The sequence below is a fragment of the Ruegeria sp. CDSA077 genome, assembly GCF_059612265.1.
The window spans coordinates 1,121,716-1,347,932 of record NZ_JBXWQG010000001.1; the positions used below are offsets into that span (position 1 = coordinate 1,121,716).

230 protein-coding genes and 1 tRNA gene (2 of these 231 only partly in view) are annotated in these 226,217 nt (G+C 56.9%); 98 read left to right on the forward strand and 133 right to left on the reverse strand.

Annotated elements, in window-relative coordinates:
- The 3 genes from AC2FLE_RS05620 to AC2FLE_RS05630 all read right to left on the reverse strand — a co-directional run.
- Positions 1-845 carry the 5' end (the start) of an ABC-F family ATP-binding cassette domain-containing protein gene (locus tag AC2FLE_RS05620; protein WP_496695705.1) on the reverse strand. 964 nt of this gene lie to the left of the window's left edge, so 845 of the gene's 1,809 nt are visible here — the first part of the coding sequence; it begins with the start codon at positions 843-845; its stop codon lies beyond the left edge, outside the window.
- 41 nt (positions 846-886) lie between these two features.
- The gene (locus AC2FLE_RS05625) at positions 887-1,621 is read right to left on the reverse strand and encodes a GNAT family N-acetyltransferase (protein WP_496695707.1); all 735 of its coding nucleotides are present in this window, start codon (positions 1,619-1,621) and stop codon (positions 887-889) included.
- Between the two features lie 98 nt (positions 1,622-1,719).
- On the reverse strand, positions 1,720-2,196 hold the full coding sequence (locus tag AC2FLE_RS05630; RefSeq protein ID WP_142633360.1) for an outer membrane protein assembly factor BamE: 477 nt from the start codon (positions 2,194-2,196) through the stop codon (positions 1,720-1,722).
- 85 nt (positions 2,197-2,281) lie between these two features.
- Between AC2FLE_RS05630 and AC2FLE_RS05635 the strand changes: the two genes are divergently transcribed.
- From AC2FLE_RS05635 to AC2FLE_RS05670, 8 genes are all read left to right on the forward strand, one after another.
- A complete protein-coding gene (locus AC2FLE_RS05635; RefSeq protein ID WP_496695709.1) occupies positions 2,282-2,818 on the forward strand; it encodes a YceD family protein in 537 nt (178 codons plus the stop codon).
- A 206-nt stretch (positions 2,819-3,024) separates the two neighbouring features.
- Entirely contained in the window at positions 3,025-3,231 is a 207-nt protein-coding gene (gene rpmF / locus AC2FLE_RS05640) for a 50S ribosomal protein L32 (RefSeq protein WP_037316137.1), read from the forward strand.
- Between the two features lie 22 nt (positions 3,232-3,253).
- On the forward strand, positions 3,254-4,342 hold the full coding sequence (plsX, locus tag AC2FLE_RS05645) for a phosphate acyltransferase PlsX (protein ID WP_142633356.1): 1,089 nt from the start codon (positions 3,254-3,256) through the stop codon (positions 4,340-4,342).
- A gap of 21 nt (positions 4,343-4,363) precedes the next feature.
- On the forward strand, positions 4,364-5,335 hold the full coding sequence (locus AC2FLE_RS05650; protein ID WP_496695712.1) for a beta-ketoacyl-ACP synthase III: 972 nt from the start codon (positions 4,364-4,366) through the stop codon (positions 5,333-5,335).
- 96 nt (positions 5,336-5,431) lie between these two features.
- Positions 5,432-5,734 (forward strand): integration host factor subunit alpha, encoded by a 303-nt coding sequence (ihfA, locus tag AC2FLE_RS05655; RefSeq protein WP_037316145.1) that lies wholly within the window; start codon positions 5,432-5,434, stop codon positions 5,732-5,734.
- An 18-nt stretch (positions 5,735-5,752) separates the two neighbouring features.
- Positions 5,753-6,352, forward strand: coding sequence for a MerR family transcriptional regulator (locus AC2FLE_RS05660; protein ID WP_496695714.1), 600 nt, complete (start codon positions 5,753-5,755; stop codon positions 6,350-6,352).
- Positions 6,353-6,413: 61 nt separating this feature from the next.
- Positions 6,414-6,490, forward strand: a tRNA-Pro gene (locus tag AC2FLE_RS05665).
- Positions 6,491-6,551: 61 nt separating this feature from the next.
- A complete protein-coding gene (locus AC2FLE_RS05670; protein ID WP_496695716.1) occupies positions 6,552-7,631 on the forward strand; it encodes a 2'-deoxycytidine 5'-triphosphate deaminase in 1,080 nt (359 codons plus the stop codon).
- Here the strand turns inward: AC2FLE_RS05670 and AC2FLE_RS05675 are convergent, their stop codons facing one another.
- The 6 genes from AC2FLE_RS05675 to argS all read right to left on the reverse strand — a co-directional run bounded on the left by AC2FLE_RS05675 (position 7,632) and on the right by argS (position 13,264).
- The gene (locus tag AC2FLE_RS05675) at positions 7,632-7,874 is read right to left on the reverse strand and encodes a hypothetical protein (RefSeq protein WP_496695718.1); all 243 of its coding nucleotides are present in this window, start codon (positions 7,872-7,874) and stop codon (positions 7,632-7,634) included. It lies immediately after the preceding gene.
- 64 nt (positions 7,875-7,938) lie between these two features.
- Positions 7,939-8,586, reverse strand: coding sequence for an SMC-Scp complex subunit ScpB (gene scpB / locus AC2FLE_RS05680; protein ID WP_281994496.1), 648 nt, complete (start codon positions 8,584-8,586; stop codon positions 7,939-7,941).
- Entirely contained in the window at positions 8,579-9,373 is a 795-nt protein-coding gene (locus AC2FLE_RS05685; protein ID WP_142633343.1) for a segregation and condensation protein A, read from the reverse strand. Before AC2FLE_RS05685 ends, scpB begins: the two co-directional genes overlap by 8 nt.
- Positions 9,363-10,370 (reverse strand): beta-N-acetylhexosaminidase, encoded by a 1,008-nt coding sequence (nagZ, locus tag AC2FLE_RS05690; RefSeq protein ID WP_496695721.1) that lies wholly within the window; start codon positions 10,368-10,370, stop codon positions 9,363-9,365. Before nagZ ends, AC2FLE_RS05685 begins: the two co-directional genes overlap by 11 nt.
- Positions 10,367-11,431 (reverse strand): SPOR domain-containing protein, encoded by a 1,065-nt coding sequence (locus AC2FLE_RS05695; protein ID WP_496695723.1) that lies wholly within the window; start codon positions 11,429-11,431, stop codon positions 10,367-10,369. The genes nagZ and AC2FLE_RS05695 overlap by 4 nt, the downstream gene beginning before the upstream one ends.
- Positions 11,432-11,518: 87 nt before the next feature.
- Positions 11,519-13,264: an arginine--tRNA ligase gene (argS, locus tag AC2FLE_RS05700; RefSeq protein WP_496695725.1), complete on the reverse strand. Its 1,746-nt coding sequence runs from the start codon at positions 13,262-13,264 to the stop codon at positions 11,519-11,521.
- Positions 13,265-13,395: 131 nt separating this feature from the next.
- Between argS and AC2FLE_RS05705 the strand changes: the two genes are divergently transcribed.
- Positions 13,396-13,947, forward strand: coding sequence for a putative pterin-binding protein (locus tag AC2FLE_RS05705; protein ID WP_496695727.1), 552 nt, complete (start codon positions 13,396-13,398; stop codon positions 13,945-13,947).
- Here the strand turns inward: AC2FLE_RS05705 and AC2FLE_RS05710 are convergent.
- A complete protein-coding gene (locus tag AC2FLE_RS05710; RefSeq protein WP_496695729.1) occupies positions 13,929-15,101 on the reverse strand; it encodes a deoxyguanosinetriphosphate triphosphohydrolase in 1,173 nt (390 codons plus the stop codon). The two genes, AC2FLE_RS05705 and AC2FLE_RS05710, sit on opposite strands and share 19 nt — an antisense overlap.
- A 76-nt stretch (positions 15,102-15,177) precedes the next feature.
- On the opposite strand from AC2FLE_RS05710, the gene AC2FLE_RS05715 reads away from it, so the two are divergent.
- Together AC2FLE_RS05715 and xth are read left to right on the forward strand one after the other, a co-directional pair.
- Positions 15,178-15,501 carry a HesB/IscA family protein gene (locus AC2FLE_RS05715; RefSeq protein WP_496695731.1) on the forward strand — a complete coding sequence of 108 codons (324 nt, stop codon included), beginning with the start codon at positions 15,178-15,180 and terminating at the stop codon, positions 15,499-15,501.
- 282 nt (positions 15,502-15,783) lie between these two features.
- Positions 15,784-16,563: an exodeoxyribonuclease III gene (xth, locus tag AC2FLE_RS05720; protein ID WP_271947496.1), complete on the forward strand. Its 780-nt coding sequence runs from the start codon at positions 15,784-15,786 to the stop codon at positions 16,561-16,563.
- Positions 16,564-16,567: 4 nt separating this feature from the next.
- Here the strand turns inward: xth and AC2FLE_RS05725 are convergent, their stop codons facing one another.
- Positions 16,568-17,719, reverse strand: a complete 1,152-nt coding sequence (locus AC2FLE_RS05725) for an FAD-dependent monooxygenase (RefSeq protein ID WP_496695733.1) — start codon at positions 17,717-17,719, stop codon at positions 16,568-16,570.
- A 70-nt stretch (positions 17,720-17,789) separates the two neighbouring features.
- Complete coding sequence (gene dksA, locus AC2FLE_RS05730) at positions 17,790-18,212, reverse strand: RNA polymerase-binding protein DksA (RefSeq protein WP_142633326.1); 423 nt, start codon at positions 18,210-18,212, stop codon at positions 17,790-17,792.
- 373 nt (positions 18,213-18,585) lie between these two features.
- Between dksA and AC2FLE_RS05735 the strand changes: the two genes are divergently transcribed.
- The 5 genes from AC2FLE_RS05735 (at position 18,586) to AC2FLE_RS05755 (ending at position 22,720) form a co-directional block, all read left to right on the forward strand.
- The gene (locus tag AC2FLE_RS05735; RefSeq protein ID WP_271948074.1) at positions 18,586-19,431 is read left to right on the forward strand and encodes an AAA family ATPase; all 846 of its coding nucleotides are present in this window, start codon (positions 18,586-18,588) and stop codon (positions 19,429-19,431) included.
- Between the two features lie 115 nt (positions 19,432-19,546).
- Positions 19,547-19,996 carry a GNAT family N-acetyltransferase gene (locus AC2FLE_RS05740; RefSeq protein WP_496688347.1) on the forward strand — a complete coding sequence of 150 codons (450 nt, stop codon included), beginning with the start codon at positions 19,547-19,549 and terminating at the stop codon, positions 19,994-19,996.
- Positions 19,993-21,345: a DUF2927 domain-containing protein gene (locus tag AC2FLE_RS05745; protein ID WP_496695736.1), complete on the forward strand. Its 1,353-nt coding sequence runs from the start codon at positions 19,993-19,995 to the stop codon at positions 21,343-21,345. Before AC2FLE_RS05740 ends, AC2FLE_RS05745 begins: the two co-directional genes overlap by 4 nt.
- A 16-nt stretch (positions 21,346-21,361) precedes the next feature.
- Positions 21,362-21,532, forward strand: a complete 171-nt coding sequence (locus AC2FLE_RS05750; RefSeq protein ID WP_185956603.1) for a hypothetical protein — start codon at positions 21,362-21,364, stop codon at positions 21,530-21,532.
- 3 nt (positions 21,533-21,535) lie between these two features.
- Positions 21,536-22,720 (forward strand): vWA domain-containing protein, encoded by a 1,185-nt coding sequence (locus AC2FLE_RS05755; RefSeq protein ID WP_281971955.1) that lies wholly within the window; start codon positions 21,536-21,538, stop codon positions 22,718-22,720.
- Positions 22,721-22,756: 36 nt separating this feature from the next.
- Here the strand turns inward: AC2FLE_RS05755 and AC2FLE_RS05760 are convergent, their stop codons facing one another.
- Positions 22,757-24,241: an inorganic phosphate transporter gene (locus tag AC2FLE_RS05760; protein ID WP_496691098.1), complete on the reverse strand. Its 1,485-nt coding sequence runs from the start codon at positions 24,239-24,241 to the stop codon at positions 22,757-22,759.
- Between the two features lie 171 nt (positions 24,242-24,412).
- Between AC2FLE_RS05760 and AC2FLE_RS05765 the strand changes: the two genes are divergently transcribed.
- On the forward strand, positions 24,413-25,099 hold the full coding sequence (locus tag AC2FLE_RS05765) for a M48 family metallopeptidase (RefSeq protein ID WP_496695738.1): 687 nt from the start codon (positions 24,413-24,415) through the stop codon (positions 25,097-25,099).
- 71 nt (positions 25,100-25,170) lie between these two features.
- Here AC2FLE_RS05765 and AC2FLE_RS05770 read toward each other — a convergent pair whose 3' ends face one another.
- The 4 genes from AC2FLE_RS05770 to AC2FLE_RS05785 are packed head-to-tail and all read right to left on the reverse strand — an operon-like array spanning position 25,171 to position 29,999.
- Entirely contained in the window at positions 25,171-25,713 is a 543-nt protein-coding gene (locus AC2FLE_RS05770; protein WP_496695740.1) for an RSP_2648 family PIN domain-containing protein, read from the reverse strand.
- On the reverse strand, positions 25,710-26,912 hold the full coding sequence (locus tag AC2FLE_RS05775) for an RSP_2647 family RNA methyltransferase (protein WP_496695742.1): 1,203 nt from the start codon (positions 26,910-26,912) through the stop codon (positions 25,710-25,712). Before AC2FLE_RS05775 ends, AC2FLE_RS05770 begins: the two co-directional genes overlap by 4 nt.
- A 38-nt stretch (positions 26,913-26,950) precedes the next feature.
- Positions 26,951-27,223 (reverse strand): hypothetical protein, encoded by a 273-nt coding sequence (locus tag AC2FLE_RS05780; RefSeq protein ID WP_496695744.1) that lies wholly within the window; start codon positions 27,221-27,223, stop codon positions 26,951-26,953.
- Positions 27,210-29,999 carry a [protein-PII] uridylyltransferase family protein gene (locus tag AC2FLE_RS05785; RefSeq protein WP_496695746.1) on the reverse strand — a complete coding sequence of 930 codons (2,790 nt, stop codon included), beginning with the start codon at positions 29,997-29,999 and terminating at the stop codon, positions 27,210-27,212. Before AC2FLE_RS05785 ends, AC2FLE_RS05780 begins: the two co-directional genes overlap by 14 nt.
- Positions 30,000-30,282: 283 nt before the next feature.
- Here AC2FLE_RS05785 and AC2FLE_RS05790 point away from each other — a divergent pair, with 283 nt between their 5' ends.
- The 4 genes from AC2FLE_RS05790 to AC2FLE_RS05805 all read left to right on the forward strand — a co-directional run bounded on the left by AC2FLE_RS05790 (position 30,283) and on the right by AC2FLE_RS05805 (position 32,496).
- Positions 30,283-30,705 (forward strand): DUF2852 domain-containing protein, encoded by a 423-nt coding sequence (locus AC2FLE_RS05790; RefSeq protein ID WP_496695748.1) that lies wholly within the window; start codon positions 30,283-30,285, stop codon positions 30,703-30,705.
- 63 nt (positions 30,706-30,768) lie between these two features.
- Positions 30,769-31,200 (forward strand): RDD family protein, encoded by a 432-nt coding sequence (locus AC2FLE_RS05795; RefSeq protein WP_142635100.1) that lies wholly within the window; start codon positions 30,769-30,771, stop codon positions 31,198-31,200.
- Between the two features lie 75 nt (positions 31,201-31,275).
- Entirely contained in the window at positions 31,276-32,100 is an 825-nt protein-coding gene (locus AC2FLE_RS05800; RefSeq protein WP_496695750.1) for an arginyltransferase, read from the forward strand.
- A 6-nt stretch (positions 32,101-32,106) separates the two neighbouring features.
- A complete protein-coding gene (locus AC2FLE_RS05805; protein WP_496695752.1) occupies positions 32,107-32,496 on the forward strand; it encodes a VOC family protein in 390 nt (129 codons plus the stop codon).
- Positions 32,497-32,632: 136 nt separating this feature from the next.
- Here the strand turns inward: AC2FLE_RS05805 and AC2FLE_RS05810 are convergent, their stop codons facing one another.
- The 3 genes from AC2FLE_RS05810 to AC2FLE_RS05820 all read right to left on the reverse strand — a co-directional run bounded on the left by AC2FLE_RS05810 (position 32,633) and on the right by AC2FLE_RS05820 (position 37,133).
- Positions 32,633-34,987 carry a TRAP transporter large permease gene (locus AC2FLE_RS05810; protein ID WP_496691093.1) on the reverse strand — a complete coding sequence of 785 codons (2,355 nt, stop codon included), beginning with the start codon at positions 34,985-34,987 and terminating at the stop codon, positions 32,633-32,635.
- Positions 34,988-35,004: 17 nt separating this feature from the next.
- On the reverse strand, positions 35,005-35,931 hold the full coding sequence (locus AC2FLE_RS05815) for a TRAP transporter small permease subunit (protein ID WP_142633297.1): 927 nt from the start codon (positions 35,929-35,931) through the stop codon (positions 35,005-35,007).
- Positions 35,932-36,050: 119 nt separating this feature from the next.
- Positions 36,051-37,133, reverse strand: coding sequence for a TRAP transporter substrate-binding protein (locus AC2FLE_RS05820; RefSeq protein WP_142633295.1), 1,083 nt, complete (start codon positions 37,131-37,133; stop codon positions 36,051-36,053).
- A gap of 245 nt (positions 37,134-37,378) precedes the next feature.
- On the opposite strand from AC2FLE_RS05820, the gene AC2FLE_RS05825 reads away from it, so the two are divergent.
- Together AC2FLE_RS05825 and AC2FLE_RS05830 are read left to right on the forward strand one after the other, a co-directional pair.
- Complete coding sequence (locus AC2FLE_RS05825; RefSeq protein WP_142633292.1) at positions 37,379-38,812, forward strand: cache domain-containing protein; 1,434 nt, start codon at positions 37,379-37,381, stop codon at positions 38,810-38,812.
- Positions 38,809-39,456 (forward strand): response regulator transcription factor, encoded by a 648-nt coding sequence (locus AC2FLE_RS05830; RefSeq protein WP_142633290.1) that lies wholly within the window; start codon positions 38,809-38,811, stop codon positions 39,454-39,456. Before AC2FLE_RS05825 ends, AC2FLE_RS05830 begins: the two co-directional genes overlap by 4 nt.
- Before the next feature lie 78 nt (positions 39,457-39,534).
- On the opposite strand, the gene AC2FLE_RS05835 is transcribed toward AC2FLE_RS05830, so the two are convergent.
- A complete protein-coding gene (locus AC2FLE_RS05835) occupies positions 39,535-40,380 on the reverse strand; it encodes a HalD/BesD family halogenase (protein ID WP_496695755.1) in 846 nt (281 codons plus the stop codon).
- Positions 40,381-40,802: 422 nt separating this feature from the next.
- Between AC2FLE_RS05835 and AC2FLE_RS05840 the strand changes: the two genes are divergently transcribed.
- The 4 genes from AC2FLE_RS05840 (at position 40,803) to AC2FLE_RS05855 (ending at position 44,551) form a co-directional block, all read left to right on the forward strand.
- A complete protein-coding gene (locus tag AC2FLE_RS05840) occupies positions 40,803-42,554 on the forward strand; it encodes an acetolactate synthase 3 large subunit (protein WP_496688368.1) in 1,752 nt (583 codons plus the stop codon).
- Between the two features lie 8 nt (positions 42,555-42,562).
- Positions 42,563-42,955, forward strand: coding sequence for a hypothetical protein (locus AC2FLE_RS05845; RefSeq protein ID WP_496691088.1), 393 nt, complete (start codon positions 42,563-42,565; stop codon positions 42,953-42,955).
- A 6-nt stretch (positions 42,956-42,961) separates the two neighbouring features.
- The gene (gene ilvN, locus AC2FLE_RS05850; RefSeq protein ID WP_142633282.1) at positions 42,962-43,522 is read left to right on the forward strand and encodes an acetolactate synthase small subunit; all 561 of its coding nucleotides are present in this window, start codon (positions 42,962-42,964) and stop codon (positions 43,520-43,522) included.
- 324 nt (positions 43,523-43,846) lie between these two features.
- Positions 43,847-44,551 (forward strand): helix-turn-helix domain-containing protein, encoded by a 705-nt coding sequence (locus AC2FLE_RS05855; protein WP_496696101.1) that lies wholly within the window; start codon positions 43,847-43,849, stop codon positions 44,549-44,551.
- Between the two features lie 16 nt (positions 44,552-44,567).
- On the opposite strand, the gene AC2FLE_RS05860 is transcribed toward AC2FLE_RS05855, so the two are convergent.
- The 4 genes from AC2FLE_RS05860 to prfB form a co-directional block, all read right to left on the reverse strand.
- Entirely contained in the window at positions 44,568-45,347 is a 780-nt protein-coding gene (locus AC2FLE_RS05860; RefSeq protein WP_496695758.1) for a DUF2189 domain-containing protein, read from the reverse strand.
- A 29-nt stretch (positions 45,348-45,376) separates the two neighbouring features.
- Positions 45,377-46,771 carry an amidase gene (locus tag AC2FLE_RS05865; protein WP_496695760.1) on the reverse strand — a complete coding sequence of 465 codons (1,395 nt, stop codon included), beginning with the start codon at positions 46,769-46,771 and terminating at the stop codon, positions 45,377-45,379.
- A gap of 94 nt (positions 46,772-46,865) precedes the next feature.
- On the reverse strand, positions 46,866-47,558 hold the full coding sequence (locus AC2FLE_RS05870; protein ID WP_496695762.1) for a M50 family metallopeptidase: 693 nt from the start codon (positions 47,556-47,558) through the stop codon (positions 46,866-46,868).
- Between the two features lie 14 nt (positions 47,559-47,572).
- A complete protein-coding gene (gene prfB, locus AC2FLE_RS05875) occupies positions 47,573-48,700 on the reverse strand; it encodes a peptide chain release factor 2 (RefSeq protein ID WP_496691083.1) in 1,128 nt (375 codons plus the stop codon).
- Positions 48,701-48,777: 77 nt separating this feature from the next.
- Here prfB and AC2FLE_RS05880 point away from each other — a divergent pair, with 77 nt between their 5' ends.
- Entirely contained in the window at positions 48,778-49,611 is an 834-nt protein-coding gene (locus tag AC2FLE_RS05880; protein WP_496695763.1) for an aminoglycoside phosphotransferase family protein, read from the forward strand.
- Here AC2FLE_RS05880 and AC2FLE_RS05885 read toward each other — a convergent pair.
- The 3 genes from AC2FLE_RS05885 to AC2FLE_RS05895 all read right to left on the reverse strand — a co-directional run bounded on the left by AC2FLE_RS05885 (position 49,605) and on the right by AC2FLE_RS05895 (position 54,640).
- Positions 49,605-52,094, reverse strand: a complete 2,490-nt coding sequence (locus AC2FLE_RS05885; RefSeq protein WP_496695765.1) for a penicillin-binding protein 1A — start codon at positions 52,092-52,094, stop codon at positions 49,605-49,607. The two genes, AC2FLE_RS05880 and AC2FLE_RS05885, sit on opposite strands and share 7 nt — an antisense overlap.
- A 95-nt stretch (positions 52,095-52,189) precedes the next feature.
- Complete coding sequence (locus tag AC2FLE_RS05890) at positions 52,190-53,410, reverse strand: N-acetylmuramoyl-L-alanine amidase (protein ID WP_496695767.1); 1,221 nt, start codon at positions 53,408-53,410, stop codon at positions 52,190-52,192.
- Between the two features lie 66 nt (positions 53,411-53,476).
- Positions 53,477-54,640 carry a pyridoxal phosphate-dependent aminotransferase gene (locus AC2FLE_RS05895; RefSeq protein ID WP_496695769.1) on the reverse strand — a complete coding sequence of 388 codons (1,164 nt, stop codon included), beginning with the start codon at positions 54,638-54,640 and terminating at the stop codon, positions 53,477-53,479.
- Between AC2FLE_RS05895 and AC2FLE_RS05900 the strand changes: the two genes are divergently transcribed.
- Complete coding sequence (locus tag AC2FLE_RS05900) at positions 54,639-56,021, forward strand: M48 family metalloprotease (protein ID WP_496695771.1); 1,383 nt, start codon at positions 54,639-54,641, stop codon at positions 56,019-56,021. The two genes, AC2FLE_RS05895 and AC2FLE_RS05900, sit on opposite strands and share 2 nt — an antisense overlap.
- Positions 56,018-56,776, forward strand: a complete 759-nt coding sequence (locus AC2FLE_RS05905; RefSeq protein ID WP_142633258.1) for a DsbA family protein — start codon at positions 56,018-56,020, stop codon at positions 56,774-56,776. The genes AC2FLE_RS05900 and AC2FLE_RS05905 overlap by 4 nt, the downstream gene beginning before the upstream one ends.
- 39 nt (positions 56,777-56,815) lie before the next feature.
- Here AC2FLE_RS05905 and AC2FLE_RS05910 read toward each other — a convergent pair whose 3' ends face one another.
- From AC2FLE_RS05910 to hemA, 4 genes are all read right to left on the reverse strand, one after another.
- Positions 56,816-58,237 (reverse strand): pectate lyase family protein, encoded by a 1,422-nt coding sequence (locus AC2FLE_RS05910; protein WP_496695773.1) that lies wholly within the window; start codon positions 58,235-58,237, stop codon positions 56,816-56,818.
- Between the two features lie 305 nt (positions 58,238-58,542).
- Positions 58,543-59,664, reverse strand: coding sequence for a flavodoxin-dependent (E)-4-hydroxy-3-methylbut-2-enyl-diphosphate synthase (ispG, locus tag AC2FLE_RS05915; protein WP_142633254.1), 1,122 nt, complete (start codon positions 59,662-59,664; stop codon positions 58,543-58,545).
- Positions 59,665-59,734: 70 nt separating this feature from the next.
- Positions 59,735-60,946, reverse strand: coding sequence for a helix-turn-helix domain-containing protein (locus AC2FLE_RS05920; protein WP_142633252.1), 1,212 nt, complete (start codon positions 60,944-60,946; stop codon positions 59,735-59,737).
- Positions 60,947-61,074: 128 nt separating this feature from the next.
- Positions 61,075-62,298 carry a 5-aminolevulinate synthase gene (hemA, locus tag AC2FLE_RS05925; RefSeq protein ID WP_496695775.1) on the reverse strand — a complete coding sequence of 408 codons (1,224 nt, stop codon included), beginning with the start codon at positions 62,296-62,298 and terminating at the stop codon, positions 61,075-61,077.
- A gap of 324 nt (positions 62,299-62,622) precedes the next feature.
- Between hemA and AC2FLE_RS05930 the strand changes: the two genes are divergently transcribed.
- Entirely contained in the window at positions 62,623-64,008 is a 1,386-nt protein-coding gene (locus AC2FLE_RS05930; protein ID WP_496695776.1) for a M20/M25/M40 family metallo-hydrolase, read from the forward strand.
- Positions 64,009-64,117: 109 nt separating this feature from the next.
- On the opposite strand, the gene lpdA is transcribed toward AC2FLE_RS05930, so the two are convergent.
- On the reverse strand, positions 64,118-65,512 hold the full coding sequence (lpdA, locus tag AC2FLE_RS05935; protein WP_271947557.1) for a dihydrolipoyl dehydrogenase: 1,395 nt from the start codon (positions 65,510-65,512) through the stop codon (positions 64,118-64,120).
- 214 nt (positions 65,513-65,726) lie between these two features.
- Between lpdA and AC2FLE_RS05940 the strand changes: the two genes are divergently transcribed.
- Positions 65,727-66,161: a hypothetical protein gene (locus AC2FLE_RS05940; RefSeq protein WP_496695778.1), complete on the forward strand. Its 435-nt coding sequence runs from the start codon at positions 65,727-65,729 to the stop codon at positions 66,159-66,161.
- Here AC2FLE_RS05940 and AC2FLE_RS05945 read toward each other — a convergent pair.
- From AC2FLE_RS05945 to AC2FLE_RS05960, 4 genes are all read right to left on the reverse strand, one after another.
- Positions 66,158-66,736, reverse strand: coding sequence for a DUF924 family protein (locus AC2FLE_RS05945; protein WP_142633241.1), 579 nt, complete (start codon positions 66,734-66,736; stop codon positions 66,158-66,160). The genes AC2FLE_RS05940 and AC2FLE_RS05945 overlap by 4 nt on opposite strands.
- A 108-nt stretch (positions 66,737-66,844) precedes the next feature.
- Positions 66,845-68,119, reverse strand: coding sequence for an MFS transporter (locus AC2FLE_RS05950; protein ID WP_496695780.1), 1,275 nt, complete (start codon positions 68,117-68,119; stop codon positions 66,845-66,847).
- 111 nt (positions 68,120-68,230) lie between these two features.
- On the reverse strand, positions 68,231-69,277 hold the full coding sequence (gene queA / locus AC2FLE_RS05955) for a tRNA preQ1(34) S-adenosylmethionine ribosyltransferase-isomerase QueA (RefSeq protein ID WP_496695782.1): 1,047 nt from the start codon (positions 69,275-69,277) through the stop codon (positions 68,231-68,233).
- A 44-nt stretch (positions 69,278-69,321) separates the two neighbouring features.
- On the reverse strand, positions 69,322-72,705 hold the full coding sequence (locus AC2FLE_RS05960) for a YhdP family protein (protein WP_496695784.1): 3,384 nt from the start codon (positions 72,703-72,705) through the stop codon (positions 69,322-69,324).
- 68 nt (positions 72,706-72,773) lie between these two features.
- On the opposite strand from AC2FLE_RS05960, the gene AC2FLE_RS05965 reads away from it, so the two are divergent.
- The 4 genes from AC2FLE_RS05965 to AC2FLE_RS05980 all read left to right on the forward strand — a co-directional run bounded on the left by AC2FLE_RS05965 (position 72,774) and on the right by AC2FLE_RS05980 (position 76,163).
- Complete coding sequence (locus AC2FLE_RS05965; RefSeq protein ID WP_496695785.1) at positions 72,774-73,235, forward strand: peroxiredoxin; 462 nt, start codon at positions 72,774-72,776, stop codon at positions 73,233-73,235.
- Positions 73,236-73,264: 29 nt separating this feature from the next.
- Positions 73,265-74,137: a ferritin-like domain-containing protein gene (locus AC2FLE_RS05970; protein ID WP_496695787.1), complete on the forward strand. Its 873-nt coding sequence runs from the start codon at positions 73,265-73,267 to the stop codon at positions 74,135-74,137.
- Between the two features lie 210 nt (positions 74,138-74,347).
- On the forward strand, positions 74,348-75,673 hold the full coding sequence (locus AC2FLE_RS05975; protein ID WP_496695789.1) for a DUF5930 domain-containing protein: 1,326 nt from the start codon (positions 74,348-74,350) through the stop codon (positions 75,671-75,673).
- Positions 75,663-76,163, forward strand: a complete 501-nt coding sequence (locus AC2FLE_RS05980; RefSeq protein ID WP_271947570.1) for a bactofilin family protein — start codon at positions 75,663-75,665, stop codon at positions 76,161-76,163. Before AC2FLE_RS05975 ends, AC2FLE_RS05980 begins: the two co-directional genes overlap by 11 nt.
- A 77-nt stretch (positions 76,164-76,240) precedes the next feature.
- Here the strand turns inward: AC2FLE_RS05980 and AC2FLE_RS05985 are convergent, their stop codons facing one another.
- A complete protein-coding gene (locus AC2FLE_RS05985; RefSeq protein ID WP_496695790.1) occupies positions 76,241-77,038 on the reverse strand; it encodes a hypothetical protein in 798 nt (265 codons plus the stop codon).
- Between the two features lie 153 nt (positions 77,039-77,191).
- On the opposite strand from AC2FLE_RS05985, the gene aqpZ reads away from it, so the two are divergent.
- Positions 77,192-77,878: an aquaporin Z gene (gene aqpZ, locus AC2FLE_RS05990; RefSeq protein WP_282021819.1), complete on the forward strand. Its 687-nt coding sequence runs from the start codon at positions 77,192-77,194 to the stop codon at positions 77,876-77,878.
- Between the two features lie 59 nt (positions 77,879-77,937).
- Here aqpZ and AC2FLE_RS05995 read toward each other — a convergent pair whose 3' ends face one another.
- On the reverse strand, positions 77,938-78,486 hold the full coding sequence (locus AC2FLE_RS05995) for a peptidylprolyl isomerase (protein WP_142633219.1): 549 nt from the start codon (positions 78,484-78,486) through the stop codon (positions 77,938-77,940).
- Positions 78,479-78,985 carry a peptidylprolyl isomerase gene (locus AC2FLE_RS06000; RefSeq protein ID WP_271947577.1) on the reverse strand — a complete coding sequence of 169 codons (507 nt, stop codon included), beginning with the start codon at positions 78,983-78,985 and terminating at the stop codon, positions 78,479-78,481. Before AC2FLE_RS06000 ends, AC2FLE_RS05995 begins: the two co-directional genes overlap by 8 nt.
- 133 nt (positions 78,986-79,118) lie before the next feature.
- On the opposite strand from AC2FLE_RS06000, the gene AC2FLE_RS06005 reads away from it, so the two are divergent.
- The 5 genes from AC2FLE_RS06005 (at position 79,119) to AC2FLE_RS06025 (ending at position 84,606) form a co-directional block, all read left to right on the forward strand.
- Positions 79,119-80,309, forward strand: a complete 1,191-nt coding sequence (locus AC2FLE_RS06005) for a phosphoglycerate kinase (protein WP_496695793.1) — start codon at positions 79,119-79,121, stop codon at positions 80,307-80,309.
- 126 nt (positions 80,310-80,435) lie between these two features.
- A complete protein-coding gene (locus AC2FLE_RS06010) occupies positions 80,436-80,735 on the forward strand; it encodes an FtsB family cell division protein (protein ID WP_185956602.1) in 300 nt (99 codons plus the stop codon).
- Between the two features lie 175 nt (positions 80,736-80,910).
- Entirely contained in the window at positions 80,911-81,900 is a 990-nt protein-coding gene (gene pdhA / locus AC2FLE_RS06015) for a pyruvate dehydrogenase (acetyl-transferring) E1 component subunit alpha (RefSeq protein ID WP_142633213.1), read from the forward strand.
- Between the two features lie 15 nt (positions 81,901-81,915).
- On the forward strand, positions 81,916-83,286 hold the full coding sequence (locus tag AC2FLE_RS06020; protein ID WP_496688402.1) for a pyruvate dehydrogenase complex E1 component subunit beta: 1,371 nt from the start codon (positions 81,916-81,918) through the stop codon (positions 83,284-83,286).
- Between the two features lie 15 nt (positions 83,287-83,301).
- A complete protein-coding gene (locus AC2FLE_RS06025; RefSeq protein ID WP_496695795.1) occupies positions 83,302-84,606 on the forward strand; it encodes a pyruvate dehydrogenase complex dihydrolipoamide acetyltransferase in 1,305 nt (434 codons plus the stop codon).
- Between the two features lie 60 nt (positions 84,607-84,666).
- Here the strand turns inward: AC2FLE_RS06025 and cysE are convergent, their stop codons facing one another.
- Entirely contained in the window at positions 84,667-85,476 is an 810-nt protein-coding gene (gene cysE, locus AC2FLE_RS06030) for a serine O-acetyltransferase (protein WP_496695796.1), read from the reverse strand.
- A gap of 84 nt (positions 85,477-85,560) precedes the next feature.
- Between cysE and AC2FLE_RS06035 the strand changes: the two genes are divergently transcribed.
- A complete protein-coding gene (locus AC2FLE_RS06035; RefSeq protein WP_496695798.1) occupies positions 85,561-85,899 on the forward strand; it encodes a TraR/DksA family transcriptional regulator in 339 nt (112 codons plus the stop codon).
- Here AC2FLE_RS06035 and AC2FLE_RS06040 read toward each other — a convergent pair.
- The 20 genes from AC2FLE_RS06040 to AC2FLE_RS06135 all read right to left on the reverse strand — a co-directional run bounded on the left by AC2FLE_RS06040 (position 85,880) and on the right by AC2FLE_RS06135 (position 101,534).
- Entirely contained in the window at positions 85,880-86,176 is a 297-nt protein-coding gene (locus AC2FLE_RS06040; protein WP_496695799.1) for a DUF7742 family protein, read from the reverse strand. The genes AC2FLE_RS06035 and AC2FLE_RS06040 overlap by 20 nt on opposite strands.
- 5 nt (positions 86,177-86,181) lie before the next feature.
- A complete protein-coding gene (locus tag AC2FLE_RS06045) occupies positions 86,182-90,144 on the reverse strand; it encodes a baseplate multidomain protein megatron (RefSeq protein WP_496695800.1) in 3,963 nt (1,320 codons plus the stop codon).
- Positions 90,145-90,591 carry an NlpC/P60 family protein gene (locus tag AC2FLE_RS06050; RefSeq protein WP_496695802.1) on the reverse strand — a complete coding sequence of 149 codons (447 nt, stop codon included), beginning with the start codon at positions 90,589-90,591 and terminating at the stop codon, positions 90,145-90,147. It abuts the gene before it with no gap.
- Positions 90,588-91,475, reverse strand: coding sequence for a phage/gene transfer agent baseplate hub protein (locus AC2FLE_RS06055; protein ID WP_496695803.1), 888 nt, complete (start codon positions 91,473-91,475; stop codon positions 90,588-90,590). Before AC2FLE_RS06055 ends, AC2FLE_RS06050 begins: the two co-directional genes overlap by 4 nt.
- Positions 91,475-92,107 carry a phage distal tail protein, Rcc01695 family gene (locus tag AC2FLE_RS06060; RefSeq protein WP_496695805.1) on the reverse strand — a complete coding sequence of 211 codons (633 nt, stop codon included), beginning with the start codon at positions 92,105-92,107 and terminating at the stop codon, positions 91,475-91,477. Before AC2FLE_RS06060 ends, AC2FLE_RS06055 begins: the two co-directional genes overlap by 1 nt.
- 15 nt (positions 92,108-92,122) lie before the next feature.
- Positions 92,123-92,785: an RcGTA-type gene transfer agent tail tape measure protein gene (locus AC2FLE_RS06065; RefSeq protein ID WP_496695807.1), complete on the reverse strand. Its 663-nt coding sequence runs from the start codon at positions 92,783-92,785 to the stop codon at positions 92,123-92,125.
- Positions 92,772-92,981 carry a rcc01693 family protein gene (locus AC2FLE_RS06070; protein ID WP_496695809.1) on the reverse strand — a complete coding sequence of 70 codons (210 nt, stop codon included), beginning with the start codon at positions 92,979-92,981 and terminating at the stop codon, positions 92,772-92,774. The genes AC2FLE_RS06065 and AC2FLE_RS06070 overlap by 14 nt, the downstream gene beginning before the upstream one ends.
- On the reverse strand, positions 92,978-93,298 hold the full coding sequence (locus tag AC2FLE_RS06075) for a gene transfer agent family protein (RefSeq protein ID WP_496695811.1): 321 nt from the start codon (positions 93,296-93,298) through the stop codon (positions 92,978-92,980). Before AC2FLE_RS06075 ends, AC2FLE_RS06070 begins: the two co-directional genes overlap by 4 nt.
- 2 nt (positions 93,299-93,300) lie before the next feature.
- On the reverse strand, positions 93,301-93,714 hold the full coding sequence (locus AC2FLE_RS06080) for a phage major tail protein, TP901-1 family (RefSeq protein WP_142633188.1): 414 nt from the start codon (positions 93,712-93,714) through the stop codon (positions 93,301-93,303).
- Between the two features lie 20 nt (positions 93,715-93,734).
- Positions 93,735-94,148: a DUF3168 domain-containing protein gene (locus AC2FLE_RS06085; RefSeq protein ID WP_496695813.1), complete on the reverse strand. Its 414-nt coding sequence runs from the start codon at positions 94,146-94,148 to the stop codon at positions 93,735-93,737.
- Complete coding sequence (locus AC2FLE_RS06090; protein ID WP_496695814.1) at positions 94,145-94,483, reverse strand: phage head closure protein; 339 nt, start codon at positions 94,481-94,483, stop codon at positions 94,145-94,147. Before AC2FLE_RS06090 ends, AC2FLE_RS06085 begins: the two co-directional genes overlap by 4 nt.
- On the reverse strand, positions 94,480-95,079 hold the full coding sequence (locus AC2FLE_RS06095) for a head-tail connector protein (RefSeq protein WP_496695816.1): 600 nt from the start codon (positions 95,077-95,079) through the stop codon (positions 94,480-94,482). Before AC2FLE_RS06095 ends, AC2FLE_RS06090 begins: the two co-directional genes overlap by 4 nt.
- Before the next feature lie 173 nt (positions 95,080-95,252).
- A complete protein-coding gene (locus tag AC2FLE_RS06100; RefSeq protein ID WP_281971923.1) occupies positions 95,253-96,431 on the reverse strand; it encodes a phage major capsid protein in 1,179 nt (392 codons plus the stop codon).
- 35 nt (positions 96,432-96,466) lie between these two features.
- Positions 96,467-97,012: an HK97 family phage prohead protease gene (locus AC2FLE_RS06105; protein ID WP_496695818.1), complete on the reverse strand. Its 546-nt coding sequence runs from the start codon at positions 97,010-97,012 to the stop codon at positions 96,467-96,469.
- Between the two features lie 26 nt (positions 97,013-97,038).
- The gene (locus AC2FLE_RS06110; protein WP_496695820.1) at positions 97,039-97,257 is read right to left on the reverse strand and encodes a GTA head formation protein, RCAP_rcc01685 family; all 219 of its coding nucleotides are present in this window, start codon (positions 97,255-97,257) and stop codon (positions 97,039-97,041) included.
- The gene (locus tag AC2FLE_RS06115) at positions 97,250-98,413 is read right to left on the reverse strand and encodes a phage portal protein (RefSeq protein WP_496695822.1); all 1,164 of its coding nucleotides are present in this window, start codon (positions 98,411-98,413) and stop codon (positions 97,250-97,252) included. Before AC2FLE_RS06115 ends, AC2FLE_RS06110 begins: the two co-directional genes overlap by 8 nt.
- 197 nt (positions 98,414-98,610) lie before the next feature.
- On the reverse strand, positions 98,611-99,222 hold the full coding sequence (locus AC2FLE_RS06120; RefSeq protein ID WP_496695824.1) for a hypothetical protein: 612 nt from the start codon (positions 99,220-99,222) through the stop codon (positions 98,611-98,613).
- Between the two features lie 104 nt (positions 99,223-99,326).
- Entirely contained in the window at positions 99,327-100,697 is a 1,371-nt protein-coding gene (locus AC2FLE_RS06125; RefSeq protein WP_496695826.1) for a DNA-packaging protein, read from the reverse strand.
- Positions 100,606-100,950 (reverse strand): hypothetical protein, encoded by a 345-nt coding sequence (locus tag AC2FLE_RS06130; protein WP_496695827.1) that lies wholly within the window; start codon positions 100,948-100,950, stop codon positions 100,606-100,608. The genes AC2FLE_RS06125 and AC2FLE_RS06130 overlap by 92 nt, the downstream gene beginning before the upstream one ends.
- Positions 100,951-101,156: 206 nt before the next feature.
- Entirely contained in the window at positions 101,157-101,534 is a 378-nt protein-coding gene (locus tag AC2FLE_RS06135) for a VOC family protein (RefSeq protein WP_142633166.1), read from the reverse strand.
- Between the two features lie 40 nt (positions 101,535-101,574).
- Here AC2FLE_RS06135 and AC2FLE_RS06140 point away from each other — a divergent pair, with 40 nt between their 5' ends.
- Entirely contained in the window at positions 101,575-102,111 is a 537-nt protein-coding gene (locus AC2FLE_RS06140; RefSeq protein ID WP_142633164.1) for a winged helix-turn-helix transcriptional regulator, read from the forward strand.
- A gap of 317 nt (positions 102,112-102,428) precedes the next feature.
- On the forward strand, positions 102,429-103,691 hold the full coding sequence (locus AC2FLE_RS06145; RefSeq protein WP_142633162.1) for a DEAD/DEAH box helicase: 1,263 nt from the start codon (positions 102,429-102,431) through the stop codon (positions 103,689-103,691).
- 33 nt (positions 103,692-103,724) lie between these two features.
- Here the strand turns inward: AC2FLE_RS06145 and mltG are convergent, their stop codons facing one another.
- From mltG to fabD, 7 genes are all read right to left on the reverse strand, one after another.
- Positions 103,725-104,885: an endolytic transglycosylase MltG gene (gene mltG / locus AC2FLE_RS06150; RefSeq protein WP_496691052.1), complete on the reverse strand. Its 1,161-nt coding sequence runs from the start codon at positions 104,883-104,885 to the stop codon at positions 103,725-103,727.
- On the reverse strand, positions 104,886-106,151 hold the full coding sequence (gene fabF / locus AC2FLE_RS06155) for a beta-ketoacyl-ACP synthase II (protein WP_496695829.1): 1,266 nt from the start codon (positions 106,149-106,151) through the stop codon (positions 104,886-104,888).
- Between the two features lie 204 nt (positions 106,152-106,355).
- On the reverse strand, positions 106,356-107,099 hold the full coding sequence (locus tag AC2FLE_RS06160) for a 1-(5-phosphoribosyl)-5-[(5-phosphoribosylamino)methylideneamino]imidazole-4-carboxamide isomerase (protein ID WP_496695830.1): 744 nt from the start codon (positions 107,097-107,099) through the stop codon (positions 106,356-106,358).
- A gap of 120 nt (positions 107,100-107,219) precedes the next feature.
- Positions 107,220-107,759, reverse strand: a complete 540-nt coding sequence (locus tag AC2FLE_RS06165; RefSeq protein ID WP_496695832.1) for a GNAT family N-acetyltransferase — start codon at positions 107,757-107,759, stop codon at positions 107,220-107,222.
- 138 nt (positions 107,760-107,897) lie between these two features.
- Positions 107,898-108,131 carry an acyl carrier protein gene (locus AC2FLE_RS06170; protein WP_005982462.1) on the reverse strand — a complete coding sequence of 78 codons (234 nt, stop codon included), beginning with the start codon at positions 108,129-108,131 and terminating at the stop codon, positions 107,898-107,900.
- Positions 108,132-108,340: 209 nt separating this feature from the next.
- Complete coding sequence (fabG, locus tag AC2FLE_RS06175) at positions 108,341-109,078, reverse strand: 3-oxoacyl-[acyl-carrier-protein] reductase (RefSeq protein WP_142633152.1); 738 nt, start codon at positions 109,076-109,078, stop codon at positions 108,341-108,343.
- A 27-nt stretch (positions 109,079-109,105) separates the two neighbouring features.
- The gene (fabD, locus tag AC2FLE_RS06180) at positions 109,106-110,044 is read right to left on the reverse strand and encodes an ACP S-malonyltransferase (protein WP_271947631.1); all 939 of its coding nucleotides are present in this window, start codon (positions 110,042-110,044) and stop codon (positions 109,106-109,108) included.
- Between the two features lie 171 nt (positions 110,045-110,215).
- Here fabD and AC2FLE_RS06185 point away from each other — a divergent pair, with 171 nt between their 5' ends.
- Positions 110,216-111,442 (forward strand): cytochrome b/b6 domain-containing protein, encoded by a 1,227-nt coding sequence (locus AC2FLE_RS06185; protein WP_496695834.1) that lies wholly within the window; start codon positions 110,216-110,218, stop codon positions 111,440-111,442.
- Between the two features lie 58 nt (positions 111,443-111,500).
- Here AC2FLE_RS06185 and AC2FLE_RS06190 read toward each other — a convergent pair whose 3' ends face one another.
- Complete coding sequence (locus AC2FLE_RS06190) at positions 111,501-112,073, reverse strand: YceI family protein (protein ID WP_281971916.1); 573 nt, start codon at positions 112,071-112,073, stop codon at positions 111,501-111,503.
- A 126-nt stretch (positions 112,074-112,199) separates the two neighbouring features.
- Positions 112,200-112,718, reverse strand: a complete 519-nt coding sequence (locus tag AC2FLE_RS06195) for a hypothetical protein (RefSeq protein WP_496695836.1) — start codon at positions 112,716-112,718, stop codon at positions 112,200-112,202.
- 285 nt (positions 112,719-113,003) lie between these two features.
- Between AC2FLE_RS06195 and rpsF the strand changes: the two genes are divergently transcribed.
- The 6 genes from rpsF to AC2FLE_RS06225 all read left to right on the forward strand — a co-directional run bounded on the left by rpsF (position 113,004) and on the right by AC2FLE_RS06225 (position 116,723).
- Positions 113,004-113,357, forward strand: a complete 354-nt coding sequence (rpsF, locus tag AC2FLE_RS06200) for a 30S ribosomal protein S6 (RefSeq protein WP_142633142.1) — start codon at positions 113,004-113,006, stop codon at positions 113,355-113,357.
- A gap of 28 nt (positions 113,358-113,385) precedes the next feature.
- Complete coding sequence (gene rpsR / locus AC2FLE_RS06205) at positions 113,386-113,613, forward strand: 30S ribosomal protein S18 (RefSeq protein WP_005608650.1); 228 nt, start codon at positions 113,386-113,388, stop codon at positions 113,611-113,613.
- A 12-nt stretch (positions 113,614-113,625) separates the two neighbouring features.
- Entirely contained in the window at positions 113,626-114,246 is a 621-nt protein-coding gene (gene rplI, locus AC2FLE_RS06210; RefSeq protein ID WP_142633139.1) for a 50S ribosomal protein L9, read from the forward strand.
- Between the two features lie 152 nt (positions 114,247-114,398).
- A complete protein-coding gene (locus AC2FLE_RS06215; RefSeq protein ID WP_281994455.1) occupies positions 114,399-114,875 on the forward strand; it encodes a transglycosylase SLT domain-containing protein in 477 nt (158 codons plus the stop codon).
- Between the two features lie 191 nt (positions 114,876-115,066).
- On the forward strand, positions 115,067-115,768 hold the full coding sequence (locus AC2FLE_RS06220; protein ID WP_185956601.1) for a helix-turn-helix transcriptional regulator: 702 nt from the start codon (positions 115,067-115,069) through the stop codon (positions 115,766-115,768).
- Between the two features lie 97 nt (positions 115,769-115,865).
- Positions 115,866-116,723 (forward strand): acyl-homoserine-lactone synthase, encoded by an 858-nt coding sequence (locus AC2FLE_RS06225; protein WP_496695839.1) that lies wholly within the window; start codon positions 115,866-115,868, stop codon positions 116,721-116,723.
- A gap of 98 nt (positions 116,724-116,821) precedes the next feature.
- Here the strand turns inward: AC2FLE_RS06225 and tig are convergent, their stop codons facing one another.
- From tig to AC2FLE_RS06240, 3 genes are all read right to left on the reverse strand, one after another.
- Positions 116,822-118,153, reverse strand: coding sequence for a trigger factor (gene tig, locus AC2FLE_RS06230; RefSeq protein ID WP_496695840.1), 1,332 nt, complete (start codon positions 118,151-118,153; stop codon positions 116,822-116,824).
- A 183-nt stretch (positions 118,154-118,336) separates the two neighbouring features.
- Positions 118,337-119,461, reverse strand: coding sequence for a porin (locus AC2FLE_RS06235; RefSeq protein ID WP_496695842.1), 1,125 nt, complete (start codon positions 119,459-119,461; stop codon positions 118,337-118,339).
- Between the two features lie 271 nt (positions 119,462-119,732).
- On the reverse strand, positions 119,733-121,520 hold the full coding sequence (locus AC2FLE_RS06240) for an NAD(P)H-hydrate dehydratase (RefSeq protein ID WP_496695844.1): 1,788 nt from the start codon (positions 121,518-121,520) through the stop codon (positions 119,733-119,735).
- 169 nt (positions 121,521-121,689) lie between these two features.
- On the opposite strand from AC2FLE_RS06240, the gene AC2FLE_RS06245 reads away from it, so the two are divergent.
- From AC2FLE_RS06245 to AC2FLE_RS06265, 5 genes are all read left to right on the forward strand, one after another.
- A complete protein-coding gene (locus AC2FLE_RS06245) occupies positions 121,690-122,028 on the forward strand; it encodes a P-II family nitrogen regulator (protein ID WP_142633129.1) in 339 nt (112 codons plus the stop codon).
- Between the two features lie 35 nt (positions 122,029-122,063).
- Positions 122,064-123,470 carry a type I glutamate--ammonia ligase gene (gene glnA / locus AC2FLE_RS06250; protein ID WP_142633127.1) on the forward strand — a complete coding sequence of 469 codons (1,407 nt, stop codon included), beginning with the start codon at positions 122,064-122,066 and terminating at the stop codon, positions 123,468-123,470.
- Between the two features lie 105 nt (positions 123,471-123,575).
- The gene (locus tag AC2FLE_RS06255) at positions 123,576-124,220 is read left to right on the forward strand and encodes an MSMEG_1061 family FMN-dependent PPOX-type flavoprotein (RefSeq protein WP_496695846.1); all 645 of its coding nucleotides are present in this window, start codon (positions 123,576-123,578) and stop codon (positions 124,218-124,220) included.
- Positions 124,221-124,285: 65 nt separating this feature from the next.
- Positions 124,286-125,074, forward strand: coding sequence for a lytic murein transglycosylase (locus AC2FLE_RS06260; protein WP_142633122.1), 789 nt, complete (start codon positions 124,286-124,288; stop codon positions 125,072-125,074).
- Positions 125,075-125,271: 197 nt separating this feature from the next.
- Positions 125,272-126,186 carry a hypothetical protein gene (locus AC2FLE_RS06265; RefSeq protein ID WP_496695849.1) on the forward strand — a complete coding sequence of 305 codons (915 nt, stop codon included), beginning with the start codon at positions 125,272-125,274 and terminating at the stop codon, positions 126,184-126,186.
- Between the two features lie 37 nt (positions 126,187-126,223).
- Here AC2FLE_RS06265 and AC2FLE_RS06270 read toward each other — a convergent pair whose 3' ends face one another.
- Positions 126,224-126,967: a heme-dependent oxidative N-demethylase family protein gene (locus AC2FLE_RS06270; protein WP_496695851.1), complete on the reverse strand. Its 744-nt coding sequence runs from the start codon at positions 126,965-126,967 to the stop codon at positions 126,224-126,226.
- 122 nt (positions 126,968-127,089) lie between these two features.
- On the opposite strand from AC2FLE_RS06270, the gene dddP reads away from it, so the two are divergent.
- On the forward strand, positions 127,090-128,433 hold the full coding sequence (gene dddP / locus AC2FLE_RS06275; RefSeq protein WP_496695852.1) for a dimethylsulfonioproprionate lyase DddP: 1,344 nt from the start codon (positions 127,090-127,092) through the stop codon (positions 128,431-128,433).
- A 4-nt stretch (positions 128,434-128,437) separates the two neighbouring features.
- On the opposite strand, the gene AC2FLE_RS06280 is transcribed toward dddP, so the two are convergent.
- Positions 128,438-128,620 carry a hypothetical protein gene (locus AC2FLE_RS06280; protein ID WP_496692351.1) on the reverse strand — a complete coding sequence of 61 codons (183 nt, stop codon included), beginning with the start codon at positions 128,618-128,620 and terminating at the stop codon, positions 128,438-128,440.
- 232 nt (positions 128,621-128,852) lie between these two features.
- On the opposite strand from AC2FLE_RS06280, the gene AC2FLE_RS06285 reads away from it, so the two are divergent.
- A complete protein-coding gene (locus tag AC2FLE_RS06285) occupies positions 128,853-130,067 on the forward strand; it encodes a bifunctional alpha/beta hydrolase/OsmC family protein (RefSeq protein ID WP_496695854.1) in 1,215 nt (404 codons plus the stop codon).
- 6 nt (positions 130,068-130,073) lie between these two features.
- Here the strand turns inward: AC2FLE_RS06285 and AC2FLE_RS06290 are convergent, their stop codons facing one another.
- The 5 genes from AC2FLE_RS06290 to AC2FLE_RS06310 form a co-directional block, all read right to left on the reverse strand.
- Positions 130,074-130,412: a hypothetical protein gene (locus AC2FLE_RS06290; protein ID WP_496688465.1), complete on the reverse strand. Its 339-nt coding sequence runs from the start codon at positions 130,410-130,412 to the stop codon at positions 130,074-130,076.
- 10 nt (positions 130,413-130,422) lie between these two features.
- The gene (locus AC2FLE_RS06295) at positions 130,423-130,980 is read right to left on the reverse strand and encodes a hypothetical protein (RefSeq protein WP_496692354.1); all 558 of its coding nucleotides are present in this window, start codon (positions 130,978-130,980) and stop codon (positions 130,423-130,425) included.
- A 136-nt stretch (positions 130,981-131,116) separates the two neighbouring features.
- The gene (locus AC2FLE_RS06300; protein WP_142633110.1) at positions 131,117-131,704 is read right to left on the reverse strand and encodes a biotin transporter BioY; all 588 of its coding nucleotides are present in this window, start codon (positions 131,702-131,704) and stop codon (positions 131,117-131,119) included.
- 75 nt (positions 131,705-131,779) lie between these two features.
- On the reverse strand, positions 131,780-132,202 hold the full coding sequence (locus AC2FLE_RS06305) for a DUF6314 family protein (RefSeq protein WP_496695857.1): 423 nt from the start codon (positions 132,200-132,202) through the stop codon (positions 131,780-131,782).
- Complete coding sequence (locus tag AC2FLE_RS06310; protein ID WP_496695859.1) at positions 132,199-132,531, reverse strand: hypothetical protein; 333 nt, start codon at positions 132,529-132,531, stop codon at positions 132,199-132,201. Before AC2FLE_RS06310 ends, AC2FLE_RS06305 begins: the two co-directional genes overlap by 4 nt.
- An 89-nt stretch (positions 132,532-132,620) precedes the next feature.
- Here AC2FLE_RS06310 and purB point away from each other — a divergent pair, with 89 nt between their 5' ends.
- The 4 genes from purB (at position 132,621) to AC2FLE_RS06330 (ending at position 136,844) form a co-directional block, all read left to right on the forward strand.
- Entirely contained in the window at positions 132,621-133,925 is a 1,305-nt protein-coding gene (gene purB / locus AC2FLE_RS06315; RefSeq protein WP_496695860.1) for an adenylosuccinate lyase, read from the forward strand.
- 182 nt (positions 133,926-134,107) lie between these two features.
- Positions 134,108-134,653: a tetratricopeptide repeat protein gene (locus AC2FLE_RS06320; RefSeq protein WP_496695861.1), complete on the forward strand. Its 546-nt coding sequence runs from the start codon at positions 134,108-134,110 to the stop codon at positions 134,651-134,653.
- A 69-nt stretch (positions 134,654-134,722) separates the two neighbouring features.
- Positions 134,723-135,814, forward strand: a complete 1,092-nt coding sequence (locus AC2FLE_RS06325; RefSeq protein WP_496695863.1) for a flagellar motor switch protein FliG — start codon at positions 134,723-134,725, stop codon at positions 135,812-135,814.
- A 106-nt stretch (positions 135,815-135,920) separates the two neighbouring features.
- The gene (locus tag AC2FLE_RS06330; protein ID WP_142633100.1) at positions 135,921-136,844 is read left to right on the forward strand and encodes a lysophospholipid acyltransferase family protein; all 924 of its coding nucleotides are present in this window, start codon (positions 135,921-135,923) and stop codon (positions 136,842-136,844) included.
- Here the strand turns inward: AC2FLE_RS06330 and AC2FLE_RS06335 are convergent, their stop codons facing one another.
- Positions 136,845-137,546, reverse strand: coding sequence for a DUF1223 domain-containing protein (locus AC2FLE_RS06335; protein WP_142633098.1), 702 nt, complete (start codon positions 137,544-137,546; stop codon positions 136,845-136,847).
- A 227-nt stretch (positions 137,547-137,773) separates the two neighbouring features.
- Between AC2FLE_RS06335 and acnA the strand changes: the two genes are divergently transcribed.
- The gene (gene acnA / locus AC2FLE_RS06340) at positions 137,774-140,464 is read left to right on the forward strand and encodes an aconitate hydratase AcnA (RefSeq protein ID WP_496695865.1); all 2,691 of its coding nucleotides are present in this window, start codon (positions 137,774-137,776) and stop codon (positions 140,462-140,464) included.
- Positions 140,465-140,663: 199 nt separating this feature from the next.
- On the opposite strand, the gene AC2FLE_RS06345 is transcribed toward acnA, so the two are convergent.
- From AC2FLE_RS06345 to yajC, 10 genes are all read right to left on the reverse strand, one after another.
- Entirely contained in the window at positions 140,664-141,203 is a 540-nt protein-coding gene (locus tag AC2FLE_RS06345) for a DsbE family thiol:disulfide interchange protein (RefSeq protein WP_142633094.1), read from the reverse strand.
- Complete coding sequence (ccmD, locus tag AC2FLE_RS06350; protein ID WP_185956600.1) at positions 141,196-141,354, reverse strand: heme exporter protein CcmD; 159 nt, start codon at positions 141,352-141,354, stop codon at positions 141,196-141,198. The genes AC2FLE_RS06345 and ccmD overlap by 8 nt, the downstream gene beginning before the upstream one ends.
- Positions 141,351-142,124: a heme ABC transporter permease gene (locus AC2FLE_RS06355; protein ID WP_142633092.1), complete on the reverse strand. Its 774-nt coding sequence runs from the start codon at positions 142,122-142,124 to the stop codon at positions 141,351-141,353. The genes ccmD and AC2FLE_RS06355 overlap by 4 nt, the downstream gene beginning before the upstream one ends.
- A gap of 61 nt (positions 142,125-142,185) precedes the next feature.
- Complete coding sequence (ccmB, locus tag AC2FLE_RS06360) at positions 142,186-142,842, reverse strand: heme exporter protein CcmB (protein ID WP_282021834.1); 657 nt, start codon at positions 142,840-142,842, stop codon at positions 142,186-142,188.
- Positions 142,839-143,453 carry a heme ABC exporter ATP-binding protein CcmA gene (gene ccmA, locus AC2FLE_RS06365; RefSeq protein WP_142633088.1) on the reverse strand — a complete coding sequence of 205 codons (615 nt, stop codon included), beginning with the start codon at positions 143,451-143,453 and terminating at the stop codon, positions 142,839-142,841. The genes ccmB and ccmA overlap by 4 nt, the downstream gene beginning before the upstream one ends.
- A gap of 113 nt (positions 143,454-143,566) precedes the next feature.
- Positions 143,567-143,920: an Mth938-like domain-containing protein gene (locus AC2FLE_RS06370; protein WP_142635082.1), complete on the reverse strand. Its 354-nt coding sequence runs from the start codon at positions 143,918-143,920 to the stop codon at positions 143,567-143,569.
- A 9-nt stretch (positions 143,921-143,929) separates the two neighbouring features.
- Complete coding sequence (locus tag AC2FLE_RS06375) at positions 143,930-144,676, reverse strand: sulfite exporter TauE/SafE family protein (protein ID WP_496676192.1); 747 nt, start codon at positions 144,674-144,676, stop codon at positions 143,930-143,932.
- Positions 144,669-145,643 carry a protein translocase subunit SecF gene (secF, locus tag AC2FLE_RS06380; RefSeq protein WP_496676195.1) on the reverse strand — a complete coding sequence of 325 codons (975 nt, stop codon included), beginning with the start codon at positions 145,641-145,643 and terminating at the stop codon, positions 144,669-144,671. The genes AC2FLE_RS06375 and secF overlap by 8 nt, the downstream gene beginning before the upstream one ends.
- Position 145,644: 1 nt before the next feature.
- On the reverse strand, positions 145,645-147,306 hold the full coding sequence (secD, locus tag AC2FLE_RS06385) for a protein translocase subunit SecD (RefSeq protein ID WP_142633082.1): 1,662 nt from the start codon (positions 147,304-147,306) through the stop codon (positions 145,645-145,647).
- A gap of 33 nt (positions 147,307-147,339) precedes the next feature.
- Complete coding sequence (yajC, locus tag AC2FLE_RS06390) at positions 147,340-147,627, reverse strand: preprotein translocase subunit YajC (RefSeq protein ID WP_142633080.1); 288 nt, start codon at positions 147,625-147,627, stop codon at positions 147,340-147,342.
- A 202-nt stretch (positions 147,628-147,829) separates the two neighbouring features.
- Here yajC and AC2FLE_RS06395 point away from each other — a divergent pair, with 202 nt between their 5' ends.
- Both AC2FLE_RS06395 and serS read left to right on the forward strand, forming a co-directional pair.
- Positions 147,830-149,491 carry a mechanosensitive ion channel family protein gene (locus tag AC2FLE_RS06395; RefSeq protein ID WP_496695870.1) on the forward strand — a complete coding sequence of 554 codons (1,662 nt, stop codon included), beginning with the start codon at positions 147,830-147,832 and terminating at the stop codon, positions 149,489-149,491.
- A gap of 72 nt (positions 149,492-149,563) precedes the next feature.
- Positions 149,564-150,856: a serine--tRNA ligase gene (gene serS / locus AC2FLE_RS06400; RefSeq protein ID WP_496695872.1), complete on the forward strand. Its 1,293-nt coding sequence runs from the start codon at positions 149,564-149,566 to the stop codon at positions 150,854-150,856.
- A 57-nt stretch (positions 150,857-150,913) separates the two neighbouring features.
- On the opposite strand, the gene AC2FLE_RS06405 is transcribed toward serS, so the two are convergent.
- From AC2FLE_RS06405 to AC2FLE_RS06425, 5 genes are all read right to left on the reverse strand, one after another.
- Entirely contained in the window at positions 150,914-151,453 is a 540-nt protein-coding gene (locus AC2FLE_RS06405; RefSeq protein WP_496692365.1) for a helix-hairpin-helix domain-containing protein, read from the reverse strand.
- A gap of 38 nt (positions 151,454-151,491) precedes the next feature.
- The gene (locus AC2FLE_RS06410; protein WP_496695873.1) at positions 151,492-152,478 is read right to left on the reverse strand and encodes a fatty acid desaturase; all 987 of its coding nucleotides are present in this window, start codon (positions 152,476-152,478) and stop codon (positions 151,492-151,494) included.
- A 165-nt stretch (positions 152,479-152,643) separates the two neighbouring features.
- Positions 152,644-154,107: a ribosome biogenesis GTPase Der gene (gene der / locus AC2FLE_RS06415; protein ID WP_496695874.1), complete on the reverse strand. Its 1,464-nt coding sequence runs from the start codon at positions 154,105-154,107 to the stop codon at positions 152,644-152,646.
- 48 nt (positions 154,108-154,155) lie between these two features.
- Positions 154,156-155,478: a PQQ-like beta-propeller repeat protein gene (locus tag AC2FLE_RS06420; RefSeq protein WP_496695875.1), complete on the reverse strand. Its 1,323-nt coding sequence runs from the start codon at positions 155,476-155,478 to the stop codon at positions 154,156-154,158.
- A 38-nt stretch (positions 155,479-155,516) separates the two neighbouring features.
- A complete protein-coding gene (locus AC2FLE_RS06425; protein ID WP_142633066.1) occupies positions 155,517-156,188 on the reverse strand; it encodes a hypothetical protein in 672 nt (223 codons plus the stop codon).
- A gap of 225 nt (positions 156,189-156,413) precedes the next feature.
- On the opposite strand from AC2FLE_RS06425, the gene AC2FLE_RS06430 reads away from it, so the two are divergent.
- Positions 156,414-157,646 (forward strand): efflux RND transporter periplasmic adaptor subunit, encoded by a 1,233-nt coding sequence (locus AC2FLE_RS06430; protein ID WP_271947728.1) that lies wholly within the window; start codon positions 156,414-156,416, stop codon positions 157,644-157,646.
- Positions 157,643-161,422, forward strand: coding sequence for an efflux RND transporter permease subunit (locus AC2FLE_RS06435; RefSeq protein ID WP_496695876.1), 3,780 nt, complete (start codon positions 157,643-157,645; stop codon positions 161,420-161,422). The genes AC2FLE_RS06430 and AC2FLE_RS06435 overlap by 4 nt, the downstream gene beginning before the upstream one ends.
- 32 nt (positions 161,423-161,454) lie before the next feature.
- Here AC2FLE_RS06435 and AC2FLE_RS06440 read toward each other — a convergent pair whose 3' ends face one another.
- From AC2FLE_RS06440 to AC2FLE_RS06450, 3 genes are all read right to left on the reverse strand, one after another.
- On the reverse strand, positions 161,455-161,859 hold the full coding sequence (locus tag AC2FLE_RS06440) for a DUF2147 domain-containing protein (protein ID WP_496692368.1): 405 nt from the start codon (positions 161,857-161,859) through the stop codon (positions 161,455-161,457).
- 51 nt (positions 161,860-161,910) lie between these two features.
- Positions 161,911-163,716, reverse strand: a complete 1,806-nt coding sequence (locus AC2FLE_RS06445) for an ABCB family ABC transporter ATP-binding protein/permease (protein WP_142633058.1) — start codon at positions 163,714-163,716, stop codon at positions 161,911-161,913.
- A gap of 77 nt (positions 163,717-163,793) precedes the next feature.
- Positions 163,794-165,050, reverse strand: a complete 1,257-nt coding sequence (locus AC2FLE_RS06450) for a LysM peptidoglycan-binding domain-containing protein (RefSeq protein ID WP_496695877.1) — start codon at positions 165,048-165,050, stop codon at positions 163,794-163,796.
- A gap of 126 nt (positions 165,051-165,176) precedes the next feature.
- Between AC2FLE_RS06450 and AC2FLE_RS06455 the strand changes: the two genes are divergently transcribed.
- A complete protein-coding gene (locus AC2FLE_RS06455) occupies positions 165,177-165,740 on the forward strand; it encodes an LOG family protein (protein ID WP_496695879.1) in 564 nt (187 codons plus the stop codon).
- 36 nt (positions 165,741-165,776) lie between these two features.
- Here the strand turns inward: AC2FLE_RS06455 and AC2FLE_RS06460 are convergent, their stop codons facing one another.
- The 3 genes from AC2FLE_RS06460 to AC2FLE_RS06470 form a co-directional block, all read right to left on the reverse strand.
- Entirely contained in the window at positions 165,777-166,229 is a 453-nt protein-coding gene (locus AC2FLE_RS06460) for a host attachment family protein (RefSeq protein ID WP_496695881.1), read from the reverse strand.
- Positions 166,230-166,438: 209 nt separating this feature from the next.
- A complete protein-coding gene (locus tag AC2FLE_RS06465) occupies positions 166,439-167,320 on the reverse strand; it encodes a metallophosphoesterase (protein ID WP_496695882.1) in 882 nt (293 codons plus the stop codon).
- Positions 167,321-167,324: 4 nt separating this feature from the next.
- Positions 167,325-167,924 carry a superoxide dismutase gene (locus AC2FLE_RS06470; protein WP_142633050.1) on the reverse strand — a complete coding sequence of 200 codons (600 nt, stop codon included), beginning with the start codon at positions 167,922-167,924 and terminating at the stop codon, positions 167,325-167,327.
- Positions 167,925-168,026: 102 nt separating this feature from the next.
- Between AC2FLE_RS06470 and AC2FLE_RS06475 the strand changes: the two genes are divergently transcribed.
- Positions 168,027-168,788: an FkbM family methyltransferase gene (locus AC2FLE_RS06475; protein WP_496695883.1), complete on the forward strand. Its 762-nt coding sequence runs from the start codon at positions 168,027-168,029 to the stop codon at positions 168,786-168,788.
- Positions 168,789-168,890: 102 nt separating this feature from the next.
- Positions 168,891-169,289: a hypothetical protein gene (locus AC2FLE_RS06480; protein WP_496695885.1), complete on the forward strand. Its 399-nt coding sequence runs from the start codon at positions 168,891-168,893 to the stop codon at positions 169,287-169,289.
- A 42-nt stretch (positions 169,290-169,331) separates the two neighbouring features.
- Here AC2FLE_RS06480 and AC2FLE_RS06485 read toward each other — a convergent pair whose 3' ends face one another.
- The 4 genes from AC2FLE_RS06485 to AC2FLE_RS06500 form a co-directional block, all read right to left on the reverse strand.
- Positions 169,332-169,898, reverse strand: coding sequence for a sarcosine oxidase subunit gamma (locus tag AC2FLE_RS06485; RefSeq protein ID WP_496695887.1), 567 nt, complete (start codon positions 169,896-169,898; stop codon positions 169,332-169,334).
- Positions 169,891-172,905, reverse strand: a complete 3,015-nt coding sequence (locus AC2FLE_RS06490) for a sarcosine oxidase subunit alpha family protein (protein WP_496695888.1) — start codon at positions 172,903-172,905, stop codon at positions 169,891-169,893. The genes AC2FLE_RS06485 and AC2FLE_RS06490 overlap by 8 nt, the downstream gene beginning before the upstream one ends.
- Before the next feature lie 43 nt (positions 172,906-172,948).
- The gene (locus AC2FLE_RS06495; RefSeq protein WP_142633040.1) at positions 172,949-173,278 is read right to left on the reverse strand and encodes a sarcosine oxidase subunit delta; all 330 of its coding nucleotides are present in this window, start codon (positions 173,276-173,278) and stop codon (positions 172,949-172,951) included.
- An 88-nt stretch (positions 173,279-173,366) separates the two neighbouring features.
- Positions 173,367-174,611, reverse strand: coding sequence for a sarcosine oxidase subunit beta family protein (locus AC2FLE_RS06500; RefSeq protein WP_496695890.1), 1,245 nt, complete (start codon positions 174,609-174,611; stop codon positions 173,367-173,369).
- 195 nt (positions 174,612-174,806) lie between these two features.
- On the opposite strand from AC2FLE_RS06500, the gene ccmI reads away from it, so the two are divergent.
- The 3 genes from ccmI to AC2FLE_RS06515 are packed head-to-tail and all read left to right on the forward strand — an operon-like array spanning position 174,807 to position 176,741.
- Entirely contained in the window at positions 174,807-176,030 is a 1,224-nt protein-coding gene (ccmI, locus tag AC2FLE_RS06505; RefSeq protein ID WP_496695893.1) for a c-type cytochrome biogenesis protein CcmI, read from the forward strand.
- The gene (gene ruvX / locus AC2FLE_RS06510) at positions 176,027-176,491 is read left to right on the forward strand and encodes a Holliday junction resolvase RuvX (protein ID WP_271947775.1); all 465 of its coding nucleotides are present in this window, start codon (positions 176,027-176,029) and stop codon (positions 176,489-176,491) included. Before ccmI ends, ruvX begins: the two co-directional genes overlap by 4 nt.
- Before the next feature lie 16 nt (positions 176,492-176,507).
- Complete coding sequence (locus AC2FLE_RS06515) at positions 176,508-176,741, forward strand: DUF1289 domain-containing protein (RefSeq protein WP_142633031.1); 234 nt, start codon at positions 176,508-176,510, stop codon at positions 176,739-176,741.
- Positions 176,742-176,998: 257 nt separating this feature from the next.
- Here the strand turns inward: AC2FLE_RS06515 and AC2FLE_RS06520 are convergent, their stop codons facing one another.
- The 5 genes from AC2FLE_RS06520 to AC2FLE_RS06540 form a co-directional block, all read right to left on the reverse strand.
- Positions 176,999-177,727, reverse strand: a complete 729-nt coding sequence (locus AC2FLE_RS06520) for a SpoIIAA family protein (RefSeq protein ID WP_496692378.1) — start codon at positions 177,725-177,727, stop codon at positions 176,999-177,001.
- Positions 177,728-177,762: 35 nt separating this feature from the next.
- The gene (locus AC2FLE_RS06525) at positions 177,763-178,545 is read right to left on the reverse strand and encodes a hypothetical protein (RefSeq protein WP_496695895.1); all 783 of its coding nucleotides are present in this window, start codon (positions 178,543-178,545) and stop codon (positions 177,763-177,765) included.
- On the reverse strand, positions 178,542-179,366 hold the full coding sequence (locus AC2FLE_RS06530; protein WP_496695897.1) for a sulfite exporter TauE/SafE family protein: 825 nt from the start codon (positions 179,364-179,366) through the stop codon (positions 178,542-178,544). The genes AC2FLE_RS06525 and AC2FLE_RS06530 overlap by 4 nt, the downstream gene beginning before the upstream one ends.
- A 38-nt stretch (positions 179,367-179,404) precedes the next feature.
- Entirely contained in the window at positions 179,405-180,400 is a 996-nt protein-coding gene (gene dusA, locus AC2FLE_RS06535; protein ID WP_496695899.1) for a tRNA dihydrouridine(20/20a) synthase DusA, read from the reverse strand.
- A 126-nt stretch (positions 180,401-180,526) separates the two neighbouring features.
- Positions 180,527-181,138: a TetR/AcrR family transcriptional regulator gene (locus tag AC2FLE_RS06540; protein WP_496695901.1), complete on the reverse strand. Its 612-nt coding sequence runs from the start codon at positions 181,136-181,138 to the stop codon at positions 180,527-180,529.
- A 139-nt stretch (positions 181,139-181,277) separates the two neighbouring features.
- On the opposite strand from AC2FLE_RS06540, the gene AC2FLE_RS06545 reads away from it, so the two are divergent.
- From AC2FLE_RS06545 to AC2FLE_RS06570, 6 genes are all read left to right on the forward strand, one after another.
- Positions 181,278-181,742 carry a (2Fe-2S)-binding protein gene (locus tag AC2FLE_RS06545; protein WP_142633020.1) on the forward strand — a complete coding sequence of 155 codons (465 nt, stop codon included), beginning with the start codon at positions 181,278-181,280 and terminating at the stop codon, positions 181,740-181,742.
- A 3-nt stretch (positions 181,743-181,745) separates the two neighbouring features.
- Positions 181,746-183,932, forward strand: coding sequence for a molybdopterin cofactor-binding domain-containing protein (locus AC2FLE_RS06550; RefSeq protein WP_496695903.1), 2,187 nt, complete (start codon positions 181,746-181,748; stop codon positions 183,930-183,932).
- A 110-nt stretch (positions 183,933-184,042) separates the two neighbouring features.
- Positions 184,043-185,362 carry a glutamine synthetase family protein gene (locus AC2FLE_RS06555; RefSeq protein WP_142633016.1) on the forward strand — a complete coding sequence of 440 codons (1,320 nt, stop codon included), beginning with the start codon at positions 184,043-184,045 and terminating at the stop codon, positions 185,360-185,362.
- Positions 185,363-185,420: 58 nt separating this feature from the next.
- Positions 185,421-186,101: a type 1 glutamine amidotransferase gene (locus AC2FLE_RS06560; RefSeq protein ID WP_496695905.1), complete on the forward strand. Its 681-nt coding sequence runs from the start codon at positions 185,421-185,423 to the stop codon at positions 186,099-186,101.
- Entirely contained in the window at positions 186,101-187,459 is a 1,359-nt protein-coding gene (locus AC2FLE_RS06565; RefSeq protein ID WP_496688525.1) for a glutamine synthetase family protein, read from the forward strand. Before AC2FLE_RS06560 ends, AC2FLE_RS06565 begins: the two co-directional genes overlap by 1 nt.
- Positions 187,460-187,465: 6 nt before the next feature.
- Entirely contained in the window at positions 187,466-188,770 is a 1,305-nt protein-coding gene (locus tag AC2FLE_RS06570) for an NAD(P)/FAD-dependent oxidoreductase (RefSeq protein ID WP_496695907.1), read from the forward strand.
- 20 nt (positions 188,771-188,790) lie between these two features.
- On the opposite strand, the gene AC2FLE_RS06575 is transcribed toward AC2FLE_RS06570, so the two are convergent.
- Positions 188,791-189,750, reverse strand: coding sequence for a formylglycine-generating enzyme family protein (locus tag AC2FLE_RS06575; RefSeq protein WP_496695909.1), 960 nt, complete (start codon positions 189,748-189,750; stop codon positions 188,791-188,793).
- Between the two features lie 230 nt (positions 189,751-189,980).
- Between AC2FLE_RS06575 and AC2FLE_RS06580 the strand changes: the two genes are divergently transcribed.
- Entirely contained in the window at positions 189,981-191,195 is a 1,215-nt protein-coding gene (locus AC2FLE_RS06580) for a DegT/DnrJ/EryC1/StrS family aminotransferase (protein WP_496695911.1), read from the forward strand.
- A gap of 62 nt (positions 191,196-191,257) precedes the next feature.
- Here the strand turns inward: AC2FLE_RS06580 and phaR are convergent, their stop codons facing one another.
- From phaR to AC2FLE_RS06595, 3 genes are all read right to left on the reverse strand, one after another.
- Entirely contained in the window at positions 191,258-191,812 is a 555-nt protein-coding gene (phaR, locus tag AC2FLE_RS06585) for a polyhydroxyalkanoate synthesis repressor PhaR (RefSeq protein WP_496695913.1), read from the reverse strand.
- A gap of 136 nt (positions 191,813-191,948) precedes the next feature.
- Complete coding sequence (locus tag AC2FLE_RS06590; RefSeq protein ID WP_142633002.1) at positions 191,949-192,395, reverse strand: phasin family protein; 447 nt, start codon at positions 192,393-192,395, stop codon at positions 191,949-191,951.
- Positions 192,396-192,529: 134 nt separating this feature from the next.
- Positions 192,530-194,332: a PHA/PHB synthase family protein gene (locus AC2FLE_RS06595; protein WP_496692387.1), complete on the reverse strand. Its 1,803-nt coding sequence runs from the start codon at positions 194,330-194,332 to the stop codon at positions 192,530-192,532.
- A 111-nt stretch (positions 194,333-194,443) separates the two neighbouring features.
- Between AC2FLE_RS06595 and phaZ the strand changes: the two genes are divergently transcribed.
- Positions 194,444-195,715 (forward strand): polyhydroxyalkanoate depolymerase, encoded by a 1,272-nt coding sequence (phaZ, locus tag AC2FLE_RS06600; protein ID WP_271947865.1) that lies wholly within the window; start codon positions 194,444-194,446, stop codon positions 195,713-195,715.
- 5 nt (positions 195,716-195,720) lie between these two features.
- A complete protein-coding gene (locus AC2FLE_RS06605) occupies positions 195,721-196,305 on the forward strand; it encodes a DUF6151 family protein (protein WP_496695915.1) in 585 nt (194 codons plus the stop codon).
- On the opposite strand, the gene AC2FLE_RS06610 is transcribed toward AC2FLE_RS06605, so the two are convergent.
- From AC2FLE_RS06610 to AC2FLE_RS06625, 4 genes are all read right to left on the reverse strand, one after another.
- Positions 196,296-197,012: an alpha/beta fold hydrolase gene (locus AC2FLE_RS06610; protein ID WP_496695917.1), complete on the reverse strand. Its 717-nt coding sequence runs from the start codon at positions 197,010-197,012 to the stop codon at positions 196,296-196,298. The genes AC2FLE_RS06605 and AC2FLE_RS06610 overlap by 10 nt on opposite strands.
- A gap of 84 nt (positions 197,013-197,096) precedes the next feature.
- Positions 197,097-197,711: a hypothetical protein gene (locus tag AC2FLE_RS06615; protein WP_496696103.1), complete on the reverse strand. Its 615-nt coding sequence runs from the start codon at positions 197,709-197,711 to the stop codon at positions 197,097-197,099.
- 28 nt (positions 197,712-197,739) lie between these two features.
- On the reverse strand, positions 197,740-198,720 hold the full coding sequence (locus AC2FLE_RS06620) for an alpha/beta hydrolase (RefSeq protein WP_496695919.1): 981 nt from the start codon (positions 198,718-198,720) through the stop codon (positions 197,740-197,742).
- A complete protein-coding gene (locus AC2FLE_RS06625; RefSeq protein ID WP_496695920.1) occupies positions 198,720-199,469 on the reverse strand; it encodes an alpha/beta fold hydrolase in 750 nt (249 codons plus the stop codon). Before AC2FLE_RS06625 ends, AC2FLE_RS06620 begins: the two co-directional genes overlap by 1 nt.
- A 218-nt stretch (positions 199,470-199,687) precedes the next feature.
- Between AC2FLE_RS06625 and thrS the strand changes: the two genes are divergently transcribed.
- From thrS to AC2FLE_RS06650, 5 genes are all read left to right on the forward strand, one after another.
- A complete protein-coding gene (thrS, locus tag AC2FLE_RS06630) occupies positions 199,688-201,646 on the forward strand; it encodes a threonine--tRNA ligase (RefSeq protein ID WP_496695922.1) in 1,959 nt (652 codons plus the stop codon).
- Between the two features lie 221 nt (positions 201,647-201,867).
- Entirely contained in the window at positions 201,868-202,170 is a 303-nt protein-coding gene (locus tag AC2FLE_RS06635; RefSeq protein ID WP_142632987.1) for a BufA1 family periplasmic bufferin-type metallophore, read from the forward strand.
- Positions 202,171-202,244: 74 nt separating this feature from the next.
- Positions 202,245-203,102: an MNIO family bufferin maturase gene (gene bufB, locus AC2FLE_RS06640; RefSeq protein WP_496695924.1), complete on the forward strand. Its 858-nt coding sequence runs from the start codon at positions 202,245-202,247 to the stop codon at positions 203,100-203,102.
- Complete coding sequence (locus AC2FLE_RS06645) at positions 203,099-203,860, forward strand: HvfC/BufC family peptide modification chaperone (RefSeq protein WP_496695926.1); 762 nt, start codon at positions 203,099-203,101, stop codon at positions 203,858-203,860. The genes bufB and AC2FLE_RS06645 overlap by 4 nt, the downstream gene beginning before the upstream one ends.
- Positions 203,857-204,375 (forward strand): hypothetical protein, encoded by a 519-nt coding sequence (locus AC2FLE_RS06650; RefSeq protein ID WP_496695928.1) that lies wholly within the window; start codon positions 203,857-203,859, stop codon positions 204,373-204,375. The genes AC2FLE_RS06645 and AC2FLE_RS06650 overlap by 4 nt, the downstream gene beginning before the upstream one ends.
- Before the next feature lies 1 nt (position 204,376).
- Here AC2FLE_RS06650 and AC2FLE_RS06655 read toward each other — a convergent pair whose 3' ends face one another.
- Together AC2FLE_RS06655 and AC2FLE_RS06660 are read right to left on the reverse strand one after the other, a co-directional pair.
- A complete protein-coding gene (locus AC2FLE_RS06655; protein WP_142632981.1) occupies positions 204,377-204,745 on the reverse strand; it encodes a hypothetical protein in 369 nt (122 codons plus the stop codon).
- A gap of 41 nt (positions 204,746-204,786) precedes the next feature.
- Positions 204,787-205,104, reverse strand: a complete 318-nt coding sequence (locus AC2FLE_RS06660) for an ArsC/Spx/MgsR family protein (RefSeq protein ID WP_142635075.1) — start codon at positions 205,102-205,104, stop codon at positions 204,787-204,789.
- 216 nt (positions 205,105-205,320) lie between these two features.
- Here AC2FLE_RS06660 and AC2FLE_RS06665 point away from each other — a divergent pair, with 216 nt between their 5' ends.
- The gene (locus AC2FLE_RS06665; RefSeq protein ID WP_142632979.1) at positions 205,321-205,527 is read left to right on the forward strand and encodes a cold-shock protein; all 207 of its coding nucleotides are present in this window, start codon (positions 205,321-205,323) and stop codon (positions 205,525-205,527) included.
- 435 nt (positions 205,528-205,962) lie between these two features.
- Here the strand turns inward: AC2FLE_RS06665 and thyX are convergent, their stop codons facing one another.
- Positions 205,963-206,874: an FAD-dependent thymidylate synthase gene (thyX, locus tag AC2FLE_RS06670; protein ID WP_496695930.1), complete on the reverse strand. Its 912-nt coding sequence runs from the start codon at positions 206,872-206,874 to the stop codon at positions 205,963-205,965.
- Between the two features lie 175 nt (positions 206,875-207,049).
- Here thyX and AC2FLE_RS06675 point away from each other — a divergent pair, with 175 nt between their 5' ends.
- The 3 genes from AC2FLE_RS06675 to AC2FLE_RS06685 are packed head-to-tail and all read left to right on the forward strand — an operon-like array spanning position 207,050 to position 208,904.
- Entirely contained in the window at positions 207,050-207,478 is a 429-nt protein-coding gene (locus tag AC2FLE_RS06675; protein WP_142632976.1) for a VOC family protein, read from the forward strand.
- Positions 207,475-208,179 (forward strand): DUF1194 domain-containing protein, encoded by a 705-nt coding sequence (locus AC2FLE_RS06680; RefSeq protein ID WP_496695932.1) that lies wholly within the window; start codon positions 207,475-207,477, stop codon positions 208,177-208,179. Before AC2FLE_RS06675 ends, AC2FLE_RS06680 begins: the two co-directional genes overlap by 4 nt.
- On the forward strand, positions 208,176-208,904 hold the full coding sequence (locus AC2FLE_RS06685) for a DUF1194 domain-containing protein (RefSeq protein ID WP_496695934.1): 729 nt from the start codon (positions 208,176-208,178) through the stop codon (positions 208,902-208,904). Before AC2FLE_RS06680 ends, AC2FLE_RS06685 begins: the two co-directional genes overlap by 4 nt.
- Here AC2FLE_RS06685 and AC2FLE_RS06690 read toward each other — a convergent pair.
- The 3 genes from AC2FLE_RS06690 to AC2FLE_RS06700 all read right to left on the reverse strand — a co-directional run bounded on the left by AC2FLE_RS06690 (position 208,898) and on the right by AC2FLE_RS06700 (position 210,119).
- Positions 208,898-209,395 (reverse strand): MarR family winged helix-turn-helix transcriptional regulator, encoded by a 498-nt coding sequence (locus AC2FLE_RS06690; protein ID WP_496695935.1) that lies wholly within the window; start codon positions 209,393-209,395, stop codon positions 208,898-208,900. The genes AC2FLE_RS06685 and AC2FLE_RS06690 overlap by 7 nt on opposite strands.
- 77 nt (positions 209,396-209,472) lie before the next feature.
- Positions 209,473-209,697, reverse strand: coding sequence for a succinate dehydrogenase assembly factor 2 (locus tag AC2FLE_RS06695; RefSeq protein ID WP_282021852.1), 225 nt, complete (start codon positions 209,695-209,697; stop codon positions 209,473-209,475).
- A 32-nt stretch (positions 209,698-209,729) separates the two neighbouring features.
- Positions 209,730-210,119 (reverse strand): helix-turn-helix domain-containing protein, encoded by a 390-nt coding sequence (locus tag AC2FLE_RS06700; protein WP_142632968.1) that lies wholly within the window; start codon positions 210,117-210,119, stop codon positions 209,730-209,732.
- Between the two features lie 92 nt (positions 210,120-210,211).
- Here AC2FLE_RS06700 and AC2FLE_RS06705 point away from each other — a divergent pair, with 92 nt between their 5' ends.
- Together AC2FLE_RS06705 and AC2FLE_RS06710 are read left to right on the forward strand one after the other, a co-directional pair.
- Positions 210,212-211,414, forward strand: coding sequence for a pyridoxal phosphate-dependent aminotransferase (locus AC2FLE_RS06705; RefSeq protein ID WP_496695937.1), 1,203 nt, complete (start codon positions 210,212-210,214; stop codon positions 211,412-211,414).
- Between the two features lie 11 nt (positions 211,415-211,425).
- A complete protein-coding gene (locus AC2FLE_RS06710; protein ID WP_271947903.1) occupies positions 211,426-211,827 on the forward strand; it encodes a hypothetical protein in 402 nt (133 codons plus the stop codon).
- Positions 211,828-211,834: 7 nt separating this feature from the next.
- On the opposite strand, the gene AC2FLE_RS06715 is transcribed toward AC2FLE_RS06710, so the two are convergent.
- Positions 211,835-213,187 carry an MATE family efflux transporter gene (locus AC2FLE_RS06715; RefSeq protein WP_282021853.1) on the reverse strand — a complete coding sequence of 451 codons (1,353 nt, stop codon included), beginning with the start codon at positions 213,185-213,187 and terminating at the stop codon, positions 211,835-211,837.
- 116 nt (positions 213,188-213,303) lie between these two features.
- A complete protein-coding gene (gene ppk2, locus AC2FLE_RS06720; protein ID WP_142632960.1) occupies positions 213,304-214,230 on the reverse strand; it encodes a polyphosphate kinase 2 in 927 nt (308 codons plus the stop codon).
- A 111-nt stretch (positions 214,231-214,341) separates the two neighbouring features.
- Here ppk2 and AC2FLE_RS06725 point away from each other — a divergent pair, with 111 nt between their 5' ends.
- On the forward strand, positions 214,342-215,217 hold the full coding sequence (locus AC2FLE_RS06725; RefSeq protein ID WP_496695940.1) for an alpha/beta fold hydrolase: 876 nt from the start codon (positions 214,342-214,344) through the stop codon (positions 215,215-215,217).
- 3 nt (positions 215,218-215,220) lie between these two features.
- Here the strand turns inward: AC2FLE_RS06725 and AC2FLE_RS06730 are convergent, their stop codons facing one another.
- Positions 215,221-215,829 carry a carboxymuconolactone decarboxylase family protein gene (locus AC2FLE_RS06730; RefSeq protein WP_496695941.1) on the reverse strand — a complete coding sequence of 203 codons (609 nt, stop codon included), beginning with the start codon at positions 215,827-215,829 and terminating at the stop codon, positions 215,221-215,223.
- Between the two features lie 271 nt (positions 215,830-216,100).
- Between AC2FLE_RS06730 and AC2FLE_RS06735 the strand changes: the two genes are divergently transcribed.
- From AC2FLE_RS06735 to AC2FLE_RS06745, 3 genes are all read left to right on the forward strand, one after another.
- A complete protein-coding gene (locus AC2FLE_RS06735) occupies positions 216,101-216,655 on the forward strand; it encodes an NYN domain-containing protein (RefSeq protein ID WP_496695943.1) in 555 nt (184 codons plus the stop codon).
- A gap of 215 nt (positions 216,656-216,870) precedes the next feature.
- The gene (parE, locus tag AC2FLE_RS06740) at positions 216,871-218,829 is read left to right on the forward strand and encodes a DNA topoisomerase IV subunit B (protein ID WP_496695944.1); all 1,959 of its coding nucleotides are present in this window, start codon (positions 216,871-216,873) and stop codon (positions 218,827-218,829) included.
- 158 nt (positions 218,830-218,987) lie between these two features.
- Complete coding sequence (locus AC2FLE_RS06745) at positions 218,988-219,656, forward strand: hypothetical protein (protein WP_496695946.1); 669 nt, start codon at positions 218,988-218,990, stop codon at positions 219,654-219,656.
- A gap of 135 nt (positions 219,657-219,791) precedes the next feature.
- On the opposite strand, the gene AC2FLE_RS06750 is transcribed toward AC2FLE_RS06745, so the two are convergent.
- From AC2FLE_RS06750 to AC2FLE_RS06770, 5 genes are all read right to left on the reverse strand, one after another.
- Positions 219,792-220,571, reverse strand: coding sequence for an alpha/beta hydrolase (locus tag AC2FLE_RS06750; protein ID WP_496695948.1), 780 nt, complete (start codon positions 220,569-220,571; stop codon positions 219,792-219,794).
- Between the two features lie 60 nt (positions 220,572-220,631).
- A complete protein-coding gene (locus AC2FLE_RS06755; RefSeq protein WP_496695950.1) occupies positions 220,632-221,777 on the reverse strand; it encodes an iron-containing alcohol dehydrogenase in 1,146 nt (381 codons plus the stop codon).
- Entirely contained in the window at positions 221,774-223,156 is a 1,383-nt protein-coding gene (locus tag AC2FLE_RS06760) for an aldehyde dehydrogenase family protein (RefSeq protein ID WP_496695952.1), read from the reverse strand. Before AC2FLE_RS06760 ends, AC2FLE_RS06755 begins: the two co-directional genes overlap by 4 nt.
- A 130-nt stretch (positions 223,157-223,286) precedes the next feature.
- A complete protein-coding gene (locus AC2FLE_RS06765; RefSeq protein ID WP_496695954.1) occupies positions 223,287-224,648 on the reverse strand; it encodes a glutamine synthetase family protein in 1,362 nt (453 codons plus the stop codon).
- Between the two features lie 57 nt (positions 224,649-224,705).
- Positions 224,706-226,217, reverse strand: the 3' portion of a protein-coding gene (locus AC2FLE_RS06770) for a Na/Pi cotransporter family protein (RefSeq protein ID WP_496695956.1). The gene runs 174 nt beyond the window's last position; only the last 1,512 of its 1,686 coding nucleotides appear in the window; the start codon falls outside the window, past its right edge; the stop codon is at positions 224,706-224,708.

The following is a 226,217-nucleotide window of genomic DNA, read 5'->3' on the forward strand; positions in this document are numbered from 1 at the left end:
ACTTTTCGCCCTGATTTTGGTCCAGCCTCAAGGGTCATCGCGGCCGAACCCTGACGTTTTATCTGTGCGGCTTTTTCAGATCGAAGGTCCTGCAAGGCGCGGACCCGACCCTGGTTGCGCTTGCGACGGGCGCTGATGCCCTCGACGGCCCATCGCGCCTCGGACTTGATCAGACGGTTCAGCTTATGACGTTGCTGGTCCTCTTCCTCCCAGATCTTGTCGCGCCAAGCCTCGAATGCCGTAAACCCCTGCTCCTGCCGTCGGACCGCCCCACGATCGATCCACAGCGTCGCGCGGGTCAAGGCGCGCAGAAAGGCACGGTCGTGTGAGATCAGCACATAGGCCGTCCGTGTCGATCCTAGCTCACGCTCGAGCCAGGCGATGGCTTCGATATCAAGATGGTTGGTCGGCTCGTCCAGCAGCATCAAATCCGGGGCTTCGGCCATCAGCTTGGCCAGCGCGGCACGGCGGCGTTCACCGCCCGAGGCCGTCTCAACAGCGCGCGCCGGGTCGAATTTCAGCCCTTCGCCTGCGCGTTCGACTTTGTAAAGCTCACCCGGCTCTAACCCGCTGGAGGCATAGTCGCCGAGCGTAGCAAACCCTTCCATTCCGGGGTCTTGCTCCATGTAACCGACTGACTTACCCGGGGGAATTACAATCTCGCCCTTGTCCGGTTCTACCAAACCGGCCATCACCTTCATCAAGGTTGACTTGCCGGATCCGTTCCGCCCAACCAGAGCGACGCAGTCGCCTGGTTGAACCACCAGATCAAGGTCTGAAAAAACCGGATCGCCCCCGAAAGTCAGGGAAATGCCGGACATCTGCAATAAAGGAATTCTTGCCATGCCCGCCAGCTACCCCCGCAGCGTCGAGCCGTCAACGGCGATTACCCGGCAACGGCCCGCAGCAAACGTTTACGTGCGGGCGGAATCGCGCAGATTTCGAGGCCGGTAAAGACATGCAAAGTGTTCATGTGACGGTCAACGACTGCGTGGTCACTGACCCAGCCGCCCATCATCAGGTAAGTACGCAGCAAAGGGGGCATGCGCATCATGGCTTTTTTGGCATCCGGGCGCCGACGCAATCTCGCGGCGAACTGGAAAACATCTGGGGCCTTGACCCGTGGCAACCAGCGTTTCGGGGCCAAATGGCGATGTTTCAACATCGCAAAAGCATCAAGATATTCCGCCGTTTCTGTACCCGCAAACGATGAGCAGCCAAACAGCATCTCAACATTATTCTGATCGACAAATGCAGTCATCGCCCCCCAGGCAACACGCAGAATGTCTGGGTCGTTTTGACCAGGATGCACGCAAAAGCGCCCCATCTCGACCATACGCCCCTTAAACCCTTCAAGTGCCGAGAGGTCATAGAACTGGGCGGAATAGCTTTGGCCAATCTCGGCCCCGCGCTCCATCATCAACATGCGAAAGCAGCACATGAGTTTACCGTTGGCACGCATATCCTCGACCAGAATATGCGTACAACGGCTGTCGAACTCATCCTGATCAGGCTGATCAGTCCCGAAAGCCAGTGTTCGAAGACACTGCGCCGCCGCAACATCCTGCGGTGTTTGCGCCTGACGCGCACGGTACCGGCCCTTGCCGAGCAATAGTGCCATGGTCGCATCCTCCTGGGTTGCTGACCTGTTTCGTCTTGCAGGGTCAATAACACAGGATTTGTGACCGCCCTGTGAAGTTGACAAGACGTGACTATGAATTAGTTGGTCGCGCCAGGAATGTTTGCCGGGTTGAAGTTGCCGATATTGCCAAGCAGCTGCCGCAGGAACCCACGGTTCTGAACTGAGGATTCGGTAATACGACGATCCAGCGTCACGACGTTTCCATCTTCAAGGCCAAAGCGTTCAATATTGCGCACAACACCCCGGTCATCGAAGCTGATCGCCACAAGCTCGCGCGAGACGATTTTCGGTCGTTTCGGACCATAATGACGAACGCGTGATGTCACATAATAAAAGCCGGAATCGCGAACGACACCTGAAGTACTGGGCGCGCCAACGGATTCGAGTACGCTTTCACGTGTATCGACACCCACCTGAATTTCGGCCAGGTCCTCGGCTGTGGGGACATATCCGTGTTTCTTGAAGACCGGAGCACACGCACCAGCAGCGGTCAGACAGGCCGCAAATACGAGCGTTCTGGACGCTGGTTTCAACCTGCTCATAACTTTCAACATTCACACCCTCTTGCCTTGGGACCGTGCGGCCCCTATCCGATTACATCAAACCGCCACCCCGGTTCAACACACGAAAGGGCCACGTATGAGCAACCAGACATCTTTACGGGTCGCCGACCTGCCTCAGAACGCACCGACGCCCTTTGAAATTCGCCCTGACGCACAGGAGTTGGATGTCTTAAAGAACGAGTTGAGCCTGCTTGGGCTGCGTAAGCTGAGTTTTGTCGGCGAGGTGCGTGCGCATGGAGAGCGTGATTGGGCGCTTTCAGGAAAACTGGGGGCAACCGTGATTCAACCCTGTGTCGTGACGCTGACACCGGTTACCACGCGGATCGACATTCCGGTGACCCGGATGTTTCTGTCAGATTGGACAAACCCTGACGAGGAAGAGTTCGAAATCCCGGAGGGTGACGAATCTGAACCGCTAGGGACCGAAATCGCTCTGACCGAGGTCATGTCCGAAGCGCTGGCGCTTGCCCTGCCCCAGTATCCCCGGAAAGAAGGTGCCGAATTGGAACAGGCGGGCTTTACCGAACCCGGCAAACAGGCAATAACGGATGAAGATGTCAAACCCTTTGCGGGCTTGGCCGGGCTGCGCGATGCACTGAAAAAAGACGAGTGACACGGGCCTGAAATCCTGTCATAGCAGGCGCTCAGAAAAATCGCTTGAACATGCTGAGAATCGCAGTATTTTCGCGCGCTCATCGGAATTTGGGTTGGACATCGCGGGGCCCGTCCCCTAAACGCGCGTCAAACCACGAGAAAAACGAAGAATGAAACCTGGCCCGCAGCGAATCTGCCGGCCCTTAGTAGACAAAGGTTGAGACCATGGCTGTCCAACAGAACAAAGTTTCCAAGTCGCGTCGCAACAACCGCCGCGCGCACGACGCTCTGGTTGCTGCAAACCCGAACGAATGCGCCAACTGTGGTGAGCTGAAGCGCCCGCACCACGTCTGCGCGTCCTGCGGCCACTATGATGACCGCGAAGTCGTCGCTCAGGCCGACGAAATCGACCTGGACGAAGACGCGGCCTAAGCCCTAAAAGCGCAGGCCAAGCATGACAGAACAGCCCACGCACGCCGGACGGATTACCATCTCGGTTGACGCAATGGGCGGAGATTCGGGGCCCGCTGCTGTTGTGGCGGGGATCGCCAAATCGGCGGATAAGAACCCCGATATCGCGTTCATCTTGCACGGGCCTGAGGCCATGTTGCGCAAACTTGTCGCAAAACGGCGTGTCCTGAACGGGCGCGTCGTTTTTCGTGATTGTCCCGATGTGGTCACGATGGAGGACAAGCCCAGCCAGGTCGTCCGACACGGCAAGCAAACCTCGATGTGGTCCACACTGGAGTCGGTACGTCAGGGTGAAGCCCATGGCGCGGTCTCTTGTGGCAATACCGGCGCATTGATGGCCCTGTCGATGATGCGTCTACGTAAGCTGCCGGGGGTAAACCGCCCGGCAATCGCTATTTTGTGGCCCTCGCGCAATCCGCAGGGTTTCAATGTAATGCTGGACGTAGGCGCCGATGTGCGCGCGGACGCCAAGGACCTGCTGCAATATGCTTTGATGGGTGCCTCTTATGCCCGAAACGGCATGGCGTTGGAACGTCCCCGGATCGGCCTTTTGAATGTGGGCACCGAGGAACATAAAGGGCGCGCCGAGCTAAAAGAAGCGCATGGCATGATCTCGGATTTTGCGGATCAGGCCAGCTTTGACTTTGTGGGTTTTGTCGAAGGCAGCGACATCCCGGGAGACAAAGCCGATGTCATTATAACAGACGGGTTTACAGGCAACGTCGCCATCAAGACCGGAGAAGGCACAGCCAGCCTGATCGGAGATCTTCTGCGCGAGGCGTTCAAATATTCTCCGCTTTCACGACTGGCCTCGATCCTTGCAATCACATCTTTGCAGCGGTTGAAGAAACGAATTGATCCTCGGCGCGTGAATGGTGGGGTTTTCCTTGGCCTGAACGGAACCGTCGTCAAATCACATGGTGGTGCAGACTCGACCGGCGTGTCAGCCGCTGTAAAGCTGGCCTTTACCTTGGCCGAGTCGGGCTTCGCCGAAAAATTGGCAGCACGGGTTGCATCGACAGCCGAGCTTGCACAAGATGCCGCAGACACGCCGTCGAAGGCCGGTGAATAACAAAAAAGGCAGTACCCCAGCATGGCAGGCCGTTCAATTATAGTTGGTGTCGGGCACTATTTGCCAGAGCGCATCGTCCCGAATTCCGAGTTCGAAGAAACGCTCGATACGTCTGATGAGTGGATACGGACACGTTCCGGGATCGAACGCCGGCATTTTGCAGCGGAAGACGAAACCACTTCGATTATGGCCACAAAGGCTGCCATTGCCGCACTGGCCGATGCGGGTCTGGAGGCAGATGATATTGATGCGATTATTCTTGCAACATCGACCGCTGACCTGACGTTTCCCTCTGCCGCAACAATGGTTCAATCGCAGCTTGGCATGACCAAAGGCTTCGCCTTTGACGTACAGGCGGTTTGCGCCGGATTTGTCTATGCCATGACCAATGCCAATGCGCTGATCGTGTCAGGCCAGGCCAAACGCGTGCTGGTCATCGGCGCCGAGACGTTCTCTCGTATCATGGACTGGACCGACCGGTCGACCTGCGTGCTTTTCGGCGACGGCGCCGGGGCAATAATCCTTGAACAGCATGAGGGCGCAGGAACCTCGGACGATCGGGGCATTCTGGCAACCGACCTAAACTCGGACGGGCGCTATAAGGACCTGCTCTATGTGGATGGAGGCGTCTCGACCCAGTCCACAGGCTATCTGCGGATGAAAGGAAACCAGCTGTTTCGGCAGGCAGTTGAACGACTGACCTCTACCGCAGAAACCTGCCTAGAGAAGGCTGGGCTAAGTCATAAAGATGTGGATTGGATAGTACCGCATCAGGCAAACATTAGAATCATCCAGGGCACAGCCAAGAAATTGGGCGTTCCTATGGAACACGTTGTCGTTACCCTGCAAGACCACGGAAATACCTCGGCTGCATCGATTCCCCTGGCAATGTCTGTTGCGAAACAGCGTGGGCAGTTCAAACAGGGTGATCTGCTGGTCACAGAGGCAATCGGAGGTGGTTTGGCCTGGGGCTCAGTCCTCTTGCGGTGGTAACAAGCGCAATTCAGCTTACACACTCGCCCGCAATTCATTGATATTGACAGCGAATTTGCCCTGACCCTATGCTCTGATAGCAACAGGGGAATTGGCATGAGCGACAAAACACTGACCCGAATGGATCTGAGCGAGGCCGTATTTCGTGAAGTTGGCCTTTCACGCAATGAAAGCGCGCAACTGGTCGAGAGCGTTCTGAACCATATGTCCGACGCATTGGTGCGCGGTGAACAGGTAAAGATCTCGTCTTTTGGAACGTTCAGTGTTCGGGACAAGACAGCTCGTATCGGCCGCAATCCCAAGACAGGCGAAGAGGTTCCAATTCAGCCTCGCCGTGTTCTCACCTTCCGCCCGTCGCATCTGATGAAAGATCGCGTCGCCGCAGGGAACCGCAAATAAGATCAGGACGGCACGAATATGAGCAAGTCCCCAGACGCCTTTCGCACCATCAGTGAAGTTGCGGACTGGTTGGGTGTGCAGCCGCATGTTCTGCGATTCTGGGAAAGCCGCTTCAATCAGGTGAAACCGGTAAAACGGGCCGGTGGGCGCCGATATTATCGCCCCAACGATATGCGCCTGCTGGGCGGCATCAAGAAGCTTTTGCATGAGGATGGGATCACCATCAAAGGCGTACAGCGCATCTTGCGTGAACAGGGCGTGGCGCATGTTTCTTCAGTGTCCCAGAGCCTGGATGAAATGGCGAATCTTGAACTCGCACCCGATGCAAATGTCGTTGTGCCATTCACGGCCAAGACAGCCCCTCCGCAAGAGCAGATACATCTGGATCTTGGCGACGCTCAAAAACCCGAACTGCAACCTGCTCCCAATTCGCCAAATGCGGAACCTCAGACGCAAACCCAGCCGTCTTATCCCGACGCCTCGCCATTGTTGGGCGGAATCGCGACATTGGCCTGGACTCGAAACTCATTCGATGACCAGTTGCTCAGCCAGATAGCGCCCATCGCGCAAGAGCTGCGCAGCGTGTTGAACCGAATAGAAAACCGATCAGCGGGATAAGAAAAAAGGCGATGATTTCCTCTTGCCCCCGCCGGGAAAGTCTTTATGAACACCTCAACGTCGGGCTATGGCGCAGCCTGGTAGCGCGTCCGTCTGGGGGACGGAAGGTCGCAGGTTCGAGTCCTGCTAGCCCGACCAAATCACACCGACGTTTATGGCACACAGGCCAGATCCCGCTCTGGCATCAGGGGGGATCGGAATGACCGGCGTATGCCCGAACCAGCAGATAGAGGCGATGATCGCGCGCGGTGAGATTACCGCAAGCCCAGAGGTCATCCCCGCCCAGATTCAACCCGCCAGCCTTGATTTGCGTTTAGGTACAGTTGCTTACCGGGTACGTGCCTCGTTTCTGGCAGGCGAAGGTCGCACCGTAGCCGAACGTTTGTCGGAATTTGAGATGCACCGCATCGATATCTCTGAAGGTGCTGTGCTGGAAAAGGGCTGTGTCTATTTAGTGCCGTTGATGGAATCGCTGGCCCTGCCCCAGGGGCTGAGCGCGGCCGCCAATGCAAAAAGCTCGACCGGGCGGCTGGATCTTCTGACGCGCACGATCACCGATGGCGGGACCGAGTTTGACCGGGTGCCTGCAGGCTATACCGGCCCTTTGTATGCCGAGATCTGCCCCCGCTCATTCTCGGTTCTGGTGCGTCCGGGAATGCGGCTGAACCAAATCAGGTTCCGGCAGGGCCAGGCCGTGCTGAGCGATACCGATCTAAGCGCCCTGCACGCCGAATCCCCGCTGGTCGATGGCCCCGCTGTCATTCAAGACGGGCTCGGGTTCTCGGTGGACCTGCGGCTGCCCGACACCGATTTGGTGGGCTACCGCGCCAAACCTCATACCGGTGTCATTGATCTGGACCGGATTGGCGAATACGACCCGCAGGAATATTGGGAAGAGGTGCGTACCACCGATGGGCGCATCATCCTCGACCCCGGTGCGTTTTACATTCTAGTCAGCCGCGAGGCGGTGCATATCCCGCCGATGTATGCGGCTGAAATGGCCCCCTATCTGGCGATGGTCGGGGAATTCCGGGTGCATTATGCCGGTTTCTTCGATCCCGGTTTTGGCCATGCCGCCGCAGGTGGCGAAGGATCACGCGGAGTGTTGGAAGTCCGCTGTCACGAGGCCCCATTTGTGTTGGAGCACGGCCAAGTCGTCGGGCGGCTGGTGTACGAGCGGATGTCAGAAATGCCCACGCAGCTTTATGGTGCGGGCATCGCCTCGAACTATCAGGGACAAGGATTGAAACTGTCCAAGCATTTCAAAACGGTAACCTGATCAGAACCGGATAAACCGGCGCATCTGATTGGCCACTCGCTGGGCTTGACGCATATTTTGACGCTGGCGGTTTCCACCCGCCTGCAACTGGCCAGACGCATCAGAGCTCTTATCCGGTTGCTGCTCTTGCCCCGGCTTCTGGCCCACGCGGCTGGCCATGTCGAACCCCTTATCCACCCCTTTGGTGACAAGCCGCCGCATGACCTGTCGCACGATCATGTCAATGATACGATTGGCATTCATTGCTCAACTCCGATTTCCAGGCTTCTAAATAGTCGATTTGTGCGGCAACAAAAGGGCCACGTGATCACTCTTCCTCGAACAGTTCGGTTTGATCTTCGTCTTCCTGCCCCTCTCCCAGTGGGATCGTTCCCGGAGGTGGTCTGTTCTCCAGCAAACCGGCAGCGCGCAATTCTTTCAACCCCGGCAAATCTCGGGCGTTCTCCAGCCCAAAGTGATCCAGAAACTGCGGAGTCACCACGAAAGTCACCGGACGGCCCGGCGTCATCCGACGACGACCCAGTCTGATCCACTCCATCTCCAACAGTTGGTCGATGGTCCCGCGCGAGACCGATACGCCGCGAATTTCTTCGATCTCGGCACGTGTACAGGGTTGGTGATATGCCACAATCGCCAGCGTTTCGATCGCGGCCCGGCTGAGCTTGCGGGTCTCAACCGTTTCTTTTTGCATCAGAAAACCCAAGTCTGGGGCAGTGCGAATGGCCCAGGATTCACCAACCTGAACCACACGAACACCACGCCCTTCATAGCGTTTCTTAAGCATTTCCACCGCCTGTGACGCGTCGCTGCCATGGGGCATCCGCACTTCAAGATCGGCAATCGTCACCGGCTCGGCACTGGCGAATAACACGGCCTCAACCATGCGTTCCTGCTCGGCCATAGGCGGGGCTTCGAACAGGGTGCCGGTACCTTCTTCCTGAGGCGCGTCAGTCACGGGATTGGGTCCTCTTGCGTAGTTGTATCGGAGCAAAAGTTTCGCTCTGCTGTATTTCCATATGCCCTTCTTTCACCAACTCAAGTGAGGCCGCAAAAGTAGCCGCCGTCGCGGACCGCCTGCGCACCGGATCGGCATCCCAGCCTTCGGGCAGATAGGTCTCCATATCCGTCCAGGCTCCTGCAAAGCCGATCAGCGGGCGCATACGTTCCAGCGCCTGTTCCATCGTGAATACGGCGTCACGGTCCATGACAAAGGGGCGGAATTCGTCGCGGGTACGAATGCGGGCATAGCCCTGCATCAGGTCCAGCAGCGTGGCGGAATAGGTCACGGTGCGGATGCGCGTGACATCCTCGCCCTGCCCACGTTTGAAGAAATCGCGCCCCAGCTGATCGCGCCCCATCAATCGGGCGGCAGCATCGCGCATGGCCTGAAGCCGCTCTAGCTGAAACGCCAGATGCGCGGCCAGTTCTTCGCCCGAGGGGCCTTCGTCATTCGGATCCGGAGGCAGCAGCAAGCGCGATTTCAGAAAGGCCAGCCATGCCGCCATCACCAGATAGTCGGCGGCCAATTCGATCCGCAGCGCCCGTGCCTTTTCAACAAAGGACAAGTATTGCTGCGCCAGCGCCAGAACCGATATTTTGCGCAGATCTACCTTTTGCGTGCGGGACAGCATCAGCAGCACATCGAGCGGGCCTTCAAACCCGTCGACGTCTACGATCAATGCCTCTGCCGCAAGGCGATCCGCGACCGAGACGGGGTCTTCGCTAAAAAGATTATCCGACATACACCTGCCCGCCCATTAGGCGAGAAAGTTCGGCTTCGGCGGCTTGGATGTCAAGTTCCTGCGGGGCTTTGCGCATAGCCAACGCCCGTTCAGCGCGTTTCTGTGCCTGTTCGGACATCTTTCCGGCGGTGCTCAGCACCTTAACACGGGCATCAAAAGAGCCGTTGCAGTACAAAACCACATCGCATCCGGCAACTAGCGCCTGATTGGCAATCTCTTCTGGATTTCCGCTGAGGGCCTTCATCGAGATATCATCCGTCATAATCAGCCCGCCAAACCCGATCGTTTTGCGGATCAGGCTGATCATGGTCCGAGAAATCGTAGCAGGTTGAGGGTCAATCCGGTCATAGACCAGATGCGCCGTCATCCCCATTGGCAGATCGTTCAACTCCCGAAACGGGCCGAAATCTGCTTCGGTCAGCTCCTCTTGCGCAAGATCGACATGGGGCAGGTCATGATGGCTGTCCAGCGTGGATAAACCATGACCTGGCATGTGTTTGAGCACCGGCAATACACCGCCATCCAGATGCCCCTCGGCAACCGCACGACCGATCCGGGAAACCATTTTGGGATCAGACCCATAGCAGCGGTTTTTAAGGAACGGATGCGTCTCGTTCCGGGCCAGATCCACCATGGGGGCGCAGTTGCTGTCGATCCCAAGCTCGAACAGTTCATTCGCAATCAGACGATAGCGCAGATACATGGCACGTTCGGCCTGCTCTCCGCTCTGGGCCACGTGATCCAGCGGCGGCATCCATTCCCGTGCCAGCGGTGTGCGCAGTCGTTGCACGCGTCCACCCTCTTGATCAACAGTGATCGGGCAGTTCCGCCCCACAGCCTCGCGGAAATCGTCGCATAGGGCGCGCACCTGATCCGCAGACTCGATATTACGGGCAAACAGAATGAACCCGAATGGGTTCATCTCTTGGAACAGTTTTTTCTCATCAGGCGTCAGGCGCAGACCTTCAGCGTCGGCAATGACTGCGCCGAAACTCACCGCGCGGCAACCGGAATGCAATCAGCGCCTTCGGCCTGCAAAGCGGCACAGAATTGGCGCGAGTCGCTCAGATCGTCAAACCCCAGAACCCGAAGACGATAGAAGGTTCGCCCACCGCTTGAGGTTTTCTGTATAACTCTCTGTTTTCCATCCATATAATCTCTGAACCGCCCATTCATGCGGTCCCATTCCGAGAGCGCGACATCCGAACTTTCATAGGCCCCAAGCTGGGCCATACGGGTGCCCTTGGTCAGGGTTTCGGGATCCACATCCAAGCCGACCGCAGCTTTGACCGCCGCGTTGATCGCGTCTTCGGTAGTGCTGTTTGACGTAATCGCGCTGCGCACACCGCCAGCGGGGCGCAGGACCGGGCGCAGCGACCGGCGCACACCAGGCAAAGCCGCCAGTTCTGGGTCTGGTTGCGATGCAGCCAGATCAGCCGGATCAATAGCAGGCTCTTCCTCGGGGATGGTCAAAGAGGCCAACTGATAACTTTGCTCGCCAACCTGACCGGAATTTTCCGCCTCTCCCGCCAGTTCAGCAACCAGTGTATCAACCGCGCCCTGGCGCATCTGTGTGCCCGTCCGGTCAGAGACTTTTTCCTCGACCACATGTACGGCAGGTGTCGGTTGCAACGGTGCCACCGGAGTATCTTCATCTGTCAGGGAAACCGGGCGCGGTGCAAGGATCAGCCGATCAGCAGGCGGCGCTGCTGTGCCCACTGCCGCAACCGTGTTCACGGCCAAACCCTGATGATCCGCAGGGGTGCCACCCGGGCTTTCGGGCTGAATACGCATTGGTCCATCTAAGGACCGAACAACCGGTACGCCACTGACATCGCGCATTACCAAATTGTAACCCCAAACACCGATGCCAGCGACCAGCGCCAAAGATGCAACAGCACCCAGTGCACTAACAATACGACCCAAACCCGCGGAATGGGGCGTTTCGTCATATCCGTGCAAATCATTAGGGAAGTCATACCCATCCTGAGGATGAGCTTGATTCGTATAATGCATCTGCTCGGGGCGCATTTGCCCCGGGTAATCGTAACTTGCCATGTCCGCCTCACCGCCCGTTTAGCGCCGAAAATAAGGCGCGCGGGTCATTTCTTGCCTACCTCGTACCGGCGGTTCGGACGGTGTTGTTCACCGCATCTCCTGCGCCGGGGTAACGCCAAGAATACCCAAGCCTGCTGAAATCACAACAGAAACGGACCGGGCCAGTGCGATTTTTGACTGGCTTGTGGCAACATCGCCATCCTGAATAAACCGCAGCTGGGTTTCATCGTTGCCCTTGTTCCAAAGCGCGTGGAAATCCCCTGCAAGTTCATACAGATAGAAGGCAACCCGGTGCGGCTCATTGGTGCGTGCGGCGATCTCAACCAGACGCGGCCATTCGGCCAGCTTCTTGGCAACAGTCAGCTCAGAGGCATGGTCGATCTTACCCAGATCGGCGCTTTTAAGCGCTGGGTCCTGCGCGTCGATCCCGGCCTCAGCTGCACGGCGCAGAACACTCATCACGCGGGCATGGGCATATTGGACGTAGAAAACGGGGTTCTCGCGGCTTTGTTCCAAGACCTTGTCAAAGTCAAAATCCAGGGCAGCGTCATTCTTGCGGGTCAGCATCACGAAACGGGTCACATCCGGGCCAACCTGATCGACCACATCACGCAATGTGACGAAGTTCCCTGCCCGCTTGGACATCTTGAACGGCTCGCCGTTCTTCCACAGTTTCACCAGCTGGGTCAGCTTTATATCCAGCGGTACCTTGCCATCGGACAGAGCCGACACGGCCGCCTTCATCCGTTTGACATAGCCACCGTGGTCAGCGCCGAACACATCGATCAACGCGTCAAACCCACGGGTCACTTTGTCATAGTGATAGGCGATATCCGGGGCAAAATAGGTCCAGCTCCCGTCCGATTTCTTGACCGGGCGATCCACGTCGTCGCCATGCTCGGTCGATTTGAACAGGGTCTGCTCACGTGGTTCCCAATCTTCGGGCTTTTTGCCCTTGGGCGGTTCCAGCACGCCCTCATAGATCAGGCCCTTGTCGGTCAGGGATTGCAACGCAGCTTCAATCCGACCCGTGCCATAGAGCGACTTTTCCGAGAAGAACACATCCATCTCAACGCCCAGCGCCTTCAGGTCGGCACGGATCAGGTCCATCATCGCTTCTGTCGAAAACTCGCGCAGATCCTCCAGCCAGTCGCTTTCCGGCTTGTCGATCAGGCTGTCACCGTATTTCTCTTTCAACGCCTCGCCAATCGGGATCAGATAGTCGCCAGGATACAGGCCCTCGGCGATCTCGGGGCTCAGCCCGTTGGCCTCGCGGTACCGTTCATAGGCCGAGCGCGCCAGCACATCGACCTGCGCACCGCCATCGTTGATATAGTATTCACGGGTCACGATATGGCCGGAATAGGCCAGCAAGCTTGCCAGCGCATCGCCAAACACCGCGCCCCGCGTATGACCCACATGCAAGGGGCCGGTCGGGTTGGCCGAGACGTATTCCACGTTCACCTTCTGCCCATGCCCCATGGTCGAGCGGCCATAATCCGTGCCCTGTTGCAGCACCGCAGCCAGAACACCCTGCCAGACTGATGGCGCCAACCGCAGGTTCAAGAACCCCGGCCCGGCAACCTCTGCACTTGTGATCCGATCATCCTCTGCCAGCTTTCCAGCCAGCGCATCGGCAATGTCGCGCGGCTTCATCTTTGTAGGCTTTGCCAGCACCATAGCCGCATTCGTCGCCATGTCGCCATGCGCCGCATCGCGCGGCGGTTCAACGGCCACGTTGTCAAAGCTCAGCCCTTCGGGCAGCGCGCCTTCGGACTGCATCTGTGCCAGCGCGTCCAGCACGAGGCTGCGGATCTCGGAAAACAGGTTCATTTCGAATGTCCTTTTGCTTGCCCGGCGGTTTACCACGCGGTGCAGCAAGGTCAATGGACGGCGCCAGAATGCGCTTGGAATAAGAGCCGCCGCCGCTAAGGTCGGTCATATCTATCTAAACGGAGATTCCCATGCGCCTCGCCCTGCCCCTGTGCCTGCTCTTGTCGACCGCCCTTCCGGCTTTTGCTGAAATGCCTGCCCCGCAAGGCCATGTGCTGGTCACCCTTGGCGGCGCGGTTGAGGAAACCAATCTGCCCGCGCGCGGCGAGAATGACGGCGGCTTGCTGGGGTATCTTGAGGTCACTCACGACGGAGCCGCCGGCTTTGACGCGATATTGCTGGATAGTCTACGTCAGGTCGAGATCACAATTCCCTACGGCCCCGAGGACAACCAGCGCGACATCACCTTTAGCGGACCGCTTTTGTCGGATGTGATGGTCATAGCCGGTGCCGAAGGTAAAACGGCCAAACCGATGGCAATGGACGGGTATCAAGCCGAAATTCCCTGGCATAGTATCTCGACCTATCAGCCTATCCTCGCCACCCACGCCGACGGCGCCCCCATGGGGATCGGAGGGTATGGCCCAACGATGATCGTCTTCCCACCCACCGACGACGCTGAGGCGGCGCAGGATCAGACGGGCCAACAAGTCTGGGCTTTGGCCTATATCGGGGTCGAGTGATCCGCCGGTATCGGGTGGCCAGTCAGTCTGGCATGATCCTGTAGCGCAAACCTGTCGGTCATCCCGGCAATATAGTCCGATACGATCCGGGCTAAGGCAGTCTCATCCTCAGCCTCTTCAATGTCCGCGTGCCAGCGCGCGGGCATTTGCTTCGGATCGCCAAGGTAGATTGGAAACAAATCCTCGACCACTTTGCTGACCTCCGCGCGCACCGTCATCACCGACGGCGCCCTGTACATCCGCGAAAACAGGAAAGCGCGAATTTCCTTCAGTTGCGCCCAAAGACCTGTTGAGAACTGAATGACCGGATAGCCAAGATGCCGGATCTCTTCGACGCTCTGGGCACCGGACCCTGCGATCAGAGCCCGAGACGTGTCGATCACGTCCGACACCATAACCCCAAACACCCGCCGCAATGCCTCATGCCGACGGCGATAGGGGTCGAGGCCCGGGTACTTGCGATCCACCTCCGCATAACAGTCGCCCACGATCGGCAGTCGCTGAATGTCCTCGTCGCTGAACAACTCCGCCCTCAGCCCGTCCAACAGGTCATGATTGTTATAGGCGATGTCGTCAGACAAGGCCGCCACCTGCGCCTCTGCGCTTGCGTGCGTGTGCAGTTCAAGATTAAACGCCGCATTGCACTCCGCCAGCGCCCAAGGCAGTTCCCCTTCCACCGGTCCGTTATGTTTTGCAATGCCTTCCAGGGTTTCCCACGTAAGGTTGCACCCATCGAACTCGGCATAATGACGCTCAAGCCGGGTCACGATCCGGATGGCCTGCGCGTTATGATCGAACCCACCATACGGCTGCATGATCTCGTGCAAAGCATCCTCGCCAGTATGTCCGAACGGCGTGTGGCCAAGATCATGAGCCAGGGCAACCGCTTCGGTCAGTTCTGGATTCAAACCCAAGGCCCCGGCAATCGTCCGCGCCACCTGCGCGACCTCAATCGAATGGGTCAACCGGGTCCGATAGCTATCCCCTTCGTGCTCAACAAAAACTTGGGTCTTGTGCTTGAGCCGCCGAAAGGCGCTGGCATGAATGATCCGATCCCGGTCGCGCTGAAAGCATGACCGGAAACTGCTTTCTTCCTCTGGCACCAACCGCCCTCTTGCGCGGTCGGGATCCGAGGCAAAACCTGCTCTGTCCAACGGTCTTGTCCTTGTCGCCTGTCCTTGGGCTTTCTATATGGTAGAGTGGTTAAGAAATAAACCTTTGGAGTTTGGCATGAATCTGCCCCCGACAGTTACAGAACGCGCCTTTGACCGCCTTGCCGAGATCGGCGCGGCCGATCAGGGTCAAGCCCTGCGTGTCGCTGTCGAAGGCGGCGGGTGTTCGGGATTTCAGTATGAAATTGCATTGGACCAACCCAAAGACGACGACCTGGTTCTTGAGGGTAAGGGGCAGAAGGTCATTGTCGACGCAATCTCCCTGCCATTTCTTGAAAATGCGGTGATTGATTTCACACAAGAACTGATCGGCGCACGCTTTGTGATCGAAAACCCAAACGCCACTTCTTCCTGCGGCTGCGGCACTTCGTTTTCAATGTGATCACCCGTGGGGGTTTCACCCCCACACCCCCAAGGTATTTCTAACCAGATGAAGCAGGGATCCGCTCTCCGATTTCCAGACCGGAGAGCTTCACCTGGCGCGGTCATCGGCGCCTCTGCCTGTACCGCCAGCTGATTTTCGGGGATTCTGGTTAACGATCCGTTTCTTCATCTGGCCAAAAATACCTCGGAGCGCGAGGCAGCGCCTCGCAAACCTGTTCTCCGCCTTGCCGTTGGGCCCGTTCTGAGCGATAGGTTGCCAAGGACTGTCGGAGGGCCGCGCATGAAAATCGCCACATTCAACATCAACGGCATCAAGGCGCGGGCCGAGGCTTTGCCGCGTTGGCTGGATGATGCTCAACCCGATGTTGTGCTGCTGCAAGAGATCAAGTCAGTCGACGATAACTTCCCCAGAGAGATCTTTGAGGCGCGCGGGTACAACGTGGAAACGCACGGTCAGAAAAGCTTTAACGGCGTTGCCATTCTGTCGAAGCTACCGCTTGAGGATGTCTCACGTGGGTTGCCCGGTGATGATGAGGACGAACAGGCCCGCTGGATCGAGGCCACGGTCGTCGGCAAACAGGCGCTGCGTATCTGTGGGCTCTATCTGCCAAACGGCAACCCCACCCCGGGGCCAAAATACGACTACAAACTTGCCTGGATGGAGCGGCTCTATCATCGGGCCCGCGACCTGATGAACAGTGAAGAACCCGCTCTGATGGCAGGTGATTACAACATCATTCCCCAGGCCGAAGACGCAGCGCGTCCCGATGCCTGGCGCGAGGATGCATTGTTTCGCCCTGAAAGCCGGGCCGCATTTCGGAAAATTCTGAATCTCGGCTTCACCGAGGCCTTTCGCGCTGGCACGCAAGGTCCGGAACATTATTCATTCTGGGATTATCAAGCGGGTGCGTGGAACCGAAATGACGGGATTCGTATTGATCATTTCCTTCTGACCCCTCAGGCCGCTGACCTTTTGCGCGATTGCAAAATAGATTCCGAAATTCGGGGGCACGAAAAACCGTCAGATCATGTTCCGGTTTGGATAGATCTAGATCTGTAATCGGCTAAGCCGTGGCATCGAACTCATAGATCCAATCATATTTTCGGCCCAACCGCGATCCAATTGCCATCAACGCCAGTTGCGCCCCGACACGCATAGGGCCACGTAGATGGAAGTTGCGCGCGTTGGCTCCAGCGGCAGCGACCACCCGAGTTGCCCGCTGGCGACGGGTCGCTTCATAGGCGGCCAGTGCTTGCGAAACGCCGGATTGTTCTTCGAAAGACCGCCCCAGAGTCCAGGCATCTTCTAGTGCAAGGCAAGCACCTTGGGCCATGAAAGGCAGCGTCGGATGAGCTGCGTCGCCCAAAAGCGCCACACGCCCATTCTGCCAGCATTCAGCAACAGGGCGCAGGAACAATGCCCAGATATTCGGGTCCTGAACCTCTTGCAAAATCTCTTTGACCAAGCCGCCAAAACCTGCAAATCGCACCTTCAGCTCTTCGGGGTCACCGCGCAGACGCCAGCCTTCTTCCTGCCAGTCAGACCGCTCTTCGATTGCCACGATGTTCATCAAGGTCTGATCGCGCAAAGGATACGTTACTACATGCCGTCCCGGCCCCATGGTTAGCACAGCGCAAGGGTTCTTGTTGCGTCGGTCCCATGGAATCGTCGCGCGCCAGGCAACCTGATGTGTGAATTTCGGTGTTTCCCTGCCAGTCAGGTCAGCACGAATTGCACTTTGGCCGCCGTCCGCGGCGACTGCACAATCAACCCGAAATCTCGCCCCCGTATCGAGGGTAATTTCGGCCTCGGACGGGTGCTTTCGCACCCGTTCCACACGCGCACCAAGGTGAAACTCTACCCCTTTTTGAACCGCCGCTTTGTAGAGAAGATCAAGCAGGTCAGCGCGATGGTAATAATAGGTAGGCCCGGCAGAGGGTGGCACGATTTTGCAGACTAGCCGCCCTGCCCGGTAATCACGAAGGACCGTTCCATGGGACAAAAGCCCAGCCTCCGGCGTGTCCGCAACAACCTTCAGCGCACGCAGCACAGCCATCCCGTTGGCGCTGATCTGAAGGCCCGCGCCAACCTCGGTCAATTCTGGTGCCTGCTCAAACACGGTCACCACGGCGCCGCGCTGTCGCAGGGTCAAAGCAGCCGCGAGGCCGCCAATGCCACCTCCGACTATGCCGAATTTCGATCCGCTGATGTTCATGTCACCGGCTTAACGCAAAAACGCCGGAGCAAAAGGCCCCGGCGTCTATGTTATCAGATTTTCCCAGCGATCAATCGTCGCGGTGGACCTTTTCGCGACGCTCATGCCGTTCCTGCGCCTCAAGCGTCATGGTCGCGATTGGGCGCGCATCCAAACGTTTCAGCGAAATCGGATCACCGGTCATCTCGCAATAGCCGTACTCGCCTTCATCAATCCGGCGCATGGCAGAATCGATCTTGGCAACCAGCTTGCGCTGACGATCGCGGGTGCGCAGTTCTAGCGCGCGATCGGTTTCTTCGCTTGCGCGGTCAGCGACATCCGGAATGTTACGGGTATTGTCCTGCAGCCCTTCAATCGTATCGCGGCTGCCAGCCATTAGTTCGTTTTTCCAATCCAGCAGCTTGCGACGAAAATACTCTAGCTGCCTGTCATTCATAAATGGTTCGTCTTCAGCTGGACGGTAATCTTCAGGCAGAAAAACTTCCTGCTTCATTTTTGCTCCCTCGGTGTGGCCTGCAACGCCGGTCACTCTCTCATTACCTGACATGCGGCAATCCCCTTCTGCGGAGCGTTTATCTGACAGCGCAGTAATTGTCACTATGCAAACGTCGCCCCGGCGCCGCGCCATTGCGCGTGATCTAAATACGTCCAACCAAACAACAAAACCTTGTTTTTCTGTGAAAATTAACTGACCATTTCAGGGCAACGCCAAAAAGACGGCACCGGATGTTAGCGCACGAATCAACCAAAAGCATTGTAGTTACTCGGCAATTTCCCTTCATGCGACGCAGCGACCTGGCTTGTCAAAATTTCTGCTGCGCGGTAACCCCAAGGGCGCATTTCGCGCGACACTTGATGAGGGGCCAATGACCGCACGTTTCCAAGGAACAGCCGAATACGTCGCCACAGACGATCTGACCATTGCGGTAAATGCCGCCGTGACGCTGGAACGTCCCTTGCTGGTCAAAGGTGAGCCGGGAACTGGCAAGACCGAGTTGGCCAAGCAGGTGGCCGGAGCGTTGGGGCTGCGGATGATCGAGTGGAACGTGAAATCCACCACCCGCGCGCAGCAGGGACTGTATGAATACGATGCCGTCAGTCGTCTGCGCGACAGCCAGTTGGGTGAAGAGCGCGTGCACGACGTGTCGAACTATATCCGCAAGGGTAAATTGTGGCAGGCCTTTGAAACCGATGAAAAGGTCGTGTTGTTGATCGACGAGATCGACAAGGCCGATATCGAATTTCCGAACGATCTGCTGCAAGAGCTCGATAAGATGGAGTTCCACGTCTACGAGACCAGCGAAACGATCCGCGCCAAGAACCGTCCGATCGTCATCATCACATCGAACAATGAAAAGGAACTGCCCGACGCCTTCCTGCGCCGGTGTTTCTTTCACTATATCCGGTTCCCTGATGAGGCCACGATGCGCCGCATCGTCGAGGTCCATCATCCCGGCATCAAAGATGCGCTTTTGACAACGGCTCTGACCCAGTTCTATGAGATTCGCGAAACTCAGGGCCTGAAGAAAAAGCCATCAACCTCAGAGGTGCTGGACTGGCTCAAGCTGCTGCTGGCCGAGGACCTGACCGCCGAAGACCTCAAGCGCGATGGCGCCAATGCCCTGCCCAAACTGCACGGTGCGCTGCTTAAGAATGAACAGGACGTGCACCTGTTCGAACGCCTGGCATTCATGGCCCGCAACAAACGCTGAGCCGGTAAACCCTCGGTGATCGCCGCTTGCCTTAGCAAGTCTCGGATGCAAGCATTGGTCTCAGGTTGCCCGGCTTGTCCGGGCAATTTACCATCAGACCCAACGGGACTCAGCAATGCCAGAAACAGTAACAATTCGAGCCTTGCATCCGACTGATCGCGAGGACTGGGCGGATATGTGGCGGGATTATCTGGCGTTTTATGAAACCACGGTTCCGGATTCCGTCTATGACAGCACATTCTCGCGACTGCTGGGGGATGATCCGAACGATTTTTCTTGTTTCGTCGCGCAGGCCGACGGAGGGCTTGTGGGTTTGACCCACTTTCTGTTCCACCGCCATGCCTGGAAGGAAGAAAGCGTGTGCTACTTGCAGGACCTATTCGCCCGCCCCGAGGCGCGCGGCATGGGGGTCGGTCGCGCTTTGATTCAGGCCGTCTACGACGAAGCGGACCGGCAAGGTGCACCGTCTGTCTATTGGCTGACGCAGGATTTCAACCATACCGCGCGAAAGCTCTATGACAGGATCGGCAAACAGACACCTTTCATCAAGTATCAGCGCCCATGACGCGATGGCTCGCAATCTTGATCAGCTTTGTCCTGACCGCATGCGCCACGATTGAGCCTGCCGAAAGCCCATCCGAGATTGTGGACGTCGAACCACCCCTGCCCCCTGCCAAGTCCTTTACGCGTGCATACCCCTCGCCTCCGGCGCGGTCGAATGAGAACATGGCAGCGGATTTCATCTCTCTGCATTTCGCACTGGAAGGGGGTACGGAACTGCCTGTTTTTACGCGGTTCGAAACCCCGATCACGGTGCGGTTGACCGGGGCTGCGACGCCCTCGCTTCAAAAGGATCTGGGCCGCCTGCTGGCCCGTCTGCGCACCGAGGCCGGGATAGACATCAAACAGATCAAGGACGGTCAGGCCAACATCACGATCGCGGCGGTCAGTCAAAAAGAGATTCAGGCCATCCTGCCTCAGGCTGCATGTTTCGTGGTACCCAATGCCTCAAGCCTTGAGGAGTACCGCCGGGATCGGTTCAAACAGAAAAGCAGCTGGACCAAACTGAGCAGCCGTCAGCGACTGGGCATCTTCATTCCCGCCGATGCAAGTCCGCAGGAAAAACGTGACTGCCTGCACGAAGAGATCGCACAGGCGCTTGGCCCGCTGAATGACCTGTATCGCCTTCCTGACTCGGTATTCAACGATGACAATATCCACACGGTCCTGACCGGGTTCGACATGTTGATCCTGAAGGCCGCATATTCATCCCAACTGCACAGCGGTATGACACGTGAACAGGTCGAAACGGCCATACCCGAAATTCTCTCGCGTCTGAATCCGCGCGGTGATGCGGTGCCGGTACAGCCCATGTCGGAAACTCCACGAGCCTGGATTTCAGCAATTCAGAAATCCTTGCAATCCAATCGCAGCCAGCAATCGCGCATGAGGCAGGCCCGCAAGGCAGCCCGAATTGGCAAGGAACAAGGTTGGACCGATCACCGGCGCGCTTACCCTCATTACCTGATGGGCCGAATGGAACAGTTCGATGATCCGCATGAAGCCTTGCGCCAATATGATATTGCCCTGCAGTTTCTGCGCGCTACACCGGGCACCGAATTGCATCAATCCTACATCACGACCCAACTGGGCGCCTTTGCGCTTTCGCAGGGCAATGGGCCAGAGTTCCTACCCGAAATCGACGACGCTATCAACGTGATGACACGGGCCGAGAACGCCTCGCAGCTTGCAACGTTGTTGTTGCTGAAAGCCGAGGTCCTGAATGAAGTCGGCCGTTCCACAGAGGCACGTTCCGTCAGACTGGACAGTCTGAGATGGGCACGATACGGCTTTGGCTCGGATGTAGTGGCCCGGTCGCTTATGCAGGACGTCGCAGAAGGACCAGTCAATTAACGGGGGCGATTAACGCATGATAGTGGTTCTGGGACTGGCGGTGCTGGGTGCGCTCCTTGGGGCGCTGACCGCGCGCAAACGCAACGGCAGCGGCGCCGATATCGCGCAATATGCAGCCGGATATGGAATCGCCTTTGCGCTGGTCGGGCTCATTCTGTCCTTGGTTCTGGTTCGCTTTGTGGTGTAGCCCATGTTTGTTCCCTTTTTCGAAAACCTTCGCAAAGCCGGTATCCCCGTATCCCTGCGGGAATATCTGACCTTTCTGGAGGGTATGAAAAAGGGGCTGGCAACCTATGATGTCGAGGCGTTCTATTACCTCGCCCGCGTGTCGATGGTGAAGGACGAACGCAATATCGACAAGTTCGACCGCGCTTTTGCCGCCAGCTTTGAAGGGCTGGAACAGATCGGGTTCGAACAGGTCCTCGAAGCCGTCGACATCCCTGCCGAATGGCTGGCGAAGATGGCGGAAAAGCACCTCAGCGAAGAGGAAAAAGCCGAGATCGAGGCCCTTGGCGGGTTCGACAAGCTGATGGAGACGCTGAAAGAGCGGCTCAAGGATCAACAAGGCCGCCACCAAGGTGGCAACAAGTGGATCGGTACGGCCGGAACGTCGCCCTTCGGAGCCTACGGGTACAACCCGGAAGGTGTGCGGATCGGCCAGAAGGAAAGCCGTCATCAGCGCGCGGTCAAGGTTTGGGACAAGCGTGAATTCAAGAACCTAGACGACACGGTCGAGCTGGGCACGCGCAACATCAAGGTCGCGTTGAAGCGCCTGCGCCGCTGGGCCCGCGAGGGTGCGGCGGAAGAGCTTGATCTGGACGGCACCATCCGCGCCACAGCCGAGCATGGATATCTAGACGTCAAAACCCGGCCCGAACGGCACAATGCCGTCAAGGTGCTGTTGTTTCTGGACGTCGGAGGCTCAATGGATCCACATATCAAAGTGGTGGAAGAGCTGTTCTCGGCCGCTAGAACCGAATTCAAGCATCTGGAATATTACTACTTCCACAACTGCCTGTACGAAGGTGTCTGGCGTGACAACATCCGCCGCTGGGACCAGCAGACGCCGACCCATGAGGTGCTGCGCACCTATGGTCCCGATTACAAATGCATCTTCGTCGGCGACGCCTCGATGAGCCCTTATGAGGTCGCCTATCCCGGCGGTGCCAATGAACACTGGAACCAGGAGGCTGGCCAGATCTGGCTGCAGCGGGCGCGCGACCAATGGGCATCGAACCTGTGGATCAACCCAGTGCCTGAGAAGTATTGGGAATATACCCACTCAATCGGAATGATCCGCGAGATTTTTCAGGATCGGATGGTGCCGATGACTCTGGCCGGGCTGGAAAAAGGAATGCGCGAGCTGACGCGATAACGCCAGCCCGCGGATCAGGTTCTGCCAAGGCCGGGATTACCCGGCGATGGCCTGAATGCCCAGAAACAGAACACCCGACAACACAGCCGCCGCGGGCACGGTAATAATCCAGGCTGCTATGATCGTCATAAAGTGCGAGCGGCGCACCAGCTTGCGCCGGCGGCGTTCTTCCGGTGCCAGAACCGTCCGCTCAGGCACTGTAATGCGGGCTTTACGCAGCCGTCTTTCAGCATCCCATTCCCGGAAGAAGCCGACACCAAAGACGGCACCCACTGCAATATGGGTCGAGCTTACGGGAAGACCCAGCCAACTGGCCACGATAACGGTGATGGCTGCGGACAGCGCAACGCAATAGGCACGCATCGGGTTAAGTTTGGTTATTTGGCTGCCAACCATTCGGATCAGTTTTGGCCCAAACAGGAACAGGCCAAACGAAATGCCAAAGGCGCCGATGATCATGACCCAATAGGGAATACTGATCGCCTGGGTGAAATCACCCGAGGCAGAGGCTTGCACGATGGCTGCCAAAGGCCCAACGGCATTGGCCACATCATTGGCCCCATGTGCAAAGCTCAGCAATGCGGCGGATACGATCAGAGGGATGCCGAACAATACTTTGAGGGATTTATTGCGGTTCTCCAGACCTTCGGATTGACGCCGAATAACCGGAATCATCACGGCCCAGACCAGCCCACCACAGGCGGCCCCGATCAACAAAGCCGTGCCGAGGTCGATCTTGACGATCTTCTTGAGCCCCTTCAGCGCCAGATAGCTGGCAAAAGCCGCCGCCATGATACCAACCAGCATCGGCACCCATTTCCGGGCCGCTGCGATCTTGTCGTCCTGATAGATAATCCGGGACTTGATGAACCAGAGAAATCCTGCGGCGACCAGACCGCCAAGCATAGGCGAGATAACCCAGCTGGCCGCGATCTTGCTCATCGTCCCCCAGCTCACTGCGCCAAAACCGGCTGCGGCGATCCCCGCCCCCATGACGCCTCCGACAACCGAGTGGGTCGTGGACACAGGCGCTCCGACCCAGGTCGCCAGGTTGACCCAAAGCGCTGAAGACAACAAAGCCGCCATCATCGCCCAGATGAATACAGTCTGCGTTCCCATGCTTTCAGGAGCGATAATGCCCTTGGCGATCGTGGAAACAACGTCACCTCCAGCGATCAGCGCGCCGGCACTTTCGAATATGGCAGCAATCGCGATGGCGCCCCCCATGGTCAACGCATTGGCCCCGACCGCCGGTCCCATATTGTTGGCAACATCATTGGCCCCGATATTCAGCGCCATATAAGCCCCAAACATTGCCGCAAGCACTACGATCAGCGTGTTGTTGCCTTGTCCGAACAGGAAGGCTGCCACAAGACCTGCGACAACGATAAAAGAAAGCGCGATGCCAGACCCGACAAATGGGCGACCCACCTGGGAGGTTGCCACTTCTAGCCGAGAAAAGCGTCTAAGGTCGCGGTCAAGCGTTTCCAGGTGACGGGCTTCGTGGTCATTGTTGGACATTGTGTATTCTCCGACGAGTTCCCGTGCGGATAAGGCGGCAGGCGGCGTTTTTCAACAGTTAGAATCCGAAAGAACCCAGTTTCCACTGCGTCATGGCAGCTAGGAGACCTTTCAGGCCCACGGAAACGCTGATGCCTTGCCCTTGTGTCTGCTTATCCCCATATCAGAACCATGCTCCGAATTACTCCGATTCTTCTGGCGGTTCTGTATGCCGTGGTGATGTACCGGATCTCGGTCTGGCGCACCCATCGCGAGCTTGACCTGAAATCGACCGAACTGGCCGATCCCGCCCTCAAGCGTATGACTGACCGGCTGGCGGCGGCGCTGGGGATCGAGAGGGTTCCGGTCTATATATATGAAATCGACCCGGTGAACGGGCTTGCGGCTCCGGATGGACGAATATTCATCACACGCGGGTTTTATCGCAAGTTCCTCAATGGCGAGGTTTCCGCCGAAGAGATGGCGAGCGTCATCGCACATGAACTGGGGCATGTGGCCTTGGGTCATGCACGTCGACGGATGATTGATTTTTCTGGACAGAATGCGTTGCGGACAGCCTTGATGCTGCTTCTGAGCCGGTTCGTCCCATTCATCGGTGCGATGATTGCAAACGCGCTGACTGCGCTTTTGGCGTCGCGCCTGTCACGTGGGGATGAATATGAAGCAGATGAATATGCCGCCGCCCTGCTAACCAAAGCCGGGATCGGCATCGGCCCGCAAAAGTCTCTGTTTCACAAGCTTGAGGATTTGACGCAGCAACGCGCAGGCGTTGTACCCGCCTGGTTGATGAGCCATCCCAAAACGGATGAGCGGATTGCGGCGCTGGAAGTGCTTGAGCAGCGTTGGGCGCGTGGCTGAGGCTCGGCGGCGAGAGGCCAGCCTCTCGCGCTCTCCGAGGTAATTTTAGCCAGATGAAGCAGGGATCCCACTTAGCTGGCGAGCGCTTTACCCAGACGCGGCAGGCGGGCTTTTTTCATCAATCCACGCAAAGTCCATGTATCGCCTGACAGGCGGTTTGCTTCGGCCAGTACCTGCTGTGCAAGCTGGTCCAGCCCTTGCGGGTCGTTATACCAGAAACCATACAGCAGACTGTCAGGGTCACGCCGCTCAAGCCCTTCTTCTGCAAGAATATTTCTGGGGAAATCCTTGGCGTTGACCGTGACGATGGTATCCGCTGACGCGGCTACTGCAGTGGCCAAAACGTGGATATCAGCGGCGTCCGGCAGCCAGAGTCGAGCCTGCAGACCGTCATTGGCAGGGCGTTCTGCCTTGGGCCATTTGACCTGCGTCAGGGCAATCTCGGCACGGGCCTGTGCCTCGCCTTCGGGGCCCAGCTTGCGTGCGGCGCGGGCCCATTCTTCGAGGATGCGCGCCGACCATATAGGGGTGAAATGGCCCAGCCGGGCGGTGCCCAACAGCATCTCTCGCATCACCGTGGGGTAGATCACGCAGGTATCGAGTACAGCCTTCATAACCGGTAGAACACGGCCTTGAGGTAACCGCTTTCAGCCAGCTGCGGCAGTTGCGGGTGATCGGGCCCGGCAAAGCCCGTATGGATCAGTTGGGCTGAGCGCCCGGCGCGCCCGATGCCACGGGATGAGGCGTCGCGGAAGCGGCCCAGATCAGCAGCGTGCGAGCAAGAGCATAAGCCCAGATATCCGCCCGGCTTGACCAGTGTAGCGGCCAATCGCGCAATGCGTTCATAGGCCCGCAGCCCTGCATCCAGCGCCTGCCTTGATGGTGCAAAGGCGGGAGGATCACAGATAACGACGTCAAATTTAGCGCCTTCGTCGTTCAACTGAGCCAACACATCAAAGGCATCGCCTTGGCGCGTGTCGAATTGATCGGCAAAGCCAGAAGCCTCGGCCCCTTTTGCGGCCAACTCCAATGCCGCGGCCGACCCATCGACCGACAGCGCCTGTCCGGCGCCACCCGCCAGCATCGCCAACCCGAACCCTCCGACATGGCTGAAGACATCCAGTACCTGTGCCTTGGGTTGAACCAGCTGCGCAGCAAAGGCGTGATTGGGGCGTTGGTCATAGAACAGGCCGGTTTTCTGACCGCCCGCCAAATCCGCCATATAGGTTGCACCGTTCATCAACACGGGCAAAGGCGCATCCGGGACAGTGCCGCGCAAGGTCAGGTTGACATCATCCAACCCTTCCAGACCGCGTGTCCGGCCCGAGGCGTTTTTCAGCACGGTCGTCACGCCGGTCACAGCGACCAGCGCGTCGGTCAACATATCCAGATGCGCCTCCGCCCAGGCAGCGTTGGGCTGGATCACACAGGCCTCACCGAACCGGTCGATGATGACACCCGGAAAGCCATCCGCCTCGGCATGGATCAGGCGGTAAAAGGGCGAGTCAAACAGGCGTTCGCGCATATCAAGCGCGCGGCGCAGACGGGTTTCGAACCAATCAGCCGTCAGCTCGGCGTCAGGATCGCGGTCCAGCACACGGCACATGATTTTCGATTCAGGATTGACCGCCACCAACGCGATCGGCGCGCGATTTTCATCCTCGAGCACGGCCAGCGCGCCAGCAGGGATTTTGCGCGTGCGACGGTCGGTGACAATGTCATTGGCATAGACCCACGGGAAGCCATGGCGCAGGCCGCGCGCATTGGCTTTGGGTTTCAGGCGGATACGGGGACGGACTGCAGTTTGGGTCATGGCGACCTCATAGTCGCGAACGCGCCGAGGGGAAAGCCCTAGCGGTTGCGAGACCGCCAACCACCGCGCCGTTTCGGCACCTGAGCAGATTGCAACCCTTCGGTCAGCACCTGTGTCATTGGGTGATCGGCCTCATCTTTGGCATAGATGGCGTGCAGGTCAGACAGGGCTTGCCTCTGATCACGCCCCTCCGGAAGGCTTAACGCCCAGTCCAGAAAGATACTGCGACATTCGGGCAATGTGATGCCATCGATGCGATAGGCCTCGCGGATCAGGCCTTTGTGATCGTTCGGATCGTCATTGCGCGGCATCTTTATCCTCCTGAACCACGCGGCCGATAATTTCGGCGGCGATATCGTAGCTTTCCTGCAACGCGGCCTGCAACTGTTCGACCTGCTCATACCCGGTGGCCCGACACAGGAAGGCGGAACCGCCCTCTCCGATTTTATCGGCCTCGATAACCTTACCTGACAACAGCCGAGCTGCGCATTGCACAGACCAGCATAGATCGTAGCAATCCTTCAACGTTTGCGCCTGAGCGACATCCAAAAGCGCGGCTGCGACTGCACCGTCCAACCCGGCATGTACATCGCGCTTTGCAACACCGGACAGTAAAGCGCCTGTTTCGGCCATCAGCTCTATGTCCATCATGCGCCCGGCCCCATTCTTGGCATCCCAAATACCGGCAGGGGTTTTCGCGGCTGCCAGACGCGCGCGCATTTCGGCAACTTCGCGCAAAACCTGCGCCTGATCGCGGGAGCGCGAAACAAGCTCTGTTCGAAAGCTCTCGATATCGTCGGCCAGTGAGGGCTCACCGGCGACGGGATTTGCGCGCGTCAGGGCTAGGTGTTCCCACACCCAGGCCTCATTCTGCTGATAGTTCGTGAAGCTGGCCCAACTGGTTGCCACCGGCCCCTGATTGCCCGAGGGGCGCAGCCGCATGTCGACCTCATAAAGTCGCCCCTGCGACATTGGGGCCGACAGCGCCGTGATCAGTGCCTGCGTGAACCGGGCATAGTAGGTCCGCGTGGCAAGAGGCCGTGGGCCCTCGGACATGTCCTGATCCAGCGGGTCGTAGATCACGATCATATCAAGGTCAGATTGCGAGTTGATCCGCCCTGCCCCCAGGGATCCCATGCCCAACACAGCGGCACCGCGACCGGGTGCGGGCCCGTGTTTGCTGGTGAACTGGTCCACAACACATGGCAGGATCGCAGCGATCACCGCGCTTGCAAGTTCGGCATATTGCTGCCCCGCCTGCACGCCGTCGATCAACCCGCGCAGATGGTGAACGCCGATCCGGAAATGCCATTCCTTGCACCAGCGCCGCGCCAGATCAAGCTGGCTTTCGTAGTCCTGCTCCTGCGAGAGTTCTCGCTCCAATTCGCCCTGCAGCACCGTCCGGCCCGGCCAGTCGTCAAAGAAGCTGCCGCCAATCACCGCATCAAAGACCGAGGCGTTGTGCGACAAATGCGCGGCCAATGCATGCGACGTGCCTACTATATCGACAAGCAGGTCGATAAGCTGCGGGTTGGCCTCGAACAGAGAAAACAGCTGCACGCCCGCAGGCAACCCGCGAAGGAACCCGTCCAGTGCCAGCAGCGCCTCATCCGGTTGGGCAGTTTTGGCAAGACGCGTCAGCAGCTCTGGTTTCAGCCGCTCGAAAATCCGCGCCCCGCGCTGAGAACGCAGTGATGGGTAGGTTGTCCAGCGCGCCAATATGCTTTCGTCAAATTCAACTTCTGGCAAAGGTGCACGGGCTGTCGGGCCGGGGGCGAAAAAACCTTCGGTCAACTCATGAACCTCGGTCAGCCGCCGTTTCAGATCCGCAGTCAGATCGGCGCTATCAATCCCCATCAGGCATGCAATCCGCTCAATCCCGTCCGAGGATTGCGGAATCTTATGGGTCTGCGCATCATGGATCATCTGAATGCGGTGTTCGACATCGCGATGCGCGCGGTAGTGATCGGTAAGCTTTTCAGCCACGTCCTCGGGCACCCACCCTTTGCCGGCCAAAGCCGCCAATCCCGGTACAGTGCCACGCACGCGCAGGTCCGTATCGCGACCTCCGGCAATCAACTGTCGGGTCTGCGTGAAAAACTCGATCTCACGTATCCCGCCCTGCCCTAGTTTCATATCATGACCCGGAATGGTGAGCGCACCGCCTGTCCCTTTGTTTTCGCGGATACGCAAGCGCATGTCATGGGCATCCTGTATAGCCGCGAAATCCAGATGCCTTCGCCAGATGAAGGGGCGGAGCGTATCCAGGAAACGCTGCCCCGCAGCGATATCGCCAGCGCAGGGACGCGCTTTGATATATGCGGCGCGCTCCCAAGTGCGGCCCAGACTTTCATAGTACCGTTCGGCAGCTTCCGCAGCCAGACAAACTGGCGTCACCGCAGGGTCAGGCCGCAGTCTTAGATCCGTGCGAAATACATATCCATCCGCTGTCTTGTCACTGAGTGTGGCGCAGAAATTCCGTGTCGCCCGGACCATCCCTTGCCGCGCTTCATAGAAATCGTCCGGATCATAGCGCGTTTCGTCAAACAAAACGATCAGGTCGATATCAGAGCTGTAGTTCAACTCATGCGCACCCATCTTGCCCATGGCCAATATGATCATTCCCGCGGCAGAGGCGACATCATCTTCGGTCATCCCCGGCAATTTACCTCGCCGGATCAAGGTTGCAATCTCGGCCTTGGCGGCAACATCCGCTACCATGGCCCCGAAATCGGTTAGTGCCCCTGTAACTTTTTCCAACGGCCACGCCCCTGCCAGATCCGCCAGGGCGGTCAACAGCGCCAAACGCCTCTTGGCCTGCCTCAGCCCCGGCCTGAGTTGATCCGAAGGCAAGGTCCTTGCGGTTTCCATAATGGATGCAAGCATCGCGTCCGGTTGCGCCAAAGCTTGCGGTAGCCAGTCGGCTTCCAGATCAATCAGGCCTTTGAGATAGGGGCTGGAGCCCGCAGCCCCTGCGATCAGTTCCCCCTGCTCAGGTGTAATGCCGCCCACTGCATCGCGCGCTTCGGAACCAAGTGAAGGATCAAAGGCGCGCGGTACACGGTTGACGGCAAGAAGTCCTGTCATTTCATCTCCGATGGCGTGGTTTTTAGTATTTCTGTGACCAAATTTCTAACCCGACATTGCAACAATTAGGCGCTTAACTCAAAACAGCGCCGCAGCAGACAACCCAGTCAATGATTGAAAGAAACCGTGGTGCGTTAGACTGAAATTGCGCTTGTTCAGATGTCAGGTCAACCATCCGAAATTCAGAAATGTAAATCATTTTCACATTGACCTCTTGTAACTGGGTTTGGTGCCCCCATCTATTCAATGTGAAAACAATTTACATCTAACCCGGAGAGCACCAATGACCGCATTGACAGAACACGCCGTCCCTGAAAACCCGGGATGGCTCAGCCGCGCAGAGGCCTGGCTTGACGATAAAGGCAAAGGGGCCTGGATCGCTGCCATGGTCCTTGGCTTTATCTTTTTCTGGCCCGTCGGCCTGGCCCTTCTGGCCTACATGATCTGGAGCAAACGTATGTTCAACAAATCCTGCAGCCGTCGCAAATCCTGGCACAGCCACATGAGCGCAATGAAGCCCTCGGGCAACAGCGCATTCGACGCCTACAAGTCCGATACTCTGGCTCGGCTGGAGCGTGAGCAACAGGAATTCGAAGCGTTCCTGCATCGTCTGCGCGAAGCGAAAGACAAGGCCGAATTCGACCAGTTCATGGATGAACGCGTCCGCGAGAACCGCGAAAGCGACGAATCCGGCGATAACGCCTGATCGACCTTGCCCTGTTCCGACAATCGGGACAGGGTATTTGAAACATCTACCGGAATGACCCGTATGCACTCTTTGCCAGACCCGAACCGGCAGCCCGAGTTTTACCAGTCCGTCACGACCAAACGGTTCCTGGCCTGGCTGTTCGATATTGCCTTTATTTCGCTGCTTTGTACCGTCGCCATCGTCCTGACCCTCGGGCTAGGCGTACTGATACTCGCCCTGATTTATGCGGTGGTCAGTTTTGTCTATCGCGTCGTCACAATCGCCAACGGCTCTGCCACTCTGGGTATGCGTTTCATGGGGGTCGAACTGCGCGACGCTTTTGGTGAACGAATGGACACAGGTAAAGCGGTCGCACACACAGCCGGTTATTTTGTCAGCATGGCATTTCCGGTGCTGCAAATCATTTCAGTCATCATGATGCTAACCGGCGCGCGCGGCCAGGGCCTGACCGACACCCTTCTCGGCACGGTTATGATTAACCGTCGCGCTTAAAAGACTGTCGCGTGAATCACTTGGCGGCTCCGGGAACGGTTGTTATCATCCCGTTTCAGGAACCATAGGACATTCATGCGACACACGCTGCCAATCGCGCCGCAATTCTACGTTACGGCCCCTCAGCCTTGCCCTTATCTTGAGGGCAAGATGGAGCGTAAGCTGTTCACAGCGCTGCAGGGCGAAGGCGCGAATCAACTGAATGACTCCCTTTCCCAGCAAGGGTTTCGACGGTCTCAGAACGTCCTATACCGCCCTTCCTGCACCGATTGCGCCGCGTGTTTGTCCGCGCGGATCGACGTTTCGGCCTTTCAACCCAGCAAAAGCCAGAAACGCGCGGTCAGGCGGAACTCACATCTGCGACGCCGGGCGAATTCCCCATGGGCTACCGACGAACAGTATGACCTGTTCCGCACCTATCTTGACACCCGACATGCGGATGGCGGCATGGCGGATATGGACGTCTTCGAATTTGCAGCCATGATCGAAGAGACCCCCATACGCAGCCGAGTGGTCGAATATTCAGACCCGGAATCCGGCAATCTGATCGCTGTCAGTTTGACCGATGTCTTGGATGACGGGCTGAGCATGGTCTATTCATTCTATTGCCCGGAACAGCCTCAGAATTCATTGGGCACGTACATGATTTTGGATCACATCGACATCGCACGCGAGGCGGGTCTGCCCTATATTTATCTTGGCTACTGGGTGCCTGGCAGCCCGAAAATGGGATACAAATCCCGCTTTGCAGGGCTGGAAGTGTACAGTCAGGGCGAATGGAAACGGGTCAAGGATCCCTATGACATTGCACATGACGGCCACCACCCGCTGTCCACCGCCCCCATCGCCGAACAGGTTGCCAGCATCCAATTGCCTGATCGTCACCCGACCAAAGGCTGAAACCTGATGCAACAAAGCCTCCACGCCGTTACGCTTGTCGTGCCGGATTACGATGATGCCATCGCCTTTTTCACGCATACACTCAGCTTTTCCCTGACGCAGGACATCGACTTGGGCGCTGGAAAAAGATGGGTCCGCGTAAGCCCACCCGGATCCACCGGGGGCTCACTTCTACTCGCCAGGGCCGTCGATGCAGATCAGAGAACCGCAATCGGCAACCAGACAGGTGGTCGGGTCGGCTTCTTTCTGGAAACAGACAATTTCGACCGCGACTATAAGGACATGCTGGCCAAAGGCGTCCATTTCGAAGAAGCCCCGCGCCATGAACCCTATGGGACCGTAGCAGTCTGGCAGGACCCTTTCGGCAACCGCTGGGATCTGATCCAATTCACCTGATCCGCATCTTCATCTGGCCAAAAAATACCTCGGGGTTGAATTGGCCGCAGGCCAAGAAGGGGCTGGCCCCTTCTACCTACAAACAAAGCAAAGGGGGCCCGCTGGCCCCCTTTTCATTTGAACACCTGATCTTTGATCAATTCGGGATCAGATCCGGCACGATGGTCACAATCGCAGGGAAGAACCAAAGGATTCCGATACCGACCACCTGGATCAGCACAAACGGTACAATCCCACGATAGATATGGCCGGTAGTCACTTCTTTCGGCGCGACCCCGCGCAGATAGAACAGCGCAAATCCAAAAGGTGGCGTCAGGAACGAGGTCTGCAGGTTCACCGCCACCATGATCGTCACCCATTTCGGATCAAAAGACCCGCCATAGATTACCGGGCCCACAATCGGGATCACGATGTAGATGATTTCCAGGAAATCCAGTACGAACCCAAGGAAGAACAGCACCAGCATCACGATCAGGAAAACCGTGAATTCATTATCAAAACTCTTGAGGAACTGCTGGATATAGTGCTCACCGCCAAACGAGATCACCACAAGGTTCAGCAACTGAGACCCGATCAAAATGGTGAACACCATTGAGGTCACCTTGGCGGTTTCCCGCACCACCGGGGTCAGCACGCCGCTGGAATACAGAACCCAGCAGCCGAACAGCAAACCGAACAGGGCATACAGATAGGCCGCATAGGCTATGATGAAGGCAATCCAGGTTTCGGCCGAGGCGCTGCTCTGATTGATGCGCAGATCAAAATTGACCCCCATCAACAGGGCAATGACCACGGCGAAGGTGGCCCAGATGATGACCTTGCCGGACCGCTCCTGATCTTGCAGCTTGCGATAGGCCGCCAGCATGATCGCACCACCCGCGCCCAATGCCGCCGCCGGTGTTGGGTTGGTCACCCCACCCAGGATCGACCCCAGCACCGCGATGATCAGAACCAGCGGTGGAAAGACCACCCTAATCAGATCATTGGTGGCACAGCGCGCCGCAGCCTCTTTGCAGCCATAGATGGCCAAGGCAAAGGGCAACGCCAGCATCACAAAGGTCAACCCTGACGATGTTGTTGGCGACACGAACAGAATATCGACAAGCAACATCAGGATCAGACCAATGGCCCCAAGGATCAGCGGCTGCGGCGACCGAGACGGCGCGATGCCCCGACCCATCACAATGGTCAGACCCAGCAACAGAACCATCACCGCAACACCCGTTCCAATCGGAGCGGCGTTGGCAATCTTCTCCTGCTGCGCGGTGGCAAGCTCTTCCTCGGTCAGACGAGTTGATTCTGCGGCACCACCTGCGTCATCAATGGCCGTTTGCTCGGCCACGGCCTGATCCCAAGCGGATTGACCATGCAGCTCGATCATCGAGGCTTTGCAGGTTTCGGAAACGTTGGTCCGCAGCGATGCGCCCTGCCCGATATCGGAGAAGGCCGAGACCGAGACGTTCTGGCTGCCGATAACCCCCAGATTGCCCAGTAGAACTGTACCCACGATCAGCGCGACAGGCGCACCCAGCAACCAGGTGAAACCTTCTGAACGGGTAATGGGCTCTCCGCTGCCGCCGGTCATGGGCACCGCAGGCGCCTTATGCGGGTTGAGCAGCGCATAGCCAAAGGCATAAAGCGCATATAGCAGCGCCAGCATGATCCCTGGCAGCAAGGCGGCCTGGAACAAAGTACCAACCGATACGACCGCAGGCTGACCTAGATAGGTCAGCGCGTCTGTACACCCGGCATCAACCGCGCGCGTCTCTTGCGCGGTGGAATACAAGTCACCGGCCAGAGTTCCCAGCAAAACAATCACGATCGAGGGCGGAATGATCTGCCCCAGCGTTCCCGAAGCCGCGATGACACCCGTCGCCAATTCAGGCGAATAGTTGTTGCGCAGCATGGTTGGCAGCGCCAGCAAGCCCATGGTCACCACAGTCGCGCCCACGATCCCGGTTGAGGCCGCAAGAAACGCCCCCACAACCACAATCGAGACGGCCAGACCACCCGGCAACGGTCCAAAGACGCGCGCCATTGTGGTCAGCAGATCATTGGCGATCTTCGACCGTTCAAGCGTGATGCCCATCAGCACGAACATCAAAACCGCCAGAAGGGTTTCGATAGACTGACCGGCCAGAACCCGCTCGTTCATGCGATTCACGATGAACGACACGTTGCGGTCCAGCGCGGTTTCCCAGCCCGAGACAAAAACAGGCTCGGCAATCCTTGGTAAGTCCGGGAAGCGGAACACTGATATGGTATCGGGTTTAACCCCGGTGCTGACCAGATCCCGATACGCCGCAGAGCCGGTGTCGATCGCCTGATGGATCAGCAGCCCTGCGCTGTCCAATGCGGCAATGATGCCGAATGAAATCACCCCTGCTCCGCCGATGGCGAAGGCCACCGGAAAGCCGGATAGAATACCTCCGAAGAGGCAGAAAAATACGATAATGAGGCCTATCTCGACGCCATCAAGTCCGAATAGCATTGTCTGGTTCTCCGTCCCTAATGCGCGCCTTCGTAGGCTTCTTCACCCTCGCCAAGGCTGTCCTTGTCGAGGTATTTTCCAACACTTTCCGGGCCTTCCACATATTCCAGATACGAGCGGTACAGGAATGCAATCGCGTGCAGGAACACCATCGCTGCAAAGGCGATCAGTAGGATCTTGAACAGGAAATAGCCGTTGAATCCGTTGGGGCTGAACCCGATGGTTTCCACGTTCCAGCGCAGCGCGCGGGACTTGGCCACCAGCCGGTCCAAAGTATCACTGGCCGAGGGCTTCGGCACGATCAGATGCCGCCACATGAAGTACCAACCATACATCCAGGTCAGCACCGCCATCGGCATCATGAACAGTATGGCACCACACATGTCGACCACACGTTTGGCGCGGTGGCTGATGCCCGCATAGATCAGGTCAACGCGGACATGGCCGCCCTGTACAAAGGTGTAGGTGCAGCACAGGCACACGACCATGGCGTTATACAGTTTCAGCTCTTCCGCGAACCAGCTGATATCCATCTGAAACGGGATACCCAGCCCAAAGGACATATCCGGGCGGGTAAAGACCCGCTGCATGAACACGATGATGATCTGCTGAACCACCATCAAAAGGCCTGCCCAGGCGAAGAAACGCCCCGTCGTGTTGGCAAAGCCTTCAAGCCCGCGCACCATCGCCCACATGAAGTTGCGGTAGTACAGACCAATGGCCGTCAACACCAGAAACAGCGTGAAAACCACAAAGAAGAACTCGACCGACCCGCCGTAATAGACAAAGCGCATGACTGCTTCTTTGTCCGACCAGTCCAGCCAGAGTTGCGGATGCGTGATGGCGTATCCGAAATTAATGAAGGCTTCGGCAATGCTCTGAATGAACCATATCAGTCCATTCCACAGGGCGCCGAAGAACGAGATACCGTTTTCGTCCTGCATGTTGTCCCCAGGTCGCGTCAGTTGCACATTCGAGAGTTACAGTTTGTCCGACCGTCAGATGCGCAACGGGAAAGGCCCCCCCGACATGCGGGGGAACCGATTTCAAAGATCGAAGTGACTTAGCCGCGAACGCGGTCGCGCTGCGAGGTGTAGACACCCGACGACAGATTGTTCCAGGCCGAAGACGCGGCCATGGATTCCATCGCGCTGTCGTGGATGCGCTTGAACAGCTCGTCGCCCATGTTTTCGTCCAGGACTTCCTGGCTTGCGGCACCAAACGCGTCCCAAACGCTGTCCGGGAACTCCATGACCTTGACGCCACCAGCCTGCAGACGCTGCAGCGCCGCGCCGTTGTTGGCCAGGAATTGCGCTAGGTTCCACTGATGGCATTCACCTGCGGCGATCTCGATGATCTTCTGCTGCGAGGCAGACAGGCTGTCATAGACCTCGCGGTTGGTTGCCAGCGAAAGACCCGCACCCGGCTCATGGAAGCCCGCGGTGTAGTATGTCTTGGTGATTTCCTGGAAACCGGCTTTTTCGTCAGCCCACGGACCGATCCACTCGGTTCCGTCGATCGCGCCGGATGACAGCGCCTGATACACTTCGGAGCCCGGAATGTTCTGCACGGATGCGCCCAGTTTACCCAGAGCTTTACCGCCCAGCCCCGGCATGCGGAACTTCAGGCCGTTGAAATCTTCGGGGCTGTTGATCTCTTTCGAGTACCAGCCACCCGCCTGCGCACCGGTGTTACCAGCCAGGAAGGATTTAAGGCCAAAGATTTCGCCCAGCTCGTCATGCAGTTCCATACCACCGGCATGGTAGTACCAGTTCACCAGTTCCTGGGCGGTCATACCAAACGGAACAGCGGTAAAGAATGCATAGCCCGGATGCTGACCCACAAAATAGTAGTCTGCCGCGTGGTACATGTCGGCCTGACCGGATGATACCGCGTCAAACACTTCGAACGCGCCAACCAGCTCACCGGCTGCTTTGATCTCAACGTTCAGGTTGCCGTCCGACATGGTGGTGATGCTGTCGGCGCAACGCTGCGCGCTGTCGAACACACCTGCAAGGCCACGGCCCCAGGATGTGACCATGGTCAGCGTGCGCTTGCCCTGTGCATAGGCCGGTGCCGCCAGCGTGGTCGCTGCAGCAGCCGAGCCGCCCAGTGCGGATGTTTTCAGAAATGAACGACGGTCCATATGAGTGATCCTCCCCTTCATAATCATGACCCGGATTGTCCGGGCCTGTCGTATTCAACAGCGGCAAGACTAGTCACAAGGAAGTGAAAGGGAATACCTACTACTGCGTAGAAACGCGGCTTTCTGCGCGAATTGCACAGGCAATAACGGCCCAATCATAGCAAAACAGGGATTTTTGGTGCCGTTTTCCCGCCAGACGCCCAATCTTTTTGCAATTTTGCTGTGGCTTGCGTATCGATTCGTCCATGCAAAGACTTCGACAACTGGTCTCGTTGACCTATGCTCAAAAGCTGTCGCTGGTGGCGGCGATCCCGCTGGTCGTGGCGGTGGCCGCGATTGCGGTGATGGTTGCCTATGAGGCGCGCGCCACTGCCGAGCGCGAAATTGAAGCACTGGAACGCTCTTTGATTCAGGCCAAGAAGGAAGAGCTGCGCAACTATGTGACTCAGGCGCGCAATGGGTTTGCCTATATCTACGGGCGCGCGGCTCCGGATGACACCGCCGCCAAAACTCAGGTCGCGCAAATCCTGTCGGCCATGATCTATGGGCAGGACGGGTTCTTTTTCGTCTATGACTATGACGGCACCAATCTGGTCAGCCCCCGTCAGACTGAGTTCATCAACCGAAATTGGGAGGGTCTGACCGACAGCGACGGCACACCGGTGGTGAATGAGTTCATCCGCCTCGCCAGGCAGGGTGCGGGTTGGCACAGCTTTATGTGGCAAAAGCCCTCGACCGGGGAAGAGGCGCAGATGATCGCCTATGTCGTCGGCCTTCAGGATTGGCGCTGGGTCGTGGGCACCGGGGTATTCATCGATGACATCGTTGCTGCAGTTGCCAGCGCACGGGCCGAGGTTGAAGCGCGCGTGCAGCGTACCTTCATGTATATCGGTGCCATTGTTCTGGCCGCTGTTCTGATTGTCTTTGCCTCAGGCATGTTGCTCAACATCCGCGAAAGACGTCTGGCCGATGCCAAACTTAAACAGCTGACCCAGCGGGTATTCGATGCGCAAGAGGAAGAGCGCGGCCGTGTGGCACGCGAGCTGCATGACGGGATCAGTCAGATCCTTGTGGGCGTGCGCTTTGCGTTGGACAACGCCCGCCGTCGCCTGTCGCGCGGCGATGATGTGGGCGCGCATGATCCACTGGACAAGGGGATCGAGCATCTGGGAACCGCCATCAGCGAGGTCCGCCGCATTAGTCGCGACTTGCGCCCCGGCGTGCTGGACGATTTGGGCCTCGGCCCGGCGCTTGAGGCTCTGACAGATGATTTCCGCGAGAGAACCGGGATCGAAACCGATTTCTCGACCGTTGTTTTCCGCAACCGGCTGGATCAGGATAGCAAGATCGCCCTCTACCGCATCGCCCAAGAGGCCCTGACCAATATCGAACGCCATTCCGGAGCCACCCATGTCACCATCGATCTGCGCGGGCACAAGAAAGGCGCGACCATGCGAATAACCGACAATGGCCGCGGTTTGCGCAACTCTCCGGGTCGGGGCAGTACCGGGATTGGGTTGCGCAATATGCAGGAACGGATCGAGCAACTTGACGGATCGCTGCGTATTCTGTCATCACGCGGCCACCGCAGCGGCACAGTGATCGAGGTCAGCCTGCCACTCAGCCACCTGTTGCCACCGCAGGAAGACGCAACTCCGAACCGAAAGGCCGGTACATGAGCGACCAGACGATTCGGGTCCTGATTGTCGACGATCATCCAATGGTGGCCGAGGGGATCCAGTCGATCCTCGAAAGCTATGACGACATCACCGTGGTCGGGACACTCAGCAGCGGAAAGAAAGCGGTTGACCAGGTTGCCGATCTGAAGCCTGACGTCATCCTGATGGACCTGAACATGCCCGGGCTAAGTGGCCTGAGCGCAACCGAGATCATCCTTGAACGCATACCGGACACCTGCATTCTGATCCTGTCCATGCATGACAGCCCCGAATATATTTCGACTGCTCTCAGCCATGGTGCAAAAGGGTACGTGCTCAAGGACGTCCCAACGGATGAAATCAAAAAGGCCATCGATGCCGTCATGCGGGGTGAACAATACTTGTGCACGGGCGCAAGCGGTTCCCTCAAACCCAAAGGCGACACAACGCGCGAGGCTTTGACCGGGCGCGAGCAGACGATCTTGCTGGAGCTGGCACAAGGGAAATCGAACAAGGAAGTCGCCCAAACGCTTGATATCTCAGTGCGAACGGTCGAGACCCATCGCAAGAACATCAAACGAAAATTGGGCATATCCTCAACTGCCGGCCTGACCCGCTATGCGCTGGAGCACGGCGTTCTACAGGGCACCAGCCCAGGGTTCTGATCCCGTAGCGCGGCACGCGCTGCTCGGCCTAGCCTCCGCAGGCAGGCGGGCAACGGGCGAGAGAACTCTTAGTTACCGTCAATCCAGAAGGGCGTCACGCCGGACTCCTTCCTTGTCATGGTGATGCTGAAGAACACGCCCATATAACTGACGGGTCCGTTCCACCCCACCGCACATGCCTTCGGTTTCGACAAAAGAAAAGATCCCGACATATCGTCTGCGCTCTCCTTTCACGGGAGCGACCCGGTGCAAGGAAGAGCGCCCTTTGAAAATCTGCAGATCCCCTGGGTTCAACACCAACTGGTGCACCCGTTTCCGATCACCGTCCAGTACTGCAGAAACAGCCGCGAAATTCTCATCCTCGGCGCTTCGTAGGTTGGGGGCATATTCGAATTCACCGCCGAATTCTCCATTCTGAATGGCCAGCGTCACGGTGTAGTTGTTGGTGTCAAAATGCCAGGGAAACCCCTGCCCTTCTTCGACCACGTTGATGATGACATCAGCCAAAGGATCATCGTAGCGAAAGAACCGGTCTTCGGACTCGTTCAATGCCGTTCGAATGAAAGGTAAAAAACCAGCGAACTCATAAATACGTCGCAGCGGTCCGGATTTGGAAAAACTGTCCGCTGGCACAAAGGCATTCGACCGATCATAAAATCGACGCACCGGATGGCTTGGCGCCAATGCCGGGTCGTCTTTGGTGAAATACGCATTCGTTCGGCTAAATGACCTATGTGCACCAACGGCAGTCTTTTCGGCTTCTTTCAGCAAACGCGACACGCCATCCTCGTGTACGAAACCTGGAAGAACAGCACAGCCGTCCCGATCCAGCTCGCGCCTCAGATCACCTATCAGTTGCTCATATGCCCATGAACCGGGGCGGTCTATCGGGTATCGCCCGAGATCAACCAGATCCTGCAACATGTTCGGCCTCCCTCGCCACTGCAATTAAGTCCAGCGTGACTCAGCCTAAAATCACGATCATGCCCGTTTCGGACATCGGCATGACGCATTTCGACACTTCCGTGCCACTCGCCAAGCATTGCAAAGGGGCGAAAATCCCGAAAGTTCCGAACATGCGTCAAAATGCGCAATAAAATGTCGCAAAATACCACCCAGAAGTTAGAAAATTGGTGCAATTGCCTGTTGACGCCCCTTTCCACCGCCCATAATGTCCAACCCACGCAAAAAGGAGCCTCTGGCGATGAGAACGCTAGTCGTAATCGTAGGAACCACGCGCATGGGCCGGTAACGGTAAACCATAATCGAACCCATGCGCCTCCGAAAATCTCGGGGGCTTTTTTTATGCGAAACGCAAGACACATGTCGCCAATGGAGCAAAGCAGATGACACGTGAGATGACCGGCGCAAAGATGGTAGTTCAGGCCCTCAAGGATCAGGGCGTGGACACGGTATTCGGATACCCCGGCGGCGCCGTGCTACCGATCTATGACGAGATCTTTCTGCAAAACGACATTCGCCACATTCTGGTGCGTCACGAACAGGGTGCGGTTCACGCCGCCGAAGGCTATGCCCGCTCGACCGGCAAGCCCGGCGTTGCGCTTGTGACCTCGGGCCCCGGCGCTACCAATGCGGTGACCGGGCTGACCGATGCGCTTCTGGACTCGATCCCGATTGTTGTTCTGACCGGACAGGTTCCAACCTTCATGATCGGCTCGGACGCCTTTCAGGAGGCTGATACCATTGGCATCACCCGCCCCTGCACCAAACATAACTGGCTGGTAAAGGACACGAATTCGCTGTCCGATACCTTGCACGAGGCGTTCCATGTCGCCACCTCGGGCCGTCCTGGCCCGGTCCTGATCGACATTCCCAAGGACGTTCAGTTTGCGTCCGGAGAATACAGCGCACCGAAACCATCTACCTCACACTATCAACCTGTTCTGAAAGGCGATCTGGAAGAGATCACCGAGCTGGTTGCTGCGATTGAGACCGCGAAAAAGCCAGTGTTTTACACTGGCGGTGGAGTCATCAATTCGGGCCCGGCAGCCAGCCAGTTGCTGCGGGAACTGGTAGACGCAACAGATTTCCCGATCACTTCGACCTTGATGGGCCTGGGCGCCTATCCGGCGTCTGGCAGGAATTGGCTGGGCATGCTGGGCATGCACGGGTTGTATGAGGCCAATCTGGCGATGCATGATTGCGATCTGATGATCAATATCGGCGCTCGTTTTGATGACCGCATCACTGGACGGATCGACGCGTTCTCGCCCGATTCCAAAAAAGCGCATATCGACATCGACCCGTCTTCGATCAACAAGGTGATCCGCGTTGATATCCCGATTGTTGGCGATGTGGCCCACGTGCTTGAGGACATCCTCAAGGTCTGGAAATCGCGCGGTCGCAAGACCAACACCGCAGCTATTGCGAAATGGCAGGAACAGATCGGCGAATGGCGCAAGGTGAACTGCCTTGCCTATACCAACAGCGAAAAGACCATCAAACCGCAATACGCGCTGCAACGCCTTGAAGAACTGACCAAAAAACATGACCGTTACATCACGACCGAGGTTGGCCAACACCAGATGTGGGCCGCACAATACCTTGGCTTCGAAGATCCCAACCGCTGGATGACCTCAGGTGGTCTGGGCACGATGGGTTACGGATTCCCGGCCTCTATCGGTGTTCAGATGGCACATCCCGACGCGCTGGTGATCAACGTGGCCGGTGAGGCCTCGTGGCTGATGAACATGCAGGAAATGGGCACCGCTACGCAGTATCGTCTGCCGGTAAAGCAGTTCATCCTGAACAACGAACGCTTGGGCATGGTGCGCCAGTGGCAGGAACTGCTGCATGGCGAACGGTATTCGCATTCCTGGTCCGAAGCGCTGCCTGATTTCGTCAAGCTCGCCGAGGCGTTTGGCGCCAAGGGTATCTTGTGTTCTGACCCCGCCGATCTGGACGATGCGATCATGGAGATGATCAACTATGACGGCCCCGTGATCTTCGACTGTCTGGTCGAAAAGCACGAGAACTGCTTCCCCATGATCCCGTCGGGCAAGGCCCATAACGAGATGCTGCTGGGCGAGGCCGAGACGCAGGGCGTGATCGATAGCAAAGGTTCGGTTCTGGTATGACAGCGCAGATGATCAGTTTTGACGCAACGCGCTTCCAGCCTACCCCGGACGAGTTGAACGAAGAAGCTGATGATTTCATCAATCCGGATGTGTTTGGCAAGGAACTCAGCATCTTTCTGAGTAAAGAGCTTGCCGCATCCGGGTTTGAGGTTTCCTTCGCCTGTGCCGAGGACTGGGGATGGTATCACGAAATTGATCACGACGAGCCGTTTGCCCTGGTTTTCGGCTGCTCAAACTATGGTGATGGCCATTTGGTTCAGTTCTCACCAAAGACCGAGCATGTGAGAAAGATGTTCAAGAAATACCACGCAGCCCCCAAGGTGGATGCATTGCGTGGCGCAATTTGGAAAATTCTGGAGAATGCCGAAGGTGTATCGAACCTTCGCTACGAAGAGGACTAGCTCAGCATGTCTGCCCTACATATCAAAAAAGGCTCCACCCGCCATTCGGCCTATAACCTACGACCCACGTTTTCCGACGTACAGGAACGCCATACCATCGCAGTTCTGGTCGAGAATGAACCGGGGGTTCTAGCCCGCGTCATCGGCCTGTTCTCGGGTCGTGGTTATAACATCGAAAGCCTGACCGTCGCCGAGGTGGACCATACCGGCCACCTCAGTCGCATCACCATCGTCACCACCGGCACACCGCAGGTGATCGAACAGATCAAGGCGCAGCTGGGCCGGATCGTGTCGGTACGCGACGTGCATGACCTGACAGTCGAAGGCGCGTCGGTCGAGCGGGAATTGGCCATAATCAAGGTGGTCGGCGACGGCGACAAGCGGGTCGAGGCGCTGCGTCTGGCCGATATTTTCCGTGCCAATGTCGTGGACAGCACGTTGAATTCGTTCATTTTTGAGATCACTGGCGCACCTGACAAGATCGACGCCTTTGCCGATCTCATGCGCCCACTGGGTCTGATCGAAATCGCCCGGACCGGCGTTGCAGCCCTGTTGCGCGGCGATTGACCAAAACTGCCCCGCCGGCGCATCCAGTTGGCGGCGGGGTATCGGCAATACCCAATTTGCAAGATCACAATACGCCAAACGTGAACATCAACGTCACATTTGCCTAAAAAGTTTAAGCTAAATCAGAATTAACCTATTGCGTCTGTGCATCATCGCGTTAGCCTTTAAGGGTAGCGCGGCGTTGGGATGCGTCCGCTGGGTCATCTGTACGATTTCAGACAGCGCCTGGTTTGTTGGCCAGTTGTGTCGCGGTTATTCGGAATACACACAAGTACCGGGACGAAAATGACGAACGACAGCCGCAGCCCCGACGACCTACGCAGGATGTTCGGCGCCAATCTGCGAACTCTTGCTGGACAATATAATTCAGTTTCCGAACTGTGCCGCCAGCTTGGAGTGAACCGAACTCAGTTCAATCGCTATCTTGGCGGCGAAAGCTTTCCCCGACCCGATGTCCTTGACCGAATATGCCGCTTTTTTGATGTTGATGCTCGGATTTTGCTCCATCCCTTGGATCAGATTGACCAACCGTCCAAGCACCCGGCTGCGGTCGCCCTGACCGAGTTTCTGGGGTCCACCCCAGCCACCCTGACTGAAATACTGTTTCCCGGCGGATTCTATTATGCGACCGAGACAGAGCTTGATGGCACAAAACCCCTGAGACACAGGCTTTTTCACGCCCGGAGGTTACCGCAATGTACTTTGGTGAGAGGGTTTGAACCAATTTCCGAGACACTCGGAGCATCAGTCGCAGAGCGCGAAGTCCAGGGTATCGTGGCCTGTGCCGGGCGGCAGATTTATATGCTCATGTCCTGTCGTGCGTCTCAGAAAAGCAGGATCTATCTGGTGACACGTGGAATTGAAAATCAAACAAACTGTTGGCGCGGTGTCGCAATTTGCCTGTCAAAAACTACAGCTACCGCAACGACGACACGGCGGATATTGCTCAGACATCTAGGGGACGACACCTCGACAGTCCTGGCCGCCGCGCGCATTGCACGCCGACCAGAAGCCATGGCCCGCGCTTGACGACGATCCTGCCGTGTTAACCCGCACTTTCCCCGCCCTGAGAGATCAGCCAGTAAAGGTGCCAACTGGCGTGCCCCAATAGCGGCAGTACGATCAACAAGCCGAAAAACCAGGGAATCATTGCGGCAAACGTCAGAACCGCAATCAGCGCGCCCCACCCCAGCATCAATCTGCGATTTGCGGCCACATAGCTATAGCTGGCAATCATTGCGGTCACAAAATCCAGCTCTCGGTCCAAAAGCATCGGAATTGAAAGCACCGTGATCATGTAGAGGATGGTCACAAAAATCGCGCCAACAGCTGTTCCAACCGCCAACATCGTCAACCCGTTTGATGTAAGGAACACCTCAAGGGACGAAGACACATTGGTCATGGTCGATAGCCCCATAAAAAGGGCAAAGATCATGTGGCCAAGAAAGAACCAGAACAGAAACATCACAACGATGATGGCGCAGATCGAAGGTAACTGACGGCGGCTTTGACCCAGGATTACGCCAAATATGGCCCGAGAATCCAAACCTTCACCCTCTTGAATGCGCCGCGATACCTCATACAGCCCCACCATGGCAAAGGGGCCCAGCATCGGGAAACCGATTGCGGCCAAAATCAGCCAATAGGTCGTTCCGGTCGTGAGAGTGACCCAAACCATCAGCCAGCCCATCAATACATAGAACCCGGAAAAGAGCAGCCCAAAGAGCGGAGCGCGGCGAAAATCGCTCCAGCCTCGCCTTAGGGCCTCGTGCAGCATTTCGACATCTACCCGCCCCATGTTCGGAACACCAAACTGTTTGTCCATGGCTTTTATCCTTCGTATCCGGTCGATTTTCACGCGGGTCGTTTTTGCGGCCAACTGGTGGCAGAATGATATGCGGATCCGATGGACAAAATACGAGAATCCGCTCCGCGCGGACCGAAGATCTGCATCCCCATCGGCAAGCCTTCGGATCCAAATCCAACAGGAACCGAGAGGCAAGGCAGTCCGATCAGGCTGACCGGCACCACGACCTGCATCCAACGGTGATAGGTATCCATCCGGGTGCCGTTGATTTCGGTGGGAAATGCAAGCTGCAAGTCGAATGGCCAGACCTGGGCCGACGGCAGGATAAGCGCATCATAGTCCTGGAAAACTTCGGTCGTACGTCGGAACCACTCGGTTCGCACAACACTGGCACGATGGACCTGCATCGCTGTCAGCGCCAGACCACGGTCCAGTTCCCATTGCGCAGTATCCTTCAGTGACGCGCGGTGTTCTGTCAGAGACGCAAGACCGGCGGCCACGCTCCACGAACGCAATGTAATCCAGCTATTCCACATCTGGTCTGCGTCAAAGGGCGGTGTGAGGGGTTCGACCTTGGCCCCGAGTTGAGTGAACACCTCGAGCGCGTCACGGCAAATCTCGCGGATACCAGGTTCGAATGGAAAGGCTCCGCCCCAGTCATCCAACCACCCGATACGCATTCCGGTCAGATCAGCGGGTTGGACCGGAGACACGCTTTCCCCCGGATGACCCAAAGGTTGAGACAGATGAGTGCCGCTGATCACATCAAGCAATAGACCAATATCTTCGGGGCTCCGCGCCATCGGGCCCAATGTAGAAAGCTGGTGCAAGTACCCGTCACCGTCGGGTTCGTTTGGCACCCGCCCCCAACTGGGCCTGAAGCCGTAGACGTTGTTCCATGCCGCAGGGTTGCGCAGGCTGCCCATCATGTCAGACCCATCGGCCAGCGCCACCATGCCAGACGCCAGCGCGACTGCAGCCCCGCCGGATGAACCGCCGCAGGTACGCTCGGGGTCATATGGATTGCATGTCACGCCATATACTGGGTTGAACGTATGTGAGCCCAACCCGAATTCCGGGGTATTGGTTTTACCGATCAGGATTGCCCCGGCCTCTTTCATCCGCTGGGCTAACAGATCGTCTGTTTCCGGAATGAACCCATTCAGGATTGGTGATCCTTGGGACGAAACGACGCCCGCAACATTCACCAAGTCTTTGACGGCAATCGGCAGACCATGCAGCGGACCACGGTTTGGTCCGGCATCAACAGCACGGGCCTCGGCCATCAAATCATCAGGATCACGCATCGCCACGATTGCATTCAGGCGCTCGTTCACTGCGCCGATCCGCTCTAGCGTCAGTTGCATCAGCTCAGCCGCCGATAAACGCCCAGAGGACAATGCACTCAACAATTCGGCTGCTGTTATTTGGCCTAGATCCATCCCTGGGCTCCACCTTTTTGGTCAGCCTAGCCGGAGCGTATCCTCATTTAAACCCTCAGTTTGAATGCATCTTTTTAGCAAAGACCACCCGAGGTCACTTGGATCGAGACTCAAAATGCAAATTGCTGTCGTGCCCAAGAAAGTGTTTTACGCACAAAAGGATGGAAAGGACGCTTAACACAAGCCAGATCCCGCCCCACATCATGGTCGTGCCGCCGAATTCTTGGGCCAGCATGTAGGCATCCGAGCGGACACCCGAGCGCCGGATCGTGTCATCAAAGATATCATAAGGCACATAGATCACGCTGATCAGCCCGATCACGCGTAAAGCCAGATCACAGATCGGCCGACTTAGATAGAACGCCATGCCGATCATTACCGCCCCAACACCTGCACAAAACGCCATGGCAAAGGGATCGCGAACATAAAGCGCTGTCACCAACAGCATCACGCCGCCAAAACCACCCAGCACCGCCCGGTCCCAATGCGTGCGCAATGCAATCAGCAACAACCCCATCCCTAGCGCCAGCGACCCGAGATAACCGGCGGACAGGCTGAAGAACCTTTGCCCGCCGCGCGCTGTGACAAGACCACCCTGCTGCGGTGAGATCGAGAAGTTCTCGACCGAACCACCGGTTAGGACGACGGCTATCGCGTGCGACAGCTCGTGCAGGAAAACGATGAGTATCTTCAGAGGCACCACAACCGGCGTAGACCAGAACACAAACACCAAAGCGACAAGCGCAATCAGTTGCCAATGTCCTTTGATCAGCTTCATCATGGGCATCGAACGCGCTGCTATCAGCCTTCGCCCTGCGCTTCGGAGCGGCTTTTTCCGGCCACGTTCAAGGCCAGTGTAGCGGCCATGAACCCGTCAAGATCCCCATCCAAAACCCCCTTGGTATCCGAGGTCTCATAGTTGGTCCTCAGGTCCTTCACCATCTGGTAGGGCTGCAGAACATAAGACCGGATCTGGTTGCCCCAGCCCGCATCGCCCTTTGCCTCGTGGGCTGCATTGATGTCAGCATTGCGGCGGTCCAGCTCTTGCTGGTACAGGCGGGATTTCAGCGCTTTCATCGCAATATCACGGTTCTGGTGCTGGGATTTCACGGATGATGTAACAACGATCCCGGTCGGGATATGCGTGATCCGCACGGCCGAGTCTGTCGTGTTCACGTGCTGGCCTCCTGCCCCCGAGGACCGGTAGGTGTCGATGCGAATCTCGGACGGGTTGACCTCGATCTCGATATTGTCGTCCACCACCGGGTAAACCCAAACCGAACTGAACGATGTATGCCGTTTGGCCGCCGAGTCATAAGGTGAAATTCTCACCAGCCGATGCACGCCGCTCTCCGATTTCAGCCAGCCATAGGCGTTGTGGCCAGAAATTTTGTACGCTGCGGATTTAATGCCCGCCTCTTCGCCCGAGGTCTCGGATTGCAACTCTACCGTATAGCCCTTTTTCTCGGCCCAGCGGACATACATCCGCGCCAGCATCGAAGCCCAGTCGCAGCTTTCGGTGCCGCCTGCGCCCGAATTGATCTCAAGGAAAGTGTCGTTGCCGTCGGCCTCTCCGTCCAGCAGCGCCTCAAGCTCTTTCTTGGCGGCCTTGGCCTTCAGCTTTCTGATTGCCTCTTCGGCGTCGGTGACGACTTCTTCGTCCTCTTCCATCTCGCCCAGTTCGATCAATTCCATATTGTCGCTGAGGTCGGTTTTGATGGATTCATAGATTTCAATAGCATCGACCAGCATCTGCCGCTCGCGCATCAGTTTTTGCGCATTCTCGGGGTTGTCCCACAGGTTGGGATCCTCAACCCGGGCATTGAATTCCTCAAGGCGATGGGGTGCGGTTTCATAGTCCATGCGCTGCGCCAGCAGCTCTAGCGACTTTTCAATTTCCGCCACGGTATTCTGGGTTTCGGCGCGCATGGTTACGTCCCAACTTGCTCAATCAGGCCTGCGTGATAGCAAGAGCGTGGGGCCACCACAAGACAGCGGAGACCTGAATGCATATTGTTCCGGGTGATATCATGGATTGCTGGGGATTATGCCGTACCACTCTGATCGCCGAAGCCCAGCATGCGTTAGTCTGGAAAGTTCACGCGCGGGATTATGGGTCGGCCGCGCTAAAGCTATACCACCGCGCAGATCGCGGGAACGAAGCTGCTTCGACCCGGCTTTTGTCGCTCTGGCGGGATCGGGGCGCGGTTGCCATTTATGCCGAAGCGGGCAAAGCCGTATTGATGGAGTGGTTGGAGGGTCCGACACTGGGTGACATCGCGCGTGACGGAAACACTGAAAGCGCGCTGCAGGTTTTCTCGGAGATGGCCCACCGCCTTCACCAAAAGCCCACGGTTGCGTTCGACGAGCTGCGACCTTTGCACGAGGTATTCACTCCCCTGTTTGACTGCACGTTTGCCCGCGATTGCCCCGATGCGCTACAACGCGATGTGATCCGCGCAACGGAACTGGCATCAAACCTTCTGACGAGCCTACCGCAGGTGGTGCCGCTGCATGGTGACCTTCACACCGATAACGTAATTCAAACGCCTTCAGGGGCACGCGTAATTGATGCAAAGGGGTATCTGGGCGATCCTGCTTTTGAACTTGCAAACGCATTGCGGCACCCCAAAGGCATGCCCGATCTGGTTCGCAGCCGCGACCAGATCGAACGTTGCCTCCAGCTTTACTCCGGAGCGTTAGGTGTGTCGCGGAAACGTCTTGCCCAATGGGCCGCTGCAAAAGGTGCGCTATCCATCATGTGGCGCGGCCACGGGACAGTTTCAGCTGCGCCCGAGGCAACGCTCTTGAATCTGTTGTTGCGCGCGGCGGATCAGTAAAGCCCGCCGCCCTGCAAATCGCCCTGGCTGGCATTTGGGCCAACGGTGATGGTGTCGCCGGTCGACGTGGTCACCTGACGACCCGAGCTGTTGACCTCTTCAAACAGCGGTAGGTCGGAACCCATCGCAAAACCACCGTCATAGATGCGGTCGATAAAGCCGTCGGCGCCATCGCGGAAATACTCGGCCACGACAAAATCTCCAGACGCATCAGATGGCAAACGTGCACCGCTAAACCGGTCGATTTTGATAAAGTGACCACCTGGTGGCACCTCGAACGGACCTCCGCCGTATTTCTCGACAGCTGTCTCCATGAAGCTTTGGAACACGGGACCGCACAAAGTGCCGCCATAAGCGCCCCGGCCCATCGGGCGCGGACGGTCGTAGCCGATATAGCAGCCAGCAACGATGTTCGAAGTAAAGCCGATGAACCAGGCGTCTTTGGATTCATTGGTTGTCCCGGTCTTACCTGCGGTCGGCACCGGCAGATTGACAACACGGGATGCCGTGCCACGATCCACGACACCTTTCATCATCGACGTCAGCTGATAAGCGGTGATCGCATCCATGACCTGACTGCGGTTTGTCTCGATCGTGGGGGATTCATCAGGTTCCAGCCAGGCCGAATTACAATCCAGGCACTGGCGGTCATCGTGCCGATAGATTGTCTTGCCGAACCGATCCTGAATACGGTCAACTAGAGTGGGTTCAACCCGCTCGCCGCCATTTGCGAACATCGCATAGGCCGCAACCATCTTGTACAGCGTCGTCTCTTCGGACCCCAGCGAGTTGGCCAGGAAAGCACCCATCCGGTCATAAACGCCAAAGCGTTCCGCGTATCCGGCAACCACCGGCATCGTGACTTCTTGCGCCAGACGGATGGTCATCAGGTTCCGCGACTGTTCAATCCCGGTACGCAATGGCGTCGGCCCGTAGAATTTGTTGGTCGAATTCTTGGGTCGCCACAGGCCCTGCGGTGTGTTCACTTCGATCGGAGCGTCGACCACAATGGTCGCAGGGCTATACCCGCTGTCCAACGCAGCGGCATAGACGAAAGGCTTAAAGCTTGACCCGGGTTGACGCTGCGCCTGCGTGGCACGGTTGAACACAGAATCCTGATACGAGAATCCGCCCTGCATCGCCAAAACCCGGCCCGAGTTCACATCCATCGCCACAAAGCCGCCCTGAACCTCGGGGACCTGACGGGCCGACCATTGGCCTTCTTCCCCGGCCACTACCAGAATGACGTCACCGCGTTTGAAGTTGTCGAAGAAGCTGCCCTGCATCCACTTGATGTCCGAACGCGGGATGATGCCGTCAGCCGGACCATTTTCAATGCCGACGGTCAGGGCCTGCTCACCGACATCCAGTACTACGGCGGGATACCACTGCGTTGGCAGAACCACATCACGGGGGATTTCCAAAATCGCCAAGGCCTCACGCCACTGCACCTCATCCGCCAGAATTTCTTCGGCGATCACTTCGTCAGTCCCGTGCCATTTTCCACGAGACCGGTCGTATTTCTGCAGCGCCTCGCGCAGGGCGTGCGCGGCTTTGACTTGCATTTCCTCGTCCACAGAGGCGCGGACAGTAAAACCACCAGTGAAGAACTCGCCCTCGCCGAAATCTTCGCTCAGCTGGCGGCGGATTTCGTCGGTGAAATAATCCCGCGGCGGTAAGGCGGTGCGGAAACTTTCGAAATCACCATTCTGGACAGACCGCAAAGGCATCTCGACCTCGGCCTCATAGGTCGCCGTGTCGATATAACCGTTTTGGTTCATCTCGCGCAGCACGTAATTGCGCCGGTTCACAAGGCGTTCTTTCTGCCGAACCGGGTGATAATCCGACGGCGCCTTGGGCATAGCCGCCAAAGTGGCGGCCTCATGCGGAGCCAATTCCTGAAGGGTCTTGTTGAAATAGGTTTGCGCTGCTGCGGTTACACCATACGAGTTCTGGCCCAGAAAAATCTCGTTCATGTAGAGTTCTAGGATCTGTTCCTTATCCAGCGTATTCTCAAGCCGTGTGGCCAGGATGATCTCTTTGATCTTGCGCTCGGCCCGACGGTCCCCCGACAACAGGAAGTTCTTCATTACCTGCTGTGTGATCGTCGATGCACCCCGTACATTCTCGCCTTTGGATTTCACTGCCTCGACACCGGCGGCAATAATCCCGCGCGGATCATAGCCCTTATGGTTATAGAAATTCTTGTCTTCGGCCGAAATAAAGGCCTGCTTAACCAGTTCGGGGATTTCTTCTGACGGGGTGAACAGACGGCGTTCCTGCGCAAATTCGTCGATCAGCTGACCCTCGCCGGAATAAATCCGGCTGATCGTGGGCGGCTTGTACTGCGCCAGGGATTCGTGACTGGGCAGGTCGCGCCCATACATCCAGAACACCGCGCCGATAACCAGCGCAGCCATAAAAATACCCAGGGTCACGAGGCTGAATATCGCCCCGAAAATCGAAAGAATGAAACGGATCACGTTACTGCCTTTTGCTCGCGGTGCCGCCTATATAGTGTCGCACCTGTGCAGGGTCAAAACACCATGGCCAATAATAGCCGGTTTGCGCCACGGGGTCACTGTCCAATCAGGGATCGTTTTACCATATCGTCCTGGCGCCATTTCTCTAGCCCATCCCGAATACCGCGCGCCATTCCCATGCGCCATTCCTGATTTCGTATATTTTTCAAATCTCTAGGGCTGGAAAGGAAGCCAAGCTCAATCAGAACGGAAGGAATATCCGCTGCCTTCAGAACCGAAAATGAGGCGGTGCGAATTGGCTTGTTGTTCATCGGACCGCCCTGTTGCGTCATTCCATTCGCCAGCATTTGTGCCAACGCATCCGTACGCGGCCTGGTTTCCTGACGCGCAAGGTCCAGCAGAACATCTGCAACCTGATCATCCGCACCGCTCAGATCGACGCCCGAAATCAAATCACTGCGGTCGTGCCGCTCGGCCAGTTTGTGGCTTGCCACATCCGAGGCATCTTGCGACAGCGTATAAACGGCCGCGCCATGAGCCCGCCCTTCTGTCAGAATGTCGGCATGTAAAGAGATGAACACATCTGCACCTGCGCGGTGTGCCAATGCAATACGACGTTCAAGAGAAACGAACTGATCATCGGTCCGCGTCATCTCAACCTCGTATCCGCCCGTGCGCAATAGCATCTCGCGCAGCTCTCGGGCAAAGGTCAGCATCAGCGTTTTCTCATCATCACCGTCAACTTCGGCGCCGGGATCAATTCCTCCATGCCCGGGGTCCAACATGACAAGCAAAGTTCCGTTGCCCTGCCCCACCGGAGCGACCGATGTCTCAGCTGGTTCGGGCAAATCCCATCCGGATTGACGGGGCGTTCCGGCGCTGGCCGCGAAACTGTCGAAATCTGTCCCTTGCAGTCCGAGCGTCAAATGTGCAGCCCCAGTCACAGGGTCGACCCGCATATCCGCCGTCTCGACCATCAGAGGCGCGCCCAACTCTAGCACCATGCGGGACCAGCCCGGTACATAAGAGCCGAATTGCACACCGCTGATACGGCCAGTCTGTAGAAAGCGGTCACGGTCAAGACCGGTCCAGTCTACCTCCTGGAAATCCAGGATCATCCGATACGGGTCGCGCAGGGTAAAAACGCGATAAGGCACCCCCTGGCTAAGCCCGAGCTGGATGCTTACACCGGACCGCCCGTCATCAACAATCGAACTTTGGTCTGGCAAAACACGGGCGAGTGCGCTGAAATCCTGCGCAACTGCGGCATTGCCTAGCGCCCAGATCAGCGCGATGGCGTAGATAATTCTGCTCATGGCCTCAAGTTTTCCCGAGATCGTTTGAAGCGCAGCCTACCCGACCCGCACTTGGATGTGAACGCTTTAGACTTGGGCAGAAATCAAGCCTCGATCAGCCATGAAACGCTGAAGCCGCCGAAGCCCCTCTTCGATATCCCCGGTCGAGCGTGCATAGGAAAAACGGATGGTGCCGTGCCCACGCAGAGGATCGAAATCCAGCCCCGGAGTGACCGCCACGCCGACCTTATCCAAAATCTCAGCCGCAAAGGCACGGCTGTCGTCGGTCAGGTCAGATACATCGGCGTAAACATAGAATGCCCCATCAGGTGGCGCGATATTGGTGAAACCGGCTTTGGGCAGACCATCCAGCATCAGCGCGCGGTTCCGCCGATAGACATCCAGATTTGCCTGCAATTCTTCATCACAATCCATCGCAGCCAACGCCGCCACCTGGCTGGCATGGGGCGCGCAGATAAACATGTTCTGCGCGATCCGTTCGACAACGCGCACCTGGTCCTCGGGCACAACCATCCAGCCCACACGCCAACCTGTCATAGAGAAATACTTAGAGAATGAGTTGATCACATAGCACTCATCTGTCAGCTCCAGCGCGGTGACGGCTTTGGCTTCGTATTCCAGACCATGATAAATCTCGTCACTGATGAAAGACGCGCCCTGGCTGTGTGCGGCGTCGATCAGCGCACCCATCGCGGCATGGTTCAGCATGGTTCCTGTCGGGTTGGCGGGCGAGGCCACCATCAGCCCTTGCAAATTTAGCCCGGCGAAATCGGCTGGCACTGGCTGCAGGCGGTGTTCCGGAGCGGTGGGCAGATCAACCGCGACCAGCCCCAGGGCCCGCAATATCTGCCGATATGACGGATAGCCGGGGGCCCCGATACCCACGCGATCCCCGCCGTCGAACAGCGCGGTAAACGCCAGCAGGAATCCGCCTGACGAACCGGGGGTTATCACCACCCGTTCGGGATTGAGATCGACATTATACCACTCGCCATACATCTGCGCGATCCGGCGGCGCAGTGCTGGCAGACCCAATGCAACGGTATATCCCAGCGGGCCTTGCTCCATTGCCTTAGCCAATGCCTCGGTCGCCCCTTTGGGTGCGCCGGTTCCAGGCTGGCCGACCTCCATATGGATGATGTGGCGGCCAGCCTCTTCGGCTTTGCGGGCAGCCTCCATCACGTCCATCACGATGAACGGATCGACCCCGGACCGGGTTGAGTTTCGCATGGCCATCTCCCATGTTGCAATCATGGCTTTTGAACGCGTATCCAGGCTGGCGTCAATCCCGGCCCTGTTGCTGTTTGCAGTGACTTGGCTCGTAGGCGCTGTTCAGGCCCAAAGCCTGATCCGTGATCCAGATATTGAACACGGTCTGCGAGAGCTGGCCTTTCCCGTTCTGCGCGCCGCCGGTCTAAATACCAACCGGGTCCAGATACTGGTGGTCAATGACAGCACGTTCAATGCCTTCGTTTTGGATTACAATGCGATCTATCTGAACTATGGGCTAATCCTTTCAGTCGAAAGCCCCGAGATGTTGCAGGCGGTTATCGCACATGAGGCGGCCCATATCGCCAACGGGCATCTATCGCGCCGTTACGAAAACCTGAATGCAGCACGGCAAAAAGCCGGGCTTGGGACGGCTTTGGCACTGATTGCTGCAGCTGCTGGCGGCGGCGAGGCTGCATTCGGAATTGCGGCCGGTACTAATTCGGCAGCTCTGCGTAGCTTTCTTGGCCACACCCGCGCTGAAGAATCCTCGGCGGATCGCAGCGCAGCAAACTATTTACGTTGGGCCGGTATCTCGCCCAGTGGCATGGTGTCTCTGCACCGTAAATTCGCGGGGCAAGAGCTGTTAAACACGGTCAACCAGGACCCATACATGCGATCACACCCCACCAGCCGCGAGAGGTTGCGCGCCGCCGAGGCGTTTCTGGAAGAGTTCGGCGATAAAGCCAAACCCAGCCAGAATGCCGATTACTGGTTCGCAAGGGCGAAAGGTAAACTATCGGCCTTCATCCGCTCGCCCACATGGACGATGCGGCGCGCCAAAGAAGAAACCGCCCAGGACATACGACTGATGCGCGAGGCAGCAGCCCACCATCAAAACCGTGATCTGACCAAAGCGCGCGCTGCGATTGATGGTGCATTGGCAATCCGGCCCAATGACCCCTATTACTATGACCTCAAAGGCCAGATCATGCTTGAAAACCGTCAAGTGGCTGATGCGGTAGCAGCATATGGCAAAGCCGTTGAATTGGCGCCGAATAACCCACTTATCCTGGCCGGATACGGGCGGTCCCTGTTGGTTCAAGGTAAGACAGTGGAAGCCTTGGCCATTCTTGAAAAAGCGCGGGCCAGAGATTTTCGTAACGCAAGATTGATGCAAGACCTGGGTGCAGCTTATGCCAAAACAGGCAATACTGGCATGGCATCGGCGGTTACAGCCGAAAGATATGCCCTGCAGGGCCGTTTGGATGACGCCGGTATTCACGCGAAACGCGCGGTTGCGCAGTTGCCGGTCGGATCACCGGGTTGGCAACGGGCCCAAGATGTGTTGATTGCGTTTGAACAAGCAAACAAGAGTAATTCGAAAAGGAAACGGAAATGATCCTCAGACACGCTGCACCAGCCCTTCTGGGGCTTTCCCTGATCGCAGGATCGGCGCAGGCCCTGGACCTGAGCCAGCTGACCGACGCCGAAAAACAACAATTCGGAGAGCAGGTACGCGAATACCTTCTGGAAAACCCCGAAGTCATCATCGAAGCGATCAACATTCTGGAACAACGCAACGCCGTTGAAGAAGCGCAGGCGGATAAAGAGCTTGTCGCCAGCAATGCTGATGAGCTTTTCAACGACGGGTACAGCTGGGTGGGCGGCAATCCGGACGGAGATATTACTCTGGTCGAATTCATGGACTATCGCTGCGGATATTGCCGCCGTGCGGTGCCCGAAGTGGCCAGCCTGCTGGCCGAGGATGGCAATATTCGGCTTGTGATCAAAGAGTTTCCGATCCTCGGAGACGCGTCGATGATCTCATCCCGCTTTGCCGTTGCCGCTAAACATGTTGCCGGGGACGATGCCTATAAGCAGGTTCACGATGCCCTGCTCGAATTCACCGGGGAACCGTCGCCGGTTACTTTGCGCCGTATCTCGGACGGGCTGGGTTTGGACAGTGACGCGATTCTGGCGGCAATGGACAGCGAACAGGTCACCGAGGAAATCCAAAAGACCCGTGAATTGGCGCAGCGGATGCAGATTTCGGGCACGCCTTCGTTTGTGCTGGGCAGCGAAATGCTGCGCGGGTACCTGAAAGCAGATCAGATGCAGCAAATTGCGAACGCCGTTCGCGCCGAGCAAGGCTGATTTGGCAGGCCGGTTCCGCAACAGGAGCCGGCCTTTCCGTCAGGGCATCGGGTCGCCAGCAAGGTGGCTTAGATATTCCTCAAGATTTGACCAGCCATCGCCGTCCCGGTCCGCCCAGACATCAGAGGGATCATTCGGGTCCAGGCCAGTCCGCCCTGTTTCCCAAGTATCAGACATTCCGTCCCGGTCAGTATCAACTGCCGCGTGAACAATGGGCAAATCCGGCCAACCGCCCACCTCGCCCGGATCGTTTATCCGATGTCCATCACAGCTGCGGACGTTTTCGATCACCATCGCATCCAGACTGTCCAAAGCTTGGTCATCCCCGTGCCGGGCCCCCACGGTTCCAAGAACGGTTTCGTATGTCGTGCTCACCTCGGCAGGTTCAACCGACAGCGGCTGGTGAGGTTCAGCCACAAGGAATTCGACCGCCGCATCATCCGCAATCTTGCCCTTCACTGATCTGTCGCATAGCAGCTCAATACGGCTGTCCAGATGCAGGTTATCTTGTTCGAAAACCGAGATGCTGAACCCTTTGTCCGCGCCATAAGGGAACACCTCGAATGCGGCGGGGGGCGGCCTGTTCCGTGTACTGGGGCCCGGCAGGACCACGTTTCCCACATAGGCGATCCATGTGTCGCCGTAATGGTTCCAGAACTCACCGAATTGCGAGGTCGCGTCGTAGAACACGTTGTTAATAATGTCGACTTGCCCAGATGGTGACGACTGGATGTCTGGATTTCTGTCGCGGTTATGGGCAAACAGGTTTTGATACAGGGTGACCCGCCCACATTGCCTTGCCGTTCCATCATCGGAACACAGCAGAGCTCCTTTTGAATGCTTTCCCTTTGTATGGGTGGACTTATCCAGAGCCAGGGCTGAGATGCTGCGGGCAATCGTGATATCTTCGCTTGGCAGGTTTTCCGTTCCAACGCCCAGATTCTCATCCGTGGCAAATTGGATCGAGACACGGTCAACGTAGATATTCGAACTGCTCTCTATGGAAAGCCCGTCCACGTTCGACGAGGGCTTGTAACTGGGTCCGGGCCGAAATTTGAGGTTCCGCAGCAAAACGTCCTGCGCCTCAAAAATCATCAGGGGTGAATCCAGAACCTTGCCAAGTTTGATCTGCACCCCTTGTCCTGGCGCGGTCTGTCCGGCGATATAGGTGTTCGAAGCCACTTTCATCTGAGTGTCTACGGTGATCGTCCCCGAAATATCGAAAACGCAAACCCGTCCGGAGCCGTCATTTTCGACGCACTCACGCAGGCTGCCCGGGCCGATATCGTCCAGGGTTGTGATATGAAACACTTCGCCGCCACGCCAACCCGTAGCGTTCTGCCCATATCCCACCGCACCGGGAAATGCGGGCTGATCGGCCACTACGCTATCTGCCACCATGAAACCCGAACACCCGGCGATAACTACACCCAGGCCGAAGGCTTTCAAGTTACGGCGCATTGCATAAGCCCCCTGTAAGAGTTCGGACCGCAAAGACCGAGGGCCGAAGAGGCAGGAGACAATCTAATCTTCAAACGATCACTTGCTGGCATACGACTAAGAAACCCTTGAAACAAAAACAACAAATCTAAGCGGGAATGAAAATCTCATTCCTAACAATAATGTGGACCAACAGCGTCGCGTTTACAATGAGGTGTCTGGGATTGGGGTCCACCAGATACACGCGGCCAATAACATGCAGGCCCTATGAATTGACCCTGCATGCCTGCCGAACTGGTCATTCAATGGCCAATCAAGCTGGAAAATTACTCAGCGGCTTCCTGCGCGGCGTCCAATTCAGCGGCCTTCTTCTCGACCTCTTCAACAATGTGGTCGACCATCTGATCGTTGGACATCTTGTGGCTGGCCTTGCCCGCCAGATACACCATACCCGATCCGGCACCGCCGCCGGTAAAGCCGACATCGGTCATCAGCGCTTCGCCCGGGCCGTTCACGACACAGCCGATGATCGATAGGCTCATTGGTGTTTTGATATGTTCAAGACGCTGTTCCAACGCCTCGACCGTTTTGATCACATCGAACCCCTGCCGCGCACAAGAGGGGCATGAGATGATATTAACCCCGCGATGGCGCAAGCCCAGAGATTTCAGGATCTCGAACCCCACCTTGACCTCTTCGACAGGATCCGCAGACAGGCTGACGCGGATCGTGTCGCCAATGCCCATCCACAGCAGATTGCCCAGACCAATCGCCGATTTGATGGTGCCCGAAACCAGTCCTCCGGCCTCGGTAATACCCAGATGGATGGGGGCGTCCGTGGCCTCGGCGATGCCCTGATAGGCAGCTGCCGACAGGAAGACATCGCTGGCTTTCACGCTGATCTTGAATTCGTGGAAATCGTTGTCCTGAAGAATCCGGATATGCTCTAGCCCGCTTTCAACCATCGCTTCGGGGCAAGGCTCGCCGTACTTCTCAAGCAGGTGCTTTTCCAGGCTTCCCGCATTCACCCCGATCCGGATCGAGCAATTATGGTCACGCGCGGCCTGAATGACCTCTTTCACCCGACTTTCATTGCCAATGTTGCCAGGGTTGATCCGCAAGCATGCTGCGCCTGCCTCGGCGGCCTCGATCCCACGGCGATAGTGAAAGTGGATATCCGCCACGATTGGTACCGGACTTTCGCGCACGATCTCTTTCAGCGCCTTGGACGAGGCCTCATCCGGGACCGAAACGCGCACGATATCCGCACCCGCCTCTGCGGCGGCCTGTACCTGAGCCACAGTCGCCGCAACATCCGTCGTCAGCGTGTTGGTCATAGTCTGCACCGCAATCGGCGCGTCACCTCCGACGGGGACGTTTCCAACCATGATCTGACGAGATTTGCGGCGGTAGATATTGCGCCATGGGCGCACGTGATTAAGGGACATGTGGACGGGTCCAAGACTGTCTGAGTTGGTCTTTAAATAGTCAGCCTAACTGGCCACTGCAATGGTCAGATCATTCTGTCGGTGCGGCAGAGCTTTGCGCCTGAAGTTCCGCCACCAATTGCTTGAGGGCGACGTTTTGCTCGGCCTCAAGATCAGCTACCGTATAGCGTTCGGAAACCGCATCCTTGGACAGAACGACACCTTTGGCGACAGTTCCTGGTGCCCCGACCGGGCCGAAATGGTCACCATTCATCGAGAAATAGACAGATCCGGCGGCACCTGCACGTAGGTTAGGCGGTTCTTCTGTCAGCGGTACCTCGAATGTACTGCCCTGTTCGACGGTCCCAAGCGTACCCTCGAAGATGATACTTCCATCCGCAGCGGTGACCCGCATCCACGCCGGATCAACGGCGACGATTTTCAGGGTCGTATCAATCTGTTCAACCACCTGCGGCAATGCCGGGCGAAGAACGGTATGGACTTCGGCAACCTCAACCTTGGGCGGCTCAGGCGGCTGGAAGGTACCAACGGTACGCGGGTCCAGTGTAGAAATCGGTGCATCACGGGCAACGAGCACCGGCAAATCCAGGGCCTGTGGGCGATACAGCCTATCCAGAGCCTCAGCCGAGGGGGTGTCGATCAGCGCGACTTGATCTTCGGTGGTGCCACGCGCCGCCTCAAGCGGGTCCAAATCAGACAAGACAACCGGAGCCTGTTCAACCGGGCTTACCTGCACTTGCTGAATCCGGTTCAGGACGGACCATCCGCCATATCCAATACCGCCGATCACAGCCAACAGAACCAGAGACGACCCGATAGCACGCGGCTCTATCTGGCTGACCAACGATTCCCGTCCGGGAATATAGGGAGTGTTTGGCGAGATAAACGGATCGCGGCCCATCGGACCGCGAGCCGGCAAGCTGCCCGAGGTCTTTCGAACCACCGACGCCTCGGCCGACATGCCATGCGCGACCTCAAACCCACTTTCCTTACAAAACGCAAAGAAAGTTTCGTCAGGGTTCATCCCCAGATAGCGGGCGTAAGAGCGCACATACCCAGCGATAAATCCGGGCGTATCGAAGGCGTCCGGGTCGGCATCTTCTATGGCTGCAATGTAGTTGGCTTTGATCCGCAGTTCGCGCTGCACATCCAGTAGGGATTTGCCCATTGTTGCGCGTTCACCACGCATCATGTCGCCCAGCCGCACCTCATAGTCGTCAAAGCCCTTGGGCCTGACGTCAGTGTCGCCTTCGGATCCGCGCTGTGATCTGCGCCCAATCATCCCTGCTGCCCCATTCTGCCTGTGCGTGTTTCACGCCGTGGTCGAATCATTAAAAGAATGATTCGCGCCGTAGTTTTGTTAGCGTAATTTTAGCACGCGGCATACGAATTGCACACTTTAGCGTTAGGTTAACCGGCAAGTTCGGCGCGATTTAGCGCACAATGTGACCAAAGTTCGTCCATCGCCTGGATCAAACGGTTCATTTCGTCAGGTCCATGAACCGGGGACGGTGTGAAACGCAGGCGTTCTGTTCCACGCGGAACAGTGGGGAAATTGATGGGCTGAACGTAGATTCCATAGTCATCCAGCAGCATATCGCTGAGTTTCTTCGTGTGCACGGGGTTGCCAACAATCACGGGCACAATGTGGCTGCCGTGATCAATCAGTGGCAGGCCCATCCCCTTGAGCCGAAGCTTGAGGATCTTTGCTTGCGTCTGATGCTGCTCTCGCAATTCGGACGCAGTTTTGAGGTAGGCAACCGAAGCTGCGGCACCCGCAGCAACGGCAGGTGGCAGGGAAGTCGTAAAGATGAAGCCCGGAGCATAAGACCGCACAGCGTCGCACATTTTAGTGCTGGCCGCGATATAGCCCCCCATGACGCCATAGGCTTTGGCCAATGTGCCGTTGATGATGTCGATCCGATGGGCCAGACGATCACGCTCGGTCACGCCACCGCCGCGCGGTCCGTACATGCCAACGGCGTGGACCTCATCAATATAGGTCAGCGCACCAAATTCATCGGCCAGATCACATATCTCTTCAATCGGGCCAAAATCGCCGTCCATCGAATACACCGACTCAAAGGCGATCAGTTTGGGCGTTGCGGGATCATCCGCTTCAAGCAGTTCGCGCAGCTGGGCGACGTCATTGTGGCGGAAGATGCGCTTGGACCCGCCGTTGCGGCGCACCCCTTCGATCATCGAAGCATGGTTCAATGCGTCAGAATAAATGATCAGACCAGGAAACAGTTTCGGCAAAGTGCTGAGTGTCGCGTCATTTGCGATATAGGCGCTGGTGAACAGCAACGCAGCTTCTTTGCCGTGCAGATCGGCCAGCTCGGCCTCAAGCCGTTTGTGGTAAACCGTGGTGCCCGAAATGTTGCGGGTTCCACCTGATCCGGCGCCTGCGGCATCCACGGCCTCGTGCATCGCCTCCAACACCACAGGGTGTTGCCCCATGCCAAGATAGTCGTTGCCACACCAGACGGTGATATCTTGCTGCGATCCATCGAGGCGCGTGCGCACCGCATGCGGGAAATGACCATTGCGACGTTCGATATCAATGAAGGTCCGGTACCGTCCTTCGTCATGCAGCCTTGCGATCGCTGAATCAAGCTGAGCAGTATAATCCACCGGTTTCTCCTTAGTTGCCCGACCGATATTACGGCGACCGAACGTCTTCTTCTGCGCAGGATACGAATCTGCACCAGAGCATTTCCCACTGCCTGCTTGATACCGCAAGCACAGTGAAAGCTTATTTGATTTGCATCAAATATCCGCTCTGACCCTGACCGACAAGTAAAGTTACGCCCCCTGGACGCGAGGAAACGACGCAGGCACAGCACATTATCTCATCCGGGTTTCCGATATTATACCAGATTCCTGTCCTTGCGGGCTAGACGGCAAAAGTGGCGCTGATAGGGTTCCGGAAAATCCAAATCAAGCAGGAGCCCTCTCATGTCGCTGGACGCTGTTCTGAACCGCATCGACGCCGATTTGCCGACCTCAATCGACCGCCTGATGGAACTGCTCCGCATTCCGTCAATTTCAACCGATCCGGCCTTTGACCAACAGGTCAACCAGGCAGCTGACTGGCTGGTATCTGACCTGAAAAACATAGGAATTCAGGCTGAAAAACGTGAAACCACCGGACATCCCATGGTGGTCGGGCATATAGGTGAGGACAACAGCGCGCCCCATGTTCTGTTCTATGGCCATTATGACGTGCAACCCGTTGACCCGCTGAACCAGTGGAACCGGGATCCGTTCGATCCGGCCATTGAAGAAACCGAAAATGGGCCAGTTATCCGGGGTCGAGGCTCTTCGGACGATAAGGGACAGTTGATGACCTTCGTCGAAGCGTGCCGCGCATGGAAGGCCGTCCATGGCACCCTGCCCTGCCGCATCACCTTCTTCTTCGAAGGCGAAGAAGAATCCGGTTCGCCGTCGCTGGTCCCGTTCCTGCGTGAAAACGTGTCCGAGTTGAAAGCGGATCTGGCATTGGTATGCGACACTTCGATGGTGTCGCGTGGGGTGCCATCAATCGCGTCACAGCTGCGCGGGATGCTCAAGGACGAGTTCACCATCATCGGTCCGCGGATCGACCTGCACTCGGGCCATTACGGCGGACCGGGGCTAAATCCGCTGCGAGAGCTGTCCAACATCGTCGCCTCGTTCTATGACGACGAAACCGGTCGCGTCGCTGTCGAAGGCTTTTATGACGGGGTTCATGAGGTCCCGGCCGAACAGTTGCGCCAATGGGAAAACTGCGGGTTCGATGAGGCGGATTATCTGAACTCGGTGGGGTATTCTCAGCCACATGGCGAAAAAGGATATTCGACATTGCAGCAACAATGGGCGCGCCCGACGCTTGAGGTAAACGGGCTTTGGGGCGGTTATAACGGCGCCGGTTCGAAGACGGTCATTCCCTCACAGGCGCATTGCAAGATCACCTGCCGTCTGGTGGGTGACATGAACCCTGACGCCTTGCGTAACCAGATTCGCAAGCATGTAGAAGACCGCCTGTCACCCGACGCGAAAGTACAGTGGGACAACGATCTTGAAGGCGCGCCCGCATCCGTCATGAATATCAACCGCCCCGAATTCGAAGCCGCCCGAGGCGCATTGTCCGATGAATGGGGGCGCGAAGCCGTCTTTACCGGAATGGGCGGGTCAATCCCTGTCGTTGGCTACTTCGACACGGAACTTGGCATGGATTCCATGCTTGTGGGCTTTGCCAATGATGATGACGCAATTCACTCACCGAATGAGAAATATGACGTCAAGAGCTTTCACAAAGGCATCCGGTCCTGGGCGCGCATTCTCGACGCTTTGACCCGATAACCAAATCCGGGAATCAAAAGGCCAGATGAAGCTTGGTTCGCTGCTTCATCTGGCCAAAGATACTTTTGGTAATGTGCCGCAGATCGGCAGAGGTACCCCCTGCCCTGAGTTACATATGGATCACACGCCCGTAAGCGTCCAAAACGCTTTCATGCATCATCTCGGACAAAGTCGGATGCGGGAACACTGTGTTCATCAGATCCTCTTCGGTGGTTTCAAGCTGCCGCCCGACCACATACCCCTGAATTAACTCAGTGACTTCCGCGCCAATCATGTGGGCGCCCAACAGCTCTCCGGTTTTGGCGTCGAAGACTGTTTTGACCAGCCCTTCGGGCTCTCCAAGCGCGATTGCCTTGCCGTTGCCGATGAAGGGAAAACGGCCGACCTTGATGTCATAGCCAAGCTCTTTCGCCTTTGCCTCGGAATAGCCGACCGACGCAACCTGCGGATGGCAATAGGTGCAGCCCGCGATGCTTTCGGGTTTGACCGGATGGGCATGTTTACCGGCGATCAGATCGGCCACCATGACACCCTCATGGCTTGCTTTATGCGCCAGCCAAGGCGCTCCGGCAATGTCACCGATGGCGTATAGGCCATCGACACCGGTGCGACAGAATTCGTCAGTCACAACATGGGTCCGGTCGATTTTGACACCCAGCGCTTCTAGCCCCAGATTTTCAATATTGCCAACGATGCCAACCGCAGAAATCACGGTGTCAAAGTCGTGCTTTTCAACCTTTCCCTTCACCTCGATATGCGCAGTGACTTTACCCTTAGCGCGGTCCAACTGCTTGACCATCGCCTTTTCCATGATCTTCATGCCCTGTTTGATAAAGGCTTTCTTGGCGAAGGCGCTGATCTCGGCATCCTCGACGGGCAGAACCCGGTCCATGACTTCAACCACCGTCGTATCTGCACCGAGCGTATTGTAGAAGCTAGCGAACTCGATCCCGATTGCACCCGACCCGATGACCAGCAATTTCTTTGGCATCCGCGGCGGCTGCAGGGCGTGTTTGTAAGTCCAAACCAGATCACCATCCGCTTCCAGCCCGGGAAGCTCGCGGGCGCGCGCGCCGGTTGCCAGAACGATGTTCTTGGCTGTCAACTCTTCGCTGCCCTTGTCGGTCTTGACGGAGACCTTGCCCTTGGCCGGAATCGTCGCCTCGCCCATGACAACCGTCACTTTGTTCTTTTTCAGCAGGTGACCGATACCGCCCGAAAGTTGCCCGGCGACACCGCGCGATCGCTTGACCACAGCATCCAGATCATATCCAATCTTCTCGGCCTTCAGCCCAAAATCCTTTGCGCGCTCCATCAGGTGAAACACTTCTGAAGACCGCAGCAGCGCTTTGGTTGGGATGCAGCCCCAGTTAAGACATATCCCCCCGAGATGTTCGCGCTCGACCACGGCGGTTTTCAAACCAAGCTGTGCTGCGCGAATGGCTGCGACATACCCGCCAGGACCAGCGCCGATTACGATCAGATCAAAAGATTGTGCTGCCATGTTTCCCTCTCGGAGCAGGTCATTTCCAAATTAGTTTACCATTAAACTAATACCAGCCACCCTTCAACACTTAGTCCCCGCGACAAAAGCTACGCAGGGTAAACCCATACGGATTGCAGAGGTTCGAGCCTATACCGCACCCGTTCAAAACGCTAGAAGATAGCTAAGTATCCCAGTTGCTCCATTCTAAATCCATTTACGCGAAAGGCATAACATGGCTAAAACGCTGAAAGATCTGGTCCTCGCCCTAATCAACGCCACGCTTATCCTGGTGGCCTTGTGTTTGTTTTTGGGTTGGAAGCTGACCACAACAGCGCAGTCCCTGATGTCTGATTTTTCACAGAAGGTTCAGATCGTCGCCCCTTTGCGCGAAGAGGTTCAAGGGGTGCGCAGTGAATTGGCAGCACTTCGCACTGAACTCGCGACCATACAAGTCAATGGCGCGCTTGCCGACACCGCCACCGCCCAACGGGTCTCGCAAACGCTCGACCGCCTGAGCCAAATCGAAGATACGCTGCAGGCGGCGCAGTCTCGTATCGTTGCGGTTGCCGAAACGCCTGACGCCATTATCAGCACCGCAATAGAAAAAACGGCCGACACTGTGGCCGACCGTATTATCACAATCAAAGGATGTTCGGTCGAAGGCTAACCTGCGGCCTGAAGCTCTCGGACGGTGGATCCGTACCCGCCCATGTTTACATAGGCGGCCTCATGTTCGGTCATGGGGCGAGACAATGCTTCGTTACGATAGGGGAAACGGCCGAACTTTCGGATCACCTCCCTATGCGCCCTTGCATGCAGCAGGTTGGTTGACTTGGATTCGTCGATATTCTGGCACATCAGGCGTACACAACGCTCTTGGTCACACAGATTTTCCGAGTGCATCAGTGGAAGATAAAAGAACTGCCGCGCGGGTTCGTCAATCTTCAGATCCCAGCCCTTGTCGATGGCGCATTTCGCTGCCGACAAGGCCGCCTTGTCAGTGGCGAACGCCTTACCACTGCCGCGGAACATATTTCTAGGAAACTGGTCCATCAGAATGATATAGGCCAGTGCCCCGCTGGGGTATGTCAGCCAGAGAGAGAACTTTCCCTCATTAGCAATTTCCCATGTGGAAAGAAATTTTTCGCGGATCTCTGCGTCTAGCGCTTCATCCTCAATATACCAACCATCTGGACCCACTTGATCCAGCCAAAAACTCAATACTTCTTCAGGCCCTACCATTGCCTTGCTCCGTCGTTTTGCCCTCCCCAGGGACGTAAACTCATTTAAGGCTGATTTACAGATTTGTGACAGTAAAAATTTGCAACACTTGCGACATAATTTCGTGTCCTAGGCTACATCTTGCGTTTCCTGATCGGCTTCGGCGGCTTCGATAGCCACCTCTTGCGCCAATTCGAACGCCACCGGCGAGGCCGTTGGGTAAAGCGGAGACATGGTGCCCGTCTCATCCACAGGAATCGCCGCACGCTGTGTCATGCGATACATCGCATAGACAGCAGTGGCTGCAAGCAGTGCAAAGATGATCAGGAAAAAGCCCGACGGTCCGAACACGTCATCGCCCATCAACCACCCGGTAATCAGCGGGCCGGCAATGGCGCCCATTCCATTGATGAAGACCAGTCCGCCAGAGGCCGCGGCCATATCCTCATGCTCCAGAAAGTCATTCGTATGCGCAATCAGCAGCGAATACAGCGGGTTAGACATGCCGCCAATCACAAAGGCCGAGGCCAGAAGGAACGGAAATGAGGTCGACCCGAACATCATCGCAGTGGCCGCCCCGCAAGCACCAATGATGCCCGCCAGCATAATCAGGAACCGGCGATCCATCCGGTCCGAGAACCAACCCAGCGGATATTGCAGCAGTATTGCCCCGACATAGAAAGCCGCCACGAAGGTCGAAATCTCAACCAGCGTCAGCCCAGCGCGCGCGCCATAGACCGCCGCCATACCAAACTGGGCCGAGAACACTCCGCCCAGCAGGAACATGCCCACGCAGCCCAACGGCGACTTCCCCATCAGTTCACGCAATGTCATGGGCTTGGTCGTGTCAAATGCCGGTGTCGGTGAAATCGACAGCAGAATCGGAGCAAAGGAAACCGAAACCAGAATGGATGCGATCACAAAGGTTTCGTAACCAGCAGGATCGCCAACCAGCATAAGCCCCTGAGCGGTGATGATCCCAGTCATCTGTACGATCATATAAAGCGAAAGCGCCTGGCCCCGGTTCTCGTTATTGGCCGCGTTGTTCAGCCAGCTTTCGGCGGTGACATACACGCCCGAGAAACAAAACCCGATCACGACACGCCCCAAAGCCCACGCGACTGGCTCGGTCAACATCGGATACATGATCATCACGGCCGAAATAAATGAAGCGAGCGCAGCAAAGACCCGCACATGCCCCACCCGCCGGATCATCTCCGGTGCAAGGCGAGAACCTCCGAGGAAACCTACGAAATAAGCTGACATCACAACAGACATCTGAAGGGTCGAAAACCCTTCGATCTCGCCTCGGACGCCCAGGATTGTGCCCTGTAGGCCATTGCCAATCATAAGCAGGCCCATGCCAAGAAGAAGTGACCACGCGCTGGTAATGACCTGAAGCATAGGGGCCTCCGAGATTGCTAACCTGAACTAGAGATTCGTTTTAATATCAAAAACGGCTTTGAACCCGCTTGTCTACGACATCGAAAAGCAACGATCCCGACAACACGCCGCTCAAGGGATCAAAAGCGACCCATCCCCATATGAAAAGAACCGATAGTTCTGCGCAATCGCGTGCTCATAAACCTCTTGCATCCGATCCTGCCCCATCAAAGCTGAAACCAACATCAGCAGCGTGGATTTCGGCAGATGGAAATTGGTGATCAGCGCATCCGTGACGTGAAACTGAAAGCCGGGATAGATGAAGATGTCAGTATCGCCTTCCCAGGGTACGATCTGTCCACTGCGGGCGGCGCTTTCGATCAATCGCAGCGCGGTTGTGCCCACCGGAATGACACGGCCACCTATGGCTTTGGTTTCACGAATTTCACTGACGGCTTCCGCACTGACCCTGCCCCATTCTGCATGCATCTTATGGGTCGTCACATCCTCGACCTTGACTGGCAGGAACGTTCCGGCACCAACATGAAGCGTAACGTAGGAAACAGAAACACCGTGCGCGGTAAGCGCCTGCATCAGCGCTTCGTCAAAATGCAGCGACGCGGTGGGCGCGGCCACGGCCCCGGAGTTGCGCGCCCAGATCGTCTGGTAATCCGTCTTGTCCTGCGCATCGGCTGGACGCTTGGCGGCAATATAAGGCGGCAGCGGCATCGCGCCGGCCTGTTCCAGCGCAGCATCGAAATCCTGCCCCGTAAGGTTAAACCGCAGAAAGGCCTGCCCGTCCGCCACCCTATCCAACTCAGCGCTCAGTTGATCCGAAAACCGGATCACCTCACCTGTCTTGACCTTCTTGAGAGGCTTGATCAACGCCGCCCAGGTGCCGTCTGCCTGCGGATCAAGCAACGTCGCTTCGATCGACGCAGACACCGGCCCTTGCGCACTGTCGCGATGACGCCGCCCGCTGAGGCGTGCCGGGATGACCCGCGTATCATTCAACACCAGCCGGTCACCGGGTCGCAGCCAGTCTGGCAGGTCAAAGACATGCGCATGCGAGATTGCATCGCCTTCGGCCACAAGCAAACGCGCCGAAGAGCGCGGGTTGGCAGGCCGGGTGGCAATCAAATTTTCGGGCAGGTGGAAATCGAAATCGCTGAGTTTCATGGGCGCGCCTTACAGGGTCGTATCAGATTCGGCTATATCCCTGTTCAGTTGTCTTTTGGCGGCGATCCAAAGGTGCGCTTGGGCTCATCCGGCTTGGCTTTCTGTGCATTTGGCCCATCCTGAACCTTCGGCGCGGGCTCCCTTAGAAGGTTGCGCAAGAACAATGGCGCAAGCCCTGACAGAGGGTTGACCGAGACAGAGGGTGATTTCAAAGGGCCGGTCAGAGTATAATTGAACGCGATCACACCTTCACCTTTTTTGGTGAAGACACTTCCAATCGCATTCACCAGATAGATTGGGGAAATCGCGCCACGCAAGTTCAGCATTTCGCTAACCGTGTCGATTGTCCCGTCGAAGGACAATCCCATCGAAGGACCGACGGCGCTGCCGCTGAGAACCTTGATTTCGGTCGGCGTAATCCGCATTCGGCTTTCGATGCTCGAGAAAAAGATGCCTTGCCCAGCCATTTCATCCACAAGCCCAACAAGGCTGATTGCGTTCAGCAAGGCAGCCATGGCCGGGGCGTCATGAATTCGGGTGTTCACGATCTTCATGATGACATCGAAGTTCCCGGCCCCGCCGACCGGTTCCAGTTGCAGGTCCAGTTTGCCACCGCGCGCCTGGGTTATCATTTTGGCCGATCTCAGAACGTCGCCTGCATCACCAGAGATTAGATTGACTGCACTGCGCCCTCCGCGCGGGGTCACCTGTCCGCGCACAGCAGCACCGCCGTTTACATTCGCCGTGAACGCGCCGCTGACACCGCCAGTTGTCGCAAATTTTCCCTTGAACCCGGTCAGGGCGATCGTCTCTGTAATCTGGAGGCGATCCAACACTACATCCAGCTCGGGCCCCTGCCCGGAACCACCGCCACCACCTTCGGAGGATCCAAAGGTCGCGCCCCCCAGATTCATCACGCCCCCCAGAACCCTGATGTCGGGCAAAGCTGACCCCCGTGAAATCAGCTCCGCCGGAACCGCTAGCCAGTTCCCCAGCTCGAAGGAGCTGAACTCAACACGATCGAAAGCACCATTTTTGAAATTAATGGAGGCCAGGCTTCGCAACCCCGCCGCATCCAGCCGAAGTGTATCCACGCGCATCTGATCGCCCAGCGTTGCCTCGACATCCATCGACCCCTTGGTACCAGCGCCTTTGCGCCACCCGAGCTCGGGAATGGACAGCACAACGCCTTCCAGATCCGATGTCGCCGTCAGTTTCGGGGGGCGGCCAGCACCGATGCCCAAGGTTATGTCGGCAACGCCTTTTCCGGTCAGCATACCCTTTGGTAACCCGGCACGCAGCTCGGTCACCAACCGGGGCGAAATCTCGATCTGCCCTTTCAGTTCACTGGGTTTCGGTTCTCGACCCCCAATAGGCTGGCGCCAGGTTGCCTGCAGGGGCACGTCGCCGAAATATCCGTCGCCACCGACTTCGACAGCGGATTGGTCACCTGAAATAGTCAACTGAGGCGCGCTGACGACAAAACCTTTGACCAAGCGATCACTGTGCACATCACCAATCTTACCAGTAAAGTGAAACTGGGTTTCATCGAACTTCAGCCCCTTCTTCATCGGCAGAGATAAGGTGCCTGACAGTTCCACATCGCCAGAGGCCACATCCACGGGCAAATTTGCCTTTGTCATCAGCTGCAGAGGGGGACGATCCATCAAAGACAAGGCGGCCGTTGCCGAGCCCTTGGCCTTGACGCGCACAATCGCCGGCGAAAGCTTTTTGATCGACGTATCCGGAATAATGAAGGATGTTCCTGACCCGTCTATCGGGCCGCCCTGATCGGCAATGACAACCGCTTTCTCGGCTGTCACGGTAAACCGTTGGTTGATCAGGCTGGCCTGCCCCTGAGCGTCCTGGACCGGAGGTAAAGTTTTGGCAAAGCGGATTTTGGCGTCGTCGAACCCGAAGTCCAAGTAAATGTCCGGCTTGGTGTCCGGCTTCAACCGTAATGCAAAATCGACATCCGAGAGCCGGCCTTCATATAAATTGTCGGACACCCATTTACGCGGCTTTTCGGCAAGTAATTGGGGCCAGTATCTCAGCAACTGGCCTGACTCCAACTCGTCCAGATGGGCCTCGAGGTACCCCGACCAACCTTCGGCTTCACCAATCAGATTACCCCTAGCACGCAGCGTTAGGTTTTCGTCTTCAACCGTCATCTGTCCGAGGCGCAACTCGAACGGGGCCAGCTTCATCTTCAGATCAAGGTCGGCACGCGCCAACTTGAGGGGTTCCGGAAACAGACCAGCCGGGTTGATGTCGATGCTGCTGAGACGGAGTTGAGAGGTCAGGCTTTCCAGCAGTCCATTCTCGATACCTCTCAAAAAGGCCCTTCCCTCGGCCTGAACGGACCCCCAGGCGGAGACTACAGAAACCTCGTCGAAATCCAGCTCCTGCCGACTTGGGTCATAGCTGAAATAAGCCCTGGCGGATTCAAACGGGATCGGTTTTGTCTCTTGGTTGGCTTGCACCGCGCCTGCCGCAAGGTTCAGGGTCGCAAATAACGGCCCCAGCGCCGCGTTGCCATCAACACTGCCGCGCACCGCGCCCGAGATCGGAGCGTCAAGGACCTGTAACCATGACAAGGCAAGGCTTTGACTTGCAATATCCTCGGCAGGCAGGTCGGTTATGGCAAAGCCAAAGCTTGCCTGGGGCGTTCCAAGTACGCTGGTATAATTTACCTCAATCGAACTGGCATAATCGCGCCCTGTCAGAACAGAGAACCCAGTGGACATGCGCATTTCGTCACCGGTACGGATGATCGAAATATGTCCGCCGTCGAAAACCCAGGCGCGCGACAGGCGCAAATCCTGATAGTCCAGCGTCAACGACTCAAGCTCGACCGACCGCAGGCCCGACAGCAGCGGTGACAAAAAGACATCGTCAGATTCCTCGATCAACTCGATCAATGTCCGCGCCCGCTGAACCGGCGCACTGCCAGAACCGACTGTCAACGAAAGCGCCCCGTCCAAGCCGCGGGTCAATGCGATTTGGGCATCGCGCAGGGTAATCGTGCGCGGCCGGATTTTCCCCCGTAGCAGCCACCGCATCGACAACCGTGTGCGCATATCCGCCACTTGCGCGATCTGTTGTCCCGCCGCGTCGCTTATGGTCACATCCGTCAGTCGCAAACGTGGCAACCAGTTTTCGTTGACGATAAAGCTAGCATCGCCAAAGCGGATCTTGATCCCCCCAAGGCTTTGATCCAGCCGTTTTTCGGCCTGGGCCCGCATCCAGTCAGGCGCGTGCAGCTGTTTGCCAATCAGAAAGAACCAGCCGCCAAAGGCCAGCAGGCAAAGCAACAGGAAGGTTCCGACGATCCCCCACGCAGCGATACGGCGGCGTGACCGACGGCGGCGGGGCTTCCCGTCCGGGCCTTCTTGTGTATCTTCTTGCCGCGCCAAATTCCGACCCACGCCCTATTACCTGCTTGCACCAAACCATGATGTCAGGCAGCACTTAAAAACCTTTAGCGGAGTTTCCAATGCCCGACGTTACAGACATCGCCCCCGGTTTCACTTTGCCCCGCGACGGCGGTGGTGAGGTTACGCTGTCAGACCTGCAAGGCAGCGCCGTCGTTTTGTTTTTCTATCCCCGCGATGATACGCCGGGCTGCACCAAGGAATCCATCGGTTTCTCGGAACAACTTCAAGCCTTTGCCGATGCCGGTGCCCAGGTTTTCGGCATCTCGCGCGACACGGTGGCAAAGCATGACAAATTCGTCGCCAAACACGGTCTTACAACGCCGCTTCTGTCCGACGAAGGTTCGACCGTTTGCGAGGATTACGGCGTGTGGGTCGAAAAGAACATGTATGGGCGCAAGTCGATGGGGATCGAACGCTCGACCTTTCTGATCGACGCCGAAGGCAAGATCGCCCGCCTCTGGCGCAAGGTCAAAGTACCCGGCCATGTGGAAGAGGTACTGGAAGCCGCGCGCGCGCTGTAACCCTCGTCACCGCGGTCGTCATCCGGATTATGACCCGCACAAATCTTGAAAGCGGAGATATCCCGGTGTCGAAAACACTGACCCAAATGGCGACCGAAGTTCTGACCACCGCAGATGGGCGCGAAAAGACCACCCTGTCCAAGCGCCATGCTGCGGCTTGGTTTGCCGCGCGATCAGGGGAAGCTCCTGCGATAGACGTTGGCACGGCTACGCCACCGCTGAACCCGGCCCGACCGGACAAACCCGAGTTGCTGTCCCCCCGGGATGTGCCGAAGCGCCGCCCCGGCTCCGAGGCTGGGCGCATCGCCCTGCTACACGCGGTCGCCCATATCGAACTGAACGCGGTTGATCTGCATTGGGATATCATCGCCCGATTTGGCCATGTCCCTATGCCTATCGGTTTCTACGACGACTGGGTCAAATGCGCCGAAGAGGAATCGCGCCACTTCGAAATGGTCTGCGATTGCCTGGAACAGATGGGCAGTCATTACGGCGCCCTGCCCGCCCATGCGGGTATGTGGCGCGCTGCCGAAGATACAGCAGAAGATTTGATGGGCCGTTTGGCCGTAGTGCCGATGGTGCTTGAGGCGCGGGGTCTGGATGTGACCCCCGGCATGATTGACATCTTCCGCAAGGCCAAGGCTGAACAGGCCATTGCAGCGCTCGAGGTGATCTACGCCGAAGAAGTCGGGCATGTTGCTTACGGGTCCAAGTGGTTCCATTTCCTTTGCGGACGCGAGAACGCTGACCCAAAGGGTATCTTTCACGATCTGGTCCGGCGCTATTTTCATGGCGCTCTTAAACCGCCCTTCAACGAAGAAAAGCGGGCCGAAGCCGGATTACCACCGGATTTCTATTGGCCGCTGACTGAAGGCCTGCCGCCGCCCGGCTCTGCCCGCTAGGTTGGCATGCACGGCAATAGCGGTCTTTGAAACATCCTCCAGCTGATGTAATCGGCAATTTCTCGCCGAGAATTGGCGGGATTAACCCTGTTTGTTGTGTGAACTAGTTAACAAACTTGCCCAAATCGGACGTCCCCTCTATGCAGTTGCCCCAAGGGACGGAGACCACTCACAACCGATCCCGAATTTGGGGATCGAGAGGTAAGGCGCGTGCGAACACGTCTGGCAATCAAACTACATTCGCTGCTTGAGCAGCACTTCCCGGAACGCCGGGTATTTCTGAAATCTGACAATGACACACGGTTCATCCGGCTCAGCTCAGAGACACAGATCTTTGCAGTTGCTGGTGTTGCCCTGTTTGTTGGCTGGACTGCGGTCACTACGGCAATCCTGTTGATGGACAGCATCGGATCAGGCAACTTCCGGGAACAGGCCAAGCGCGATCAGGCGACATATCAGGAGCGGCTGAATATCCTGTCAGCAGAGCGTGACGTGCGCGCTCATGAGGCTCTGATGGCTCAGGACCGGTTCAACGCCGCGCTTGAACAGATCTCTGCGATGCAATCCGAGCTGCTGGCGTCCGAAAACCGCCGCCGTGAATTGGAAACGGGGATCGAGGTTATCCAGTCCACCCTGCGCACCACCATGAAACAACGGGAATCTGCCCGTCAGGAGCTTGCGGCGCTGCAACAATCAGATTCTGATGATGGGCTCGTGTTGGCAAACACTGCCAGCCCCGAACAGATGGAATTTATGACCGTTGCTCTGACCCGCACCGCGCAAGAGCGTGATCAGATCGCAGCCGACGCCCGGAACGCACTGGATCAGCGGGACGATCTCGAGCTTGAGATCCGGCTGATGCAGGAACGCAGCGACGAGATTTTCCGTCAGCTAGAAGAAGCAATGATCATCTCGGTTGAACCGCTCGACAAGATGTTCCGACAGGCAGGTATGCCAACTGACCGTATCATTGAAGAAGTACGGCGTGGCTATAGCGGCATGGGTGGCCCCCTCACCCCAATTTCCTTCAGCACGCGCGGTGAGGACCTGACCCCCGACGAGATCCGCGCGAACACTCTGTTGCAACAGATGGACCAGCTGAACCTCTATCGTATCGCAGCAGAAAAGGCCCCTTTTGCCAGCCCGGTAAAAGCGGCTGTCCGCTTTACCAGTGGCTTCGGCACGCGCCGTGACCCTAAAACGGGCGGTCGCCGCATGCATAACGGTTCCGATTTCGCCGGTGCACATGGAACTGATATCTTTGCGACCGCCGACGGCGTAGTCACCCATGCGGGCTGGCAATCGGGTTTCGGGCGTCTGGTCAAAATCCGGCACGCCTTCGGAATTGAGACACTTTACGCTCATAACACCAAGTTACGGGTTAAGGTTGGCCAAAGGGTCTCGCGCGGGGATCATATTGCTGATATGGGTAACACCGGACGGTCGACCGGAACGCACCTGCACTATGAGGTCCGCGTAAACGGAAAACCTGTTAACCCAATGACTTACATCAAGGCTGCAAGAAATGTTTTCTAAGAGCAAAATCAACGAGCCCGGAACCAATGCCCCAGAGGCCGCCAAGCCTGCCGCTCCGGCCACTCCGGCAACCCCTGCACCGACGGAAACCAAGGCCAGCACCGCGCCCAAACCCAAGCCACCTGCATCGGTCCTGTCTTCGGATCTGCACATCACCGGCAACCTGAAAACCTCGGGTGACATTCAGGTCGAAGGTACGGTGGAAGGTGACATTCGTGCGCATCTGCTGACCATCGGTGAAACGGCGACCATCAAGGGCGAAGTCACTGCAGATGACGTTGTCATCAACGGCCGTATCGTTGGCCGCGTGCGTGGCCTGAAAGTGCGCCTGACCTCGACCGCACGGGTCGAAGGCGACATCATTCACAAGACAATCGCCATCGAAAGCGGCGCGCATTTCGAAGGCTCCGTTCAGCGTCAGGACGATCCTCTGAACCCTGGCCGCAGCGGAAAACCGGGCGCTAACCCGGCTGCTGACGTCAAACAGTAATCCTGACAGACTGACAGGAAACAAACGCCGCGGGACAGCCTGCGGCGTTTTCTTTTGCAATTCTGACCGAAGTGCTTTCACTGATCAGGTTGGTTCCAGGTCGCATTGGCCTCGATCACTTCTGCGACCATCAGCGCCTTTTCGGACAATTCTGGTGGCGTGCCATCATCAAAGGCAAGCTGCTGCATTCTTCGATACATGACTTCAGACGTGTAAAAATCAAATGCAGCCGTGCCGTCCGGGCTTTCCCAGAAGGCCGTGATCCAAACCGAGGGCGCATACCCGTAACACCAGTCCTGCCAGAACCGTTCTGCCAAAGTCGCCGTTTTAACTGCGGCTACCTGCGCCAAAAGGCCATCCATTGGCCACCCCCCGAGGCGAAACATGCAAAGCGTATCGTCCAGACATTCTTCTGAGCCCCCTTCGATCGCCTTCAGAAGAAAGCGTTTCTGAAAATTGTCCAGGACACGCCACTCCTCCGACGACCAGTTCCGGGCCTGTCCCGTCGGATACCGGCTTAGGCTGACTTCGATCCCGACAGAGCTTACCTCTTCGCCACAGGCCAAGACCTCTAGCACACGCGGCAAAAGATAGGCCCAGGTATTCTTGGCAATCCCTCCCGGATCACTCGCTGCAAAATACCAGTCCTGAAGATAGTGCAACGGCAGTTCCTGAATGGGCGGGTGAAAGAAATCAGCCTCGATATCCGGTTCCATGCAGCACCCTTCGCAGACCTCGATACTGCTTGGCTTTGGACGTTTAAAAACGCGATAAGCATCCTGAATGAGCGGGACGAACGGATCATCCGGCAATAACTTGGCCTTAACCGGCTTATTCGTCTTTGACGTCATCGTAGGCTGAACCCATATTTCCATGCCACACCCATAGGTCTATCTGCCCCCTTTTGACGTGGCAAGCGCGCCCAAATACCCCTTCATTCTCCGCCGAATTTCTATGTGTGATGAGTAGCTTCGATATTTCTGCGTTTTGGATTACACTACAGCCCATTGGTTTTCGGAGGACTTTTCATGTCAACAAAACTCATGGCTGAATTTTTCGGTACATTCTGGTTGGTGCTTGGCGGTTGCGGCAGCGCTGTTTTAGCGGCTGGCGTCGCGGATGTCGGTATCGGCTGGTTGGGCGTATCTTTCGCCTTTGGCCTAACAGTGCTGACTATGGCATTTGCCGTTGGCCACATTTCAGGCGGGCATTTCAATCCGGCAGTCAGTCTGGGTTTAATGATCGGCGGGCGGTTCCCGGCTAAGGACCTGCTGCCCTATTGGATTGCTCAGGTCATCGGAGCGATTGCAGCAGCGGCTGTTCTGTATCTGATCGTCAGCGGCGCACCAGATTTCGCCGGGGTTGGAGGCTTTGCGTCCAATGGCTATGGCGAGGCTTCACCCATGGGCTATTCGATGATGTCCGCCTTGGTGATCGAGATCGTGCTGACGGCATTTTTCATCCTGATCATTCTGGGCGCGACCTCAAGCGGTGCTCCGGCAGGGTTCGCGCCGATTGCCATCGGTCTGGCGCTGACGCTGATCCACCTGATCTCGATCCCGGTGACCAACACATCTGTCAACCCGGCACGGTCAACCGGTGTTGCCCTGTTTGCCGATGGGCCGGCGTTGACTCAGCTATGGTTGTTCTGGGTTGCCCCGCTGATAGGCGGCGCGATTGGTGCGCTGATCTGGAAGGCCATGTCTGACGACTGATCCAAGCGCACGCTTACAAAAAGACCCCGGCACCTGACCAGGCACCGGGGTCCTTTTATCTATTCGGTCACGGTGACCTTTTTCATCGCATCCGGCTGGCCGATTACGGCTCCGTTCGGGCCTTCGCCCCGCTTGATCGCATCAACAACGTCCATACCGTCAGTGACCTGACCGACAACCGTATACTGACCGTTCAGGAACGGCCCAGGTTCAAACATTATGAAGAATTGCGAGTTGGCACTGTCGGGATCCTGCGCCCGGGCCATGCCAATAACACCACGATCAAAGTTATAGTCCGAGAACTCAGCTGGCAGATCCGGCCGATCCGAACCACCAGTACCGGCACGACGCATATCGCCACCGACCCGACCGTGTTCAACGTCACCGGTCTGAGCCATGAAGCCGTCGATCACGCGGTGAAACACCACGCCATCATACTGACCAGCAGCGGCAAGGGCGCTAATTTGTTCAACATGCTTGGGGGCAATATCGTCAAACAGATCAACGGTTACGGTGCCATTGGCCCCCTCGCCCTCAATCTCGATCTCAAGGCCCGTGGCCAGTGCAGGACCAGCCAGCAGGACAAATGCGGCGGCCAGCTTATACATCGGCAGCCACCTTAACGCTGATCATACGATCCGGGCTTGCGGGAGGCTCGCCCCGAACGATGGCGTCCACATGCTCCATCCCGTCGATGACACGGCCATAGACCGTGTATTGGCCGTTCAGGAAATGGTTGTCGCTAAAGTTGATGAAAAACTGCGAATTGGCCGAGTCCGGATTCTGCGACCGAGCCGCGCCTAACGTGCCGCGATCATGCGGCAGTTTCGAAAACTCTGCCGGAACATTCGGCAGCGATGACCCGCCTGTGCCTGCACTGCGCAGGTTGAATCCGTCTTCCATATCGCCGTGCTGCACGTCACCGGTTTGCGCCATGAAACCGTCGATCACACGGTGAAATGCCACGTTGTCATATTCACCGCTGCGCGCCAGTTCCTTCATCCGAGCGCTATGCTGCGGGGCCACATCTGGCAGCAGCTCGATGACGACATTGCCGCCCTTCAGCTCGATGATGATTGTGTTTTCGGGATCCTTGATCTCGGCCATGTGGCCCTCCTGTCGTTTATCTTGCGCAAATACCTATGCGCCACGCATGCGAAAGCCAAGTGACGCATTGACCTGAGGGCAAAATGCAGGAAAAGAACCGCCTAGATCGGTTGCCAAACACGAGGATCGCGCGATGGGCTGGAAAACACTGGACGATATGGACCTGAACGGTAAGCGCGTGCTGGTGCGCGTGGATATCAATGTGCCCGTGGTGGATGGGGTCGTGACCGACGCTACCCGGATTCAGCGCATCGTACCCACAGTACGCGATATTCTCGCTGCAGGTGGCAAGCCTATCCTTTTGGCCCATTTCGGACGCCCGGGCGGAGAGCGGCGCGAAAGCCTGTCGCTGAAACAACTTATCCCCACATTGGAAAGCGCCTTTGGTGCGCAGGTTCTGTTCGCAGCCGATTGCGTCGGAACCGAGGCCGAGCTTGTCGCAGACACCCTGCAAGCCGGGCAAGTATTGCTGTTGGAAAACACCCGTTTTCATGCTGCTGAAACCAAGAATGATCCTGATCTGGCCGCAGGCATGGCCAAACTGGGCGAGGTCTATTGCAACGACGCCTTTTCCGCTGCGCACCGCGCCCACAGCTCAACCGAAGCCATCGCTCGTCTGCTGCCTGCCTGCGCTGGTCGGCTGATGCAGGCCGAGCTGCAGGCACTTGAAAGCGCTCTTGGCGCGCCCGAGCGTCCGGTAACAGCAGTGGTCGGTGGGGCAAAAGTGTCAACCAAGCTGGAGCTGCTGGGCAACCTGATCGACAAGGTGGATCACCTGATCATCGGCGGTGGCATGGCCAACACCTTCCTAGTGGCACAAGGTATCAGTGTCGGCAAATCGCTGGCGGAAACCGCGATGAAAGACACTGCCGCAGAGATTCTTGCCAAGGCGGAAAACTCTGGTTGCCAGATCGTTCTGCCGTGTGACGTGGTTGTTGCAAAAACCTTCCAGGCCAATGCGCCGCATCAGGTTTTACCCGCAGACCAATGCCCCGAAGACGGCATGATCCTGGATGCAGGCCCCGAGAGTGTCGCCGCTATCACTGAAGTCATCAGCCAAAGCCGAACCCTGATCTGGAACGGCCCTTTGGGCGCCTTTGAACTGGAACCGTTCGATGCCGCAACGAATGCGGCCGCACTGAAAGCTGCCGCGCTCAGCCGTTCGGGCCAGTTGGTCTCGGTCGCGGGCGGTGGTGATACCGTAGCCGCCCTGAACGCGTCCGGCGCGGCGCGGGATTTCACCTATATCTCGACAGCAGGCGGCGCATTCCTGGAATGGATGGAAGGTAAAACCTTGCCCGGTGTCGCCGCGCTGGAACAATAAATTCAGCTGCACGGGTAATTTTGCGAATCGGGGGATTCACAAGCCGAATCACCTGTGACATAGTGCAGTCAGATGCCAAGCATAATGGCACGACATTGAGGCAGACTTCATACGGCGGTAAACAGAGTGTCCCGTTCCCATCGGCCCGGTTTGGGCTCAGTTGCTTTTTTCTCGGTGGCTTTCATGCTGGGTGTGTATTTCACCTTTGCTGCCGTCCAGGGAGACTATGGCCTGTTTCGACGGGTCGAGATTGCAGCGGAACGGGATGCTCTGTCGCGCGACCTTGCAGCGTTGAGCACCGAAATCGCCGAAATGGAAAATCTGACCCGCAGGCTTTCAGACACCTATCTTGACCTCGATTTACTGGATCAGCAGGCGCGCTCGATCCTTGGTATGATCCGCTCGGATGAGATTGTCATCCGCTGAGCGGGACCAAATTTCTTCGTCGGAAATCCCTGCTGTGGTAACGCATACGTCCCTACCTGAACGGTTTTCCGCGTGTCAAACCACAGCGCAATATTTCCACTCGCCAGAAAGCCTCAAATGTTCTATTAGATAGTTTAACGCTAAACTATCTTGCCGAGAGGGGGAGATCGCCACAATGGCTGCGCGAAAAACCACAAAGAAACCAAACGTTTCTGCGGAAGAACTCAAGACCTATTACCGTGAAATGTTGCTGATCCGCCGATTCGAAGAAAAGGCTGGCCAGCTATACGGCATGGGTCTGATCGGTGGTTTCTGCCACCTGTATATCGGTCAAGAGGCAGTTGTTGTGGGACTGGAAGCAGCCGCCGAAGAAGGTGACAAGCGGATCACCTCTTATCGCGATCATGGGCATATGCTGGCCTGCGGCATGGATCCGGGCGGCGTAATGGCAGAACTGACCGGGCGCGAGGGCGGATTGTCCAAGGGCAAAGGCGGTTCGATGCATATGTTCTCGAAAGAGAAGCATTTCTATGGCGGTCACGGCATCGTCGGGGCGCAGGTTCCTCTGGGTGCCGGTCTGGCCTTTGCCGACAAGTATCAGGAAAACGGCCGCGTCACCTTCACCTATTTTGGGGACGGCGCCGCAAACCAGGGGCAGGTCTATGAGACCTTCAACATGGCCGCGATCTGGGAACTGCCGGTGATCTTTGTGATCGAGAACAACCAATACGCCATGGGGACGTCCCAGGCGCGCTCGACCTCAACCAAGGACATCTATCACCGGGGCGAGGCGTTCGGCATCCCCGGCGAGATCGTCAACGGCATGGATGTGCTGGCGGTCAAAGAGGCCAGCGAGAAGGCCGTCGCCCATTGCCGCGCGGGCAAAGGTCCGTACATTCTGGAAATCAAAACCTATCGCTATCGCGGACACTCGATGTCCGACCCGGCCAAGTACCGCACCCGCGAAGAGGTTCAGAAGGTGCGCGAACAAAGCGACCCGATCGAACATGTCCGCGAGCTGCTGCTTTCCGGCAAACACGCGACCGAGGATGACCTGAAGGCGATCGACAAAGAGATCAAAGAGATCGTCAATCAAGCCGCTGAATTCTCGAAAGAAAGCCCCGAGCCGTCGCTGGACGAGCTTTGGACAGATATCTACGCCTGAGAGGACGATTAAGACATGGCAACCGAAATTCTCATGCCCGCCCTTTCCCCCACGATGGAAGAGGGCACGCTGGCCAAATGGCTGGTCAAGGAAGGCGACACCGTATCAAGCGGCGATATCATGGCCGAAATCGAAACCGATAAGGCCACGATGGAGTTTGAAGCCGTTGATGAAGGGATCATGGGCAAGATCCTGATCGCTGAAGGCACAGAAGGGGTCAAAGTAAATACCCCTATCGCCATCCTCGTCGAAGAAGGCGAAGACGCCTCCGCCCTGCCCGCGGCTGCACCCGCAGCCGCAGCGACGACCGAAGCCGCCCCTGCTGCGGTTGAGGCCCCTGCTCCTGTCTCTGCCCCAGCCGCACCTAAGGTAGATCTGTCCCCAGATTGGCCAGCTGATGCCGAGATGAAATCCGAAACCGTGCGTGAAGCCCTGCGCGACGCCATGGCCGAAGAAATGCGCAATGACGGTGACGTCTACCTCATGGGTGAAGAAGTCGCCGAATATCAGGGCGCTTATAAAATCTCGCAAGGTTTGCTGGATGAGTTTGGCGCCAAGCGCGTAATCGACACCCCGATCACCGAACATGGTTTTGCCGGGATCGCAGTTGGTTCGGCCTTTGGCGGGTTGAAACCGATTGTCGAGTTCATGACCTTCAACTTCGCCATGCAGGCGATTGACCAGATCATCAACTCGGCCGCGAAAACGCTCTATATGTCCGGTGGTCAAATGGGCTGTCCCATCGTGTTCCGCGGGCCCAACGGTGCCGCCGCCCGCGTGGCCGCCCAGCACAGTCAGGACTATGCGGCCTGGTACATGCAGATCCCAGGCCTCAAGGTCGTCATGCCCTATTCAGCGGCAGACGCCAAAGGCCTGCTGAAATCCGCGATCCGTGACCCGAACCCGGTGATCTTCCTGGAAAACGAAATCCTCTATGGTCGTTCATTCGAAGTACCGCAGGTGGATGACCTGAGCATCCCGTTGGGCAAGGCCCGCATCTGGCGCGAGGGCACAGACGTGACCATCGTCAGCTTTGGCATCGGCATGCAGTTCGCACTGGAAGCCGCCGATAAACTGGCCGAAGACGGCATCAGCGCCGAAGTGATCGACCTGCGTACCATCCGCCCGATGGACACTGGTGCAATCATCAATTCGGTGATGAAGACCAACCGGCTTGTGACCGTCGAAGAAGGCTGGCCGCAAGGCTCGGTCGGCAGCTACATCTCATCGGTGGTGATGCAGGAAGCGTTTGATTACCTCGACGCGCCTGTCATCAACTGCACCGGCAAGGATGTTCCGATGCCCTACGCAGCGAACCTCGAAAAACTGGCGCTGGTGACCACCGACGAGGTGATCGCAGCCGTCAAACAAGTGACCTACCGGTAAGGGAGCAACAGACAGATGCCCACCGAAATTCTGATGCCCGCCCTTTCACCGACGATGGAGGAAGGCACGCTTTCCAAATGGCTGGTTAAAGAGGGCGACACCGTCTCCTCCGGAGATCTGCTGGCCGAGATCGAAACCGACAAGGCCACGATGGAGTTCGAGGCCGTGGACGAAGGCACCATTGGCAAGATCCTGATCGCTGAGGGAACCGAAGGGGTCAAGGTCAACACCGCCATCGCGGTTTTGCTGGAAGAAGGCGAAAGCGCTGATGATATCAGTGCAACGCCTGCAGCGGCTCCGGCGGCGGCGCCAGCCGCCACGGACAACGAGGCTTCCGCTCCAGCGGCGTCCGAAGCGCCCGCCCCCGCTCCGGCTGCTCCTTCCAAGGCAGATGGCGGTCGCATCTTCGCGTCCCCCTTGGCTCGTCGCATCGCCGCGCAAAAAGGTCTCGACCTAGCGCAAATCAGTGGATCCGGCCCACATGGGCGTATCGTCAAGGCGGATGTCGAAAGCGCAACCGCAGCCCCTGCTGTGGCGGCTGCCCCTGTACAGGCCGCATCAGCACCAGCCTCCACAGCCGCGCCAACCGGCCCCTCGACGGATATGGTCATGCGGATGTACGAATCCCGCGATTACGAAGAGGTCAAGCTGGACGGGATGCGCAAAACCATCGCCGCGCGCTTGACCGAGGCCAAACAAACCATCCCGCATTTCTATCTACGCCGGGATATCAAGCTGGACGCACTGCTGAAATTCCGCGGTCAGTTGAATAAGCAACTTGAGGCCCGTGGCGTCAAACTCAGCGTCAATGACTTCATCATCAAGGCCCTGGCCAATGCGCTGCAACAGGTGCCCGAATGCAATGCCGTCTGGGCGGGAGATCGGGTTCTGCAGCTGAAACCCTCGGACGTGGCCGTTGCCGTCGCGATCGAAGGTGGCCTGTTCACGCCGGTCCTGCAAGACGCCGACACCAAGTCGCTGTCAGCGCTTTCAACCGAGATGAAGGACCTGGCTGCCCGTGCCCGCGAACGCAAGCTGGCCCCGCATGAGTATCAGGGCGGCACATTTGCGGTCTCGAACCTGGGCATGTTCGGCATCGACAATTTCGACGCTATCGTGAACCCACCGCATGCGGGCATTCTGGCCGTCGGCACTGGCGCAAAGAAACCAGTTGTTGGTGACGATGGCGAACTGACGGTTGCAACGGTCATGTCGGTTACGATGTCGGTCGATCACCGGGTCATCGACGGTGCCCTCGGTGCGCAGCTGCTGCAGGCGATCGTCGACAATCTGGAAAACCCGATGGTCATGCTGGCCTGATATCTGGTTAAAAAAGGCCGCCCTCTTCAGGGCGGCCTTTTTCTTTAAGAACCTTCAGATCTAGTGATTTTTGCCCAGCATATGATCCATCGAGATCGAGGGCTGGTCACACCCTGCTTCACCGACGATCTTGGCCGGAATACCGGCAACGGTTTTGCAAGGTGGCACCTCTTGCAGCACCACCGAACCGGCGGCAATCCGGCTACAATGGCCCACTTCGATATTGCCCAAGACTTTGGCGCCGGCGCCGATCAAAACTCCATCACCAATCTTGGGGTGACGTTGCTCCTCTTCTTTCCCGGTCCCACCCAGCGTGACCGAATGCAACATCGAAACATTGTCGCCAACGATGGCCGTTTCACCGATCACGATGGAATGAGCATGGTCGATCATGATCCCCTTGCCGATTTTGGCAGCCGGGTGAATGTCGATACCGAAGATTTCCGAGGACCGCATCTGGAAGAAATAGGCCAGATCATATCGCCCCTTGAGCCATAGCCAATGGGCGACGCGGTAGGCCTGCATCGCTTGATAACCCTTGAAATACAGGATCGGTTGCAGAAGACGGTGGCAGGCCGGGTCCCGCTCGTAGACCGCCATCAGATCTGCGCGGGCGGCCTCAATCAAATGGGGATCGTCAGCATAAGCTTCGTCCACGATCTCACGCAGAACCATCATCGACATTTCGTTCGAGCATAGTTTAGCGGAAACGCGATAGGACAATGCTCTGGTCAGGCTGCGATGATGCAGAATACAGGCGTGCACCAATCCACCCATCAGTGGTTCATTCTCGACCGCGGCCTGAGCCTCGGTCGTGATGCGATCCCAAACGGGATCTACGGGTGTGACATGACTGCGCTTTTCCAACATGGCTTTTGATCCTTTGCTGCGCCTAGAATGCCATTTAGTGGCAAAAACGCCAAACGCAAACCCGTGATCGGCAAAGCAACGAAAATGAATGAGGCTGACCTGAAGCAAATCAACGAGAAAATCCGTGCCAGGCTGGACGAATTGGCGCGCCAGTCGCAGGCCGGGAAAGATGCGCAATCTGTTGTTGAACTGGATCAACAATCTATCGGTCGTCTGAGCCGGATGGATGCGCTACAGAACCAGGCTATGGCCAAGGCGCACCAAGTCAGTCGGGACCTGGAGTATCGACGCCTTTTGGCCGCGCTGAAGCGGATTGAAAGTCAAGAATACGGATTCTGCGAAGATTGCGGCGAGCCGATTCCAAATGGCCGACTGGAATTGGACCTCGCCGCAACCAGATGTGTCAGCTGTGCTTCTGGTTGATGCGGAACCGGATCAAATGACGCAGCACCGTCTCAAAACACCGGCAATACTGCAGATCATCGAATGAGGGTTCGGCGGCAAGGCGCCGGTTTCGCGCCGCAGCCATTAACGAACCGTTGCCGAACAACGGGTGTAGCCGCCCTGTTTTACTTACATGGCCATCAGCCGTTTCAGCTTCGGCAATCATACGTCGGCATAAGCGTTCACGCTGATCGGGCGGCGCGTTCAACAAAACACGCGCCGCCGCGCTGACATCTCCGTGCAATACGGGCCGCACCGCGCCTATCCGACCTGCAGCCTGACAGGCAATCCGGGTCCGTAAGCCGCAGATATCTGCGAAACCGACACCTCATAAGACCCTGTAACAGTATCCGTGGCCTTCATGGATGACGTATAGTGCCAATCCGGCTGGGCAACGACCTCTTCGCGGATCAGGCTACCATTCTGCCGGACCTGAACAAGGTAGGCTTCGGTTTCTTCATTCAACGGCACATCCAGCCCGGACCAGTCATCGCCATCCAGACGTGTCCGCCGCACCCATGAGAACACGTCCCTCGAGCTGGATTGCTGCACGCGAAGATGAGAGGGGGCATAGGGCCGCAAACCATTGCCTTCAAAGGCCTCGACCAGATGCTCGTAAGAGGGATCTTCGTACCCTCTGGTTGCAGGGCCAATGCGATAATGTTTGGTCAGGCCACGTTCTGACCGCAACAACCCTGTCTGGAAGACACGTTCGTCCAACAACACGAACATTGATCCTTCGGGCCAGAGATCGGGCATAATCGCATCTGTCCCCAGCTGACCGCGCAACCGCCTGGACACGGAGTAGGCACCTGTCGATTGCAAAGCCGCATCCGCGAATTGGAACACCTCCCAGTTGTCCGGCGTTCCGTCGCCAATCGCCGCAAGATTTGCCCCGCTTAACAAGGCAGAACGTGGACGAGATTCCAACAGGCCATCTACCAGATTGACCTGCAAGGCATCGCCCTCGTCCCAAAGTCCGGCACTGGCCCTTCGCATCGGGCTTTCGGTGAAACCTATGACGGCCTGCCCTGTAATCACCTGTTGCAGCACATAATCTTCGTCTCCGGGTGCGGCATAGACTGCAACGCTTCCGGGCCAGGGGTCCGCTGCAACAGCAAGATAGGGCGCATGCGGCACTTCGGAACCGGTGATCAGAGGCAGGTCCAAGAACACGGGCAGCACCGGCACCGGAGCGATGAATGGCTTCGCTGTAACTTCATCAGCGGGGGCATCTGGCGGTGTGTAAACGCCGGGCTCGATCCTGACAGCCTCGGCCAGTTGCATTTCGGCCTGTTCAAGCCTGTCAATGCGATAGCGCGCGTCCTGCCCACCACTGACCAGCCGCACAACATCCCCTGCCCCGACATTCAAAAGCGAAGGCGGTAATGCAAACCTAGCCGTTTCACGCGAGACACGCGCCTCACTCAGCCAGCGTTCCACCGTTTGACGCCCCTCGGCCCGCGTCATGGACAACGGCATCTCATTTACCGATACCGAATGGGTTTCATCATCAGGCAACACAGCCTCTTCCGAGGCTATTTCATGGTTGGCATCAGACTGGACAAAGCGCAGCCTGACACGGCCAGACATTTCCGCCTCAGCCTCGCGACGATATTCCACGTGTCCGTCAATGTCCGAAGTGATGGCCAACTGCTCTTCATTCAGGGTCAGGGCACGTGCGCCATCCCGCATCTGAAAGATCAGCTTTCCTTCGCGTTCAAGCGCATCGAAACCATACCGCAGCATGAGCGGTTGCAATGCCGAACGGGCATCCGAAACCTGTTCAACCGCATAGCCCTGAACGGAACCGTAAAGGCCCGAGACATCAATCTCGGTAACACCGGCAGCATGGCAAAGCTCGGTTACAACAGAGGCCAGCGTTCGTGAGCCGGAACGCCCATTAAGCCAATGGCCGCGGGCATAGTTGGCCCCGTCGCTCCACTGGCTGCGCAGGTTTGGAAAGGTCGGATAGGGCCGCGCATCCCACGCCCAGACATAGGCATTGGACACGTCCACCATCGGGCCGCCATAGCTGGATGAAACTGGATTGATATCTGCGTCCGACCAATAGCCAAGGACCGCCCTGAGGTATTGCGTCTGCAGAAAGTCGTCCCGAAGCCCGTTTGAATATTTCGGCAACCCGGATTCTGAAGATTTTGGGTCTAGAAACTTGTTGGGCTGGTTGGTGCCTTTGTCTACTGCCGCACAACCGAGCTCAGTGAACCAGATGGGCTTGGACTCTGGCAACCAGTCAGTCGGGTTGTCGCTACGCACACCATTGATTCGCTCGTGATGCGGTTGTGACCACCAGTTGCGAACGTCCTTATAACGCCAGATCCACGGCTCGTTATGTGAACCATCTTCGATCGGCGTACGGATTTGTGCCGCCTCTTCCTCAGGCGAGGCATAATACCAGTCATAGCCCTCGCCACCTTCGATGTTCCCACGCAGATAGGAAAGATCGTAGATGGATTTTGCGCCGGCATCCGCATCCACGTGATCTTCACCGTCCCGCCAGTCGGACAGAGGCATGTAATTGTCGATACCGACGAAATCTATGTTGTCATCCGCCCAAAGCGGATCGAGGTGGAAGTAGCGATCCCCACTGCCATCATTTGGCTGGTAGCCGAAATACTCGCTCCAGTCCGCCGCGTAACCGATCTTTGTGTCTGGCCCCAGAATACTACGCACTTGCCCTGCCAAAACGCGCAGCTGCTCAACGGCCGGAAATCCGTTTAGGCCACGAATCTGGGTAAGACCACGCATTTCCGAACTGATACAGAAGGAGTCCACCCCACCTGCCGCCTTACACAAGGCAGCGTAGTGAAGAATAAATCGGCACAACCCCCATTCCTGCGGGCCAGAGTAGGAAACCGTGCCGTTTCCGATAACAAAATCAACCGCTCGCGCCTGACCAAAGAAATCGGACACCTGAACATTGGCCTCAGCCATCTGGTCCGGAGACCCGTCCCGCCCAGGTGCAACGCTCAGGGTGATGCGACCGCGCCAGGGAAGGTGCGGCTGATCGCTGGCGTCTGACCACGGGTCGGGCAATCCGTTTCCACCGATCTGATCCATCAGGATAAACGGGTAGAACATGACCCGCTTCCCCTCTTGCTTAAGGTGTTGGATCGCTTGAATGACCGACGCGTCCGCTGGTGTCGCGCCATAGACGGGCTCGTTATTTTCCTGACGAACGATCTGGGCGGTTGCCCTTGTCAGCCCCGCGACACCCCAGGGCATATTTTTGCCTTCGATACCATTTTGCAGAACCTTTGGTTGTATCTTGCATTGACCGCATCGCAGATCACTTCCGAACCAGGACACAACCAAAGAGGCGGCTTCACAGCCCGGAAGTTCACTTTTCAAGGCTTGTGTGGACGTCACGAGATCAGGCAAACCAGAGGTAGAATTCACATTGGCCGCCCAACTGCGGCCGCGGCCTTTTGTGTAATTCACCTGCTGGGACGCCAATGCATATTCACCGGTCCCAGGCATTAGCGCCACGCCTCGTACCATACGTGACAGGGAATTTTCGGTATCAGGCAAACTAGGCTGCTCTTGCCGCACGACCTCGAACGAGAACTGCGGGACGCGGTTTCCAAAAGCGCCCAGCTTCAAATTCTCGATCACAATATAGGCGGTGCCACGATAGGCCGGGACATTTCCAGTACCTTCGATTGCTTCGATCAACGGATCGGGCAGTTGATCGTCGGTGCCAGGATAGACGCGCATATTCAAATTGCTGCGCTCAATCTCTTCGCCATCCGCCCAGACACGCGGCACGTCAGATATTTGCCCCGCGCCCAACGCGACCGCTAATGAAACTGAATAGCTGTAGCTGTTGGTGGTCGTTGTAACCTCGGGCTGCTTGGGGGATCCCTTGCCACCCCCAACCGATTGCGTGGTAGAGCTGGTGCTGCGGGTTTCCAGAAAATCCGAAGCCCAGATAACCTGCCCCCCGACACGCATCCGACCAAAGATGTTGGCGACAGCGGCGCCCTCGCCCGTCTGAGTAAGGCGAAAACGGTCCAATCGGCCCGTTTCTACAACTTCGCTGCCGCTGCCCATGACCGACTGGCTCATCAAACGCTGGTCGATGACACGCCCAAGAGTGGCACCAATGGCTCGGCCGATAACTGCCGTAGACAGCCCTGCAACCGTGCCGCCAATGGCTCCGCCAACTGCGGCACCCGCCGCAGACAGTAATATCGTCGCCATCTAGATATCCTCCGTGGGGAACTCAAAACAAGAAACAACCCGCCGTCGCCACGGGTCGCTCAGGGCGCTTTCAACAACGCCATGTCCGGAATAAGCGTGAATGAACCGAGGGATGTCTCGACAGGTGCTGACAATCCCCAAATGCTTGGCAACGCCACTTTCCCGCATTCGAAACAGCAACACGTCTCCGACCGAAAACCATGCCGGATCTTTCTCGACAAGATGGCGGCGTGCTGCGGCCCACATACGCTCTTCGCCCTGCGGTTCAGACCAATCCATGCTATAGATCGGGACGGCCTCGGGTTCGTGCCCAAGCACCGAACGCCATACGCCACGTAGCAACCCCAGACAGTCCGTACCGGCGCCTTTGACCGACGCCTGATGGACATACGGGGTGCCCAGCCAGCTTCTGGCCTCATCAACAATGCTTTGCTTTGTCGGGATCATCGTCTGCTGCCCCCCCTGTTTGCCCCGTTTTTCTTGGGAACCGCCATCACCCAATCTTCGGAAGGCAGGTCAGGAAAGCCCTGAAAATTCGTGATATTATTGAACTTCAAGCGGCAGGTCGTCATGCGCTTGTCGCAACCTGCGGTCAGCCTCACCCTGTCGCCTTCGGCCAATCCTCCGCTGATTGCAGACCACAGAACGACCGATCGACCTGTGTCGGTCTTTTGGTCCTTCTTGACCGCCCCCCACAGCCCAGCCGCACGGCCTGTCACCACATCAAGCCGTCCACGTTCAAACCATGCCTCCAGGTGAGATTCGGCCCCTCGCAGCTGCAAAATACTGCCCCCCGTCAAAACGACGATCTCGGCTTCGTCAGAATATCCCGGGGCATCGGTGTTGAACCCGCACGCCTTGTCGCCCAGCACGGCTGTGCAGGGCTTTTGGTAGATCCGGCCCAAAGGTCGGTTCAACTTATCTGTAAGACCCCGCAGTTCGGCGTGAAAAGCCCCACCTGCCCGTCGCAATTCACCAATTGATCCGCGGAACTGCAACATTCGCTGCGATGGATCGGCCCAGTTCACAAGCCATGCCCGCACCTCGGCCCCGTCGAAACGACCGGATTCGATATCCTCTTCGGTTACCGCGACATCCGATAACGCCCCCATTGCTTCCGAGTTATCAATGGACAGCCCCGTTGCCTGCTCGATCGCGGCCGCCGTCAGACCCGAACTTGCATTGAAGTCCAGGCCTTCAAAGCTCAGCTTCAGGTCATGGTCGGTAAAGCCAAACTGAACACCGTCTGTGCGCGTAATCGCCCAACACCGACAGGTCGTTGTCAGACCACTCTGCAGATGGGCCTGCAGTGCCTGTTTGTCACCCGCCATCAGACACGCACCTCGACCACTGGCACGTTCGGAACGTCCCCTGCCTGAAAACTCGCGACACTTGTCTGGATCTTGTCGGTGTCAAACCTCACTGGCACATCGAATTCAAAGCCGGCGGTGATATCAACCCGTTCAGGCGGAGGCGAATAGAACGTGACCAACCCTGAGTTCAGATCCACCTCGAAGTCGACACCTTCACGCATCTCGTCCTGCTCGACGCCCACGCGGACGGTTCCCAATACGGGTTTAACGACCGGCCTTACATAACTGAATCCACCCGAGGAATAGGTCTTTACCAGCTGGAATTTTGTCGCTACGCCATCACCTTGCGCAATGATCTGGTCGCCTAGGGCAACTTCGCCCGTAGCCGCACCAGATTTGAAATCGGACCAGTCTTTCCAGCGAAATCCAAACATCTGTCCCTGCCTCGCCTCGAAGAACGAGATCAACGTTTCGATGTCATCCAGGGACCGCATCCCCAAACCGGCATCATAGCGCCGCCGCGAATTCGCCCAAGGGGTATTGCGTTCTTCGAACCCGTTTGCCAGCGTCACAATATCCGTGCGCCTCTCGGGCCCACCGACCGAACCAAAACTCAGGCTGGCCGGAAATCTCACTTCGTGGAAATTCATGGTCTGCTCCCTGATCTACCTATTGCGATTGCCACGGCCCAGCGCGCGGCTCATCTGGGCCGCGATCTGGCTTTGGCTTCGACGAAAACCCTGCACGTCCGGGGTCGTGATGTTCATCACCACGTTCACCGCAGAGCCGCCGCCAGACATGCGCACGCCTAATTTCCCATCGGTACCGCGGGCCAGCGGCATGATGGCCTCGGGGCCAGCCTCGCCCATCAGCCCGGTGCCGCCACGCATTGGAAACGTGGTTGGACCGCTGATCACTCCACCGTTGGCAAAGGGCATCACCCGTCCTTGGCTGAAGCTGCCGCCGTCAGAAAAAGGAAGAATGCCCTTCACAAAACCTCCGATCCCATTGGCTAGAAGGCCGCCGAAATGATCCGTGACCGGTTTGATCGCAGCAGAATAAGCGGTGCGGATCATCGAGTTCTTCAACACGTCCAGCGCATCGGACAGGTTCATTCCGTCCATCACGACGCCATCGAACGCCCGTCGCAGGCCACCGGACATGCCACGCTCCAGCGTTGCAACATCCTTGCCCGTTTCCTCAAAGGCTGCTTTGATGCGCTTCATCTGCCCATCAAATGCCGCAGCCATCGATGCCGCATCACCCAACGAGTCGCCAAGCGCCTCGCCCCGCTCCTGCAGGTCTTCCAACCCGTTACGATCCGTCATCTCGCTCTCCTTTTGTCTTGTCCGGATAGGCCGCCAGCAACGCATCCAGACCCATCCTGTTCATCGAAGGCATGCCCGCGCCATGCCCCAGCATCAGCCGCAACTCGGCCGGGGTAAGGCTCCAGAATTGATCCGGTGTCAGGCGCAGGCTGAGGTATCCGGCCCGCATCAATGCGGGCCAGTCGAACCCGCTCATGCCTGCCCCGGCACCATGAAGGCCCTTGCCAACAGCTCGGCCGCTGCACGTGCGCCGTGCATTGGCCCGCCCTCAATCTCGGCACTCAGCAGATCGGTGCGGGTGACATTGGCCCCGCCCCCCCGCAGCCCGGCGACGATAAGCGCCAGAACATCACCGCTTGAATAGGCGCCGCCTTCGAACCTTTGCACCAGTTCAACCAGTGTCCCTGTGCCCAATTCCCGTTCCAGTTCCGCCAAAGCGCCCAAGGTCAGCTTCAGAACCCGTTGCTCTCCATCGATGGTCAGTGCCACCTCTCCCGTCCACGGATTGGCCATCGTTACAGCGCCGTAAAGGTCAGAGCACCGGCGCTTGCCATGCTCATTTCATAGGTCGCTTCGCCATTGTGAGAGCCCGCATATTCGATGCCGGTCACCTGGAACGCACCCTCAACAATCCCGAAATCCGGGATGATGATCTGGAAACCCGGTGTCTCACCGTCAAAGAACAGCTGTCGCGCGCGCTCATCCGTTCCCGCGTCCTTGAATACGCCCGAGCCCGAAATCGAGGCCGACTTGACCCCCGCGCCCGACAAAAGCTCGCGCCAACCACCCTGGCTTTCCAGGCTGGTCACATCGACACTTTCCGCGTTGAAACTGACCCGCGTGGCACGCAGCCCCGCAATGGTCTCGAACAGGCCTGAGCCGTTCATATCCACTTTGACCAACAGGTCTTTTCCGTTCTGGGCAGCCATTTGCTCTCTCCGTTGATTACTTATTCGTCTTCCACGCGGGCGCGGAATTTCAGGTCGATCTGGCGGATCGCGCCGCCCGTTCCAGTCCGACGGGCCGAGGCACGTTCGAACCACAGCCCGACCAATCGGCCTCGATCCAGGGTCAGCCCCCCACTGTCCAGGGCGCCACAAACCGCCCCCGCCAGCGTTTTTGCTGCACCGAACCCGGCAGCTTCGGACACGACGGACACCGTGAAACGATGGACGGCACCGGTCCCCGATCGGTCCGAGGCATCGCGCACCTCTTCCGGGCCCAGCGTCACATAGGTTTGCGGAACTGAACCCGCTGGAACGGCGTCATAGATCGCTCCACCTGAAAGAGTGCTGATCTGTGTGTCTTCCGACAATTTCTGGTAGATCGCCGCCTGCAACGCGGCTGAAACGCCATAGCTCATACCGCCACCTCCTCATCCGCAAAGCAGATCAAGTACTGGCCGCGCAGGTCCCACTCGGCGACGGCGCGGATAACGAAACGGCGTGTGCCTTCCGCAAACCGCTGATCCGGCGAGGGGCGCATGGTCGATCCTTCGGGCGCGCCACGAACCACAATCCGGTAGCCGACACGCGAAACCGGCAACCCTGCAACATTTCGCTCTGACCCGCTGCGCGCAGTGACTTCGGCCCAAACCGAGCCCAAGGCGACCCATGTTTCCAGATACCCACCGGCGCCATCAGCGGTGCGCACGGAGGATTCAAGCAACAGTTTTCTATTCAGCCGGGGCGCCTTCATTGGGCCACCCCTGCACCAAAACGAACCACACGATAGCGTTGGATCAGGCTGGTCACGCCAAAGGGCATACAGCCGGCACCCAACGTAGTCTCATCCCGGTATTCATAGTAATGCGCGGCCAACAGCAGAACTGCCTGCCCAAGATCTGCCGGCAAGTTTGACCATTCCCCGGCAATACCGGCGATAAACGCGATCTTCACGGATCCACCGGTCGAAATAGCGGGCAAGACAGCCCCGGCAGCGCGTATCCGCGGGCGCTGGCTATCGCGATCCAATCTGTATCTGTCAGACGAAACGGCGGTTTCAGTACCCGCTGCATCCATCAAACTGACCGTATTGATGGTCGAGACCGGCGCCACAGGCAGCACTTCTCCCGCAGGGTCACGCCAACTTGTAAGGCTCCAGGAAAACTCACGTGTTATAAGTACCTTCCCGGTACGCGCCTCAATCGCAGCAATCGCCGCCCTTAAGAAGCCCTTGAGCACCTCATCCTGCACGCTGGCACCAGTAAAGCCTGTTCCCAGCCTCAAATGCGCCTTGAACTGATCCACCGGCAGCGCCGCATCCGCGATGGCGGTTTCTTCGATCAACATCATCCATTCACTCCGCAATCTCGGACCCCTCCGGGGCCGTAACTTCAGGAATTGACGGGCACGCGCCGCCCCACGTTGCTCGGACGGAGGGGAGCAGCTAGACAACGCAGGGGATCTCACCCCGACCCGCGCCCGCCGCCCCGAGGGGCAAAGGCCCCCCAGGAATTCAGCCCGCTTTAGGCGGTGCCGAATTTCACCAGCTTGATCGCAGCAAAGTCGCTGACATCGCCGCCGACGCGCTTGGTCGCATAGAACAGGACATGCGGTTTGGCGCTGAAGGGATCGCGCAATACGCGCAGGTCCGGGCGCTCGGCGATGGTATAGCCCGCCTGGAAGTCACCGAAGGCAATCGAGAAACTGTCGGTTCCCGCATCCGGCATGTCTTCGGCGATCAGCACCGGATAGCCCATCAGACGTGCCGGCTCACCTGCCGCCAGACCGTCCGACCACAAGAAGCGGCCATCGCTGTCTTTCAGCTTGCGGATCAGACCAGCAGTTTTCGAGTTCATCACGAAGGTCCCGTTGACCCGGTACTGCGCACCCAGAGCATAAACCACGTCCACAATGGCATCCGCCTCGACACCGCCATCGATGCCGGTGGGGACATAACCAATGTTCCCCCAATCCCAAACATCGTTGTCGACCTTGGCGTGGTTCAGAATACCCTTGGGTTTGTCCGCACCGTCGCCGTTGATAAAGGCCGAGGCCTCGGCGCGTGCAAACTTGTCCGCGATACGACCGGCCAGCCAACCCTCGACATCGAACGCGCTGTCATCCAGCAGTCGCTGCGAGGCTTTGGGCAGTGCGCTCAGCTCGTGCAGCGGGATCGAGATCCGGTCAATCGACGGGGTGCTGGTTTCGCTCGCCGCAGCATTTTCATCTGCCCAGCCCGCACCGACATCCGTGTGGTCGATCAAAACATCGAACGAGTTCGCCTCGACATTTACGATCGAAGCAATCGAGCGGATAGAGGCCGTAGATTTCAGCACCGATTTGATGATCTCGGCGGTTTGCGGGTCAATCAGGTACCCACCGTCACTGTTCACAGCGCTCGAGAGGGATTTCACCTCCATCTCAAGCCCACGCAGGCCGTCATCCTCACCCGAACGCACATAGGCATCAAAGGCCTTCTGATGCGGTGCGCCGTCCTCGATTGAGGCCGCAAGATGCGGACGTGCCGCGATGGTTGATTTACGATCCAGCATGGTCAGTCGCTCTTCTGTCTGTTGCAATTTGGTCTTAACTTCAGCCTTGAGGCCCTTGAATTCGTTCACGAAGCCAGTCATCGCCTGCTTCACCTCCTGAACCAGGGGCACACCCTCTCCGGTCAAGGCCGGGGTTTCGGTCTTGCTCATCAGCACTTCCTTTTTGGGGGTGAGGTTTCGGCGCGCTAGGTTCGCGCCAGCTCCTGCCGGGCGTGATCAAACACCTCGGCAATACTGCGCCAGGTGTTCTCGGCCTCGGGGTCCACTCCCTTTGCCGCCACCCGCGCACTGGGCAACATCGGGAAGGTCACCAAAGACACTTCCCACAGCTCCAGTTCGGTCAGGACCCGCTGGCCCTTGTCATTCTTCACGGCGCGCTTGGTACGATAGCCAATCGACAGGCCATCCATTGCGCCCGCCCGGATCAACTCGGCCGCCTCGCGACCTTTCTGAGTGCTTTCCACCAGACGTCCCTTGACCCATAAGCCCCGGTCATCCTCGTGCACCTCATTCCAGACACCAATGGGCTGCGCCGGGTCATGCTGCCAGAGCATCTTGACCCGTTGACCCGCTTTGGCCAGCCCCTCAAGCGAACCGCGATACGCACCTTTCTGCACTACGTCACTGCCCTGATCTATCTGTCCAAACAGGCTGGCATAACCTTCGATCACCGCGTCCTCGGTCACCGAAAGACCCTCTCCGAACCGTGCGAACTTATGCTCCAATTCCATAAACTTCTCCATGTAACTTACTGAATTCATGGCGTTACTGAAAGGAATGACTGAAACGCCTGCGCCAGGATCACCGCTGCCACGCCATACACCGTCAACCACAACCGCCTCTCCAGCCGCTCCATCATCTCTTCGATCTGATCCAGCCGCTGGCACAAATGCGCATGCTGGATCTCGGCCACCCGCTCATGCGCGGCCAGACGCAGGCCCGGCGCGCATTCGAACGGAGGATATGCGTCACCCATCCGCACGCTCCGGCAGCCCCAGCAAGGCGCGCTTTTCGGCATCGCTCAGGAATTCGGCCCCATTGACCCGCGCCCATTGCGCGTCCCGTTCCGCCGACAGCGCGGGCACCTGATCCAGATCGGGCTTCAGCACCAATTCTTCACCGGAAAAACCCGCCAGCCACTCCGACACCGCCGCCGCCACCCGCGTCACCAGAGGCAGCACTGTCAGGCGATAGAACGCCCGGTTGGCCTCCTGATAGTTCGAATAGGTCGCGTCGCCTTGTATCCCCAGCAGCATCGGCGGGACCCCAAAGGCCAGCGCGATCTCGCGGGCGGCGGCTTCTTTAGTCTTCTGAAACTCCATGTCAGAGGGCGAGAAACCCATCGGCTTCCAATCCAGCCCCCCCTCCAGAACCATCGGACGACCCGCATTGCGCGCACCGCGATAGTTCTGCTCAATCTCATCCGAAAGACGCCTGAACTGATCTTCAGCCATGACCCCATGGCCATCACCGCCCTTCCAGACAAGCGCCCCCGAAGGCCGCGCCGCATTATCGAGCAGCGATTTCGACCACCGAGACGCGCTGTTATGCACATCAATCGCCATCGCCGCCGCCTGCATCGGCGAGAACCCATAATGATCGTCTTGCGGGTGGAACGACTTGATATGGCAGATATTTTCCGCCGCGAACCGGTGCTTCTTACCGCCCACAGCGTAATCATACGCCTTGGGCCACCCATCCGCCCCCGGCACCACGCTCATCCGGTCCGAGCGCAACACATGCAGCTCAACCGGCAGCCCTTCTTCGGCCTGAACCGCCTCAACATAAGCATTGCCCGACAGCAGCAACTGCCCGAACAAGGTCTCCATCAACTCCGCCCGCCCCTGCGCCGCATTCGGGCGACGCATAAGGCTCAGGATCGGATGGGTATCAAACCGCTGCGCCTGATCCTGCAGCACCAAAGGCAACGCCGCCGCCGCCTCGGCAATCAACTTGACCGAGCGGAACCCGACCGGGTTCCCCGAAAACCCCGTTCGCGTCAGTGACACCGCATCCCGAGGGCTCCACGCCACGCGCCCGCCCGTCTGCCACGCCACCACAGGCCCCGCCGCGCTCGCCTTCGCCTCAGGCGCTGCCTCAGCCGATCCACGACGCAAGAAATCGAATACCATCTGTGCTCCTTTCTGCCGCCGCTCTGCCCGGCTTGTTGAAAGGAGTTATGACAGAAAGAAGTTTAAGCCTTGGGAATGGGGCGTACGGAGGGTGGGCAACGGGATAGCTGTAGCTGCATTGAGATGGGGCTATGCAGCCGAAACGAGGTCAAATCTAATGCTCATGACACTCCTGTGGTATCCGCTACATCACGCCGTCAAGATCGGATCATTGTGAGTAGTTCCTCAGCCTCCGGAACATAGTCCAACAGTATAGGGTAGTATGTCCTGCCAAAGAGTATCGGATGGCCGGGATGGGACAGCCCAAGCCCGAATGGTTGCACCTGCTGTTCGGAAAGAAGAATGCCAACTTCAAGTGATGGATAAGGGCGACTATCGACTATTGAATACGGAAACGTCGCTGAAAGTTCACACGAAAAGACATAGAGCCGGACACCTAGCCTCCAGTTTCTACCTCGCCGGCAAACAATTACCCGCCTGTTCGTAACAAAATAGGCCAAATTATACAGGACGTAGTGCCGCTGACTCGCGATGCTAAACGAAAAGGCAACGAAAGCGAACGTTACTGCTCCGTATATCCAATACGCCTCAAAACGGCCAAACTCGGCATCGGCATTGATGAATGGAATAGTAGCCCACATGACGACCGAAGCGACCAACAGGAAAACATGAATCTTCCGCTCCTCACCTACCGCCTGAAAGAACTTGCGTCCGTATCCGGGTTCACCCGACCAGAGCAACTTTTCGCCGGGGGCGAGAATATCTTTTAAATCAAATCTGTTGGTACTGGTTACTGTGACTTTTTGCATAGCTTAGCCTTTAAACTGTCAAATCTGCAGAAACCAGCCGCAAACAGTTGATAGCAAAGCTTGGTTAAAGCTCTGTTGTCGTCATTCCTTCCTGATCGCTAAGCTCACAAACTCCTCACTCTCGGCCGTCGAAACGCCCTCGCAGGCCCGACAACCAACTCATGTAACGCCCAGACCAGCGCGTCGACCCGGTCAGGCGAACCCTGCCCCTCGAACCCGCGCGCAGTCATCTGGCACATCTGCTCCTCCAGAGCATCCAGCCCCGAGACATGCGCCACCCGCCCCTGCTCGTACAGGGCCGACACAGGCTCCGCCCGCGCGACCTTGCCGCGTGACGCCCGCACCGCCCGATAAGGCACCAAAGGGTCCACCTGCCGCACGACCTCTTCCACCAGTTGCCCACCCTGATTGACCTCGGCAACCAACCGCTCGGCCCCAAAATCATCCATCGCGTCAATCGCCGCCTGCGCCCAGCCCGCCGGGCCAACGCCTTGCACCGTCCGGTCGGCCAGCACATAGGCGCGCCACTCCTCAGGCGGCCCCTGCAACCGCGCGCCCACGACCACGATCCCGCAAGCATCCGCAGCCGCCCCCGCCGTCACCGCAGGGTCCAGCGCCACCACGATGCGGTCCAGCTCGGCCACCTGTGCACAGCGCGCCGCCTCCAGCATCGATCCGGTCCACAGCGCCCCTTCGGCGTCGGACAGCAGCACCCCGTCCAACTCCTGCCGCCCCAACCGCGTGCCCGCGTACCGCGCGCGCACCTCTTCCAAAAACGAGCCCGCCAGATTGGCCCGGTTCGCCTCGGTAGGCGCATGAGTCTGCACCGTGGACGGCGACGCCAGCAGATCCTTCAAAACCTTCACATTGCGCGGCGTGGTCGTCACACAGACCCGGGGCTGATCCCCCAACCGCAAAGCAAACTGCAGCATATCCCATGTCTCCCCAGCCTTTTTCCACTTGGCCAACTCGTCCACCCAGGCTGCATCGAATTGCGGCCCCCGCAATCCCTCGGGGTCATGCGCTGAAAACGCCTGCGCCTCGGCCCCGTTGGGCCAGATCAGTTTGCGCTCCGACGCCTTCCAGACCGGCCGGCGATCCGGTGGTGAGCATTGCAATATCCCACTATCGCCAAAGATCATCACGTCGCGCACCTGATCAAACGTCTCGCCAAGCAGAGCCACCCGGCGCGCCTTACCCGTGTCCAACGGCAAAGACCCCTCAACCATCGACCGAACCCACTCGGCCCCGGCCCGCGTCTTACCAGCGCCACGCCCCCCAATGATCACCCATGACCGCCAATCGCCCTCGGGCGGCAACTGATGCGGCAGAGCCCAGAACTCAAACAGGAAAGGGAGGGCGCACAGCCCCCCCTCCCCGATCTCACTCAGAAATCTGTCCTGCACCGCAACAGGCGCGGCGGCGAGCCAGCCTGCACCCGATCTCAGATCGTGCCCGATCAAGGTCGAGCGCATAGCCCCCTTGGGCAATTCCGGCTTGTCTGTGATGTTGTTCGACAAAGCTTGTCTCCACTTTTTGGCAACTTCGGATCAGCCCCTCAAGCTGTCCCAGTTGCTTGCCCGTACCAGCAAGATCTGCATCCTCCCCGGCACCGATCTGCCTGCGCAGTTCTTCCGCTGCTTTGCGCAGACCGCGAATGGATGTCTCAAGTGACTGCAACAAGTCAGCCGTTTGGGAAATCCGCTCTTCCGGGGTAATCAATGTCATGTTTGCGTATTGACCTCATGCGTGAGTTTTCTCCGCACGAGAGAAACGAAAAACGGCCGCCGGGTGTTACCCCGGGGCCGTTGCCCACTTCTTCTAGCATGACACAGTTCGTACCAAATTAAGTCCGAAAAGTCAATGATTTGCGCAACACCCACGCAACAGGGAACGTGCGGTGCAGGTTAATATTTTCTTCCCTGCCGGAGTCTTTAGCTGCTGCCAGTCAAATCCTGCGCCAGCATCAGCGCATTCATATCCGGATCATAAAACGTGGCCGTGCTGACCATCCCTTCGATCGTTTCCGTCGCACCGTCGAATGCCACCCCTGCATCCTCTAACGCACTGCGCGCGGTAGTGATATCGGCGACCTCAAACACTGGAACACAATTGCCCGGTGAAGGCTCGGCCTGCTCTCCTAAACCCAATGTGACGCCATCCACATTGGTGCGCATCTCACTCCAACCCGCCTCATCTATGTGATGGGAAAGTTCAAACCCCAATTTGTCGCTGAACCATTCGGCGCTTGCATGGCGGTCCCGAACCGAAATCGCAAGGGTGATCGTGTTTTTCAAAGAAACAAGGGGCATCAATCTTTCCTTTTGAGCTAAATTATATTAACTATACTTTATGGACATTAATTTGCTTGTCAAGCTGACCTCCCGAGCTTGGTCGCTGAATATTCTGGCACTCATGCATTCCGGCACTCCTGGCAGGCAGGCCGCTCTGCTTGCTGCCACCAGCGCAGGAAGAACTGCCTTCGCGGCAAGCCTGGACCATCTCATACGCCTTGACCTGATCGAAAGGAATCCGGGCCACGGGCACCCATTGCGCCCTGAATTCCGATTAACCCTGCCGGGGATCGAAGCCGCCAGTATGGCCAGCGCAATCGTAAACGCCGTTCCGGATGACACCAAGTTCAAGCTCGTCCGTAAATCCTGGACCGTCCCGATCCTGGCACTCACCGGCACTCCGCACCGCTTTTCCGCCATCAAATCGGATTTAGTATCGATCACGGATCGGGCGCTGTCGTCGTCCCTTCAACAGCTAGAGGCGCTCGACTGGATCCGCCGGGACATTGAAACTGCCGCGCGGATGCCCTTCCCTACATATCGAGCTGTAAGAACAGGTTTTGCGATCAACCAGGCGGTCAATCTCACTGCTTAAAGGTTGCAGACAGCCCACAACGATCCTTTTCGCCGGATGTGATCTATAACGCACAGCTTGACATTCCGCCCCGCAACCTGCATGAGCGCCTTAACAAAGCGCTGACGCGTGAGCATTGGCAGGTCCGACCTGCTCCACAGCGCTCGATTCACCCCATAGTTCCCCTTCACGCAGGGTTCTGAATGCAACGGCCGGATGCCGCAGGAAACGCCTGTGCATCCAGAGTCTTAGCGTAACCCTGTTGGCATCGCATATTGCGCTGCTGATTTATGTCGTCCGTGGTGATGCATTCACCAGGGGCAAAAAAGGAATGATATTTGTTCGACTTTGATATGCTGGGCCTGGCCCCGGCCCTGAACGACGCTTTGAAACGCGCCAATTTTTCACAACCCACTCCGATTCAGAACCAGGCAATCCCCATGGCATTGCAGGGGCACGATATTCTGGGCCTTGCCCAGACCGGCACCGGCAAGACGCTGGCTTTTGGCCTACCTCTGATCGACCACCTGCTGGCTCAGACCGGCAAGCCTGCGCCGAAAACCGCCAAGGCTCTGATCCTTGCCCCGACCCGTGAACTGGTCAACCAAATCGCAGATAGCCTGCGCAATTTGACCACGAATACGAAGCTGCGTGTGGCGACAGTTGTTGGCGGTCAGTCCATCAGTAGGCAGATTTCGTTTCTGGCACGCGGCACAGACATTCTGGTTGCCACCCCTGGTCGTTTGATCGACCTGATGGAACGCAGAGCGGTCGACCTCGGCTCGGTACGTCATCTGGTACTGGACGAAGCCGATCAGATGCTGGACATGGGCTTTATTCATGCTCTGCGCCGGATTGCACCGCAGTTGGGCACGCCCCGCCAAACGATGCTGTTCTCTGCCACTATGCCCAAGCAGATGGAAGAACTCAGCCAGGCCTACCTGACAAACCCGCAACGCATTCAAGTGTCCCCTCCGGGTAAAGCCGCCGACAAGATCACCCAATCGGTTCATTTCCTGAGCCGCGCGGAAAAACCGAGCAAACTGCGGGAGATTTTATCTGCGGATAAAGAAGCTCTGACGCTGGTGTTTTCGCGCACAAAACATGGCGCCGAGAAGCTGATGAAGGGCCTCGTAGCCGACGGCTTCAACGCCGCCTCGATCCATGGCAACAAAAGTCAGGGACAGCGTGACCGGGCGATCAAAGCTTTCCGCGCAGGCGAGATAAATGTCTTGGTGGCAACAGACGTGGCCGCTCGCGGCATCGACATCCCGGGCGTTGCCTATGTCATCAACTACGACCTACCCGAAGTGCCGGATAACTACGTCCACCGCATTGGCCGAACCGCCCGTGCCGGTCGCGAAGGCGAAGCGATCGCTTTCTGTGCACCGGATGAACTGGATCAACTGAAGCAGATTCAGAAACTGATGAAAATTGAGGTTCCGGTCGCCAGCGGCACAATGCCCGAGTTCGCCGAACCCGCAAAATCGCGGAAAGGCGGAGGGTTCCGTCGCCGTGGTCCAAAGCCGCAAGCAGCTAACAAGTCGGGCAATCCCGGAGGCCCAAAACGTCGGCGACCGCGTCGATCCTCCGCCGCCTAAATCTAAAAGGCGCCGCTATTCGCGGCGCCTTTTTTAGTTTCCGGTGCTTTGGCGCTCGGCCTCAATCTCACGCCATTTGGCGACGTTTCGATTATGCTCATCCAGTGTCTCGGCAAAAGCATGTCCGCCGGTGCCATCTGCAACAAAGAAAACAAAATCAGTCGCTTCGGGCGAAACTGCGGCTTCAAGACTTGCAAGACCAGGATTTGCGATAGGTGTTGGCGGGAGCCCATCAATCACATAAGTGTTCCAAGGCGTTGCACGGCGCAGTTCGCTGCGGCGCAGGCCTCGTCCCAACGCGCCCTGCCCCTTGGTGACACCATAGATTACAGTCGGGTCCGTCTGCAGCTTCATGCCTCGCTCAAGCCGGTTTACAAATACGCTGGCAACCTGTCCACGCTCATGCGGAACACCAGTTTCCTTTTCGATGATTGACGCCAAAATCAGCATCTCTTCGGGGGTATTGATTGGCAAATCATCCTGCCGCCCTTCCCAGGCGGCGTTAATGCGCAGTTGCTGCTTATCCTGCATCGACTGCAGGATTGCCGCCCGATCGGCACCTCGCACAATGTCATAGCTGTCCGGTGCCAGCGCCCCTTCGGCCGGTATTTCAGGGATATCTCCCGTCAACGCGTCGATCTGCTTAAGACCCTCGACCACCTGCCAGGATGTAACACCTTCAGCAATCGAGACCCGGTACCGTGTGTCTGAGTCTTCGCGCTTTTGGGTATAAGCCGCGGGTATTTCTTCTTCCGCTACATCGAACGATGCGATTTCATCGAAGTCCAATGTTGCGGGGTTCAATTCGCGTACACGGGTTTGTATGCGGGTTACACCGATCCGGTACTCAATCTCGGATCCGCAGGTACTGGCCCCGCTCCGCGTAATCTCATCAATGATCTGCTCCATCGAAGCACCCTCGCGGACCAGAAAGCTGCCTGCCTTCAGCTGAGGTGCCTTGTCGGTATAATCCGCCGCCATACGGAATATCGTAGCGCTGCTGATCGCGCCCTGATCCTCCAGCTGTCGGCTGACCTGCGTCATGTTCGAGCCACGTTCGACCTGCAAACACATCGCAGCTTCCAGAGGGCCCGCATTCTTGTATCGCGCCTGCCCCCACAAAATCAGTCCACCGGCAAGAAACAGGCCGACCACCAGGATGGTCAGCATGTTGGAGGCCAAAGCGCGCCACATTTAGCTGGCCTTTCCGAAGATCACACTTGCATTGGTGCCGCCAAATCCAAACGAGTTTGACAACGCCACATCAATCTTGCGCTCACGCTTAGCATTCGGAGCCAGATCAATCTGGGTCTCGACCGCTGGGTTGTCCAAATTGATCGTCGGTGGCGCAACCTGATCGCGGATTGCGAGGATCGAGAAAATGGCTTCGATCGCGCCTGCAGCGCCCAACAGATGGCCCGTGGCCGATTTGGTCGAACTCATCGTTACATTCGCCGAATGCTCGCCCAGGAGACGCTCGACCGCACCCAATTCAATGGTATCGGCCATGGTCGATGTGCCATGCGCGTTAATATAGTCTAGGTCCTTCGGCTCCAGCCCCGCGCTGCGTAGCGCTGCGTTCATAGAACGCTCTGCGCCATCGCCGTCCTCACTGGGTGCGGTGATATGATAGGCATCACCGGACATGCCATAGCCCAGAACTTCGGCATAGATTTTCGCGCCACGCGCTTTTGCGTGCTCGTACTCTTCCAGAACAACGATGCCCGAACCTTCACCCATGACAAAACCGTCTCGGTCGACGTCATAGGGGCGGCTGGCTGCTTTGGGGTTATCCGCGTATTTGGTCGACAGCGCCTTGCAAGCGTTGAATCCAGCGATACCGATTTCGCAAATGCACCCTTCGCCACCACCGGCAACCATTACGTCAGCGTCACCGGCACGGATAATGCGGCTTGCGTCACCAATAGCGTGAGCACCGGTCGAACATGCAGTCACAACCGAATGGTTCGGGCCTTTGAATCCATGGCGGATCGACACCTGACCCGAGGCCAGGTTAATCAGCGCGCCTGGAATAAAGAATGGCGACACCCGTCGAGGGCCCTTGTCGCGGATCAGGTTAGCCGTTGCTGCAATGGAGCCCAGCCCACCGATACCTGAACCGATAAGAACGCCGGTGCGCAAGCGCGCCTCTTCATCCTCGGGCAGCCAGTCGGAATCCTTGCAGGCCATTTCAGCAGCTGCAATCGAGTACAGAATGAAGTCTTCGATCTTGCGCTGCTCTTTCGGCGGCATCCAGTCGTCAGGATTGAATGTCCCGTCGGTGCCGTCGCCTCGCGGAACTTCGCAGGCATACGTTGTGGTGACCCCACTTGCCTCAGCATCAAATTGCGTGATCGGGCCTGCACCGGATTCCCCATCCAGCAACCGCGACCATGTTTCCTCGACCCCGCTGGCCAATGGAGTGACCAACCCAAGACCGGTTACAACGACTCTGCGCATAAAATGCCTCTTGCCTGCTTCCTGTTTGAGAAACGCTCATACCCCGGGCCGGGGTGCGGGGGCAAGAGCAAGGCGCAATCATCACACAAGCAGATTGAGCGGAACACCTACAGTATACACTCTTGCAATGCGGCTCCTGGCCAGATGAAAGCCCGCCCTTTCACTGGACGTGAAAGGGCGGAACCTGTTGTTTTGGAAGAAATCTTACTGAAACGCCGCAACCGGTTCGTGCGCTGTGCTGGCAACATTCAGCGCATCTGAAAGCTCGAGCGTCTTTCTGAACAGCGCGCGGCCAACCAAGGCGCCCGAAATATTCGGGATATAAGCCAACCGCGAGATATCATCTGTCGTGCGGACCACACCGCTTGCGATGATCGGTGTGCGAGATGTCTCTGCCAGCCCCGAGATCAGGCCCAGCTGTGCCTCAACGTCTTCCATGTCGCTATCGATATCAGTGACCAGAATTGCCGCAAACGGCGTCTCTGAAAACGCTTCGATAAAGGCCTCTGGTGTAAACGCACTTTGACTACGCCAACCGTCGGTCATCACTAAGCCTTGCCAAACGTCTACGGCCAGAACGATTTGGTCCGGATAGAGTTTGGCCAATTCTTTCACCAGATTTGGATCCCACGCAGCCAAAGTGCCGATAACAATCCGGCCTGCGCCCTTGTCAATCCAGTGCTCGACTTGCTCGCGCGTTCTCATACCACCTGCCAACTGCACAGGGATTTCGGCAGAACGGATGATCTCTTCAACCATCTCCGAATTGGTATCGCGCCCTTCAATCGCGTCAAAATCGGTCAAGTGCATCCACTCGGCTCCAGCATCGGCCCAACTGCGTGCCGTTTCTGCGGGATTCACGTGCCAAATCATGGCCTCATCCAGACGACCCTTGTCCAGTGTGACACAGCGGCCGTTCTGCAGTTCCATCGTAGGGTAAATCCTCATGAGCTTGCTCCTCCGCTCAATCGCAACGTCAATAGAGGATACCATACCCTCAACTCTATCGGCGAGAATTTCCAGTTTCGGCAAACCAAAGGCAATTTGCGGCACGATCAAGGAGAAAGGTTAAGCCAGTTTGGGCGGCCCGTTTCTTTTCAGCAGGTTCACCTGACTTCCCATATAGTCGCGCTCGGCCATGAGCTCATAACCCAGCTTTGCCGCCAGATTCTGCGACGCGTGGTTTTCAGCATCAATCAGGGAAACCAGTGGTCCAGGCATTATTCTGTCAAACCAATCATGTGCGGCCTGTGCCGCTTCAAAACCAAATCCCTGCCCCTGGGCTTCTGGTGCCAATAGCCATCCGGCCTCGGGAAAGCTGTCGAAGTCGTCGCCTAACCCTCGGTTACGATAGAAAAAGCCAGCTTGACCTATCATCTGACGATTCGACTGTCGAAAGACGGCCCATTGGCCAAAACCGGCCATCTGCCAGTGGCCGGCATTCCTCAGAAAGGATTCCCACGCTTCGCCCCGCGATAGCGGTTCCCGGCCAAGATGGCGCACAACACAAGGGTTCCGCCAAATCTCAGCGTAACGACTAAAGTCGTCGGGACGCATAGCGCAAAGCATCAGACGTGCCGTATTTATCATCGGGGTGGATCGTAGCATGCCCTGCCCGCTCAGAATTTCCTGCCTCGCGTAAATGGTTGCGGGTCAATAGCTATCTGGCAAGCGCGAATTCCGGCTGGGCAAAAAAAACGGCGCCTCCGTTGCCCGGAAGCGCCGTTTTAGCGGATAAAGAAGGTCTTAAGACGCTTCAGAGATGAATTTGACGGCGTCGCCAAAAGTTTGGATGGTTTCGGCTGCGTCATCAGGAATCTCGATGCCGAACTCTTCTTCGAAGGCCATAACCAGCTCAACAGTGTCCAGGCTGTCTGCACCCAGATCGTCGATGAAGGACGCGTTTTCGGTCACTTTATCTTCTTCAACACCCAAGTGCTCAACAACGATCTTTTTAACGCGATCTGCGACGTCGCTCATGTCTATTCCTCATTTCATTTCAGGGCATAGTGCCCGGTTCTGCCCTTGCCCGCTCAGGCTGGCCTTGATGTGCCCGTTCTGGGCGGTTTAGGTCCCCGATTACCGGGTAAGTAGAAGGTTGACCATCCGGCCAGCCCCTGCATATGTGCGCCGCCTATAACACAGACAACGCCCGAGGCAAACGCTTTCGCGCCCACCTCGATCCGCGCTCACAACATGGCCATACCGCCGTTCACATGCAAGGTGGTTCCGGTAACATATCCGGCTTCGGCACTTGCAAGATACAGCACAGCCGCAGCAATTTCCGAGGGGTCACCCATACGACCGGCAGGAACCTGCGTCAAAATCCCAGATTTCTGATCCTCGGTCAGTTTGTCGGTCATCGCAGTCGTAATGAAACCGGGTGCCACCGCATTGGCGGTGATTCCACGGCTGGCAACCTCATAGGCCAACGATTTGGTCATGCCCACCATGCCTGCTTTGGATGCAGCATAGTTGGCCTGTCCCGGGTTCCCTGTCGCACCCACCACCGATGAGATATTAATGATCCGGCCCCAGCGCGCTTTCATCATGCCCCTCAAAACGCCTTTGCACAGACGGGCAGTAGATGTCAGGTTGACGTCGATCACGCTCTGCCATTCTTCATCGGACATGCGCATGAACAGATTGTCTCGCGTGATCCCGGCATTATTCACCAGAATATCAACCGATCCCATTGCCTCAGCAGCCTGCTTCGGAAGGGCTGTCACCGCCTCGGCATCACTCAGGTTGCAGGGCAGAACATGGGCGCGTTCACCCAATTCGTCGGCCAGAGCCTGTAGCGGCTCAACTCGCGTTCCAGACAAAGCCACAGTTGCACCGGCCGCATGCAAACTTCGCGCAATTTCGCCACCGATCCCGCCCGATGCACCGGTGATCAGTGCATTCTTACCTGTCAAATCAAACATTCGGTTTTCCTCTTGATGCTCGGTGTCTTACGATTCGGCCTGAGTCACATTCTGCACGTCATCAGGCGTACCGACAGCTTTACCAACGATCGCACGGTCAATTTTGCGAATCATACCGGACAGAGCCTTGCCCGCCCCGATTTCCCAAGTTTCACTCACGCCTTGCGCAACCATGTACAGTACGCTTTCGCGCCAGCGAACCGAACCTGTGACCTGCTCGATCAGCAACCCACGGATCAGATCGGGATCTGTGACAGCCTCGGCCCGCACATTGGCAACCAATGGCACGGCAGGAGCTTTGATTTCGACATTCGCCAGGGCTTCGGCCATGACATCAGCGGCAGGTTGCATCAATGCACAGTGGAAAGGTGCGCTGACGGGCAACATGACCGCGCGCTTGGCTCCTTTTTCTTTGGCGATTTCTGCGGCGCGTTCCACAGCAGCCTTTGCGCCTGATACCACGACTTGTGTGGGATCATTGTCATTGGCAGCCTGACAAACTTGACCCTGCGCAGCTTGGTCTGCAACAGCGCGCACAGCATCAAGATCCAATCCAAGAATAGCGGCCATTGCGCCCTCTCCAACGGGAACCGCACTCTGCATCGCTTGCCCGCGGGTGCGCAAAAGGCGTGCCGTATCAGCGACCGACAATGCCCCTGCCGCAGCGAGCGCGGAGTACTCCCCCAGCGAATGCCCAGCGACAAAACCAGCATCCGCAATCGAAATCCCATTGGCCTCCAGGGCTCGCATCGCAGCCATCGAGGTCGCCATTAGCGCTGGCTGCGCGTTCTGGGTTAGGGTCAGGTCCGCAATATCACCTTCCCAGATCAGATCGCTCAGCTTTTCCCCAAGCGCCTCGTCCACCTCGTCGAATACAGCCTGTGCAGCCGGATAGGCCTCGGCCAGAGCCTTGCCCATACCGATAGTCTGGGCACCTTGCCCCGGGAAAACAAATGCGCGTGTCATTGCAACCTCTTGGATGACGTTAGGTTGCCGCGGGGTGTAAACCGACAGACCGCGCGGCACAAGCTTTGCCTGATCTCTGCACTTTGGCACCGGCTCTGTGCATCCCTTGCTATTGTGTCCTAGGCTTGTAGCGGTAGGTTGTTGCATACGATCCACCTTCCGGAGCCTCAGATGCCTTCGTCAAACACCTTCTCAAGCTATGGAAGCGTAACCAAGACTTTTCACTGGCTGACAGCGTTACTTATCTTCACCGCATTCCCTCTGGGGTGGGTCGCCAACGGATTGGCCCATGCGATTTATGATCCGGCCATAGCCACAACCGAAGATGACATTGCACGCGCCGCCAGCCTTTTTTCTCTCCATAAAACCGTCGGGGTCACTGTTTTCTTTGTCGCGCTCGCGCGTATCATGTGGGCGATAGCGCAGACCAAACCCGGTCTATTGAACGCCGAGAACAAGCCCGAGGCCTTTGCAGCTGAAACCGTGCATTGGCTGCTTTACGCATCTTTGGTTCTGGCCCCACTAACCGGGTGGACCCATCACGCTGCCGCCGAAGGTTTCGCTCCGATTTTGTGGCCCTTCGGGCAGGGCCTACCCCTTGTACCAAAATCCGAGTATCTGGCAGAGCTGACCGGAAGCCTGCATTGGCTGTTCGTCTGGACACTGGCCGGTTCAGTCGCGCTGCACGTCGCCGGGGCGCTAAAACACCACATTATCGATAAAGACAGCACGCTGCGCCGAATGATGCCGGGCGCCTCGGATGCACCGGAACCGCCAGAGCAAAGCCATTCAATGACCCCCGCATTGGCCTCTTTGGCCATTTGGGGTGCCGTTCTGGTCGGAGGATGGTCAATCGGCGCGTTTGACCACCAATCTACAGCTGGCACAGAGGTCGCAGAACTGACCCAGGTGCAGTCCGACTGGAACGTCCAGGAAGGCAATCTAAGCATTACCATCACCCAGCTGGGCAGCCCGGTAACCGGCAGCTTTTCCGATTGGACCGCTGCAATCGCTTTCGAAGATCCACCCATGCCGGGCCTAGCAGGATCAGCAGATGTCACAATCGCGATAACATCGCTCAAGCTCGGGACAGTCACAGATCAGGCAATGGGTGCTGATTTCTTCGACAGTGCGCAATTTCCAACCGCTCAATTCAAAGCTGATCTCTTCAAAACTGAGGACGGGTACGAAGCGCGCGGCGCGTTGACCATTCGCGACAAGAGTGTGGACGTAGTGTTGCCATTTACCCTCGACCTTCAGGGTGACAGCGCAGCTATTTCAGGACAGCTTGAACTGAACCGGCTGGATTTCGACATCGGCACTTCGCAGTCGACCGAGGATTCGCTGGGTTTTGTTGTTACAGTATCAGTTAATCTTACAGCAAAACGTGGCAACTAAGAAAATGGGCCGCCGAAGGGTTACTCCGGCGGCCTCGTTTCAACTCGTTGTAATGGTACTAGTCGGCCTTCTGGGCTTCGACTGAAATCTGAAGTTCAACTTCGTCGCTTACGAATGGCGCAAACTGACCAAGGTCGAACTCACTACGCACTAAGGTGGTGGTTGCGTCGAAACCGGCCCAGGGCTTTCCTGCCATAGGATGTTCACCCACCTGGTTCAGCTTGGCATCCAGAACAACCGATTTGGTCACGCCGTTCATAGTCAGATCGCCAGTGATGTTGGCAGTGTTTTCGCCCGTGACTTCGATACCAGTAGAGGTAAAGGTCACCATTTCTCCTTCGGTCACACCAAAGAAATCCTCGGACATAAAGTGGTCTTCACGTGGCTTCCAACCGGTAATCATCTCGACCACTGGCATGGATACTGTAACACTGGATGCAGCCGGGTTTTCCTGATCGAACATGATCTCGCCTTCAAACCCCGAGAACATGCCATGGGTGGTCGAGAAGCCAAGGTGGTTATAGCTGAAAAGAACTTGGCTGTGGCTGGAGTCCAGAACGTATTTTTCGGCGCCGGCAAATGCCGTTGTGGCCGAAACCGCGAGCGCTGCTGCAAGAAGGGTGGATTTCATGATAATCTCCGCAATTTTGTAGATGCAAACCTCTTGGGTTGCTCGACAACGAAAATGTGCTGCCCTAGGGCAGCACACAAGTAATATTATTTCACAATATCTGTTCTTAATTGAACAGAATAAAACTCAGGCGAAAATTGTTACACTTCCGCTAAGTTGACCTTTGAGCGCTCGGCTGACATCCGCCGATTCAAGCGGCAATTTCATCAACAGGCTGCCATCCACATCGAACAACTCGATCTGGTCTTCAATGAAACGGGCACCACCCAGGCTGTCATAGCTCCGGCGCAAAACTGTCTGCGGGCGGCCATTTTCATTCTTTTGCAATACCCGGACCTCGCGGCGGATCGGGTCAAAATACGCATCAGGACGCGCGTCCAGAACTTCGATGGTCAGAAGGCTGACACCTACCAGAAGGAACATCAGCGAGGCCGCCAATTTGATCGGCCAGACTTCGGTGGCCATTGCCGTGCTGGGCATCAACCACATGGAAAAGGCAGAAACTATCAGTAGCGCACCGGCCAGACGGGCCAGAACCATCCGAGCTTTCCAATTTGGTGCAAAGCTAATGAGCACCGGCACTGACTTTTCAAAACTTACGCCTGTGGCGGATTTCTCGAAGGTATTTGTGTTAATCGCGGTCATTTTCAGTACCCTGTTTCTCAGGTTGCCGTTCCAACTTTTGTCAGTCCGGTTAATTTCCGGTATACAAAACAACTTTGAGCCGAAAAGCGTCAGGAATTGGGCAGCGCAGAGGAAATAGCGCGACTTCACAAAGGCATCTGTGGCAGGCCTTGCCCCCAGCGTACAAACGTGTATATCGGGCCATCCTTCGCAAACGACATGAATCGCGCAGCCTCTCGTGGCAGGGTCGCGAAGGACGAAACGGCCCCGCCTATGAAATGCGCCTTGATAGAAACAGGAGTGCACATGCCACTATATGAGCATGTAATGATCGCGCGTCAGGATTTGTCCAACGCGCAGGCAGAAAGCCTCGTCGAGCATTTCGGCACCGTTCTGGCTGACAATGGCGGCAACGTCATCGACAGCGAGTACTGGGGTGTCAAGACGATGGCCTACAAGATCAACAAGAACCGCAAGGGTCACTATTCCTTCCTCAAGACCGACGCTCCCGCTGGCGCCGTTCAGGAAATGGAACGCCTGATGCGCCTGCACGACGACGTTATGCGCGTTCTGACCATCAAGGTCGACGAGCACAACGAGGGCCCTTCGGTCCAGATGCAGAAGCGCGACGAGCGCGAAGGCCGCCGCGAGCGCCGTTGATTAACGCCTGAAGAAAGGACACTAAACCATGGCCGCAAAACCATTTTTCCGCCGCCGCAAGGTCTGCCCGTTCTCGGGTGAGAACGCGCCGAAGATCGACTATAAAGACACTCGTCTGCTGCAGCGTTACATCTCTGAGCGTGGCAAGATTGTACCTTCGCGCATCACCGCCGTTTCGGCGAAAAAGCAGCGTGAACTGGCCCGTGCTATCAAGCGCGCCCGCTTCCTCGCCCTGCTGCCCTACGCCGTTAAGTAAGGAGATACTGACATGCAAGTTATCCTGCTGGAACGCGTTGCGAAACTGGGTCAGATGGGCGACGTCGTTGACGTCAAGTCCGGTTATGCCCGCAACTTCCTGTTGCCTCAGGGCAAAGCGCTGAGCGCATCGGACGCCAACATCGCGTCGTTCGAAGCCCAGAAAGCGCAGCTTGAAGCCCGCAACCTGGAATCCAAGAAAGAATCTGAAGCGCTGGCTGAGAAGCTGGACGGACAGCAATTCATCGTGATTCGCTCGGCCTCGGATGCCGGCGCACTGTACGGATCGGTCACCCCGCGTGACGCCGCAGACGCCGCAACCGAAGCAGGTTTCACTGTCGACAAGAAGCAGATTGCCTTGATTGCACCGATCAAGGACCTGGGTCTGCACACAGTCGCAGTTAAACTGCACCCCGAGGTTGAAGTGAAAATCGAAATGAACGTTGCTCGTTCGCAAGAAGAAGCCGAACTACAGGCATCGGGCAAATCGATTCAGGAACTGGCCGCCGAAGAAGAAGCCGCCGCAGAATTCGAAATCGCCGAGCTGTTCGACGATATCGGTTCCGCCGCTTCCGACGACGACGATCTGGTTGCTCAGGATGCTTCGGCCGAAGAAGACGAAGCCAAAGCCTGATCCTCGGGTTTCGAATTGAACAAGAAAGGCCGCACGATCTGTGCGGCCTTTTTTATGCCTCCGCCCGGCGAAATCCAGCTTGGGCCCCGGCCTTTGCTTGCGGTCATCAATAGGTTTCCTATCATCGCATAATAATTATTCGGAGACGATCAATGACATTTCTTCTGCGCCGCAGTGTATTGGCATTATTGATAATTGCACCCTTTGCGGCGTGCGGAGGGCCCGATACCCCAACCCAGAACACGTTTGATCCTCCGCTCTATCCCAACGAAACACCGGAACTGCGGGCCTCCATAAACAAATGGGCCGACCACTACGAAGTGCCGCGCGAACTGGTGCACAAGCTAGCAATTCGCGAAAGCACTCACCGACCTTGGGCTGTGAATCGGCCTTATTATGGCTTGCTGCAAATCCTGCCGGCCACAGCTCGTTCAATGGGATATACTGGAAACGCCAAAGGCCTTTTGGATGCAGACACAAATCTCGAATTTGCCGGGAAATATCTACGGGGCGCTTGGCTATTGTCCGACGGGGACCAGCAACGCGCCATATTCCTTTACGCAAAAGGGTTCTATCCCGAAGCAAAGGCGCGTGGGATGCTGGTCGAAACAGGGTTACGTCCAGAATAACCGGATTTACCCCCAAACGAATCATCTGAGACATGCTGTTTCGGACCATTCTGTTGCCATTACATCGCAATATGACTACACAAGGCGAACAATTTGCTTGCACAATGCCCTGTGGTTGACGCAACGTATACCCCTAAGGACAAGTCTGGCATGTCTTGGGGGAGAGATATGCCGCCACAAGGGTTGGACAGGTGAAACTTATAGATTTGGCCGCGGTCGACCACACAGAGAAGTCGGCCGCTGACGTTATAAACGCCGTCTGCGAAGAGCTTGGCTTCGACTATGCGTCTTATGCCACCTTTAACCCTGTGAAAGGTGATGTGCAGGGCTATGCAAACTATCCAGATGAGTGGAAAATCCACTATGGCAGCCAAGGCTTTCATCACTTCGATCCGACGCTTTATCAATCTGTCCTAAGCATTGCACCCGTTGATTGGGGACGCTTTGATCAGGACGAGAAGTTCAACGCGGTATTCCGTGACGCCCATGATTTTGGCATTAGTTCCAGGGGGTTAACAGTTCCCGTTCGTGGACCTTATGGTGAATGCGGACTGTTAAACGTTACCCGGGACTGTTCGGATTCCGAATGGGATAAGCTAAAGAAACATGTCATGGGTGATCTGCAACTTGCTGCCGTTCAAGCCCACGATACTGTTATGCAATCCGGCTTGCTGGCCAAAGCTCTTTACCTGCCCACACTGTCCACACGCGAACAGGAAATCCTCCAATGGGTAGCTGATGGAAAGTCGCAACAAGATATCGGTGATATTTTGTCTATTTCACACCGTACCGTCGAAGTTCATATGCGGTCCGGGCGTGAAAAGTTGGGCGCACTGACCACCTCACAGGCTATTGGTCGTGCGATCGGCCTGGGCCTAATTGCCCCTGGTTAATCAAAAAAAAAGCACTTCTACGGGAAATCCCTAATAGTCTGCGCTTATTTCTTGGTTAACCTAAACCCTACGGTAACCAGACTGTAGGGGGATGGAAATGATCATCGTTATTGATGGTATTAATCAACATAAGTTCAAAGATGTCTTGGATGACATGTTCAAACTGCGCGCTCGTGTTTTCGGCGATCGCCTTGGTTGGGAGGTCAATATTGAGGATGGGCGCGAGCGCGACCACTTCGATGATCTGCATCCAGCACATGTAGTCAGCATCGACGACGAGGGGGACGTTGTCGGGTGCATGAGACTACTGCAAACCAAAGGACCGCATATGCTGTCCGATGTTTTCCATTCGATCCTGGATGGAGAACCTCCAATTCGGAGCGCGCAAGTCTGGGAAGCCACCCGGTTCTGTGTCGATACTAAAAAACTGGGCCGAGGACGCGGTGAAAACTCTGTATCCTATGTGACCAGCGAAGTTATGATTGGCTCTTTCGAATATGCCAAAGCGGCTGGCGTTCTTGACTCGATCGCGGTGATTGATCCAGTTATGAACCGCGTTCTGCAAAGGTCCGGTAACGCGCCTTATGACTACCTCGGTAGCGCTAAGCCTATGGGTAAAGTCGTCGCCATGGCCGCTTTGATGGACTGCTCAGATGAGAGAATTTCCGGAATTCGGGAATATGCGAACATCGCTCACGATGTATTCCTGACGGACGAGCAGGCAATAGATCTGTATACCAGAAACAAAACACCGGCAGATACAGGTGTGGCGAATTACGACCACCAACCACTAAGCCAGATGGAAAAATACTTTGTCGAACAGATGAATTCGGCAACCACAAAAGCCGAAGTCGAAGCTGTATTGAACCTGATCGAAGCAGTTTCGGATCGGTTCACCCCAGAGCAGAAAACTGCTCTGCTAAGGACCCCCCGTGCTTTTGCTCATGAGGCCTGACCCCCTCACCTCATAAGCATAAAGCCACCCACACGGAGCCGTCTTTTTCAGACGGCTCCGTTTTTTGTGCCCATAAGAATTCTATGGGCAGAAGAGGATTACTCCTCTTCCAATGCCTCTACGGCTTTCTGCAGGTCGTCTTTGCTGACTTCTTTATCCGCAACCTGGGCCAGCTCGACGATATAGTCGATGACTTTGTCTTCGAAGATCGGCGCGCGCAGTTGCTGCTGCATCTGAGCGTTCTGCTGCACGAACTCAAAGAACTGGCGTTCCTGACCAGGGTATTGGCGCGCCTGGTTCATGATCGCTTGGGTCATCTCTGCATCGGTGACTTCAACTTCGGCCTTCTGGCCCAGTTCGGCAAGCAACAGGCCCAAACGCACGCGGCGTTCGGCCAGCTTGTTGTGCTCGTCGGTCGGCTCGATCTCATCGTGGTCGTGGCCTTCCACTTCCGGGTTTTCTTCGTGCCACAGCTGGTGTGCGATCTGCTTGGCCTCGGCATCTACCAGCGACGGTGGCAGATCAAACGAAACCTTCACGTCCAATGCGTCCAACAGAGCACGCTTCATAACCGCCCGCGAAGCACCGCTATATTCCGCTTCCAGACGTTCTGAAATCTGGCCTTTCAGCGCTTCCAAGTCTTCTGCACCAAATTTGGTGGCCAGCTCGTCGTTGATCTCGGCGGCGACGGGTTCTTTCACATCCTTGACGGTGCAGGTAAACACAGCATCTTTGCCGGCCAGATGCTCGGCACCGTACTCTTCGGGGAAAGTGACGTTTACGTCTTTTTCTTCCTCGGCCTTTACGCCAACCAGCTGCTCTTCAAAACCGGGGATGAAGCTGTTGGAGCCCAAAACCAACGGATAGTCTTCAGCGGATCCGCCCTCGAACTCTTCGCCATCAACTTTGCCAACAAAATCAAACACAATTTGGTCGCCGTCCTTGGCTTTCGAGCCTTTGCGGCGGGATTTGAAATCCTGCGCAGTTTCGGCCAGGTTGCCCAGAGCTTCTTCAACGGCCGCGTCATCGGCTTTGACAACCAGCTTTTCCAATTCAACCGATTTCAGGTCGACCTCAGGGATGGCAGGCAGGGCCTCATAAGACATCTCGACATGTACGTCGTCGCCTTCTTTCCAATCCTCATTGGTCATCTTCACCTGAGGCTGAAGTGCCGGACGCTCACCGCTGTCTTCGAAATGCTGGTTCATTGCACCGTCGATGCTTTCTTGCATCGCCTCGCCAAGCAGACGCTGACCGAACTGCTTTTTCAACAGTGCCATCGGTACCTTGCCTTTGCGGAAGCCCTTCATCTCGACTTCAGGCTGTGCTTCGACCAGTTTCTCGTTAACTTTGTCGTCCAGCTCAGCTGCGGATACGACAATGTTATAGCCGCGTTTCAGACCTACGTTCAGCGTCTCGGTAACCTGCATTATGGTAGTCCCCATAGGATTCGGGGCGCGCAAAACGGCGCGCCGGGCAAATTTGAGGCCTTCTATTTGCCCAGCCGCCCGCGTGCAAGGGGCAAAGCCCGGATCAGCCTTGTTTTGCCGCCGATTTGACCAAAAAAGCGCCCCGGACCTGGCCGGAGCGTTCTTGAGGAATTGTTCGCGGGATCAGAACTTCCAGCGCGCACCCAGCACCCAAGCCTCGTTGTCATCGAAACTCGTGGTGTCATCGAAATCATGGTTACGGTATTTCAAATAGGCATCGGTATTGATACTGTCGATGCGCTGTACGACAGCAATACCCCAGGCCTTCGTACTTGAGCCGTCGATCGAGAAATCAGATCCGTCGAAATAGTCGATGCCGATACCAGTCTTACCCCATGACACCCAATCGTCTTCATACGCAAGCTTCGCATACCAATAATTCGGGTCACTGGCACCGCTGGGAGTGTCATCTCTTGTACCCAAAGCTGCGGTTACGCTGAAACCACTGGGCAGCAGAACCGAGGCGGACCCGATTGTGTCTTTTCTCTCCCCGGATCCGCTATCGTAATCGCGCACGGCGTAGGCGAGGGATGCAGCAATCTCCACCCCGTTGGATAAGGTATTTCCATAGGACACCGACACATCGTAGTAATCATCGTCATCGCTGCTGGACAGGATGTTTTGACCATAGGCTATGGCTGCTGAAAACCCATTGAAATCCGGCGTGTCATAGCGAATGCGCCCGCGCCGTGATCCATCGAAGTTATCAGAGGTGTCACCAACGGTAATGCCGCTGAGCATACCATCAGCCTCACGGTAGAAAAATGCGCCGTTCTCATCGTTGGTAAAGGAATAGAGCGCGGTACCAACATAGGACAGATCGGATTCTGCCGCCCCGTCCGAGGCCATGCTGCCCTGCCCGGCAGAAAATTTACCATAGCCGCCCTTCAACGCAAAATCGACGTGCCGAATATCTTCACGGTTCCAACCATCGGCATTTGTCCCATCCTGGTTGGCGCTCCCCGTGCTCGGCAGGCCCAGACCGGATTCGAAACGGAAGGTAAACTCATTGCTACCGTAGGGTTGCATCAAAAACAGCCCTACCCGGCTGTTGGACAGATCATTGTCCAGCAAACGGGTTTCCGTCTCATCCCCGTCGTCAACTGAGACAATTACGGGGTTGAACTGGCCATACAGCTCAACATAACCGCCGCTGTTGTTGTTATATCTAAGCTCCGCCGCTGCTGGGATGGCCGATGCAGCGGTCAGACAAGTCGCAATCGTGCTTATCGATACTTTCTGGGTCATAGTCATTCACCATAATGGATCCATTTACGGGCACTGCTCGCTTGTGCGCGATTTCTCTATGATCCCCTGTCTCGGGCCCATTCAGCTCGCGCATCTTGTGCGAATATAACCGCAGCTGAAGGGTGTTAATTTGATCTACTTCAAAACGATAGAATATATGTCATCCAAGTCACCCAGACCGCTTGCCGCAATACTGACGCCTGACCTGAATTTCACCATACGCTCATTTTGGGACATCGAATACTGCAGCGGCGGATTTTCGCCGAGGCGATTAAGGACCTACTTCCCGCAAAACCCGTGGCAACTGTTCGGGCAAATCTTCAGCGATCAACCCCGGCCCGAAGGATCGCGCACATTCCACATGCAGCCATGCCGCAGTTTCCGCGGCCTGCAAAGGCGAGAACCGCCGCGCCAGCAACCCGGTGATAAACCCCGCCAACACGTCGCCGGCCCCGGCTGTCGCCAACCAGGGCGCCGCACGTTCATAAACGGCCGAATTCACTGAGCATCGGCCGTTCGGATCCGCAATCACGGTATCGGGTCCCTTGAACAGAACCACGCACCCTGCCCGCCTGGCAGCCTCTCGGGTGGCGTCAACCTTAGAGTAGGCCGGGCCTTTGGTGGGAACCGCCTTCAACTTTTCCGAGATATCCGGGAACAGCCGCGCGAACTCGCCCCCGTGCGGGGTCAACACGCAACCGTCATGCAGCATGTCGAACAACGTCAGCGGGTCGTCTGCAAACGCCGTCAGTGCGCCCGCATCCAAAACTGTCGCTCGTTTTGAGGCCAAGGCAACAGGCACCAAATGCCGTGCTCGCTCCAGACCTAAACCGGGGCCAAGACACAAAGCATTCAAGCGCTCATCTTCAAGGGTTTCCGACAGTGCATTATCATCTTCAACCCGCCGCAACATGATCGCGGTTACCTGCGCCGCAACTTCCATCTGTGCCGCCGGAGGAACACCCAATGTCACCAACCCGGCCCCAATCCGCAAAGCACCCCGCGCCGCCAATCGCGCCGCGCCGGTCTTGCCAGAACCACCGGACAGGATCAGCGCATGTCCATGGGAATACTTGTGTTGTTGTTTGAATTTGGGCAAGCGATAAAGCGGCAACCCAACCCATGTTCGCTCGTCCTTCACGCGGCCAGGTGCTTCGGCAAGGGTTAGAAAAGCAGGTCGGCTCGCCCTGCGAAAAGGCTTGGGACCTAATGTGAACGCACTGTCGTATGGTTCACCGTTAAAGCGGCAACGCTGCGTGGAAATACCGATGTCTTTCACAACAAGCTTGCCGCACAAATCCGGTCCTTGCGCCAGAAAATGCCCAGGCTTTGGGCTGTCAAAACACACTGTCAACCAAGCAAAACGGTCATGCAAAGCACGCGCGCCGCCCGCAGGAGCTACCTTGTTTCGCATCTCTGCGGGTACACCGTCCAAAAATTCGCGAGGCCATAGGTTCAATGGCTCTTGATGCAACACCCGCCCGCTGTCCAAACACAAGCCGGATGGGGCATCTATGCTGACCAGGCGGTCGGTATAGTGGTCCCCGTTCACACCAGAAAGATGCCGAACGACCTTGAACAATTCTCCGTCCAAGCCGCGCTTCAGCCCCGTCCCAAACAGAGCATCAACGTAAAGATCGGCAGAACCACCCTTGCGCATGTCCTTTTCAGTCAGCGGTATAACTTCCCCCAACTCCTGCCACCGCTCATAATTCACCCGCGCATCCGGCGGCAGCTTCTCTAGGTCGCCATACAGAAACACCGCGACTTCCCACCCTTGCTCCCGCAAAAGCCTGGCCACGACGAACCCGTCCCCGCCGTTGTTTCCTGGCCCACACAAGACAACTGCCCGCAACGGATCCTCTTCATCTGGCCCCGGATACCTCAGAGAACGCGAGGGGCGGGCCCCTCGCCTGTTCAACTCTGGCCACTCCTCGAAAATCGCCTCGACAACACCCTGCCCAGCCCGTTCCATCAGCTCAAGACCGGTCACCTCACCGGACTCAATGGCCGCTTGTTCGATCGCCCGCATCTGTGCTGCAGTCAGTAAATCTGTCATGCTGAACCCTCGTGCGATTCTATTTTGACTATTTTTTGTGCAAACTGTTCAAAATTTCACCGGCCATCCAATTTCCATGCAACCTGGCATCGCCATTTTCTCATTCACATTGCCGCCCGATCTTAGACGTGGTCAGTGCCATCCTGACAAGAGTTAAAGGGAGCCCGGTATGAAGAAGATCGAAGCGATCATCAAGCCGTTCAAACTGGACGAAGTGAAAGAGGCGCTGCAGGACGTCGGAGTCCAGGGCCTCAGCGTGATCGAGGTCAAGGGGTTTGGCCGTCAGAAAGGTCACACTGAACTTTACCGCGGCGCGGAATATGTGGTCGACTTTCTGCCCAAGGTGAAGGTCGAGGTTGTGCTGGACGACGATCTGGTCGATGCCGCCATCGAAGCCATCGTTTCCGCCGCCAAAACCGACAAGATCGGCGACGGCAAGATCTTTGTCTCACCCGTCGAACAAGCAATTCGCATCCGTACCGGCGAAACCGGTTCGGACGCACTGTAACAAGACCAAATCTTCAATTCAGAGGAATCAAGAGAATGAGCAAGGACGCAGTTCTTCAGCTAATCAAGGACGAAGGCGCCGAGTATGTCGACGTCCGCTTCACTGACCCGCGCGGCAAACTGCAGCACGTCACCCTGGTGGCCGATCAGGTAGATGAAGACTTCCTTGAAGAAGGCTTCATGTTCGATGGCTCTTCCATCGCTGGCTGGAAGTCCATCGAAGCCTCGGACATGAAACTGATGGTCGATACCAACAGCGCCTATGTCGATCCGTTCTACGCAGAGAAAACCATCTGCGTGCATTGCTCAGTTGTCGAGCCCGACACCGGCGAAGCTTATGAGCGTGACCCGCGCGGCACCGCCCAGAAAGCCGAAGCCTACTTGAAGGCAACCGGTATCGGCGACGTGGCCTATATGGGCCCAGAGGCAGAATTCTTCCTGTTCGACGATGTGCGTTTTTCCAACAGCATCAACAAAGTATCCTACGAAGTTGATGCAACTGATGCGTCCTGGAACACCGACACCGAATACGAGATGGGCAACATGGGCCACCGCCCGGGCGTTAAGGGCGGTTACTTCCCGGTCAACCCGATCGACGAAGCCCAGGATCTGCGTTCGGAAATGCTGTCGACCATGAAGCGTCTGGGCATGAAGGTCGACAAGCATCACCACGAGGTTGCGTCGTGCCAGCACGAGCTTGGCCTGATCTTTGACAGCCTGACCAAACAGGCAGATGAGCTGCAGAAGTTCAAATACATCATCCACAACGTGGCGCATGCATACGGCAAATCGGCGACCTTCATGCCGAAGCCAATCGCAGGCGACAACGGTACCGGCATGCATGTGAACATGTCGATCTGGAAGGACGGCAAGCCTCTGTTTGCTGGCGACAAGTATGCTGATCTGTCGGACGAGGCACTGTTCTTCATCGGTGGTATCCTGAAGCACGCCAAGACATTGAATGCCTTCACCAACCCGGCGACCAACAGCTACAAGCGACTGATCCCCGGATTTGAAGCCCCCGTCCTGCGTGCTTACTCGGCTCGTAACCGTTCGGGTTGTGTCCGTATTCCATGGACCGAAAGCCCGAAAGCCAAGCGCGTCGAAGCCCGCTTCCCTGATCCGGCCGCAAACCCCTACCTGGCGTTTGCCGCGCTGCTGATGGCTGGTCTCGACGGCATCAAGAACAAGATCGATCCGGGTGAAGCCATGGACAAGAACCTGTACGATCTGCCGGCCGAAGAGCTGGCCGACATCCCGACGGTTTGCGGTTCACTGCGTGAAGCTCTGGAAGCCCTGGCATCGGATCACGACTTCCTGCTGCAGGGCGACGTGTTCACTAAAGACCAGATCGACGGCTACATCGCACTGAAGATGGACGAAGTCGAAACCTACGAACACACGCCGCATCCGGTTGAATACGGCATGTATTACAGCTGCTAATCCAGCATTTTCGACGAAAATTCTATAGGGGCGTCCATCAGGCGCCCCTTGTTTCGTTTGGCCCGATCTTTCACACTTGCCATTACCCCGGTTAGGAGAGATCGCATGTCAGCCGAAACCGCATTCGCCCCGTTCTCGGATTTCGTCACTTCGAAAGAGGAACTGGAACGCATCACCGGCGCGCCCCTTCCCCAGATCATCGCCAAGGAACAAGCCGCGCTGGACGACATGTGTCGCGACTTTATCGCCAAGTCGACCTTCTGCCTGATAGCTTCGGCCAATCCGGGTGGTTATCTGGATATCTCTCCTCGTGGGGATCCCGAAGGGTTTGTTCGGGTGATCTCAGACACTCTGATCGCCATTCCCGACCGCCCAGGCAACAAGCGGACTGACACGTTTCACAATATAATACAGGACCCGCGTGTTAGTGTGATCTTCCTAGTGCCTGGCAAGTTGGAGACTTTGCGCATCCGAGGAACCGCGCGCATATGTATTGACCAGGACTTGCTGAACAGTATGGCAGTGAATAATCGCGCGCCTAAGCTAGCCCTTATGATTCATATCGAGACCGCTTTTGCACATTGCCCTAAATGCGTCATCCGGTCGGATCTGTGGCAACCTGAAAACTGGCCAGATTCATCAGGGCTTCCCAATATGAACGCCATGATGGTCAAGCACGCCAAAATCGACAAAACGCCGGATGAATGGTTTGATAGCCTGAAGGGCACCGGGGAACTCGACCTTTATTAACCCCTTTTCGTGTGCGGCTTCCCTGCCTAGGCTGCCCCTGTCATTTCATTGGATCGGATTACAAGATGCTTCGGCTTGCTCTTATTTTGGCAATTTCTCTACCTGGCTTTGCGGCAGCGGCCCCCTGTGGCAACACCGGGAATGGATTTGAGACCTGGAAGCGGGATTTCGCGAAGCAGGCCCAGCGCGCGGGAGTAAAAAAGAAGGGATTGCAGGCGCTGAGCCAAAGCCAATATGCCACCCGAACCATTGCTGCGGACAGAAACCAAAAGAGTTTTAAATACTCGCTGGACAAATTCATGCAGATACGCGGCGCGGATACTATCGTTGCACAAGGCCGCAAGCGCAAAGCAAGGAACCCTCAGTTCTATGCGACGCTTGAGCGTCAGTATGGGGTACCAGCAGGCGTCCTGATCGCTATCCACGGAATGGAAACAGGATTTGGGAATTTCATGGGCGACAGTCAGGTTGTGTCAGCAATAACCACTTTGGCTTACGATTGTCGCCGATCCGAGTTCTTTGTCCCTCACGCCATTGGAGCACTGAAACTGGTCGATCAAGGCAGCATTACGACCAACACCGTTGGTGCCAAACACGGAGAACTGGGACATACACAGTTTCTGCCGGGCAATGCCCTGGAATACGGTGTGGATGCCACGGGTGACGGTCAGGTCGATTTCTACAATATGACCGATGCGCTGGCCTCGACCGCTAATTTCCTGCGTAAAAAGGGCTGGAAGCCCGGACGCGGATATCAACCGGGCCAACCGAATTTTGCGGTCATTCAACAGTGGAATGCCGCGACGGTGTACCAAGAATCCATCGCAATAATGGCTGCTCGAATCGACGGATGATTGTGTCGGTCTGTCCTGTAGGGCGACCGCAATTCAGACACATTGTCGCCACAGACGCTAAATAGCCCTTAAAATGCCTAGGTTTCCAATGCGTAATCAATCTTGCCGATTTCTCATTTTTTTCCATTTCCGCCCAATTCTTTCCCTTATCTGTTGATAATTTGAGTCATCTGACGGAATGCACAAAGGAATGCGCAGTGACTCCGAAGCACAGCTATCACGGCGGCCTGCAGTTCACAGGCAAGACCAATGGCGCGATCGAGCGGTTTGGTGCCATCGTGGCGGCGACCCTGGAAGATTACGGCCATCTTGTTGAGCGCAAAACGATCCTGAACACGACCGAGGCGAGCATCGTCTCAAGTCAGTACCTTGTGCGCCTTACGCTGGATACCCAACTGGCTGAAACAGAAGACCGGTTTGAACGGCGGGACCGTGCGGCCGGTCTGAGAACCGTCTCGAAACCCCGGGTGACCCTGCCCGAAAACCGGTTGACGGTCACAATTACCCCTGTATCCGCCTTGCTGGACGACAGCGAGATCTCGGAGCTTATGCTTGTTGTGATCCTGTATCGCATGGTTGATATCTGTGCGACTCAGCGCGTGGAATGGCTGTCTCCGAATACAGTCCTGACCATGGAACAATTCATGAGTGCCTTTGACACTCTGGCGCCCGTTAAACAGCGGGACAGAAAACAAATTTTCGAATCCGTTTCCGGGCCGTTTGCAGGTCTTGAATTAACGGAGACAGAAGATCTGGATGAGCTAAGAAACAAAACGCAGACCTCACATGCGCGGCCAATCCAGCTGTCAGACGAGCAGTTGCTTAGCATTGCTTTTCGGACAGAACCGATCGAGCAGAAACCGGATGATCGGACCGACACTCCCCCCCTCGACCACGAGAAACCCAGTGATATCCTGCGACTTACCAGTTGGGGACTTACGGGGGCCGTGGCCAGCGTGTCGGTCCCGATCGCGGCCTCGATGGCTGCCGTCAACCTGATCCGAGGTGAAGATTTCCGCCTGAATACTCAGGTACTTGCCTATTCAGTTGCAATATCAGCGCTCAGCACCAGCGGTGCCTTTGCGGGTGTGGCAACTGCTTTAGGCATGTAGACCAATTCCAATAAGACCCTCCTAGGAAGCCCCGCCGTCAGGTGGGGTTTTCTTTTTGGCGAAGGCTTCCAGCCTCAAGAACATAGGTGTGGATCGAAAAAACCACAGCCCGCGTTTTCGGCAGCCGCAACAATGTTTGCCTCTCGCTGCGCAAATAGCACGCGGCTCCGGGTGAACTGACCTGGCGCGGTTCTGTTGCGCTTCGAGGCTGATGCAGATCGGCATCCTCATACCACAGCGCATTAAACCGCCAGAGCGGCTTATCGGGCTGAATTCCATCAAACAACCGCTGGACACGGCGCGCGATGCTTTCGTCGTAGCTGTTGACCGGTACATGGATGTCGATCAGGGGACGCATGAATTTTTCTGACAGTCGCCAACTGGCTGGAAAACACAAAACCGCGCCAGTCAAAACATGTTCGTCCCCTTGCTTTTGCAAGATACAGATATCCTCCTGCACCAGTCTGCAAAGGGTTTCCATTGGGGCCTGCCGATCAATCTGGACCTTCTGCCCATCTGCTCTCGTGACGAGGTCTGAGCATCCGGGATACGCATATTGCAACACCAGGTCCAAGACTTCTTGTGCGGCTGGTTCGGCTTCGGGCGCCAGCGCAAGAACATCGGCGCGACGCTCTTTCAACAATGCTTCCCGATATTGCATCTGGGCCGCGAATGCTTCGTCCTGATGCAACCAAGTTTCCATACTGGCGGGCTGAATACCCGGCAGCGGGCGGGGTTTCAAAGGATCATAGGGTGTAGAGGTCTGCAAAATGGTCGTCATGAACCCGACCTAACATCGGCACTTCGACTTGTCGGTCAAAAAGCGACGGATGGCGGTCGCAAATTATCAAGACGCTGAAAGAATGCTTCTTCACGCTCGATAGACAGGCAGGGAGGGCTACTATGAACCGTCACCATAGAGATATCCGCAAGATCGACCCCACCAAAGGCACAGCGCTTGGGGACGGCACTCCCAATGATTTGGACCGGATCGAGATCGGCCCCACACAGCTGGCCTTCGCCGAATGGGAAGCCGCCGGCCTGTCCTTGCCGAACCTTGAGAGGATGCGTGAGTATCGGTGGAAACGTCTGACCAAGGCCATCGTTGATCGTGGCTATGGTGGCTTGTTGATGTTTGATCCTCTGAACATTCGATACGCCACAGACAGCACCAACATGCAGCTCTGGAACACGCATAACCCCTTCCGCGCAGTGCTGTTATGTGCCGACGGGTATATGGTGATCTGGGACTACAAAAACTCACCTTTTCTAAGCCAATTCAACCCTTTAGTGAAGGAACAGCGGTCGGGCGCCGACCTGTTCTATTTCGATCGCGGCGACAAGGTCGATGTTGCCGCGGATGTACTCTCGAACGAAGTGCGGGCGCTGATTGATGCGCATGGCGGCGGCAACAAGCGGCTGGCTGTGGACAAGATCATGCTGCACGGTTTGCGCGCCCTTGAGGCCCAGGGGTTCGAGATCATGGAAGGCGAGGAAGTCACTGAAAAGTCCCGCGCCGTGAAAGGCCCGGACGAAATTCTGGCGATGCGATGTGCCAACCACGCCTGCGAGACCGCGGTGGCCGAGATGGAGGCATTTGCCCGCGCTAATGTCGGAAACGGAAGAACCTCGGAAGACGACATCTGGGCCATTCTGCATGCCGAAAACATCCGGCGCGGCGGGGAATGGATCGAAACCCGCCTGCTGGCCTCGGGCCAACGCACCAACCCGTGGTTTCAGGAATGTGGTCCCCGGATCACGCAAAAGAATGAAATCATCGCCTTCGATACCGATTTAATCGGGTCTTACGGCATCTGCATCGATATCTCGCGCACTTGGTGGATCGGGGACGAGAAACCCCGCCCGGATATGGTCTATGCCATGCAGCACGCGCATGAGCATATCATGACAAATATGGAGATGCTGAAACCGGGCGTTATGATCCCTGAACTGACCGCCAACAGCCATAGGTTGGATAGCAAGTTTCAGGACCAGAAATACGGCTGCCTGATGCACGGCGTTGGCCTGTGTGACGAGTGGCCTCTGGTCGCCTATCCGGACAAGGCCGTTGCAGGTGCCTACGATTACCAACTGGAACCGGGCATGGTTCTGTGCGTCGAAGCCGCGGTTGGCGAGATAGGTGCAGATTTCTCAATCAAACTCGAAGATCAGGTTCTGATCACTGAGGATGGGTATGAAAACCTGTCCACCTATCCCTTTGACCCACAGCTTATGGGGCTGGCCTGACCCCTCAGTTCGGCCAGTTTGACCGTTTGACGTTCCCATGCCAGTCCTCGATTTCGGTGCTGGCAAAAGATGTCGGCTGTGTCCAGTTCTGACCCGCGGCAAAACTGACGACCGCAGTTACGGCGATAGCGATCAGTAAATCTACTCGAAGATTTGTGCCATGTGGCTGAGAAGTGAGATGTACCATTGTTGCCTCCGTGGCTGGTTGTGTTCGACAGGCTCAAGATGAGGGTGGCGTTCGCTTTATTAAAGTGAATGTTTGACTGGTGATGCATCACAAAAGTTGATTCAATCTATCGCACCAGAACTCCGCCCGCCCCTGACCCAGTCTCACCTTCCCGTGACGCTTCTTACATAGGGGTTGAGACCCCTCGCTGGCGGCCACAATATTGAGGCACCTCATGACGTAAGGAACTGCCATGCCCACCGAACGCATCACCTTTGCCGGTCACGACGGCCACCAACTGGCTGCGCGCCTCGACCTGCCGGACGGGCCTGTCCTTGCTACGGCATTGTTTGCCCATTGCTTTACCTGTTCAAAAGATATCCCGGCCGCGCGCAGGATCGCAGCCCGTCTGGCAGCGATGGGTATCGCGGTATTGCGGTTTGATTTCACAGGCTTGGGTCATTCAGACGGCGAATTTGCAAACACCACTTTCACCTCGAATGTTGAGGATCTGATCGCCGCCTCACGGTATCTGGCTGGACGGAACATGTCCCCGTCTCTGCTGATCGGGCATTCTCTCGGAGGGGCAGCGGTTCTGCGCGCCCGAGCTGGTATTTCGAGTGTTAAGGCCGTTGTTACGCTGGGCGCGCCTGCCGATCCAGGGCATGTCTCGCACCATTTCGACGCCGCACTGTCGGAAATCCAACAAGAGGGATCGGCCGAGGTCACTTTGGGTGGTCGCCCGTTCCGTATTGGCAGAGCGTTCGTCGAAGATATCGCCCAATCCGCGCTAACCCCTGCGATTGCGGATTTGAAGGCCGCGCTGCTGATACTTCATGCGCCACGCGACGAAACGGTTAGTATCGACAATGCAAGCGCGATCTTTCTGGCAGCCAAACATCCCAAAAGCTTCGTGACGCTGGACGACGCTGATCACCTGATTACACGCGCGGCGGATGCGGAATATGCTGCAGATGTAATAGCGGCTTGGGTTACGCGCTATGTGGTGCTGCGCCCGCCTGCCCCACCACCGGGTGCGCCCGAAGGCGTAGTGCGGGTGACTGAGGCCGATCCCAACGGATTCCAGCAAGACATTCAGTCCGGCCCCAAGCATCATGCTGTTGCGGACGAACCGGCCTCATATGGAGGCACCGACCGCGGTATGTCGCCCTATGGCTTTGTGTCATCGGGTCTGGGAGCCTGTACTTCGATGACAATCCGGATGTATGCGCGGCGCAAGGGCTGGCCACTAACAGGCATCACTGTCGATGTTTGCCATAACAAGGTCCACGCACAGGATGCGGGTCTGATCACTGACAACAAGGTCGATCTGTTCCGCCGCAAAATCCGGCTCGAGGGCCCCTTGGATCAGGATCAGCGCGCACGTCTGCTTGAAATCGCCGACAAGTGCCCTGTTCACAGGACACTTGAAGGAACAGCGAAAATCACGACGGAATTGCTGTCGTGATCCGCATCAGCGCCGCCGCGGTGACGGGCGGTGAATAGGCGGCCGGGCAACTGGCGGCCGGGCAACCGGTGGACGTGCCGGGGGCTTGGCGACAGGGGGGCGTGGGCGCGCCGGGGGCTTGGCGACCGGAGGTTTGGGTTTGACCGGAGGCTTACCCTGCGGTGGACGATTTACATCAATGTCCACATCAACGTCGTGATAGTAGTCGTTCCAAAGCATCGAGTCATAGAACGGATCATATCCGTATCCCACACCAACCGTCACGCCGTCGCAGGCAGACAAGGTGATACTGGTCAAACCGAATACCAGCGCGGCGATCGACCGTTTCATCAGCTTACGAGTCATCCAAACCTCCTCACTGAAGCGACCGGAATGACGCGAATACGGCATTCAGGTCGTCCACATAGCCAGGATCGGCGCCGTCTCTTAATACGGCCACTGCGACAGCCACGCGATCACGCGGCAAGTCAATCACTGTGGCCGTGAAATTTATCCCCCGCCGATCACGGGTGCCGGTACCGCGGATAACCCGCGCTGGCAGACCTCCGATCCGGGTTGCGACTGTTTCCGAAACGATCGGATCTTTGACCAGAAACTTGTCGATATCCTGAAGGTATCGCAGGCCACCGTCGATGGATGACACACCAGATGGCGAGACAAATCCAATCCATACGCTGTCATCCGTTACCGGTTTGATCCCCATGACTCGGGCAACCGCGCGGGGATCGTTCAGCTCGGTGTCATCGACCTCACGCGGGCCGCCAGTACGAACCGACCAAAAATCTGGTACCGCAAAGCTGAACAAGGCGCGCCCTTCATCAGTATAGGTGATCGGTGTTTCGGCTTTTGCACTCCCTGCCCCGGCGCAAACAACCGCGCAGGAAAGGGTTACAGCCCTCAATAGATTAGGCATATCTGAATAACCTGTTGTTTCTATTGCTACAGCTTGAACTGTGTCGACCGGTTTTGTCCAGCCTCTTGTTGGCGCAACAAAAAACCGCGCCGGGATCGCTCCGGGCGCGGTTCATGTCAACTAGGTTGACTGTGGTTTAGGTGCGGGCGTCGCCCACCAGCTTCCACAGGCCGGGGATCAGCAGCGCGGCCAGCGCGAGCTTGATCGCATCACCCACCAGGAATGGTGTCAGGCCCCATGCCAGGATCGGCTGGTCCCAGCCATAGAGCTGGCCCAGCCACAGCAGGCCGGGGACATAGATCAGAACGTTGGCCAGAACCAGCGCCAGCGCCATTTTCACGACCGAACGGTCCCAGCCGCGCGCGGCCAGCGTACCCAGCATCAGGGTTGCCAGCACATATCCGACTAGGTAGCCGCCTGTGCCACCCATCATGTAAGTAAGGCCGAATTTTTCAGCCGAAGAGCCCGCGAACACGTCAAAGCCCAGCGCGCCGATCAGCAGATAGCCCATCATGGTTACCAGACCCAGCCGTGCGCCATAGGCGGTGCCGATGGTCAGAACCGCAAATGTACCCATGGTGATTGGAACCGGCCACATCGGCACTTTGATCTTGGCGGCGACGGCCAAGGCAACGATGCCCAAAGCAACCAAAACCACCTGTTTGACGCGCAGCGCCGTCCCTTCACGTGGGCCAAATGCATTGGCCAATACGTTCGCATTCATGTTGTTTCTCCCTAAACGGACCGAGATTCTGCAACAGGAATGCCCTGTCAGCGCCGCATCTGCAAGATGATTACGCTACCGCAGCATGTATTCCGTATTCATTTCGTATGATTTCCGGGGGCCGGACACGGTCCAACGGACCCTCCAGCAGGGCCAGCCTGAGAAATCATAGACTGCGTCATAGCTGTCTGGCGAGCAATTATGATGGTCCGCAGCCTGCGTCACACCCAGCCTGAGCGTGTGAAAATAGCGCCCGTCATCAAAATGCACCGCAACGCTTTCGCCCTTGTCGTGCCACAGGTAGCGGCGCGTTCCCATCATTTCGGGCTGGCCCGGAATGCGCAGAGTTACCGTCTCGTCATAGATCAGACCGTCTTTGGACCTGATGAATCGCGCAGAGCCATCGGCCAAAACCACCTGCCCGGCCCGCGCATCCCGAATGGTGCGTGACAGGCTCCAGCCTCCTTCGAAGTCGGTCAGTTCGTTTGGAAAGGTCATTCGGGATAATACCCGTCTGTGATCTCGCCTGCGCCGTCAATAAATCGAATGATGACACCGCTTTGCAGAACATCATAACACGCCCAGATATCCGAAGGCGGCCAAACCGAGCAATACTGATCGCCCTGCACGGCCCACTTTCCGGTGCTGGGACGACCCGAAAAATAATGGGTCACCCCGCTTTGGTCGAATGTTTGCCAGATGCCGTCGCCATAGCTGAGTTTTTTGCCCGACAAGGCGGTCACGATCTCATCCCCGGTCAGCGGCCAGAACTCAGTCGCCGCTGCAGCACCCGGCCAAAGGCATAAAATCAGGGCAAACCGTCTCATCACCGCACTCGCGCCTTGTTCCGTAGGGCGGCTGGGTTTAAACCGCGCCGCAACGACCTCTGCCAAATCATAAAAAGGTGCCGCTGCCAATGATTCCACGTTATTCCCGCCCCGACATGGTCGCCATCTGGTCGCCTGAGACGAAGTTCCGCATCTGGTTCGAGATCGAGGCCCATGCCTGTGACGCCATGGCCGATCTGGGCGTGATCCCGCGTGAAAACGCCGAGGCCGTGTGGAAGGCAAAGGATGTGGAATTCGATGTGGCTCGCATTGATGAGATTGAGGCCGTCACCAAACACGATGTCATCGCTTTTCTGACCCATTTGGCCGAGCATGTCGGCAGTGATGAGGCGCGTTTCGTGCATCAGGGCATGACCAGCTCGGACGTGCTGGATACCTGTTTCAACGTTCAGCTGACCCGCGCTGCCGACATCCTGATCGCCGACCTCGAAGGTTTGCTGGCCGCTCTAAAACGCCGCGCGATCGAACATAAGGACACTGTCCGCATCGGCCGCAGCCACGGCATCCACGCCGAGCCCACCACAATGGGCCTGACATTCGCGCGCTTCTATGCCGAGATGGATCGCAACCTGTCCCGCATGCGCGACGCACGAGCCGAGATTGCAACAGGTGCGATCAGCGGCGCGGTCGGCACCTTTGCCAATATCGACCCTCAGGTCGAAGAGCATGTCTGCGACAAGCTGGGACTGGTGCCCGAACCGATCAGCACGCAGGTCATCCCCCGCGACCGCCATGCCGCGTTCTTTGCCACGTTGGGCGTGATCGCCAGCAGCATCGAAAACGTTGCCATTGAAATCCGTCACATGCAGCGGACCGAGGTTCTTGAGGGGGCCGAGTTCTTCTCGATGGGGCAGAAAGGGTCGTCGGCGATGCCGCACAAGAAGAACCCTGTACTGACCGAGAACCTGACCGGGCTGGCGCGCATGGTGCGCGCGGCGGTGATCCCGGCGATGGAGGATGTGGCGCTCTGGCACGAACGCGACATCTCACACTCCTCGGTGGAACGCATGATTGGGCCGGACGCCACGATCACACTGGATTTTGCTCTGGCTCGACTGACGGGCGTGATCGACAAAATGCTGATCTTCCCCGAGAACATGATGGAGAACATGAACAAGTTCCCCGGTCTAGTGATGAGCCAGCGGGTTCTGCTGGCGCTGACGCAGGCAGGGGTCAGCCGGGAAGAGGCTTATGCTATGGTTCAACGCAACGCGTTGAAGGTCTGGGAACACCGCACAGACTTCAAAGAAGAACTTCTGGCGGATACTGACGTGACCGCCGCGTTGAGCAAGGAGGAGATCGAAGAGAAATTCGATCTCGGCTATCACACCAAACATGTCGATACGATCTTTGCCCGGGTGTTTGGCGAGTAAATTTTCGTCAAGCTCACGCAATACAGACCCGCACAATGATCTTGTGCGGGTTTTTCTTTGTCTGGTTACGTCGAGATTGGTCGAGCTTTCAAACTTGTGAATAAATTCGCGCGATCAGTTGTTAGCTTTTGTATAGAACGCGCTATGCTTATTCTGAGCAGCCCTACGAACGGAGACCAAATATGCGCCTCATCCTAGCTTCGGTTATTGCAATTCAGGCCCTTACATTTGCCCCCATGGTTCATGCCGCAGGTGGCGGCGGGGGATCGACGCCGCCAAAAACAACAAACACCACCAAGAAATGTCTGTTCGGACGGGTCTATGATGAGGCCGCGGGCAAATGCGTAAAGCCCAGCAACACCAATCTCACTCAGGAGCAGCTGTACCACGCCGTGCGTGAACTGGCATATGACGGGCAGTTCAAAAACGCCCAAGGCGTGCTGCGCGTGATGGACCAGAATGACGATCGCGTCATGACCTATTGGGGCTTTACCTATCGGAAGATGGGCAAGCTGGAACTGGCGAACCTGTTCTATGAAGGTGCAATTAACGCAAATCCCGACAATATCCTGGCACGTTCCTATATGGCGCAAGGCTTTGTTGCCGAGGGCAAAACCGATCTGGCGATTGCCCAGTGGCGTGAAATCAAGGCGCGCGGTGGCGAAGGAACCTGGGCAGAGGTTTCCCTGCGCGAGGCAATCCGCACCGGACTGACCTACAACTACTAAGCTTCAGCCTTTCTTTACCCGACTCTCTGTAATCTGCCTGTGGAACAGGAACTTTGGCACCGCAGGCAGATGCAGAACACAAACACATTGGTACAGGTGGCCCCGGGGGCTTCTGCCCAGCTGGCCAAAGAAAACGATAACGACCTTCGCTTGGTGGCCCGCAGCCTCAGCAGCCGACAAAAGGCGGCGGTGGTTGTGCGTCTCTTGCTGAATGATGGGGCGGACATTCCGCTGGAAGAGCTCCCCGACGATTTACAGGAAAAGCTAACCCACCAACTGGGCAAAATGGGCCTTGTCGACCGGGTTACCTTGGACGCAGTTGCCGGTGAATTTGCAGATGCGCTGGACAGTGTTGGCCTGTCCTTTCCACATGGTCTGGCGGGCGCTTTGGATGTGGTGAACGGCAAAATCGCCCCGGCCACTGCGGCGCGTTTGCGTAAAGTGGCCGGCATACGCCAGATCGGCGATCCTTGGCAGCGATTGCGAGAGATCCCTATAGAAGATCTGGCCGAAATGGCGCAGGCCGAAAGCACTGAGATTGCGGCCGTGATGCTATCGAAACTTGAAACCGCCAAAGCTGCGCAACTGCTAGGGCACCTTCCCGGCCCAGTTGCTCGGCGTATTACCTATGCGGTTTCGAAAACTGCAAATGTCAGCCCAGAGGCCGTCGAGCGGATCGGATGGTCGCTGGCGGCTCAGATGGATCAGCGCCCTGCCACAGCGTTTGCCGACGGACCGGGTGCCCGCGTTGGCGCGATACTGAATCAGTCCGCTGCCTCGACCCGGGACGGCCTGCTGAGCGCATTAGAAGAAGAAGACGCCGATTTTGCCACCATAGTTCGCCAATCCATTTTTACCTTCGCCCATATTCCGTCTCGCATTCTGCCCCGTGATGTACCGGCCATTCTACGCGGTGTGGAACAACCCGTCCTGGTTACAGCGCTCGCCGGTGCAGAAACGGAAGGAGACAGGGCATCGGTTGACTACCTGTTGTCCAACATGTCGTCGCGTATGGCCGAAAACCTGCGCGAAGAAATGGATGAGGTCGGAAAAATCAAACAACCCGATGCCGAGGAGGCGATGACCCAGATCATTGGCGCCATCCGGACACTTGTCGATGAGGGAACCATCACGCTCCGGGATGATGACGGTGACGAATAAAGAGAGTAAGCGCGCCTAAATCTCTGGCCGAGCAGAAAGCTTGTGGTTACCGCGATCGGCTTGTATGTCTGACCCGGCAATTCACAACAGACGCCGAGACCTTCTGATGCCCGTTGAAAAGTCTGAACTAAGCAGGTCCGAGCTTGGCAAATACTATGTATCCGGCATGTTCCTGAAAGGCGTTATCAAGGCGTTACGGTTGCTGCCCTATGAGACACGCATTGCCACAATGGGCGCCATAGCGAGAAACCTTGCGCCGTTGGTCGGGTTCTCGAAAAGAGTACGCAGCAATCTGAAACTCACCTGCCCGGACCTGACTGAATCCGAAGTGAAACGCATCTGCAAGGCCGTTCCTGACAACGCCGGGCGCGCGATCATGGAGCACTTCTCGCCCGAGGATTTCACAGAACGCCAACGCTTTGCCAAAGTCACGGGTACGGGCCTTGCTGCCTTTGATTCCGCCTTGGCGGAGGGGCGACCTGTGATGATGATCACTGCGCATTTCGGCCATTACCTAGCCGCGCGTATCGCCCTTCAAGAACGCAGCGGTCAGCCTATTGGCTGCCTCTACCGTCGAATGGCGAACCCCTACTTCAACGACATGTATGTCGATGCGTTCTACAAAACCGGCGCCCCGATGTTCGAACAAGGCCGTCGCGGGATGGTCGAAATGGTGCGGACACTCAAAAAAGGCGGGATCATCGCTATTGTGTCAGACCTGCACGCACATGGCGGGGAAGAGCTGACTTTTTTCGGCAAACCGGCCGTGACGTCGGTTTTGAATGCTGAACTGGCCATGAAATACAAAGCCGTCCTGATTCCGTGCTATGCGGTGCGTCAGCCCAATGGGGTTGATTTCGAAATCATCCTGCACGAACCGGTCCCACATACGGATCCAAAGACGATGACCCAGTTCACCAATGATGACCTCGAGGCGGTTGTCCGACAGCATATGGGTCAGTGGTTCTGGATTCATCGTCGCTGGAAAACCTGGAACGGGCTAGGCGTCCAAGCCAAAGACATGCCCTGATCAGCGAACGCGTGCTGCCGCAATAATCGGCCCATGGCCAACCCCTTGCACCAACACAACGGCCGGCAAATCTGACGTCAAAGATACCTTATAGGTCTTAGGCGCTGTCCCGTCCCATTGCCCGGCTACCGTCCAGGCCTCGACCACATTGGCATAATCCAGTTCTTGTCCGGCCAACTCTCCGCGCCGGATCGAGGCATGGCGCATCGGCGTGTATTGCACCACCCGGATGTCATAGACCTGATCCGGTGGCAAACTGATCGAGGAAACGTCGACAGTTACGTTATCTCCTGTACGCGAGGCCGAAACCGACGCCAGCGGAGCGGCCTTGGAATGGTCGCCGATCAGGTAATCCAGCTTTGCCGTATCTGCCCCTACAATATCCTGCTGACCATTCACTACCATCTGAGGCGTATAGATCACCGTACGCCCGGAATTTCCGGCATAGCTGCGCTGACGCTCAGTATGGGTGGGGTCGGCATATTCATCCTCCCATCCGATATAGTCCCAATAATCCACATGCAGCGCCAACCCGATGACGTCATCCCGATTGGCCAGATCGTGCATGATCCGGTCAGCCGGGGGGCAGGACGAACATCCCTGCGAGGTGAACAGCTCCACCACTACGGGTCCGCTTTCTGCAATGGCCGAAGTAGCTAGGAACAGGGATGCCAACGCGGTTGCGGTTGCAGATTTGAACATGTTTGCTCTCGGGTTTCATGGGGTACATTACTGGTTTAGACGGAACGCTGATCAAGCACCAATCAAGGTTTCTTGAGACTGGTGACACAAGGTTTTCTCAAAAATGTGTGCAATGGTATACAAAAATTGCCGCACCTGGTCTGTTGGACCTTGAACCGCGCGCTTGGGTGATGCAGATAGCCCTCAGCGAATCCCATATTCCACGTCATTTGAGAGGGAGGCCACAGATGCCCATCAAAGTCGGACAGGATACCGCCAAGACACGCCGCAGCCTGAGCGTGAATGGCAAGTCCATCTCGTATTACTCGATCCCCGCCGCGCAAGAGGCCGGCCTGGGTGATTTCTCGAAACTGCCCGCCGCCCTGAAGGTGGTGTTGGAAAACATGTTGCGGTTCGAAGATGACGGATTTTCCGTCTCGGTCGACGACATCAAGGCGTTTGCCGAATGGGGCGCCAAAGGTGGCAAGAACCCCCGCGAGATCGCCTATCGCCCTGCCCGCGTGTTGATGCAGGATTTCACCGGCGTTCCGGCAGTGGTCGATCTGGCCGCCATGCGCGATGGTATCAAGGCTCTGGGCGGCGACGCGCAGAAGATCAACCCGCTGAACCCGGTTGATCTGGTCATCGACCACTCGGTCATGATTGACGAGTTTGGCAACCCGCGCGCGTTCCAGATGAATGTTGACCGCGAATACGAACGCAACATGGAGCGGTATCAGTTCCTGAAATGGGGTCAGGGTGCCTTCAACAACTTCCGCGTTGTGCCCCCCGGAACCGGGATCTGTCACCAGGTGAACCTGGAATATCTGGCGCAGACCGTTTGGACCGACACGGATCAGGATGGCAACGAGGTTGCCTATCCCGACACGCTGGTCGGCACTGACAGCCACACCACCATGGTCAACGGTATGGCCGTTCTGGGCTGGGGCGTTGGTGGGATCGAGGCCGAAGCCGCTATGCTGGGTCAGCCGATCTCGATGCTGATCCCCGAGGTTGTCGGCTTTGAGCTGACCGGCGACCTGGTTGAAGGCACCACCGGCACCGATCTGGTTCTGAAGGTCGTCGAAATGCTGCGCGCAAAGGGTGTTGTGGGCAAATTCGTCGAATTCTTCGGCGAAGGTCTGGACCGTCTGCCGCTGGCCGACCGGGCAACCATCGCCAACATGGCCCCGGAATATGGCGCGACATGTGGTTTCTTCCCGATTGACGGTGAAACGCTGCGCTATCTGCGTAACACCGGCCGTGACGAAGATCGCATCGCGCTGGTCGAAGCCTATGCCAAGGAAAACGGCTTCTGGCGCGACGCAGAATACGCGCCGATCTACACCGACACCCTGTCGCTCGACATGCGCACCATCGTTCCCGCGATCTCGGGCCCGAAGCGCCCCCAGGATTATGTTGCTCTGACCGGTGCCAAGGCGGCGTTCACCAGGGAAATGGCCGAGACGTTCAAGCGACCCATGGGCAAGGAAGTCGCCGTCAAAGGCGAAGACTATACCCTAGAATCCGGTAAAGTTGTGATCGCCTCGATCACCTCCTGCACCAACACCTCGAACCCGTATGTCATGATCGGCGCTGGTCTTGTGGCCCGCAAGGCCGCAGCCTTGGGTCTGAACCGTCAGCCTTGGGTCAAAACTTCACTGGCACCGGGATCGCAGGTTGTATCTGCTTATCTTGAGGCCGCTGGCCTGCAGGAAGATCTGGACAAGATCGGCTTCAACCTCGTCGGCTACGGCTGCACCACCTGTATCGGCAACTCGGGTCCAATCCAGAAAGAGCTCTCTGAGGCGATTGCCGAGGGCGATTTGGTAGCCACGTCGGTCTTGTCGGGTAACCGCAACTTCGAAGGCCGTATCAGTCCGGATGTTCGCGCCAACTACCTGGCCTCACCGCCACTGGTCGTGGTCTATGCGCTGGCCGGTACGATGGATATCGACCTGACCTCAGAACCGATCGGTCAGGACAAGGACGGCAATGATGTCTTCATGAAAGACATCTGGCCAACCCAGCAAGAAGTGGCGGAATTGGTCGAACAGACGGTCACCCGTGAGGCGTTCCTGTCGAAATATGCAGACGTCTTCAAAGGCGACGAGAAATGGCAAGCGGTCGATACCACCGATGCCGAAACCTATGACTGGCCACCGACCTCGACCTATATCCAGAACCCGCCCTACTTCCAGGGCATGGGGACCGAGCCGGGCACAATTTCGAACATCGAAGACGCCAAGGTTCTGGCCATTTTGGGCGATATGGTCACCACTGACCACATCTCGCCTGCAGGCTCGTTTGCCACGACAACACCGGCTGGCAAGTATCTGACCGACCGTCAGGTGCAACCGCGCGAGTTCAACTCTTACGGGTCGCGCCGTGGCAACCACGAGGTCATGATGCGCGGCACCTTTGCCAATATCCGCATCAAGAACGAGATGCTGGACAGCGTCGAAGGTGGTTACACCAAAGGCCCCGATGGCGAGCAGACTTCAATCTATGACGCGTCGATGGCCTATCAGGAACAGGGCACGCCGCTGGTTGTCTTCGGTGGTGAGCAGTACGGTGCGGGATCGTCGCGCGACTGGGCGGCCAAAGGCACGGCTCTGCTGGGTGTCAAAGCGGTGATCGCCGAAAGCTTTGAGCGTATCCACCGCTCGAACCTGGTTGGCATGGGCGTTGTACCGTTCGAATTCACCGGTGGCGACTCGCGCAAGACGCTGGGCTTGAAGGGTGATGAAACCGTCTCGATCCACGGTCTGGATACGATCCAGCCGCTGCAAGAGGTGCCCTGCACCATCACCTACGGTGACGGTTCTGAGAAAACCATAACCCTTAAGTGCCGCATCGATACCGCGCCCGAAATCGAATATATCGAAAACGGTGGCGTGCTGCATTACGTGCTGCGGAACCTGGCCAAGGCCGACTAAGATCTCTGAGCAAACTAAAAAGGGCGCCCGGTCGGGCGCCCTTTTGACGTTCCATTTGCGCCAGGATGCTGTGCCTGGCGTTTTCACCAACCTCCTACTTGGGTCTGCCCAACCAGAGGGGCTACGGTGACAGCACCAAGATGGATGATTGTGACCAGATCATTCAGAAGACTGGTGTTTCTTCCCTCACCCTGCCGCGTTAATCGGCCTTAGCCTTTTCCAAAGCGGGCCGAATAGTTCCTTCGATGACGCGCTGGGTAATCGGCCCAGCAAAGCGCAAGATAATGGTTCCGTCGCCGTCGACCACATAGGTTTCCGGTACGCCGTAAACGCCCCAGTCCAGCGCCATGCGTCCCTGTTCATCCCGGCCGATACCCGTATAGGGATCACCAAGTTCGTTCAGGAATGCCTCGGCATTTTCCAGCTTGTCCTTATAATTGATACCGTAGACAGGAATGCCTTCATCCGACAGAGCCTGCAGGTTCGGGTGTTCTACCCGGCAGGGCGCGCACCAACTGGCCCAATAATTCACAAGCTTGATCTGTCCATCGCGCAGCGTTGCGTCGTCAAATTGTGGCTTGCCTGCAAAATCTGTTAATACAACCGGTGGCGCGGTTTGGCCCTCACGGGCCGAGGGCAAAGCGTTTGGATCATCACGGAACATGCCAATACCGGCAAGTACAGCAAAGGCACCAAATATCAACGGAGGCGCAATCATCAGGGGCGAGATCTTAGCCATTGCGCTTTATCCTCTGTTCAACTTTTTCCAGTTCAGCCTGGCTCTTGCGGCCCCGCATCACGCTGACCAGAACCAGTGCCAGCAAAAGCCCGATGGAAACCACATAGGACCAGAGCACCGTATCGGCATATTTTCCAAGATCAGGGATCATCCGTTTGCCCTTTCCCGCGCCAGCAGAGTCTTGGTCCGACGCGTGCGAATTTCAGTACCCGTGCGGTAAAGTACCAAGGCGATGAACAACAACACGAACCCGACAATGCACAGCAGCAGAGGATAGAAATAGATATTGCTGACCTTCTCTTCAGTATCCGCTCCAGTCACAGCACCAGCCCGCAGGACAGAAGCGCCCTGATGCAGCCCCTGATTCCAGAAATTCACTGCATAACGGCTGAGGATAGCAAAGACCGACCCCACCAGACACAGGATCGAGGTCAGATCGGCAGCCGTATCAGGGTCTTCGATCGCCTCCCACAAGGCGACATAGCCCAAATAGAAGAGGAACAGGATCAGGAATGAGGTCAGACGTGGATCCCAGGCCCACCAGGTGCCCCACATGGGCTGCCCCCAAATCGCCCCGGTTGCCAACGCAATCAATGTCATCACGATACCCACAGGTGCGGCCGCGCGCGCAGCCAGCGCACTGACATGATGACGGCGAACCAGCCAAACCAGAGAGGTCGCCAGCATCATAAGCCAGCAGTTAATCGCCATCAGCGCGGCGGGCACATGCAGGTAAATGATCTTGACGGTCGATCCCTGCTTGTAATCATCGGGTGTGAAGAAAAATCCCCACACCAGACCAATGACGATGCAAACCAAAGCCGCGCCCCAGAAGAACGGCATCACCCGTTCACTGGTGGCAAGAAACTTGCGCGGATTGGCATATTCCCAGAGGGTATTGGCTTTGGCTGCGATAGACATGGGCCTTATCTAGTCCGAGTCGGGTTCATTCTCAATTGACATCCGTCAAAGTTACACTGTGTCACCGTAGGTTAATGCGCAACACGGCGGCGCTGGCAAAAGGTAACAGGGCAATCGTCGCCGCAGTGATCCCAGCCAGCATCAACAAGGGTGTCTGCGTTTCCATTCCGGTTGCGCCGCGGCGCGCGACTTCGGCCCCGAAGATCAATGTCGGTACATAAAGAGGCAGCACAAGAAGCGACAGCAGCAATCCGCCGCGTTTCAAGCCGACCGTAAGAGCAGCACCAAAGGTTCCGATGACACTCATCGCGGGCGTGCCAATCAAAAGTGAGACGACAAGCCAGAAAAAGCCGGGCAAAGGCAGATTAAGCAGAACGCCCAGGAAAGGCGCGGCCAGAACCAGTGGCAAGCCCGTGGTCAGCCAATGCGCCAAAGACTTGATCGTTACGACCGCTTCTAACGGCAGGGGCGCCGTCGCCAATAGGTCGAGCGAGCCGTCCTCCCAGTCCAGCGCAAGCAGCCGGTCAAGTGACAGAAGGCAGGCCAAAAGTGCCCCCAGCCATAGCACGCCAGGTGCAATCGTGGACAACAACGCGGATTGCGGGCCAACTGAAAAAGGCACCAGCACGGTGACGATAAGAAAAAACGCCAGGCCAAGGCCAAACCCTCCGCCCGCACGGAAGGCCAGTTTCAAATCACGTAATAGCAGGGCGATCACAGGAAACCTCCGTCGAGATCATCGACAGGTTTCGGTTTAGCCTTGTAGGGCCCCACATCCAGGACCTCTCCGTCCAGACCAAGGTCGATATGGGTGGCAATCAGGGCAGACCCACCCTGCCCCAGATGCGCGCGCACCGCGTCAGCAAACATCTGCACTGCATTCTTATCCAGCGACACTGTGGGCTCATCCAACATCCAGATGGGTCGTTCGGTGACCAACATCCGCGCCAACCCCAATCGACGTTTCTGGCCTGCCGACAGATTGCCTGCATGGCGATCCGACAGCTCAGTCAAAGCAAACGCATCCAGGGCCGGTTGAATGCTGTGACTGCCGAAGACCTGCGCCCAGAACGACAGGTTTTCCACCACGGTCAGAGTCGGCTTGAGTCCGTCGGAATGTGAGGCATAGGCGATCCGGTCCTCAGCCCCGTCGATCTGCCCCTCAAGCGGAGGCTGCAGGCCCGCCAGCGTTCGCAGCAGCGTTGTTTTACCGATCCCGTTCGGCCCGCGCAGGATAAGCGCCTTTCCGGGCTCCAGCGAAAAGCTGAGATTTTCCAGCACAGGAACGCCCCCTCGGGCGATCGACAGGTCGGTCACGGTCAATGTCATGAATCCCGCTTATCCTATTGCCGTCAGAGGCAAAAGGCGGGATTTGCCGCAGCATACCGACAGCAACGTATTTGGGTGGCATCTAAGCGCAAGGCCAGAGGAAAAGAATCCGATCAGACCGGTAGCAGCGCCAGCGCAATACGGCGCCCTTCGGATAACAGGATATTGTATGTGCGGCACGCGGACGGAGAGTTCATGATCTCAACCCCGATCCCCGAATCTTCCAAGGCGGCGCGCAGATCAGAAGGAATATGGGCCAGCTCAGCGCCGGTTCCGATAAACAGCACATCGACCTGACCCGCCAATTTCAACAGACCATCCCTGTCGTCGTACCCGCCCCATTTCGCTGATCCTGCAGGGCCGGTCAGCACCGACCCGTCATAGACCTGACCACCGATGCGGAAAAACCCAGGACCATATCCGTCAACAGGGGCCGCATTGTCATAAGAGATTTCATTCATACGCATAGGAGGCATCTAGCCCCAAAGCGGTAGGCCCGACAAGGCTGCAAGCGCTATCGCCAGATACGCAGCGGCACGATACAGCTTTTCCCGCTCGGGCCGGAACATCCAACCACCCAGCCAATTACCAGCCAGATTGGGGACCGCCAGAGCCAGACCCAATATCACAGCAGGCAGCGTAATACGGTCCATGCCAGTCAGGTACCCGAGCAGCAGAAAATCAAAGGCGAACAGGTATAACAGGATCGTCGCACGGATCACGGCCACGGGCAGAGGTCGAGACATATAGAACAAGATAACGGCCGGTCCCGGCAGGCCCGCGACACCGCCCAAAAACCCACCAGCGCCTCCTATTCCCAAAACCATTTTGCGGCTGACATGACCGTGATAGCGCAGACCGAACACCAGAATAGCCAGCATAAGAAACGCCAACAGGCTAACGGTATAGCGAAATACATGTGGATCGACCGTGGTCAGCAACCACAGCCCCAATGGCAGAGCGAGTGCGCACCCTCCCACCAGACGGACCAGATCACCCCTGTCGACCTCGCGCCAGGCCCGGCGAAGGTTGGGCAGCGGGCCCAGAATATCCATGATTGTCAGGCAGGTCAGCGCCTTGAAAGGATCAAGGAATGGGGTTGCGATAGGCAGGAAAATCAGGGCGGTTCCAAATCCGGAAAAGCCGCGCACTACACCGCCAAGAAAGGCAGCAAATACTATGATGGCCAGCCCTGTGGGGGACTGGCCAAAATACTCAGGCATCGATGTTGGCAAACTGGTTGCCAGAAGTGTTTGATGGCTTGGACCAGTCGCGCTTGACGCCCAGCCACAGCAGGATGGTTGATGCCACAAAGACGGACGAATAGGTACCTACGATCACACCCCAGATCATAGCAAAGACAAACCCGCGGATCACATCCCCGCCCAGAACATAGAGCGAAATCAACGCCAGCAAGGTGGTGACAGAGGTCATGACTGTCCGGCTGAGCGTTTCGTTGATCGAAAGGTTCAGAACCTCTTTCAGGTCCTTCTTCTTGTACTTCCGCAAGTTCTCGCGCACCCGGTCGAACACGACCACCGTATCATTCAACGAATAGCCCACGATGGTCAGCAGCGCAGCGATGATCGCCAAATCAAAGCGGATCTGCAGTTCGGAAAAGATGCCGATAGTCAGGATGACGTCATGCACCAGCGCAGCGACAGCCCCCAGCGCAAACTGCCATTCAAACCGCAGCCAGATGTAGACAAGCACCGCCCCAATGGCGAGCACCACCGCGATCACGGCGGTCTGGATAAGCTCTCCCGAGACTTTGGGTCCAACAGATTCGACGCTTTCGAAGGGCAGTTTCAACCCAGGGTCCGCTGCGGCAAGAGCTTCACCAATTTGTTTAATCGTGGCCGCATTGACAGCCTCAGCATCATCCTGCGCCTGAATGCGGATCATCGCGACATGTTGATCTGGCCCGAAGCTCGGATCGAAAATCTCGGTGATCGTCACGTCGCCAAGTCCAAGCGGCGCAATAGCGTCACGATATGTGCCGACATCGATTTCCTGCGCGCTTTGGGTCCGAATGGTGGTCCCTCCACGGAAATCAATGCCGAAGTTCAGGCCCTGCAGCATGAAGGACGTAAACGCGACAATCATCATCAAGGCCGAGATACCCAGCCAGATCTTCCAACGACTGAAGAAATCGAACGAGGTATTCTGGGGTACGAGTTTCAGTCTCATGTCAAACCTCGATCGTTTTCGGACGGCGGCGTTCGAACCAAATCACGATCATCAGGCGCGTCACGAAGATCGCGGTGAAGACCGAGGTCAGAATACCCAGACCCAAAGTGATTGCGAACCCGCGCACTGGCCCGCTGCCCATAGCAAACAGGATTACAGCGGTAATGAAGGTGGTCACGTTGGCGTCCAGAATGGCCGACAGCGCTTTTTCATAACCCAGCTCAATCGCGCGGGCAGGACCTTTGGCAGATTTCAGTTCCTCTCGGATACGCTCGAAGATCAGTACGTTGGCATCCACCGCCATACCTACCGTCAGAACGATCCCCGCGATCCCAGGCAGGGTCAACGTCGCCCCAATCAGGGAAAGCAGACCGAACAACAGGCCAACGTTGATGATCAGCGCAATATTGGCGAAGATACCAAACAGGCCATAGCTGAGCGCCATGAATGTCAGCACCGCGACAAAGGCCACGATGGTTGCCACCTTACCCGCGTCGATACTGTCCTGGCCCAGCTCGGGACCGATGGTTCTTTCTTCCAGAAACTCCAGCCCGGCGGGCAGTGCCCCTGCGCGCAACAGGACAGCCAGATTTGTACTTTCCTCAACGGTGAAATTACCGGTGATGATACCAGACCCACCGGGGATATGACTTTGGATCACCGGGGCTGAGATCACTTCGTCATCCAGTACGATGGCAAAGGGTGCCCCGATGTTTTCCAGCGTGTAATCACCAAATTTGCGCGCACCTGAGGTGTTAAAGCGGAAACTCACCGCCGGGCGGCCATTCTGGTCAAACGCGGGCTGCGCATCGACCAGTTCCTCGCCCGTTACAACAGGCGCGGCATCCAACGTGTAATAGACGCCATTTTCGTCAATCGACGGCACCACCTCTTCGCCAACGCCCGCTACCGCATCGGGGTCGGTTCCGCGCCCAACGACGGGGTTAAAGGTCAGTTGCGCGGTCGTGCCGATGATCTCTTTCAACTCTCCTGCGCTGCCGATACCTGGCACCTGGATCAGGATACGGTCGGTGCCTTGCCTTTGGATGGTCGGCTCGCGGGTGCCCACCTCGTCAATCCGGCGGCGAATGATTTCCAGCGATTGACGCACGGTGCGGTCGTCTGAGGCCAGCTTCTCGGCCTCAGAAAGTTGCACAATGATCGTATCACCTTCGGCGCGAGCCTCGATATCCGTGGCCCCTACACCGCTGAGGGTCTGCACCTGACGGGCCAGACCGCGGACAACCTCCAGCGCGCGGGACATGCCCTCGGGCTGACTGATGCGAAGGCGAATCTCAGCAGGCGCCGAGTCCTGGCGACGGATGGTGCCCACGGTGGCACGTTCGTCCCGCAGCGCATCCCGAATTTCGGGCCACATGGCGTCCATGCGGGATTCGTAGACGTCACCCACCCGAACTTCGGCCAAAAGATGCGCGCCACCACGCAGATCCAGCCCTAGATTGACCAGCGACGACGGCAGCCAGTTCGGCCATTGCGCCGCCTCGGCCTGCATTTCAGGAGTGTCGACGCCAAGCTCAATCGCCGCCTTGGCGTCATTGGATTGTTCAACGCGCGTATAAAACGCATTCGGCAGGGCCATCAGCAAGCCAGTCACGCAGACCAGCCAGATCAGAACCCGCTTCCAGGTATCAATTTGCAGCATTACCCTGCCTTTTCAAGGGATTATATCGCGAAGTTACTTCGCCGGCTCAGTCTTGTTCAGAACCTGCGAAATGGTCGATTTAACCACGCGGACTTTGACTCCCTCGGCGATTTCAACTTCGATCTCGTTGTCGCCTTCTTTGACCTTGGCCACTTTTCCAATCAGCCCACCCTGGGTAACGACCTGATCGCCCCGGCGCACGGCCTCGACCATGGCTTGATGTTCCTTCATTTTCTTCTGCTGTGGACGGATCAGCAGGAAATACATGATCGCAAAAATCAGGATCAGCGGGAGAAACTGGGCGATTGCGCCACCTTCCATGGGATATTCCTTTTGGTTTGGTACTGCGAAAATGCTCCGCAAATTTTGCGAGAACCTATTCTCTGAACCACCTGTTTGCAAGGAATGGCAGCACAGGTTTTTACAATGATTGGCTCATAATGATCAAAGAAATACACCGGGGTCGCAGATCGGTCCTTTGATCCGGGCTCGGCTGGGATATAGTTGGCCGGCAGGAGGACCGATGATTCAATTAATCCAAACGCTTGGCACGCTTTCGCGCATCTGGTTCACGCTTGTCTGGATTATGTTCAGCACAGCGATGGCGCTAGCACAGGATGCGCCAATCGAAACGCCTGAAACCTCTGAACAATCAGAGAATTTCAAAGCGCCGGTCATCATCGACGGCGAAAGCCTGTTTTTCCTGCGCGGATCCAGCGCCCTGCCCGCGCCCGAACGGGCCGAGACCGTTCAGAACAACATTATTCAAGTGGCCCTGTCCTCGGAAAATCCCGAAGTTACTGTCACTTATGAGGATACGGAACTGGGCACGCGTATTCTGGTTGATGGCGTGCCGGTATCGACGGTCACCGTCGCCGATGCCGAAATGGACCAGATGGAGCTGGACGTCATCACCTATCTCCATGGCTCGGCCATCCATGATGCGATTGTCGCTTACCGCGCAAACCGAACCGAACAGGCGCGTGTATCCGGCGCGCTTGAGGCTTTGGGCTGGACGCTGGGGTTTGCCGTATTCATCGCCTTTATTCTGTGGCTGCACCGGCGCATCAGACGGCGTACGCTGAAATTCGTATCGCGCCATCTGAAGGACGTGGAAACGGCAACAGCCAAAAGCGTTCAAGCCGAAGCCATTGCAGCCCTCGTCAGTTACGGTCTGAACTTCATATTGCTGGTCGTCTTCTTTCTGGGCTTTTACTACTACCTGTCTTTTGTTCTGCTTTCCTTTGCCGAAACCCGGTATTTCGCTCAGCTGTTGCTGACCTATCTGACCGAACCGGTTCTGCTGATCTTCAAAGGAGTGGTCAGCTATATCCCCAACCTTATCATGCTGGCGCTGATCGCCTGGTTGGCGATGTATATCATCAAAGGGATGCGCGTGTTCTTTGACGCGGTCGAGGCCGGCACATTCGAACTGGGCGATTTTGAAAGCCATTGGGTAAACCCGACATTCAACATTGCCCGCGTTTTGGTCATCCTGATCGCATTGGTGTTTGCAGTACCCTATATCCCAGGCTCGGATTCCGCAGCGTTTCAGGGGCTGACTATTCTGGTGGGTGCGATGCTATCGCTTGGCGCGAATTCGGTGGTCTCCAACATGCTGGCTGGGCTGTTTGTGATCTACCGCCGCTCAACCTCGATCGGCGATCGCATCCAGATCGGCGACCACATCGGCGACGTTGTACGGATCAAGCTGATGGAGACCCACCTGAAGTCGATCAAGAACGAGTTGATCTCGATCCCAAATGCGCAGTTGATGAATTCGGATGTGATCAACTTTTCAAAGAAAACAGATGGTAGCGGGCTGTTGCTGCATACGACTGTTGGTATCGGCTATGAGGAGCCTACGGAGAAGGTCGAAGCGATGCTGATCGAAGCCGCGCGCCGAACAAAGGCAATCAAGGCAAAGCCAGAACCATTCGTTTTGTGGACCGCTCTGGCCGACTATGCGATCAATTATCAGATCAACGGCTATACTACGCGGGGCAGCATCATCCCGAAAATTCGGTCAGACCTGCATCGCAATATTGTGGCTGTGTTCAATGAGAACAATGTGCAGATTATGACCCCGTCTTACATCGCCGATCCACCCGAGCCGAAAATCCCCACTGAAGGCTGGGATGGCCATCTGGCACATGAAGCACACGAGGGAACGGATAAGTCGTAACCGGTGCTACACCCTGCCTTTCATATGGTGCATAAGCAGGTTCAGTGATTCACGCATTTAAGGACCTGAACCATGCACGACATCCGCGCCATACGCGAAAACCCAGCCGCTTTCGACGCCGCCCTTGCGCGCCGTGGGGACGCGCCGGTGTCGTCGGACCTGTTGCGCCTGGACGAAAGCCGCCGTGCCAAGATTCTGGCCGCCGAAACCGCTCAGGCCGAGCAGAACAAAGCCTCTAAAGAGGTGGGCGCGGCCAAGGGGCGTGGCGATGAGGTCGAGTTCGAGCGCTTGCGCGCGCTGGTCGCCGAGAAAAAGGCCGAGATTGCCCAGATGCAGACCGAGGCCAAGGATCTGGACGCCCTTCTGACCGATCAACTGATCCGCATCGCCAACCTGCCCGCCGAAGATGTGCCCGAAGGCGCGGATGAAAACGACAATGTCGAAGTCAACCGCTGGGGCACTCCGCCCACGCTGGATTTTGCGCCCAAAGAGCATTTTGAGATCGAAGCCGTCCAGACCGGTATGGATTTTGAGACCGCCGCGAAACTGTCCGGCTCGCGTTTTGTGCTGCTGTCCGGTGGCGTAGCCCGCATTCACCGCGCATTGGCGCAGTTCATGCTGGACACACATATCAACGAAAACGAACTAACCGAGGTCAACGGCCCGGTTCTGGTTCTCTCCGAAATGATGCAGGGCACCGGGCAACTGCCGAAGTTTGGCGAAGACAGCTATCAGACCCGTGAAGGCTGGTGGCTGATCCCGACCTCCGAAGTGTCGCTGACCAATATCGTCAATGAAACGCTGATCGAAGAAAGCTATCTGCCTCGCCGCTATACCGCGCATTCCCTGTGCTTCCGGTCCGAGGCTGGCAGCGCTGGCAGAGACACCCGTGGGATGCTGCGCCAGCACCAGTTCGAAAAGGTCGAGATGGTCTCGGTCACCCATCCGGACAAATCGGATAAGGAACAAAAGCGCATGTTACGCTGCGCCGAAGGTATTCTGGAAAAATTGGGCATACCCTATCGCACCGTGATCCTGTGTACGGGCGACATGGGCTTTGGCGCGCGCCGTACCTATGACATCGAGGCGTGGTTGCCCGGACAGGATACCTATCGCGAGATCAGCTCGGTCTCGACTTGTGGTGATTTTCAGGCCCGCCGCATGAACGCGCGGTTCCGCCCCGAAGCGGGTGGCAAACCGGAATACGTCCATACACTGAACGGCTCCGGTCTGGCTGTCGGTCGTTGCCTGATCGCCGTGCTGGAAAATGGTCAGAACGCAGATGGTACCGTGACCTTGCCCAAGGTTCTGGCCCCCTATCTTGGCGGTAAACTGACCTTACAGCGGGACGGCACGCTGGTATAAGAAAACCGGCGCTAACCAACTGCGCCGGTCCTGAGAAAATCAAAAGGTGGAGGAGGTCTACTTCTTCGCCTTTTTCTTATCTTTTTTCTTACTCTTCTTCTTGCCGACTTTCTCTTTGGCGTCCTGTTTCTTTTGATCTTTTTTCTTGTCGTCCTTTTTGGACTTTTTATCCTTTTTGGCTTTGGCTTTCACCTTGTCCTTTGCCTTTGAGAATGCGGCCTCCATTTCCAGCAGCTTTTTGGCAGCTTTCTCAGCCTTGGCTTTTGCCTTGGCCTTTTTTCGCGCTTTGGCTTCAGCAGCGGCTTTCTCTTCAGCAGCCTTCTGGGCGGTTTCCTCAGCCCGCTTCCGGGCGGCGGCAGTAACGCCCTTCCGAGCAGCTGGGCGCTTGGTTGCCGCGCGCGCAGTCGTGGTTTTGGCTGAAACAGCTGCTTTCGCCGCCGCTATAAGAACCGGTGCCCGTGCCACACCAATGCGGGGAACTTTGACGAGCTCTGCGGGTTTCGCGCTCGCAAGGTCTTCTGCGGTCTTGAAGCCATTGGCAATCAACGCTTGCCCAAGCACCTCGCCTACCCCCTTAACATCGGTCACTGCAGTCATCAAAGTTCCCTTCCTTCTCACATCATTGCGGGTATCGGCTAGCTGCTATGGGCCAGCCCCCGGGATTGATCTTTGGGCGGGAAAGGCACAAGCCGTTTAGTGTCCTCATCCCAAAGTTTCAGATTCAAAGCCGCTACCGCCTCGGGGAATTTGATCCGACGCGGCGTATACTCGGACGGCAGGTTATAGTGGCATTCCCGCAGCCGGTAAGACGGGATGCGCGCGTTGAAGTGGTGTATGTCGTGCAATGTGATGCAGGCCACCGCATTATCAAACCACCAGCCGAAATCCAGCGCCGACGACCCCTGCAGCGCGGCCAATTTCGGATCCAGATCTGGGCGACGGTCCCAGTATGTGTCTTCGAAATTATGCTGAAGATAGACTAGGAAAACTCCCAGCATCCCGCCAAGGAAGGAAAAGGCCACCCAAACCAAAATACCGGTCGCACCGGCGATCAGATACAGCAGGCCCAGGAAAATCAGGATCGACAGGTTGTGCAGCAGCACGCCTTTGACGCCGAACCGCATCGTATTCTTGGGCCAGCGGTAGCGAATGAAATAAGTAAACAGTGCTCCGACCGGTACCAGCACAAACGGGTTGCGGTATAGGCGATAATACAGCCGCGACCACCAGTTCGCCGCATTCCATTCCCTCACGGTCATGGTATGAATTTCGCCGGTCTCACGATGTTCCAGATTGCCGATGCCGGAATGATGCAGGTTGTGGTTTTGCTTCATCACTTCGAATGGAGCGAAAGTGAACGGGGAAAGCCCATGCCCTGCCCATTCATTCTGTGCACGCGTTTCAAATAGCGAATGATGCCCGCAATCGTGCTGCAGCACGTAAAGGCGAACAGCGGAAAACGCGAAAACCACCCCGGCAGGCATCATGACGTACCAGCGGTCCACATAGATGATGGCTAATGCCAACGATGAGAAATAGACCGCGAAAGTCCCAAAGTAGCTGATCGCGGCCAATCCATTGTCCTGAACCGCGTATTGACGTGTGTATTCTCTCAAATCCATTCCGTCGGCTCCCCACAATGGCCCGTTGCAATGTGATTCTAAAAATGGGTGCGGTCTTCCCGCAAACAAGCGACACGCTTGGAAACAAAAGCGCGCCAGCGAATGCTAGCGCGCCATCAAAGGGCTGTCACGCCCCGAGATGAAAAATGCAACAGATTGGCGCAGTTACGCGCGTCCCTTCAAATGTTTGGCCAAGGCACCTGCGTTTTTCTTACGCCGTCCCTTATAAGGGTTCTTGTCTCCCTGTCCGCGCAAGGTCAGTCGGATGGGGGTCCCGGGCATATCGAAACTCTCACGCAGGCCGTTGACCAGATAACGGTTATAGCTTTCAGGCATCTTGTCGGGGTGCGAACACATAACCACGAATCCAGGGGGGCGGGTTTTGGCCTGAGTCATATACCGCAGCTTGATCCGGCGACCCTGCGGCGCTGGCGGCGGGTGCTGTTCCAGCATTGCGATCAACCAACGGTTCAAAGCAGCAGTCGGCACACGGCGGTTCCAGATATCATGGGCGCGTAGGATAGCAGCACGCAGGCGCTCAAGCCCCCGCCCTGTTTTGGCGGAAACCGTGACCAGTGGCGCGCCGCGCAACTGCGGCAGAAGACGTTCGAACGATTCTTTCAGATCGCGCAGTTTTTCCTGCTTGTCCTCTTCGATATCCCATTTGTTAATGGCGACAACTACGGCTCGGCCCTCGCGTTCGGCCAGATCCGCGATGCGCAGATCCTGCTGTTCAAACGGAATCGCCGCATCCAGCAACACCACCACAACCTCGGCAAATTTTACTGCACGCAAACCATCCGATACAGAAAGCTTCTCTAGTTTTTCCTGTACCTTGGCTTTTTTGCGCATCCCCGCAGTATCGAAGATCCGCATCGGTGTGCTTTCACCCTCGGGGTCGGCCCAGTCGATCCGCAGGCTGATTGCATCGCGTGTGATCCCAGCCTCGGGTCCGGTCAACAAGCGATCTTCGCCAACGATCTTGTTGATCAGGGTGGATTTTCCGGCATTCGGGCGACCAACAACGGCAACTTGCAACGGCTTGGCGTCGGTGATCAACGGGGTTTCGGCTTCGCCGTCTTCATCAAGCTCGATATCGGTTACGGGCGCTTCTTCGATCGCTTTTTCCGCAGCAGCATCCGCCAGAGGCATTAGATGTGCGTAAAGATCGGTCATCCCCTCGCCATGTTCACCCGACAGGCGGACCGGCTCGCCCAGACCCAGATTATAAGCTTCGAGCACACCGGCATCAGCCGCCGAACCTTCGGCTTTGTTGGCCGCAAGGATCACGTGCTTCGATCGTTTGCGCAGAATCTCGGCAAACATCTCATCTGTGGGCGTCAACCCCACACGCGCGTCGATCATGAACAGGCACACATCAGCCATGTCCACGGCGCGCTCGGTCAGGCGTCGCATCCGGCCTTCAAGGCTGTCGTCTGTCGCATCCTCAAGACCCGCCGTATCAATAACGGTAAAGCGCAGATCGCCCAGACGCGCTTCGCCTTCGCGCAAATCGCGCGTAACACCTGGCTGGTCGTCGACCAATGCCAGTCGTTTGCCGACGAGGCGGTTGAACAAAGTGGATTTGCCCACATTGGGGCGCCCCACGATAGCGAGGGTCAGGGACATGTTACTCAACTTTCAAGACTCAGACGCGCCCTTTAGCGCATCTTGTCGTCAACGGAAAGCGTGCAGTTCACCTTTGGTCGAAACGACGTACAAGGTTTGCCCGGCAACAACTGGCGCCGTAGTGGCACCGCCGGGAACCTCGACGCGGTGAACCAGCGTGCCGTCGAGCGGGTTATAGAACCTTAGATAACCATCGTTCGATGCAACAACGATACGCCCACCAGCCATGATCGGCCCGTAATGCGCATAGATTGCGCCACGCCGACCAGGCTTGTCCTTGACGAATCCAGGCAAGTCCTGCGCCCACACGATCGAGCCATCCGAGGCATCCAGACGCACCAACTGACTGCGGTCACTAATCAGGAAGATGCTGTTTCCAGCCGGCCAAACCGTATCAACGGCGCCTTCATCCGCGGTCCATCTCCGCTCACCCGAAGTGGAATCGAATGCCACGGTGCGGCCCGAATGGTTGCCGATATAGATGGTATCGCCGACCACCATCGGGCCGCCTGTTACGTCAACGATCTGTGCTGCGGCGCGCCCGCGACGCCCACCAGCAACCGACGCGTTCCAGCGGCGAATACCACCTCTGCGGAACGTTGCAGCAATATCGCCCGAGCCAAATGCAAACACCGAGAAATCCGAGGCAATCACCGGCGCAGGCGCGCCCAACACATTGCCGACGCTTGGGGTGCCCTGAACCTGCCAGAGGATGCGCCCATCTTTTGTATCAATCGTCCATCCGGTTTCATCTCCGGCGACAAGATACAGCAGGCCATCATTGATCAGAGGTGAGCCGCTGCCCGTAGCATTCAGGCGCTTTTGCCAACGAATGGCACCGGTTTTGCCATCCAGAGCGGTCAGGCGACCAAAACCAGAAGACACATAAAGAACGCCATTAGCATAGGCCAATCCACCGCCGGTCGCATCTGAATCCCCGTCAGTGCCGGGCAGGAGATTTGTGCTCCAGGCAACCTGCCCCTGCGGTGAGACCGCTGAAACGGTCGCGCCGGAATCCAGCGTGTAGATCAAGCCACCTGCAACGACCGGTTCGGCCGTGATGCGCTGCTTGCGCGAATCTCCATCACCGATCGAGGTGGACCACAGTTTCTGCGGCGTATTGCGCAAAGAGGCATTTGTCGTCCGATACGCCGCGGTTCCCGGGCTTTGTGACCAGTTGGCATTGGCCGTCTGGGCAGGAAGGCTGATTGGCTTGGCTCCCTGGGTCTCAACCGTTTCATTGTCGGATGTGGGTCGGATGTCCTCACGAGCTCCGGGCAGGATGACTTCGGGCTCCTGACAAGCCGCCAGCAATGTCAGGGAAACAACCGCGACCGGCAACCCAATACGGGGGAAGAGACTAATCACCATGATACTCCGAACTTGCCTGTCATTTATTTTCTACCGGTTCAGCTTTGCCGTGCGACCAGCGGTTCCGGTTCACCACCCAGCGCAACAATCAACTGTGTTGCGCGTTGCTGCAGATCTACGCCGATTTCAGCGTCCTGCCGCATTGCCTGCAAACGGGAAATGGCGGCATCGACTTGACCTTCGGACACTTCGATCAGTGCCAGTTGCTCCTCTGCCAGCAACCGCAATGGGGCTCCCGGCACGGCCAGCGCTTCGAATTGCTGACGCCGGTCTGCTACCGGCATTGTCTCGCTTTGCAGCAGCAAAGCCTTGAAGGTCGCGATGGCCCGGTAAATTTCAGGCAGATCACCCTGAACCGCAATGGCGTTCAGACTCTCAACAGCGCCCTGCCCGGACTCGATTTCGGTCTGCGAGGCAGAAAGCAGCATCTTTACAATCGCATCTCCACCGGGTGTTGGTGCAGGTACCAAGGCAAGATCATCGGCACGATCGGCGGACTCATTCTGTGCCATAGCGGCCAGAATCGCATCTCCCAGATCCTGTGCCTGACTGGTTGCGCGCGCCTTGCGCAGTTCGTTGAACGCGGCACCACCAACGATCAGAACAACCGCCACTACGCCAACCCAACCCCAACGGCGCAAAAGCAAGAACAGACGGTCGCGGCGCACCTCTTCGGTCACCTCATCAATGAAACTGTCGACGTCGCTCATCCCTGCTCCCCGGGCTTGTGTTCTGTGATATTGGGCAATGTCATACCCCGCTGCCATTGCCAAGCCAAGGGTCCGATTTCATACAATTCCCCCACCTGCGGATACCCTTGCAGAAAAAAGTGAACCGAACTATTCAGTTTAGTGTGGAAAAGATGAGGCCCCGCCCCCATTTCTAAGCATGCGCGCCGAGGGACAGTCGGCAAAGAATTCTGGGAGAGACCCTGTATGCGTTTGATTTCATTCGTAAACGCCTTTTTGGTGATTGTTGCCTTGTTCTATTTGGTATTCGAAAGGGATGCATTATTAGCATTCGCCGGCCGCGATGATTCAAACCCGGGCACTACGTCCGAGGCAGAATCTTCTGAAATTCCCGCAGAGGATCGGCACGTAATCCGTGTGGTTGCACAGCGCTCTGTCGCCCGCGAAGTAGACAGTGCAGTGACTCTGCGTGGACAAACCAGAGCAAATCGCGAAGTCGAAGTTCTGGCCGAAACGACGTCAACTGTCGTATCAGAACCCAAGCGCAAGGGCAGTTTTGTCGAAGCCGGTGATTTGTTATGTGAGCTGGATCCAGGCACCCGTCCGGCAAGCCTGGCCGAAGCAGCAGCCGCCAAGCTTGAAGCCAAAAGCCGGGTGCCCGAAGCCGAAGCGCGTCTGCTGGAAGCACATGCGCGCGTGGCCGAAGCCGAAATCAACTTGAAAGCCGCACGAAAGCTATCAGAGACCGGTTTTGGGTCGGAAACCCGCAGGATTTCCAGCGAGGCAGAAATGAGTACAGCCCAGGCTGGTATCAAAAGCGCCGAAGCCGGGCTGGAAGCAACACGTGCCGGTATCGAAGCGGCATCAGCCGAAGTCGAGGCCGCCGAACGTGAAATCGAACGCCAGACGATCGAAGCTCCATTCAAGGGTCTGTTAGAAAGTGACACAGCTGAGCTTGGAAGCCTTATGCAACCAGGGTCGCTGTGTGCGACTGTGATCCAGTTGGACCCAATCAAGTTGGTCGGGTTTGTTCCCGAGGCAGATGTAAACCGGATCATCGTAGGGTCCGAGGCTTCGGCCCAGCTGATCTCGGGGCTTCAGGTCTCTGGGCGGGTCACATTCCTTAGCCGGTCGGCCGATGAGACCACCCGGACCTTTGAGGTCGAGATTACCGTTCCTAACCCCGACCTGACAATTCGGGACGGTCAGACTGCGGACATCCGAATCTCGGCTGAAGGGACCAAGGCACATCTGCTGCCTCAGTCCGCACTGACGCTGAATAACGATGGCAAAGTTGGTGTACGGACCGTTGGAAATGGGAACATTGTGGATTTCCTTCCGGTCACTTTGTTGCGCGACACCTCCGAAGGTGTCTGGGTTGACGGGTTGCCGGAAACGGCGGACATCATCATTGTCGGGCAAGAATTCGTGACTCGCGGCGTGATGGTTGAGCCAACTTATCGGGATGCAGTGCAATGACCGGAATAGTAAGCTGGGCCGCTGGCCGAGCCCGAATGGTTCTGGCATTTATCGCGATTTCCTTGATCGTAGGTGGATACGCCTATGTTGGCCTGCCGAAAGAAGGTGAGCCGGATATCGAAATCCCTGCGCTTTTCGTCTCGGTTCAGTTCCCCGGCATTTCCGCTGAAGACTCGGAAAACCTGCTGGTCAAGCCGATGGAAACCGAGCTGGCTGATCTGGACGGTCTCAAAGAAATGACGTCGACGGCTGCCGAAGGCTATGCCGGTGTCGCGCTGGAATTCGATTTTGGATGGGACAAGACGGCGATCATGGCCGATGTCCGCGACGCCATGAACAGCGCCCAGGCCGACTTTCCTGAAGGGGCTGAGCAATATACCCTGACCGAGATCAACTTTTCTGAATTCCCTATTGTGATTGTCAATCTGACCGGGGCTGTTCCTGAAAGAACAATGGCCCGCGTCGCCAAAGACTTGCAGGATGATCTGGAAGCATTGGATTCCGTGCTTGAGGCAGGGATAGCTGGCAATCGAGACGAATTGCTAGAGGTGATCATCGACCCGCTGCGGCTGGAAGCGTATAACGTTACCGCCGCCGAGCTGATCAATGTTGTTCAGAACAACAACCAGCTGATCGCCGCTGGTGAGGTGGAAACCGATCAAGGCACCTTCTCGGTCAAGATCCCTTCGTCTTTCAAGACCGCCCAGGACGTGTATGACCTACCCGTCAAGGTCAATGGCGACCGCGTCGTGACCATGGGCGAGCTGGCGCAAATCAACTATACTTTCGAAGATCGCGAAGGCACCGCCCGCTTCAACGGCGAGGCCACCGTGGCACTGCAGGTCGTCAAACGCAAAGGCTATAACCTGATCGACACGGTCGACGAGGTCAAAGCCTCTATCGCAGCGGCCCAATCCAAATGGCCAGCCGAGATGCAGGCGGCGATCAAACTGGGCACCTCGAACGACCAGAGCCGGATCGTAGGGTCGATGGTCAGCCAGCTTGAGGGTTCGGTTCTTACCGCTATTGCGCTGGTTATGATTGTCATTCTGGCCTCGCTTGGGACCCGTGCCGCCCTGCTGGTGGGTTTTGCGATTCCAACCTCATTCCTGCTGTGCTTTGCATTCCTTGCGGTGATGGGGGTCAGCATTTCGAACATCGTCATGTTCGGTTTGATTCTTGCGGTCGGAATGCTGGTCGACGGGGCCATCGTGGTGGTTGAATATGCCGACAAGCGGATCAACGAGGGCGTGGGTCCCATGCATGCCTATGTCGAAGCCGCACAACGGATGTTCTGGCCGATCGTATCCTCGACAGCTACGACATTATGCGCCTTCTTGCCTATGCTCTTTTGGCCCGGCGTTCCGGGCGAATTCATGGGGATGCTGCCAGTTACGCTGATATTCGTTTTGTCGGCGTCGTTGATCGTTGCATTGATCTACCTGCCCGTGATGGGCGGCGTTTCCGGCCGCCTCAGCCGCGTGTTTGACCGGTCGTCGAACTGGCTGAGGGCGCGAACAGCCTGGTGGGTTCGGGCAGCGATGGTTCCCCCGTCGTTATACCTGATCTTCCTGGGGGCGATGCAGACACTGAACCCAGACTACCTGGTCGATTCAGGTAGTTCGGTTCTTGGAATGATCCTGTTCATGCTAGGTGCGTTTGCCGGGTCGGTCACCCTGAGCGCGGCAAAAATCGAACGCGCCCCGGTTGAGCATGTGCAGACCAGCCGCGAACACACACGCTTTGGGCATGTGGTGAAATTCCTTGTGGGCAACCCGATCATGCCGATTGTATCAATTGTGGTGATTGGCCTTGCTGTAGCTTCAGTCATGACCGCATTTGGGAAAAACAACCGCGGTGTTGAATTCTTCGTTGAAAGCGAACCAGAGCAGGCCACGGCCTATGTCCGAGCGCGCGGCAATATCTCTTTGGCCGAAAAGGACCAGATGGTACTCGCCGCAGAAGAGATTATCAGTGCGCACCCGGCTGTTATCAACGTTTTTGCATTCGCTGGTGAAGGTGGTTTGGACACCGGTGGACCCGGTGGCCAATCCCCGGCTGATACCGTTGGTCAGGTTCAGTTCGAAATCATCCCTTGGGAAGACAGACCGAACGTCTCGGAACCGATTTTCGGAGGATTGTTGGACCGGCACACAGTAGCGCCAGACTATGACGGCGACTATGTTCTGGAAGAGTTGAACAGGGAACTTGCGCAGCTACCGGGCATCATCGTTGAGACCTTGCCGCTTGAGCAAGGGCCAGGCTCTTCCAAACCTGTCCATCTGCGGATCAAGGCCGATGGCTGGCAAGAGCTGACATCAGCCACTTTGGCCGCACGTGAGGCATTCGACGCCACCCCGGGCCTTATTAAGATCGAGGACACGCTGCCCCTGCCCGGTATCGATTGGCAGATTGACGTTGATGTCGCCAAAGCAGGCCGGTTTGGCGCAGACGTAGCCACCGTCGGTGCGATGGTACAGCTTGTTACGCGTGGCCTTTTGCTGGGCGAAATGCGCCCGGACAACGTGGATGATGAAATCGAAATCCGTGTTCGCCTGCCTGATCAGGATCGTGTCTTGTCAACGCTTGATACGCTCAAGGTCCGCACGGTCGATGGTTTGGTGCCACTGTCCAACTTTGTCTCGCGCAAACCAGTCGCCAAACTGGCCGAAATCAACCGTGTCGATCAGGAACGTTATTTTGACGTGAAGGCGGATGTTGAGCCCGGCCTGAGCAATGTTGTGGTCACAGGACCGGATGGGGCCGATCAAAGATTGGCAGTGGTGCGTGAACTCGCAGAGAATGAAAGCCCCACAGCTAGCGCATTGGCATTTCCCGATGGGACTCAGTTCGAACTAATCATGCTGACCGAGGCAGAAAGCACCGATGATTTGCGCACGCGGATCGAATCCGGTGACGCGCGCACCAGTCTGATTAACCCGAACGAACGGATTGTTGTGTTGACTGAATGGCTGGAAACCGATCCTTTTGGCAGTACCGTCAGCTGGACATGGACAGGTGATCAGGAGGATCAGGCCGAATCCGGGGCGTTTCTTGTGAATGCCTTTATGGGCGCGTTGGGGCTGATGTTCGTTATTCTGCTCGCGCAGTTCAACTCGTTCTACAATTCGATCCTAGTTCTGCTGGCCGTGGTACTGTCCACAACAGGTGTTCTGATCGGTATGATGGTGATGCAACAGCCCTTCTCGATCATCATGACAGGAACGGGTATTGTGGCTCTGGCGGGGATCGTGGTGAACAACAACATTGTTCTGATCGACACCTATCAGGAATATAGCCAGTACATGCCAAGGATCGAGGCGATCATACGCACCGCCGAGGCACGCATTCGTCCGGTTCTGTTGACCACACTCACCACGATGGCTGGCCTTACCCCGATGATGTTCGGGCTGTCGCTGGACTTTATCAACGGCGGGTATTCGATCAACAGCCCCACAGCGCTGTGGTGGAAACAGCTGGCAACCGCAGTTGTCTTTGGCCTTGGTATCGCGACGGTACTGACGCTGATCGTGACGCCTTCGCTTTTGGCTATGCGGGTCTGGGTGACAACCTATGCCATCTGGTTGGGTAAGATTTTGGCCCGCGCTACAGCAGGAAAATCCAGCCAGGTGGCGCTGGATATGGCCATCGGTAAAGCCGCGATGAATGCTCAGGCAACCGAAATGGTCTGGGATGATGAGCTGCGTACCGACGATCCGAGCGCTGACAGTTCCGGGAAAGAACCGACCGGTTCACCGCTGAAAGCAGCCGAATAAAGAGCAACAGGGTTGGGCAATCCAGCCCTGTTTTACTCGCGCGTCCAGGTTTGATGCGCACAAATGTGATGTTCACACCCTTTGACCATCAGAGTGTCACCCTTCAGCGTCATTTGCGGAACTGCATCAACATCCACTAACGGCACCCAGAATTCACCCCCGCCATATTTACCACCGCCTTGGCTGCCGACATCCCAGAACAGTTTCTTTCCGATATTCGGCGTCTGTACTGCTTTTCCGCTGGCGTCATATGCAGATAAAATCTGACCACAGAACTTGTCACCGCAGGCTGTAATTTTGATGTCAGAGACGAGGTTCTTCCGGTCCGGCTCGGTCTTCCAAATTCCAATGATGGGGTCTCCAAGCGCATAGACCGGTGTAAGTGTGGCAACTGCCGCTATGGCTGGCACAATGAACTTGCGGAAATATTTATGCATAACAAAACCTCAGATGAGTGATCTGTAGTGTAACATAGTTTGGGCCGCCTATCAGGCCGCCTGCATATCCGATTGCTGGCGATTCCAAAGCTGGGCATAACGCCCCTCACGTTTCAGCAACTCATCATGCGTGCCTTGCTCCAGGATTTTGCCACGCTCTAGCACTACAATACTGTCTGCCTCGGCGATTGTGCTCAGGCGATGGGCAATCGTCAGAACCGTACGCCCCTCGCCCGCATGGGCCAAAGCATCCTTGATGTCTTGTTCGGTATCTGTGTCCAGCGCCGATGTCGCCTCGTCCAGCAAAAGGATCGGCGGGTTTTTCAGCAGCGTTCTGGCAATACCGACCCGCTGCTTTTCCCCACCCGACAGCTTTAGCCCGCGCTCACCGACTGTCGTGTCATAGCCTTCGGGCAACGTGACTATGAAATCGTGGATCTGGGCAGCCCGGGCGGCGGCTTCGACATCTTCCTGCGTGGCCCCGTCGCGTCCATAGGCAATGTTGTAGCGAATGGTATCGTTAAACAGCACGGTATCCTGTGGCACCACTCCGATTGCCGCGTGCAGGCTGGTCTGCGTGACATCGCGCACATCCTGCCCATCAATTTTCAGCGCGCCCCCGGTGACATCGTAGAACCGGAACAGCAACCGACCGATGGTGGATTTACCCGACCCCGTCGCACCCACAATCGCTACGGTTTGGCCCGCAGGAATGGTTAGGGAAACACCTTTGAGAATTTCCCGCTCAGCATCATATCCGAATTGTACATCATGCAAGGTAACCTCACCCCCTGTTACATCCAGATCCGGTGCATCGGTCTTGTCGACCACTTCGGCGGGTTGTTCCAACAGGTCAAACATCTGGCCCATATCGACCAGAGATTGGCGGATTTCCCGATACACAGTACCCAAAAAATTCAGCGGTACGGTAATCTGGATCATATAGGCGTTGACCATAACGAAATCGCCCACGGTCAGCGTCCCGGCCTGCACCCCGATGGCTGCCAAGACCATCACACCGATCAATCCGCAGGTGATCAGAAAGGACTGCCCGAAATTTAGAAACGCCAGAGAATACGCCGTCTTGAGAGCCGCCCCCGCATAGGCTTTCATTGACACATCATACCGTTCAGCTTCACGCGTTTCGGCATTGAAATACTTGACGGTTTCAAAATTCAGCAGGCTGTCGATGGCGCGCTGGTTCGCCTCGGTATCCTGATCATTCATCTCGCGGCGCAGTTTCACGCGCCACTCGGTCACCGCAAATGTGAACCAGATATACAGCGCGATCGTTGCCGCGACGACCACCAGATACCAGACATCAAACAGCCACATCAGAATGATCGCAACAAGCAGCAGTTCAAGGATCAAAGGCCCGATGGAAAACAGCAGGAAACGCAAGAGGAACTCGACCCCCTTTACGCCGCGCTCGATAATACGGCTCAGACCGCCCGTGCGCCGCGTCACGTGATAGCGCATCGACAACTGGTGGATATGCTGGAAAGTCTCCAATGCCAGTGCGCGCAATGCTCGCTGCCCGACAGGAGCAAAGGCCGCATCCCGCAACTGCTGCAAACCAACAGTCATCATGCGCGCGACACCATATGCCACCGTCAACCCAACAGCACCCAGCGCAACGGGGGGAACGCCCTCGCCCGCCAGGCTATCAACCGCGCCTTTGTACAAAATCGGGGTGTAGACCGCGATCAACTTGGCCAGAACCAACATGCCCATTGCAATCAGAACGCGGCGCTTTACCCAGGGTTCATCCTCGGGCCAGAGATAAGGCGCAACTTTCCGGATTGTACGCCAGCCAGAGCTGCGCGCGTCCAATTTTGGGATATTGTCGGAATTCATCGGGGCTACTCGTCTCTTCACGTACCGGAACTGCGGTCAGAGAGTGCCCCTGACCCCGGAAGGTCAGAGGTACAGGATTATTCCGGAATGGTGAATACCTGCCCCGGATAGATCAGATCCGGGTCGCGGATCGCGCCTCGGTTGGCCTCGAACAGTTTGACATACAAGACACCATCGCCAAATCGTTCCCGAGAGATAGCCCAAAGCGTATCACCCTTTTGTACTGTAACCGAACGGATGGCCGGTGTTTCCTGAGAGGGTGCTGGCCCATCGTCCACTTCGGCCACGCTCAGAACTTCTAGAGGCTCACGCTTGAACGGGGTTTCCAGACGGCTTTTAACCGTGCCGTCCGAGGCTACCTCATCCACACGCAACGTATACACACCGGGATCAATGCCTTCGATCTCGCTGCGCCATTTTCCATCATCCGTGGGCTGCATATCAGCGACCAGTTGGTTGTCCAGGTACACGCGTACCGCGGAACCATCAGCTACGCGGCCGGTCAGCTCGACCTCACCCGTGTCTGAATACCCGATCGTATCCAACGCAACCTGATCAGGTTCGGTGCTCTGAGGCGTTGCAGGTTGGACAAGCTCGACCCCGTCTTCCCCCGATCGCAGGATCGCAACCTGTTGTCCTTGCGTGGAATCTGTCGTTTCTTCAGAAGATGTGTCGTCGGTTTGAGCGACCTGCCCCGCCTCGGTTTCATCGCCGCCTGCGGATTCGTCGGCTGCGGTGGTTTCTGCAGTATCGACCGATGCGACCTCTGGTTCAGGTTCGGGCAATGCAGCAATCAGATAGTCATCAGAGCGTACAGGTTGATCGACTCCATCGGTTTCCAGCGTCAGACCGCGTGCGGCGGTGGAAAACGGGATCGACACGAATTCGGCAAACTGCCCGCTGTCATCAACGGTAAAGCTGTGAACTGCCTCACCGTCCAGCAATACCCGCACCTTGGCGCCGGGTTCTGCATTTCCGGACAGAACAGCATTCCCGTCAGGCTCCACGAAGATCTGATCCAGGGCCGGAGGCGTAACTTCGGCAACATTTTCAGCCGGTTCAGCGGTCTCGTCAGCCTCTTCGGTCGGAGCCTCGGCTGCTGCCGTATCCGTATCAGTCGCAGCATCGGCCTGCGCGGTTTCCTCGGAGTCAGAGGCAACAGAGGTGCTCTCGGAGGCATCCTCAGCCACATCTTCCTGCGCTGTTGGGTCGAGAGGCGTGCCGTTAAACGCGCCGGAAAAATATGCGCCGCCGACGCCCAACAGAACCAGCAAACCGGCGATCACCCCCCAGGTGAAAGATCTGGGGCTCTCGCTTCCCGAATTGGAATCCATACTCTTCCTTTCACTCCGCAGCGCAAATGCCTTATCTACAACGCATTCTGCCTGACGGTTGAGCCAATCTATCAATACCGCTATCACGGGTCAAAACCCCAGATACAACCCCGGAGAAGCCTCTCGATGTCTCAGAAATCCGTCTGTGTGTATTGCGGGTCACGCAATGGCGCCCAAACCAGCTATTCCGACGCCGCCCGGACCTTTGGCCAGCTTCTGGCGCAGGAGGGCTGGCGACTGGTCTATGGTGCTGGCGATGTGGGCCTGATGGGCGAAGTTGCGCGCGCAGCGCAATCCGCCGGAGGCGACACATTCGGCGTAATTCCCGTTCACCTGTTAAAGCGCGAGATCGGCAAGACCGACCTGACCCGTTTCGTGATTACCGAAACGATGCACGAGCGGAAAAAGGTCATGATCATGAACGCCGATGCCGTGGTCGTCCTGCCAGGTGGTCCGGGTTCACTGGACGAATTGTTCGAAGCCCTGACATGGCGACAGTTGGGTCTGCACGACAAGCCCATTCTGGTCATGAATGTTGATGGATATTGGGATGCTCTGCATGATCTTGTGCAGCAGGTCATCGGCCAGGGATTTGCGGACACATCTCTGGCCGATTTCATAACGTGGGTCGACAGCCCGGAAACGGCGATGTCGACCCTGAGGGCGATGCTGGTCCCGCATAAGGGCTAGTCGGGCAGTATGGTCCGTCCGCAGATCGCCGGATACTCAACTGGCCGGTTTTAGACGGCTGATCAGAACCTGTTCCACTTTGTTCAGCGGGTGGTTGGTCAGGGTCTTATCAACCTCGGCAACCACTTTCCTTAAGACTTCGCTGTGCAGGCGGCGACGCAGAAGGCCCAAAACATGGGGGCTGGCGACCAAAACCAGGCGTTTATATACCCCCTTCAAACCTTTGCGATTCAACAGGTTAGCCACATCCTGCACGAACAAAGACTTGGCCTGAGATTTCCACTTGGGTTCTTCGACCGCTGATTTCTGATTTGGGCCATTGTCCGAGCGCCGCCCCGCCCGATCAGAGGGCCTAGCGTTTGGGGCATCGCTTTCTTCGACCGAGACAACCACCAGATTGGGGTCTTCGGCATCCGTGATATTCTCCATGAACAGCGCCTTTTCCCCGTCGGCGATGACAATCCATGTTCCCTGCGTTAATGCGACCATTGTGATCTCCTGATTTGGTTTTTCTGAGACCATCCCTCGGGTTTCAGGCACGGCTAACCGTTTGCGCAGCTTTGTTTTTCGCCGCGCCGCCTGTGTTTTTTGCAAGTGATTTGCGGCTCTCTCCTCCGCTCCCTTTAAGGTAGGCACTGCGCGCCATCTTACAATCCGGCCGGGCACCGAAACTGCCGCTATAGGCGGGTTTTCACCGGTCAGGAGGACAGTTCGATGACCGTAATCTCGGGCGTTACGCCAAAACGGACGGGCAGGATCGAACATCCGATGCCCCCGGACACGACCAGATCACGATTGCCTTCGCGCACGTGACCATAGGCATAGCGATTGCCGAATTTCGAGGGCACCACCGGCGACCAGCCAAACAGCCTTACCTGCCCTCCATGAGTATGACCCGACAGGGTCAGGGCCACGCGATCAGGAACTTTGGGGAAGATATCCGGTTCATGCGCCATCATCACCACCGGGGCATCATCCGTGATCTGCCCAAGCGTCGCAGGCAGGTCATCCAGCCCTTGGTATCGACCATTGCCCGTATAAATCGCCAACTGATCTTCAAGGCCTGCAAGCCAAATCCCGGCACCATCCAGTTTGAAGGCCTCGTTTGAAAGCACCCGGATACCATTCCGCCTCAGCGCATCGCCGTACAGATTCGGCCCGCCCCTGCGCTTTTGGGCTGACCGGTCATCCCACCAATCGTGATTTCCCAGAACCGCATAGACACCATGCTTTGCCTGCAACCCGGACAACACCGGCGCCAGATCGGCAATTTTAACCGGTTGTAAATTTATCCTGTGCCCGGCGGCATAGTCACCCAACAGCAGGATAAGGTCAGGTGACAGAGCGTTTGTGCGCCGAACGATCTGCTGGACTCTTTTCAACCCCACATAGGGCTCACCCACATGCAGATCAGCCAGCACCGCGATCCGCAGCGGCGGTGCGGTCCAGTCCGCGCGCCGGATCCGCCACTTACGAACACGCAGGCGCAGCGCGGGTTCGATGAAGAAACCATACGTGGCAGCAAAAAGGCCTGCCAGCATCACTGCCAGCAGGCCCTTTATGAACCCTCTACGGGTCACTGGATCACATCCGCGAAGCGACGTTTTCCCAGTTCACCAGATTGTCGAGGAAGTTCGACAGGTACACCGGACGCTTGTTGCGGAAGTCGATGTAATAGGAATGCTCCCACACGTCGCAACCCAACAGAGCAGTCTGACCAAAGCACAGCGGGTTCACGCCGTTTTCGGTCTTGGTCACTGCCAACGAACCGTCCGCATTCTTGACCAGCCACGCCCAGCCCGAGCCGAACTGACCGGCACCAGCTGCGCTGAACTGCGACTTGAACTCGTCAACCGAGCCAAAGCATTCGACCAGCGCCTTTTCCAGCTCGCCAGGCATGGCGTTGTCGCCGGGGCCCATCATCTCCCAGAACTGGTTGTGGTTCCAAAGCTGACTGATGTTGTTGAAGATGCCGTTTTGCGCGACGGCATTTGCGTCGTAGGTGCCGGTGATGATCTCTTCCAGCGACTTGCCGTCCCACTCGGTACCGGCGATCAGCTTGTTGCCGTTGTCGACATAGGCCTTGTGGTGCAGGTCGTGGTGAAATTCCAATGTTTCGGCGGACATGCCCTTGGCTGCCAGCGCGTCGTGTGCATAAGGAAGATCAGGAAGTTCAAAAGCCATCTCGGCCCCCTGTTGAAAATGAATGTTGCGGTTTCCAAAGGTTAAATGCTTTGGCAAGTGCCGCAGGTCAAGGGCAGAGATCATAAAACCCGGAGGTCCGCGATGCTAACTCAGGCGCGCAAGATGTTTTACCGCGCCCGCGGATACTATGCGGGCAGCCTGAATGGCGAGCCTTTCCGGCTGGATCCCTACCACTCGAAGTTCTGGCGCAAGGCCTCGGCCGGCGCGTGGGAGCCCGAGACTTTTGCCGTGCTGGATAGATATCTAACGCCGGACAGCGACTATCTGGACATCGGGGCATGGATCGGCCCAACGGTGCTGTACGGTGCCCGCAAAGCCCGCCACGTCTGGTGTTTCGAACCAGACCCCACCGCGTTTCGGCATCTGGCGTGGAATCTGGACCTGAACGACATTCGCAATGTTTCGGCATTTGGCGTCGCATTGTCGGATCAATTCGGCGTGGCCCGTATGGCATCCGTTCGCGGTGTACCCGGGGATTCCACCAGTTCACTGTTGCATGACGGGGTGCATGGGACAGATGCATTGACCATCGAGTGGGATCAGTTCGAGGCCGTAAATGACCTATCGGGTGTATCTCTGGTCAAAATGGATATTGAGGGGGCTGAGTTTTTTGTACTGCCGACGATCCTGCCCTGGTTGAAACGGACGCGACCCACTCTGTACCTCTCGCTCCACTCACCGCTTTTGGCCGAAAAGGACAGACACCAGCGGACATCCGACCTGCTGAACAGCCTCTCCTTTTATTCTAAAATTACTGACGAAACCGGACGCCCGCTGGATGTTCAGAAAGCGCTCAGCCCAACGGAAATGACACGATACCATACGGTTTTATTTACTGGGTAGTAATGCGGCCATTAGCCCTGTCGAAGTAGGTGTTTCCCCACTTGCAACCCAAGCGTGAGCTGGTTGAAGTGCGCCCACGGATTAGTTTGAAGGATAACAAAAATGAAAGCTTCGCTTATGGCGATTGCAGCGATGATCGTTTCCGCGCATTCAGTTTTAGCTGGTACTGTTGAATACAAATGTGAAATCACGAAGCCGGACGGCCACGGCTGGATCGCGCCCGAATATTTTTTTCAAGTAGATACTGACACGCGCGAGGCCAAAGTTGTCAGCGGCCATCACGATTGGACCAGCGCCCAACTCAAAGTGAAAAAAAGTGGCGAATATCGCTTGCTTTGGAACGTCACCCTCCGGTCAAGCGAAGGACAAAATCTGCGCATGAAATATCAGGCAAATCTTAATTCAGCAAAAAACACTGTCAAAGTTCGCGCCAGTTTTGCTCATATAAGCGCTGCCAACAAGCCATATGGATCTGGAGTCTGCAGCGTATTCACCGGGTAAAGAAAGCCCCGGTGTGACCGGGGCTTTTTAGTTCACTTCGGTTCAGTAAATCCCGATGCCGCTGCCGGGCTGCGCAGCAACTTTAAGCAGCTTGAACACGTAGTCTGCGGTTGACCGGAAGCAGACGACGCGGAGAGTTTCGGCGTCATCCATCCAGAACGCACCGGCAACCTGCGCCAAGCGCGAGCGGCGGATTTGGCCAGGTTGGAAGGCGTCAGCCGACAGATCTACCGGGGCCAGTTTGCCCAGAACTTCGCGAGCGTTCGCGCCCGAGATGCTGAACACCGCGCGGGCATCCGAGACGTTGACCGCCAGGGCATGCACACCGCTCAACGCGTTGGTCATCGCGGCCAGTTTGGCCTCGACCTCGGCATATGGGACAAGCACAAGCAATTCGTCGGTGGACATCCAGCAAACACCGCAGTCTCCGTCGACAAATGCCTCGCGCTGGCCGGGTACTTTCTGGCCGGTGGCGTCTTTGACGGCCTTCACCAGAACCTTGTCGGACAGGTCGCCGCGCAGGGTGATCATGCCCTGCAGGCCGCATTCTTCAACCTTGGCGATGCCCTCATAGCTGGCGTGGTTCAGTGCGCTGATGGGTTCAGACATTCTGCTTCTCCCCGTCCTTGTCGAAGAAGATCGGATCCACGATCTTTGCTTTGTAGGATTTGCCATCGGTGCCGGGGAACTCGACAATCTCGCCCATGCGGTCAGGACCATGCTTGATCAAGCCCATGGCGATGCCTTTGCCCAGATTGGCCGAATAATAGGTTGAGGTCACACGACCGATCATGTTGCGCTGACCGTTGGCGTTGACACCCTCGCCCACTGCGTAAGCCCCATCCGGGATGACAGAACCATCCACAGTCTCAAGACCCACCAGTTTCCAACGCTCGGGATCGGCCATATGGCTGCGGGAATGAGCGCGCTTGCCGAGGTAATCCTCTTTCTTTTTCGACAGCGCCCAATGCAGCCCCAGATCCTGCGGGATCACGGTGCCGTCGGTCTCGTCGCCGATCATGATAAAGCCTTTCTCGGCCCGAAGGATGTGCAGACATTCAGTGCCATAGGGCATCACGCCGAATTCCTTGCCTGCCTCTGTCAGCGCATCCCAGAAAGCCTGCCCTTGGGATGCAGGAACGGCGATCTCGTACGACAGCTCACCCGAGAACGAGATGCGATAGGCCCGGCAATCAAAGTCGCCGATCTTGCCATCGCGCCACTCCATGAAGGGCAGCGCCTCCTTCGACACATCCATGCCGCCGAGCTTTTCAAGCACCTTGCGGGCGTTGGGGCCAACAACGGCGACCTGCGCATATTGCTCGGTCACGTTGGCAACATAGACTTTCCAGTCCCACCATTCGGTTTGCAGCCATTCTTCCATGTGACCGTGGATACGTTCGGCCCCGCCGGTGGTGGTGTGGCACAACCATGTGTCTTCGTCGATCCTGGCAACAACACCGTCATCGATCAGAAAGCCATTTTCGGAACACATCAGGCCATAGCGGCATTTGCCGATCTTCAGCGTAGACATCATGTTGGTGTACATCATGTCCAGGAACTTGCCTGCGTCCGGCCCTTTTACGATCAGCTTGCCCAGGGTCGAGGCATCCAGCAGGCCGAGGTTCTCGCGGGTGTTTTTCACCTCACGGTTCACGGCGTCATGCACGGATTCACCCGGACGAACATAGGCATAAGTCCGGCGCCAGTGGCCGACCGGCTCCCAATCGGCACCGTTCTTGTCGTGCCAGTTATGCATCGGAGTCTGGCGGATTGGCTGGAACAACTCACCACGTGCCTCACCGCCGATAGATGCCATTGAAATTGGGGTGTAAGGCGGGCGGAACGTTGTTGTTCCAACCTTCGGGATTTCGGAGTCCAACGCATCAGCTAGGATCGCCAATCCGTTGATGTTACTCAGTTTACCCTGATCCGTTGCCATGCCCAGAGTGGTGTAACGCTTGGTATGTTCAACGCTCTCATACCCCTCACGCGCGGCAAGTTGCACGTCCGAAACTTTGACGTCGTTTTGGAAGTCCAGCCAGGACTTCATCCGCAGTTGAATATCCGCGTTCGCAGGCATCAACCAGACCGCAGCCATAGGTGCCTCGGACGTAGTTTCCCCGACAGGCGCTTTGGTGCGTTTGGTTTTGAATCCAGCCGCTTTGGCTGCGGCCTTACCAGCTGCATCGGCATCGGCCAGCACATCGACCAGCGCGATCGGGCCATTCGATGCCCCGGCGGCTACGACGAACCCTTCGCCATCGGCCCCAAGCGGGGGTCGTGCAGGATCCGGCCGGAAATGCGCATTGGCATCGTCCCAGATCAGCTTGCCGCCGCAATGCGACCACATATGCACGACCGGAGACCAACCGCCCGACATCGCAACCGCATCGCATTCCACCTCTTCACGGGCGCCACCGATGCCGTCCTGATTGCAGATGGCAACTTTCTTGACGCGTTTGCCGCCTTTGACTTTGGCAATGGCCTTGCCCACATCGACGCGGATACCCAGTTGGCGCGCCTCTTCAGCCAGAGGGCCCGAGGTAGCCCTTGCGTCAACCACACGCAAGATATCCACACCGGCCTGTTTCAGGGTGATCGCAGTCCGGTAGGCGTCGTCATTATTGGTGGCCACAATCACCTTTTCACCGGGTGTCACACCCCAGTTCACGACATAGTCCCGCATGGCCGAGGCCAGCATGACACCTGGCACATCATTGCCCGCAAAGGACAACGGACGCTCAATCGCACCGGTAGCAGTCACGACCTGTTTCGCCCGAATACGCCACAGACGATGGCGCGGGCCCTGTGCACCAGGCTTGTGGTCTGTCAGGCGTTCATAGCCCAGCACATAGCCATGGTCATAGACCCCTGCACCCATGCAGCGATTGCGCAAGATGACGTTGTCCATTGTTTCAAGTTCGGAAACAATTTGTTCCACGAAATTATCCACAGGCTCATCATTGATTGTGCCGCCATCAACTGGGGCACGGCCACCCCAATGCGCGGTCTGCTCAATCAACATGACCTTTGCACCGGACTGAGCGGCCACTTTGGCAGCCTGCAAACCGGCCACACCGCCACCGATCACCAACACATCGACGAAGTTGTAGAAATGTTCATAGGTATCCGCATCACGGCTGTCCTTGTCGGGGGCTTTGCCCAGACCGGCAGATTGGCGGATGAACGGCTCGTAGACATGTTTCCAGAACGGCTTGGGATGAATGAACATCTTGTAATAGAAGCCAGCCGGCAGGAACCGCGACAGGTGCGTATTGATCGCACCGATATCAAATTCCAGGTTCGGCCAGTGGTTCTGCGAGATCGAGGTCAGACCGTTGAACAGCTCGGTCGTGGTGGCGCGCTGGTTCGGCTCGAACCGATTGCCCTGCCCCAGACCGACCAGAGCGTTGGGTTCTTCCGCACCACTGGCGACAACACCACGCGGGCGGTGATACTTGAACGAACGGCCCATCATCATCTGATCATTAGCCAGCAAGGCCGAGGCAAGCGTGTCGCCTTCGTAGCCCTGCATCGAAGTGCCGTTGAAGGAGAATGTGACCTGTTTCGACCGGTCAATCAGCCGGCCTTGATTTGCGAGACGGGTGCTCATGATGCGGACCTTTCGCAGGCGGAATTACGGGTGGTGGCGCGGATCATTTGTATTCTCTCCACGTCCAGCCAGGGCGCTTGGCGGTGATCGCCTCGCGAATTTCTTTGGGCGGCTCAAACACCTGGGCAGAGTAGGTGCCGAAAACTTCGAGCGTTTGCGTGCAGCGCGCCGCGTGGAACCACTTGCCGCATCCGTTCGCATGACGCCAGCGTTCGAAATGAACGCCTTTAGGGTTTTCACGCATGAACAGGTAATCGTGGAAGTCACCATCCGACGAGCCCGGACCGAAACGCTTCAGATGCGCCTCGCCACCGGCGGCCAGTTCGGTTTCTTCGGCATCGACGCCGCAGTAGGGGCAATTCAGGATCAGCATATGTTCATCCTTTCGGCAGCAGGCGAGACCATGCTGCATGCGAAATCTGAGTAACGGGCGCGCGAGATTTTTCGCCGAAAAATCTGCATCAGTGCGCCACCCCGGCCGCGACGCTTTCGTCGATGAAGCGGCCTTCTTTGAAACGATCCAACGAGAACGCCTCGGTCAGCGGTGAATGACCCGTGGCCATCAGCTGTGCCATGCCCCAGCCGGACCCCGGAATGGCCTTGAAGCCACCGGTGCCCCAGCCACCGTTGATGAAACAGTTCCCCAGGGGTGTTTTTGACAGGATGGGCGAGCGATCGCCGGTCATATCCACGATCCCGCCCCATTGCCGCAGCATTTTCAGGCGTGAGATCATCGGGAAGGTCTCGACCAGCGCGCGCACAGTTTCTTCGATATGGTGGAAGCTGCCGCGTTGGGTGTAGTTGTTGAACCCGTCGGTGCCGCCACCGATCACCATCTCTCCCTTGTCGGATTGCGACATGTAGCCATGCACCGTGTTGGCCATCACGACCACGTCCATGCAGGGTTTGATCGGCTCAGACACCAGCGCCTGCAGAGCAATCGCCTCAAGCGGCAGACGGAAGCCCGCCATTTCGGCCAGTTGACCGGAATGGCCCGCAACCACGATGCCCAGCTTGTCACAGTCGATCGCACCTTTGGTGGTGTCGACACCGACAACACGACCATCCTGTGACCGAACCCCGGTCACTTCGCATTGCTGGATGATATCCATGCCCATGGCGGAACAAGCGCGCGCATAGCCCCAAGCCACCGCATCGTGACGGGCGGTGCCACCGCGTTCCTGCCACAGCGCACCCAGAACCGGATAGCGCGGGCCTTCGAGATTGATGATTGGCACCAGTTCCTTGACCCGGTCAGGTGTGATCCATTCAGTCTTTACACCCTGCAGCGCATTCGCATGAGCCGTGCGCTGATAGCCGCGGATTTCATGCTGGGTCTGCGCCAGCATCATCACGCCGCGCGGGCTGAACATGACGTTATAATTCAGGTCCTGGCTCAGATCCTCATAAAGGCTACGCGCCTTTTCATAGATCGCGGCAGACGGATCCTGCAGATAGTTCGAGCGGATGATGGTGGTGTTCCGACCGGTATTACCCCCGCCCAGCCAGCCTTTTTCGATCACAGCGACATTCTGGATGCCATAGTTCTTACCCAGGTAATAGGCGGTTGCCAGACCATGGCCACCCGCCCCCACAATAATGGCGTCATAGCGTTTCTTGGGCTCGGGCGAACGCCAGGCGCGTTCCCATCCGGTATGATAGCGCAGCGCTTCGCGCGCCACAGCAAAGGCTGAATAGTGTTTCATAAGCGAATCCATCCGGTTCGGTGATTGGCGCAGGTATGCCGCGTAACCGCCTTTGGCCCCTGCCGTGCAACGCCATAATATCGCACTATTGCGACATCGCCCTTATTATTGCGACATGAAGCCCCCTCGCGGCCATTTGTCCCTTTTTTCCGCCCCGCCACAGGTCTAAGTCAGGACAGCCATCTTGGAGTTATCATGACCTTCTGGGCCCTCATCATAGCCACCGCTGTTCTGATAGCGGTTTTTCTTGGGATTTCGATACTGCGTAGGCGAGATACGCGCGAACCATCCACAGCGTATGACTTGCAGGTCTATCGTGAACAGTTGGCCAGCGTAGATCGAGACCTGGCCCGTGGTGTCATCGCTGACGCAGATGCCGAGCGAGTTCGCACGGAAATTTCACGCCGCATTCTTGCGGCTGATGCGCAGATGCAATCTTTGTCTGAACCGCAAGGGCCGTCCAAATGGATCTCGGTTGCGGCATCCATATTTGTCGCGGCCATCCTGGTTGGCGGAGGATCCTGGATGTATCTGAAGCTTGGTGCAGCCGGGCTCCCCGATCAGCCCCTGTCATTGCGGCTAGAAATGGCCGATGCTCTGCGCACAGAGCGCCCCAGTCAGGCCGAGGCAGAAGCCGCCACGCCACCCGCACCACTGCCACAGCTTGACGAAAGCTATGCCTCTCTTCTCGGGCAACTTCGCGAAACCGTTTCCGGTCGTCCTGATGACCTACAAGGACATATCCTTCTTGCCCAGCACGAGGCGAACGCAGGTAACTTCCATGCCGCCTACAAAGCGCAGCAACGTGTAATCGAACTGTCCGGGAATACTGCACCCGCAGATGCCTATTCGCATCTTGCCGAGATGATGATCCTTGCTACCAACGGATATATCTCGCCCGAAGCTGAAGACGCATTGAAACAGTCATTGCAGCGTGATCCACGCCATGGTCCGGCTTTGTATTACCTGGGACAGATGATGGTACAGGTCGGACGACCTGATATCGGTTACAGGATCTGGGTGGATGCACTTGGAAGCGCGCCGACAAATGCACCCTGGGCAACGGCCATTCGCGCACAGATGGACGATCTGGCCTTTCGTGCGGGTGTGTTCAATGCCGCCCCTATACCCGCAGGGAACCCAGGCCCCGGTGAGGATGACATCGAGGCCGCTGCATCTCTGACCGCACAAGAGCGCCAAGAGATGATCCTTGGCATGGTCGAGCAACTGTCAGACAGGCTTGCAACCGAAGGCGGTTCCCCCGAAGAATGGGCCCGGCTGATCGGTGCCCTTGGGGTGATTGGCGACATCGACCGGGCCACCGCGATCTACGCCGAAGCCCAATCCGTATTCTTGGACAATGACAACGCACTGGATATCCTTGGTGCAGCAGCAGCTCAGGCTGGGGTGACCCAATGATCCATGACATTTTTGAGGAATTTGCAGGCTCGCTTGCGCCTATGAGCGCGTTGATCGGTCTCGATCTGGGAGAAAAGACTATCGGGGTTGCAGTCTCGGACCGGATGCGCGGTGTTGCTAGCCCGCTGGAGACCGTAAGGCGCAAGAAATTCACTCTGGATTCTGCCCGTCTGCTGGAAATCATAGCCGACCGTGAGATCGGGGGTATCCTACTGGGTCTGCCGAAAAACATGGATGGCAGCGAAGGGCCGCGCTGCCAGTCCACCCGTGCCTTTGCCCGAAACCTGTCCCGTTTGACCGAAGTTCCGATCGGGTTCTGGGACGAACGGCTCAGCACGGTTGCGGCAGAAAAGGCACTGCTTGAGGCGGATACGACACGAAAGCGTCGCGGACAGGTTATCGACCACGTCGCGGCAGGCTATATTCTGCAAGGCGCGCTGGACAGAATGCGCTTTCTTTAAGGATCGGAAAACGCTGATGTCGAACATGGTTTGGAAAAGGAACGAGGTCGAAAGCCCGTGCATCCAGATCTGCGTTGTGCACCCGACCGAGCGTATTTGTACCGGTTGCTACCGCACGATCGACGAAATCTCTCGCTGGTCAAAAATGGACAGCTCTGAGCGCGCCGATATCATGGCAGACCTACCGTCTCGCAAACCGCTGCTTGCCAAACGGCGCGGCGGCCGGGCGGGGCGGCTCAACAAGGCCTGAGATTTCCACAAAAGGATGTGATTGCTGAATCTGCACCGCTGCGGGCTGGTCTGAACTACGAGGGGGTCAAGTTCGTTGACAGTTGGCGAGTGAGTGGCAACCCACAGCGGCGCGTTTCAACAATCGATCCTCTGCAGTGGCTCGGCAGAGGAGTTCGATCTGTGTACGTCTTTTTTGACCAATCGATCAAGAAAAATCCTCGCTGATATTTCTGTGCCCTGACGTAAATGTCACAGCAGGCTCAAGCCGCTGCGTTTCTACCCAGACGCAAGCCATGTTTTGGCGTTCTGAATTTCCTCGGCGGGAAAGAACTGAGTGCGTGTGCCAAGGATGTGACTGGCCACCCGTTGGGCCAGATGTTGCCAGGCTTTGTCGCCAACAACCGCTGCCCGATCCAGATTGCCAATATGCCCCCGGGCCAGCCGAAAATGCGAGGCAAGCGCCGTAAGGCCTTGCCATCCGTCGAACTTGGACAGATCAATCAGCAGGCGAAACCCCTGTTTCTCCTGCAAAATGTACTCCAGATCGGTTTCGGCCTTTTTGAATTCGTCAGGGTCGAGTTTTCCCATCAGGCTGACCTGCACGCAGGGGCCGCCCAGATCCATAACGTGAATAGAGCCCAGAGATTCGCGCAACCATCGGCGCGCTTCTTCAATATTCGCGTGATCGAATACCTGCACAGGGCAAGGGAAAAGTGGAGCCGCAAGCCGGATACTGGTCTGAACCCAACCCTGATCCGCCACCACTCCAATTCGATCAAAGCCGCGCCAGTGGCTGAGGCCCAATTTTGTATCCGACCAAACCGCATTCAGATCGTACCCTTTGAACTCTGGCTGCACGATCGCCAACAACCGCACCGTATCGTGTTCGGCCAGTGCGGCCTCAATCGCCGGGATCAATGTTGTGGAATAGTCCGTACCTGTCACTTCGCCGGAAAGCTCGATTTCAATCAATGCTCCGTCAGAGTTTTTGTGGACAGCAATCATCAAAAAATCCTCCAAATCTGTATAATGACAGAACGTTAGGAGGATTTGATCCATTCGGCCACACCGCCAGCGCATTCAGGCCGAAAATAGGCGATCATCCGGCCATCCGACCCAGCCTCAGCCCCGCTGCCCCATGGCGCTACCCCGTGCAGGCAGTGGCGGTGCAGCAGATAGGCCTCGCCCGGACGTGCGGGCAGTACGATGCGACGGCAAGTATCAAAGACCTCACGACGGGCAGCCTGATAAACATCTGTTATATCCACCTGATCCAGAGTGTCCGGGCGCTTGTCTTCAAGTGCATCCGCAAATGCAGCCTGCATGATCTTGTGGCTACCTTCCCAAAGAACCATCGGGGACGCATTCTCGCTGGCATCGCTCAATGGAATGCCCAGAATCCACGCATGCGGTTCCTCGACCCTGCGGCGCCTGTCCGGGCCGGACGGGCGTAAACCATCCACATGGGCCGCATCCCGCTTTGCTCGATACCGGGCAGCAGCCTCGCCCTCTCCGCGTCGGGGCAACGGGTAGCCGGGGTAAATGACCGAGACCTGGGCTTTGTGCAATGGCAACGACCCATAACGCGACACTATGAAATCCATGACGGCCCCGGTCAGAACCGGGGAACCCTGGACCCTGCCCTCGGTGTCGTTGTTCAGCGCGTCGACCCCAATGAACCAAGTCCCTTCACAGTCCAGCCAATGCGCGAATTCCGGATCCGCCGCAGCAGCGCGTGCTGCGGGCAGCGCATAAGATACCCAGTCCAGAATAGCCCGGTCGTGGGGAAATCTAACCCACCCCTTTTCCTCGAAAGAACTCAAAAACCCAACGCCTTGCGCAACATATTCAGTGCGACCAGAGTCAGGAAGACCGCGAATATCCGCTTGAGCGGCTTTGGATCCATCGCATGGGCCAACTTAACGCCCCAAGGCGCAGTGATCATGGTCATGGCGACCACAATCCCAAAGGCAATCAGATTGACGGCGCCGATGGTAAAGGGCGGGCGGTGTTCAGGGGCAATTTCGAGAAACAGGAACCCCATGACCGAGGGCACAGCGATGATCACGCCAAACCCGGCCGCCGTGGCCACAGCCCGGTGAATTGGCGTGTTGAACAAGCTCATTAACGGCACGCCAAAGCTGCCGCCGCCGATACCCATCAGAACGGATAGGAAGCCGACCGAGGGCGACAGGAGAGCGCGTTTCAGGCCCTTGGGCATGGCGTCTCCAAGCCGCCATTCGGATTTACCCAGACCAAGATAGGCGCCAATCACCATACCCAATACACCGAACAGGGCTTGCAATGCCTCGGTCCGAAGAGCGGATGCCACCATCACGCCCAACACCGCACCGATGGCGATGCCCGGACCCCAACTGCGCAGGATATCCCAATCAACGGCACCCTTTTTGTTATGTGCCAGAACCGACCGTAGTGAGGTTACGATAATCGTTGCCAGTGAGGTGGCGAGGCACAGCTGCATCAACTGCGGGCCGCCATATCCAAGGGTCTGAAACGCACAGAAAAAAGCAGGGACGAGTACGATGCCTCCGCCGACACCCAACAGACCCGCCAAAACGCCCGCCAGCGCTCCGATCACCAGCAGAAGAACCAGCATCTGAGCAAGCAACATTACTTCGGGCATCATTCCCCCCAATCGACCTTTTGCCGTATTGCCACCATTCAGGCCTCGGTCAGAGGCGCGACATGATCCAGTGCCTGCAACATAACCTCGGGGCCCGCCCCGTCATGCACTGCACCTTCAGACAGGGTCCGCCGCCAAGCCCGCGCACCCGGCCGCCCTGCGAACAGGCCCAGCATATGTCGCGTAATCTGGTGCAAGCGCCCTCCGCCAGCAAGATGGCATTCGATATAAGGCACCATTTTCCGGACAACAGCAAACGGGTCGGCGGCCTGACCGACCCCAAAAATCACAGGATCCGCTGTGGACAGAACATCTGACGGCTGATGATACGCAGCCCGCCCGATCATGGCACCATCCAACCCTGCGTCCAGATGCCCGCGCGCCTGTTCCAGATCAGCAATGCCACCATTTATCGAGATGTGCATATCCGGGAATTCCGCCTTCATCCGATGCACGAGATCATAATCCAGGGGTGGAATATCCCGGTTTTCTTTGGGGCTGAGCCCTTGCAGCCAGGCTTTGCGCGCGTGGATCGTGACCCGTGTGCATCCCGCTTGCCTGATCTGGCTCAGAAACTCAGGCAAAATGTCTTCGGGCTGTTGGTCGTCGACTCCAATGCGGCATTTGACCGTGACATCTACGTCCACGGCTTCGCGCATTGCGGCAACACAATCCGCAACGCGGTCAGGGGATTTCATCAGCACCGCACCAAAAGTGCCCGATTGCACCCGATCAGACGGGCACCCACAATTCAGATTGATCTCATCATAACCGGCATCCGCCCCCAACCGGGCCGCTTGCGCCAGTTCGTCAGGGTCTGACCCACCCAGTTGCAGAGCCACAGGATGTTCCTGTGGGCTGTAGGCCAGCAAATGCAGCGCTCCGCCCCGAACTAACGCAGGTGCGGTGACCATTTCGGTGTAAAGAAGCGTCTCAGCACTCAGCAGCCGATGGAGATAGCGACAATGTCTGTCGGTCCAATCCATCATCGGGGCGACGCTCAGGCGTGCGGCTTGTCTTACCTTGTCATTCAATGCTGAGCCCTCGTCGCATCCGGGATCCAATCAGTCTGATCGAATCCGCAAATTCCTGCCCCTCGAATCGGGCAGCCCGGGGTTTAGCATATTCGAAAGAGGGCGTCGCTGTGCCTGCCAACCGCGTCACCGATTGTCGATACCGTACCGGCAGATCATCATTTCGACGCTGCGCTGAATGGTATCAGACATTTCTTCCTGACTAAGTACGGACCCGCAAAAAACCATAGGCCAGAATGCCCTGCTCTTGATTAAACCGATGAATTCACGACCCGCGATGTCGTGGTTATCGATGCGTAGCTGACCATCCTCTGCCGCATCTTTAAGCATGGCCGAGAAGATGGCAGTTTTGTCCAATTTGCCCTGCGCGGCGACCGCAAGGTCGGGATTGCGCAAGGTTTCGCTGATCACCATACGCGACATCGCCATCACCTCGGGTGACATCAGAATGCGTCCCTCGGCCCAGGCCAGATCGGTCAGTTGCTCTTGGATATCCCGGCCCTTTTCGTATCTGATATCCAACACCTCAGAGAAGCGGTTCGACAGCTCAACCACGATTGAGCGGAACAGGTTTTCCTTACTTTCGAAATACTTGTACAACGTGCGCTTGGAGACCTCGGCCCTTGCCGAGATCCGATCCATGCTGGCTGCCGAGAACCCCTTTGCCTGGAATTCAGCTACGGCAGCCTCGATGATCTGGGCATGCTTTAGTGCTTTCGGTGCGCTGAGGTCATTCATGCTCCAAAGCTATAGACCCTTTGACACGAGCCGGTCAAACGCTAGGTAAACTCCCGGGTTTACAACGCCCTGCCCCCTGCCTAAGGTAAACCCGCCAGTTTACCGATTCAGGTAGCCAGCCCAACAGGAGATCCCCCCAATGGCTTTGACATTGAAACTGAACGGCCAGACCCACACGGTTGAGGCCGAGCCCGGCACACCCCTGCTGTGGGTGATCCGGGACGAACTGAAGATGACAGGAACCAAATTCGGCTGCGGTGTCGCCTCGTGCGGGGCCTGTACCGTGCATCTGGACGGAGAGCCGGTGCGCTCGTGCCAGACATATATCGAAGATGTCGAAGGTGCCGAAATCACCACGATCGAAGCGGTGGGCGAAAATGATATCGGCGCTGCTGTCCAGCAGGCTTGGGTCGAGCTGGACGTGGTTCAATGCGGCTATTGCCAGTCGGGTCAGGTGATGTCGGCGGTCGGGTTGCTGTCCGAGAATCCAAAGCCCAGCGTTGAAGAAATCGACGATTACATGTCCGGCAACGCCTGTCGCTGTGCCACCTATCAACGCATCCGCGCCGGTATCCAGCGCGCATCCGAAATTCTGGAGGCCTGATCCATGACCATCAACACCTCTCGCCGTGGTTTTCTGAAAGGCGCTGCTGCTACCGGTGCCGTCTTGCTGATTGGCGCCCGCCCCGATGGCGTTCTGGCTGCGGCCTCGTCCGAGACGACGCAGCTCAACCCATTTGTGAAGATTGACGCAGACGGCACTGTGACCGCCATCGTCAAACACTTCGAAAAGGGTCAGGGCCCCGCGACCGGCCTTCCGACGCTTATCGCCGAGGAAATCGGCATCACTATGGACCAAATTAAATACGAATTCGCGCCGTCGAACCCCCAAGTCTATAACAACCTGCTGTTCGGCCCCTTCCAGGGCACCGGCGGCTCGACCGCGATGGCGAATTCCTGGCTGCAATACCGTCAGGCTGGCGCTGCCGCCCGCGAGATGCTGATCAATGCCGCCGCCCAAAGCTGGGGTGTGGATGCATCAGGCATCACCATTGAGGAGGGTATCGTCAAAGCAGGCGATCAATCCGCCCCGATTGCCGATTTTGTGGCGGCCGCTTCGCAGATTGAGGCGCCGACCGAGCCGCGCCTGAAAGACCCCTCGGAATTCCGCCTGATCGGGAACGAGGCCGTGCGTCGCACGGACTCGGCCATCAAGGGTAACGGGCAAGCCATGTATGCCATGGATGTCCACCTGCCCAACCAGATGGTTGCGATGATCAAACGTCCGGATTCGCGGGGCGGTATTGTCATCAGCTTTGACGACAACGCATCGAAAGAGGTCAAAGGCTATATCAGCGCCGCTGCATTGCCCAATCAGGCGGGCGTTGCGGTCTATGCCGAAGATACCTGGGCCGCGATTCAGGCGCGTGACGCGCTTGAGGTCGAATGGGACATGTCCGGCGCTGAAACCCGCCACTCGGATCAGATCAAGGCCGAGATCATGGACGCGCTGAATGCCCAGCCGACCTATAACGTGAACAAGGCAGATGTTGCCACGGTTTCGGCTGCGATCGACGCGGCGGATACGGTCGTAGAAAAAACTTTTTACTACCCGCTTCTCGCCCATGCTCCGATGGAGCCACTGAACTGCACAATCGAACAGACCGCAGAGGGTGACATCGTTCTGCATGATGGCGCTCAGATGCCAACCGGCCCGCACATGGCGTATCAGCAAATCTTTCAGCTGCCACCCGAGAAAATCCACATCAGAACGATGCTGGCCGGCGGGTCTTTCGGGCGTCGCGCAACACCGGATGCGGACTATCAGGTTGAGGCCGCATTGGCCTTTGTTGTCACCGACCGCTCGCGCCCGGTCAAACTGGTCTGGACGCGGGAAGACGACATTCGCAGCGGGTATTACCGCCCGGCCTTCGGCCACAAAGTTCGTGTCGGGTTGAATGCGGCGGGGAATATCGTGGGATGGCAGCATCAGGTTGCTGGGCAATCGATCATGAAGGGCACCCCGTTCGAAGCGGTTGCAGTGCATGACGGCGTCGACCACAGCTCGATCGAGGGCATCGCAGACAGCCCCTATGATATTCCGGGGATGGCGCTTGGACTGACCGACACACCCAAGGCCACATCGGTCCTATGGTGGCGGTCGGTAGGACATACCCACACTGCCTATACGATGGAAACAATGATGGATTTGGCCGCCACCGCCGCGGGCCGTGACCCGGTTGAGTTCCGTCTCGCACATCTGGCGGATGCGGGTAATGCAGACCAACAGCGCAAGGCCTCAGTTCTGAAACTTGCGGCCGAGAAAGCAGATTGGGGCAACGTCCCTACCGGTCGCGCGCAAGGTATTGCGGTGCACAAATCCTTTGGTTCTTATGTGGCTGAGGTGGTCGAAATCTCGGGCGATCCGGATGACGGCATCAAGATCGAAAAGGTTACCTGTGCTGTCGATTGCGGTATCGCGGTGAACCCCGACGTGGTGCGTGCCCAGATGGAAGGTGGGATTGGCTATGGCATCGGGCATGTGATGCGCGATCAGATCACACTGACCGGCGGTTCCGTGGATCAATACAACTTCCCGGACTACGAACCCCTTCGGATCGGCGATATAGCAACAATCGACGTCCACATCCTGCCCTCGGCCGAGGCCCCTACAGGCGTGGGCGAACCCGGCACGCCGCCCTCGGCCCCCGCGCTCGCGAACGCAATCAAGGCAATGTCCGGGACCTTGATTGCCGATCTGCCGATGGCCGAGAACGGCATAAGCTTTGCATAAGGTCCCGACCCCGCGCCGAAAAAAACGGCGCGGGGATAATTTGATCAAATTTCGTGACAAGGCGCTTTGTGTCGATTAAACCTCGGGGTACCAGAGTGATGGAGACGCCGATGGACCTGAACGCCCTACACAGTTTTCGCGTAGCGGCCTGCGACCTTAACGGTCAGCTGCGCGGCAAACGCGTGCCTCCTTCTTATGCTGACAAGCTGAGTAAAGGTGTGGTGCGGATGCCCTTTTCGGCATTGAATGTTGATCTGTGGGGCGCGGATATCGAGGATAGCCCGCTTGTGTTTGAATCAGGCGACGCGGACGGCATATTACTGCCAACCGAGCGTGGCCCCGTCCCAGTTCCCTGGCTTGAAACCGAAACAGCGCTGGTGTTGATGTCCCTGTATGACGATCAGGGCAAGCCCTTTGCCGGCGACCCTCGCCATGCTCTGACCTCGGTGCTGCAACGCTATGCCGAGCGTGGCTGGTCTGTTGTTGCGGCGACCGAGCTTGAATTCACGCTATTGGACTCATCAGGTGCACGACCGGTGCCTCCGATCAATCCTTTGACGGGGCGACGGCTGGTCGACGAGGCAGTCCTGTCCATGGCGGAAATGGATGCGTTCGACGCCTTTTTCACAGACCTCTATGACGGATGCGAGGCAATGAGCATCCCGGCTCAAACCGCCATTTCCGAAAGCGGGATTGGCCAGTTTGAAATCAACCTGAACCATCAGGACGCCATGCGCTGCGCAGATGATACGTTGCTTTTCAAGGTGTTGACTCGTGGCCTTGCACGCAAACATGGGTTTACCGCAACTTTCATGGCCAAACCCTATGCCCAGGATGCGGGCAATGGGATGCATGTCCATTTTTCGGTCGTCGACCAGGATGGGCAAAATATCTTTGACAATGGCGGGCCTGAAGGCACTGATCTTTTGCGCTCGGCCATAGCCGGATGTCTGTCTGCAATGCCTGGTTCAACTCTGATTTTTGCACCGCACGGGAACTCCTACACCCGGCTTGTCCCCGGCGCCCATGCCCCAACTGAGGCATGCTGGGCTTATGAAAATCGCACTGCCGCGCTGCGCGTTCCCGGCGGCGCGCCCTCTGCCCGCAGGATCGAACATCGCGTTGCTGGTGGTGACATCAATCCCTACCTCATGCTGAGCGCCGTGCTCGGTGCGGCGCTGAACGGCATCGAGGACGGAACTGAACCGCCAGCTCCGATCACGGGCAACGCATATGAGATCGACGGCCTGCCGCAACTCGCTGGCGACTGGGCTTCAGCCATCACCGCCCTTGAAACCGATCCGCAAGTTGCGCGCATCTTTCCCGCCCCGCTGATCAGCAATCTCGCCATGACAAAGCGACAAGAGATCCTGCGCTTTGACGAACGCCCACCCGAGGAGCATTGGCTAAGTTATCTCGAGGCGGTTTGAGCCCCTTGCCCGCTTCGTTCTGCTCAGCTAGAATAAATTTGATCAAATTTGGTGACCCATGAAAATCGGTATCCTTGTAACCGGCCACCCCCCTGACGAATTGCACGATCAGTTCGGTGAGTATGACGGCATGTTTCGCGCGCTGCTGGATGGCAACGGCTTTGAGTTTGTGACCTATGCGGTTGTCGACGATCACTTTCCGCAAAGTTTTGACGATGCTGATGGATGGATCATCACCGGCTCGCGCTATGGCGCCTATGAGGACCATGCCTGGATTCGCAAGCTCGAAGCGCTGATCCGCGACATCCATCAAAGCGGCAAACCACTGATCGGCATATGCTTTGGTCATCAAGTCATTGCGCAAGCCCTTGGCGGGAAAGTTGAAAAGTTCAAACAGGGCTGGGCCGTGGGGCGGACGGACTACGATTTGGACGGACAGATCGTCACTTTGAATGCCTGGCATCAGGACCAGGTGGTAGAGCTGCCCGCCGGTGCACAAGTAACCGGTTCGAACGCCTTTTGCCAGAATGCCATGCTGGCCTATGGCGACACGATCTGGACCGTTCAGGCCCACCCGGAGTATGGCGACAGCTTCATCGAAGGGCTGATGGACACACGCGGCAAAGGTGTCGTTCCAGACAATCTGATGCAGGCCGCCGCCGACCGCCTGCCCACCCGCGACGACAGTCCGAAGATCGGACAGTTCATGGCAGAGTTTTTGAAGAAAGAGAGGGCCTGATGGCCGATTGGACAGAACAACTGCCACAGGCAGCCCGTACCTATTTTGAAGGTCACCGATTGGATGAGGTCGAGTGCATCATCTCTGACCTGCCCGGCATCGCGCGCGGGAAAGCGGTTCCGGCCACCAAATTTGCACGCCAGTCCTACTTCCATCTACCCGATAGTATCTTTTACCAGACTATCACCGGGGACTGGGGCGAAGCCGCCGGAGAGGACGGCTTCATTGAACGGGACATGATCCTTAAACCTGACTTTTCGACTGCTTCCGCTGCTCCTTGGACGGGTGACTGGACGCTGCAGGTGATCCACGACGCCTATGACCGGGACGGAGAGCCGATCCCGTTCAGCCCACGCAACGTGTTGAAGCGCGTCGTAAAAATGTATCACGACAAAGGCTGGAAACCGATTGTCGCACCAGAGATGGAGTTCTTTCTGGTCGCCCCCAATGTCGACCCCGCGCAGGGGATCAAACCGATGATGGGCCGTTCGGGTCGTCCTGCGGCCGCGCGGCAGGCCTATTCGATGACCGCGGTGGATGAATTCGGCCCGGTGATCGACGACATCTATGACTTTGCCGAACATCAGGGATTCGAGATTGACGGCATCACCCAGGAAGGCGGCGCCGGACAGCTTGAAATCAACCTGCGCCATGGTGATCCGGTCAAGTTGGCAGATGAAGTGTTCTATTTCAAACGCCTGATCCGCGAAGCCGCGTTGCGACACAACTGCTTTGCGACCTTCATGGCGAAACCGATTGCGGATGAGCCCGGATCGGCCATGCACATCCACCACTCGATCACCGAGATCGAAACCGGACAGAATATCTTTTCCGGACCTCAGGGCGGCGAAACGGATGCATTCTATAACTTCATTGCAGGGCTGCAAAACCACTTGCCTGCAGGCCTGGCAGTCATGGCACCTTATGTGAACTCGTACCGCCGCTATGTGAAAGACCATGCCGCGCCGATCAATCTGGAATGGGCTCGTGACAACCGCACGACCGGCATCCGTGTTCCCCTGTCCGGCCCCGAGGCGCGGCGCGTTGAAAATCGTATCGCAGGCATGGATTGCAACCCTTATCTGGGCATCGCCTTGTCGCTTGCCTGCGGCTATCTCGGCCTGACCCAGCAGGAACGCCCGCGCCGTCAGTTTTATGGCGACGCCTACGAAGGTGACGGTGATATCCCGCAGGTCATGGGCAATGCGCTGGACCTGTTCGACGAGGCCACCGCCCTGCACGAAGTGCTGGGTCCGGAATTTGCCCGCGTCTATGGCATTGTCAAACGTGCCGAGTATGAAGAATTTCTACAGGTCATCTCTCCGTGGGAGCGTGAGCACCTGCTCATGAACGTTTAAGCCGCGATGAATCTCCTCTATTCCAACGACCGCAAGGCCGAGTATCCGGCCAGCTGGTATGCCGCGACGGCCAACACGCTCGACCGTTTTCCAGCGCTTGCTGGGGATACCAAAGCTGATGTCTGTGTGGTCGGTGGCGGCTATACTGGCCTGTCCGCCGCGCTGCATCTGGCCGAGGCCGGGTTCGACGTCGTGCTGCTTGAGGCGCATCGCGTTGGTTTCGGAGCGTCAGGCCGCAATGGCGGGCAGCTGGGCAGCGCCCAGCGGATGGATCAGGAAGACCTTGAACGCCTGGTCGGCGATGACGATGCCGCCAAGCTGTGGGATCTGGCCGAAGATGCCAAGGATCTGGTCAAATCGCTGATCGAAAAGCACAAAATCGACTGTGATCTGAAACCGGGCGTGGCGGTTCTGGGCCTCAGCGCCGGGGATCAGAAAGACCTCCACGATCACGCCGCGCATCTGTCGGCGCGATATGGCTATGACCATATGGAGCTGCTGGACGAAGGCGCGGCGCATGGCTTGTGCCCATCCCCAACCTATCGCGGAGGTTATCTGGACATGGGGGCGGCCCATCTGCACCCGCTGAACTTTGCCTTGGGGCTGGCTGATGCCGCAGCCAAGGCCGGCGTGCGCATCTTTGAGGGTACCGAAGTCACCGGGATCGACGAGACCGATCCGGCCATCGTGCAAACCCCACAGGGAAAGGTGACGGCCAACCACGTCATATTGGCCTGCAACGGGTATCTCGGCGATCTGAACGGCAAGGTGGCGTCGCGCGTCATGCCGATCAACAATTTCATCGCCGCGACCGAGCCTTTGGGCACCGATGCCGCCCGCGTCCTGACCCGGGATGTCGCCGTCGCTGATACCAAGTTTGTGGTGAACTATTTTCGCCTCAGCGCCGACAACCGCATGCTATTCGGCGGCGGGGAAAGCTATGGCTACCGCTTCCCGACAGATATCGCCTCCAAGGTGCGCAAACCGATGACCGAGATTTTCCCGCATCTTCGCGATGTAAAGATCGACTATGCGTGGGGCGGTACTCTGGGTATCACCATGCGGCGAATGCCCTACCTGACACGGGTTGCCCCGAATATCCTGTCAGCCTCTGGCTATTCGGGTCACGGTGTTGGCACAGCTACACATGCCGGGCAACTGATGGCGATGGTCATTCAGGGCCAAGCCGAAGGGTTCGACACCATGTCCCGCGTACCCGCCCTGCCCTTTCCGGGCGGCGCAGCCCTACGCAGCCCGTTGCTGGTGCTGGCGATGACATGGTTTTCCCTGCGGGACCGGCTTGGCCTGTGATTGCAAGGCACTCAGAGGGTTTATTTCAACTCCCTCAAAACGCGGAACCCTTTAGACGTAGAGCCGACATCATCTGAGCCACCGCCTCGGGCCGCAACGCGAGAAAAATCCATCGCGATCCAATATGTGCCACCGCGTGAAACACGACGCTCACAGCCCGGCGCAAGTGCCATTTTCAGGTAAACGCTGGATCTATTCCACTCTTTGTGCGTTTCCGTCCAGCAGGACATTGTAACTTCCGCAACGTTCCCCGACATGTGACGCAATCCCCAAGCATTGGCTGCATCCAACGCATCAACGGGCACCGGATAGCCGCGGCGGGCCAGATCAGGTCGCTTCACCCCCAACATTTCTTCCGTTGGTTTGCCGTGGAAGTTGACCTGATCCGTCGAAACCTCTTCTCCTTGCGCAAAAGGTGTTTGTGTCCCAGCACGAGCGGCATATTCCCATTCAGTTTCCGTAGGTAGACGATAAACATCCGCACCAATTTTGTCGTTTAGCCACCCAGTGTAGGACACGGCATCCTGATAGGATACGTCTACAACCGGATGATTTCCCTTGATTTCAACGCAGGGACCGTCACGCTGCAAAATGCAGTCTCGCGGGATATACCCACCACAACCGCCATCAATCACACAAGCCATCCACTGATCATGCGTGACTTCATTCCGCCCCATGGCGACGGGCATATCTATCGTGACCTTGTGAACCGGACCTTCATGATGTGCAATATACGGCTCTTCAGGTGTCGCGGGGCGAAGCCCTTTTTCATCCCAATGAAAGTTTCGTTTCGATTCTCCCGGCGGTCCACCCATCATGAACTCACCCAAAGGCAAGACAATCATCTCAGGGCAAACATCGCATTCCTGAAACATCTCAAGCGGCGCAACTTCTGTGCCGTTCGAAAGATCATAATCCGCGTGAACCGCCGAAGCGAAAGTTGAAAGCGCGCCCCAGAGCGCCAAACGAATGATAGTCAATGCAGTGATCCAACCCATCATACGAGAGCAACGTCAAAGAAGATCCATTGCCACCTTACTTCCCCCAAAGCTGCAAGTTCAAAAGAATTTCCCGCTACGCAGGGTAAGCCAACCTGTGTCTCTCTGACTACGACAGAATAGTGAAATTTCGCCACCCTGAAGATTAAGGGCTTGGATTGACACTTCATTAGCTTTATCTTTCCCAAAGATAGAATTCAGGAATGCCAAATATGACGCTGCCTCCGAACGTCCATGACGCCGAACCCATCCCCGCGGCCGCCCGCGACGCCATTGATGCCCTGATGCAGTCAGGCGACCTGTTCCGCTACACTGCGCCGCAAGACGCTCCGGTTGCGCTGCTCGAGTCGGAATTCGCCGAACTGCTGGGCACGAAATACGCGCTGGCTGTATCGTCCTGCTCGGCAGCGCTGTTCCTGTCGCTCAAGGCGCTGGGTTTGCCGCGGGACGCGCGGGTGCTGATACCGGGCTTTACCTTTGCGGCGGTGCCCTCATCGGTCATACATGCGGATTGCATCCCCGTATTGTGTGAGGTGGGTGACAATTATCGCATCGACATGGATGACTTTGCCGCCAAACTGGATAACGTGCAGGCCGTGATCATTAGCCATATGCGCGGACATACTTCGGATATGGACGCGATCATGACCCTGTGCAGCGCGCGCGACATTCCGGTGATCGAGGACGCAGCCCATTCGCTGGGGACAACTTGGCATGGCCGCAATATTGGGACGATTGGCAAGATCGGCTGTTTCTCGTTTCAGTCCTACAAGATGATCAATGCGGGCGAAGGTGGCATTCTGATAACCGACGACGCTGATCTGGTGGCGCGTGCCGTGATCATGTCCGGCGCCTACGAACATAACTGGAAGAAACACAAAGGTCCGCGTGGCGACAACTCATCGGAACTCGAAGAGGCCTTTGGCCGCTGGCAGAACCAGTTGCCGCTGTATAACCTGCGGATGAGCAACCTGAGCGCTGCAGTAATCCGTCCCCAGATGCCTGAATTGGCACGCCGTGTCCGCGATGGGTTGCAAAACCACGACTATGTGGCAGAGCGCCTGAACTCATCGCCCTATATCAACGTGCCTGCCCCGCTGGCGCCAGAGCGCCGGGCGCCGGACTCGATCCAGTTCAATCTGGTTGACCTAAGCGATGATGATATCCGCGCCTTTGCCGCAGCATCCGAAGCACGCGGGGTGAAAGTTCAGGTATTCGGCCTGAGTGAAGACAACGCCCGTGCCTTTTGGAACTGGCAATTCCTGCCGGAACAGATCGAACTGCCACAAACGCGAAACATGCTGATGAAAGCTTGCGACGTGCGCCTGCCTGTACGCCTGACAGGCGCGGAACTGGATGTGATCGCTGATATTCTGTTGGCTTCAGTAGGGGAAATTACCGCCCCGAAAATCGCATTTGGAACCTGAATAAGCTGAATTCAAACGAAAAGGCCCGCCAGCGGCGGGCCTATTTCATTGTGTGGACAAATTCAGTTCAGTTTAGACAGCTTTTGCTGCAACTCCGCCAACTGCTTCTTGATGTCGTCCAGATCCTCACTCGACTGGGGTTTGGCCTCGCTATCCGTTTCCGAACCGGACCAACTGCCGGAAATGCCGCTGGTCATCGCCTTCAGAAATGCCTTTTGCTGCGCTTGCAGTGCTTCGAAACCCGGAATCTGGGTCATCGGATTCATCGCAGACATGTTTTCCATCATTTTGCTTTGGCTTTCGCGCAGCATTTCGAACGAGCTTTGCAGGAATTGCGGCATCACTCCTCCGCCCGGCAACATATAGCTGCGCACAAGATCGTTCAGCACGTTCACCGGCAGGACATTCTCACCGCGGCTTTCATGCTCGGCAATGATTTGCAGCAGATATTGCCGTGTCAGATCATCCCCAGTCTTCAGGTCTATGATCTGAACTTCGCGACCGTCACGTATGAATGCCGCAATATCTTCGAGCGTGACATAGTCACTGGTTTCAGTGTTATACAGCCGACGGCTGGCATATCGTTTGATTAGCAACGGTTTTTCTTGTTCTGACACCGTCTACCCTCCCCAAGGAATGATGCATTGCAGCAGAGATTATGCGAGTGCAGAACAAAAAGAAAGGGCAGGTCTTTCGACCCGCCCAACGCGATTGCACCAAATGGGAGGAGTGGGTGCACCTCGCTATCTTACCTTACTTGGCGCCAGCTGCTTTTTTCGCAGCAGTGGACACGTCGTTGGTTGCTTTTTTGACAACGGCAGTTGCGTCTTCTGCAGCGTTTTTGCCAGCAGCCATCAGCAGCTCAACGGTTTCCGACTGAACTTTTTTCGCGATTTCAGCGAAAGCAGCCAGGTTTTCAGCAGCAACTTCAGCCGACGCGCTTGCGTAGTCGGTTGCAGCTTTTGCGTAATCTGCAGGGTCAGATTTCGCTTTCGACATATCGGACAGTTTGGCCAGGGTTTCCTTGGTCCATTTGTTCGAAATCTCAGCCGATTTCTCAGCCGCTTCCAGAGCAACGCCCGACAGCTTTTCGTTCAGGGTCGCGGTGGTGTTGAACGCACCTTCCAGAGCAGTGGTGTCAACAGGGAATGCACCCATCATGTCTTTCAGGGTCGCGGTAAAGTCTTGAGTCTTTGCCATTGTCCAAATCCTTTGCTTGCCGATCCGGGCCAACCCCGGGCTTCATCAGCTTGAGGACAATATCGTTGCTGCATCGCAGCATTGCAAGTTTTTTCTTGCTGCACTGCAGCAATATTTTTCTAAACTGTTAAAAATCAATCTGTTGCCTTCACCAAAACATAGGTTCCTGGTGCCTCGGCCAGGGAAGCGTATCCCGAATCGCCCACTTGGCGCGCAGGGATTTGCTTGCCGGATCTCTTCTTCAGCCAAGCTTCCCACTGCGGCCACCAGGACCCTTTATGAAAATCGGCCTCTTTCATCCATGCATCGGCATCTGCATTCAGATCAGGGTTGGTGTAGTGGCCGTATTTCTTCTTGCTCGGCGGGTTCACGATGCCTGCTATGTGACCGGATTCCGAAACGACAAACGTCTTCGAACGTGACCCCATCTGCTGCACACCCCGATAACAATCTTTCCAGGCGGCGATATGGTCGGTTTCGCAGCTGATGGCCATCAAAGGAACATCAACGTCGCGGATATGTAGTTTGTGCCCAAGCAAATCGAAACCGTCGGTCACAAATTGATTTTTCTGACAAAGCCCCCGCAAATACTCGATTGCCATTTTGCCCGGAAGATTTGCGCCATCCCCGTTCCAGTAGAGCAAATCAAACGCCGGAGGGGTCTCGCCCATCATATAGCTTCGAATGGCGGGGCCGTAGATCAGGTCATTCGATCGCAGGAACGACATGGTACGACCTATGACCCATGCTTTTAGGATACCGTCTTTAGTCACTTGTTCTTGAATGCCATCGACAAAGTCATTCTGTAGGAACGGCGTGAATTCCCCCTGTTCACCGAAATCGGTCAAGGTTGTAAAGAAGGTCGCCGATTTGATGGATTTGTCGCCACGCTGTTTCATCAGGGACAGGGTCAGGCTCAACGTGGTGCCGGCAATGCAATATCCTACCGCATTGACCTGCTTGACCTTACAGATCGACTTGACGGTCTCGATGGCGGTCAGAAATCCCTCTTCGACATAGTCGCCCATACCGACCTCGGCATGAGAAGCATCCGCATTTACCCAACTCACAACAAACAGGGTATAGCCCTGCTCGGTCACCCATTTGATGAGGCTGTTCTGCGCCTTAAGGTCCAGAATATAGTATTTGTTGATCCAGGGCGGAAACAGAACGATCGGGGTTTCGTGTACGGTCTCGGTCGTGGGTTTGTACTGGATCAACTCCATAAGCCTGTTGCGATAGACCACGTCGCCCGGAGTTGTTGCGATATTTTCGCCAAGCTTGAACGCGGATTCATCCGCCAGTCTGACAACCATTTCACCATTATTGGCTTCAAGGTCCGCAACTAGATTCTCTAGCCCTTTGATCAGCGATTGCCCTTCCGTCTCGACCGCCTTTTCCAGCGCGTCGGGATTGGAGGCCAGGAAATTCGTCGGAGACATCAAGTCAATGATCTGTTGCGAAAAGAAATGCAGCCTCTGCTTGTCCTTGCCGTCCAGATCGTCGACCGAAGCAACCGCCTGCGCGATTGCATCGGCATTTGTCTGATACTGCTGGCGAATAAACCGGAAATAGGGATTGGTGTCCCAAAGAGGGTTTGAGAACCGTTTATCCTTGGGTCCGGGTTCGCTGTCCTCGACCCCGCCGGCGGCCAGCGCCTGCTGAGCCTCAGCAAAGTTCATAACGGATTGTCCCCAGAATGCGACCTGATGTTCCAGAAGCTTGGCGGGATTCTGCCACGCTTCGGCGAAATACGAAGTTGCTGCTCTTGCGAAAAGATCTTGATTCGGACCGTCCAACGCGGGAGTGTGCGCCTCTTTGCCAGCCATCACATCGATCAGCCTTTTCGACAATTCTTCGACTTTCGTCATATTTTCTCTAATCCGTTCAAGGTGTTCCTCGGACAGCTCTGGCGCGTTATCTTCACTTGTTGTCATTTTAACAATTCCACCCTAACCTCGCTGCTATGCAGAATAACGTCGTGGGCGTCGGGGGGCAAAGCGACGAATGGTCCGAATTATCAGGCTGACACTCAGGAGGCCCATTTCATGCGCTACATGATGACCTACGATCTGATGGAAACGATGCGCAACACCAATCAGTGGATGGGTGCTACGGCAAGTGCCATGGCTTCCTATCCGCTGTTTTCGATGGTGCCCAACCCTGCGTTCAGCATGATGGCCGCCTGGGGCGAGGTGACTGAGCGGACATTCCAGCGCATGGTTGTAAAACCCGACTGGGGAATCCGTACATTCACTTGCGAAGACGGCAAGGATCATCTGGTCGATATTGTCCCGGTGATCGAACGCCCTTTTGGTGATTTGATACATATTCGTGTCAATGGCCGCGCCGAACAGCCCCGCAAGGTGCTGTTGGTCGCCCCGATGTCTGGACATTACGCCACTTTGCTTCGGTCCACCGTAAAAAGCCTCTTGGTGAATTGCGAAGTTTATATCACTGACTGGCATAATGCGCGCGATATCCCCGTGTCCGAAGGTAAGTTTGATGTAGAGGATTATACACTTTACCTTGTCGATTTCATGAAAGAATTGGGACCGGACACCCACGTTGTAGCCGTCTGCCAACCGGCGCCGCTGACTCTGGCCGCCACAGCCTATCTGGCCGAGGTCGAACCCAAAGCCCAACCCAGCACGCTGACATTGATCGGCGGACCTGTTGACCCGGATGCCACACCTACCGACGTGACCGATTTTGGCCGTCGCGTGACAATGGGGCAGCTGGAAGAAACCATGATTCAGCGCGTCGGCTTCAAGTATAAGGGCGTCGGGCGCATGGTGTATCCCGGCCTGCTGCAGCTGGCCTCGTTCATGTCGATGAATTCGGACCGGCATTCTCAGGCGTTTTCCGAGCAGATCCAGAGGGTTATGCGGGACGAGGCTTCGGATCACGATGCCCATAACAGATTCTACGATGAATACCTCGCCGTCATGGACATGACCGCCGAGTTCTACCTTTCAACCGTCGAACGCGTCTTCAAAAACCGCGAAATCGCGCGCAACGAGTTTGTTGTTGCAGGGCACAAGGTAGATATCGGCAAAATTACAAACGTTGCTGTCAAAACAGTCGAAGGTGCGAATGACGACATCTCGGCCCCTGGCCAGTGCATTGCTGCGCTCGAGCTGTGTACAGGGCTGCCGGATTCGAAAAAAGCCAGCCATGTCGAACCTGGCGCAGGTCACTATGGCATCTTCGCCGGCCGCAGCTGGCGCGACAATATCCGCCCATTGGTGATCGAATTTATGAACGCCAACGCCCGCAAACCCTCGCGCAAAGCGGCCAACCGCAACAAAGTAGCCTAACGCCGATGGGAAAGAAAGTCGCCAAACAGACGGCTTTCGCCTGCAACTGTGGAAAACTCTTTGGCAGCATTACAGCCAGAGGCGTTCAGTACGGGACGCATGTAGTCTGCTTTTGCCGTGATTGCCGGGCCGCGCAGATATATTTCGGGCAACCGGACCCTGCGCCGGAACCGGTGGACATTTTCCAAATGGCCCCTGAAGAAATCAGGATCGACGGCGGCATCGAACACCTGGCCGCGATGCGCCTTGGCCCCAAGGGGATGCTGCGCTGGTATGCCAGCTGCTGCAATGCACCGCTGGCGACGACATCAAATACTCCAAAATTTCCGTTTGCGGGCTTTGATGTGAAACGAGTTTCCGATCCGGACTGTTTAGGGCCGGTTACGACCCAGGGGTTCATTCCGCAGGCCGATGGAAAACACAAACACAAGCGACTGGGTTACGCTGTCGCCGGGATTGTTACGCGGGTACTAAAATCCCGGCTTTCTGGCAGCTGGAGGGACACCCCGTTCTTTGATCAGAATACGGGCCAGACGATCTCAACCCCGGTCATTCTAAGCAAAGAACAGCGTAAAGCGCTCTACGCGTAATCCAGCGCAGGCTTCACGCTGAGCCAGGTCTTCAGCGCCTCGGTGACATTTTCAGGCGATTCCAACGTAGGCAAATGTCCTGCATCCTTGATGACGTGCAGTTCTGCATTTGGGATCAGGTCCGCCATGAACGCATGCCTTCGCACCGGAACAACTGTGTCATGCGCCCCGCATAGCACCAAAGTCGGGGCCGTGATCCGGCGCAGGTTGCCCTGCTGGTCCGGGCGACGCTGCAGCGCGCGAATCTGACGCTCGAACACCTGCGGTCCCAAATCCAACGCCATCGAGATGACATCAGCAAGAATGGGAATACGTCGAGGCCCCGGGGCCAGCGAATCCGATCCAATCAGCCGACGCATCACTTCCTCTAACCGACCCATCTTGGCGGCGACCAACAGCTCCTCCCGCGCGGCTGCGGTCTGGGGCGATTCCGAATGCGCATCCGAAGCCATCAGACACAAGCGCGACACCCTCTCGGGTGCATATCGGACAATTTCCAAAGCGACTACGGCGCCCAGGCTTAGGCCCGCCAATGCAAAGCGTTGTGGCAACTGAATCAATAGGCCCCGCGCGATCTCTTCAATCCGCTCGGCGGTCGAAACCGAAGCGACCGTCACGGCGCGATCACGTGACAGGGCGCGCATCTGATGCTCAAATACCCGCGCATCACACATCAAACCGGGTAAAAGAACCAACGGCTCGATCAAACAACGCCTCCTTTGGAAAAGTCACTCAAATCGTCGTCATTAGTTTCAGGATGAGAGGTTTTGTATGGTTCGGCAAGTTAAAGTTCAGGGGTAGCGGATACCGCGAAAAGCGGGGAAGTCCGCATATCGTCTTTGCCGCTCAAGGTCACCCTCGCCAGGCGCGCCTCCTGGGCGCAGAAGGCAGCCCCGCGGCGCGATATTGCTGTCGATGCGCTTATGAGGCACAGGCCTCCAGACCAGATTGAAAGCACAGAGTTTTGGAAAGAACCAGATTTCGGAATAATCCAGATGGTCGTGCATCCACCACGCCAAATCCCGCCAATCCCGCCCCGCCTCATATTGATCCGCAAACCATGGGATCACGATCGATGCCCCGGCAATCCGATCATCACCGACAGCGCGATCCCAGATGTGACATTCAAGCGGGTTATCATTTCGCGCGCAATTCAGCCGGTTTTCATTACCGAAACGGTTCAATGATGCCGAGCGATAGCCGGATCGTACGGCAATCCGGCCAAAGGTCTCCTCAAGCGGGTCCAGCAGGGTTTCGCAAAGCGCCTTTCCGGTTTCGATGGCAAGGTCGGGATCGTCTGGAAAATTCTGCTTTTCGTGAAAATTGCTTATTTCCGAATACAGAAAATCGCGCATGAAAAAATGACGGGACAGACGCACACGACCGAGGGTTTCAAGGCTCCACATACTGCCTGGTCTGCGCATTATTTCTTCCTCACTCGATCCCCAAGGTTTTCAGCCATCTCAGGATACCAGCCACCACTTCGTCGGTCTGCCCTGGAGACATCAACCGCCCGGCGATCACATGGGAATTAGGATCGTCCCCGGGCCCCATTGTTACCAGCTCAACCGACGCAGGGGCGCCCCATGCCTTGGCAATCTCGTGGGTCAGGTCGGCACGCACGACCTGATCTTCATTCGAGAACCAGAACAACGCGGGAACCTTTGCGTCTGAAAAATCCAGCGCATAGACCACATCCACCAGCACTGTCATCGGCACCACAGCCTGCCAAGGGTAGACCGCCGACCAGAATTTGTTCATTTCCGGGTTCACCCCTGCGACGCCCCGGGTTTCACCCATCATCAGGGGCAACCAAATGCGCGCCCAAGGCAATCCGGGTATCCATGCTCCGGCCGCTTTAACGCCGAAATTCGGAGAAACAAATACGATCCCTGCAACGTTTTGGCTCAGCTCTTCATTCAGTGCGGCCGCCGCTGCCAACGTGCCGCCGGTTGATGTCGAAATCACCACGACCTTATCCCCAACCGCCCGTGCAGCAGCCAGCCCTTCGGCAAGATCCTGCATCCAACCCGAGGCCGTCGCCTCACCCATTGCATCCCCGCCGCGACCATGACCCTGCAGCCGCGTGTAGACCAGATTGGCGCCCAACGTTTCGGCGAGCAGATCGGGAACCGGTCGGATCTCTTCGGATGATGCCGAAAACCCGTGCAGATATAGAATCGAAACAGGTGTTCGCTGCTCTTTATAGCCCTCTTGCCAAATAACTCGCTTTTCGACCCCCGGAATGATGTCGGCGAATGCAGATTCCACACTTTCGAAATAGACCTGCACCCCTTCACCGAATTTGCGCGCGTCAAATGTTGGGGCCAGATCAACCTTCTCACGCGGGCCAAGCCAATAGATCAGGCCAAACGCAACGATCAATGTCAGAAAAACGCGACCCAATATCCGCATTATTGGGCTGCCATCACATCGAGAACGGCTTGTTCGATCAACCCAAGGCATGGGCCATCCGAAAAGCGATGATCGGCGTGCTTGGTCAATGACAGGCGCATATCGGGCCCGAACGCATGTTCAATCAGGCGCACTGCTGTTCCGATTGAAACCGCTGTGTCTTCGGTACCTTGCAAAAACCGCACGGGAAAAGGCATATGCAGAGGCTTGCGCAGGACCAAATGTTGGCGACCATCTTCGATCATCCGTTTGGTCACGATGTAAGGCTCCATATAGTCCGAAGGCAGCTCGACATGGCCAACAGTTTCCAGTGCCTGTTTCTGGTTTTCCGAGAATGAAGCCCAATACCCGTCCTCGGTAAAATCCGGCGCAGCAGCGATGGTCACCATTCCCTGAATCCGATCTGGCAGCGCTTTGGCCAACAGCAGCGCCTGCCACCCCCCCATGGACGAGCCAACAACAATCAGCGGTCCATCCGTCAATTCCGTGATCGCGGCCAGCGTATCCTCATGCCAGTCACCAATGCATCCTTCTTCGAACGTGCCCCCGCTTTCACCGTGACCTGAATAGTCGAACCGCAGAAATGAATGGCCACGCCCCTTCGCCCAGGCCTCCAAATGCACCGCCTTGGTGCCTTCCATATCGGATTTGAGCCCGCCCAGAAACACGATGGTCGGCCCGATGCCCTCGCTTTTATGATAGGCCAGCCGCCGTCCCTGCGCCGTTTCCAGAAAATTCGTCGCTGCCATGACACCCTCTTTTCTTTTTCAGATATCATGCACGCCCCACCCCCAAGTGCAATTCCCAGATCCCCCTTCATCTGGCCAAAAATACCTCGGGGAGCGTGAGGGGCCGGCCCCTCGCGCCGGCCCTTGACAGGTCCACCCCCACCTGACAAATGAAGCGAACACAACATAACCCGCAACCGGGCGTTCAGTGGGCGCCAAACCGACGAGGAGAGCCAGCCATGGCCTTGGACGCACAGTCAATCTCTCTCACTTTTCCTGACGGCAATGCACGATCCTATGACGCGGGTGTAACCCCTGCGCAGGTGGCCGCCGACATCTCGACCTCACTGGCCAAAAAGGCCATCTCAGCCACGGTGAATGGCCAGCATTGGGATCTGCAATGGCCCATTGAATCTGATTCCGAAATCGCCCTGCACACCATGAAAGATGAAGATCAGGCAAACGAGCTGATCCGCCACGACCTCGCCCATATCATGGCCCGCGCCGTGCAGGAAATCTGGCCCGACACTAAAGTCACCATCGGCCCCGTCATCGAAAACGGCTGGTACTACGATTTCGACCGGGCCGAGCCATTTACGCCCGAAGATCTCGGCGCGATTGAGAAAAAGATGAAGGAAATCATCAACAAGCGCGACACCGTGACCACCGAGGTCTGGGACCGTCAGCGCGCGATTGATTTCTACACCGAAAACAACGAGCCCTATAAGGTCGAATTGATCGACGCCATCCCGGGCGACGAGCCGTTGCGCATGTACTGGCATGGCGACTGGCAGGACCTGTGCCGTGGCCCGCACCTTCAGCATACCGGCCAGGTTCCGGGCGATGCGTTCAAGCTGATGTCCATCGCCGGGGCCTATTGGCGCGGTGACAGCGACCGCGCGATGCTGCAACGCATCTATGGCGTGGCTTTTACCGGCAAGGAAAAGCTGAAAGCGCACCTGCACATGCTGGAAGAGGCTGCCAAGCGTGACCATCGCAAGCTGGGCCGCGAAATGAACCTGTTCCACATGCAGGAAGAAGCTCCCGGCCAGATCTTCTGGCATCCGAATGGCTGGAAGATCTATACCACCCTGCAGGACTATATGCGCCGCATGCAGGAGCGTGACGGCTATGTCGAAGTCAACACACCGCAGGTTGTTGACCGCAAATTGTGGGAAGCCTCGGGCCACTGGGACAAGTATCAGGAAAACATGTTCATCGTCGAAGTCGACGAGGAACATGCCCGTGAAAAGGCCGTGAACGCCCTGAAGCCGATGAATTGTCCCTGCCACGTGCAGGTGTTCAATCAGGGTCTGAAATCCTATCGCGATCTGCCTCTGCGCATGGCCGAGTTCGGGTCTTGCGCGCGGTACGAACCCTCTGGCGCGCTGCATGGTATCATGCGGGTGCGCGGCTTTACCCAGGACGATGGGCATATCTTCTGCGCCGAAGATCAGATCGAATCTGAAACTGCAAAATTCATCGCGTTTCTGTCGAAGGTCTATGCCGATCTCGGTTTCCATGATTGGACCATCAAGCTCTCGACGCGCCCGGAAAAGCGCATCGGGTCGGATGAAAGCTGGGATCTGGTCGAAAAAGCCCTGGGTGACGCCTGCAAGGCCGCAGGATACGACTATGAGCTTCTCGAAGGCGAAGGCGCCTTCTACGGACCCAAGCTTGAATTCACCCTGACCGACGCGATCGGCCGTACTTGGCAATGCGGCACCCTTCAGGTGGACCCCAACCTGCCCGAGCGGCTGGACGCCAATTTCATTGGCGCGGACGGATCGAAGCACCGCCCCTTCATGCTGCATCGTGCAACACTGGGTTCGTTCGAACGGTTCATCGGCATCCTGATCGAAGAACACGCGGGCAAATTGCCCTTCTGGCTGGCCCCGCGTCAGGTCGTGGTCGCTTCGATCACCTCCGAGGCTGACGGTTACGTGCAGGAAGTGGTTGAGACACTCAAGGCCGCAGGTATCCGAGCCGAGGCGGACATCCGCAACGAAAAGATCAACTATAAGGTTCGTGAACACTCGGTCGGCAAAGTTCCGGTCATTCTGGCCGTCGGTCACCGTGAAGTTGAGGACCGCACAGTCAGTGTCCGTCGTCTTGGTGAGAAACAGACACAAGTGCAGCCGCTTGAGGCTGTAACAAATGAACTGTCGCGGGCCGCTACGCCGCCCGACCTGCTGTAACAATCAGCGGCAAATTGCACAAAATCCGGCCCCCTCTGAGGGGTCGGATTGAAACATTTGTGTTTTATCTCTTCTAAAACAAACTATTAGTTTGCAAGATGTCATGACAGTCATTGACGGGCTCGTGAGACACAGGCTCGTGAATTCAACTGTGACCTGCAACCCATTACCTTTGTCATTGTCGAACACAGACATACGCAGTCATCAAAAGGATAACCGAGATGTCGAACACCGCTAAATCCCTTGTCATCGCAAGCGCCGTAGCCGCAGCCGTTTCAGGCATGGCCACAACCGCATCCGCACAAGCCAAAGAAAAGTGCTATGGCGTTTCTCTGGCCGGTCAGAACGATTGTGCCGCCGGTCCCGGCACCACGTGCGCGGGCACCTCGACTGTTGATTATCAGGGCAATGCCTGGACGCTGGTAGATGCCGGCACCTGCGCCGATATCGACCTGCCTCAGTCAGCTGACGGCGCTGCCCGCAAGGGATCGCTCGAGCCGCTGGAGCGTGACCTGCCGGCATAAGCCTGAGTTTTTGCCAAATCTGAGGGGCGGGCAAGAATCGCCCGCCTCTTTTTTCAAGACCGCGAGGTTACCAGATGCTGGACAGCACAATCCGATCGAACAGGCTGCCTGCGGCACCAGGCGTCGGCTATAAGCCTCAGCATTTCCAGCAGATTCTGGATCACCCGCAACCGGTCGCATGGCTGGAAATCCACGCCGAGAACTACATGGGCGATGGTGGCCGACCGCTGGCACAGCTGCGGCACTTGTCGGAACACTTCCCGATTTCCGTCCACGGCGTTGGCCTGTCCATCGGCGGAGAAGGCCCGCTGGATACAGACCACTTGGCCCGCTTGAAACACCTCGTCGGCTGGCTCAACCCCGCCAGCTTTTCCGAACATCTGGCCTGGTCGACACATGACAGCCACTTCCTGAATGATCTGTTGCCCCTGCCCTATACCGACGCAACCCTTGCACGGATTTGCGATCACATCGACCAAGTTCAGAATGTCGTTGGGCGACAGATGCTGCTTGAAAACCCGTCAAGCTATCTAGCATTTGATGAAAGTACGTGGTCCGAACCAGACTTCCTGCGCGAAATTTCGGGCCGCACCGGATGCGGGCTCTTGCTGGATGTGAACAACGTTTTCGTATCGGCGACAAATCTCGACTTCTCACCGCAGAGCTATATCGACGCCTATCCGCTGGACAAGGTTGGTGAGATCCACCTTGGCGGGCATGATGAGGATGAAGACGACCACGGGCTTCCCTTGCTGATCGATAGCCACGGACGAGAAGTGGTTGATCCGGTTTGGGCGCTTCTGAACTATGTGCTTGAACAATCGGGACCAAAACCTGTTCTTGTGGAATGGGATACCGACGTCCCTGATTGGCCTGTCTTGCGCGCAGAAGCCGATCGCGCCCAAGCGGCACTGGACCGCATTCCAGCATGAGCGTGTCGCAAGAAGAGTTTCACCTTGCTTTGCTGGATCCAGCCATGTCGGTGCCTGAGGGCCTTGTAGACGCGTCGGATCAGCCGGCGGGACGGCGTTTCAGTGTCTATCGCAACAATGTTGCCGTTTCGCTGACCGAAGCCATGCATCAAGCCTTCCCGGTTATCGCCAAGTTGCTGGGTTCGCAAAACATGGACGGGTTGGCCGGGCTTTTTCTGCGCAGCCACCCACCGACCTCGCCGTTGATGATGTTCTATGGCGAAGCGTTTCCGGATTTCCTGGCCGGGATGGATCAGCTGTCGCATATCGGGTACCTGCCCGATGTGGCGCGACTGGAACTGGCCCTTCGCCGATCTTACCACGCGGCGGACAGCGTGCCAGCGTCGGACGACGCGTTAGCCGTGCCACCCGAAGATCTGTTCCGGGCCCGATTGGAATTCGCACCTTCGATGCAAATCTTGCGCTCGGACTGGCCCATCTTTTCGATATGGCGGTTCAATACCGAAGACGGCGCACCGAAACCCCAAGCTGGTGCTGAAGATACCCTGATCACGCGCCGCGAATATGATCCTGTTCCTCAGGCCCTGCCGCAAGGCGGGGCGGGTTGGATCGCCGCGATGAAGGCCGGAAACACAATCGGACAGGCATTTGAAAACACTACCGAAACCACCCCGGATTTTGATCTTGGGGCCACTCTGGCGCTGCTGTTACAGGGCGGCGCTATCACTTCTGTGACTATTGAAAGGCTGGCAACATGACTGCCCTGATCTCTCTTCATAACAACGTCCTGGGACGGATCGACAGCTCGGCCAACTGGCTGACACCAACCCTGGCGCGTCTTGTCTTTGTTGCCGTGTTGCTTGTCTACTACTGGAACTCAGCCACCCTGAAAATCGACGGGTCGATTTTCTCTCCGTCAGCGGGGGCGTTTGGGCAGATTTTCCCCAAAGCGGCAGAGGCCGTACTTTATGACGTAACCCAGATGACTTTTTTCCAACGCGTCGTAATCTTTCTGGGAACAGTCGCCGAATTTGTCCTACCAGCCTTGTTGCTGGTCGGCCTGCTGACCCGGGTGGCAGCCCTTGGGATGATTGGGTTTGTTTGGGTCCAGACCATTGTCGACGTGACCGGTCATGGCGTCAAATTGGGAGGCCTGTTCGACAACGCACTTACTTTGATGGATCAGCGCGTGATGTGGACTTTCCTGTTTCTGGTCATCGCGATAAACGGCGCAGGCCCGATCTCGATCGATCGCATCCTGCGCCTGAAGTAACTCAGAAATGTGCCTTGGGCTCGTCCGGTTTACCCGCGGCCAGCCCAAGGAGACCCGCCACGGCGGCAAAGGCGACCGGGAACATGGTGAACACATTGAACCCGAACGCATAATACATCCCAGCCGCAGAAATCAGCAGCAACACGCCACCAATCAGAGCGCGGGCATGTGCCATCGCCCCGCCCGCAATAGCCAATAAAGGCGCAAGGATCGCCGCGGTTCGGATCAACTGCGCATTGTCCACCTGCTCGGCAATCCCGTCGATTTCGCCAAACCTGTCGATCAACTCGACATATCCATAGCCAACAAACCCGACCAACATGCCGATCAGACCGGCAACTACCCCTAAAATCATCGCTGCGTTACGCATTTAGAACCCTCTAGCTTGCGACCAACCACATAAGTACCCACTCAGCCAACGCCAAGGGCTGCCTGCGTTTCAGCCGTCCAGCCCAGATAAAGTGCACCGTCTTTCTCAACAAGCGGTCGCTTCATTAAGGTTGGGTGTTCCTGCAAGAGTTCCAGCGGCTCTTTTTTGCGCTGCTCTGCATCCAACCCGCGCCACGTTGTCGACCTAGTATTGAGCAAAGCCTCGCCGAAACGTTTTAGGGCCTGCGCCAGTACCGCATCCGGCACACCTTGCGCGCGAACATCGATAAAATCCGAACCCTCAAGCGATTTCAAAGCCTTACGGCAAGTATCGCAAGTCTTCAATCCATATACGCGCATTTTCGGGCTGCTCCTGTTTCGATCTTGATAATGGGCAAATTCGCCAGTGTATTCCGGTATTTCTTGATTTTTTACTTCACCGTGCAATGTTGAAAAAGACGAAACACGTAATTCGGGCCGTGTCGTGTGGACGAGACGGTGATGTGTTGCGGTTACGTCAATCGCTACCCCCACCAATTTTGTGGGACAACGTGCAAGTAGAAGGAGACACGGGAAATGCCAACTGGCACCGTGAAATGGTTCAATACCACCAAAGGCTATGGGTTTATTGCCCCTGATGAAGGCGGCAAGGACGTATTTGTTCACATCTCGGCCGTTGAAAGATCTGGTCTTACCGGACTCGCTGACAATCAGAAGGTCGCTTACGAACTGGAAGACGGACGTGACGGCCGACAAATGGCTTCAGATTTGAAGCCACTGTAAAATCCCGTTACTGCGGGTACGAAAATCAGGACAACGGCCAATTTCAGGCCGTTGGCCATCGAAAGTGAAGTGCCTATTCTCGCGCCCTGCTGCTTTCGGGGCGCGTGGTTCAATTTTGCCACATGGCACGATACAGGACGTACTGGTCGCATAGGTGACCACCATCGTCCAGTTGCCGGATTATCTAGTCCAAACTTCTATAAGTTGTTCAGGATCGCACATCCCGGCTCTTGCCCGCTCAGAGGTGAACTGGAGCGCAAGTTTTTGGTGCATGTAGCCGTGGGTTCGCAAATCACCATCGACGATGGGGGGACTCGGCCTGTGCCACGCAAGGCAGGAACAGGGTCAGACAACCGGTTTTGATCAAAACTGAAAGTGTCATGAAACGATCGCAACCATTTCATGACGCCCCGTATAGACAGACGGCAAGCGCACTCAGATTTCCTTGATGATCGCCTCGAACTCACGCCATTCCCGCCCGGTCATGCCCGAGTTTTCCTGAGTGACCGTCTCTCCGGCCAACATCCGACGCAGGCTGTCGACCATCTGGGCGGAAAGATTGACCGCACCCAGGCGGTAATCTTCAAACGCCTTATAGGCGGCCGGCACCCAATCAGCGACGATCTTGCACATGGCATCGGCGTAAACACGAATTTCGTATTGGGCATGAGGATCCGCGCGCAGACGCAGGAAGTGGAACAGGTTGTGCAGGTCAACCTTCCAGTACCATTGCGTGTAGATATTCGCCGGAAGGTTCATCCGCGCCAGTTCACGCGCAAGCCCTTGCTGCCCGTCCTGACCCATCATCGCCTCGTAATTGTCATAACAACGCGCGCTATCAGCTTTCAATATCTCAAGGACGCGCGCGGCTTCTTCGCCCTGCAACGTATCGCCGCGACCCTGATTGTTGATCTCGGACTGCGCGGACACGTGCTCGGGTGCCGGGATATAGAATTCACGGTCCAAAATCGAATAGCGCGCCGAATATTCATTCACATTCGCTGTCCGGTGCCGAATCCACTGTCGCGCGACAAAAACCGGTAACTTGACGTGCAACTTTATCTCGCACATCTCAAACGGGGTCGAGTGCCAGTGCCGCATCAGATAGCGGATCAACCCTTCGTCATTTTGCACTGATTTGGTGCCCTTGCCATAGGACACGCGTGCGGCCTGACAAATCGCAGCGTCATCACCCATATAGTCGATCACGCGCACAAAACCGTGGTCCAGAACCTGATGCGCCGTGTACAGGTGTTCCTCCATCCCCGCAGCTACAACACGGCGTGTTGGATGCGATTGCGCCCGTTGCGCTTCGATCTCGGCCAGTTGGTCAGAGGACAGCGGCATGAAATTTCCTTTCCAGCAATGAGTCGCCTGCCACTATATATCGCCAATCAAAAGACAGGAACCGCGATATGTGCGCCCACATTTGCATTTTCAGAATTGTGTCCGCGCGGCCTCTCGACACGTGATGTACGCGCGCTAAGGTGCAGGGCATCACCGGAACAGAAAGGAACCCGCAATGGGGCTCACTTACCTCCACACCATGGTTCGCGTGAAGGACCTGGACAAATCCATGGCGTTTTACAAGTTGCTGGGCCTTAAGGAAACGCGCCGCTATGACAGCGAACAGGGGCGGTTTTCCCTGATCTTCATGGCTCCCGCTGGGCAAGAGGATCGACCAATCGAGTTGACCTATAACTGGGATGGGGATGACGATCTGCCCAACGACAGCCGCCATTTCGGCCATCTCGCCTATGGAGTCGACAATATTTATGAAACCTGCCAGCACCTGCAGGACAATGGAGTCGTGATCAACCGGCCACCGCGCGACGGCCGAATGGCGTTTGTGCGGTCACCCGACAATATCTCGGTAGAGTTGCTACAAAACGGTGATGCACTGGAACCGGCCGAACCCTGGGCCAGCATGGAAAGCACCGGGCACTGGTGATCCGCTGGTTGATCACACTGGGCGTAGCCTTTTTAGCCAGCCCCCTGCGGGCCGAGCCCTGTCGCCTTGCGCTTGCGCTGGCAATGGACATTTCAACATCGGTAAGCGCAGAAGAGGACGCGCTGCAAAGGCAGGGCCTTGCCGCAGCGTTGGTTGCCCCCGAGGTGACCGAGGCCTTCTTTTCCTCGCCGATGCCGGTCGCGCTGGCTGTTTATGAATGGAGCGGCCGGGACGTTCAGCACATCATACTGGGCTGGACGATGATCAACACGCAGACCGATTTGCTGGTGGCAGCGACCACAATACAGCAATCGGTCCGATCAGACAGCGACTCGGCCACGGCGATGGGATATGCGCTAGCCTTTGGGGCGACGCTGATGCAGCAGGCCCCGACATGTCTTTTTCAAACCATTGATCTGTCAGGTGACGGTTCGAACAACGATGGATATGGCCCGGATTCCGCCTATCGGCATTTTCCCTTTGAGAATACGATTGTGAATGGCCTGGTCATTAATGCCGCCGACTTCGAAGGCGAGCTGTACCTGATTCCCTTCTTTGAAAACAATGTCCTGTACGGCCCCGGCGCGTTTCTGGAAATCGCCGACGGGTTCCAGGATTTCGAACGCGCCATGCGGCGCAAACTTGAACGCGAACTAAAAGGTATGCAGATCGGCGCATTGTCGGGCCCCGGCCAGCGATGATACGTGCGCTTGCAACGATAGTCAGCATATTGGCCACCTCTGCGGCATCAGAATGCCGCCATGCTTTAGCTTTGGGCCTGGATGTGTCGGGATCAGTCGACAGCTCGGAATACCGGTTGCAGCTTGGCGGCTTGGCAGGTGCTTTGCGCAGGCCCGAGATTAAGCAACTCTTTCTTTCAAACACAGCAAACCCGGTACACATCGCGATTTATGAGTGGAGCGAACCCGGCCACCAACGCCTGTTATTGAGCTGGACCGCAGTACAATCGGACCTCGATCTGGAGCGCATAGCCACCCTGCTCGACCATGTGAAACGCAGCGGCGCTCCGCAAGGAACCGCCGTCGGGGCCGCCATGCTGTTCGGTGCCGAGCTTTTGGGCCAGAAACCCGATTGCTGGAAGCGGACATTGGATCTGTCGGGGGACGGAAAGCACAATATCGGCCTGCATCCAAGAAATGCGAAACAGACGCTCTCTGGCGACGGTATCACGATCAATGGACTGGTCATCGGTGCCGACGACCGTGACATCGGTAGCACCCGCTATGTTCAGGTCGGAGAGCTGCTGGCCTATTTCAAAGCATGGGTCATCCTTGGCCCCGGCGCCTTTGTCGAGGTTGCCCTGGGCTTTGACGATTACGAAGAAGCAATGACCCGTAAACTGATCCGCGAACTTGAAGGCCTGACCCTATCGGATGCGGGACGGAGGCCGACCAAGCATCAGTAGATATAGCGGATCTGATCCGTCCAATACCGTTCTACCCGCCGCAATGCTCCGGTAATTTCTTCGATCCCTTCCTGTCCAAGCACGCCGCGCGATTGTAGGCCTTCGGCATGTCTCGAAAACAGCTCGGAGACGATATCGCGGATTTCGCGGCCCTGTGGCGTCAACCGGACACGCACCGATCGGCGGTCTATTTCGCAACGCTGGTGGTGCATATACCCCATCTCGACCAATTTTTTGAGGTTGTAGCTGACATTGCTGCCTTGATAGTAGCCGCGGCTTTTCAATTCACCAGCGGTAACCTCATGATCTCCGATATTGAACAAAAGCAACGCTTGAACCGCGTTGATCTCAAGAACTCCGACCCGTTCAAACTCATCTTTGATGACATCCAACAACAAACGATGAAGCCGCTCAACCAGAGCAAGTGCCTCAAGATAGCTGGTCATGAAGCCTTTGACCCCCGGCGCGGAGACCTGCATTTCCAAACTCATACGATCCTCCGATTCATTCGCGCAGTTTCAGGCAGAATGAAGCGAAAAGCCGAAAAATCAGTTAAGCCGGATAATCTTTATTTTTGAAAGGTTTGTGCGATTTCGGAAACGAGGTCCGAGAATTGGGTAGGTGGCAGGACCTGACCGGTGACCCATTGATACAGGTCCTGATCATTCTCGTGCAACAGGGCGTCGTAAACATCCAGCCCTGTTGCATCCATGGAGTCCAGATTGCGGTCTGCATAGGCAGCCAGAATCAGATCCATCTCTTTGATGCCGCGTCGCATGGAACGCATTTTCATCCGTTTGATCCTGACATTGCGCGGTTCGGCCACTATTCCGCCTCCAGCATCATGCGCACACGTTTCTCCAGCCTTGCAGCCCGCTCGGCGCTAGCGCGCATCTCGCCTCGGATTGAACGAAGCTCGGATACGATTCCGGCCAGGTCAGGTGCGTTTTCTCCAGCCTCGACAGGGGCGTCCATCCCGTCGCCCTCGCCGGTGAGAAGCCACATGATCGAAACGTTGATCATGCCTGCCATCATCGACAGTCGGTTGGCCCGGGGCTCAGACAGATCATTTTCCCAGGCGGCAATCGTAGACTTCTTGACACCCAGCCTGCGGGCCAGATGTGCCTGCGTCATCCCCGCTGCTTCACGCGCCCCTGCCAGCCGGTCTCCGAATGTCGCCGCGTCGGGTCCGTACCAGTCATTTTCGTCGTTCATCGGGGTCTCCAAATCTCTTGTTTTATATCGCTTGATCGTCGTTCGGGCGCACCCTATGACAGTCAGGCTAAACATACAAACTGAGGCCGACCATGAGTTTCCTGTCTGCGACACTGTCACGCGTAAAACCATCTCCAACAATCGCGATGACAGCCAAGGCGGCCGAATTAAAGGCAGCCGGACGAGACGTAATTGGCCTAAGCGCCGGAGAGCCAGATTTCGACACGCCCCAGAATATCAAGGATGCTGCGGTGGCGGCCATCGCCGCTGGAAAGACCAAATACACCGCGCCCGATGGCATACCAGAGCTGAAGCAGGCGGTTTGCGCCAAGATGAAACGTGATCATGGACTGGATTATACGCCTGCTCAGATCTCGGTCGGAACCGGTGGCAAGCAGACGTTGTATAACGCTCTGATGGCCACCATGAACGCGGGCGATGAGGTGGTCATACCTGCGCCCTATTGGGTCAGCTATCCCGATATGGTTCTTCTGGCCGGGGGAACGCCTGTGACAGTTGAAACGACCCTGGAGAACAGTTTCAAACTAACCGCTGAACAGCTTGAGGCAGCTATTACCCCAAAGACCAAATGGTTCATCTTCAACTCTCCGTCCAACCCAACCGGTGCAGGGTATAGCCGGGCGGAATTGAGAGCTTTGACCGATGTCCTGATCAGGCACCCGCATGTTTGGGTAATGACAGATGATATGTACGAGCATCTGGCCTATGACGGGTTTGAATTCTGCACACCGGCCGAAGTCGAGTCCAGGCTTTATGACCGCACCCTGACCTGCAATGGTGTATCCAAAGCTTATGCGATGACTGGCTGGCGGATTGGCTATGCAGCAGGGCCTGCCGAATTGATTGCGGCAATGCGCAAGGTTCAGTCGCAATCGACCTCGAACCCCTGCTCGATCAGCCAATGGGCGGCGGTAGAGGCGCTGAACGGTACACAGTCCTTTCTGGCCCCGAACAATGAAACGTTCAAACGCCGCCGTGATCTGGTCATCAGCATGCTGAACCAGATCGAAGGAGTGACCTGCCCAACTCCTGAAGGTGCGTTTTACGTCTACCCTTCCATTTCCGGGTTGATCGGAAAGACCACGCCTGCGGGCACTTTGATCGACACAGACGAAGCCTTCGCAACCGCGCTTTTGGAAGAGGCTGACGTTGCAGTCGTCTTCGGCGCTGCGTTTGGGTTGTCCCCCAACTTCCGCGTCAGCTATGCTACGTCAGATGAAGCGCTGACCGAAGCCTGCACGCGCATTCAGAGGTTTTGTGCTTCGCTGACCTGATCGGAGACCTTATGACTGCCGAATTGCCTGAGTACTATTTCCGCATACGCGAAAACGGTGCCGCGGTTTTCCGGATCGACACGGAAAACCGCCAACGTCGGATTGAAATGAACCAGATCGCGGTCATCAACATCCGCAATGGAGAGGTGAAGCCGCAGGGTCAGCGCGCTCTGACTGAGGCGGATCAGGCCGAAATCGAGCGCTGGATGGCAGAACGTAAAGATCTTCTGGCGCAGCGCGATATCGACGATATTCACCGCGCGGTGGACTATCTGAACCTAACCACACAGTGGGCCCAGTCCAAAGCGACTGACCAACAGCTCGAGGACGTTACGGACCGGCTACTACTGGCGATGCATGATCTGCGCAGCGTATTGGTTCGGAAGAAAGCTGACCGGCTGAACAAAGGCTAATTTGCCTTCACGCTGCCGGTTCAGCGATCATACGCACTGATCGTAACCAGAAGCGCGCCATCAACAGTACGGCGGCACAGGCAAGACCCAGCACAAGGCCCAACCAGACACCCACGCCCTCCATGCCGCGGATGAACCCAAAATAGTAGGACGCCGGAATTCCGACGACCCAATAGCTTAGCCCGGCCATGACCATTGGCACCTTGGCATCCTGCAATCCGCGCAAAAGGCCCAACGCGATCACCTGTGCACCGTCCACCAGCTGGAACAACGCAGCCATGGCCAGCAACCCGGTACCTATGGCCAGAATCTCGGGGCGTTTCGGATCCTGCGGTTCCACAAATACGGAAATCAGAGGCTCGGCGCAGGTCAGGAACAGGATGATTGTCAGGATAGACACCACAAGAGACATCCCTGTCACGGCGACGGCTCCTTTTTCCAGATGCGCGCGGTCCTTGCGGCCAAGCGCATTGCCCGCCCGGATCGTGGCGGCGTTGGACAGGCCCAGATGCACCATGAATGTCGCCGAGGCGAGGTTCAGAGCGATCCCATGCGCCGCCAGCGGCACCTGACCGATCCAGCCCATCATAAAGGCCGACATCGCGAACAGAGACACTTCGGCCAGCAGGGTCAGCCCGATGGGTATGCCTAGCTTCAGAACGCTCAGCAGCATCTCCCAGTCGGGCCGCCAAAACCTTTGGAACAGGCTATGCTCGGGCAGAACTTTTACAGCATAGATGATAACCGCAATTAACGACACGGTCTGCGTCACGACCGAAGCGATAGCGGCGCCCATCACGCCCAGTTCAGGCGCACCCCAGTTGCCAAAGATCAAAGCATAGTTGGTCAGACCGTTCACCACCGCAGCTGCAACAGTGATCCACAAAACAACCTGGGTTCGCTCCAACGCCGCAAGGTAGGACTTCAAGACCATTACCACCAGAGCGGGGAACAGACCCCAGCCTGCAACCCGCAGGTATTCCGATGCAGTTTCTGCCACCTGTGGATCCTGATCTGTGGCGATCAAGATCGGGTATGACCACCACAGCAATGGCATTACCACTGCTGCATATAGCAACGACAACCAGAGCCCCATGCGGGTCGAACGGCGAATGCTGGTTTCATCGTCTTCGGCAGCGGCTGTTGCCACCATTGGCATAACGGCCAGACCGAACCCGCCCCCGAACAGGAACAGGACAAAGTAAAAGCTGCTGGCCAACGTGACCGCCGCCAGAGCTTCGACCCCGTACCAGCCAAGCATGATCGTGTCTGTCAGACCGATTGCGAACTGCGCCAGATGCCCGCCAACCAATGGCAGGCCCAGGACGGCAATGGCACGGAAATGGCCTTGATATGTCATCACCTTATTCATTCCACCAGCCATAGGCCCGGGGAAAGGCCGGGACAAGACCGGAACAGAGAAATTTCAGAGTGAGACATCGATCCGGGACAGGTGCCCTGCCCCGAACCTTAGGCCTAGCAGCGGGCGTCAGGATGCAGCGCGTTGCCCAGAATATGCTCGGATCGGTGGATCACATGATGCGCCTGACCCACGATCAAAGGATCGGGCTCGCCAACAATGCCGTGATCCTTGTCCGGGTAATCAAGTGTCGACAGAAAGTGGCGCATACAGTTCAGACGAGCGCGTTTTTTGTCATTCGATTTCACGATAGTCCAGGGCGCATCAGCGGTGTCTGTATAAAAGAACATCGCCTCTTTCGCCTCGGTATAGTCATCCCATTTGCCAAGGCTTGCCTTGTCGATCGGAGATAGTTTCCATTGCTTCAACGGATCGGTCTCACGGCTTTGAAACCGCCGCTGTTGTTCGGGTTGCGTGACCGAAAACCAGTATTTGTAAAGCTGAATTCCCGACCTCACCAACATCCGTTCAAGCTCTGGCGTCTGGCGCATAAACTCTAGGTACTCGTTCGGAGAACAGAACCCCATCACCCTCTCGACCCCGGCGCGGTTGTACCAAGAGCGGTCGTAGAACACCATTTCACCAACGGTGGGAAGCTCGTGCACATAGCGCTGATAGTACCATTGGCCCTTTTCTTCCCAGGTGGGTTTGTTAAGGGCGACCACGCGCGCCTGACGGGGGTTCAGGTGTTCCATAAACCGTTTGATTGTACCGCCTTTACCAGCCGCATCGCGCCCTTCGAACAGCAATACGAACCGTTGACCGGTTTCCTGCGCCCACAGCTGAACCTTAAGCAATTCAGCCTGCAGTTTGGCCTTCTCGGCCTCATAGACCCGCCGGGGCATCTTGCGATGATAGGGATATCTTCCGCTTTCGAATGCCTTGCGGATCTTTTCCGGGCTTGGCTCGGAAACAGCACCTGCAACAGGTGTTTCGTCATTCACGCGTGGTAGATTTTGCTCGGGTTGCGCAGCTGCATCCATACATATTCTCCTTTTTTTCACTGTTCGAAAAAACGGCTAGCAGAACCGAAGCTTTCGCGCTTTGATTGGGGTCAAACCAAATTCACTTATACGGCGAAAAGGCCAAGAAACATGGAAACCCGATTTCAGATCCTGAATGGCCAGAGGTTTCATATTCGCCGTTGGGGGTCATCCGACCTGCCACCCTTGCTGATGCTGCACGGCTTTCCGGAATATGGTGGGGCATGGGCCGATCTGGCGCCGCATCTGGCATCTCATTTCCATTGCATTGCCCCTGATCAACGCGGTTACGGCCAAAGCTGGGCACCAGAAGGTGTCGGCCAATATGCCACGTCCGAGCTGGTCTCGGATATGATCGCACTTGTCGAAGGTCTGGATACGCCAATCAGTGTTCTGGGCCATGACTGGGGCGCCGCGGTCGCCTATGGCCTGGCCATGATCCGCCCAGATCTCGTCGGTCGTCTGATCATCGCAAACGGCGTTCACCCGGTGCCCTTCCAACGGGCTATGGCATCGGGCGGCGCACAATCCGCGGCCTCTCAATATATTAACGCGCTACGGGCCCCTGATGCCGCAACACACTTTGCCGCGAACAATTTTACCCGCTTGGAAAGTTTCTTTCGCCACGGGATGGGCTTGGACTGGCTGTCCGACGACCGGATGGAGGACTATCGCACTGAATGGGCCCGTCCCGGTCGTCTGAATGCCATGCTGAACTGGTATCGGGCCTCTCCGCTGGTTGTGGCGAAACCGGGCGAGCCCTGCACAGACCTGCCCCGGCTTCCGGTCGAGCGGCTGATGGTTCGTTGCCCACATCTTTTGCTATGGGGCTCCGATGACAAAGCGCTGCTGCCCGAGACGACAGACGGTCTGGAAGATTTCGCGCCCGACCTCACACGAGTCGATATTCCGGGCACAGATCACTGGTTACACCACCAGAAGCCCGAAGCATTGGCACAGGCAATCATTGAGTGGACAGACGGCTGAGGCCTATTTATGCCCCCAATCGGCAGGATCAGCCGAGTTATTGGGGGACAGCCCCAGAATGTCACCATCGGTGGAACATCCCAGCCCCAGAACGGTGCGGTTAGCATAGGCGAAATAGGCGCAGACCTGATTGATCTCGAGGATTTCTCCATCATCCCACCCCGCCTTGCGTAGGGCGGCGATGTCACCTTCCACCAATTCTGCAGGGGCCTGCGTCAGCTTGCGCGCATACAGCATGGCCGCAACCTGAGCAGCCTCCAATGGTGCGCTTTCGGGTGTCCCAACTTCGATCGCGGCACGGATTGCATTACCGCGCACTTCGTCGCCTAACAGCTTTTGCAACCCGTTGAAATGATGCTCGACACAGTACCCGCAGTGGTTCAGGGAACTGACCCAGACACCCAGAGTTTCGAGAAACCACTTGGGAATCTGATTGGCCGAATGGTGCAGCACATTCTTGTACAGCGCCATATGTCCTTCCATCGAATGCGGCCGCAGGGAATGCGCCATCATGATGTTGTCGACATTGTTGTCGGGGCCGGTCACCCGCTCATACAGCTTGCGCAGCTTGCCCGTAGCTTGTTCGAAAGGAATGGTTTTGATCCAGCTCATTTGGCATGCCCTGTTACTGTTGTTCAGCTTCGCGAAAAGACTAGAAGCGAAAACTGAGCGTTGCGAGGTAAAAAGCAGAACTTTTAGCACCTCGGGGCATCGAACCAGATAGATACACAAGGTTCGGGATTTTTATACAACGTTTTGGGCTGCACATAGCGCCAATCCCAACACCACGTCGCCCCGGGCCCCACTATATTTTAATTTTCATTTCGGTGTTTTATTCGCTTCAGTTACATAGACTATCAATTTTGCGAAAGAGATTCTGGAATTGCGCATACTCTGTTCTGTCTTCGTGCTCTCCGGGATAGGCACCGTCGTCGCATTGACGCAACCCGGGCTCACCGATTGGGTATTGCTGGCTGGGCCCTGCGCATTGGCAAGTGTGATATTGCTGCTCAAAAACTGGCTGAAGCGCTTTCAAAAAGCAAGAAAGTGGGCCGTCGTTGACGGATCAAACGTCATGCACTGGAAGGACGATGTTCCAAGTATCGAGACCGTTCGCGAGGTCACGATCGCACTGACCAAAGCAGGGCTAACGCCCGGAGTGGTCTTTGATGCGAATGTGGGATACAAAATTTCTGATCGATACATGAGTGACAAATATCTGGCGTCCAAGCTTAGGCTACCGAGAGATCGCGTTATGGTCGCTCCAAAAGGAACACCAGCAGACCCATTAGTCTTGCAAGCCGCCAGGGATTATCAAGCCACCATCGTTACGAATGACCGATTCCGCGATTGGGCTGATGACCACCAAGATGTTCTAAACGACAGAAAACCAATACGCGGCGGTTACAAGGACGGAATGCTTTGGTTGTCTCTTTGATACCTCACTCATTTACGGGTAGCTTTGCCTGACGTATTCGCTTGTATGTCTGTGCTTAGCCAAAGACAGACACCACAGAACGTCCAATTCCAAAGCATCGCTCCTACTCCTCGCGCTTCCAAGACCCAAACCATCCACAACACCTCGCGTCCCCCTTCCCCCGGACCACATCACCTGCCATAATAGGGGGAAACTCAAAAACAAGAGCAGCCCATATGCCCGACGATCTGTTGACGCCCGAAGCGACCAATACCTATGACGCCTCATCCATTGAGGTGCTCGAAGGTCTTGAACCTGTTCGCAAACGCCCCGGCATGTATATCGGCGGCACGGATGAGCGTGCGCTGCACCATATGGTCGCTGAAATCCTCGACAACTCGATGGACGAAGCGGTGGCAGGCCATGCCAACCGGATCGAGGTCGAACTGCATGCAGATTACGCCCTGACCGTGCGCGACAATGGGCGCGGCATTCCGATCGATCCGCACCCGAAATTCCCCGACAAATCCGCGCTTGAGGTCATCCTGTGCACATTGCACGCGGGCGGCAAGTTCTCGGGTAAGGCGTATCAGACCTCGGGCGGTCTGCATGGGGTTGGCGCATCTGTGGTCAATGCTTTGTCGGATTCCATGGTTGTTCAGGTGGCCCGGGACAAACAGCTGTTCGAACAACGCTTCTCGCGTGGAGTACCTCAGGGCCCCGTCGAAAAGGTCGGCGCTGCCCCCAACCGGCGCGGTACAACAGTAACTTTCCATGCCGACCCCGACATCTTTGGCCACCACAAATTCAAACCCGCGCGGCTGTTCAAATCCATCCGCTCCAAGGCCTATCTGTTCTCGGGCGTCGAAATCCGCTGGAAAACCGCCATCGACGACGGCGAAACCCCGACCGAGGCGACGTTCCACTTTCCCGGCGGGTTGTCGGATTACCTCAAAGAGACGATGAACGGCTCGTCCACCTATGCCGACCAGCCCTTTGCCGGCACCGTGGATTTCCGCGAAAAATTCAACGCCCCCGGCAAGGTCGAATGGGCGATCAACTGGACCCCCTCACGCGACGGGTTCATCCAATCCTACTGTAACACCGTCCCCACGCCCGAAGGCGGCACCCATGTGGCGGGGTTCTGGGCCGCTGTTCTCAAGGGGATCAAAGCTTACGGCGAGCTGATCAACAACAAAAAGGCCGCGCAGATTACCCGCGACGATCTGATCACCGGCGGCTGCGCCCTGGTGTCCTGCTTTATCAGCGAGCCTGAATTCGTCGGCCAGACCAAAGACCGCCTCGCCACGGTCGAAGCTCAGCGGTTGGTCGAAAACTCGGTCCGTGACCATTTCGACAACTGGCTGGCCGCGGATAACAAATCCGCCGGAGCGATCCTCGACTTCCTCATTCTAAGGTCTGAGGAGCGCCTGCGCCGACGGGCTGAAAAGGAAACGCAACGCAAGTCCGCCACTAAGAAACTTCGTCTCCCCGGCAAGCTGGTGGACTGTTCCAGTTCAACACGGGACGGCACCGAATTATTCATCGTCGAGGGCGACTCGGCGGGCGGCTCGGCCAAGATGGGCCGCAACCGCAAAACACAGGCGCTGCTGCCCCTGCGCGGCAAAATCCTGAACGTGCTGGGCGCGGCCAGTTCCAAGCTGGGCACCAATGCCGAGATCAACGATCTGACCCAGGCGCTGGGTGTGGGCCTCGGCACCCGTTTCAACGTCGACGACCTGCGCTATGACAAGATCATCATCATGACCGACGCGGATGTTGACGGCGCGCATATCGCGGCTCTGCTGATGACGTTCTTCTTTACCCAGATGCGGCCCATGATCGACGCGGGCCACCTCTACCTCGCCTGCCCGCCGCTGTATCGCCTGACGCAAGGCGCCAAACGCGTCTATTGTCTGGACGAGGCCGAGCGCGACGCATGGATGGAAAAAGGTCTGGGCGGCAAAGGCAAGATCGACGTGTCCCGCTTTAAGGGTCTGGGTGAAATGGACGCCAAGGACCTGAAAGAGACCACAATGGACCCGGCCTCCCGCAAGCTGATCCGCGTCACAATAGACGAGGACGAACCCGGCGAGACCGGCGACCTGGTCGAGCGTCTGATGGGCAAAAAACCCGAACTGCGGTTCCAATACATTCAGGAGAACGCGCGGTTTGTGGAGGAGTTGGATGTTTGAGGAAGAAATCTAGTTCTTTCTCAATGGGTGCTGGGTGACTCTGAGTTCTGAATTTGCTCGCCTATCCAGTCGGGTATACCTGACTAGCATCAAATTGGAACCGCTTTAGACTGAGCACACTAAATTCATCAACCTTTTTAGTTGTATCGGTGAAGTAGTTGGCGAAGCTCCTAGTGTCTTTAAATGCTTGCACACCAATAATTTTTTGGCTCGGCAGTGGGTTTTCTGCACTGTCAGAAAGCAACCGAGAGGATGTTTGGGAGCATTGCCGCCCAGACGATAGCTGCGTAGTCGAATTCGGTCATTTAGCCAATCAGACCACCGATCCTTACATGTTTTCCGGGTATGTCGTTGATGAAAACAGCAACAAGTGGGCAAGTCATCGACGTTCCATACACAGATATTCCGATGTACGCGATTGCCTTGTAAGGAGCGAGAAGCTCAAAGAAAAACCAAACTTGCTATTGATCGATTGGGATCGCGTGGGGTTCGATCATGCTGCCGAAGTCTGCGTTTTCCGCATCGCGCGCAGCTTAGGGGACGTGGAAGTTCTAAGAGACTGGTTTGGTTACCATGGCTTCAGAACAAAAGGGCCAAACAGATCATTTTCTGAAAGCTACAAACCACGATATGAAACTCAATCGGTGCAAGGCCTTTCCGCCAAATGGAGCGGTGCAGAGTTCAAATCCCAATACATGGCGCGCAAAAGCTTATTGTTTCATATTTTTGCAAACACTTACGGAATCGGCGGGTACGCCTTCAATGTCGGTTTGGCAGAAGACGATCGTATCGTGGCCATTGAGGCGAGTTGGACTGGAAAACACTGAAGTAGCTGAATGTTCTCAGCGCTGCCCAAAACGCTCCGCGCCCGCCTTAAGGAGCGGGTCGAGCGCGTGCTTGATGCTTTGCATCAAGCATTGTGTGAATAGTTTAGTACGTCTCCACTATCCGTAGGCCGGGCTTCAGCCCGGCATCACCGGCACCCCATCCAACCACTCCGCAATCTGCCCGACTGGCCCCTCCCACCCGGGCTCCATGAACAGAAAATGCGCGTGGTTCTCGACCGGCAGAAACGTCGCGCGGTCTCCGTAGAGCTTCGCCAACGTGCGGCAGGTGTTTGGGTTCACGGCACGATCCTCGGTGCCGGATACGATCAGAACCGGGCAGTCGACCTTGTCGATATCCAGCTTCATCGCGTGGTGGTCGTCGAACATCCAAAAGAACATCTCGAACATCACCCGCCCGCTTTCGGCACCCAGCTGGTCGAACACCGCGTGCTGCTGCGCCTCGGGCATCTTGTTCAGCGCAAAGGGCGCCATCAGATCGAACTCAACGCGCATGGGCTGTTTCCAGAACGCCCCGCCCTCCATCAACGCACGCGGAACGGCGCGTTCGTCGTCGGTTTCGGGCAGTGTGCCCCACGGCGCGTTCGGGTTGATCAGAACGATGGCGCTGGCCAAGCCGCGCGCTGCCACCTGCTGCGCCACAACGCCCGCGATGGCATGGCCCAGAATAACCGGTTTGCTGTCCAGCCTCTGAACAAAGTCGGCAATGTCATTTGTATAGTCCGTCACGCTGGTGTCGGTCAGCCCCGGATCGGGTTCGGCCTTGGGATCGCCACCATGGTACCGCAGAGCGGGCGTGTGCACCATCCAGCCCCGGTCGCGAAAGAATTCTGCGTAATCGGCCATACACCACGGTCCGGCAAAGGCTCCGTGGATCAGAACAATCTCTTTGGTCATGGAAACGCCCCCCTCACCTGCCATCAATATGAGAGATGAGGGAGCGGATCGGCAAGAGGCTTACAGCGCCGCTTTGAACAGCGCTGTCAGGTTGTCCTCGGTCAGTTCAATCGGATTGCCGCCGCAAGAGGGGTCGATGATCGCCCCCTTGACCAGTTCGGGGATTGCCGCATCGGTCACTTTCATATCCGAGAGTTTGCGGGGGATACCCAGCGAATCATTAAACTCCTGCACAAAGGCGCGGAACCCGTCAAAGCCTCCATCGATGCCCAAATAGGCCGCGGCCTGCTGGAACCGGTCGGCGATGGCGGGGGCGTTGAACTCTAGCACCGCGGGCATACAGACTGCGTTGGTCGTCCCGTGATGGGTGTTGAATACCGCGCCAATCGGGTGGCTCATCGCGTGGATCGCGCCGAGGCCCTTTTGAAAGGCCGTGGCCCCCATGGCTGCCGCGCTCATCATCTGGGCACGGGCTTCGATATCGGTGCCATCGGTATAGGCGCGCGGCAGGTAGTCCTTGACCAGCCGCATCCCCTCGAGCGCGATGCCGTGTGACATCGGGTGGTAATGCGGGCTGGAGAACGCCTCGACACAATGGGCAAAGGCGTCCAAACCGGTGCCCGCGGTGATGAATTTCGGCATCCCCACGGTCAGTTCCGGGTCACAGATCACCACGGTTGGCAGTACCTTAGGGTGAAAGATGATCTTTTTCGCGTGGGTTTCCGAATTGGTGATGACGCTGGCGCGCCCGACCTCGGACCCGGTGCCAGCGGTGGTTGGAACCGCAATGATCGGCCCGATGACATCAGCATCTGCGCGGGTCCACCAGTCGCCAATATCTTCGAAATCCCAGACCGGGCGCGTCTGACCGGCCATGAAGGCCACCATCTTACCCAGATCCAGCCCCGAGCCACCGCCAAATGCGATTACCCCGTCATGGTCGCCTGCCCGATACGCCGCAACGCCGGCCTCAAGGTTCTTCTCATTGGGGTTCGGATCCACTTCGCTAAACAGGCCACGCCCCAGACCCGCAGCCTCAAGAATATCCAGCGTCGCCGAGGTGATCGGCAGATCAGCCAGCCCCTTGTCCGTGACCAGAAGAGGGCGTTTCATTCCGGCCGCAGCGCAGGCTTCGGGCAGTTCCTTGATGCGGCCAGCGCCGAATTTGATCGCGGTCGGATAGGACCAGTTTCCAGACAGGCTCATGATGTCACCTTCTTCAGATGGTAGGATTTGGGGCGGGTAAGGTTGTGATAGCCGATGACAGAAAGACCACCGCCACGCCCGGTATTCTTGCAACCGGTCCAGCACAGGCCCGGATCCAGATAATCGGCGCGGTTCATGAAGACGGTGCCAGTTTCAATCTGGTCACCGACCTGCGCGGCCCGGTCCACGTCGCGGGTCCAGAGGCTGGCGGTCAGGCCAAACTCGCTGTCATTCATCAGCGCGATGGCTTCGGCATCCGACGACACTTTCATGATACCAACTACGGGGCCGAAACTCTCATCCCGCATCACCCGCATGTCGTGTGTGACATTGGTCAGGATTTGCGGGGTCAGATATGCCCCCCCATCATCCTCGGGGAAAGTGTCGATATGGGTAACTGCGCCATCCGCGACTGCCTCGACAATCTGCGCGCGGACCTCATCGGCAAAGCGTACATTGGCCATCGGTCCAATCGTCGTCTCTGCATCCAGCGGATTGCCCAGCTTGTAGCCCTGAATAATCTCTACCGCTTTGGCAACGAACGCATCATACAGGCTTTCGTGCACGTAAATCCGCTCAATCCCGCAGCAGCACTGGCCCGCGTTGAACATCGCACCGTCGATCAGCGTATCAACAGCTGCGTCCAGATCGGCGTCGTCCATGACATAGCCTGGATCCTTGCCGCCCAACTCGGTACCGACCCCGGTGAATGTGCCCGCCGCCGCACGTTCCATCGCCTGACCACCACCGACCGAGCCGGTGAAGTTCACGAAATCAAACGCATTTCCAGCGATCAAATCGTTAGTCACATCATGACTCAGGAACACATTCTCGAACACATCCTCAGGAACACCTGCCGAATGGAAAGCCTGCGCCATCCGCTCACCCACCAACAAGGTCTGGGTCGCGTGTTTCAGCACCACGGTATTGCCCGCAATCAACGCCGGGGCCACCGTGTTGATCGCCGTCATGTACGGGTAGTTCCAGGGCGCCACGACAAAGACCACCCCGTGCGGAATGCGTTTGATATAGCGCCTGAAGACCTCATCCTCGCCCACCGCAATATCGGCCAGTGCACCCTGCGCGATCTCGGCCATATGGCCGGCGCGCTCGTTGAACCCGCCGAACTCTCCGCCGTAGCGCACTGGGCGCCCCATCATATGGGCCAATTCGAGCACGATTTCGTCATTCATCGCACCAACAGCGGCGACACCCGCCATCACGAGATCAATTCGCTCTTGTAATGGGCGTGCTGCCCAGGCTGTTTGCGCTTCCTTGGCCCGCGCGGCCACCTCAAACGCTGCTTCGCGCGATAAGGTTTCGCGCTCATCATAAACCGATCCATCGATCGGCGAGATGCATTTCAACATCTGCCCCATCTCCACTCCATCCTCTAAAAAGCAGAATCTCCTGCTTTATCTGGCCAACACAAACCTCGGGGGCCGTCATTGATGCGCCATTGGCTCAAGCACCAATAGCGGCAGGCAGGGCCCCCAGCTTCGTCCACCCTCAGGCCCGTTCGAACCCGCGGGCAATTTCCCAATCAGTAACCACGCTTTCGAATTCCTCGATTTCCACCTCGGCGGCGCGCGCATAGTGATCAACAACTTCGTCCCCCATAGCGGCCCGCAACATGGTTGAGCCAAGCAGGGCATCCCGCGCAGCGGGCAGGTTGCCGGGGATCATGCCGGACTCGCTCTGATACGCATCGCCTTTGGTTGGTGGTTCAAGCTCCAACCCCTCCTCGATGCCCGCGATACCCGCCGCCAACATACCAGCAATCGCCAGATACGGGTTCATATCCGAGCCCGGAATACGGCATTCCACGCGAACCGATTTGGTTCCATCACCACACAGTCGGAAACCGGCGGTGCGGTTGTCGACCGACCAGATGATCCGCGTCGGCGCAAAACTTCCTTTTTGGAAACGCTTGTAGCTGTTGATGTAGGGGGCCATGAAACACGTATAATCGGCAGCGTATTTCAACAACCCGGCCATATAGCTTTTCATTACTGCCGACATGCCGAGCGGATCTTTTTCGTCGAAAAAGATTGGCCTTCCCTCAGACCACAGCGACTGATGCACATGGGATGAACTACCAACCTTGTCATGATGCCATTTCGGCAGGAACGTGGCCGCATGCCCGTGCTGCCAGGCGATTTCCTTCACCGCATTCTTGGCGATCGAGTGATACTCGGCCGTTTCCATGGCGGCGGCGTATTTGATGTTCAACTCTTCCTGACCGGTCTCGGCCTCGCCCTTCGTATTCTCGACCGGGATGCCCGCGTTCCACAAATGATTGCGGATGGGACGCATCACATGCTCTTCCTTGGTGGTCTGCAGGATATGATAATCCTCATTATAGCCCGAGATCGGCGCCAGATCGCGAAACCCTTCCTTGCGGATCTGGTCAAAGCTCTTCTCAAACAAAAAGAACTCCAACTCAGTGGCGCACATCGCATCGTAACCCATGGCTTTCAGGCGTTTGACCTGTTTCTTCAGGATCGACCGGGGCGCGTGCGGGACCTCTTCATGCGTGTGGTGATCCAGAACATCGCACATCACCATCACCGTGCCCTCAAGCCACGGCACCGGGCGCAAAGTGCTGAGATCAGGTTTCATGACGTAATCGCCATAGCCCCGCTCCCAGCTGGTCGATGCAAATCCGTCAGGCGTGCCCATTTCCAGATCTGTCGCCAACAGATAATTGCAGCAATGGGTCTCTTGCCAAGCGCCTGCCACAAAGTGACCGGCGTGAAACCGTTTGCCCATCAGCCGCCCCTGCATGTCCACCATGCAAACAAGAACGGTGTCTACTTCACCTGCTTCAACCTTGGCTTTGAGGTCCGCCAACACAGCATCATGGCCCATCATGTTCATCCTTCATCACAATCGGGCCCACCGCGCCCCTGTTCCCATCGACGGCCGTTAGTCTTCGGCCGCTTCTTTCTCCATTTCCATAACCAGCCGCGTTTCCAGAACCTGTCCGCTTTTGTAGAGGATCGGATAGGCGATGGCCGCGATATGGCCGTGCAGATCGCGCATAGCGCGCAGTGCCTCCAGATGCAGATCGCTGGACTGGAAACTTTCCGTTTGACCACGCTCCAGCCGCTTTAGATGCGCCTTGCGGCTGTCGCGGGACATCTTTTTGATCTCGGCCTTATCCAGAACAAGACGGCGGGCACAGTCGACGTCATCCACCAACAAAACGTGTCGCGCCAGCGAAAAACTTTCCAGAATGGTGGCGTGTAAATCCTTGAGTTCTTTCCACCCCTGGGCGGAAAACTCGGACCTTTCCATGTGTTTATTCTTTGCTGAACGCGTCATTCTGTTCGACACGACATCTCCAGCGGCCTCGAGCCGAATAGCGTATTCCACCAGACCACGGGCGGCTTTGATCTGAGACTTGCTCATATTCTGCCGCGGCAACCGCGCGACAAAGCGTCGGATTTCCGTCAACTGGGCGTTTACCATTTCATCCTGCTGCGACAGGGCGGCAATGGTATCAATGTCGTCACGCTCATAGATATCCAGCACCGGGCGGAACATGCGTTCGACCTGCGTGACCATCTGCAACAATTCGTGGCGCACCGAGGACATCGCAACATCAGGGCCTGTGGCACTGGGGTCGCCTAGCGGATTAAGAGCACCCGAGAATTGATCTGCCACACCAGATTCAGGGTCGGTCTCGGGCATGAGCAATGCCATCGGCGCTTCCATCCGGGTGACGAATCCGGTTGCCAGCAGAAACACCACGAGGTTGAAACCGATATGGGCAAAGATCAACGATTGCCCCGGCCCGCTGATCATCAATGCGGCATGGGTCCCGGTGACGTTGACAGCAAACAGCATCACAAGCGCCGCACTGCCGCGCAGCAACAGGTTGGCTATCGGTATCCGGCGGGCCGAAACGATCTGGTCGCGCGTCAACCAGATCGGAATAAAGGCCGAGCCCAAATTTGCCCCCAATACCAACGACAAACCCGCCGCGAATGGGATTGCCCCGATCTGTACCAGCGTCACGCACATCAGGATTGTCGCAACCGAGCTGTGCATGACAAAGGCAAGCACAGCTCCAACGATGAAGGCACTGAAATAGTCGCTTTCAAGATAGCCCGCGATGGCCGGCAAAAAGGCGCTTTCGCGGATCGGATCGACAGCATCGCGCAAAAATTGCAGTGATACCAAAATGAAGGCTACACCCAGAACAATCCGCCCCATCAGGCGAACATTTGCCCGATCAGATTTGAGGTAGAGCCACCCGCCCAGCGCCAGCAACACCGGCTGCAACCATCCCAAATCATAAGACAGTATCTGAATGACCAGAGCCGATCCCAGATCGGCCCCCAAAACCCCCGCCAGGGCGATGCCAAAACTGACCATTCCGGCCGCCGCAAACCCTGTCAGCAAAACCGCCACGGCGGCTGAACTTTGCAGGAT

Bases quoted from the DNA above. Each gene is read 5' to 3' on its own strand.
- AC2FLE_RS06470 (WP_142633050.1), bottom strand. From the start codon at position 167,924: ATGGCTTTTGAACTTCCTGATCTTCCTTATGCACACGACGCGCTGGCA.
- AC2FLE_RS05860 (WP_496695758.1), bottom strand. From the start codon at position 45,347: ATGGACAAACAGTTTGGTGTTCCGAACATGGGGCGGGTAGATGTCGAA.
- bufB (WP_496695924.1), top strand. From the start codon at position 202,245: ATGCTGGACAGCACAATCCGATCGAACAGGCTGCCTGCGGCACCAGGC.
- AC2FLE_RS06165 (WP_496695832.1), bottom strand. From the start codon at position 107,759: ATGCTACGATCCACCCCGATGATAAATACGGCACGTCTGATGCTTTGC.
- AC2FLE_RS06395 (WP_496695870.1), top strand. From the start codon at position 147,830: ATGATTCAATTAATCCAAACGCTTGGCACGCTTTCGCGCATCTGGTTC.
- AC2FLE_RS06455 (WP_496695879.1), top strand. From the start codon at position 165,177: ATGTCTCAGAAATCCGTCTGTGTGTATTGCGGGTCACGCAATGGCGCC.
- AC2FLE_RS06075 (WP_496695811.1), bottom strand. From the start codon at position 93,298: ATGGCCAATCCGTGGACGGGAGAGGTGGCACTGACCATCGATGGAGAG.
- AC2FLE_RS05820 (WP_142633295.1), bottom strand. From the start codon at position 37,133: ATGGACCGTCGTTCATTTCTGAAAACATCCGCACTGGGCGGCTCGGCT.
- ispG (WP_142633254.1), bottom strand. From the start codon at position 59,664: ATGTCCCTTAATCACGTGCGCCCATGGCGCAATATCTACCGCCGCAAA.
- AC2FLE_RS06435 (WP_496695876.1), top strand. From the start codon at position 157,643: ATGACCGGAATAGTAAGCTGGGCCGCTGGCCGAGCCCGAATGGTTCTG.
- AC2FLE_RS06065 (WP_496695807.1), bottom strand. From the start codon at position 92,785: ATGACGGATCGTAACGGGTTGGAAGACCTGCAGGAGCGGGGCGAGGCG.
- AC2FLE_RS06355 (WP_142633092.1), bottom strand. From the start codon at position 142,124: ATGTCTATCGCAGCCAAAGCCAATACCCTCTGGGAATATGCCAATCCG.
- AC2FLE_RS05805 (WP_496695752.1), top strand. From the start codon at position 32,107: ATGCAACAAAGCCTCCACGCCGTTACGCTTGTCGTGCCGGATTACGAT.
- ihfA (WP_037316145.1), top strand. From the start codon at position 5,432: ATGAGCGACAAAACACTGACCCGAATGGATCTGAGCGAGGCCGTATTT.
- AC2FLE_RS06485 (WP_496695887.1), bottom strand. From the start codon at position 169,898: ATGTCTGAACCCATCAGCGCACTGAACCACGCCAGCTATGAGGGCATC.
- secF (WP_496676195.1), bottom strand. From the start codon at position 145,643: ATGAGACTGAAACTCGTACCCCAGAATACCTCGTTCGATTTCTTCAGT.
- AC2FLE_RS06235 (WP_496695842.1), bottom strand. From the start codon at position 119,461: ATGACCCAGAAAGTATCGATAAGCACGATTGCGACTTGTCTGACCGCT.
- AC2FLE_RS06045 (WP_496695800.1), bottom strand. From the start codon at position 90,144: ATGGCGACGATATTACTGTCTGCGGCGGGTGCCGCAGTTGGCGGAGCC.
- AC2FLE_RS06290 (WP_496688465.1), bottom strand. From the start codon at position 130,412: ATGACTCGTAAGCTGATGAAACGGTCGATCGCCGCGCTGGTATTCGGT.
- AC2FLE_RS05685 (WP_142633343.1), bottom strand. From the start codon at position 9,373: ATGTCGGATAATCTTTTTAGCGAAGACCCCGTCTCGGTCGCGGATCGC.
- plsX (WP_142633356.1), top strand. From the start codon at position 3,254: ATGACAGAACAGCCCACGCACGCCGGACGGATTACCATCTCGGTTGAC.
- AC2FLE_RS06475 (WP_496695883.1), top strand. From the start codon at position 168,027: ATGCTAACTCAGGCGCGCAAGATGTTTTACCGCGCCCGCGGATACTAT.
- AC2FLE_RS05810 (WP_496691093.1), bottom strand. From the start codon at position 34,987: ATGCTATTCGGACTTGATGGCGTCGAGATAGGCCTCATTATCGTATTT.
- AC2FLE_RS06675 (WP_142632976.1), top strand. From the start codon at position 207,050: ATGGGGCTCACTTACCTCCACACCATGGTTCGCGTGAAGGACCTGGAC.
- aqpZ (WP_282021819.1), top strand. From the start codon at position 77,192: ATGTCAACAAAACTCATGGCTGAATTTTTCGGTACATTCTGGTTGGTG.
- AC2FLE_RS06185 (WP_496695834.1), top strand. From the start codon at position 110,216: ATGCCTTCGTCAAACACCTTCTCAAGCTATGGAAGCGTAACCAAGACT.
- AC2FLE_RS05800 (WP_496695750.1), top strand. From the start codon at position 31,276: ATGCGACACACGCTGCCAATCGCGCCGCAATTCTACGTTACGGCCCCT.
- AC2FLE_RS06690 (WP_496695935.1), bottom strand. From the start codon at position 209,395: ATGAGTTTGGAAATGCAGGTCTCCGCGCCGGGGGTCAAAGGCTTCATG.
- AC2FLE_RS06140 (WP_142633164.1), top strand. From the start codon at position 101,575: ATGGACATTAATTTGCTTGTCAAGCTGACCTCCCGAGCTTGGTCGCTG.
- AC2FLE_RS05630 (WP_142633360.1), bottom strand. From the start codon at position 2,196: ATGTTGAAAGTTATGAGCAGGTTGAAACCAGCGTCCAGAACGCTCGTA.
- AC2FLE_RS05940 (WP_496695778.1), top strand. From the start codon at position 65,727: ATGGCTAAAACGCTGAAAGATCTGGTCCTCGCCCTAATCAACGCCACG.
- AC2FLE_RS06035 (WP_496695798.1), top strand. From the start codon at position 85,561: ATGAATGAGGCTGACCTGAAGCAAATCAACGAGAAAATCCGTGCCAGG.
- AC2FLE_RS05725 (WP_496695733.1), bottom strand. From the start codon at position 17,719: ATGAACATCAGCGGATCGAAATTCGGCATAGTCGGAGGTGGCATTGGC.
- rpsF (WP_142633142.1), top strand. From the start codon at position 113,004: ATGCCACTATATGAGCATGTAATGATCGCGCGTCAGGATTTGTCCAAC.
- AC2FLE_RS06320 (WP_496695861.1), top strand. From the start codon at position 134,108: ATGCGCCTCATCCTAGCTTCGGTTATTGCAATTCAGGCCCTTACATTT.
- AC2FLE_RS06545 (WP_142633020.1), top strand. From the start codon at position 181,278: ATGGCTTTGACATTGAAACTGAACGGCCAGACCCACACGGTTGAGGCC.
- AC2FLE_RS05765 (WP_496695738.1), top strand. From the start codon at position 24,413: ATGCTCCGAATTACTCCGATTCTTCTGGCGGTTCTGTATGCCGTGGTG.
- fabG (WP_142633152.1), bottom strand. From the start codon at position 109,078: ATGTTTGATTTGACAGGTAAGAATGCACTGATCACCGGTGCATCGGGC.
- parE (WP_496695944.1), top strand. From the start codon at position 216,871: ATGCCCGACGATCTGTTGACGCCCGAAGCGACCAATACCTATGACGCC.
- rpsR (WP_005608650.1), top strand. From the start codon at position 113,386: ATGGCCGCAAAACCATTTTTCCGCCGCCGCAAGGTCTGCCCGTTCTCG.
- AC2FLE_RS06005 (WP_496695793.1), top strand. From the start codon at position 79,119: ATGGGCTGGAAAACACTGGACGATATGGACCTGAACGGTAAGCGCGTG.
- AC2FLE_RS06635 (WP_142632987.1), top strand. From the start codon at position 201,868: ATGTCGAACACCGCTAAATCCCTTGTCATCGCAAGCGCCGTAGCCGCA.
- AC2FLE_RS05970 (WP_496695787.1), top strand. From the start codon at position 73,265: ATGACCCGCACAAATCTTGAAAGCGGAGATATCCCGGTGTCGAAAACA.
- AC2FLE_RS06615 (WP_496696103.1), bottom strand. From the start codon at position 197,711: ATGTGGAGCCTTGAAACCCTCGGTCGTGTGCGTCTGTCCCGTCATTTT.
- AC2FLE_RS05635 (WP_496695709.1), top strand. From the start codon at position 2,282: ATGAGCAACCAGACATCTTTACGGGTCGCCGACCTGCCTCAGAACGCA.
- AC2FLE_RS05980 (WP_271947570.1), top strand. From the start codon at position 75,663: ATGTTTTCTAAGAGCAAAATCAACGAGCCCGGAACCAATGCCCCAGAG.
- AC2FLE_RS05625 (WP_496695707.1), bottom strand. From the start codon at position 1,621: ATGGCACTATTGCTCGGCAAGGGCCGGTACCGTGCGCGTCAGGCGCAA.
- AC2FLE_RS06295 (WP_496692354.1), bottom strand. From the start codon at position 130,980: ATGCCTAATCTATTGAGGGCTGTAACCCTTTCCTGCGCGGTTGTTTGC.
- AC2FLE_RS06580 (WP_496695911.1), top strand. From the start codon at position 189,981: ATGACGCTGCCTCCGAACGTCCATGACGCCGAACCCATCCCCGCGGCC.
- AC2FLE_RS06650 (WP_496695928.1), top strand. From the start codon at position 203,857: ATGACTGCCCTGATCTCTCTTCATAACAACGTCCTGGGACGGATCGAC.
- AC2FLE_RS06460 (WP_496695881.1), bottom strand. From the start codon at position 166,229: ATGGTCGCATTAACGCAGGGAACATGGATTGTCATCGCCGACGGGGAA.
- AC2FLE_RS06050 (WP_496695802.1), bottom strand. From the start codon at position 90,591: ATGATCCCGACAAAGCAAAGCATTGTTGATGAGGCCAGAAGCTGGCTG.
- AC2FLE_RS06000 (WP_271947577.1), bottom strand. From the start codon at position 78,985: ATGGCCGAGATCAAGGATCCCGAAAACACAATCATCATCGAGCTGAAG.
- prfB (WP_496691083.1), bottom strand. From the start codon at position 48,700: ATGCGCGCCGAAACCCAGAATACCGTGGCGGAAATTGAAAAGTCGCTA.
- AC2FLE_RS05985 (WP_496695790.1), bottom strand. From the start codon at position 77,038: ATGGAAATATGGGTTCAGCCTACGATGACGTCAAAGACGAATAAGCCG.
- AC2FLE_RS05695 (WP_496695723.1), bottom strand. From the start codon at position 11,431: ATGGCAAGTTACGATTACCCGGGGCAAATGCGCCCCGAGCAGATGCAT.
- queA (WP_496695782.1), bottom strand. From the start codon at position 69,277: ATGAAACTCAGCGATTTCGATTTCCACCTGCCCGAAAATTTGATTGCC.
- AC2FLE_RS05840 (WP_496688368.1), top strand. From the start codon at position 40,803: ATGACACGTGAGATGACCGGCGCAAAGATGGTAGTTCAGGCCCTCAAG.
- AC2FLE_RS06020 (WP_496688402.1), top strand. From the start codon at position 81,916: ATGGCAACCGAAATTCTCATGCCCGCCCTTTCCCCCACGATGGAAGAG.
- AC2FLE_RS06750 (WP_496695948.1), bottom strand. From the start codon at position 220,571: ATGACCAAAGAGATTGTTCTGATCCACGGAGCCTTTGCCGGACCGTGG.
- AC2FLE_RS06345 (WP_142633094.1), bottom strand. From the start codon at position 141,203: ATGGCTAAGATCTCGCCCCTGATGATTGCGCCTCCGTTGATATTTGGT.
- AC2FLE_RS06240 (WP_496695844.1), bottom strand. From the start codon at position 121,520: ATGACAGATTTACTGACTGCAGCACAGATGCGGGCGATCGAACAAGCG.
- pdhA (WP_142633213.1), top strand. From the start codon at position 80,911: ATGGCTGCGCGAAAAACCACAAAGAAACCAAACGTTTCTGCGGAAGAA.
- AC2FLE_RS06335 (WP_142633098.1), bottom strand. From the start codon at position 137,546: ATGTTCAAATCTGCAACCGCAACCGCGTTGGCATCCCTGTTCCTAGCT.
- AC2FLE_RS05845 (WP_496691088.1), top strand. From the start codon at position 42,563: ATGATCAGTTTTGACGCAACGCGCTTCCAGCCTACCCCGGACGAGTTG.
- AC2FLE_RS05865 (WP_496695760.1), bottom strand. From the start codon at position 46,771: ATGGATCTAGGCCAAATAACAGCAGCCGAATTGTTGAGTGCATTGTCC.
- AC2FLE_RS05775 (WP_496695742.1), bottom strand. From the start codon at position 26,912: ATGACCCAAACTGCAGTCCGTCCCCGTATCCGCCTGAAACCCAAAGCC.
- AC2FLE_RS06325 (WP_496695863.1), top strand. From the start codon at position 134,723: ATGCAGAACACAAACACATTGGTACAGGTGGCCCCGGGGGCTTCTGCC.
- AC2FLE_RS06280 (WP_496692351.1), bottom strand. From the start codon at position 128,620: ATGGTACATCTCACTTCTCAGCCACATGGCACAAATCTTCGAGTAGAT.
- AC2FLE_RS05780 (WP_496695744.1), bottom strand. From the start codon at position 27,223: ATGCCGCGCAATGACGATCCGAACGATCACAAAGGCCTGATCCGCGAG.
- AC2FLE_RS05670 (WP_496695716.1), top strand. From the start codon at position 6,552: ATGACCGGCGTATGCCCGAACCAGCAGATAGAGGCGATGATCGCGCGC.
- AC2FLE_RS05650 (WP_496695712.1), top strand. From the start codon at position 4,364: ATGGCAGGCCGTTCAATTATAGTTGGTGTCGGGCACTATTTGCCAGAG.
- AC2FLE_RS05785 (WP_496695746.1), bottom strand. From the start codon at position 29,999: ATGACAGGACTTCTTGCCGTCAACCGTGTACCGCGCGCCTTTGATCCT.
- AC2FLE_RS06685 (WP_496695934.1), top strand. From the start codon at position 208,176: ATGATACGTGCGCTTGCAACGATAGTCAGCATATTGGCCACCTCTGCG.
- dksA (WP_142633326.1), bottom strand. From the start codon at position 18,212: ATGAAGCAGGAAGTTTTTCTGCCTGAAGATTACCGTCCAGCTGAAGAC.
- AC2FLE_RS06080 (WP_142633188.1), bottom strand. From the start codon at position 93,714: ATGGCTGCCCAGAACGGAAAAGACCTGTTGGTCAAAGTGGATATGAAC.
- AC2FLE_RS06195 (WP_496695836.1), bottom strand. From the start codon at position 112,718: ATGACCGCGATTAACACAAATACCTTCGAGAAATCCGCCACAGGCGTA.
- rpmF (WP_037316137.1), top strand. From the start codon at position 3,025: ATGGCTGTCCAACAGAACAAAGTTTCCAAGTCGCGTCGCAACAACCGC.
- der (WP_496695874.1), bottom strand. From the start codon at position 154,107: ATGTCCCTGACCCTCGCTATCGTGGGGCGCCCCAATGTGGGCAAATCC.
- AC2FLE_RS06190 (WP_281971916.1), bottom strand. From the start codon at position 112,073: ATGAAATCCACCCTTCTTGCAGCAGCGCTCGCGGTTTCGGCCACAACG.
- AC2FLE_RS06100 (WP_281971923.1), bottom strand. From the start codon at position 96,431: ATGAGCAAGACCGAAACCCCGGCCTTGACCGGAGAGGGTGTGCCCCTG.
- AC2FLE_RS05675 (WP_496695718.1), bottom strand. From the start codon at position 7,874: ATGAATGCCAATCGTATCATTGACATGATCGTGCGACAGGTCATGCGG.
- AC2FLE_RS05830 (WP_142633290.1), top strand. From the start codon at position 38,809: ATGAGCGACCAGACGATTCGGGTCCTGATTGTCGACGATCATCCAATG.
- AC2FLE_RS05945 (WP_142633241.1), bottom strand. From the start codon at position 66,736: ATGGTAGGGCCTGAAGAAGTATTGAGTTTTTGGCTGGATCAAGTGGGT.
- AC2FLE_RS05895 (WP_496695769.1), bottom strand. From the start codon at position 54,640: ATGCGAAACTCAACCCGGTCCGGGGTCGATCCGTTCATCGTGATGGAC.
- AC2FLE_RS06760 (WP_496695952.1), bottom strand. From the start codon at position 223,156: ATGGGGCAGATGTTGAAATGCATCTCGCCGATCGATGGATCGGTTTAT.
- mltG (WP_496691052.1), bottom strand. From the start codon at position 104,885: ATGTGGCGCGCTTTGGCCTCCAACATGCTGACCATCCTGGTGGTCGGC.
- AC2FLE_RS05905 (WP_142633258.1), top strand. From the start codon at position 56,018: ATGATCCTCAGACACGCTGCACCAGCCCTTCTGGGGCTTTCCCTGATC.
- AC2FLE_RS06160 (WP_496695830.1), bottom strand. From the start codon at position 107,099: ATGAGGATTTACCCTACGATGGAACTGCAGAACGGCCGCTGTGTCACA.
- purB (WP_496695860.1), top strand. From the start codon at position 132,621: ATGATTCCACGTTATTCCCGCCCCGACATGGTCGCCATCTGGTCGCCT.
- AC2FLE_RS06715 (WP_282021853.1), bottom strand. From the start codon at position 213,187: ATGACATATCAAGGCCATTTCCGTGCCATTGCCGTCCTGGGCCTGCCA.
- thyX (WP_496695930.1), bottom strand. From the start codon at position 206,874: ATGCCGCTGTCCTCTGACCAACTGGCCGAGATCGAAGCGCAACGGGCG.
- AC2FLE_RS06560 (WP_496695905.1), top strand. From the start codon at position 185,421: ATGAAAATCGGTATCCTTGTAACCGGCCACCCCCCTGACGAATTGCAC.
- AC2FLE_RS06125 (WP_496695826.1), bottom strand. From the start codon at position 100,697: ATGCGCTCGACCTTGATCGGGCACGATCTGAGATCGGGTGCAGGCTGG.
- AC2FLE_RS05790 (WP_496695748.1), top strand. From the start codon at position 30,283: ATGACCGCATTGACAGAACACGCCGTCCCTGAAAACCCGGGATGGCTC.
- AC2FLE_RS06130 (WP_496695827.1), bottom strand. From the start codon at position 100,950: ATGACATTGATTACCCCGGAAGAGCGGATTTCCCAAACGGCTGACTTG.
- AC2FLE_RS06425 (WP_142633066.1), bottom strand. From the start codon at position 156,188: ATGAGCGACGTCGACAGTTTCATTGATGAGGTGACCGAAGAGGTGCGC.
- AC2FLE_RS06700 (WP_142632968.1), bottom strand. From the start codon at position 210,119: ATGAACGACGAAAATGACTGGTACGGACCCGACGCGGCGACATTCGGA.
- AC2FLE_RS05855 (WP_496696101.1), top strand. From the start codon at position 43,847: ATGTTCGGCGCCAATCTGCGAACTCTTGCTGGACAATATAATTCAGTT.
- AC2FLE_RS05770 (WP_496695740.1), bottom strand. From the start codon at position 25,713: ATGAAGGCTGTACTCGATACCTGCGTGATCTACCCCACGGTGATGCGA.
- AC2FLE_RS06665 (WP_142632979.1), top strand. From the start codon at position 205,321: ATGCCAACTGGCACCGTGAAATGGTTCAATACCACCAAAGGCTATGGG.
- AC2FLE_RS06480 (WP_496695885.1), top strand. From the start codon at position 168,891: ATGAAAGCTTCGCTTATGGCGATTGCAGCGATGATCGTTTCCGCGCAT.
- AC2FLE_RS06300 (WP_142633110.1), bottom strand. From the start codon at position 131,704: ATGAATGCGAACGTATTGGCCAATGCATTTGGCCCACGTGAAGGGACG.
- AC2FLE_RS06590 (WP_142633002.1), bottom strand. From the start codon at position 192,395: ATGGCAAAGACTCAAGACTTTACCGCGACCCTGAAAGACATGATGGGT.
- AC2FLE_RS06090 (WP_496695814.1), bottom strand. From the start codon at position 94,483: ATGAAGGCGCCCCGGCTGAATAGAAAACTGTTGCTTGAATCCTCCGTG.
- AC2FLE_RS05835 (WP_496695755.1), bottom strand. From the start codon at position 40,380: ATGTTGCAGGATCTGGTTGATCTCGGGCGATACCCGATAGACCGCCCC.
- AC2FLE_RS05760 (WP_496691098.1), bottom strand. From the start codon at position 24,241: ATGTCCAACAATGACCACGAAGCCCGTCACCTGGAAACGCTTGACCGC.
- AC2FLE_RS06055 (WP_496695803.1), bottom strand. From the start codon at position 91,475: ATGGCGGGTGACAAACAGGCACTGCAGGCCCATCTGCAGAGTGGTCTG.
- ccmD (WP_185956600.1), bottom strand. From the start codon at position 141,354: ATGATCCCTGATCTTGGAAAATATGCCGATACGGTGCTCTGGTCCTAT.
- AC2FLE_RS06420 (WP_496695875.1), bottom strand. From the start codon at position 155,478: ATGGTGATTAGTCTCTTCCCCCGTATTGGGTTGCCGGTCGCGGTTGTT.
- ruvX (WP_271947775.1), top strand. From the start codon at position 176,027: ATGATCCATGACATTTTTGAGGAATTTGCAGGCTCGCTTGCGCCTATG.
- AC2FLE_RS06260 (WP_142633122.1), top strand. From the start codon at position 124,286: ATGCTTCGGCTTGCTCTTATTTTGGCAATTTCTCTACCTGGCTTTGCG.
- tig (WP_496695840.1), bottom strand. From the start codon at position 118,153: ATGCAGGTTACCGAGACGCTGAACGTAGGTCTGAAACGCGGCTATAAC.
- AC2FLE_RS06440 (WP_496692368.1), bottom strand. From the start codon at position 161,859: ATGCATAAATATTTCCGCAAGTTCATTGTGCCAGCCATAGCGGCAGTT.
- AC2FLE_RS06490 (WP_496695888.1), bottom strand. From the start codon at position 172,905: ATGAGCACCCGTCTCGCAAATCAAGGCCGGCTGATTGACCGGTCGAAA.
- AC2FLE_RS06570 (WP_496695907.1), top strand. From the start codon at position 187,466: ATGAATCTCCTCTATTCCAACGACCGCAAGGCCGAGTATCCGGCCAGC.
- dddP (WP_496695852.1), top strand. From the start codon at position 127,090: ATGAACCGTCACCATAGAGATATCCGCAAGATCGACCCCACCAAAGGC.
- AC2FLE_RS06620 (WP_496695919.1), bottom strand. From the start codon at position 198,720: ATGCGGATATTGGGTCGCGTTTTTCTGACATTGATCGTTGCGTTTGGC.
- AC2FLE_RS06445 (WP_142633058.1), bottom strand. From the start codon at position 163,716: ATGAATTCCGACAATATCCCAAAATTGGACGCGCGCAGCTCTGGCTGG.
- AC2FLE_RS05995 (WP_142633219.1), bottom strand. From the start codon at position 78,486: ATGTATAAGCTGGCCGCCGCATTTGTCCTGCTGGCTGGTCCTGCACTG.
- AC2FLE_RS06555 (WP_142633016.1), top strand. From the start codon at position 184,043: ATGGACCTGAACGCCCTACACAGTTTTCGCGTAGCGGCCTGCGACCTT.
- AC2FLE_RS05715 (WP_496695731.1), top strand. From the start codon at position 15,178: ATGAATCTGCCCCCGACAGTTACAGAACGCGCCTTTGACCGCCTTGCC.
- AC2FLE_RS06565 (WP_496688525.1), top strand. From the start codon at position 186,101: ATGGCCGATTGGACAGAACAACTGCCACAGGCAGCCCGTACCTATTTT.
- argS (WP_496695725.1), bottom strand. From the start codon at position 13,264: ATGAACCTGTTTTCCGAGATCCGCAGCCTCGTGCTGGACGCGCTGGCA.
- AC2FLE_RS06225 (WP_496695839.1), top strand. From the start codon at position 115,866: ATGATCATCGTTATTGATGGTATTAATCAACATAAGTTCAAAGATGTC.
- ccmA (WP_142633088.1), bottom strand. From the start codon at position 143,453: ATGACATTGACCGTGACCGACCTGTCGATCGCCCGAGGGGGCGTTCCT.
- AC2FLE_RS05740 (WP_496688347.1), top strand. From the start codon at position 19,547: ATGCCAGAAACAGTAACAATTCGAGCCTTGCATCCGACTGATCGCGAG.
- AC2FLE_RS06110 (WP_496695820.1), bottom strand. From the start codon at position 97,257: ATGGGTGACGCATATCCTCCGTTCGAATGCGCGCCGGGCCTGCGTCTG.
- AC2FLE_RS06450 (WP_496695877.1), bottom strand. From the start codon at position 165,050: ATGGATTCCAATTCGGGAAGCGAGAGCCCCAGATCTTTCACCTGGGGG.
- AC2FLE_RS06095 (WP_496695816.1), bottom strand. From the start codon at position 95,079: ATGATGTTGATCGAAGAAACCGCCATCGCGGATGCGGCGCTGCCGGTG.
- AC2FLE_RS06060 (WP_496695805.1), bottom strand. From the start codon at position 92,107: ATGAATTTCCACGAAGTGAGATTTCCGGCCAGCCTGAGTTTTGGTTCG.
- AC2FLE_RS05890 (WP_496695767.1), bottom strand. From the start codon at position 53,410: ATGAGCAGAATTATCTACGCCATCGCGCTGATCTGGGCGCTAGGCAAT.
- acnA (WP_496695865.1), top strand. From the start codon at position 137,774: ATGCCCATCAAAGTCGGACAGGATACCGCCAAGACACGCCGCAGCCTG.
- phaZ (WP_271947865.1), top strand. From the start codon at position 194,444: ATGCGCTACATGATGACCTACGATCTGATGGAAACGATGCGCAACACC.
- AC2FLE_RS06645 (WP_496695926.1), top strand. From the start codon at position 203,099: ATGAGCGTGTCGCAAGAAGAGTTTCACCTTGCTTTGCTGGATCCAGCC.
- AC2FLE_RS06495 (WP_142633040.1), bottom strand. From the start codon at position 173,278: ATGCTGATCCTGAATTGCCCCTACTGCGGCGTCGATGCCGAAGAAACC.
- AC2FLE_RS06430 (WP_271947728.1), top strand. From the start codon at position 156,414: ATGCGTTTGATTTCATTCGTAAACGCCTTTTTGGTGATTGTTGCCTTG.
- ccmI (WP_496695893.1), top strand. From the start codon at position 174,807: ATGACCTTCTGGGCCCTCATCATAGCCACCGCTGTTCTGATAGCGGTT.
- AC2FLE_RS05750 (WP_185956603.1), top strand. From the start codon at position 21,362: ATGATAGTGGTTCTGGGACTGGCGGTGCTGGGTGCGCTCCTTGGGGCG.
- AC2FLE_RS05735 (WP_271948074.1), top strand. From the start codon at position 18,586: ATGACCGCACGTTTCCAAGGAACAGCCGAATACGTCGCCACAGACGAT.
- AC2FLE_RS06725 (WP_496695940.1), top strand. From the start codon at position 214,342: ATGGAAACCCGATTTCAGATCCTGAATGGCCAGAGGTTTCATATTCGC.
- AC2FLE_RS06025 (WP_496695795.1), top strand. From the start codon at position 83,302: ATGCCCACCGAAATTCTGATGCCCGCCCTTTCACCGACGATGGAGGAA.
- AC2FLE_RS06070 (WP_496695809.1), bottom strand. From the start codon at position 92,981: ATGAGCGGGTTCGACTGGCCCGCATTGATGCGGGCCGGATACCTCAGC.
- xth (WP_271947496.1), top strand. From the start codon at position 15,784: ATGAAAATCGCCACATTCAACATCAACGGCATCAAGGCGCGGGCCGAG.
- fabF (WP_496695829.1), bottom strand. From the start codon at position 106,151: ATGCGCAGAGTCGTTGTAACCGGTCTTGGGTTGGTCACTCCATTGGCC.
- ilvN (WP_142633282.1), top strand. From the start codon at position 42,962: ATGTCTGCCCTACATATCAAAAAAGGCTCCACCCGCCATTCGGCCTAT.
- AC2FLE_RS05755 (WP_281971955.1), top strand. From the start codon at position 21,536: ATGTTTGTTCCCTTTTTCGAAAACCTTCGCAAAGCCGGTATCCCCGTA.
- AC2FLE_RS06540 (WP_496695901.1), bottom strand. From the start codon at position 181,138: ATGAATGACCTCAGCGCACCGAAAGCACTAAAGCATGCCCAGATCATC.
- AC2FLE_RS06105 (WP_496695818.1), bottom strand. From the start codon at position 97,012: ATGGAATTGGAGCATAAGTTCGCACGGTTCGGAGAGGGTCTTTCGGTG.
- AC2FLE_RS06085 (WP_496695813.1), bottom strand. From the start codon at position 94,148: ATGAGCTATGGCGTTTCAGCCGCGTTGCAGGCGGCGATCTACCAGAAA.
- AC2FLE_RS06655 (WP_142632981.1), bottom strand. From the start codon at position 204,745: ATGCGTAACGCAGCGATGATTTTAGGGGTAGTTGCCGGTCTGATCGGC.
- AC2FLE_RS06410 (WP_496695873.1), bottom strand. From the start codon at position 152,478: ATGGATTTGAGAGAATACACACGTCAATACGCGGTTCAGGACAATGGA.
- AC2FLE_RS06135 (WP_142633166.1), bottom strand. From the start codon at position 101,534: ATGCCCCTTGTTTCTTTGAAAAACACGATCACCCTTGCGATTTCGGTT.
- AC2FLE_RS05660 (WP_496695714.1), top strand. From the start codon at position 5,753: ATGAGCAAGTCCCCAGACGCCTTTCGCACCATCAGTGAAGTTGCGGAC.
- AC2FLE_RS06255 (WP_496695846.1), top strand. From the start codon at position 123,576: ATGTCAGCCGAAACCGCATTCGCCCCGTTCTCGGATTTCGTCACTTCG.
- AC2FLE_RS06625 (WP_496695920.1), bottom strand. From the start codon at position 199,469: ATGGCAGCGACGAATTTTCTGGAAACGGCGCAGGGACGGCGGCTGGCC.
- AC2FLE_RS06305 (WP_496695857.1), bottom strand. From the start codon at position 132,202: ATGACCTTTCCAAACGAACTGACCGACTTCGAAGGAGGCTGGAGCCTG.
- AC2FLE_RS06405 (WP_496692365.1), bottom strand. From the start codon at position 151,453: ATGACTGCAGTGACCGATGTTAAGGGGGTAGGCGAGGTGCTTGGGCAA.
- AC2FLE_RS05920 (WP_142633252.1), bottom strand. From the start codon at position 60,946: ATGATTGGGCGCAGATCACAGCGCGGATCCGAAGGCGACACTGACGTC.
- AC2FLE_RS06660 (WP_142635075.1), bottom strand. From the start codon at position 205,104: ATGCGCGTATATGGATTGAAGACTTGCGATACTTGCCGTAAGGCTTTG.
- AC2FLE_RS05745 (WP_496695736.1), top strand. From the start codon at position 19,993: ATGACGCGATGGCTCGCAATCTTGATCAGCTTTGTCCTGACCGCATGC.
- AC2FLE_RS05900 (WP_496695771.1), top strand. From the start codon at position 54,639: ATGGCCATCTCCCATGTTGCAATCATGGCTTTTGAACGCGTATCCAGG.
- AC2FLE_RS05815 (WP_142633297.1), bottom strand. From the start codon at position 35,931: ATGCAGGACGAAAACGGTATCTCGTTCTTCGGCGCCCTGTGGAATGGA.
- AC2FLE_RS06550 (WP_496695903.1), top strand. From the start codon at position 181,746: ATGACCATCAACACCTCTCGCCGTGGTTTTCTGAAAGGCGCTGCTGCT.
- AC2FLE_RS06520 (WP_496692378.1), bottom strand. From the start codon at position 177,727: ATGATTGCTGTCCACAAAAACTCTGACGGAGCATTGATTGAAATCGAG.
- AC2FLE_RS06330 (WP_142633100.1), top strand. From the start codon at position 135,921: ATGCCCGTTGAAAAGTCTGAACTAAGCAGGTCCGAGCTTGGCAAATAC.
- AC2FLE_RS06285 (WP_496695854.1), top strand. From the start codon at position 128,853: ATGCCCACCGAACGCATCACCTTTGCCGGTCACGACGGCCACCAACTG.
- AC2FLE_RS05825 (WP_142633292.1), top strand. From the start codon at position 37,379: ATGCAAAGACTTCGACAACTGGTCTCGTTGACCTATGCTCAAAAGCTG.
- AC2FLE_RS06605 (WP_496695915.1), top strand. From the start codon at position 195,721: ATGGGAAAGAAAGTCGCCAAACAGACGGCTTTCGCCTGCAACTGTGGA.
- AC2FLE_RS06375 (WP_496676192.1), bottom strand. From the start codon at position 144,676: ATGCCTGAGTATTTTGGCCAGTCCCCCACAGGGCTGGCCATCATAGTA.
- yajC (WP_142633080.1), bottom strand. From the start codon at position 147,627: ATGGAAGGTGGCGCAATCGCCCAGTTTCTCCCGCTGATCCTGATTTTT.
- AC2FLE_RS06515 (WP_142633031.1), top strand. From the start codon at position 176,508: ATGTCGAACATGGTTTGGAAAAGGAACGAGGTCGAAAGCCCGTGCATC.
- glnA (WP_142633127.1), top strand. From the start codon at position 122,064: ATGAGCAAGGACGCAGTTCTTCAGCTAATCAAGGACGAAGGCGCCGAG.
- AC2FLE_RS05880 (WP_496695763.1), top strand. From the start codon at position 48,778: ATGCATATTGTTCCGGGTGATATCATGGATTGCTGGGGATTATGCCGT.
- AC2FLE_RS06170 (WP_005982462.1), bottom strand. From the start codon at position 108,131: ATGAGCGACGTCGCAGATCGCGTTAAAAAGATCGTTGTTGAGCACTTG.
- AC2FLE_RS06245 (WP_142633129.1), top strand. From the start codon at position 121,690: ATGAAGAAGATCGAAGCGATCATCAAGCCGTTCAAACTGGACGAAGTG.
- AC2FLE_RS06500 (WP_496695890.1), bottom strand. From the start codon at position 174,611: ATGAAACACTATTCAGCCTTTGCTGTGGCGCGCGAAGCGCTGCGCTAT.
- AC2FLE_RS06310 (WP_496695859.1), bottom strand. From the start codon at position 132,531: ATGAGACGGTTTGCCCTGATTTTATGCCTTTGGCCGGGTGCTGCAGCG.
- AC2FLE_RS06705 (WP_496695937.1), top strand. From the start codon at position 210,212: ATGAGTTTCCTGTCTGCGACACTGTCACGCGTAAAACCATCTCCAACA.
- AC2FLE_RS05930 (WP_496695776.1), top strand. From the start codon at position 62,623: ATGTCGCTGGACGCTGTTCTGAACCGCATCGACGCCGATTTGCCGACC.
- AC2FLE_RS06370 (WP_142635082.1), bottom strand. From the start codon at position 143,920: ATGCGTATGAATGAAATCTCTTATGACAATGCGGCCCCTGTTGACGGA.
- rplI (WP_142633139.1), top strand. From the start codon at position 113,626: ATGCAAGTTATCCTGCTGGAACGCGTTGCGAAACTGGGTCAGATGGGC.
- AC2FLE_RS06710 (WP_271947903.1), top strand. From the start codon at position 211,426: ATGACTGCCGAATTGCCTGAGTACTATTTCCGCATACGCGAAAACGGT.
- fabD (WP_271947631.1), bottom strand. From the start codon at position 110,044: ATGACACGCGCATTTGTTTTCCCGGGGCAAGGTGCCCAGACTATCGGT.
- AC2FLE_RS05965 (WP_496695785.1), top strand. From the start codon at position 72,774: ATGCCCGACGTTACAGACATCGCCCCCGGTTTCACTTTGCCCCGCGAC.
- AC2FLE_RS06695 (WP_282021852.1), bottom strand. From the start codon at position 209,697: ATGAAAATGCGTTCCATGCGACGCGGCATCAAAGAGATGGATCTGATT.
- AC2FLE_RS06765 (WP_496695954.1), bottom strand. From the start codon at position 224,648: ATGGGCCATGATGCTGTGTTGGCGGACCTCAAAGCCAAGGTTGAAGCA.
- AC2FLE_RS06120 (WP_496695824.1), bottom strand. From the start codon at position 99,222: ATGCAAAAAGTCACAGTAACCAGTACCAACAGATTTGATTTAAAAGAT.
- AC2FLE_RS06115 (WP_496695822.1), bottom strand. From the start codon at position 98,413: ATGGTATTCGATTTCTTGCGTCGTGGATCGGCTGAGGCAGCGCCTGAG.
- serS (WP_496695872.1), top strand. From the start codon at position 149,564: ATGCACGACATCCGCGCCATACGCGAAAACCCAGCCGCTTTCGACGCC.
- AC2FLE_RS05950 (WP_496695780.1), bottom strand. From the start codon at position 68,119: ATGCTTCAGGTCATTACCAGCGCGTGGTCACTTCTTCTTGGCATGGGC.
- AC2FLE_RS05910 (WP_496695773.1), bottom strand. From the start codon at position 58,237: ATGCGCCGTAACTTGAAAGCCTTCGGCCTGGGTGTAGTTATCGCCGGG.
- ppk2 (WP_142632960.1), bottom strand. From the start codon at position 214,230: ATGGATGCAGCTGCGCAACCCGAGCAAAATCTACCACGCGTGAATGAC.
- AC2FLE_RS05795 (WP_142635100.1), top strand. From the start codon at position 30,769: ATGCACTCTTTGCCAGACCCGAACCGGCAGCCCGAGTTTTACCAGTCC.
- AC2FLE_RS06595 (WP_496692387.1), bottom strand. From the start codon at position 194,332: ATGACAACAAGTGAAGATAACGCGCCAGAGCTGTCCGAGGAACACCTT.
- AC2FLE_RS06755 (WP_496695950.1), bottom strand. From the start codon at position 221,777: ATGAGCCTGTCTGGAAACTGGTCCTATCCGACCGCGATCAAATTCGGC.
- lpdA (WP_271947557.1), bottom strand. From the start codon at position 65,512: ATGGCAGCACAATCTTTTGATCTGATCGTAATCGGCGCTGGTCCTGGC.
- AC2FLE_RS06530 (WP_496695897.1), bottom strand. From the start codon at position 179,366: ATGCCCGAAGTAATGTTGCTTGCTCAGATGCTGGTTCTTCTGCTGGTG.
- cysE (WP_496695796.1), bottom strand. From the start codon at position 85,476: ATGTTGGAAAAGCGCAGTCATGTCACACCCGTAGATCCCGTTTGGGAT.
- AC2FLE_RS05870 (WP_496695762.1), bottom strand. From the start codon at position 47,558: ATGCCCATGATGAAGCTGATCAAAGGACATTGGCAACTGATTGCGCTT.
- thrS (WP_496695922.1), top strand. From the start codon at position 199,688: ATGGCCTTGGACGCACAGTCAATCTCTCTCACTTTTCCTGACGGCAAT.
- secD (WP_142633082.1), bottom strand. From the start codon at position 147,306: ATGCTGCAAATTGATACCTGGAAGCGGGTTCTGATCTGGCTGGTCTGC.
- AC2FLE_RS06730 (WP_496695941.1), bottom strand. From the start codon at position 215,829: ATGAGCTGGATCAAAACCATTCCTTTCGAACAAGCTACGGGCAAGCTG.
- AC2FLE_RS06270 (WP_496695851.1), bottom strand. From the start codon at position 126,967: ATGACGACCATTTTGCAGACCTCTACACCCTATGATCCTTTGAAACCC.
- AC2FLE_RS05705 (WP_496695727.1), top strand. From the start codon at position 13,396: ATGCGCCTCGCCCTGCCCCTGTGCCTGCTCTTGTCGACCGCCCTTCCG.
- AC2FLE_RS06215 (WP_281994455.1), top strand. From the start codon at position 114,399: ATGACATTTCTTCTGCGCCGCAGTGTATTGGCATTATTGATAATTGCA.